The organism is Terriglobus roseus DSM 18391, assembly GCF_000265425.1.
Taxonomy (GTDB): domain Bacteria; phylum Acidobacteriota; class Terriglobia; order Terriglobales; family Acidobacteriaceae; genus Terriglobus; species Terriglobus roseus.
The window spans coordinates 975678-1206363 of the sequence record NC_018014.1; the positions used below are offsets into that span (position 1 = coordinate 975678).

General features: G+C 61.4%; 209 protein-coding genes, 5 tRNA genes and 1 other RNA gene (1 of these 215 running past the window's edge). 91 read left to right on the top strand and 124 right to left on the bottom strand.

All coding sequences use genetic code 11. The features are described from left to right. A protein-coding gene (locus TERRO_RS04195) for a TonB-dependent receptor (RefSeq protein ID WP_014784755.1) crosses the window boundary here: on the top strand, nt 1–2387 show its 3' portion. The gene continues 511 nt to the left of window position 1, outside the view; the window shows 2387 of its 2898 coding nt (coding positions 512–2898); its start codon lies beyond the left edge, outside the window; the stop codon is at nt 2385–2387. A gap of 69 nt (nt 2388–2456) precedes the next feature. Here the strand turns inward: TERRO_RS04195 and TERRO_RS04200 are convergent, their stop codons facing one another. The 8 genes from TERRO_RS04200 to allB are packed head-to-tail and all read right to left on the bottom strand — an operon-like array spanning nt 2457 to nt 10206. Beyond that, on the bottom strand, nt 2457–3809 hold the full coding sequence (locus TERRO_RS04200; RefSeq protein WP_014784756.1) for an aldehyde dehydrogenase family protein: 1353 nt from the start codon (nt 3807–3809) through the stop codon (nt 2457–2459). 33 nt (nt 3810–3842) lie between these two features. After that, nucleotides 3843–5099, bottom strand: coding sequence for a M20 family metallo-hydrolase (locus tag TERRO_RS04205; protein WP_014784757.1), 1257 nt, complete (start codon nt 5097–5099; stop codon nt 3843–3845). After that, nucleotides 5096–5845: a (S)-ureidoglycine aminohydrolase gene (gene allE, locus TERRO_RS04210; RefSeq protein WP_014784758.1), complete on the bottom strand. Its 750-nt coding sequence runs from the start codon at nt 5843–5845 to the stop codon at nt 5096–5098. Before allE ends, TERRO_RS04205 begins: the two co-directional genes overlap by 4 nt. After that, complete coding sequence (locus TERRO_RS04215) at nt 5842–7065, bottom strand: allantoate amidohydrolase (protein WP_014784759.1); 1224 nt, start codon at nt 7063–7065, stop codon at nt 5842–5844. The genes allE and TERRO_RS04215 overlap by 4 nt, the downstream gene beginning before the upstream one ends. Next, nucleotides 7062–7907, bottom strand: a complete 846-nt coding sequence (gene pucL, locus TERRO_RS04220; RefSeq protein ID WP_014784760.1) for a factor-independent urate hydroxylase — start codon at nt 7905–7907, stop codon at nt 7062–7064. Before pucL ends, TERRO_RS04215 begins: the two co-directional genes overlap by 4 nt. Nucleotides 7908–7930: 23 nt before the next feature. Next, entirely contained in the window at nt 7931–8269 is a 339-nt protein-coding gene (gene uraH / locus TERRO_RS04225) for a hydroxyisourate hydrolase (protein WP_014784761.1), read from the bottom strand. Further along, on the bottom strand, nt 8266–8796 hold the full coding sequence (gene uraD / locus TERRO_RS04230) for a 2-oxo-4-hydroxy-4-carboxy-5-ureidoimidazoline decarboxylase (protein ID WP_014784762.1): 531 nt from the start codon (nt 8794–8796) through the stop codon (nt 8266–8268). Before uraD ends, uraH begins: the two co-directional genes overlap by 4 nt. Nucleotides 8797–8850: 54 nt before the next feature. Next, on the bottom strand, nt 8851–10206 hold the full coding sequence (allB, locus tag TERRO_RS04235; protein WP_041592964.1) for an allantoinase AllB: 1356 nt from the start codon (nt 10204–10206) through the stop codon (nt 8851–8853). Nucleotides 10207–10244: 38 nt separating this feature from the next. Between allB and TERRO_RS04240 the strand changes: the two genes are divergently transcribed. From TERRO_RS04240 to TERRO_RS04250, 3 genes are all read left to right on the top strand, one after another. Then, the gene (locus TERRO_RS04240) at nt 10245–10730 is read left to right on the top strand and encodes a nucleoside deaminase (RefSeq protein ID WP_014784764.1); all 486 of its coding nucleotides are present in this window, start codon (nt 10245–10247) and stop codon (nt 10728–10730) included. A gap of 2 nt (nt 10731–10732) precedes the next feature. Further along, the gene (locus TERRO_RS04245; protein WP_014784765.1) at nt 10733–12034 is read left to right on the top strand and encodes a homoserine dehydrogenase; all 1302 of its coding nucleotides are present in this window, start codon (nt 10733–10735) and stop codon (nt 12032–12034) included. A 107-nt stretch (nt 12035–12141) separates the two neighbouring features. Then, nucleotides 12142–13440 (top strand): alkaline phosphatase family protein, encoded by a 1299-nt coding sequence (locus tag TERRO_RS04250; protein WP_014784766.1) that lies wholly within the window; start codon nt 12142–12144, stop codon nt 13438–13440. Nucleotides 13441–14466: 1026 nt separating this feature from the next. Here TERRO_RS04250 and TERRO_RS04255 read toward each other — a convergent pair. After that, nucleotides 14467–14928: a DsrE family protein gene (locus TERRO_RS04255; RefSeq protein WP_014784767.1), complete on the bottom strand. Its 462-nt coding sequence runs from the start codon at nt 14926–14928 to the stop codon at nt 14467–14469. Nucleotides 14929–15237: 309 nt separating this feature from the next. Here TERRO_RS04255 and TERRO_RS04260 point away from each other — a divergent pair, with 309 nt between their 5' ends. Continuing rightward, entirely contained in the window at nt 15238–17289 is a 2052-nt protein-coding gene (locus TERRO_RS04260) for a TolC family protein (protein WP_014784768.1), read from the top strand. A 7-nt stretch (nt 17290–17296) separates the two neighbouring features. On the opposite strand, the gene TERRO_RS04265 is transcribed toward TERRO_RS04260, so the two are convergent. The 4 genes from TERRO_RS04265 to TERRO_RS04280 all read right to left on the bottom strand — a co-directional run bounded on the left by TERRO_RS04265 (nt 17297) and on the right by TERRO_RS04280 (nt 21556). After that, on the bottom strand, nt 17297–18232 hold the full coding sequence (locus tag TERRO_RS04265; protein WP_014784769.1) for a hypothetical protein: 936 nt from the start codon (nt 18230–18232) through the stop codon (nt 17297–17299). A 201-nt stretch (nt 18233–18433) separates the two neighbouring features. Then, nucleotides 18434–19963 carry a molybdopterin-synthase adenylyltransferase MoeB gene (gene moeB / locus TERRO_RS04270; RefSeq protein ID WP_014784770.1) on the bottom strand — a complete coding sequence of 510 codons (1530 nt, stop codon included), beginning with the start codon at nt 19961–19963 and terminating at the stop codon, nt 18434–18436. Nucleotides 19964–20100: 137 nt separating this feature from the next. Then, the gene (locus TERRO_RS04275) at nt 20101–20529 is read right to left on the bottom strand and encodes a M67 family metallopeptidase (RefSeq protein WP_014784771.1); all 429 of its coding nucleotides are present in this window, start codon (nt 20527–20529) and stop codon (nt 20101–20103) included. 70 nt (nt 20530–20599) lie between these two features. Next, complete coding sequence (locus TERRO_RS04280; RefSeq protein ID WP_014784772.1) at nt 20600–21556, bottom strand: PLP-dependent cysteine synthase family protein; 957 nt, start codon at nt 21554–21556, stop codon at nt 20600–20602. Nucleotides 21557–21681: 125 nt separating this feature from the next. On the opposite strand from TERRO_RS04280, the gene TERRO_RS04285 reads away from it, so the two are divergent. Then, on the top strand, nt 21682–22128 hold the full coding sequence (locus TERRO_RS04285; protein WP_014784773.1) for a hypothetical protein: 447 nt from the start codon (nt 21682–21684) through the stop codon (nt 22126–22128). A gap of 186 nt (nt 22129–22314) precedes the next feature. Here the strand turns inward: TERRO_RS04285 and rsmI are convergent, their stop codons facing one another. After that, on the bottom strand, nt 22315–23190 hold the full coding sequence (gene rsmI / locus TERRO_RS04290; protein ID WP_014784774.1) for a 16S rRNA (cytidine(1402)-2'-O)-methyltransferase: 876 nt from the start codon (nt 23188–23190) through the stop codon (nt 22315–22317). Then, nucleotides 23183–24307, bottom strand: coding sequence for a CBS domain-containing protein (locus tag TERRO_RS04295; RefSeq protein WP_014784775.1), 1125 nt, complete (start codon nt 24305–24307; stop codon nt 23183–23185). The genes rsmI and TERRO_RS04295 overlap by 8 nt, the downstream gene beginning before the upstream one ends. A 55-nt stretch (nt 24308–24362) precedes the next feature. Here TERRO_RS04295 and rsmD point away from each other — a divergent pair, with 55 nt between their 5' ends. Beyond that, the gene (gene rsmD / locus TERRO_RS04300) at nt 24363–24950 is read left to right on the top strand and encodes a 16S rRNA (guanine(966)-N(2))-methyltransferase RsmD (RefSeq protein ID WP_014784776.1); all 588 of its coding nucleotides are present in this window, start codon (nt 24363–24365) and stop codon (nt 24948–24950) included. Between the two features lie 23 nt (nt 24951–24973). Here the strand turns inward: rsmD and TERRO_RS04305 are convergent, their stop codons facing one another. Continuing rightward, a complete protein-coding gene (locus TERRO_RS04305) occupies nt 24974–25561 on the bottom strand; it encodes a hypothetical protein (protein WP_014784777.1) in 588 nt (195 codons plus the stop codon). Next, the gene (gene thiL, locus TERRO_RS04310; RefSeq protein ID WP_014784778.1) at nt 25558–26535 is read right to left on the bottom strand and encodes a thiamine-phosphate kinase; all 978 of its coding nucleotides are present in this window, start codon (nt 26533–26535) and stop codon (nt 25558–25560) included. Before thiL ends, TERRO_RS04305 begins: the two co-directional genes overlap by 4 nt. A gap of 228 nt (nt 26536–26763) precedes the next feature. Between thiL and TERRO_RS04315 the strand changes: the two genes are divergently transcribed. Further along, nucleotides 26764–27777, top strand: a complete 1014-nt coding sequence (locus TERRO_RS04315) for a M23 family metallopeptidase (RefSeq protein WP_041592443.1) — start codon at nt 26764–26766, stop codon at nt 27775–27777. Nucleotides 27778–27840: 63 nt separating this feature from the next. On the opposite strand, the gene TERRO_RS04320 is transcribed toward TERRO_RS04315, so the two are convergent. Together TERRO_RS04320 and TERRO_RS04325 are read right to left on the bottom strand one after the other, a co-directional pair. Beyond that, a complete protein-coding gene (locus TERRO_RS04320; protein ID WP_245536212.1) occupies nt 27841–28374 on the bottom strand; it encodes a hypothetical protein in 534 nt (177 codons plus the stop codon). Between the two features lie 62 nt (nt 28375–28436). After that, nucleotides 28437–29357, bottom strand: coding sequence for a ferritin-like domain-containing protein (locus TERRO_RS04325; RefSeq protein WP_014784781.1), 921 nt, complete (start codon nt 29355–29357; stop codon nt 28437–28439). 304 nt (nt 29358–29661) lie between these two features. Between TERRO_RS04325 and TERRO_RS04330 the strand changes: the two genes are divergently transcribed. The 4 genes from TERRO_RS04330 (at nt 29662) to TERRO_RS21835 (ending at nt 34361) form a co-directional block, all read left to right on the top strand. Then, entirely contained in the window at nt 29662–30336 is a 675-nt protein-coding gene (locus TERRO_RS04330; protein WP_014784782.1) for a carbonic anhydrase, read from the top strand. After that, nucleotides 30333–31247: a bestrophin family protein gene (locus TERRO_RS04335; protein ID WP_014784783.1), complete on the top strand. Its 915-nt coding sequence runs from the start codon at nt 30333–30335 to the stop codon at nt 31245–31247. Before TERRO_RS04330 ends, TERRO_RS04335 begins: the two co-directional genes overlap by 4 nt. 175 nt (nt 31248–31422) lie before the next feature. Continuing rightward, entirely contained in the window at nt 31423–31848 is a 426-nt protein-coding gene (locus TERRO_RS04340; protein WP_014784784.1) for a BlaI/MecI/CopY family transcriptional regulator, read from the top strand. Beyond that, on the top strand, nt 31845–34361 hold the full coding sequence (locus TERRO_RS21835; RefSeq protein ID WP_014784785.1) for a TonB family protein: 2517 nt from the start codon (nt 31845–31847) through the stop codon (nt 34359–34361). Before TERRO_RS04340 ends, TERRO_RS21835 begins: the two co-directional genes overlap by 4 nt. 72 nt (nt 34362–34433) lie before the next feature. On the opposite strand, the gene TERRO_RS04350 is transcribed toward TERRO_RS21835, so the two are convergent. The 3 genes from TERRO_RS04350 to TERRO_RS23060 all read right to left on the bottom strand — a co-directional run bounded on the left by TERRO_RS04350 (nt 34434) and on the right by TERRO_RS23060 (nt 37084). Continuing rightward, nucleotides 34434–35807: an alpha/beta hydrolase family protein gene (locus TERRO_RS04350; RefSeq protein ID WP_014784786.1), complete on the bottom strand. Its 1374-nt coding sequence runs from the start codon at nt 35805–35807 to the stop codon at nt 34434–34436. Between the two features lie 181 nt (nt 35808–35988). Further along, nucleotides 35989–36720, bottom strand: coding sequence for an ABC transporter ATP-binding protein (locus TERRO_RS04355; RefSeq protein ID WP_014784787.1), 732 nt, complete (start codon nt 36718–36720; stop codon nt 35989–35991). A gap of 55 nt (nt 36721–36775) precedes the next feature. Then, nucleotides 36776–37084, bottom strand: coding sequence for a hypothetical protein (locus tag TERRO_RS23060; RefSeq protein ID WP_169315278.1), 309 nt, complete (start codon nt 37082–37084; stop codon nt 36776–36778). A 187-nt stretch (nt 37085–37271) separates the two neighbouring features. Here TERRO_RS23060 and acpS point away from each other — a divergent pair, with 187 nt between their 5' ends. The 3 genes from acpS (at nt 37272) to TERRO_RS04375 (ending at nt 39449) form a co-directional block, all read left to right on the top strand. Further along, on the top strand, nt 37272–37652 hold the full coding sequence (gene acpS / locus TERRO_RS04365) for a holo-ACP synthase (protein WP_014784789.1): 381 nt from the start codon (nt 37272–37274) through the stop codon (nt 37650–37652). Between the two features lie 131 nt (nt 37653–37783). Beyond that, complete coding sequence (locus TERRO_RS04370) at nt 37784–38869, top strand: MlaD family protein (protein ID WP_014784790.1); 1086 nt, start codon at nt 37784–37786, stop codon at nt 38867–38869. A 19-nt stretch (nt 38870–38888) separates the two neighbouring features. Next, the gene (locus TERRO_RS04375) at nt 38889–39449 is read left to right on the top strand and encodes a hypothetical protein (RefSeq protein WP_014784791.1); all 561 of its coding nucleotides are present in this window, start codon (nt 38889–38891) and stop codon (nt 39447–39449) included. Here TERRO_RS04375 and mctP read toward each other — a convergent pair. After that, complete coding sequence (mctP, locus tag TERRO_RS04380; RefSeq protein WP_014784792.1) at nt 39446–40954, bottom strand: monocarboxylate uptake permease MctP; 1509 nt, start codon at nt 40952–40954, stop codon at nt 39446–39448. The two genes, TERRO_RS04375 and mctP, sit on opposite strands and share 4 nt — an antisense overlap. A gap of 56 nt (nt 40955–41010) precedes the next feature. On the opposite strand from mctP, the gene TERRO_RS04385 reads away from it, so the two are divergent. From TERRO_RS04385 to TERRO_RS04395, 3 genes are all read left to right on the top strand, one after another. Then, a complete protein-coding gene (locus TERRO_RS04385; RefSeq protein WP_014784793.1) occupies nt 41011–41388 on the top strand; it encodes an RNA-binding S4 domain-containing protein in 378 nt (125 codons plus the stop codon). An 88-nt stretch (nt 41389–41476) separates the two neighbouring features. Then, nucleotides 41477–41668: a hypothetical protein gene (locus TERRO_RS04390; RefSeq protein ID WP_014784794.1), complete on the top strand. Its 192-nt coding sequence runs from the start codon at nt 41477–41479 to the stop codon at nt 41666–41668. A gap of 51 nt (nt 41669–41719) precedes the next feature. Next, entirely contained in the window at nt 41720–43048 is a 1329-nt protein-coding gene (locus TERRO_RS04395) for an amidohydrolase (protein WP_014784795.1), read from the top strand. 67 nt (nt 43049–43115) lie between these two features. Here the strand turns inward: TERRO_RS04395 and rplK are convergent, their stop codons facing one another. The 4 genes from rplK to TERRO_RS04415 form a co-directional block, all read right to left on the bottom strand. Beyond that, a complete protein-coding gene (gene rplK, locus TERRO_RS04400) occupies nt 43116–43550 on the bottom strand; it encodes a 50S ribosomal protein L11 (RefSeq protein WP_014784796.1) in 435 nt (144 codons plus the stop codon). A gap of 119 nt (nt 43551–43669) precedes the next feature. Continuing rightward, a complete protein-coding gene (gene nusG, locus TERRO_RS04405) occupies nt 43670–44323 on the bottom strand; it encodes a transcription termination/antitermination protein NusG (protein ID WP_014784797.1) in 654 nt (217 codons plus the stop codon). Nucleotides 44324–44386: 63 nt separating this feature from the next. Next, on the bottom strand, nt 44387–44641 hold the full coding sequence (gene secE, locus TERRO_RS04410) for a preprotein translocase subunit SecE (RefSeq protein WP_014784798.1): 255 nt from the start codon (nt 44639–44641) through the stop codon (nt 44387–44389). 108 nt (nt 44642–44749) lie between these two features. Continuing rightward, nucleotides 44750–44825, bottom strand: a tRNA-Trp gene (locus TERRO_RS04415). A 298-nt stretch (nt 44826–45123) separates the two neighbouring features. Here TERRO_RS04415 and TERRO_RS04420 point away from each other — a divergent pair. From TERRO_RS04420 to TERRO_RS04430, 3 genes are read left to right on the top strand one after another with little or no spacing between them, the layout of a single operon-like run. Next, a complete protein-coding gene (locus TERRO_RS04420) occupies nt 45124–45798 on the top strand; it encodes a hypothetical protein (RefSeq protein WP_014784799.1) in 675 nt (224 codons plus the stop codon). 52 nt (nt 45799–45850) lie between these two features. Then, entirely contained in the window at nt 45851–46201 is a 351-nt protein-coding gene (locus TERRO_RS04425; protein ID WP_014784800.1) for a DoxX family protein, read from the top strand. Then, on the top strand, nt 46198–46554 hold the full coding sequence (locus TERRO_RS04430) for a DoxX family protein (RefSeq protein ID WP_014784801.1): 357 nt from the start codon (nt 46198–46200) through the stop codon (nt 46552–46554). Before TERRO_RS04425 ends, TERRO_RS04430 begins: the two co-directional genes overlap by 4 nt. Here the strand turns inward: TERRO_RS04430 and TERRO_RS04435 are convergent. The 8 genes from TERRO_RS04435 to TERRO_RS04470 form a co-directional block, all read right to left on the bottom strand. After that, complete coding sequence (locus tag TERRO_RS04435; protein WP_014784802.1) at nt 46544–47605, bottom strand: glycoside hydrolase family 43 protein; 1062 nt, start codon at nt 47603–47605, stop codon at nt 46544–46546. The genes TERRO_RS04430 and TERRO_RS04435 overlap by 11 nt on opposite strands. A gap of 167 nt (nt 47606–47772) precedes the next feature. Further along, complete coding sequence (gene tuf / locus TERRO_RS04440; RefSeq protein ID WP_014784803.1) at nt 47773–48960, bottom strand: elongation factor Tu; 1188 nt, start codon at nt 48958–48960, stop codon at nt 47773–47775. 128 nt (nt 48961–49088) lie between these two features. Continuing rightward, the gene (locus tag TERRO_RS04445; protein ID WP_014784804.1) at nt 49089–49397 is read right to left on the bottom strand and encodes a hypothetical protein; all 309 of its coding nucleotides are present in this window, start codon (nt 49395–49397) and stop codon (nt 49089–49091) included. A gap of 33 nt (nt 49398–49430) precedes the next feature. Next, a tRNA-Gly gene (locus TERRO_RS04450) sits at nt 49431–49505 on the bottom strand. A gap of 51 nt (nt 49506–49556) precedes the next feature. Further along, nucleotides 49557–49631, bottom strand: a tRNA-Thr gene (locus TERRO_RS04455). Nucleotides 49632–49650: 19 nt separating this feature from the next. Next, on the bottom strand, nt 49651–49842 hold the full coding sequence (locus tag TERRO_RS04460; protein WP_014784805.1) for a hypothetical protein: 192 nt from the start codon (nt 49840–49842) through the stop codon (nt 49651–49653). 66 nt (nt 49843–49908) lie between these two features. Further along, nucleotides 49909–49995, bottom strand: a tRNA-Tyr gene (locus TERRO_RS04465). A 30-nt stretch (nt 49996–50025) separates the two neighbouring features. Then, nucleotides 50026–50101: transfer RNA gene (locus TERRO_RS04470), tRNA-Thr, on the bottom strand. A 296-nt stretch (nt 50102–50397) separates the two neighbouring features. Between TERRO_RS04470 and TERRO_RS21840 the strand changes: the two genes are divergently transcribed. Next, entirely contained in the window at nt 50398–51021 is a 624-nt protein-coding gene (locus TERRO_RS21840; RefSeq protein ID WP_014784806.1) for an SRPBCC family protein, read from the top strand. Nucleotides 51022–51133: 112 nt separating this feature from the next. On the opposite strand, the gene TERRO_RS04480 is transcribed toward TERRO_RS21840, so the two are convergent. Then, complete coding sequence (locus tag TERRO_RS04480; protein ID WP_014784807.1) at nt 51134–52489, bottom strand: D-arabinono-1,4-lactone oxidase; 1356 nt, start codon at nt 52487–52489, stop codon at nt 51134–51136. A 146-nt stretch (nt 52490–52635) separates the two neighbouring features. Here TERRO_RS04480 and TERRO_RS04485 point away from each other — a divergent pair, with 146 nt between their 5' ends. From TERRO_RS04485 to TERRO_RS04495, 3 genes are all read left to right on the top strand, one after another. Further along, nucleotides 52636–53523: a hypothetical protein gene (locus tag TERRO_RS04485; RefSeq protein ID WP_014784808.1), complete on the top strand. Its 888-nt coding sequence runs from the start codon at nt 52636–52638 to the stop codon at nt 53521–53523. Between the two features lie 16 nt (nt 53524–53539). Then, the gene (locus TERRO_RS04490) at nt 53540–53884 is read left to right on the top strand and encodes a DMT family transporter (protein WP_014784809.1); all 345 of its coding nucleotides are present in this window, start codon (nt 53540–53542) and stop codon (nt 53882–53884) included. Nucleotides 53885–53969: 85 nt separating this feature from the next. Beyond that, complete coding sequence (locus tag TERRO_RS04495) at nt 53970–54941, top strand: hypothetical protein (RefSeq protein ID WP_041592972.1); 972 nt, start codon at nt 53970–53972, stop codon at nt 54939–54941. Here TERRO_RS04495 and TERRO_RS04500 read toward each other — a convergent pair. Together TERRO_RS04500 and TERRO_RS04505 are read right to left on the bottom strand one after the other, a co-directional pair. Continuing rightward, on the bottom strand, nt 54928–56724 hold the full coding sequence (locus TERRO_RS04500) for a hypothetical protein (protein WP_014784811.1): 1797 nt from the start codon (nt 56722–56724) through the stop codon (nt 54928–54930). The two genes, TERRO_RS04495 and TERRO_RS04500, sit on opposite strands and share 14 nt — an antisense overlap. Continuing rightward, nucleotides 56721–59231, bottom strand: a complete 2511-nt coding sequence (locus TERRO_RS04505) for a penicillin acylase family protein (RefSeq protein WP_157178246.1) — start codon at nt 59229–59231, stop codon at nt 56721–56723. The genes TERRO_RS04500 and TERRO_RS04505 overlap by 4 nt, the downstream gene beginning before the upstream one ends. A 163-nt stretch (nt 59232–59394) precedes the next feature. Here TERRO_RS04505 and TERRO_RS04510 point away from each other — a divergent pair, with 163 nt between their 5' ends. Together TERRO_RS04510 and TERRO_RS04515 are read left to right on the top strand one after the other, a co-directional pair. Next, complete coding sequence (locus tag TERRO_RS04510) at nt 59395–61008, top strand: Na+/H+ antiporter (RefSeq protein WP_014784813.1); 1614 nt, start codon at nt 59395–59397, stop codon at nt 61006–61008. Nucleotides 61009–61040: 32 nt separating this feature from the next. After that, nucleotides 61041–62069 carry a hypothetical protein gene (locus tag TERRO_RS04515; RefSeq protein ID WP_041592447.1) on the top strand — a complete coding sequence of 343 codons (1029 nt, stop codon included), beginning with the start codon at nt 61041–61043 and terminating at the stop codon, nt 62067–62069. Between the two features lie 45 nt (nt 62070–62114). Here the strand turns inward: TERRO_RS04515 and TERRO_RS04520 are convergent, their stop codons facing one another. From TERRO_RS04520 to pncA, 9 genes are all read right to left on the bottom strand, one after another. Next, nucleotides 62115–63038: a ketopantoate reductase family protein gene (locus TERRO_RS04520; protein WP_014784815.1), complete on the bottom strand. Its 924-nt coding sequence runs from the start codon at nt 63036–63038 to the stop codon at nt 62115–62117. A gap of 55 nt (nt 63039–63093) precedes the next feature. Further along, entirely contained in the window at nt 63094–64542 is a 1449-nt protein-coding gene (rseP, locus tag TERRO_RS04525; protein ID WP_245536213.1) for an RIP metalloprotease RseP, read from the bottom strand. A 224-nt stretch (nt 64543–64766) separates the two neighbouring features. Beyond that, complete coding sequence (locus TERRO_RS04530; RefSeq protein WP_014784817.1) at nt 64767–65939, bottom strand: 1-deoxy-D-xylulose-5-phosphate reductoisomerase; 1173 nt, start codon at nt 65937–65939, stop codon at nt 64767–64769. A gap of 21 nt (nt 65940–65960) precedes the next feature. Beyond that, entirely contained in the window at nt 65961–66278 is a 318-nt protein-coding gene (locus TERRO_RS04535; protein ID WP_014784818.1) for a hypothetical protein, read from the bottom strand. Between the two features lie 14 nt (nt 66279–66292). Beyond that, the gene (locus TERRO_RS04540) at nt 66293–67147 is read right to left on the bottom strand and encodes a phosphatidate cytidylyltransferase (protein ID WP_014784819.1); all 855 of its coding nucleotides are present in this window, start codon (nt 67145–67147) and stop codon (nt 66293–66295) included. A gap of 40 nt (nt 67148–67187) precedes the next feature. Beyond that, on the bottom strand, nt 67188–67535 hold the full coding sequence (locus tag TERRO_RS04545) for a hypothetical protein (RefSeq protein WP_157178247.1): 348 nt from the start codon (nt 67533–67535) through the stop codon (nt 67188–67190). A 5-nt stretch (nt 67536–67540) separates the two neighbouring features. Then, on the bottom strand, nt 67541–68416 hold the full coding sequence (uppS, locus tag TERRO_RS04550) for a polyprenyl diphosphate synthase (protein ID WP_014784821.1): 876 nt from the start codon (nt 68414–68416) through the stop codon (nt 67541–67543). A gap of 132 nt (nt 68417–68548) precedes the next feature. Then, nucleotides 68549–69088 carry a helix-turn-helix domain-containing protein gene (locus tag TERRO_RS04555; protein WP_014784822.1) on the bottom strand — a complete coding sequence of 180 codons (540 nt, stop codon included), beginning with the start codon at nt 69086–69088 and terminating at the stop codon, nt 68549–68551. Nucleotides 69089–69255: 167 nt separating this feature from the next. Further along, nucleotides 69256–69882 carry a bifunctional nicotinamidase/pyrazinamidase gene (gene pncA / locus TERRO_RS04560; protein ID WP_014784823.1) on the bottom strand — a complete coding sequence of 209 codons (627 nt, stop codon included), beginning with the start codon at nt 69880–69882 and terminating at the stop codon, nt 69256–69258. Between the two features lie 65 nt (nt 69883–69947). Here pncA and TERRO_RS04565 point away from each other — a divergent pair, with 65 nt between their 5' ends. Next, nucleotides 69948–70283, top strand: coding sequence for a hypothetical protein (locus TERRO_RS04565; RefSeq protein ID WP_014784824.1), 336 nt, complete (start codon nt 69948–69950; stop codon nt 70281–70283). Nucleotides 70284–70319: 36 nt separating this feature from the next. Then, on the top strand, nt 70320–70766 hold the full coding sequence (locus tag TERRO_RS04570; protein ID WP_014784825.1) for an acyl-CoA thioesterase: 447 nt from the start codon (nt 70320–70322) through the stop codon (nt 70764–70766). 174 nt (nt 70767–70940) lie between these two features. Here the strand turns inward: TERRO_RS04570 and TERRO_RS04575 are convergent, their stop codons facing one another. Then, nucleotides 70941–71222, bottom strand: a complete 282-nt coding sequence (locus TERRO_RS04575; protein WP_014784826.1) for an HU family DNA-binding protein — start codon at nt 71220–71222, stop codon at nt 70941–70943. Nucleotides 71223–71457: 235 nt separating this feature from the next. Here TERRO_RS04575 and TERRO_RS04580 point away from each other — a divergent pair, with 235 nt between their 5' ends. From TERRO_RS04580 to TERRO_RS04590, 3 genes are all read left to right on the top strand, one after another. Continuing rightward, a complete protein-coding gene (locus tag TERRO_RS04580; RefSeq protein WP_014784827.1) occupies nt 71458–72294 on the top strand; it encodes a dolichyl-phosphate beta-glucosyltransferase in 837 nt (278 codons plus the stop codon). 129 nt (nt 72295–72423) lie between these two features. After that, nucleotides 72424–73338, top strand: coding sequence for a proline dehydrogenase family protein (locus TERRO_RS04585; protein ID WP_014784828.1), 915 nt, complete (start codon nt 72424–72426; stop codon nt 73336–73338). A gap of 72 nt (nt 73339–73410) precedes the next feature. Then, nucleotides 73411–74298 (top strand): hypothetical protein, encoded by an 888-nt coding sequence (locus TERRO_RS04590; protein ID WP_014784829.1) that lies wholly within the window; start codon nt 73411–73413, stop codon nt 74296–74298. On the opposite strand, the gene TERRO_RS04595 is transcribed toward TERRO_RS04590, so the two are convergent. Next, nucleotides 74295–75110: a glycosyltransferase family 2 protein gene (locus TERRO_RS04595; protein WP_041592448.1), complete on the bottom strand. Its 816-nt coding sequence runs from the start codon at nt 75108–75110 to the stop codon at nt 74295–74297. The two genes, TERRO_RS04590 and TERRO_RS04595, sit on opposite strands and share 4 nt — an antisense overlap. Nucleotides 75111–75259: 149 nt before the next feature. Between TERRO_RS04595 and TERRO_RS04600 the strand changes: the two genes are divergently transcribed. Together TERRO_RS04600 and TERRO_RS04605 are read left to right on the top strand one after the other, a co-directional pair. Next, complete coding sequence (locus tag TERRO_RS04600) at nt 75260–76009, top strand: cytochrome b/b6 domain-containing protein (RefSeq protein WP_245536214.1); 750 nt, start codon at nt 75260–75262, stop codon at nt 76007–76009. Beyond that, on the top strand, nt 76002–76970 hold the full coding sequence (locus tag TERRO_RS04605) for a molybdopterin-dependent oxidoreductase (RefSeq protein ID WP_014784832.1): 969 nt from the start codon (nt 76002–76004) through the stop codon (nt 76968–76970). The genes TERRO_RS04600 and TERRO_RS04605 overlap by 8 nt, the downstream gene beginning before the upstream one ends. On the opposite strand, the gene TERRO_RS04610 is transcribed toward TERRO_RS04605, so the two are convergent. The 16 genes from TERRO_RS04610 to TERRO_RS04685 all read right to left on the bottom strand — a co-directional run bounded on the left by TERRO_RS04610 (nt 76971) and on the right by TERRO_RS04685 (nt 93731). Further along, a complete protein-coding gene (locus TERRO_RS04610) occupies nt 76971–77315 on the bottom strand; it encodes a hypothetical protein (RefSeq protein WP_014784833.1) in 345 nt (114 codons plus the stop codon). Nucleotides 77316–77413: 98 nt separating this feature from the next. Further along, a complete protein-coding gene (locus tag TERRO_RS04615; RefSeq protein ID WP_041592449.1) occupies nt 77414–80425 on the bottom strand; it encodes a TonB-dependent receptor in 3012 nt (1003 codons plus the stop codon). Nucleotides 80426–80567: 142 nt separating this feature from the next. Continuing rightward, a complete protein-coding gene (locus TERRO_RS04620) occupies nt 80568–81347 on the bottom strand; it encodes an SDR family NAD(P)-dependent oxidoreductase (protein ID WP_014784835.1) in 780 nt (259 codons plus the stop codon). Nucleotides 81348–81470: 123 nt separating this feature from the next. Next, the gene (locus TERRO_RS04625; protein WP_014784836.1) at nt 81471–83063 is read right to left on the bottom strand and encodes an OmpA family protein; all 1593 of its coding nucleotides are present in this window, start codon (nt 83061–83063) and stop codon (nt 81471–81473) included. 226 nt (nt 83064–83289) lie between these two features. Further along, complete coding sequence (locus TERRO_RS04630; protein ID WP_014784837.1) at nt 83290–84291, bottom strand: NAD(P)H-dependent glycerol-3-phosphate dehydrogenase; 1002 nt, start codon at nt 84289–84291, stop codon at nt 83290–83292. After that, the gene (plsY, locus tag TERRO_RS04635; RefSeq protein WP_014784838.1) at nt 84288–84920 is read right to left on the bottom strand and encodes a glycerol-3-phosphate 1-O-acyltransferase PlsY; all 633 of its coding nucleotides are present in this window, start codon (nt 84918–84920) and stop codon (nt 84288–84290) included. Before plsY ends, TERRO_RS04630 begins: the two co-directional genes overlap by 4 nt. A gap of 28 nt (nt 84921–84948) precedes the next feature. Then, nucleotides 84949–86193: a competence/damage-inducible protein A gene (locus TERRO_RS04640; protein WP_041592978.1), complete on the bottom strand. Its 1245-nt coding sequence runs from the start codon at nt 86191–86193 to the stop codon at nt 84949–84951. Between the two features lie 27 nt (nt 86194–86220). Next, nucleotides 86221–87264: an SMP-30/gluconolactonase/LRE family protein gene (locus TERRO_RS04645; RefSeq protein WP_014784840.1), complete on the bottom strand. Its 1044-nt coding sequence runs from the start codon at nt 87262–87264 to the stop codon at nt 86221–86223. A 42-nt stretch (nt 87265–87306) separates the two neighbouring features. Further along, a complete protein-coding gene (locus tag TERRO_RS04650) occupies nt 87307–87858 on the bottom strand; it encodes a phosphatidylglycerophosphatase A family protein (protein WP_014784841.1) in 552 nt (183 codons plus the stop codon). A gap of 3 nt (nt 87859–87861) precedes the next feature. After that, on the bottom strand, nt 87862–88062 hold the full coding sequence (locus TERRO_RS04655; protein WP_014784842.1) for a DNA gyrase inhibitor YacG: 201 nt from the start codon (nt 88060–88062) through the stop codon (nt 87862–87864). 4 nt (nt 88063–88066) lie between these two features. Further along, nucleotides 88067–88537, bottom strand: coding sequence for a GyrI-like domain-containing protein (locus tag TERRO_RS04660; RefSeq protein ID WP_014784843.1), 471 nt, complete (start codon nt 88535–88537; stop codon nt 88067–88069). A 4-nt stretch (nt 88538–88541) separates the two neighbouring features. Beyond that, nucleotides 88542–88967: a DUF4760 domain-containing protein gene (locus tag TERRO_RS04665; RefSeq protein WP_014784844.1), complete on the bottom strand. Its 426-nt coding sequence runs from the start codon at nt 88965–88967 to the stop codon at nt 88542–88544. Nucleotides 88968–89084: 117 nt separating this feature from the next. Then, nucleotides 89085–89366: a hypothetical protein gene (locus TERRO_RS04670; RefSeq protein ID WP_014784845.1), complete on the bottom strand. Its 282-nt coding sequence runs from the start codon at nt 89364–89366 to the stop codon at nt 89085–89087. Between the two features lie 9 nt (nt 89367–89375). Next, nucleotides 89376–91031, bottom strand: a complete 1656-nt coding sequence (locus TERRO_RS04675) for a MiaB/RimO family radical SAM methylthiotransferase (RefSeq protein WP_014784846.1) — start codon at nt 91029–91031, stop codon at nt 89376–89378. Between the two features lie 410 nt (nt 91032–91441). After that, nucleotides 91442–92494, bottom strand: a complete 1053-nt coding sequence (locus TERRO_RS04680) for a pectinesterase family protein (protein WP_245536215.1) — start codon at nt 92492–92494, stop codon at nt 91442–91444. Between the two features lie 490 nt (nt 92495–92984). Next, on the bottom strand, nt 92985–93731 hold the full coding sequence (locus TERRO_RS04685; RefSeq protein ID WP_425358498.1) for a TIGR03435 family protein: 747 nt from the start codon (nt 93729–93731) through the stop codon (nt 92985–92987). A 70-nt stretch (nt 93732–93801) separates the two neighbouring features. On the opposite strand from TERRO_RS04685, the gene ffs reads away from it, so the two are divergent. Together ffs and TERRO_RS04690 are read left to right on the top strand one after the other, a co-directional pair. Next, nucleotides 93802–93899, top strand: an RNA gene (gene ffs, locus TERRO_RS22530) — signal recognition particle sRNA small type. A gap of 354 nt (nt 93900–94253) precedes the next feature. After that, nucleotides 94254–95321: a beta-ketoacyl-ACP synthase III gene (locus TERRO_RS04690; RefSeq protein WP_014784849.1), complete on the top strand. Its 1068-nt coding sequence runs from the start codon at nt 94254–94256 to the stop codon at nt 95319–95321. On the opposite strand, the gene TERRO_RS23790 is transcribed toward TERRO_RS04690, so the two are convergent. The 3 genes from TERRO_RS23790 to TERRO_RS04700 all read right to left on the bottom strand — a co-directional run bounded on the left by TERRO_RS23790 (nt 95318) and on the right by TERRO_RS04700 (nt 97208). After that, nucleotides 95318–95449: a hypothetical protein gene (locus tag TERRO_RS23790; RefSeq protein ID WP_281047887.1), complete on the bottom strand. Its 132-nt coding sequence runs from the start codon at nt 95447–95449 to the stop codon at nt 95318–95320. The two genes, TERRO_RS04690 and TERRO_RS23790, sit on opposite strands and share 4 nt — an antisense overlap. 101 nt (nt 95450–95550) lie before the next feature. Then, nucleotides 95551–96258, bottom strand: coding sequence for a YqaA family protein (locus TERRO_RS04695; protein ID WP_014784850.1), 708 nt, complete (start codon nt 96256–96258; stop codon nt 95551–95553). Nucleotides 96259–96368: 110 nt separating this feature from the next. Continuing rightward, nucleotides 96369–97208, bottom strand: coding sequence for a menaquinone biosynthetic enzyme MqnA/MqnD family protein (locus TERRO_RS04700; protein WP_014784851.1), 840 nt, complete (start codon nt 97206–97208; stop codon nt 96369–96371). A 185-nt stretch (nt 97209–97393) separates the two neighbouring features. Here TERRO_RS04700 and dprA point away from each other — a divergent pair, with 185 nt between their 5' ends. Next, on the top strand, nt 97394–98584 hold the full coding sequence (gene dprA / locus TERRO_RS04705) for a DNA-processing protein DprA (RefSeq protein WP_014784852.1): 1191 nt from the start codon (nt 97394–97396) through the stop codon (nt 98582–98584). A gap of 161 nt (nt 98585–98745) precedes the next feature. On the opposite strand, the gene TERRO_RS04710 is transcribed toward dprA, so the two are convergent. Next, nucleotides 98746–99777 (bottom strand): carboxypeptidase-like regulatory domain-containing protein, encoded by a 1032-nt coding sequence (locus TERRO_RS04710; protein ID WP_157178248.1) that lies wholly within the window; start codon nt 99775–99777, stop codon nt 98746–98748. 483 nt (nt 99778–100260) lie between these two features. Between TERRO_RS04710 and topA the strand changes: the two genes are divergently transcribed. Next, nucleotides 100261–103113, top strand: a complete 2853-nt coding sequence (gene topA, locus TERRO_RS04715; RefSeq protein ID WP_014784854.1) for a type I DNA topoisomerase — start codon at nt 100261–100263, stop codon at nt 103111–103113. A 293-nt stretch (nt 103114–103406) separates the two neighbouring features. Next, nucleotides 103407–103691 carry a DUF427 domain-containing protein gene (locus tag TERRO_RS04720; RefSeq protein ID WP_014784855.1) on the top strand — a complete coding sequence of 95 codons (285 nt, stop codon included), beginning with the start codon at nt 103407–103409 and terminating at the stop codon, nt 103689–103691. A gap of 66 nt (nt 103692–103757) precedes the next feature. On the opposite strand, the gene TERRO_RS04725 is transcribed toward TERRO_RS04720, so the two are convergent. The 5 genes from TERRO_RS04725 to TERRO_RS04745 all read right to left on the bottom strand — a co-directional run bounded on the left by TERRO_RS04725 (nt 103758) and on the right by TERRO_RS04745 (nt 108295). After that, entirely contained in the window at nt 103758–104714 is a 957-nt protein-coding gene (locus tag TERRO_RS04725; protein ID WP_157178249.1) for a LolA-like protein, read from the bottom strand. 120 nt (nt 104715–104834) lie between these two features. Further along, a complete protein-coding gene (locus TERRO_RS04730) occupies nt 104835–105803 on the bottom strand; it encodes a sugar phosphate isomerase/epimerase family protein (RefSeq protein ID WP_014784857.1) in 969 nt (322 codons plus the stop codon). Between the two features lie 76 nt (nt 105804–105879). Then, nucleotides 105880–106677, bottom strand: a complete 798-nt coding sequence (locus TERRO_RS04735) for a carboxypeptidase regulatory-like domain-containing protein (protein WP_014784858.1) — start codon at nt 106675–106677, stop codon at nt 105880–105882. Between the two features lie 36 nt (nt 106678–106713). Further along, nucleotides 106714–107769 (bottom strand): cytochrome-c peroxidase, encoded by a 1056-nt coding sequence (locus tag TERRO_RS04740; protein WP_014784859.1) that lies wholly within the window; start codon nt 107767–107769, stop codon nt 106714–106716. A gap of 115 nt (nt 107770–107884) precedes the next feature. Further along, entirely contained in the window at nt 107885–108295 is a 411-nt protein-coding gene (locus TERRO_RS04745; RefSeq protein WP_014784860.1) for a cupin domain-containing protein, read from the bottom strand. A 158-nt stretch (nt 108296–108453) separates the two neighbouring features. On the opposite strand from TERRO_RS04745, the gene TERRO_RS04750 reads away from it, so the two are divergent. Further along, complete coding sequence (locus tag TERRO_RS04750; protein WP_014784861.1) at nt 108454–110403, top strand: outer membrane protein assembly factor BamB family protein; 1950 nt, start codon at nt 108454–108456, stop codon at nt 110401–110403. Nucleotides 110404–110472: 69 nt separating this feature from the next. Here the strand turns inward: TERRO_RS04750 and TERRO_RS04755 are convergent, their stop codons facing one another. Beyond that, the gene (locus TERRO_RS04755; RefSeq protein ID WP_014784862.1) at nt 110473–111516 is read right to left on the bottom strand and encodes a ThuA domain-containing protein; all 1044 of its coding nucleotides are present in this window, start codon (nt 111514–111516) and stop codon (nt 110473–110475) included. A 274-nt stretch (nt 111517–111790) separates the two neighbouring features. Here TERRO_RS04755 and TERRO_RS04760 point away from each other — a divergent pair, with 274 nt between their 5' ends. Further along, nucleotides 111791–115252 carry a TonB-dependent receptor gene (locus TERRO_RS04760; RefSeq protein WP_014784863.1) on the top strand — a complete coding sequence of 1154 codons (3462 nt, stop codon included), beginning with the start codon at nt 111791–111793 and terminating at the stop codon, nt 115250–115252. A gap of 146 nt (nt 115253–115398) precedes the next feature. On the opposite strand, the gene TERRO_RS04765 is transcribed toward TERRO_RS04760, so the two are convergent. Both TERRO_RS04765 and TERRO_RS04770 read right to left on the bottom strand, forming a co-directional pair. Then, on the bottom strand, nt 115399–116808 hold the full coding sequence (locus TERRO_RS04765) for an aldehyde dehydrogenase family protein (RefSeq protein WP_014784864.1): 1410 nt from the start codon (nt 116806–116808) through the stop codon (nt 115399–115401). Between the two features lie 29 nt (nt 116809–116837). After that, entirely contained in the window at nt 116838–117608 is a 771-nt protein-coding gene (locus tag TERRO_RS04770; protein WP_014784865.1) for a citryl-CoA lyase, read from the bottom strand. A gap of 283 nt (nt 117609–117891) precedes the next feature. Here TERRO_RS04770 and TERRO_RS04775 point away from each other — a divergent pair, with 283 nt between their 5' ends. Further along, nucleotides 117892–119223: an MFS transporter gene (locus TERRO_RS04775; RefSeq protein ID WP_217164448.1), complete on the top strand. Its 1332-nt coding sequence runs from the start codon at nt 117892–117894 to the stop codon at nt 119221–119223. An 87-nt stretch (nt 119224–119310) separates the two neighbouring features. Here the strand turns inward: TERRO_RS04775 and TERRO_RS04780 are convergent, their stop codons facing one another. Next, a complete protein-coding gene (locus TERRO_RS04780) occupies nt 119311–121116 on the bottom strand; it encodes a thiamine pyrophosphate-binding protein (RefSeq protein ID WP_014784867.1) in 1806 nt (601 codons plus the stop codon). A gap of 144 nt (nt 121117–121260) precedes the next feature. On the opposite strand from TERRO_RS04780, the gene TERRO_RS04785 reads away from it, so the two are divergent. Next, on the top strand, nt 121261–122985 hold the full coding sequence (locus TERRO_RS04785; RefSeq protein WP_217164450.1) for a tetratricopeptide repeat protein: 1725 nt from the start codon (nt 121261–121263) through the stop codon (nt 122983–122985). Here the strand turns inward: TERRO_RS04785 and TERRO_RS04790 are convergent. The 4 genes from TERRO_RS04790 to TERRO_RS04805 form a co-directional block, all read right to left on the bottom strand. Beyond that, complete coding sequence (locus tag TERRO_RS04790; protein WP_014784869.1) at nt 122977–123939, bottom strand: ThuA domain-containing protein; 963 nt, start codon at nt 123937–123939, stop codon at nt 122977–122979. The two genes, TERRO_RS04785 and TERRO_RS04790, sit on opposite strands and share 9 nt — an antisense overlap. 125 nt (nt 123940–124064) lie before the next feature. Beyond that, nucleotides 124065–125852 carry a malto-oligosyltrehalose trehalohydrolase gene (gene treZ, locus TERRO_RS04795; RefSeq protein ID WP_014784870.1) on the bottom strand — a complete coding sequence of 596 codons (1788 nt, stop codon included), beginning with the start codon at nt 125850–125852 and terminating at the stop codon, nt 124065–124067. 214 nt (nt 125853–126066) lie between these two features. After that, nucleotides 126067–127854: a glycosyltransferase family 39 protein gene (locus TERRO_RS04800; protein ID WP_081490588.1), complete on the bottom strand. Its 1788-nt coding sequence runs from the start codon at nt 127852–127854 to the stop codon at nt 126067–126069. Next, nucleotides 127851–129515 carry an NAD(P)/FAD-dependent oxidoreductase gene (locus TERRO_RS04805; protein WP_014784872.1) on the bottom strand — a complete coding sequence of 555 codons (1665 nt, stop codon included), beginning with the start codon at nt 129513–129515 and terminating at the stop codon, nt 127851–127853. Before TERRO_RS04805 ends, TERRO_RS04800 begins: the two co-directional genes overlap by 4 nt. Nucleotides 129516–130140: 625 nt before the next feature. Between TERRO_RS04805 and TERRO_RS04810 the strand changes: the two genes are divergently transcribed. Beyond that, nucleotides 130141–131412, top strand: a complete 1272-nt coding sequence (locus TERRO_RS04810; protein WP_014784873.1) for an ABC transporter permease — start codon at nt 130141–130143, stop codon at nt 131410–131412. Nucleotides 131413–131529: 117 nt separating this feature from the next. Here TERRO_RS04810 and TERRO_RS04815 read toward each other — a convergent pair whose 3' ends face one another. Then, nucleotides 131530–131763 carry a hypothetical protein gene (locus tag TERRO_RS04815; protein WP_245536216.1) on the bottom strand — a complete coding sequence of 78 codons (234 nt, stop codon included), beginning with the start codon at nt 131761–131763 and terminating at the stop codon, nt 131530–131532. Between the two features lie 166 nt (nt 131764–131929). Here TERRO_RS04815 and TERRO_RS04820 point away from each other — a divergent pair, with 166 nt between their 5' ends. From TERRO_RS04820 to TERRO_RS04830, 3 genes are all read left to right on the top strand, one after another. Then, nucleotides 131930–132844, top strand: coding sequence for a bifunctional 5,10-methylenetetrahydrofolate dehydrogenase/5,10-methenyltetrahydrofolate cyclohydrolase (locus TERRO_RS04820; RefSeq protein ID WP_014784875.1), 915 nt, complete (start codon nt 131930–131932; stop codon nt 132842–132844). A 4-nt stretch (nt 132845–132848) separates the two neighbouring features. Continuing rightward, on the top strand, nt 132849–133532 hold the full coding sequence (gene coaE / locus TERRO_RS04825) for a dephospho-CoA kinase (protein WP_014784876.1): 684 nt from the start codon (nt 132849–132851) through the stop codon (nt 133530–133532). A 90-nt stretch (nt 133533–133622) separates the two neighbouring features. Next, entirely contained in the window at nt 133623–134825 is a 1203-nt protein-coding gene (locus TERRO_RS04830) for a S1C family serine protease (protein WP_014784877.1), read from the top strand. 140 nt (nt 134826–134965) lie between these two features. On the opposite strand, the gene TERRO_RS04835 is transcribed toward TERRO_RS04830, so the two are convergent. The 3 genes from TERRO_RS04835 to purM all read right to left on the bottom strand — a co-directional run bounded on the left by TERRO_RS04835 (nt 134966) and on the right by purM (nt 138191). Continuing rightward, complete coding sequence (locus TERRO_RS04835; RefSeq protein WP_014784878.1) at nt 134966–136450, bottom strand: PAS domain-containing protein; 1485 nt, start codon at nt 136448–136450, stop codon at nt 134966–134968. Between the two features lie 62 nt (nt 136451–136512). After that, entirely contained in the window at nt 136513–137130 is a 618-nt protein-coding gene (gene purN, locus TERRO_RS04840) for a phosphoribosylglycinamide formyltransferase (RefSeq protein WP_014784879.1), read from the bottom strand. Then, nucleotides 137127–138191, bottom strand: coding sequence for a phosphoribosylformylglycinamidine cyclo-ligase (gene purM, locus TERRO_RS04845; protein WP_014784880.1), 1065 nt, complete (start codon nt 138189–138191; stop codon nt 137127–137129). Before purM ends, purN begins: the two co-directional genes overlap by 4 nt. Nucleotides 138192–138406: 215 nt before the next feature. Here purM and hemL point away from each other — a divergent pair, with 215 nt between their 5' ends. Next, nucleotides 138407–139702, top strand: coding sequence for a glutamate-1-semialdehyde 2,1-aminomutase (hemL, locus tag TERRO_RS04850; protein WP_014784881.1), 1296 nt, complete (start codon nt 138407–138409; stop codon nt 139700–139702). Here the strand turns inward: hemL and TERRO_RS21845 are convergent. Beyond that, the gene (locus tag TERRO_RS21845; protein WP_014784882.1) at nt 139699–140391 is read right to left on the bottom strand and encodes a GNAT family N-acetyltransferase; all 693 of its coding nucleotides are present in this window, start codon (nt 140389–140391) and stop codon (nt 139699–139701) included. The two genes, hemL and TERRO_RS21845, sit on opposite strands and share 4 nt — an antisense overlap. Before the next feature lie 105 nt (nt 140392–140496). Continuing rightward, a complete protein-coding gene (locus TERRO_RS04860) occupies nt 140497–141111 on the bottom strand; it encodes a superoxide dismutase (RefSeq protein WP_014784883.1) in 615 nt (204 codons plus the stop codon). Nucleotides 141112–141339: 228 nt separating this feature from the next. On the opposite strand from TERRO_RS04860, the gene TERRO_RS04865 reads away from it, so the two are divergent. The 14 genes from TERRO_RS04865 to TERRO_RS04930 all read left to right on the top strand — a co-directional run bounded on the left by TERRO_RS04865 (nt 141340) and on the right by TERRO_RS04930 (nt 161079). After that, nucleotides 141340–143769 carry a glycoside hydrolase family 15 protein gene (locus tag TERRO_RS04865; RefSeq protein ID WP_014784884.1) on the top strand — a complete coding sequence of 810 codons (2430 nt, stop codon included), beginning with the start codon at nt 141340–141342 and terminating at the stop codon, nt 143767–143769. Between the two features lie 177 nt (nt 143770–143946). Continuing rightward, nucleotides 143947–145929: a transketolase gene (gene tkt, locus TERRO_RS04870; protein ID WP_014784885.1), complete on the top strand. Its 1983-nt coding sequence runs from the start codon at nt 143947–143949 to the stop codon at nt 145927–145929. 209 nt (nt 145930–146138) lie between these two features. After that, the gene (locus TERRO_RS04875; RefSeq protein ID WP_014784886.1) at nt 146139–146759 is read left to right on the top strand and encodes an HAD family hydrolase; all 621 of its coding nucleotides are present in this window, start codon (nt 146139–146141) and stop codon (nt 146757–146759) included. Between the two features lie 32 nt (nt 146760–146791). Next, nucleotides 146792–147697, top strand: a complete 906-nt coding sequence (gene gnd / locus TERRO_RS04880) for a phosphogluconate dehydrogenase (NAD(+)-dependent, decarboxylating) (RefSeq protein WP_014784887.1) — start codon at nt 146792–146794, stop codon at nt 147695–147697. Between the two features lie 93 nt (nt 147698–147790). After that, complete coding sequence (gene zwf / locus TERRO_RS04885; protein WP_014784888.1) at nt 147791–149317, top strand: glucose-6-phosphate dehydrogenase; 1527 nt, start codon at nt 147791–147793, stop codon at nt 149315–149317. Between the two features lie 118 nt (nt 149318–149435). After that, on the top strand, nt 149436–150236 hold the full coding sequence (gene pgl, locus TERRO_RS04890) for a 6-phosphogluconolactonase (RefSeq protein WP_014784889.1): 801 nt from the start codon (nt 149436–149438) through the stop codon (nt 150234–150236). After that, nucleotides 150233–151279: a glucokinase gene (gene glk, locus TERRO_RS04895; RefSeq protein ID WP_014784890.1), complete on the top strand. Its 1047-nt coding sequence runs from the start codon at nt 150233–150235 to the stop codon at nt 151277–151279. Before pgl ends, glk begins: the two co-directional genes overlap by 4 nt. A gap of 322 nt (nt 151280–151601) precedes the next feature. Beyond that, the gene (locus TERRO_RS04900) at nt 151602–152705 is read left to right on the top strand and encodes a GGDEF domain-containing protein (protein ID WP_157178250.1); all 1104 of its coding nucleotides are present in this window, start codon (nt 151602–151604) and stop codon (nt 152703–152705) included. Nucleotides 152706–152754: 49 nt separating this feature from the next. Then, a complete protein-coding gene (locus TERRO_RS04905; protein ID WP_014784892.1) occupies nt 152755–155343 on the top strand; it encodes a M1 family metallopeptidase in 2589 nt (862 codons plus the stop codon). A gap of 20 nt (nt 155344–155363) precedes the next feature. Beyond that, nucleotides 155364–156416, top strand: coding sequence for a hypothetical protein (locus TERRO_RS04910; RefSeq protein ID WP_014784893.1), 1053 nt, complete (start codon nt 155364–155366; stop codon nt 156414–156416). 9 nt (nt 156417–156425) lie between these two features. After that, entirely contained in the window at nt 156426–157460 is a 1035-nt protein-coding gene (locus tag TERRO_RS04915) for a DUF4129 domain-containing protein (RefSeq protein ID WP_014784894.1), read from the top strand. Further along, nucleotides 157457–158692 (top strand): DUF4350 domain-containing protein, encoded by a 1236-nt coding sequence (locus tag TERRO_RS04920; protein WP_014784895.1) that lies wholly within the window; start codon nt 157457–157459, stop codon nt 158690–158692. Before TERRO_RS04915 ends, TERRO_RS04920 begins: the two co-directional genes overlap by 4 nt. Next, nucleotides 158689–159648, top strand: a complete 960-nt coding sequence (locus TERRO_RS04925; RefSeq protein ID WP_014784896.1) for an AAA family ATPase — start codon at nt 158689–158691, stop codon at nt 159646–159648. Before TERRO_RS04920 ends, TERRO_RS04925 begins: the two co-directional genes overlap by 4 nt. A gap of 3 nt (nt 159649–159651) precedes the next feature. Next, nucleotides 159652–161079, top strand: a complete 1428-nt coding sequence (locus TERRO_RS04930) for a DUF58 domain-containing protein (RefSeq protein ID WP_014784897.1) — start codon at nt 159652–159654, stop codon at nt 161077–161079. Here TERRO_RS04930 and TERRO_RS04935 read toward each other — a convergent pair. After that, nucleotides 161076–162062 (bottom strand): stage II sporulation protein M, encoded by a 987-nt coding sequence (locus TERRO_RS04935; RefSeq protein WP_014784898.1) that lies wholly within the window; start codon nt 162060–162062, stop codon nt 161076–161078. The two genes, TERRO_RS04930 and TERRO_RS04935, sit on opposite strands and share 4 nt — an antisense overlap. 30 nt (nt 162063–162092) lie before the next feature. Between TERRO_RS04935 and TERRO_RS04940 the strand changes: the two genes are divergently transcribed. After that, nucleotides 162093–162959, top strand: coding sequence for an RDD family protein (locus tag TERRO_RS04940; protein ID WP_014784899.1), 867 nt, complete (start codon nt 162093–162095; stop codon nt 162957–162959). A gap of 13 nt (nt 162960–162972) precedes the next feature. Here the strand turns inward: TERRO_RS04940 and TERRO_RS04945 are convergent, their stop codons facing one another. From TERRO_RS04945 to nadC, 7 genes are read right to left on the bottom strand one after another with little or no spacing between them, the layout of a single operon-like run. Then, complete coding sequence (locus TERRO_RS04945) at nt 162973–163263, bottom strand: hypothetical protein (protein ID WP_014784900.1); 291 nt, start codon at nt 163261–163263, stop codon at nt 162973–162975. A gap of 29 nt (nt 163264–163292) precedes the next feature. Next, nucleotides 163293–166073 (bottom strand): ComEC/Rec2 family competence protein, encoded by a 2781-nt coding sequence (locus TERRO_RS04950; protein WP_014784901.1) that lies wholly within the window; start codon nt 166071–166073, stop codon nt 163293–163295. A gap of 28 nt (nt 166074–166101) precedes the next feature. After that, entirely contained in the window at nt 166102–167313 is a 1212-nt protein-coding gene (gene rlmD, locus TERRO_RS04955) for a 23S rRNA (uracil(1939)-C(5))-methyltransferase RlmD (RefSeq protein ID WP_014784902.1), read from the bottom strand. Then, a complete protein-coding gene (locus TERRO_RS04960) occupies nt 167310–168026 on the bottom strand; it encodes a hypothetical protein (RefSeq protein WP_014784903.1) in 717 nt (238 codons plus the stop codon). The genes rlmD and TERRO_RS04960 overlap by 4 nt, the downstream gene beginning before the upstream one ends. 21 nt (nt 168027–168047) lie before the next feature. Further along, nucleotides 168048–168887: a type III pantothenate kinase gene (locus TERRO_RS04965; protein ID WP_014784904.1), complete on the bottom strand. Its 840-nt coding sequence runs from the start codon at nt 168885–168887 to the stop codon at nt 168048–168050. A 35-nt stretch (nt 168888–168922) separates the two neighbouring features. Next, nucleotides 168923–169711: a biotin--[acetyl-CoA-carboxylase] ligase gene (locus TERRO_RS04970; RefSeq protein ID WP_014784905.1), complete on the bottom strand. Its 789-nt coding sequence runs from the start codon at nt 169709–169711 to the stop codon at nt 168923–168925. 8 nt (nt 169712–169719) lie between these two features. Continuing rightward, on the bottom strand, nt 169720–170616 hold the full coding sequence (nadC, locus tag TERRO_RS04975; RefSeq protein WP_014784906.1) for a carboxylating nicotinate-nucleotide diphosphorylase: 897 nt from the start codon (nt 170614–170616) through the stop codon (nt 169720–169722). A gap of 104 nt (nt 170617–170720) precedes the next feature. Here nadC and TERRO_RS04980 point away from each other — a divergent pair, with 104 nt between their 5' ends. The 4 genes from TERRO_RS04980 to zwf (TERRO_RS04990) all read left to right on the top strand — a co-directional run bounded on the left by TERRO_RS04980 (nt 170721) and on the right by zwf (TERRO_RS04990) (nt 173382). Then, nucleotides 170721–171131, top strand: a complete 411-nt coding sequence (locus tag TERRO_RS04980) for a hypothetical protein (RefSeq protein WP_014784907.1) — start codon at nt 170721–170723, stop codon at nt 171129–171131. A 208-nt stretch (nt 171132–171339) separates the two neighbouring features. Continuing rightward, complete coding sequence (locus tag TERRO_RS04985; RefSeq protein WP_014784908.1) at nt 171340–171540, top strand: cold-shock protein; 201 nt, start codon at nt 171340–171342, stop codon at nt 171538–171540. Nucleotides 171541–171654: 114 nt separating this feature from the next. After that, nucleotides 171655–171831, top strand: a complete 177-nt coding sequence (locus TERRO_RS23065) for a hypothetical protein (protein ID WP_014784909.1) — start codon at nt 171655–171657, stop codon at nt 171829–171831. A gap of 162 nt (nt 171832–171993) precedes the next feature. After that, entirely contained in the window at nt 171994–173382 is a 1389-nt protein-coding gene (gene zwf, locus TERRO_RS04990) for a glucose-6-phosphate dehydrogenase (RefSeq protein ID WP_014784910.1), read from the top strand. An 88-nt stretch (nt 173383–173470) separates the two neighbouring features. Here the strand turns inward: zwf (TERRO_RS04990) and TERRO_RS04995 are convergent, their stop codons facing one another. Both TERRO_RS04995 and TERRO_RS05000 read right to left on the bottom strand, forming a co-directional pair. Further along, nucleotides 173471–176224: a valine--tRNA ligase gene (locus tag TERRO_RS04995; protein ID WP_014784911.1), complete on the bottom strand. Its 2754-nt coding sequence runs from the start codon at nt 176222–176224 to the stop codon at nt 173471–173473. A gap of 215 nt (nt 176225–176439) precedes the next feature. After that, nucleotides 176440–177612, bottom strand: coding sequence for an alpha/beta hydrolase-fold protein (locus tag TERRO_RS05000; RefSeq protein WP_041592452.1), 1173 nt, complete (start codon nt 177610–177612; stop codon nt 176440–176442). Between the two features lie 148 nt (nt 177613–177760). On the opposite strand from TERRO_RS05000, the gene TERRO_RS05005 reads away from it, so the two are divergent. After that, nucleotides 177761–178804 carry a DUF535 family protein gene (locus TERRO_RS05005; RefSeq protein WP_169315279.1) on the top strand — a complete coding sequence of 348 codons (1044 nt, stop codon included), beginning with the start codon at nt 177761–177763 and terminating at the stop codon, nt 178802–178804. Between the two features lie 49 nt (nt 178805–178853). Here TERRO_RS05005 and era read toward each other — a convergent pair whose 3' ends face one another. Further along, complete coding sequence (gene era / locus TERRO_RS05010; RefSeq protein WP_041592999.1) at nt 178854–179933, bottom strand: GTPase Era; 1080 nt, start codon at nt 179931–179933, stop codon at nt 178854–178856. A gap of 50 nt (nt 179934–179983) precedes the next feature. Here era and TERRO_RS05015 point away from each other — a divergent pair, with 50 nt between their 5' ends. Then, a complete protein-coding gene (locus TERRO_RS05015; RefSeq protein ID WP_041593000.1) occupies nt 179984–180526 on the top strand; it encodes a cupin domain-containing protein in 543 nt (180 codons plus the stop codon). Here the strand turns inward: TERRO_RS05015 and TERRO_RS05020 are convergent. The 3 genes from TERRO_RS05020 to TERRO_RS05030 form a co-directional block, all read right to left on the bottom strand. After that, a complete protein-coding gene (locus TERRO_RS05020; RefSeq protein ID WP_014784916.1) occupies nt 180523–181824 on the bottom strand; it encodes a hemolysin family protein in 1302 nt (433 codons plus the stop codon). The two genes, TERRO_RS05015 and TERRO_RS05020, sit on opposite strands and share 4 nt — an antisense overlap. Beyond that, nucleotides 181821–182486, bottom strand: a complete 666-nt coding sequence (ybeY, locus tag TERRO_RS05025) for an rRNA maturation RNase YbeY (protein WP_014784917.1) — start codon at nt 182484–182486, stop codon at nt 181821–181823. The genes TERRO_RS05020 and ybeY overlap by 4 nt, the downstream gene beginning before the upstream one ends. A gap of 76 nt (nt 182487–182562) precedes the next feature. Beyond that, nucleotides 182563–183603 (bottom strand): PhoH family protein, encoded by a 1041-nt coding sequence (locus TERRO_RS05030; protein WP_014784918.1) that lies wholly within the window; start codon nt 183601–183603, stop codon nt 182563–182565. Between the two features lie 62 nt (nt 183604–183665). Between TERRO_RS05030 and TERRO_RS05035 the strand changes: the two genes are divergently transcribed. Continuing rightward, nucleotides 183666–183869 (top strand): hypothetical protein, encoded by a 204-nt coding sequence (locus tag TERRO_RS05035; protein WP_041592453.1) that lies wholly within the window; start codon nt 183666–183668, stop codon nt 183867–183869. Between the two features lie 2 nt (nt 183870–183871). Here the strand turns inward: TERRO_RS05035 and TERRO_RS05040 are convergent, their stop codons facing one another. Next, nucleotides 183872–187228 carry a TonB-dependent receptor gene (locus tag TERRO_RS05040; RefSeq protein ID WP_041592454.1) on the bottom strand — a complete coding sequence of 1119 codons (3357 nt, stop codon included), beginning with the start codon at nt 187226–187228 and terminating at the stop codon, nt 183872–183874. A 320-nt stretch (nt 187229–187548) separates the two neighbouring features. On the opposite strand from TERRO_RS05040, the gene TERRO_RS05045 reads away from it, so the two are divergent. The 10 genes from TERRO_RS05045 (at nt 187549) to rodA (ending at nt 198929) form a co-directional block, all read left to right on the top strand. Further along, nucleotides 187549–189459 carry a hypothetical protein gene (locus TERRO_RS05045; protein WP_014784920.1) on the top strand — a complete coding sequence of 637 codons (1911 nt, stop codon included), beginning with the start codon at nt 187549–187551 and terminating at the stop codon, nt 189457–189459. A 196-nt stretch (nt 189460–189655) separates the two neighbouring features. Further along, a complete protein-coding gene (gene pstS / locus TERRO_RS05050; RefSeq protein WP_014784921.1) occupies nt 189656–190663 on the top strand; it encodes a phosphate ABC transporter substrate-binding protein PstS in 1008 nt (335 codons plus the stop codon). A 239-nt stretch (nt 190664–190902) separates the two neighbouring features. Beyond that, a complete protein-coding gene (gene pstC, locus TERRO_RS05055) occupies nt 190903–191934 on the top strand; it encodes a phosphate ABC transporter permease subunit PstC (RefSeq protein WP_014784922.1) in 1032 nt (343 codons plus the stop codon). A gap of 2 nt (nt 191935–191936) precedes the next feature. Next, nucleotides 191937–192842, top strand: coding sequence for a phosphate ABC transporter permease PstA (gene pstA, locus TERRO_RS05060; protein ID WP_014784923.1), 906 nt, complete (start codon nt 191937–191939; stop codon nt 192840–192842). Then, on the top strand, nt 192842–193600 hold the full coding sequence (gene pstB / locus TERRO_RS05065) for a phosphate ABC transporter ATP-binding protein PstB (protein ID WP_014784924.1): 759 nt from the start codon (nt 192842–192844) through the stop codon (nt 193598–193600). The genes pstA and pstB overlap by 1 nt, the downstream gene beginning before the upstream one ends. Continuing rightward, nucleotides 193597–194292, top strand: coding sequence for a phosphate signaling complex protein PhoU (phoU, locus tag TERRO_RS05070; protein WP_014784925.1), 696 nt, complete (start codon nt 193597–193599; stop codon nt 194290–194292). The genes pstB and phoU overlap by 4 nt, the downstream gene beginning before the upstream one ends. A gap of 156 nt (nt 194293–194448) precedes the next feature. Then, nucleotides 194449–194724: a 30S ribosomal protein S20 gene (gene rpsT, locus TERRO_RS05075; protein ID WP_014784926.1), complete on the top strand. Its 276-nt coding sequence runs from the start codon at nt 194449–194451 to the stop codon at nt 194722–194724. 271 nt (nt 194725–194995) lie between these two features. Further along, nucleotides 194996–195676: an energy transducer TonB gene (locus TERRO_RS05080; RefSeq protein ID WP_157178253.1), complete on the top strand. Its 681-nt coding sequence runs from the start codon at nt 194996–194998 to the stop codon at nt 195674–195676. Between the two features lie 69 nt (nt 195677–195745). Then, nucleotides 195746–197779 (top strand): penicillin-binding protein 2, encoded by a 2034-nt coding sequence (gene mrdA, locus TERRO_RS05085; protein ID WP_014784928.1) that lies wholly within the window; start codon nt 195746–195748, stop codon nt 197777–197779. 46 nt (nt 197780–197825) lie between these two features. After that, nucleotides 197826–198929 carry a rod shape-determining protein RodA gene (rodA, locus tag TERRO_RS05090; protein ID WP_014784929.1) on the top strand — a complete coding sequence of 368 codons (1104 nt, stop codon included), beginning with the start codon at nt 197826–197828 and terminating at the stop codon, nt 198927–198929. Here the strand turns inward: rodA and TERRO_RS05095 are convergent. After that, complete coding sequence (locus TERRO_RS05095) at nt 198926–199948, bottom strand: LLM class flavin-dependent oxidoreductase (protein WP_014784930.1); 1023 nt, start codon at nt 199946–199948, stop codon at nt 198926–198928. The two genes, rodA and TERRO_RS05095, sit on opposite strands and share 4 nt — an antisense overlap. 607 nt (nt 199949–200555) lie before the next feature. Here TERRO_RS05095 and TERRO_RS05100 point away from each other — a divergent pair. The 3 genes from TERRO_RS05100 (at nt 200556) to ampH (ending at nt 207148) form a co-directional block, all read left to right on the top strand. Beyond that, entirely contained in the window at nt 200556–204296 is a 3741-nt protein-coding gene (locus TERRO_RS05100) for an Rne/Rng family ribonuclease (RefSeq protein WP_014784931.1), read from the top strand. Nucleotides 204297–204489: 193 nt separating this feature from the next. Next, the gene (locus tag TERRO_RS05105) at nt 204490–205467 is read left to right on the top strand and encodes an outer membrane beta-barrel protein (protein ID WP_014784932.1); all 978 of its coding nucleotides are present in this window, start codon (nt 204490–204492) and stop codon (nt 205465–205467) included. Between the two features lie 175 nt (nt 205468–205642). After that, entirely contained in the window at nt 205643–207148 is a 1506-nt protein-coding gene (gene ampH, locus TERRO_RS05110) for a D-alanyl-D-alanine-carboxypeptidase/endopeptidase AmpH (protein WP_014784933.1), read from the top strand. A gap of 78 nt (nt 207149–207226) precedes the next feature. On the opposite strand, the gene rfbC is transcribed toward ampH, so the two are convergent. The 6 genes from rfbC to mqnC all read right to left on the bottom strand — a co-directional run bounded on the left by rfbC (nt 207227) and on the right by mqnC (nt 213366). After that, nucleotides 207227–207781 carry a dTDP-4-dehydrorhamnose 3,5-epimerase gene (gene rfbC / locus TERRO_RS05115; RefSeq protein WP_014784934.1) on the bottom strand — a complete coding sequence of 185 codons (555 nt, stop codon included), beginning with the start codon at nt 207779–207781 and terminating at the stop codon, nt 207227–207229. A gap of 10 nt (nt 207782–207791) precedes the next feature. Further along, nucleotides 207792–208166 (bottom strand): hypothetical protein, encoded by a 375-nt coding sequence (locus tag TERRO_RS05120; RefSeq protein WP_014784935.1) that lies wholly within the window; start codon nt 208164–208166, stop codon nt 207792–207794. Between the two features lie 52 nt (nt 208167–208218). Beyond that, on the bottom strand, nt 208219–209850 hold the full coding sequence (locus TERRO_RS05125) for a cellulose synthase family protein (protein WP_041593005.1): 1632 nt from the start codon (nt 209848–209850) through the stop codon (nt 208219–208221). Nucleotides 209851–209936: 86 nt separating this feature from the next. Then, nucleotides 209937–210797, bottom strand: coding sequence for an energy transducer TonB (locus tag TERRO_RS05130; protein ID WP_014784937.1), 861 nt, complete (start codon nt 210795–210797; stop codon nt 209937–209939). 5 nt (nt 210798–210802) lie between these two features. Next, a complete protein-coding gene (locus TERRO_RS05135; RefSeq protein ID WP_014784938.1) occupies nt 210803–212188 on the bottom strand; it encodes an aminopeptidase P N-terminal domain-containing protein in 1386 nt (461 codons plus the stop codon). A 131-nt stretch (nt 212189–212319) separates the two neighbouring features. Continuing rightward, nucleotides 212320–213366, bottom strand: coding sequence for a cyclic dehypoxanthinyl futalosine synthase (gene mqnC / locus TERRO_RS05140; protein WP_014784939.1), 1047 nt, complete (start codon nt 213364–213366; stop codon nt 212320–212322). A gap of 167 nt (nt 213367–213533) precedes the next feature. On the opposite strand from mqnC, the gene TERRO_RS05145 reads away from it, so the two are divergent. After that, a complete protein-coding gene (locus tag TERRO_RS05145; RefSeq protein ID WP_014784940.1) occupies nt 213534–214388 on the top strand; it encodes a GAF domain-containing protein in 855 nt (284 codons plus the stop codon). Here the strand turns inward: TERRO_RS05145 and TERRO_RS22595 are convergent. The 4 genes from TERRO_RS22595 to aroE form a co-directional block, all read right to left on the bottom strand. After that, complete coding sequence (locus TERRO_RS22595; RefSeq protein WP_081490591.1) at nt 214343–214660, bottom strand: DUF3565 domain-containing protein; 318 nt, start codon at nt 214658–214660, stop codon at nt 214343–214345. The genes TERRO_RS05145 and TERRO_RS22595 overlap by 46 nt on opposite strands. Then, complete coding sequence (locus tag TERRO_RS05150) at nt 214551–214949, bottom strand: hypothetical protein (RefSeq protein ID WP_014784942.1); 399 nt, start codon at nt 214947–214949, stop codon at nt 214551–214553. The genes TERRO_RS22595 and TERRO_RS05150 overlap by 110 nt, the downstream gene beginning before the upstream one ends. A 26-nt stretch (nt 214950–214975) precedes the next feature. Then, nucleotides 214976–215455 carry a vitamin K epoxide reductase family protein gene (locus TERRO_RS05155; protein WP_157178254.1) on the bottom strand — a complete coding sequence of 160 codons (480 nt, stop codon included), beginning with the start codon at nt 215453–215455 and terminating at the stop codon, nt 214976–214978. Nucleotides 215456–215581: 126 nt separating this feature from the next. Continuing rightward, nucleotides 215582–217120, bottom strand: coding sequence for a shikimate dehydrogenase (aroE, locus tag TERRO_RS05160; protein WP_014784944.1), 1539 nt, complete (start codon nt 217118–217120; stop codon nt 215582–215584). 105 nt (nt 217121–217225) lie between these two features. Between aroE and TERRO_RS05165 the strand changes: the two genes are divergently transcribed. The 3 genes from TERRO_RS05165 to cyaY are packed head-to-tail and all read left to right on the top strand — an operon-like array spanning nt 217226 to nt 218438. Continuing rightward, nucleotides 217226–217717, top strand: coding sequence for a single-stranded DNA-binding protein (locus TERRO_RS05165; RefSeq protein ID WP_014784945.1), 492 nt, complete (start codon nt 217226–217228; stop codon nt 217715–217717). A 3-nt stretch (nt 217718–217720) separates the two neighbouring features. Continuing rightward, the gene (locus TERRO_RS05170) at nt 217721–218089 is read left to right on the top strand and encodes a sulfite exporter TauE/SafE family protein (RefSeq protein WP_014784946.1); all 369 of its coding nucleotides are present in this window, start codon (nt 217721–217723) and stop codon (nt 218087–218089) included. A 19-nt stretch (nt 218090–218108) separates the two neighbouring features. Continuing rightward, the gene (gene cyaY / locus TERRO_RS05175) at nt 218109–218438 is read left to right on the top strand and encodes an iron donor protein CyaY (protein WP_014784947.1); all 330 of its coding nucleotides are present in this window, start codon (nt 218109–218111) and stop codon (nt 218436–218438) included. A 63-nt stretch (nt 218439–218501) separates the two neighbouring features. On the opposite strand, the gene pgeF is transcribed toward cyaY, so the two are convergent. Genes pgeF through cyoE form a run of 4 tightly spaced genes read right to left on the bottom strand, consistent with a single transcriptional unit; the run spans nt 218502 to nt 221117 of the window. Continuing rightward, entirely contained in the window at nt 218502–219314 is an 813-nt protein-coding gene (gene pgeF, locus TERRO_RS05180; protein ID WP_245536217.1) for a peptidoglycan editing factor PgeF, read from the bottom strand. Between the two features lie 16 nt (nt 219315–219330). Further along, on the bottom strand, nt 219331–219558 hold the full coding sequence (locus tag TERRO_RS05185; RefSeq protein WP_041593007.1) for a hypothetical protein: 228 nt from the start codon (nt 219556–219558) through the stop codon (nt 219331–219333). 23 nt (nt 219559–219581) lie between these two features. After that, nucleotides 219582–220157: a DUF420 domain-containing protein gene (locus TERRO_RS05190; RefSeq protein WP_014784950.1), complete on the bottom strand. Its 576-nt coding sequence runs from the start codon at nt 220155–220157 to the stop codon at nt 219582–219584. 9 nt (nt 220158–220166) lie between these two features. Further along, on the bottom strand, nt 220167–221117 hold the full coding sequence (gene cyoE, locus TERRO_RS05195; protein ID WP_014784951.1) for a heme o synthase: 951 nt from the start codon (nt 221115–221117) through the stop codon (nt 220167–220169). A 125-nt stretch (nt 221118–221242) separates the two neighbouring features. Between cyoE and TERRO_RS05200 the strand changes: the two genes are divergently transcribed. Continuing rightward, nucleotides 221243–221884 carry a GntR family transcriptional regulator gene (locus tag TERRO_RS05200; protein ID WP_041593008.1) on the top strand — a complete coding sequence of 214 codons (642 nt, stop codon included), beginning with the start codon at nt 221243–221245 and terminating at the stop codon, nt 221882–221884. A 19-nt stretch (nt 221885–221903) separates the two neighbouring features. Continuing rightward, on the top strand, nt 221904–222869 hold the full coding sequence (locus TERRO_RS05205; RefSeq protein WP_041593009.1) for a sugar phosphate isomerase/epimerase family protein: 966 nt from the start codon (nt 221904–221906) through the stop codon (nt 222867–222869). Between the two features lie 66 nt (nt 222870–222935). Here the strand turns inward: TERRO_RS05205 and TERRO_RS05210 are convergent, their stop codons facing one another. From TERRO_RS05210 to TERRO_RS05230, 5 genes are all read right to left on the bottom strand, one after another. Continuing rightward, on the bottom strand, nt 222936–223739 hold the full coding sequence (locus TERRO_RS05210) for a TIGR03435 family protein (RefSeq protein ID WP_014784954.1): 804 nt from the start codon (nt 223737–223739) through the stop codon (nt 222936–222938). A gap of 279 nt (nt 223740–224018) precedes the next feature. Further along, nucleotides 224019–225182, bottom strand: coding sequence for a Gfo/Idh/MocA family protein (locus TERRO_RS05215; RefSeq protein ID WP_014784955.1), 1164 nt, complete (start codon nt 225180–225182; stop codon nt 224019–224021). Further along, nucleotides 225182–226450 (bottom strand): nucleoside permease, encoded by a 1269-nt coding sequence (locus TERRO_RS05220; RefSeq protein ID WP_014784956.1) that lies wholly within the window; start codon nt 226448–226450, stop codon nt 225182–225184. The genes TERRO_RS05215 and TERRO_RS05220 overlap by 1 nt, the downstream gene beginning before the upstream one ends. 185 nt (nt 226451–226635) lie before the next feature. Next, on the bottom strand, nt 226636–227223 hold the full coding sequence (locus tag TERRO_RS05225) for a DinB family protein (protein WP_014784957.1): 588 nt from the start codon (nt 227221–227223) through the stop codon (nt 226636–226638). Nucleotides 227224–227285: 62 nt separating this feature from the next. Next, nucleotides 227286–228428, bottom strand: a complete 1143-nt coding sequence (locus TERRO_RS05230) for a dipeptidase (RefSeq protein WP_014784958.1) — start codon at nt 228426–228428, stop codon at nt 227286–227288. Nucleotides 228429–228580: 152 nt separating this feature from the next. Between TERRO_RS05230 and TERRO_RS05235 the strand changes: the two genes are divergently transcribed. Continuing rightward, nucleotides 228581–228799: a hypothetical protein gene (locus tag TERRO_RS05235; protein WP_014784959.1), complete on the top strand. Its 219-nt coding sequence runs from the start codon at nt 228581–228583 to the stop codon at nt 228797–228799. A 139-nt stretch (nt 228800–228938) separates the two neighbouring features. Beyond that, nucleotides 228939–229490 (top strand): PPC domain-containing DNA-binding protein, encoded by a 552-nt coding sequence (locus TERRO_RS05240; protein ID WP_014784960.1) that lies wholly within the window; start codon nt 228939–228941, stop codon nt 229488–229490. Nucleotides 229491–229550: 60 nt separating this feature from the next. Here the strand turns inward: TERRO_RS05240 and TERRO_RS05245 are convergent, their stop codons facing one another. Next, the gene (locus TERRO_RS05245; protein ID WP_014784961.1) at nt 229551–230660 is read right to left on the bottom strand and encodes an NAD(P)-dependent alcohol dehydrogenase; all 1110 of its coding nucleotides are present in this window, start codon (nt 230658–230660) and stop codon (nt 229551–229553) included. Nucleotides 230661–230686 lie beyond the last annotated feature (26 nt).

A 230686-nucleotide genomic window follows, 5' to 3' on the forward strand; every position in this document is an offset into this window, starting at 1 on the left:
CTCTTGCAGGTCCGTCTGCCGGTCCCAGCGGCGGCCAGATCTATGTCGATGGATTTACGGGCGGGCAGCTCCCTCCGAAGTCCTCGATCCGCGAAATCCGTGTGAACCAGAATCCGTTCTCAGCACAGTTCGACAAGCAGGGTTTCGGTCGTGTTGAGGTCTTCACAAAGCCGGGCACGGACTCATATCACGGCAACGCCAGCATCCAGTTCAACGACAAGCTGTTCAACACGTCCAGCCCGTTTCTTGGAGCGACGAATCAACAGCCGGACTATCACCGGATCTTCTTCCTTGGATCGTTGACCGGGCCTCTCACCAAGACGAGTTCGTACTCGCTGGCCGGCAGTCATCGCACCATCCAGGACAACAGCATCTTTGCCGGCTCCATCATCAGCACTGGACCTGGCTCCAATGTTTTGTGCGCGCCCGGAAATGCTGCGTGCTCGCTGAATCCGTATCCGGATGGTGCGCGCGCGACCTTCCATCCGCAGACGCGCTATGACTTCACGCCGCGCATCGACCTGGCGCTGGGTGAGAAAAATACGCTGACGATCCGGTATCAGTTTGAGCATGGCAGCGCGCAGAATGCTGGGCTGGGTGCGACTCAGATCAACACGGTGGCGACCAACACCTCGACGCATGAACACCAACTGCAGATCAGCGACACACAGATCCTGAGTCAGAAGGTCATCAATGAGACCCGACTGGCCCTGGTGCGTGCGGTCAGCTCCTCGCTGCCGCAATCGGTTGCGCCGACCGTCTCTGTGCCTGGTTACTTCACGGGTGGCGGCGCCAGCGGTGGTACACAGAGCAGTACAGCTGACCGCTTGGAGATTCAGAACTACACCTCCGTCGCGTTGCAGAAGAACTTCATTCGAGCCGGTATGCGGCTGCGTGTCTATCGCCAGGCGCAGTTCTCCACCTCGAATGCGAATGGAACATTCAGTTACTCGAGCGCTGCAGACTACATTGCCAACCGGCCGTTTCAGTACCGGATCACGAGCATCGCGAACCCTAGGATCGAAGGTCACTTGACCGATGTGAGCTTCTACGCGGAAGACGACTATCGCGTGAAGCCCAATCTCACGTTGAGCTACGGCATGCGGTACGAGGCACAGGGAGCAATCAACAGCGCTGCCGATCTTGCGCCACGTGTCGCTGTTTCGTATGGCATTCCGCGTAAGAAGGGCAATCCGACTACGGTCGTCCGGGCGGGCTTCGGTATCTTCTATGACCGCTTTGATATCGGAGGCGTTATCAACTCGCGCCAGCAGAATGGTGTGAACCAGATTGCATTGATCTACAGCCTGCCGACGGGCGTTTGCACACCGGGAAATACCGCCGGTTGCGGTGGTGGCGCGACGACGTCGCAGACGATCTATCAGCTTGCGCCGAACCTGCGTAGCGCTTACAACATGCAGACGGCGTTTGGAGTTGACCAGCAGCTGGGCAAGCGATCCACTGTCTCGTTCAACTACCTGAACAACCTGGGCGTGCACCAGTTTCTGTCGCGGTCGTTACCGGCAAGCGGTACGAACAAGCTGTACTCGTACCAGTCGGGCGGTGTCTTTCGGCAGAACCAGTTCATCGTCAACTTCCGCACGCAGATCGGAACACGATTCTCGCTGGTTGGTTTCTACGCGCTGAACTTTGCGAAATCGAATGCGAATGGCGCAGGTGTCTTCCCAACCGACAGCCTGAACCCTGCTACCGACTACGGTCGTGCCCTGTTCGTGAACAAGCACCGCATCACCTTGTTCGGAAACTGGCAGGCGCCGTTCGGCATCAATGCCTCACCATTTTTGATCGTTAATTCCGGCAACTATTACAACGTGACGGCGGGTCGCGATCTCAACCTGGACACGGTCACCAACGACCGGGCAGGCTTTGCGAACGGCGTCTCCGGCAACTGCCGCAACGCCGCAGACTTCATCGGCGGTCCTGGCAGCACCACCGTGGTGACCGCAGCGAATCGCCTCCCTCCTGGCTACTGCACCGGACCATCGAACGTGCAGATGAATCTGCGTCTTGTGAAGGCCTTCGGCTTTGGTAAGCGTATCCGTCCTGGTGGAGCAGATGCTGCGGGCGGTGGCGCGGGTGCCGGTGGTCCTCGCGGCGGCGGTGGCGGCCCGCGCGGTGGTGGCGGCGGTGGTCCGCGCGGCGGTGGCGGAGGACGTGGAGGCGGCTCCATCAGCTCTGGCCACAAGTACAACTTCAACGCCGGTGTGCAGGTGCAGAACCTGTTCAACTACGTTCCGTACACGACGCCAAATGCCTCGCTGAGTTCGCCTCTGCTCTTCGGGCGTTCGCAGTCGTTGATCGGCGGCCAGGGCAACAGTGGGTCGGCAGTACGAACCGTGACGCTGCAGTTGAACTTCAACTTTTGACCGGGCACGGCGTGGAAATCAGCAGGGCGCACCGAGGTGGTGCGCCCTGCTGTTTTCTATAACGAAGGCTTACTGGCCGATGAGTACGGTCTTCGCGACCATAAATTCGCGGATGCCGGCCTCACCGAGTTCGCGGCCGTAACCGGATCGCTTGGTGCCTCCGATCGGCGCGCGGGCGTTGTCCGTGGGCAGCGCATTCAGTGCGACGGTCCCCACATGGATGCCGGCGATCAACTGCTGCTGCTCGCCCGGCTCCTTTGTCCAGACTGAAGCCGCACGGCCGAAGGGCGTATCGTTCGCGATCGCGATGGCTTCCGTAAGATCCTTTGCGCGAAAGACCAGAGCCACCGGGCCAGCCAGCGCGTCCCTGGCGACAACTGCTGTGCGGGGCAGATCGCTCAGGATCGTTGGTTCAAAAAAGTTTCCACGACCGACCAGCCGCGTTCCACCCGTCACGATACGGCCACCCGAAGTCACCGCGGCCGCTACCTGCTCTGCCAGCGTGTTCAATGCATCCGCTGTACCCAGGGGGCCTACCTCGGTGCCGTCCTTCAGCGGATCGCCGATCTGGAGTGCCTCAACAGCCGTTACGAGTCGGTGGAGGAAGTCGTTGTAGACACCGGAGTGAATGACGAGCCGTGTGGCCTGGCTGCCAGTCGCCAGTGCTCGCACAGCGGCTGCGACGGCGGCGTCGAGATCGGCAGAGGGCATGACCACCAGCGGATCACTGCCGGGCAAATGGAGTGCGGATTTCTTCAAGAGCCAGCCGGCCTGCGCGGCAACTGCACGTCCTGTCGACTCCGATCCGGTGACGGTGACGGCCGCAACGCGTTCGTCTCCCAGGACTGAGTTTACGGCGGTGCTATCGATCAGCAGGGCACTCAGAGTGCCGCGAGAGAAGCCGGCGCGTCGTACCAGAGCCTCGATCTGCAGCGCGCACTGCGGCACACTGGCCGCGTGCTTCAGCAGGATGGTGTTGCCGGCGGCGAGCGCAGGGATAGCGAAGCGCAGCACGTGCCAGAAGGGGGATTCCCACGGCATGACTGCCAGCACAACACCCATCGGCGACCACTGTACGTAGGACTGGCCGTTCTCGCTCTGCAGCAGCTCCGGCGCCAGCAGGCGCGATGCCTGCTCGGCATAGAAACGCGCGGCATCGACGCAACGGGCAATCTCCGCCTCGGCTGCGCGCAGGGGCTTGCCGGTCTCCTGCGAGATGGTGCGTGCATGCTCGGGTGATTCCTCATCCAGCAGCGAGCCCAGCTTTCGCAGGCAGAGCGCACGATGTTCGAGTGGCAGGGCGCGTTGCGTCGCTGCGGCCTCGGCGGCCTGCCCAATGCGGACGCGTAGAGCTTCGTCCGAGATGGGAGTGAAGGTCCGAAGGACTTCGCCGGTGGCCGGATTGATGGACTGTATTGGCATCTTCCTCAGGGCAGTTCTGCAGAGCGAATGTCGTTAGCCAGCCAGGTCGCGCAACGTCTCTGCCAGTACGCGCACACCGTCAGTCATCGCCTCTACCGTAGCAAACTCGTCCGGCCTATGGCTGACACCGCCGCGACATGGCACAAAGATCATAGCCACCGGCGCGATGCGCGCTACGAACAACGAGTCATGATAAGCCCGGCTAACCATGCGGCGATGTGAAAGCCCCAGGCTCTCACAGGCCTTTTCGATCGATGCGACGATCGCCCGGGATGAGGTTGCAGGTGCATCGGCGTTCACCTCTTCCTCACGCACGGTGACGCCGCGACGCTCCTGCACGTCGGCGATTGCCTTGCGTACCTGCGCCATCACCGTGTCTCGGCGGTCAGGGTCGGTGTCGCGTACATCGAGCTCCAGATCGACGCGGCTGGGAACGCTGTTTACGGCGCCGGGATGCACCTTGACCGTGCCCACCGTGGCAACGGTATCGATGGCTGCTGTCGCAAGTGCAGCATGCTCGACGGCAAGGATGATCTCTGCTGCGGCACACAGTGCATCCCGGCGATGGGGCATCAGCAGCGCGCCCGCGTGGCCGCCAAAGCCTTCGATGGTGAACCGGTAGCTGGCTGGCGCAGCGATGTGTGTCACCACGCCGATCTGAAGGCCATCGCACTCCAGCAGCGGACCCTGCTCAATGTGCAGTTCTGCCCATGCGCTGTAGTAGTCAGCAGGCAGCTTTACTTGCGTGAGATCGCCTGCGAAGCCCGCGGCTTCGCGCACCTGTCGGAGAGGGAGTTCGTCCTTGTCCAGCAGGGCATCAGCGCGCGCGGGATCGAGCGTGCCGGCAAGCAGACGGCTGCCGAGGCACCCGATACCGAAGCGCGTCGGTTCCTCTGATGTGAACATCACAAGCTCGATGGAGCGCCTGGGCTTCACACCTGCTCTCTGCATTGCGCGGATGGCTTCCAGGCCGCCGAGCACGCCCAGCGTGCCGTCGTACATGCCTGCGTGCGGAATCGCGTCGGTGTGCGAGCCGGTGCCTACGGCTGGGAGATCCGGTTCGGAACCGATCCAACGCGCAAAGGTGTTGCCAACGGCGTCTTCACGCACAGCGAGGCCAGCATCCTCGTACAACGATTTCAACCAGGCACGCGCACGCATGTCGTCATCCGTAAAGACGACGCGCGTCACCGCTCGCTCACCCTTGCGGCCGGTCTGTTCCACCTGCGTGAAGCCGGCGAGCGTGTCCATCTCGTTTTGCAGCTTTGCAGTATCGACTGGCAAGTTCATCGCGCACCCGCCATCGGGTGCCGGTTCCAATCTTTGTAGATGAGATACTTCGCGGGCTGCTTGCCGAGCGCACCAAACCACTGCGGGCAGTACGGACCCATCCAGATGAAGTCGCCCTTTGCGACCGGATACCAACTGTCGCCAAGCCGGTAGATGCCTTCGCCTTCGATCATCATCAGGCCGTGTTCCATCACATGCACTTCCACCATGCTGAGTGACGCGCCGGGGAGATACTCCATCGTGTTGACTGCGAAGTCGAACGCGACATCCGGCGGCAGCAGAGCGCGGACCTGCAACGCATCATCGCCGTTCAAAGGCGTTCCGGGAATGCTGCCTTCACTCGCGATCAGGAGCTTCGGTGTGGCAACGCCTTCGAGTGCGACGTAAGTCTTTTCGATTACCTGCGCGCGAGCGGCTACGTCTGCGGTGATGGTGTGCGCGAGGCCGGGCGGCACATAACAGTAGCCGCCGATCCCGAGCGTTGCGTTGTGTCCCTCTGAGGTGAATTGCAGCGACCCCTCGGTCACAAAGACGAAGCGCGATCCAACTGCCGAGCCGAGTTTGCCGCCCGCTTCGAAGCTTGCCGTGTACTGCATGAAGGCCGCGCCCAGAGCCGGCGCTGCATGGACGCATGCCGCGGCATTGACCATGCCGGGCAGTGGTGCCCAGACGAACGTATCGGGTGTCTGCAGCAGGTGATCGGGTGTACGGCGGCTTCGTGTCTCGCCCAGTCGGTGCATGCTCATCGAGCGTTCTCCCGTGCGGCCAGCAGCCGCACAAAGGCGGCACCGGCATCCAGACCCAACTGTACATCGGCGGGCAGTACGGCCTCATCCGGATGATGGCTTAAGCCGCGCGGTGTGCGCAGAAATAACATGGCCGCGGGCATGTACGGGGCAACGATCATCGCATCGTGCCCGGCACCGCTGACGATCCGGCGAATGACCGCGCCCGTGCTGTCGACGGCATCTTCCAGCATTGTCAGAAGACCGTAGTCCAGCGGCACCGCATCCTGCTTCATGCGCAGTGTTGACGTCACGGTAACACCACGCGCGGTACCGCAAGCGTTCGCGTGATGCAAGAGATGTGTGACCGCGCCGTCGCGTATTTCATCGTTCGCGGAGCGCACGTCGAGCGTTGCACGCACTTCGCCTGCGATCACATTGCCGGCACCCGGAACCGTCGCTACGGAGCCGACCGTGGCTACGAGCCCGCGCGTCGCCCTGGCGTGCGTTTCGACTTCTGTGATCCATTGCGCGGCAGCGCTCATCGCATCATGACGCAGCGGCATGGGCGTGGTGCCGGCGTGGTTTGCTTCGCCGGTGAAGACGAGTTCATAGCGGCTCTGTCCTGCGATGGTTTCGACGACGCCCAGCGGGAGGCCTTCGCTCTCGAGGGCGGGACCTTGCTCGATGTGGAACTCAAGATAGCCGAGTGCGTCAGGCACAACGGCGTCGGGCAGTTGCTCGATGTCGAGTCCGTAAGCGTGGATTGCCTCGCGCACGCTGGTGCCGGTCAGGTCCTTGCGGCCCAGCAGCAGTTCCTCCAGTGTGCCGACGATCGCGCGCGATCCGATAAAGGGCACGCCGAAACGGACGCCCTCTTCTTCTGAGAACGCGACGACTTCGATCTGGAAGGGAAGCGACGCTTGTCCGAGATTTTCGACGACCGCTAAGGCCATCATGACGCCCAATACTCCGTCGAAAGCACCGGCGTTTGGCACGGTATCCAGGTGCGAAGCGAGGATCAGCGTCTTCGCTTTCTCGCTGGTTGAAAGACGTACGCCACGTAGATTGCCTGCCGCATCCGTGCGGACATTGAGGCCGGCATCGCGCATCCACGTAGTGACAAGGTCGTTCGCGCGGCGCATGGCCGGCGACAGGAACGTGCGCGTGGTTTCACCTTCGACATCGGTGATCCGTGCGAGTTCGTGGCATCGCGCTAAGACCTTTGTCGCGTCACTCAATTTCGTGTCACCCGTGCGTGAATGTAACCGGAAGGATCGCTGATGGGCATGAAGATCTCGTTTGCGTTCTCCTGGGCGAAGGACTTCAGATCTACCAGAATGTTGTGGATGTTCGGCATGGTCAACGTCATCTCAAGTAACTCGGGAACGGCCGCCAGGGCGTCTTCTGCCATGGCAAAGAGTGTCTGCTGGACAGACTTGGAATCGTGGGTAGCGAAGGTCTTCAGCATCGATTCGCGAATGCTGGTGCGTGTCACGTTGTAGTTTGCGACATCACCCGCGTAGAGCCAGGATGCCGTTACCGATGTTTCGAACAATCGGTCCGCGGCTTCTTTCAACGTCGTCAGATCGTCCTTGATATAGCCCTCAAACGAGGACTTCGTCGTCTTGAGGACGATCATGTTGTGGAGACCGCTGACGAGCGATGTCTCGCCGCTCTTTGCGCGACGGACTGTCGTGGTCTGAAGCTCATCGCTGCCGCGCATGAAGCTGTGCGGATGCAGTTCGCCGTCGACGGTGAGCCGCTTCCACATCACCTGTTCGATGTGTACCTCGACGGCAGACACCTGCGCATTGCGACCGAGCAGGAAATCGATGAGCTCCGCGGCGAACTCTTCCATGGACGTCGCATTTGATTCCTTCGCACGCGAGTAGACGGTGTTTTTCATGGTGTCGGTCGGCAGGATCTTCGAGTTATCACCGACAGTATGCGCCGTTTGAAAGTCGCCTTCCAGCAGTACGCGAACGGTCCATTCGCGCACCGTGTGCACGTCGCCATTGCGTGTCACTTTAACAAGGCGGACACCGCTCTTGCCGTACTTGTTCTCCTGCAGAATTGCCATGGCTCTCCTAGTTATTCAGTACTTCAACTGCCTCGGTAGGTGGTGTAACTGTTGGGCGTCAGCAGGAGAGGTATGTGGTAGTGGTTCTGATCCGGCATGACCATGAAGGTGATTTCGACATATGGATACAGGCCCTTCACGTTCTCGCGCTCGTAGTAGATACCCGTTGCGAAACGTGCGCAGTAGATGCCGGGCAGCATGGCTTCGTCCTGAGGCAGCAGGTGCTTGACGCGTCCGTCGTCGTCGGTATGCGCGGCGTTCAGGGTGACCCATTCGCCCTCAAGCATGAAGTCGAGTTCGACCGGCACATGCACTGCCGGGCGGCCCGTGGATGTGTTCAGGATGTGCGTTGAGATACTCACGCGTGCTGTTCCTCTTCCTTTTGCGTCAGCCATTTTCTCAGGCGGATGTGAGTGATCTGGCGTTGCTGCTCAGCGGACTCGTGGAGTTCGTCCTCCGGGATGTTGTGCATACGGCGCTCGAGGATCGCGAGCATCTCCTGCGCGGTTTTGCCCGTGGCGCACACGATGAAGATCCGGCCGAACTTTGCTTCATACGCTTTATTGGCTGCGGCGAGCTTTGCCTTTGCAGCATCATCACTCAGCATGGCGGAGTTTTGTTCGCCTTCGCTCCATCGCAGCGATGTATCGGTTGCGGCGGCCTGCGCGTGTTGTTCGCCGATGCGCGGATGGCTGTTGAAGGCTTCCCTCCAATCGCTTTCGTTAAGAGACCACCATGCGGCGTCGCTTGCGGCCAGTAGTTCGGGTAGTGTGCTGAGCGGACGGCGCGCTGCAAGTCCATGCGCCCACGCATGCGAACCGCAGCAGGGCAGAGCGACCTGGGCTGCGGCATCCGCACTCATTGCATTCCACTCATCGAGATAACTCATGCGCAGTCTCCATGCTTCATCGCAGCAGCATACATCGCTGCTACCTCGCAGCCTTCATCGTTTGTATTCAAGGCCGCGGTTGTCGCCGGGGAAATTGCCATCGGCGTAGACGGTGTGTCCGCGCAGCACGGTTTCGCGCACGCGTCCGCGCAGTTGCTCGCCCATATAGGGTGAGACCTTGTGGCGATAGTGGAGGAGATCTTCTGTGACGATGGTTTCGGCATCGGGATCGAAGAGGATGAAGTTCGCATCGCGACCCGGCTCGATGCCGCCTACTCGATGCCGAAGACCTGCAAGCGCCGCGGGTGCGCCGCTCATCCATCGCGCGATATCGCGCAGCGTAAAGCCGCGTGCCTGTGCCTCGGTCCACATCACGGGCAGGGCAGTCGACAGGCTTGCGATGCCGCCCCATGCGGTGTTGAAGCGACCGTCCTCCTTGCGCTTCATTGCTGGCGGACAGGGGGAATGATCTGTTGCGACTAGGTCAATCACGCCAGCGGCGAGAGCCTTCCAGAGTGCTTCGCGATTTGCCTGCGAGCGGACGGGCGGAGCGCATTTGAACTCGGTGGCGCCGTCCGCGATGGCCTCGGCGTACAGGTGGAGATAGTGTGGGCAGGTCTCCACCGTGATTGGCAGGCCTTTTGCTTTGGCGGAGCGGAGCATCTCCACGGCCTGCGCGGTCGCAAGGTGCACGATGTGGAGGCGGAAGCGATAGCGGCGGCAGAGGTCGATGAGCATCGCGATGGCTGCAAGCTCGGCCTCGTCGGGCCTGGATGCGAGATAGGTGGCGTACTGCCGCCAGGCCGGATTCTCTGCATTGGGCAGTGCGAGACCGGCTGCGTCGATGGGCCCCTGCAGCTCCGCATGCACCAGTAGCGGCAGTCCGGTCTGCGCAAGGATGGGGAGTGCTGCTTCGAGGTTGGCCGCGTCGATGCTGGTGAATCCCTCACACCCGGGGTAGACCAGGAAGCATTTGTAGCCGGGCACCCCTGCGTTCGCGAGCGGTTGCAGATGGTCGGCGTTGCCGTCGACGGCGCCGCCCCAGCTCATCCAGTCGACGCGGCATTTGCCCTGCGCGGCTGCACGTTTTGCTTCGAGGGCTGCGACGGTTGTCGTCTCTGGCAGGCAGTTCAACGGCATGTCGATGAGCGTGGTATAGCCGCCGGCTGCTGCTGCTCGCGTTGCTGTTTCGAAGCCTTCCCAGTCGGTGCGGCCGGGTTCGTTGATGTGGACGTGTGAGTCGACGAGGCCGGGCATCAGCGGTAGTTCGCCTACGTCGCGGATGTGTGCGTCGCTGGGTACGGCGCTGATGCCGCATACGTCGAGGATGATGCCATCTTCGACCAGCACGGCGGCGGGATGCTCTGCCATGGGTGTGATGACGCGCTGTGAGATCCAGGCCTGCCGCATGCTCGCCATTATCGCGCAGCCCTGCGATACTTGCGGTGATGGCAAGCACAGTGCAGCCCGACCCGAAGTTTATGCGCATGGCGATCGCCCTTGCGACGGAGAATGTTCGCAGCGGTAGAGGTGGTCCATTTGGCGCTGTGGTGGTGCGGAATGGCGAGGTCCTTGCGGCCGAGGCGAACACCGTAACCAGCTCCAATGACCCCACGGCGCATGCGGAAGTGAACGCAATTCGTGCGGCTTGTCGCAAGATTGAATCGTTTCAGTTGGACGATTGCGAGGTGTACACCTCCTGCGAGCCCTGCCCCATGTGTTTTGCCGCACTTTACTGGTCGCGATGCCGCGCCGTCTTCTTCGGCAACACCAAAACGGACGCGGCGGCGGCCGGGTTCGACGACAGTTTTTTGTATGACGAAGTGAAGCGGCCGGTCGAAGAGCGTCGCATCCCGTTCGCCCGGGTTCTGGGTGATGAGGCGATTGAGTCCTTCGAGGTCTGGAAGCAGAGTATGGAAAGGGTCGACTACTAGGCATGGCAAAGACAGCGCAGAAGGCAGCAGCAGGCAAGATTACCCGGGTAGCGATTCTTGGCTTTGGCAACGTGGGTTCTTCCGTGGCGCAGTTGCTGCGTGCGCAGCGCTTTGCCGGCATTGAGCTGACCCATATCTATAACCGCGATGTCGAGCGCAAGCGCACTGGCGCGACGGCGAAGGGCTTGAACGCGGGCATCGTGTGGACGGAGAACATCAAGGATGTTCTGTCGGCCAAGGTCGACGTGATCATCGAGACGATCGGCGGTATCGATCCGATCGAGGGATGGCTGAAGGCTGCGCTGCGGAGCGGCAAGCATGTCGTCACGGCGAACAAGCAGTTAATCGCTTACAAGGGCGCGGGACTGGCGAAGCTGGCGCGCGATAACAACCGCGTGCTGGTCTACAACGCTGCTGTTGCCGGTGGTGTGCCGGTGATTCCGGCGACGCTTCATGGCTTGCAGGGCGACCGGATCACGCGGCTTAGCGGCATTCTGAATGGCACCTGCAATTTCATGCTGTCGCACATGGAGCAGGGCGCGGAGTATGCGGATGTGCTGAAGCAGGCGCAGGCTGCGGGTTATGCCGAGGCGGATCCTTCGGCAGATGTGGATGGCTTTGACGCTCGTGCGAAGCTTTGCATCCTGGTCCGTGCTGCGATGCAGTTCGGCATCAATCCGGACGAGGTTCCGGCGCAGACGATTCGCAATGTGGGCGCGATCGATTTCGCCTACGCGAAGGAGCTTGGCTGCACTGTTCGTCAGATTGCGCGTGCGGAGTATCGCGGTACGACGCTGCATGCCCGTGTTGCGCCCATGCTGGTGCCCAAGACTTCGCCGATTGCTTGGTCGCACGGTACGCAGAACATGGTGGTGACGACCGGCGATTTCGGCGGCGATGTGGTCTTCAGTGGACATGGCGCCGGTGGCAACCCGACTGCGGTGGCGATTGTGAGCGATCTGCTGGCCGTGGTGCATGGCAGCAATTCGGTCTCGTTGCCGGTGCGCCGGAAGGTCGTTACGGGCGAGTTCCTGGCGCCGCATTATCTGCGATTTATCGTCCGGGACAAGCCGGGTATTGTGTCCGCGATCAGCGGTGCGTTGACGAAGGTGGGCGCGAACATCGACAGCATCCTGCAGCGGCCGGGATATCCGAAGGACGCGCTGCCGTTCGTTGTGACGACGGAGCCCTGCCTGACGTCGACGGTGGAGAAGGCGGTTCGCCTGATCGCGAAGATGGACACCATGCTGGAGAAGCCGCTGTGCCTGCAGATGCTGACCGAGGACGACCGGGCGGAGGACTAAGGCTTCGCGCCTTTCCGCGCCGGTTTCATCGCAGGTTCAGCAGACGGCTGCATTCTGTATGTGCCGGCCCTTTCGAGCGGCGACTCTGGTGTTGAGGGTTTCCTCTTTTGAACTTCGTCTTGCGTGTTCGCGGCTTTCTGCTCTCTGCTGCTGTTCTGTTTTCGATTTGTCCAAGGATCGCCTTCGCGCAGCACACGGCGTACGGATCGGTTCGGCCCAGGCCGGACATGATCGTCGACACCGGTGGACCGCCGAACGATGCGCATGCGATGAAGCAGCACTATGTGGTGCTGGTGTCGCTGGACGGCTTCCGGTATTCGTATCCGAAGGATCATGGCGCGCCCTACCTGCAGGCGATGATGAAGCAGGGGGCGACGGCGCCGGACGGCATGATCCCGTCGTACCCGTCGCTGACCTTTCCGAATCATTGGACGTTGGTGACGGGGCTGTATCCGGAGCATCACGGGATCGTTCGCAACAGCTTCTATGACCCGGTCCGTAAGCAGAGTTACCGGTACACGGACACTGCCAGCAACTCGGATGGGAGCTGGTATGGCGGCGTGCCGCTGTGGTCGCTGGCGGAGCAGCAGGGCATGCGTGCGGCGACGTTCATGTGGCCGGGTTCCGAGGCCGAGGTCGCCGGGCATCGGCCGACGATGTATGCGAAGTTTCAGGATTATCTGGATGGTCATGTCGGACTGAACCAGATCTCGCAGTGGCTTGCGCTGCCCGCAGCGGAACGGCCGCACCTGATGACGCTATACCTGAGTGCTGCGGACCACGCGGGGCATTGGTATGGACCGGAGTCGGAGCAGGAGCACGAGGCTGTGCATGTGGTCGATGGCCTGATGAGTGAGTTGCGCGCGAGGCTGGATCGGTCGGGTCTGCCTGTCGATCTGGTCATCGTTTCTGACCACGGCATGGTGCTGAATGACAATCACTGGGTTGATCTGGATGAGCATGCGGACCTGTCGCACACCGTGACGTCGGAGTGGCTGATGTATCCCGACTCCGAGGCGGAAAAAGAGAAGGTCTACGAGAGCTTCAAGGCGCATCCGGACCCGCGCTTTGAGGTCTACCGGCAGAAGGATGTGCCCGAGCGGTTGCACTACTCTGGCAATCCGCGGATTGGCGATCCAGTTGTGGTGGCGAATGTGCCGATCATCGTGCATCCGTCGGCGACGAGTGTTGCGCGGGCCGACCTTTCGGATCATGGGTATGACGTGGCGAAGGTGCCGCAGATGAAGGCGTTCTTTCTGGCGGTGGGGCCGGATATTCGGAAGGGTGTGACGCTGCCTAGCTTTGAGAATGTGGATGTTTATAGTTTTGTCGCGAAGCTGCTGGATCTGAAGACGTCTAAGACGGATGGGGAACTTGGGCCTTTGAAGGCTGCTTTGAAGAGGTAGGGTGACAGGGTATGTGCCGGCGAGAAGAAATCCCTCAGCGGCTGAAGCCGATGTAGTTGGTTGGCATGGGTGAAGCCATGCCTCTCCGAAAGATTTTGTCGCGTGCCTTCAGCCCGCAAGTTCTCTGCTAGTCCTGAGACCCAGGGCTTTGCCCTGGGCTAGGAAGTCGCGGACCTTCAGTCCGCTGGAAGATGGCCGCGGACCTTCAGTCCGCTGGAAGATTGCCGCTGACCTTCAGTCCGCTGGAGGATCGTCGCTGATCTTCAGTCCGCGCCCCTCCGGAAGCGGCTCGTGCTTTGCACGAATCCCCAACTTAGATTCGCGAAGGTGGGGCACCCGAGTTGGTGGCGGTCCTTGGACGTTTGAGGTGGCTTTGGGGAGAGCGGTCGTGCTTCGCACGATAACCCACCCTTTGCTTCGCAAAGAATGGGGCACCCGGTGGTGGAGGTCCGTTGGTCTTGTGCTGGGGAGAAGAAAATCCCTCAGCGGCTGAAGCCGGTTTTGTTGAGTGGGTTTTATGGCATGGCTGAAGCGATGCCTCTCCGAAAGATTTTGTCGCGTGCTTTCAGCCCGCAAGTTCTCTGCTAATCCTGAGACCCAGGGCTTTGCCCTGGGCTAGGAAGTCGCGGACCTTCAGTCCGCCGGACCGTCGCTAACCTTCAGTCTGCTGGAAGATCGTCGCTGATCTTCAGTCCGCTGAAAGATCGTCGCTGATTTTCAGTCCGCTGGAAGATCGTCGCTGATCTTCAGTCCGCTGGCCCCTCCGGAGGCGGTTCGTGCTTTGCACGAATCCCCACCTTAGCTTCGCGAAGGTGGGGCACCCGGGTTGGTGGCGGTCCTTGGACGTGTGAGGTGGGATTTAGGGAGAGCGGTCGTGCTTCGCGTGATGACCCACCCTTTGCTTCGCAAAGAATGGGGCACCGGGTGGTGGTTATCCCTAGAGTTCGGTGGTGAAAGAGAAAGGCCCGGCTTTTGCCGGGCCTTCTTGTTGGCGACGAGCCTGATCTCTACGACCTGCTGGTCGACTTACTTTGCTGCCGGTGTCTTGTCTTCGAGCATGGTCCAGCCTTCGGCTTTGCGCTGTGCCATTTCCTTGCCGCCGGAGGGGACGGTGCCTACGCCGCTGTGGAGTTGTTCGATGCCCATGTTGTGCGTCTTCATGGAGGCGTGGCAGGCTACGAAGCTTACGTCTTTGTTGAGCGAGCCCATGACTTCGGCCTGCATGGGGTTGTCCTTGTCGACGAGCTTGAGACCGTCGCCGGTGGCGAGGATTTCGACGAGGGTGGTGCCGGGCTTGGCGCTGGACATGTAGTCGTTCGCCTTGGTCACTGCGCCCTGCCAGTCGGCGGGCTTGTCGGAGTAGACGTGGATGAGGATGCGGTTAGCCGGGATAGTCGGCGCAGCGGCCGGAGCAGCTGTTTGGGCCAGCAGGCCCGCGGGAATCAGGAGGGAGGTGCAGAGGCTGAGCATCCAGTTGCGGCGGGTCATGTGCGGTTCCTTATGAGGAGCGATGCGTAACAAGAAGAAGGATACGCCCGTGTGTGATTGCCGCACGAGCGCGTCGACGGCCATTCCTTCGAATGGCCTGGCTCTGCGGCTCGTGCCGACCGCATTTGCTAGGCGCCAGATCCGACGCTAAGTAGCGCGCTAAGTTTCTTGAAGGAGTGAAATTTCACCAGACATCCGGTTAGGCTTTGGATAACCCCGCACGATCGCCCTCACGTTGCACCGATCGGAAGTTTGTATCTCCCTCTGGCGGGGACGACAACGTTTAACGCAGTCCAAAGGAATCCCGCAATGCCTCAAGATAAAGTCCGTGTCGTGCTCTGCTCACTTAGCATTTCCTGCCTGCTTTCCAACCCACTGGTCGCACAGAAGGGCCAGCCCACACCGCAGACGTTGGGAGCTCCTGCGACGGATCTGCCGCAGGAGCCGGCTCCGTTGCTGACGCAGCCGTTGTTTCTGCGGTCGACGGGTGTCGATTATGGAAAGAGCCGAGAGTTACTGCCAAATCCTTTTGGCCCGTTCTCGCCGCGGCAGTATGCACGGGCGCGGAATGATGGCGGCCTGAACCTTACGAACCTGCAGCGGGACGGGAAGATCTATCTGAGTCTGTCCGACGCGATCACGCTGGCGCTCGAGAACAACTACGACATTGCGATCGCGCGGATCAACCTGGATATCGCGGATACCGACATACTGCGTTCGCGTACGGGCGCGTCGCTGCGTGGTGTGTCGACGGGGCTGGTGACGAACACGCTTGGCGGCACGACGACGACGATCACCGGGGGCGGCGGACCGGGTGGGACATCGAGCGCGTCGGGCGGTGGCGGAACCGGCGCCAACGGACTGGTGTTGAGTACGAGCGGCAGCGGTCCGACGCCGGAGCCGATGGACCCGATCCTGACGGGGACGGTGCAATATGAGGCGGCGCTGGCGCCACAGTCAAACCTGCTGTTCAGCGGTGGTGCATCGACGGTTGCCACGAATACCGGCACCTTCAACTTTGGGTATCAGCAGGGATTTTCTACGGGAACGCTGCTGACGGCGACGTATAACAACTCCCGCATTACGACGAACAATGCCTTCACGACATTCAGCCCGAATATCAATGCGACGATGCGCCTGACGGCGACGCAGCATTTGCTGCAGGGGTTTGGTCCCGGCATCAATCGCCGGCTGATTCGCCAGGCGGAGAACAACCGGCAGATTACGGATTCGTCGTTCCGTCAGCAGGTGCTGTACACGGTGAACCAGGTCGAGAATCTGTACTGGGCGCTGGTGAGTGCGTATGAGGATACGCAGGACAAGGCTGAGGCTCTTGCCCAGTCGGCGCAGGTGGCGGCGGAGACGCGGCGGCAGGTGGACATCGGCACGATGGCCGGGATCGAGATTGTGAATGCGGATTCTGCTGCGGCGAGCGACAAGCAGGCGCTGGTGGCGTCGCAGTCGAACCTGCAATATCAGCAACTGGTGATGAAGCAGGCTCTGGTGCGGAACCTACGCGACCGTACGCTGGCGAAGATTCCGATTGTGCCCACGGATCGCGTGCAACTGGACCCGGTACCGGAGGAGGATATGCCGACGGACGACCTGATCGCGCAGGTGATCAAGAACAATCCGCAGATCGAGCAGGCGGTGCTGAATATGAAGAACAACCAGATCACGATCAAGGCGCAGAAGAACGCGTTGCTGCCGGTGGTCGATCTGTTTGCGTTCTATGGTGCGTCCGCACTTGCGGGTGCGCAGAGTCCGACGGCGCAGAACTTCGGGACGGGCGCGCCGTATCCTCCGGGTACATTTCCGTCGGTGTCGTATGGGACGGCGTTCAGCAATCTTTTCAATAACAGCGCACCCGATAAGGGTGTGGGTGTGAATGTCACGATCAACCTGCGGAACCGTACGGCGCAGGCAGACCAGTCACGGTCGGAGATGGAGTATCAGCAGTCGGAGATGCGGCTGGATCAGCTATACACGCAGATGGAGACACAGGCCACGAATGCGCAGTACGCGCTGACGAATGATCGCGCGCAAGTGGCTGCGGCGCAGGCTGCGAAGGAGTATGCGCAGCAGAGCCTGCGGTCGGAGCAGCGGAAGTATGAACTGGGAACATCGACGCCGGCGAATGTGATGCAGCAGCGGCGAAACCTGGCGATTGCCGCAAACAGCCTGCTATCGGCTACGGCTGCGTATGCGAAAGATCGTGCGGCGTTGCTGCAGTTGTCGGGCAAGACGCTGGATCAGTACGGCTTTGATATCCAGGCTTCAGCATCGGGTGCCGTTTCGAAGCCGGTCGTAGTACCCGGTGTGAAGCCGGCGCCACCATCGGCACCGGCACCGCCACAGTGATGCGGAATTACTGAACTGCGGTCGCCGAGTGATGGCGGCGATCGCTGAGGCGCTTGAGGTCCGGAGAGAACTCGCGCAGGACTGCGAAGCCAGCCTGGCGAAGGCAGGAGTAGGCGAACTTGGTTGCAAGGACGCCGAAGTCCTGTGAGCCGGATGGGTAGTAGGTGGTTGAGACAGCCTGTGTGCCGACCTTGCCAGCGAGGCCCGCGATGTTGGGGATGGCACGGCCGGAGTAGCTGTGCGCGACGACGATGGAGGAGACGGCGTGCAGGGTGCGCAGCGCCTTGGGGCCTGAGCCCTTGGCGTAGTAGCGCACGTCTTCATGCAGAAGGGCTGGGAAGAAGAACTGGCCCTGGTATGCGCCGTCTGTCTTGTCGACGAATCCGCGCCACAGGTAGGCCCAGAAGGGGGCGTCGCCACCGTTGACGGTGCTGAGTGCGGGATGCGAGTCCTGCGCGTAGGCGAGGCCGGAGGTGAGAACGACGAAGCCAAGAGCGGTGTAGTCGTAGTTCGACTTGTTGGCGATGCGGAAGTCGGTACGCCAGCCAGCCTTGACGGGCCTGGAGCCAGCGGAGACGGATTGGAAGTTGGCGAAGACGCCGAAGATGCGCTGCTGTTGCTGCTGGCCGGTGATAGGTTGCGGCTCATTCCTGCCGTGGTCAGACTGGGCAGGGCTTGCCTGATCTTCGCTGGATGGCAGGGAGCTTGAGACGCCGGGAGCTTCTGCAAAGTACTCGTGGCTCAGGCTGGCGATGGTGTCGATGCGACCTGCGTCGAAGGCGGCAATGGGCGCCGCATCCGCCTTGGCGATGAGCGTGGCAGAGGGGGCGTCGGGCAGGTCACTCTGCGGGCGGTTTTGGCCGAAGGCAGGGAGTGATGCGACCAGACACAGAGCAGCGGTGAGGGGGAGGACGCGGGCTTGCGCCCGACTTGGAAGTTGCACTTGGATTTTTCTCCAAAGATTAAGGAAGGCTGAAGATTGGATGCGCGAGGGGATCGTTCGATTGATCGTTCGTGGTCGAAGTTGCGTGGATCCGCTGCTCTGCGTTGGGACTCACCGTCGGTATGGGCCAAGTGCTTTTGTGCGCTGCATGAGAGAGGCCCGGCTCTCGCCGGGCCTTCTTTGTGAGCGATGGATTGGTGGTTAGTACTTGGGCATGGACGGGTCGATCTTGTCGGCCCAGGCGAGGATGCCGCCGGTGACGTTTGAGACGTTCTGGAAGCCATGCGCCTTGAGGATGAGTGCAGCCTTCTGCGAGCGTGCGCCGCTGCGGCAGTGGACGAGGATCTCTTCGTTCTCGCGGCCCTTGAGTTCGCCGATGCGTGACTCGAGGTCGTTGACCGGGATCATGGGTGCGCCGAGCGTTGCGATCTGTGCTTCGTGCGGGTCGCGCACGTCGAGGATGAACGCCTTGCCTTCGTCGCGCTTGGCCTTGAGGGTTTCGACGCTGATCTGCGGGATGCCGTCCTTCTCCTGCAGATCGGCAGCGACCGCTGCGTGTGAAGAGACCTCAAGCGGGCCGACGGCTGCGGGCTTTTCGATACCGCAGAACTGGTCGTAGTCGATCAGCTCCTTAATCTCATGGGTGCCGCAGGCGGGGCAGGCCGGGTTCTTGCGCAGCTTGAGCGTGCGGAAGCTCATGGCGAGCGAGTCGACGAGGAGCAGGCGGCCGATGAGGGGCTCGCCGATGCCGAGGATCAGCTTGATGACTTCGGTGGCCTGGATGACGCCGACGAGGCCGGGCAGGATGCCGAGTACGCCACCCTCTGCGCAGGAGGGGACGAGGCCCGGCGGCGGCGGTTCGGGGTAAAGGCAGCGGTAGCAGGGACCTTCTTCTGTTGCGAAGACGGAGGCCTGGCCTTCGAAGCGGAAGATGGAGCCGTAGGCGTTGGGTTTGCCGGTGAGCACGCAGGCGTCGTTGACGAGGTAGCGTGTCTGGAAGTTGTCGGTGCCGTCCGCGATGACGTCGTATTCCTTGAAGATTTCGAGGGCGTTTGCGGAGGTCAGCATCGTGTTGTGTTTGACGATGTTGACGTTCTTGTTGAGTCCCTTGAGCATCTGCTCGGCGGAGTCGACCTTGAGCATGCCGACGGTCTGCTGGGAGTGGATGACCTGGCGCTGCAGGTTGCTCTCATCGACGACGTCGAAGTCGACAAGGCCGATGGTGCCGACGCCGGCGGCGGTGAGGTAGAGCGCGAGCGGCGCGCCGAGGCCGCCGGTGCCGACGCAGAGAACCTTTGCGGCCTTCAGCTTGCGCTGGCCGTCCATGCCGACTTCCGGCAGGATGAGGTGGCGCGAGTAGCGGGCGATCTCTTCGTTGGTGAGCTTGGGGAGTTCCGCGGTCTGGGGCTCGGCGAGTGCGGCTTCCGCGATGCCGGGGCGTGTCTCCGTAAGGGACGGGGTGCCGCCGGCGATGGACGGAATGATCGAGAGCTCGTCGGATGCCTTGAGTGCGGTCAGTTCCTTCTCGGGCAGGTCGCGGATGTCGTCGTCATTGACGTAGACGTTGACGAACGAGCGGAGCTTGCCTTCGGCGCCGAAGAGGTGCTGCTGCAGCGCGGGGTGCGCCTCGGTGAGCTTCGCGAGGGCTTCTTTGACATTGGCTGCGTCGACTTCAACGGTCGACTTCTGGCCGGTGAAGGCTCGCAGCGGGGTTGGGATGAGAATCGTCATGACGTCCTTTTGACTACGGCTACGTGCGTTTGGATGCGACTGTCCTACCGGACGAGCCCACTGCGCGTGGGGCGGGCGTTTCACGCCTTTTTACTGCTTCGCTTGGCCCTCCCGTTGGTCGGGAGGTAAGAGTGTTGCTAGCCGACTATGATCTCTTCGTTTTCGAAAGTTTTGTCGTCTTCGCTGGTGCCGCGCAGAAGGAATGCATTCGTCACCTCGGCCTTGCCCTGCGCGACGGCCGTGATGACGTAGCTACAACCAAACCAGTGGGCTTCGGCGAAGTCGGTGGTCGACCACTGCGCCGGATGGTCCGGGTGCGAGTGGTAGAAGCCTACGATGTCGAGGCCCTTCTTGCGGCCTTCGCGCTGGGCTTTGATCAGCTCCTGCGGCGCGATGTTGTAACGGTTGTGTGCGGAGTCGGTGCGGGTGTTGCCCGCGCGCATCAGCTCGACGACCTGGTTGGTTTCGCCGGCATGACCGAGCATGATGCCGCAACACTCGTGCGGGTAAGTTTCCTCACCGTGGGTGCGCAGGGCTTCGTAGTCGGATTGGGTGAGCTTCAGCATCGTCTATTTGATCGTAATGCAGGGTCGAGAGATTCAAACGCCGTCATCGCGATGACGGCCCTTCTGATTGTTAGTCTTCCGTCCAGAAGCGTTCGCTCATGTATTTTTCGGCTCCGTCGCATAGGACGGTGACGATGACGGCTTCGCGGCCTGCGTCGTACTCTTCCTGGGCGATGCGAATGGCGGTGTCGACGTTGGCGCCGGCGGAGACGCCGACGAGGATGCCGAGTTCGCGTGCGAGGCGCTTGCACATGGCGTAGGCGGGTTCCGTCTCGGCCCAGATGTTGCGATCGGCGAGATTGGGGTCGTAGATGGGCGGCACGATGGCCGTGGGCATGTGCTTGAGGCCTTCGAGGCCGGTGAAGGGCGAGTCCGGCTGCATGCTGATGCATTGGATGCCGGGGTTCAGCTCGCGCAGGCGGCGTGTGTTGCCCATGAAGGTGCCACTGGTGCCCATGGCCGCGATGAAGTGCGTGATGGTGCCCTCGGTCTGGGCCCAGATCTCATTGGCTGTTGTCCGGTAGTGGGCCTTCCAGTTGTTGTCGTTGCCGTACTGGTCGGCGTAGTAGTAGCGCTCGGGGTGCTCGCTGTAGAGTTCGCGGACCTTGCGGATGGCGCCGTCGGAGCCGTCGCCGGCGTCGGTGAAGATGACTTCGGCACCGTAGGCCTGCAGGATCTTCTTACGCTCGGGGCTGGCGGAGGCGGGTACGCAGAGGGTTACGGGGAACTGGAGTGCCGCGCCGAGCATGGCATAGGCGATGCCGGTGTTGCCGCTGGTGGCGTCGAGGAGCGAGCGTTCAGGCATGGCGTCGCCGAGTTCGCCGGCGGCCATGGCGGCCTGGACGATGGAGAGTGCCGGGCGGTCTTTCACGGAGCCGCCGGGGTTGGCGAACTCTGCCTTGCCGAGCAGGGTGATGCCGGGAAGGTGCGCCACGAGGCGATCCAGCCGGATCATCGGCGTGTTGCCGATGCGGTCCACTACCTCATTGCCGAGCTTTGTTTTTGCCGCCACCGCTGCCGTTGCCATGCCGCTCCTGTTGTTCCGCCGCTGCGGAGTAGCTCTCGCCTGCGAGAGTGTGCGAAAGTAAATCGTAACCCGGCCGGGCTTTCCCGCCCGGTTGCGCATCTTTACCCAGGGGCCAGGCCGAACCTATGTTTTTTAAGAAGAAGACCGAGAAGCGCAGCTTCAACGATGTTCTGACGGCCCTTGGCGCGCAGAAGTTTGATGTTGCATCCGGCACGGCGGGTTCAGGCACGTACCGCGTGTCCAAATATGGCTGTGCGGCTGAGATCAAGGCGAATCCTGCGCTGGGCGAGAAGATCTTCCCAGTGCCGGCACCAGCGGAGATTGTTGCGCGTGCTGGTTTTCTGCTGAACGGGCAGATCGCGAGCCTGGTGGATAAGGGATATCAGAAGTTTTTGAAGGCCGGAAAGCTGGAGATTGTGGCGACCGCCGATCATCTGCGGGCTATCCACAAGTTCCAGGAAGAGCTGGATGAGGCGGCTGGAGCGACGATGCTCTACAACGAGAGCCTGGGCACGACGAGCGATGAGTACCTGTACGACCGTGTCGCCGGTCGGGAAGTCCACGGCCACTAGACCGTAGCGTTTTTCGTTTGGGTGCCCCATTGTTTCGCAGTCCCATTGCGAGAGGGTGGGGCATTCGCGTTTGCGCCCAGTTGGGGGCTCAGGTCGCGCTTTGCGCGATAACCCACCCTTCGCTTCGCGAAGAATGGGGCACCCGGCCTTTCCCTCTGCGCGAAGAGCAAGTACCGGTGGGTTGGCCTAGCGCTTGTTTTTGCCGCGTTGCCATTCGCGGTAGGCGTCGCTTTTGCCGATGCTGCGCTCGCGGGCTACTTGTTTGAGGGCGTCTTTTTCTTCCAGGCCGGACTTGATCAGGAGGCGGACGGCTTCGGTCACGCTTACTTTCGCCAGGTCTTCTGCGGCTAGTACGCCGGAGAGGAGCAGGACCATCTCGCCGCGGACGTTTTCACGTGTGGCGAGGGTTGCGTGGACCTGGGAGACGGGGCCGCGCAGGAACTCCTCGTGGAGTTTGGTGAGTTCGCGTGCGACGGTGACGGCGTGGGCCGGGCCGAAGACGGCGGTGACGTCTGCGAGGGCTTCGACGATGCGGTGCGGCGTCTCGTAGAAGATCTGCGTGGCGGGTGCGGCGGTGGAGCGCATCTCTGCGAGCAGGGTTTCGAGCGCGGTGCGGCGTTCGCCGGGTTTGGAGGGCAGGAAACCGTGGAAGGCGAAGCGTTCGGACGGCATGCCGCTGGCGGTGAGGGCGGACAGGACAGCGTTGGCTCCGGGAACGGGAAAGACGGGGATGCCGGCGGCGGCGGCGACTCGGACGATCTCTTCGCCGGGGTCTGCGATACCGGGCATGCCGGCGTCACTGACGACGGCGATGCGAGCGCCGCCTTTGAGAGCCGAGACCAGTTCCTCCGCGCGTTCCCGCTCGTTGTGGATGTGGTAGCTGACGGTGGGCGTCTTGATGTCGAAGTGATTGAGCAGCTTGATGGTCTGGCGGGTGTCTTCGCAGGCGATCCGGTCGGCGCTGCGCAGGATGCGGAGTGCACGGAGACTGATGTCTTCGAGGTTGCCGATGGGGGTTGCGACGAGGTAGAGGCCGGGGGCGAGGGGCTGTTCGTCAGGCATTGCGGTCCGCCCGTGCAGTGCTGATGTTGCGTGCCCGGCGCGCGCGGCCGAGCAGCGCCATGGACTGCGACAGATTGCCGGGCGTCACGATGCCGATGACGTGGCCGTGGCGGAGCACTGGAAGGAGCTGTGTGCCGGGCGTGTGCTGGACGCGGCGCAGGGCGGGCAGCAGGAGTTCATCGGATTCCACAGTTTCGACCGTGCGGGTCATGGCGCTTTGCACATAGCCGTTGCCGCCCGTGCGCAGAGCCTGGCTGAGCGTCTCGCGGCTGATGACGCCGACGACGACCGGGCCACGCACGACGGGGAAGACATTCTGCAGAGACTGGACGCTGCGGTGGAGGGCTTCCTCAAGGGTTTCTGAAGCGGCGAGTGTGGTGAATTCGGTCAGCATGACCTCGGCTACGGTGACGGTCTCGGCTGCGGAGGTTGCCATGGTGGAGACGGTTTCGGAGCGGCTTGAGAGGAGCATGCAGACGCCCATGAGGATGGGCCATGCGTTCAGCGTGGCTGCGCCGAGCAGGACGAGAACTGTTGCGAGGCCCTGGCTGATGCCTGCGGCCGCTTTGGAGCCTACTTCCTGTCCGCGGAAGCGGCGGAGCTGGCCGCGCAGGACGATGCCGGCGTCAAGCGGGAAGGCGGGCAGCAGGTTGAGGCCGCCGAGCAGAACCTGTGACCAGATAGCCGAGCGCAGCATGTGCAGCGGGCCGAACCATGGGCGCTCGAAGAGATTGACGTGCGACGTCGCGGTGTACATAAGCAGCGCCATGGTGATGCCGACGGTGAAGTTTGCGAGCGGTCCGGCCATGGCCAGCAGGCGTTCGCGCGTGGGGGTGAGGGTGGTGGAGGGTGTCTCTTCGGTCGCGGGAACAGCGCCGGTCGGCAGCAGGACCAGGCGCGTGACGGGGATGCCCATGGCGGCGTTGGCGAGGCCGCGGCCGACTTCGCGCACCAGAACGGCCAGCAGGAGCAGGAGCCAGAGACCGATGCCGCGGAAGGGCGCGTCGCTGAAGACGGAGGAGAGCATGACCATGACCGGCAGCAGAAGAACGAAGAGGGAGTGAAGCCGCAGCTCTACGCCGAAGTATCTGCCAAGGGAAAGTGACCAGCCACGCATGGGTCTGATTGTAGTGGTTGCCAGCGAAGGCGCCGGCGCTCGATAGAATGCAGGGATGCGCGTAATTGCTGGTACCTATCGATCACGGCCGCTTGTGGCACCGCGCGGCATGGACACTCGGCCGACGAGTGACCGTTTGCGTGAGACTTTGTTCAACGTGCTGGGGCCCAGCGTGGTGGGTGCTCGCTTTGCGGACCTGTATGCGGGTTCGGGCGCAGTGGGCGTTGAGGCGATCTCACGCGGGGCGGCTGAAGTCTTCTTTGCGGAGAAGAGTCCGGCTGCGCTTGCGGCGATTCGTGCGAACCTGCGGACGCTGAAGGTTCCGGGTGGATACCAGGTGGAGGGTAGCGGGAGGTCCGGGTTGCTGAAGTGGTTGAGCGGCAAGCCGCTGGACATCGTCTACCTGGACCCGCCGTACGACGAGGCCGAGGAGTATCGCCGCACGCTGACGGCCCTGGGAACCCCGGCCAATGAGTTGCTGACCGCGGATGCTGTGGTGATTGCGGAGCATACACGGAAGCATCCGCTGCTGGATGAGTATGGGGTGTTGCGGCGGACGCGGACGTTGCTGCAGGGGGATGCTGCCTTGTCGTTTTATTCGGTGCCCGCGTTTGAGCCGGAGCCTTTGCCGGATATTGTCTAGAGCCGAGGTACTCCGCAGTTTTGCTATGGCTGGCAGCCGCCGCCGATTAGTTCCTGGGTTCGCAGGTTCAGAGTGAAGGGGAGTTCCTTGTCTGAGGGCATGTGCCAGCCGGTGCCGTGCAGCGTGTCGCCTTCGATGCCGGTGACGGCTACGCCCTCCCAGCTCAGTTTCGGGCTCTGCCAGGCTTCGCCTGCTGTCAGAATGTAGGCGCTGTGGAAGCCGATGAGGACGAGCGCGTCGACCTGCGGTGCGGGATGAACCGAGACTACGGGACGCATGGGCAGCAGTTCGGTCTGGTCGGGGTCGTTTGTGTCGACGAGGTAGCCGTAGCCGCCTGCGACGGCCAGAAGAAGCGATGGTCTGGGCGTGCTCCAGACGCCGGTGGTGACGCCTTTTCCGGCGAAGCCCAGGGCGCATTGGGCGAGGAAGACGCCGCCGGTTGCGGGCTTGATTTCCATCCACATGGCGCCACGGGCGAGTGCGTCTTCTTCGCCGGGAACGGCTAGCGGGAAGACGTACTGGCGGGCGGGTGCGATCAGGGGCGGCCCGTTGAGGATGCGTGCCTGCCAGTCTTCGGCGAAACCGTCGGTGTGTGTGACTTCAAGGCTCATATGCGGTGCTCCCAACCTGCTGCGCGCAGTGGTTCGTCTTCGCCGTTGCCGCTGAGGAAGATGCCGCGGCTGCGAGTGATCTGGCCGATGCGTGTGATGGGGATGCCGCCGATCTGCTTTGGGACGCGGGCGGTGGGCGAGGCGGTGAAGAGGAGTTCGTAATCCTCGCCGCCGTTCAGGGCGTGGTCGAGCGGGGATGCAGATGCTTGTGCGAGCGGGTGGATGGGCAGCGCGGCTGCATCCACGGCGGCGCCGACGGCAGACTCTTCGCAGAGATGGCGAAGGTCGGTGGAGAGGCCGTCGCTGAGGTCGATGGCGGCTGTTGCGAGGCGGCGAAGGCGCTGGCCGGCGGCGAGTCTTGGAATTGGGAAGAGGTGCGGGTGGGCGGCGTCTGCGATGGCCCGGCGGAAGCGTTGAGGGCGGGCGGCGAGGGCCTGGAACTCTGCGGAGGCGCCGCCGAGTGCGCCTGTGACGTAGAGCGAGTCGCCGGGCCGGGCGGTGCTGCGGCGTAGCTCGCTGCCGCGGGGAGCCGAGCCCAGGAGGACGATGTCGGCGAGGATGGCTTCGCCCGGGGCTGCGGCGGTGTCGCCACCAGCGAGCGGCGTGCCGGTGGCGTCGGCCAATGCCATGAGGCCGGCGAGGAAGCCCTGGATCCAGCGCCTGCCGGTCGCTGTTTTGGAGAGGCCTTCTGGGAGGGCGAGCGAGAGGAAGGCTGCCATGGGTTTCGCGCCCATGGCGGCGAGGTCACTGAGGCCGCGCGCGAGGCAACGATGGCCTACCGAGACGGCCGGGTGCCAGTCGCGACGGAAGTGGCGGCCTTCGAGGGAGAAGTCGGTGGTGACTAGAATGTCATGGCCGGTGGGAGGGCGCAGAACGGCGCAGTCGTCCCCGATGCCGAGACGGACGGTGCCGGAGCGATGAGCGGCGCGCTGCCGGATTTGCTGGATCAGGGCGAGTTCTCCTGTATTTGCCACGCTTTGAGCATACGGTGCACGAGAGGGGCTTGGTGATGCCGGTTGGAATGGTGGATTTCTCCGAGCACGTCCGAACAAAGTAGTACTGAGTCAGTTTGCGCAGGCGGGTTTACGGAGCAGGGCCAGACCGGTACACTGGGTTGGTCGCACGCTGGCAACTCGCATATCGGAATCGACATCGGCGAATCGCATTTGCGCCGTGTCGGACCGCTGGAAAGAAATACCAGTTTGAAGAAGAAAAGTTTTTATGTCGTACTGGTCTCGCGTGATGAGGATGGCTCTCTCCGCCGGGTCCCGGTGCCTCTCAAATTCGCGTGGGCCTTTGTGAGCGCCGCTGTGATCGGTCTGTTCACGGTGGCGGGTCTGGCTGGATCGTATTCGCGCATGTTGTTGAAGACAGAGCGTTTCAATCAGCTTCGGAGCGAGCATAACGCTCTGCTGGGCGACTACGCCAAGCTGGAGAAGCGCGAGAAGGAAAAGGAAGTGCAGGCGGCGTCGCTGGGTGCACTGGCGAGCGAGGTCTCTGCGCTGTATGGCATCACCGCAAAGGGGATCGTTAGCGGAACGCAGGGTGGCGTGGCGCTGCTGGGCAAGAGTCTGCACCGTTCGGCGGGCGCACAGCCTGTGACCGGCGTGATCACGGAGACGACTGCCGAGACGAATTTCACGAATGCGAGCTATTACAAGTCGTTGCAGAACTTCTATGCGCTGCGCAATACGGCGATGGACGGGACGGCGACGCGGATGCTGACGGGCAATGCATTTGGCGGGGCGTCGCTGGGTGGTCTGGCGTTGTCGGCTGGGCTGGGCCTGGGCGGAAATCTGCCGACGCTTTGGCCGGTGATGGGTTCCGTCTCGTCGCCGTTTGGCGGACGCGGCGATCCGCTGAGTGCGGGTGAGGGTGAGTTCCACAAGGGTGTCGATATCTCTGCGGCCTACGGGACGCCGATCCACGCGACGGCGGATGGTGTGGTCGAGATGGCTGGTATCGGCAACGGTTATGGCAAGGAAGTTGTGATCGACCACGGCGGCGGCGTAAAGACGGCTTACGCGCACATGTCCGGTTTCCATGTTTCGACGGGCGACCAGGTGGTGCGCGGACAGGTGATCGGCTATGTGGGCATGACGGGCCGGACGACGGGCACGCATGTGCACTACGAGGTGCGTCTGCGCAATGTTGCGGTGAATCCGCACAAGTATCTGCGGTCGACGGCAGATGAGGTTCAGATCGCAACCCGATAGGTGGTTTCAAGGCAATAAGAAAGGCCGCTCCTGAGGAGCGGCCTTTTGATTTCTGGTGGCTATTTAGCGGACGCCCACGGGCCGATCGCCGTTCCACTCGTCGGCTACGACGCCGATGTTGCCGAGGGTGTCGATGGCCTTCTCGATGTTGCGGCGAAGCTGGGCGCGGGCCTTGGGCGGTGCGTCGTGCGCTTCTTCGATGGCGACGACGCGGCCGTAGGGCCAGGCGTCCTTTGGGATGGCGTTGAGCGCCTCGGCGAGGTTGGCTGGATCGATGTTCAGGATCTGCTTGCGTGCTGCTTCCGGGCGCAGCATGGTGCCTTTGCCGAGGTCGGACGGGTTGGCGTCGCGCATGAGTACGTGGATCGAAATCATCTTCTCCTGCACGGTGAGTGACGGGTTCTGCCACTCATTCATGCTGGAGATGGACATGTAGAGATTCTTTGAAGGCGGCGGGATCTTGCTGAGATCCTGGCGAGCTGCGTTGATCTCCTCGTCCATGTGGCGCGCGTCGGCCGCTGCGTTTACGGGCTTTGAATTACAGCCGATTAGAGCAAGCGGGAGGGCGAGGAAAAGGGGGAGAACTGAGATACGCACAATCACAAGGATATCAATGCAGTCGCAGGGTTTCGAAGGAATAGATAGAAATATTCCTCCGATTACACCGTGGTGATATTGCCGTTGACTCCATTGGGGAAGAATGCACCCTTGGCGGTGCCGGCTGTGGCGTTGCCGTAGAGGATCGCCAGCACCTGGGAGGTGCTCCGCTGGAAGGCGAAGCCGGTGTAGGTGTTGGTCTGGCCTGGGGTTCCATTGGCAGCGGTGGCGAAGAATCCGCCGTTTGCAGTGGTAGGACCGGCGAGGGATAGGGCGACCGTGCCAGGGTCTGCCGGCTTCACGTCAAAGCCATCGGCGGGAACATAGCCAGCGAGGGTGCTGGGGTAGGTGGCGCCCTGCTGGATGGCGAGGAGACGCAGTGCGCCCGCGTGGAAGCCTTCGACGGCAAGGATCTGTGCGGCCGCAGTGAGGTTGTTGCCTGTGAGCTTTGCTGCGGAGCCTGCATAGGCTGTCACACCCACGTCTTCGAAGAGGCGGGCGATCTGCAGGTAATTTGCCGTGGTGATGGCGGCGAGGGCGCTGAGGTTGATCTGCGGCCGTGCGACGGCGATGGACTGACCCAGTGCGGTGCGCAGTGCAGAGACGTGCGAGGCCTCATCGAAGTAGATTTCGGCAAAGAGATCGTTGATCTGTGCGTTGGGAAAAGTGATCTGTGCCGGTGCGCCGGTAGGGGCGGGACCGCCGCCGGTCAGGTTGCTGGGCAGGTCTTTACCGGTCACGATGTAGCTGTAGAAGGTCGCCTCGAGGTATTCGAGGTTGAGCGCGAAGTTGAGGACGTCGATCTCGGGCTGTGTGGCCGCATCGACGTAGGGGGTGGTGCTGTCGCTGCAACCGACGACGGTGGCCGCTGCTGCCACGGCTCCTGCAACACCCGCTGCCGTCAGGAAGCGGCGGCGGTTGTAGCCACCGGCGGGAGTCGGAAGGGGCTTAGCGGTCGGTGTGGTCTGGTCGGGTGCGGCCATGGTTCAGATCTCCTCGGGTGTGCTGCGGGCAGGATACAGGCGCCGCGCGATGGCGGCGGCAGGGACTCGCCGGGCAGGACCGTTTGGGACTTAGAAGTCGAAACCTCACGGAATGTTGCAGCAGTTGGCAAAGGTTCCGGTGAATCGATGACAGACTCACGAAATGGTGAGGGGGATACTGTCCGGAAAACTTTTCGCTCGTCTTACGGAGTATTGCGGAAGTCTGGAAAACTTTTGCATTCCCAATGGCCTTCGTCTGCCGTATAGAGTCATTGGAGAGTTTCCCCAAGGAGTTGGTCCCCACATGCCCGAAAAACAAGATCCGACACTGAACACATTAAAAGAGGGAATCCTGAAGTTTCAGCGCGAGACGTATCCCGCGCGTCAGGCCGAATATGAGTACGCGGCGACGCATCCGCAGAAGCCGCACACGCTGCTGATTACCTGCGCAGACTCACGGATCGACCCAGAGGCGCTGACCGCCAGCGTCCCGGGTGAGATTTTTGTGGCGCGCAACGTAGGCAACATGGTGCCGGCGTACGGCGAGATGATGGGCGGCGTGAGTGCCGTGATCGAGTACGCAGTGGATGCGCTGAAGGTGCAGCACGCAGTTATTTGCGGGCACACCGATTGCGGTGCGATGAAGGGCATCCTGGCCGGTGAAGGTCAGTTGGATGCGATGCCGACGGTGAAGAGCTGGCTGCGCAATGCCGATGCGGCGAAGCGCGTCGCGTCCACCGTGGACGACGGAACGACGTCGTTGAAGACGATGACGGAACAGAACGTGCTGCTGCAGATGCAGCATCTGCGGACGCATCCTTCGGTTGCGGGCGCGATCGCACGTGGAGCGTTGAGCGTGTCGGGCTGGGTCTACGACATTGCGAGCGGTGATGTGCGGATTTTCGATGAGGCACAGAACAAGTTTGTCTCTGTACGCGAGACGGCTGCCGCAGACGAGTCGCAGGAGAAGCGCGCATGATCGTTCCACGCGGACCACAGATCCGCCATTTAATCGGTTATGTCGGGCTTCCACTGCTGACACTGTTCCTGTATGACCTTGCCATCGTTTTGCTCTACAAAGTGCTGCACTGGGACTGGGTTGCCCTGCCGCATATTCCGCTGGCGTTGTTTGGTTCGGCCATCGGTTTGATCGTTGCCTTCCGCAATAACAGCAGCTACGGCCGCTGGTGGGAGGCGCGAACGTTGTGGGGCGGGATCGTGAACAACTCCCGTGCGTGGACGCGCCAGGTGCTGACCGCCATTGCACCGCAGAAGGAGTCCGACCGGGAGACCGTTCGGGCGATGCAGTGCCGCATGGTGCATCTGCAGATTGCGTGGGTGAATGCGCTCAAGCAACAGCTGCGCGGCCTGCCTCCGCTGGATGAGCTGCACGGCATGCTGGAAGAAGACGACCTGGTTCTGTTGAAGGACCAGAAGAACATACCGTTGACGATCAGCATGTGGCAGAGTGATATGGTCCGCCAGGCGCTGGAGAAGGACTGGATCGACAGTCTGCAATGGTCTGCGCTCGATCGGTCGTTGGAAGACCTGGGCGACCTGCAGGGCGGATCGGAGCGCATCAAGAACACACCGATGCCCAAGCAGTATGACTACTATCCGCAACTGTTCGTGAAGATCTACTGCCTGTTGCTGCCGCTGAGCCTGGTGCAGAGCATGGGATGGTTTACGCCGCTGGGATCGACGCTGGTGGGCTTTATCTTCCTTGCCCTGGACAAGATCGGGCGCGACCTGGAAGATCCGTTTGAGAACTCCATCTATGACATCCCGCTGAGTTCGATGTGCCGGACCATCGAGATCAACCTGCGGCAGGCGCTGGGCGAGCGGTCTTTGCCCGAGCCTCTGCAGCCGGTGAAGGGCGTGCTCTGGTAGGTTTGTGGCGTATTCACGGAGGGGCGTGGCTTCGGCCGCGCCCCTTTTGTTTTGTTGCGACCCCGCGTTGGTTGCGTGCTGGAACCGACCTTGTGAATCCTCCTAAACTTTTAGTTGACAGCGGAGCGTCTCCGGGCGCAGAGTACTCCTAAAGTCTTAGGAGTTAGCGCCGTCCATGCCCGCACCCACTGCAAGTAAGTCCATCGACAAGCAAGCTCTGACGCCGCTGGAGCTCGAGATCATGCAGGTTCTGTGGTCTGCCGGGCCCAGCACTGCCTCTGAGGTGGTGCCGCAACTGGCCGGCAATCTGGCCTACAACACCGTGCAGACGATGCTGCAGGTGCTGCTGCGCAAGGGGCGCGTCAAGCGTGTGGCGGAGGGCCGGGCCTATCGCTATCGTGCGACGGTAACGCGGGAGCGCGCTGCGGGTTCGGCTATCAGCGACCTGGTGAAGCGCATGTTTGGCGGGTCGGCCGAGGCGATGTTGCTTGCCATGGTGGATGCGGGGCAGGTGGGCGCGGAAGATCTGCAACGCGCACGCAAGGCTTTGCAGGCGGCGGAGAAGAGTGCCGAGGCTGCTGCGAAAGAGGCGCGGGGATGAGCGGCCTGGTAGCAGGCGCGATGCACGCATTTGTGATGGGCACGGGCTTTGCCGTGGAGCAGGAGGTAGCGGCTTTCGCGCTGCATGCGATGTGGCAGGTGCCTTTATTGGCGTGCGCGGCGGCGCTGGCTGTGCGGATTGGACGGCCGCATGTTCGCATCGCGCATGTGTTGTGGGTTGCGACGCTGGCGATGTGTGTCGCGGTGCCGTTGGTTTCTACGGTGCTTGCGCATCGTGCTGCTGTTGCAGCGGCTCGTGCTGCTCTGATCGACGCGGAGAGTGGCGGTGTGACTGTTGCCTTCGGTGACTTCCAGCCAATGCGCGAGCCTGCGTGGAAGCTGGCGTTTGAGCGTCATGTGCTGTCGCCGACGCCGTTTGCGTTTCAACTTTCGCCGCGTGTGGCGCGGGGCATCACGCTGGTCTACGCGCTGATCGCGATGGGTCTTGCTTTCCGGTTGTTGGTGGGATGGCGGCGTACGCGCTCGCTGCTGCGCACTTCGAACACGTTGCCGATGCCGCCGGAGATTGTGCTGGCGTTGCGCCGGCAGTGCGATGCGATCGGTTGCGAGACGCCTTCTGCCGCTTTGACCGAGGGGCTTGCGGGACCGGCGTTGGCGGGTGTTCTGCGGCCTACGTTGCTGATGCCCGCTGCGTGCGTGGAGGAGATGTCCGCTGCCGAGATCGAGGCGATCCTGGCGCACGAACTGGCGCACCTGCGGCGGGGCGATCCTGCGTTGCATGCGGTGTGTTCGCTGCTGCTGTTGCCGGTCGGCTTTCACCCTGCGGCGTTGTGGACAGCGAGGCGTGTTCGGCAGACGCGGGAGATGGCCTGCGATGCAGAGGCGGCCGAGCGGTTGGGGTCGGCGAGTGGCTATGCGCATGCGCTGCTGCAGGTGGCGGAGCGTTCCGGTGGTCTGCGCGGAGCGGGCGTGGGGCTGGGTCTGTTTGGTCTTGGCTTCTTTGGATTGGGTTTGTTCGACAGCGACATTCGCCCTCATGGCGGATACCGGGCGGCCGTTCGCGGCGGTCGTCTGCAACACGGCAGGAGGTCTGCGACGGCGGGCCTCCCACTGTTCGGCGTGGCGGGAGCCATGGAGGAACGAATGCAGACGATGATGAGTACGAAGCCGCAGGAGACCGGAGCGAAGCGTGTGGCGCGCGGTGTGGCAGCGGCAGGACTAGCGGCCGTCGCGGTGATGGCTGCGGCGATGGTGCAGGTGCAGCCCGCGCTTGCACATCCGAAGGATGCGGGAGCGACACAGGCTTTGAATGCAACGGATGACGCTGCATCCCAGTTGATCGGTGGCGATCATGCGCAGCAGCAGTTGCAGAACGCCCACCATCAACTGGCGGAGGCGGCGATGTCCGCGACAACTGATGCGGAGCGCAGTCGGCTGGCGACGGCTCAGGTTGTGATTGAAACGGCGGAGCAGCAGTTAGCGGCGGTGAGTGGCCGCAATCGGCAGCGTGACACTAACTCATTCATGATCGATCCGAAGATGCAGGCGGAACTGGATAAGCGTAGGGATTTTCGTGTGGATCCGAAGGTGATTGCCGACGCGGCAAAGATGAAGGCCTACTACGAATCGCCGGAGTGGAAGGCGCAGATAAAGAAGCAGATTACGGAGGCCGAGCAGATGCGGGCGCGGATAAACTCGCCGGAGTTCCAGGCGCAGATTGCAGCAGCACGCAACTTCGATCACGCAAAGATGGATGCACAGGTGCGTGAGGCGCTGGAGACAGCACGGCAGCAGATCGAGCAGGGCAAGAAGCAGCGGGCAGAGGCGACGCAGCAGATGCGCGAAGCTCTTCGGCAGCAGGCGGAGGCGAAGCGTCTGATGGCGCGGATTGAGCCGCCGTCGATGCCGGCCGAACCTACGGCTCCCGCTCCTCCGCCTGTACCGGGTCAGGGTGCGAACAAGCCTGCGAAGATTGAGGGCGGCATCATGGCCGGGCAGGTCCTCACCAAGGTGCAGCCGAAGTATCCGCAGAGTGCGAAGGACGCGCATATTTCCGGTGCGGTGGTGCTTCGTGCTTTGATCGACGAGACTGGCAAGATCCAGCAGCTTCAGCTTGTCAGTTCGCCGGACAGGGCACTGACAGAGTCCGCGATGGACGCTGTTCGTCAGTGGGTCTACCGGCCCTACCTGCTGAACGGAAACCCCACGTCGGTTGAGACGAACATTACTGTGACCTTTTCGTTTGAAGGTGCCGAGCTTATTCGACCCGGCGGCGCGATGTCTGAACAGGATCGGCCTGTGCTGCTAACTCAGGTGGACCCGGAGTTTCCGGCCGAGGCGCGCAAGAACGGTACGAGCGGGGCGGTGACGCTGCGTCTTTCGATTGGAAAGACAGGGCGGGTGGATGCCGTTCAGGCGGTGACATCACCGGACCCTCTTCTCTCCAAAGCGGCGATGGATGCGGTGAAGCAGTGGACGTTTCGGCCTGCGGTGCGGAACGGAGTGCTGGTGGCAACCAACACTCTTGTGAGTGTGAACTTCCAGGTCTTCTAATCATCTGGTCGAGAACGCTGACATAAGAAAAGCCCGCCGAAATGGCGGGCTTTCTTGTGATCGAGAGGTGCGTCAGCGTTCCGGGTGCAGGTGCATCTTCAGGAAGTCGACGTAGACGTTCCAGTCGCTGGGAACCATGCCGTGGCCACCGTCGTGCATTTCGTAGGAGAGGTCGTGCAGGATGGCTTCCTTTGCCTGCGGCATGGTTGTGGTACCGAGGTCCTGCTTGCCGTAGAGCTTCCAGACGGGGCCTGCGGCTACGGCTGACAGGAACTCGCCTTTGGGGTCGGACCAGAAGTCGGTGTCGCCGGTTTGCAGGAGCAGCGGGCGTGGTGCGACGAGGGCGACGAGCAGGTTCGCGTCCATGGGCGCGGTGTCGGGGAAGCCGCTGTACCGGGCCCAGTTGGCGGCGAACTGGTATGGGTAACGGCTTGGCGCGGTCATGTGGGCGATGGTTTCGCCGTAGTTGCGGCGGCTGATGGCGGCGCCGCCTTCGCCGCTGCAGCTTGCGATGACGGCGGCGAAGCGCTGGTCGTGCGCGCCGGCCCAGAGAGCTGTCTTGCCCAGGCGCGAGATGCCGTGGATGGCGACTCGTTTGGCGTCGACGGCTTTGTCCGTTTCGAAGTAATCCTGCACGCGGCTCATACCCCAGGACCATGCGGCGATGGTGCCCCAGGCGTCTCCGGGGCGGTCTGTCTGCGACTTGAGGTTGGTTGCGCGAATGCCGTTGGAGAAGCCGCCGACGTAGTCCGGATCAACGTCCCCGTAGTAGAAGGTGGCGATGCCGATGCCGGCATCGAGCAGGGCGTCTGTGTTCAGCTTGCCGAAGTTGCGTCCCGCGGCCGCGTCGACGCGCGTGTTGGTCTTGGGATCCCAGACCTGCTCGGGCTTGATACCGGGGTCGTCGGCCGCGTTCTGGGCGACGCCGAAGTTGATGCTGAGCAGCATGGGCGCGGGCTTGTGTGCGGCGAACTTTGCGGCGGGGACGTATTCGAGCAGCTGGATGTGCGGGCCGGGCTTTTCCCCGTCTTTCGGTTTACCGTTGAACCAGATCATCACCTGTTTGCGGATGGCCTTGCCGTTCAGCGCGGGTGTTCCCGCGTCGAAGACGTCGAAGGTAAGTCCTGTTGGGCGGCCGGGTGCGATGCCGAACTGCTGCGTCTCGAAGAGGCGGACGATCTCGGGCCGGCGTTTGGTCTCCCACTGTTTTGTGGTGGTCACCGGGGTGCCGTCGGACAGGACGAGCGCGTCGGGCAGTGTGTAGGCACCGACCTTGGTCTCGTCGTAGTTGACGGGAATGCCGGCGACGTCGTCGGGGTGGTTGGGGGGTGTCTTCGAGATGGGCTGCGGTGTTGCCGGGGCGGTGGCCGTCTGCGGCACGGTCTGGGCAGCCAGGGTCAGAGTGGTGCAGAGGGCGAGGGTGGAGACGAGAAGCCTGTGTGACACGATGGACCCCGGTGCGCAGATTTGGCGGCGGCAGCACCCGCGGGTACTTGCCCGGAGCCACGTTAGTGGGCCGCGGGAGATGCGGTCAAGGCGTCGATTTTGTGACTGGGATTCGCGCTGCACGAATGCCCCACCCTTTCCTTTGGAAAGAATGGGGCACACGGAAGATTGTCGTATTGGACTAGCCGGCGAGGAGGCTACTGATGAGCGGCTTTTTGTCTTCGCGGGGCGGTGGCGGTGTCTCGTGCAGACGGCCGTCGCGCACATAGAGGATGCGGTCGGCGACGGCAGCGGCCTCAGGATTATGCGTGATCATCAGAACGGTCTGGCCCAGCTCTTTCGAGGCGTGGCGCAGCATCTCCAGGACGGTGTCGGAGTTCTCCGTGTCGAGGTTGCCGGTTGGCTCGTCGGCCAGGATGATGGCGGGGTGCGTGATGAGGGCGCGCGCGATGGCGACGCGCTGCTGCTCGCCGCCGGAGAGTTCGCTGGGACGGTTGTCGAGGCGGCCTTCGATGCGCAGCAGTTCTGCCAGGCGCTGCAGCAGGGCCTGATCCAGCGGCTTGCCAGTCTCTGCGATCTGGTGGGCCAGCTCGATGTTGCCGCGGGCTGAGAGCGTGGGCAGCAGGTTGAAGCGCTGGAAGACGAAGCCGATCTTTTCGCCGCGGCGGCGCGTGCGTTCCGCATCGGAGAGCGCGCTGAAGTCCACGCCATCAATGAGAACCGAACCGCCTGTGGCGCGCGTGAGGCCGCCGAGCAGGTAGAAAAGTGTCGATTTACCGGAGCCCGAGGGCCCTACGATGGCGATGAACTCGCCCGGATCTACGGAGAATGTCGCGTCGCGGAGAGCGTGCGTTTCGATCTTGCCGGAGCGGTAGGTCTTGCCGAGTTGGCGTGCAACGATGATGGGCGGCATGGGCCCTTCCAGTCTACCGCGTGGCGCCGGAAGAGGGGGAGCGCGGCGGCTAGCGTCAAGGACGGGTGGGATCGAGCGGTTGGATTGGCTCCGGGCGGAAGTGGACTTCGAGCCGGATCAGCAGGTAGGACGACGTGCCGCGACGCGGCCGCATGTGCAGGCTGCAGTTGCACCGCTCGGAGAGGGCGTGATGGCTGTCGCGCGTCAGTTGCAGGCCGCAGCCCAGCAAGGCACCGTAGATCTCGGGCAGTGCGGGGAACTGGAGCTCAATCGAAAGTTCGACGGCGGTTGCGGAGAGGACACGGCGCCTGAGAACCCATCCGCCGGCAACGTCGATGGCTCGTGTCAGTCGCGGGAGCAGCACGGCGTGCTGGCTGTGGGTGAAGCCCTGCAGCCGGATTTGAGGTTGAGCGGGCTCGTGTTGAAATTTATCAGCCACGTAACAGATATCGGCGCGGACGAATAGCCGATTACAGGACGATGCAAGTTTGTGTGTCGCAGAATGGTACGGTGATGCCGTAGGGCATTGTTGTTGGTACGAGGGATGACGCGTGATCGTAGGGACAGGGACAGACCTGACGGAGATCGACCGGATTGCCAACTCCATCGAACGGTTTGGCGAGCGTTTTCTTCAGCGCATCTACACTGCCGGAGAGATCCACTATTGCCTGAAGAAGAAGAACAGTGCAGAAAGCCTGGCTGCTCGCTTCGCCGCGAAAGAGGCCGGCGCGAAGGCGCTGGGGACGGGCATTGCAAAGGGTGTGAGCTGGCAGGAGATTGAGGTGACACACCTGCCGGGCGGACGTCCTGCGGTGCGTTTCCATGGCCGCGCGGCCGAGCGGGCTGCGGCCATGGGGGTCACGTCATCCCACCTGAGTCTGTCGCACAGCCGGGCGATGGCGATCGCGACGGTCATTTTGGAATCCCATTAAAGCGGGTCAACAAGGCTTTTGAAACGAATGGGCTGCGTTTTGCATCCATTTACCGTAAGGTTCAAGAAAACCAAGAGGTTTGCAGGAGCGGCTGGAAGGCCGTCTGCGTTCCGGGGAGTTATAGATAGCGCATGCCCAGCCAGAGTGAAGTGAAATGGTCGCAGTTGAAGGTGGGCATCATTGTGATCGTCTCCGCCGCGATGCTGGTAACGTTACTGTTCCTGATCACCAGCTCTTCGGGTCTAGGCCTGTTCTCGCACAAGCTGACGGTCACCAGTTACTTTGAGAATGCCGCAGGTATCAAGGACGGTGCTGCCGTCAACCTGCAGGGCGTCACCATCGGTACGGTGAAGGCCGTGAATGTGGTCGACGACCCGTCGCGTAAGCTGACGCCGATCCAGGTGGTTATGCGCATCGACGGTAAGTACCAGAAAGATCTGCGCAAGGACACGAAGTCTGCGCTGTCGACCGTGGGCGTTCTCGGTGATACGGTTGTCGATCTGAACAGCCAGGTCGCCACCGGACCGGAGCTTCAGGACGGCGATGAGATCAAGACGCTGGAAAGCCCCAATCTGCAGGACGTGGTGAAAGCGAGCCAAGGAACGATCGAGAGTCTGAACGTCATCCTGGCGAAGATGGACCGTATCGTCGATACCATTTCGCAGGGTAAGGGATCCGTTGGCGGCCTGATCTATGACGACACGTTGTACCGCCGCGCGAGCGATACCGTCGACGAACTGCATAAGCTTGAGGTAAACCTGAACAATGGCAAGGGTTCCGTGGGCAAGCTGCTGAAGGACGAGTCGATGTACAACCACCTGAACTCCACGACGGCAAAGCTGGACAAGATCGCCAGCGATCTGGACGCGGGTAAGGGTAGTGCAGGCAAGCTGCTGAAGGACGACTCGCTCTACAACAATCTGAATGCCACGCTCGTCCACGCCAACAACATCATGGCGCAGGCCGATCAGGGTAAGGGTGCGCTAGGTTTGCTGACCAAGGACCAGGTATTTGCTGACAAGCTCAACAGCACCGTGACGCGTCTGGACAGCATTATGTCCGGCATCGACAAGGGTGAGGGCACGGCTGGTCTGCTGGTCAAGGACCCTGCGCTGTATCACAACCTGGATAAGCTGGCCGTCGACTCGCAGTCGCTGGTGAATACGATCCGCAGCGACCCGAAGAAGTACCTGACAATCCACTTCAAGATTTTCTAGGCCCGGGGTAGGATCGCGTATGCGCGCCCTGCTGCTGTCTGCTGCTCTCGCGGTCCTACCATTTCAGTCTCCACCTATTTCATCGCCGCAGCCACTCCCTGAGTTGGCTGCGGCTTTGCATGGGAACTGGGTTGGCGTGTTGGAGTATCGCGACTACAGCGAGCCAGCCGGGTCGACTAAGCGCGTGGATCTGCCAACGTGGCTCACGATCTCCGGTGACGCGGCGCAGAACTGGCATTACATCTACGACGACGGTCCGACCAAGACTGTGCAGGAAGACGATAGCGTCGTCTTCGATCCGGCAAAGCAAGCCTTTAGCGAAGCTTCGAATGGCAAGGCAGCGCATGTATATCGCATGAGCGGATTCGACTCACTGAAGGCAGGCCGCGGAACGCTGCAGATGGTGGGCTCCGGGACGGACAGCGGCAAGCCATCCGAGATCCACATGGTGATGACGGTCCGGCGCAATCTGCTTGAGATCCTGGAAGAGGTTCGGCCCGCCGGTTCAACGGAAGCGTATGCCTTCCGGCATCTCTACCGCATGGTGCGTCCGCAGGCTCCGGCCGTGCCTACGCCTTAGGCTGTCGCGATGGAGTCCTTGTGTTCCGGGAAGGCTCGGATCGACTCGAAGACCGGCGACAGGCCGAAGCTGCACAGCAGATTCAGGAGCAGTGCCGGGATGGCGGCGTACATGGCCCATGTCTGACCGAAGACGCGGATCGGGTAGACGCCTGAGCCCTTGAACTCAAGCGCGATGGCCATGGCCGAACCGCAGAGCATGCCTACGGCCCATCCGGTGAAGACCGCCCACGGATGCAGCCTGCGCCGCAGGAACGCTCCGCAGACGACGGCAGGGAAGAGCTGCGTGATCCAGATGCCGCCCAGCAGTTGCATCTCGATAGCGTAGGAGCCCGGCGTCTCAAGCACGAAGGCGAGTGCGCCGAACTTGACAACGAGCGAGACGATCTTCGCCTGCTCGGCTTCCTTCGCGGGAGTGAGCGGTGTGCGAGCGAACTCGCCCCACAGGTTGCGTGTGAAGAGGTTGGCCGCAGCGATGCTCATGATGGCCGCTGGCACCAGAGCGCCGACTGCAACCGCTGCCAGACAGAAGCCCGCGAACCACTGCGGAAACATCTTGAGGAAGAGCAGCGGGATGACTTCGGACTTGTCCGCCGAGACGACGTTCGCGGCAATAGCGACGTAGCCCAGCAGCGCCAGCAGGCCCAGCATCAGCGTGTACGCAGGCAGCAGGGCGGCGTTGCGCCGCAACGTCTGCGGGCCAGAGGATGAGAGCGTCGCCGTGGCTGTGTGCGGGTAGAGGATGAGCGCGAGCGCAGAACCGATGGCGAGCGTCGCATACGGTAGCGATTGACCGGCCTTCAACAGTACCGAGCCTGCCGGATTGTGCGTCGGCAGCGCTGCCTTCGCGACAGCGAAGACGTGTGCGAAGCCGCCGAGCTTTGCGGGCAGGATGATGATGGCGGCAAAGACCATGATGTAGAGCATCAGGTCCTTAATGACGGCGATGATAGCGGGTGCGCGCAAGCCGGCGGAGTAGGTGTAGACCGCGAGGATGACGAAGGCGATGATCAGCGGCCACTCGCCCTGCAGGCCCATCGCGGCCAGCGCGACTTTCATGCCGACAAGCTGCAGCGCAATGTACGGCATCAGCGCGAGGATGCCGGTGAGCGCGATGGCGACGGTGAGCGGCCGGAAGCCGAAGCGACCGCGCGCCAGGTCGGCGAAGGTGACGTACCCGTGCTTGTGGCAGATCTTCCAGAGACGCGGCAGCACGACCATCATGTACGGGTAGATCAGGATGGTGTACGGCACGGCGAAGAAGCCCATGGCGCCCGCGCCGTAGAGCGCCGCAGGCACCGCGATGACGGTGTATGCCGTGTAGACGTCGCCACCCAGCAGGAACCACGTGATGACGGTGCCGAAGCTGCGGCCTCCCAAGCCCCATTCGTCCAGCGACTGCATGCCGCCGGAGGGGCGGCGCCAGCGTGCCGCGAGAAATCCAGCGACGGTGACGAGCGCGAAGGCAGCGCAGAAGACGGCAAAGGCTACGGGGTAAGTGCTCATGCAGGGATGAAGCGATGGTAGCAGGGGAGGAAAGCTGCGCAGTATGATCGAGCACGATGGATGCTGTGCGGATTGATAAATGGCTGTGGGCCTCGCGCTTCTTCAAGACACGCGCGCTGGCTGTGAAGGCGTGTGAGCTGGGGCGGGTGAAGCTGCGGGATCTGCCTGCGAAGCCCTCGCGCGATGTGAAGGTGGGCGATACGGTCACCCTCACGAACGACAGCGGTACGTATGTCGTCGACGTCCTGGCGCTGAGCGATGTCCGCGGTCCGGCGGCTGTTGCGCAGACGCTGTACCGAGAGACCGACGCCAGCATTGCCGCGCGTAAAAAGGAAGACGAACTGCGCAAGAGCAGCCCATGGGGGGACGTCGACACAGCGGGTCGGCCATCCAAGCGTGACCGACGCGATATCAACAAGCTACGTGGGCGGTAGCGCGTTTCGGCGGTGAATGCGGGGCGGTGCATCCAACCCACGCCTTCCACGCAGCGTCCACACTGGAGACGTACTGGAGGTTACACGGATGAAGATTCAGCGCTTTGTATTTATTGCCACGCTTGTTGCGGGCGTAACGGCGGCTTACCTGATGCAGAAGCGTGGTGAGTCGCTGATGACCATCGTGAAGAAGACGATCAACAACCCGCTGGGTACGCTAGCGGATGAACTCAAGCTGGCACTGATGCCGGCGCAGAAGGCCCTGCCTACCTCGGTCTAAGTCTTCGAGACGGGCTGCGAAGGTCGAGTCCTTGTCGCATATACTCGCGCCATGAGACTCCCTTCGCTTGTCCTGCTGGCTACGCTGGCGCTGCCCGCGATGGCACAGATTCCCCCTGATACCTTGCGCCGCGAAGTGGATGCGCAGATGCCTGCGCTCGAGAAGACGTATCTTGCGCTACATGCTGCTCCCGAGTTGTCGCGGCAGGAAGAGAAGACGTCGGCGTTTGTAGCGGGCGAGTTGAAGCGCCTGGGCTATGACGTTACTGATCATGTTGGCAAGTATGCGGACGGGGCCAGTGCCTTCGGCGTCGTGGGCCTGTTGAAGAATGGGGCGGGCCCGACCGTCCTAATTCGTACCGATATGGATGCGCTCCCGGTGACCGAAGAGACGGGGTTGGTCTATGCCAGTAAGGTTCGAGGCAAGACGCCGCAGGGTGATGATGTGGGCGTGATGCATGCCTGCGGGCACGACGTGCATATGTCCGCTTTTCTCGGAGTGGCCGCGGAACTAGCGCAGCATAAGAAGGACTGGCATGGCACGGTGATGATGGTGGGGCAGCCTGCGGAAGAAGTGATCCAGGGCGCGAAGGCGATGATGGACGACGGCCTGTACACACGCTTTCCACGGCCGAATTACGTCGTGGGCATGCACGATTTCGGTAACATTCCTGCGGGCTCGGTTGGCATTAGTTCAGGGCCGATGATGGCGAGCGCGGACTCCGTGACGATTGTCTTTCATGGAGCGGGTGCGCATGGTTCCCAGCCGCAGAACTCCAAGGACCCGATCTACATGGGCGCTGAGTTCATCAACCTTGTGCAGGGGGTTGTGAGCCGCCAGATCTCACCGCAGTCTCCCGGTGTGATCACGGTGGGCACGTTTCATGCGGGCACGAAGAACAACATCATTCCGCCGGAGGCCACGCTGGGCCTGACGATTCGCAGTTATGACGAGGCCACGCGGCAGAAGCTGCTGGATGGGATTCGGAATGCGGCGAATGGCGTGGCGGTGGCTTACGGTCTGCCCGCGGACAAGATGCCGACCATCACGCATCCGGAGGCGACTGAGCCGACGGTGAATGATGCGGCTTTAACGGAGCGCGTGCGGAAGGCCGCGGCGGCTGCGCTGGGTGCGGACAAGGTGCTAACCCAGGCTGCTGTCATGGGCAGCGAAGATGTGGGCTACCTGACGGATGGGTACAAGATTCCCATGACCTTCTTCCGCCTGGGTGCGGGCGAGCCGGTGTCGTTGGCCAGCGCGGCCAAGGCAGGGAAGACTCTGCCGGATATCCACTCGCCGCTGTTTGCGCCGGACTACAAGCCGGCCATTGAGACGGGTGTGGTGGCGATGACGGCAGTGGCAGTGTCCCTGCTGCAGTAACGTCCGACAGAAAGTAGAAGGGCGCGGAGAAGATCTCCGCGCCCTTCGTGTTTGGTTGAGCAGGTTCTTACGCGGTGACGTCGAGGCCCATGGAGCGGGCGGTGCCGCGAATGCTCTTCATAGCGGCTTCGACGGAAGCTGCGTTGAGGTCGGGCATCTTCTGCGTTGCGATCTCGCGGATCTGCGCTTCGGTCACGGAACCAACCTTGGTCTTGTTCGGTGTGCCCGAACCCTTGGCCACGCCGGCAGCCTTCAGCAGGAGCACGGGAGCGGGAGGCGTCTTGGTGACGAAGGTAAAGGTACGGTCTGCGAATACAGTGATCACAACCGGGATCGTCAGACCGGCCATTGCCGGATCCTTCGTGCGGTCGTTGAACTGCTTGCAGAATTCCATGATGTTGACCTGCGCCTGACCGAGCGCGGGGCCGATGGGCGGTGCGGGTGTTGCCTTGGCGGCCATCACCTGCAGCTTGACGTATCCAGTAATTTTCTTCGGTGCCATGTATCTATCCCTCGTAGTGTTTTGGTCGCGGCAAGGGTAGAAGCCACCTGTTCACGACGGTATTGCTTTGTATTGTTGAAGCCACGCTTTCTTTCGAAAGACCGGCCGGGTAGTTTCCGCTACTCGACGTGCTTCTCCACCTGTGAAAATTCGACTTCGGTCGGCGTCGGACGTCCGAAGATGCTGACCATTACCTTCAGGGTCTGCTTGTCTTCATTTACGTCGTCCACTGCACCGTTGAAGTTTGCGAACGGTCCCTCGGTGATGCGGACCTGCTCGCCCTTCTCAAACTTGACCTTGAGCTTCGGCTTGTCCTTCGTGACATCCGCACGGTTCAGCATGCTGTTCACTTCGGCTTCGCTCAGAGCGTTGGGGGTGTCACCCGTCTGCAAAAAGCCCGTGACGCGCGGCGTGTTCTTCACCAGGTGCCACAGGTCGTTGTCGAGGTCCATTTCGACGAAGACGTAGCCGGGCAGGAAGACACGGTCGATGGTGTACTTCTTGCCGTTACGGACTTCGGTCACCGGCTCAACCGGGATCTCGATGCGACCGATCTTGTGCTCGAGTCCGAAGGCGCGGATGCGGCTCTCGAGCGATTCCTTAACCTTGCGCTCAAAGCCGCTGTAGGCATGGATGATGTACCACTTCAGGTTGCTCTCGGGCGCGGGCTCGCCGGCAGCTTCTGCCACTTCGGCTTCGGCACCGTGCTCGGCTGCGATCTGCTCTTCTTCCACGGCCTTTGCGCCTTCCGGCAACATCACTTCTTCGGACATCTTTACCTTCTTTGCCTGACGAATTCGTCCTGCTATGCCGCGGTGCGGCTAAAAACTTTCGCGTTAGCGCTGGGTGAGCTTGGTGATCAGCGCGTTCAGCGTGTGGTTGATGCCGAAATCCACAGCCCAGAAGTAGGCCGCGAAGGCGAAGACCGTGATGATGACCACGGCGGTCGTCGTGCGCGTCTCTGCCGTGGACGGCGTGGACACCTTGCGCATTTCGCTGCGTACATCGCCCAGGAAGCCGGTCAGCTTTTCCCACTGGCCCCGCGCGCGCTCTACACCGGTGTTCTCTGCTACTGCGATTGCCTTCGCCATACCCTGCCTCGACTCTTCTTCGCTGCTGTGTGCTGCGGTAGTGCATTGTTACTGCCGAACACGCCGCGACATGCCTTCGGCATATCGCTTCGTTGTGTTACTTGGAACTGGCAGGGGCGCTCGGATTCGAACCGAGAAGTTCGGTTTTGGAGACCGACAGTTTAACCGTTGAGCTTACGCCCCTGTACTTCCGGGGCTCGCACCCAGGAAAAGCCTCATGCACCACGAAACCGCAGGCCGGGCGAACAACTTATGATAGCCGATTTCGACCATCGGGGGAAGCCACGACGCATCCACAAACGATTCGCACCGTTTGGGATCGGGAAAGTGCTGGCGCACGCGCGGTCTCACGGCTCCGATTGGGGGCCGTAGGGGAACGCCTCCTTTCACCACTGCAAGGCGTCTGGATTTATGTTGCGTGGAATGGATTGTGCGTGGCACAATCGCGGCGTCTGCTCCCCGGCAGTAACGAGGAGCTCCCTATGCGACTTTCTACGGCTTTGTGCGTTCTTGCCCTGGCTCTGCCGGGTGCGGCGCGGTGTGCTTTTGCGGAGTCGCCGCAGTATGTCTACTGCTTCAGCTACGAGCATGAGCGGAAGGCGGCCATCCTGGTCTCACAGATTGTTCGCTTCGGCGCGCCGGAGACGCGTACCGACTTTTTCGAGCGCCTCGTCCGGTCGCAGTCTGCACTGGAGGTAAGCGAGTCGGGGTGCTCTGTCAGTATGTCGCTGGAAGACGCCACGGCCGATCGCGCCTCCTTTATTGCGTCTGGTGGTAATGCTCACGCGGAGGCTCTGCGTCAGCTCCCGGTGCGAGAGGTGATCATTGACGCGGATGGCCTGGAGCTGCGTGACCGACTGCAACTGGCGGATACGGAAGCTGCAGTTAAGGGCGAGCCTATGTACATTGCCTGCTTTGTGAATGCCGGGCCAGGCAAGTTCCCAGTGCTCCTTGCGGCTCCTTTCCTCTCGAGGCAGGAAGGGAGTGCTGTGGTCAAGGACGCCATGCGGAGTGTCCCTGCGTGGGAGAGTTACATCACGCCGCAATGTGAGGCGCATGCTGACAAGGAACGGGCTGCGGCCTTCCTGAAACAGGGCGTTGCCCTGGCCGCAAGCTACCGCGTACCAACTGCCGAGTTGAAGATCAACGGCCAGTAAACTTTCACGATGTAACGGCTCTACGCACTTGTCTCAGAAAGAGCCACAGAAAATGAAGTATCTCCCCGAAGTAGCCCAGGTAGTGATCGCTGCCTCAGTCATTTACGTCTGGACTGTGAACTATCGGAATGTGGTCAAAGAGTTTGAGGAATACGAATTGCCGGAGAGGGTACGAACTTTCGTTGGTGCAACGAAGATCTCGCTTTCGACCTTGCTGGTAGCCGGGATCTGGTACCCGCGGCTGGCACTCATCCCTGCGGCGTTGATGGCCTTACTGATGGTCTGCGCGATCCTTGCTCACCTGCGCGTGCATCACGCCTGGCATCGGTCGATGCCGGCCTTTGTGCTGCTTCTGCTTTGCCTTTTCGTGGTGGCCCACTATGCGTGGGGAGTCGCACTGTGAGCGTGCAGGCGCTCCTGATTGGTCTTTCGAGCGCCATCTTCCTTGTCTATGGTTTTCTCTGCTTTCACTCAGACTTTATGGTGAGTGACTTTCGAAGATTCGGCGTGCCAGAACTGCGCATACTGACGGGTGTGCTTGAGCTGCTTGGAGGCGCGGGCCTGCTCGTGGGCTACAAGTGGCCGCGCGCCCTGCGGGTTTCTTCGGGAGGGCTGGCGCTGCTTATGCTCATTGCGTTCTGTGTCCGCGTTAAAGTGCGGGACAGCATTCTGGAGTCGCTGCCTTCTCTTGGATTGATGCTCTTGAACGGGTACATCCTGAGGAAGTCGATCGACCTATCTACCGTCAACGCGTGAACGGATCGACCACCTGGATGGATCCGTCTGCGTTGAAGTGCAGTTCCGTCATCTTCACGTTGCGCAGGTGATTCTTGTTGGAGAGTTGCGTGTCCGCGTAGAAGAGCCACCACTTGCCGTTCCACTCCGCGATGGAGTGATGCGTCGTCCAGCCCTGCACCGGCAGCAGGAAGTGTCCACGGTAGTGGAAGGGACCGACGGGCGATCTGGCCGTGGCATAGGCCAAGAAGTGCGTGTCGCCGGTGGAGTAGGTGAAGTAATACTGGCCGTCGCGCTTGAACATCCATGAGGCTTCGAAGAAGCGGCGATCGTGGTCGCCGCCCAGCAGCGGCTTGTTGTCGTCGCCCAGGATGACGACATCCTTCGCGGGTGCGGCGAAGTGTTTCATGTCCGGCGAGAGTCTGGCCCACTTCGCCATCAGTGCAGGCTTGTCGTCCTGCTTCAGGTCGGTCGTCGATCCGGCGACAAACTGTCCGGTCGGCCAGTTCTCAAGCTGTCCGCCCCAGATGCCGCCGAAGTAGATGTAGCTCTGGCCATCCGCGTCCGTGAAGACTGCGGGATCGATGCTGTAACTGCCTTTGATCGGTTCGGGATCGGCCTTGAATGGCCCCATGGGATTGGTCGAGGTTGCGACGCCGATGCGGAAGTGGCCTTCCTTGTCGCGGGCGGGGAAGTAGAGGAAGTAGGTGCCGTTGCGGTAGGCCACATCAGGAGCCCACATCTGCTTCGATGCCCAGGGGACATTCTTTACTTCGAGCGCTACGGGTCCGACGGTGACCGGGCCGCCGACACGATCCAACCGCAGGACGCGGTAGTCGTGCATGGCGTACTGATTGCCCAGGTCGTCGTCCGGGGTCTCGGTCGGGACGTCGTGCGAAGGGTAGATGTAGAGCTTGCCACCGAAGACGTGTGCCGATGGATCGGCCGTGTAGATCTCGGAGATCAGCGGCTGCGACAGATAGTGTCTGCCGTTCGGAGCGGTCGGACCGTCGGCCTGAACCGCAGAGAAGGGTAGCGCGCCCAACAGCAAGCTTGAAAGAATCCAACGCACGGAAGAACCTCCAGAATTGGCCCGGAGAGAATCCTAGCAAACGTTTTCCTAGGACGAGCAGCAGAAAGGGCCGCAGCTTTCGCTACGGCCCTTCTTGATGCTTCTTCGAGTTCATCGCCCTGTCCGGGCTGAAGCCTGGACCTGAGTAGTTCGAACTGACGTTCGAACTACTTGATGATCTCGGAGATGGTGCCAGCGCCGACGGTACGTCCGCCTTCGCGGATGGCGAAGCGGAGGCCCTTTTCCATGGCGACGGGCGTGTGCAGCGTGATCTCCAGAGCGATGTTGTCGCCCGGCATCACCATCTCCGTGCCAGCCGGCAGCTTCGCCGAACCGGTGACGTCGGTGGTGCGGAAGTAGAACTGCGGACGGTAGCCGTCGAAGAACGGCGTGTGACGGCCGCCCTCTTCCTTGCTCAGGACGTAGATCTCGCCCTTGAAGGTGGTGTGCGGCGTGATCGAACCCGGCTTGGCAAGAACCATGCCGCGCTCAACGTCGTCCTTGGCGGTACCGCGGAGCAACAGACCCGCGTTATCACCAGCAAGACCCTCGTCCAGCTGCTTCTTGAACATTTCAACGCCGGTGACGGTCGTGTTCTGCGTGTCGCGGAAGCCAACGATCTGAGCCGGCTCGCCGACCTTGATCTTGCCACGCTCGATACGGCCGGTGACGACGGTTCCACGACCCGAGATCGAGAAGATATCTTCGATCGGCATCAGGAACGGCAGGTCGACCAGGCGGTCAGGCTGCGGAACGTTCTTGTCGACAGCATCCATCAGCTCGTCGATCTTCGCTTCCCACTGTGCTTCGCCGTTCAGTGCGCCAAGCGCCGAACCACGGATGACGGGAACGTCATCGCCAGGGAAGTCGTACTTGCTGAGCAACTCGCGAACTTCCATCTCGACCAGGTCGATCAGTTCTTCGTCTTCCACCGCATCGCACTTGTTCAGGAACACAACGATGTACGGCACGCCAACCTGGCGAGCGAGCAGAACGTGCTCCTTCGTCTGGGGCATCGGGCCGTCGGTCGCTGCAACCACCAGGATCGCACCGTCCATCTGCGCTGCGCCCGTGATCATGTTCTTGATGTAATCGGCGTGGCCCGGGCAGTCAACGTGAGCATAGTGACGGTTCGCCGTCTCGTACTCAACGTGCGACGTCGCGATCGTGATACCGCGCTCGCGCTCTTCCGGTGCGTTATCGATCGTGTCGAACGAACGGAAGCTGTTCTTCGGGTTGTGCTTGGAAAGAACCTTCGTGATCGCAGCCGTAAGCGTCGTCTTGCCGTGATCGATGTGACCAATCGTGCCCACGTTAACGTGCGGCTTGGACCGGTCGAACTTTTCCTTACCCATGATGTTTCTCCTGGTGTTTTGAGCCCGCTGCCAATGCAAGCTCGCGTTTCAAGGTCATGTTCGGGCTGCCGCACGGCGCGGCTCCAAGCCCAGGAAAACTTTTGTATGCGGGGAGTCGGTCCGCGGCCTCAGTAGTAGGCGTAGACCTTCAGATACTTCTGTCGCAGTGCAGGATCAACCTTTTCCAGAGTGGACAGGTAGTGCTCGCGGATCATGCCCTGATCGCCATCGCCCAACGACTTGTACGCCTCAGAGATCTGCGGACCCAGCTTGCCAGCTGCGGCGACCTCCTCAAAGTTGCGGATGCGTAACTTGCTTCGCTCCAGCGACTTCAGGAATTCTGAGACTTTGCCATTGGAAAAGGAGTCGTCGATTGCCGACTTCACGGCACCGAAGCCGCTCTGGTTCTCTACCGCGATTGTGGCCTGCTCGTACATGCTTCGCTCTACGACCTCAAAACTACCAATCTTTGGAGCGGGAGACCGGGATCGAACCGGCGACGAACAGCTTGGAAGGCTGTCACTCTACCACTGAGTTACTCCCGCCCGCTTTGCGCTGGCTACAGCCACGCCCTCCGTCAACCGAAGGTTGAAAACTGGAGCTGATGGAGGGGCTTGAACCCTCGACCTCTCCCTTACCAAGGGAGTGCTCTGCCACTGAGCTACATCAGCTTCTCTGCCAAGGATACCCTCAGCCTTGCTCGCGTTCCACTCGTTGACGGTGCATACGCCCGATCCACACGCGAAACGCGAAAAAACCTAACACAACCCACGCCAGCGACCGGTAGTTACCGGGCTCAATCGTGAAGTACACACCGACGGCGGCGATTGCAATCACCAGCAGTGCGACGATCATGCGCTGCTGCGATCCCGGACCATCCATCGGCTTGCTACCTGCGCCTAACCTCAGGCGCCCCACTCAGAAGTTCCGAGTGCCCCACAAAACTTGTGGTGCACAGGGGAGGATTCGAACCTCCGTAACGCGTTGCGTGGCAGATTTACAGTCTGCTGCCATTAACCACTCGGCCACCTGTGCACTTGTTGCCGCCCGTTGGGGATATCAGGATGGAGCTGGCGAAGGGATTTGAACCCCCGACCCTCTGATTACAAATCAGATGCTCTACCGGCTGAGCTACGCCAGCCCGCCTTCTACCAGCCCAGACAGGCACCGGCCCAAAACAGACACCAGACAGCAAACAACGCTGCCAACGTTGCGCAGCGCTGTCTTTGACTTTAGCACAAAAGGGCCCGCGAAGCAGAGCCGGCCTGGATTGCCTGCAGGGCCGCGTCATTCCTCGGTCTACCGCTTTGACGGGGATAGTTTTCCACCTCGGCCAACGCCCGCTTGCCGGGCGACTTTGACGTGTTGCGCAGGGTAGTATGCCCGTACCGCATTTCAAGCAGTGCCCCAGGATCTCTACCATGATGAAAGCCACTCTTGCTCTCTGCGCCAGCGCGTGTCTGCTGGCCTCTTCAGCTCTCGCACAACAGGCACCAGCCGCCGCACCGCCGGCAGGAGCTCCACCCGCAGGACGCCCCGGCCCCGCGCCGACAGACTCCTACGCCGCACTACGTCTCCATCCCCATGACCATTGATGTGAATGCGCCGGTCGACAAGGTGTGGGCGCGTATCGGGAAGTACTGCGACATTGGCGAGTGGGGCATCCCGGGCTGCACCATCCTGTCGGGCGATGGCGACTACGGGACGGTACGTTCAATCGGCAACGAGATCCTCGTTGCCAAGACGAAGTACAGCTATACCTACACGCAGCCTGTACGCGTCGGTCCGGCGTACAACATGTACCACGGCACTCTGGAAGCGCGGCCGCTGACCGCGACGACCACGCAGATCCTGTACACGCTGCTGTTCGACAACAGCATGCTCGCCGACGATGCTGCGCGCGAAGCCGATATCAAGAATCGCCGCACGCGCTTTACGAAGATGCTGGAGAACATGAAGGTGCTATCGGAGGGCGGCACGCTGCCTCCGGGCGCCGTCAGCGCGCCTCGTCCCGCGGGCGCACCACCGACAGTTGGTGTGCCAATGGCTCCTCCGCGGTAAGTCGCTTCGTAGCGCGACTGCCCTCGAAATGGTTCACAGAAGCACGAAACCCCATTCTTTCGCTATGAAGCGGCGAAGGAATGGGGTTTTTCTGTTGGTGCTATTGGGGCCGTCAGGCCCCGAAGATATTTCGATCCAGATACGCGTTCCGAAACTTGCCGCCGGGATCAAGCGCCTGCGCCATGGCGCGGAAACGCGGCAATGCCGGGTACTGCTTGTGCAGATATGAGGGAGGAATCTCGAAGATCTTGCCCCAGTGCGGACGCACACCAAACGGTGCGAGTGCTGCTTCAATCTCCGGCAGTAACTTGCGAACGGTTGGCTCTTCCGGCTTCCAAGTAAAGTGGATCGCCATGGAGTCGCGCTGGTAGGCCATGCTCATGGGCAGGTCGTCGGCGGCGATGGTGCGGATCTCCGTGATGAAGAGGTGCGGTGTGATCTTGTCGCGCAGCTTTTCGACCGCGCGGATGGCCCTGTAGCCGTCCTTGCGAGCGACGAAGTACTCGGTCTGCAGCTCTTCGCCGCTGGAGGGTGTGAACTCCATCTTGAAGTGCGGCAGGCGCAAATACCACGGGCCCACGCTTCCCATCTGTTCGGTGCATGCGTCTGCGGGATGATCGTCGATCGGGTGCAGCTTTGCCGTCTGCAGCGTTGCACCGTAGAACATGGGTGGCAGCGGCTTCTGCGGGGCGTCAGCAGTGGCCTTGTCCTTGATCCACACCTGGTTAACGCGGTTTCTCTGCCAGTCGGTGAAGAGGCTCACGCTGTAGCCGGAGCTCAGGATCGTGTCCAGATTGTGCTCAAGCTGATCGAACGACAGGTTGCGGTAGACCACCTGCGACATATCGAAGCGCGGCACGATGTCCAGGGTGACTTTCGTCAGGACACCGAGCGCGCCCAGGTGCACGACGGCCATTCGGAAGCGTTCACCGTCGGTGTCGCGTGACAGGCGCAGGATGCTGCCATCCGCCTTTACGATCTCAATCGCGCGCGTCGCGGACGAGAGGTTTTTGTTGCCCACGCCGGATCCGTGGGTTGCCGTTGCGATGGTTCCGCCGACCGAGATGTGCGGCAGCGATGCGAGGTTTGCGAGCGCGAAGCCGGCCTTGTCCAGCACTGGGGCGAGTTCGCCGTAGGCGATGCCCGCGCCGACTGTGACGGTCTGCGCGGCCTCGTCGATCTGGATGCCCTTCACCTCGCGCATCGAGATCTGCGCATACTGGCTGTCCGCGATGTTGTTGAAGCAGTGGCGCGAACCGAGACCCTTCAGGTGGCCATTTTCGAGGACGATCGCGGGAACTTCCTCGGGCGTGGTCGGCGCGTAGACGCGGCTGGTGCTGTAGTGGAAGTTCTTCGACCAGTTGGTGCGCGGCACATTCGCGTGATCCTCTGGGACATTAGCTGCGCGGGCCAGCGGCGCGGCGGCCATCAGCAGGGCGGACGTTTTCAGTAACTCGCGACGGTCCATCTTCACCTCAATGCGGGCGTGCCGGATTACAGCACGCGCGAGACCTGTATACGCGCGACGGGCCCTGGAACACAAATGTGCACGAAGGTAGCCCGCAATACATTCCAATCGTCTATACCTGTGTAAAAATCTGCCGGAGCCATTTCATGCCACGACTTACTTTCCTGCTTGCTGTCGCCGTCACGCTTGTTGTGCCTGTCGCTATCCAGGCGCAGGGAGCCGTCGAAGGTCCGTTGCCGCAGCTCGCGGGCAGGGACTCGCAAATGAACCCATCCGCGCCGCCGCCCGCCCAAAACAAGCAGCTCGATAACGACGCCATCATCAAGATGACGAAGGCAGAGCTTGGCGACAACATCATCGTGACGGCCGTGCGCATGCAGCCCGGCAGCTATTTGACCGCACCGGACGACCTGATCGCGCTGAAGAGTGCAGGCGTTTCGCAGGCCGTGATCTCCGCCATGCTTGCGCGCAACAGCGGCATGCAGCAGCGCGGGTCGATGTTGCCGATGCTGCAGCAGCGGGTCGACGTCTCGCCGCTGTCGCCGAATGTCGACGATCCCGGCGTCTACTTCAAAAACACGCAGGGACAGTGGGAGATGATGGGCCCGGAGCTGGTGCACTACCGTGATGGTGGCGCGCTGAAGAGCCTGGTAACGAACAACATCGTCAAGAAGGACGAAAACGGTGTGGTGAACGGCCCGAAGTCGAAGCTGAGCCTGTCGCCCGGGACGGAAGTCTTGATCCTCTCACCCAACATGCAGATCGACGCGGTGGAGTACGTCATTCTTCGCTTCCGAACCAAAAGCGATCGCCGCGAGTTCCGCGTGAGGTCGGGGAATGTCTTCCACTCCGAGACCGGCACGGAGCGTGACGCACTCGAGGTTTCGGTGCACAAGGTGGGGAACCGGCTCTTTGGCTTCACGATTCCGAAGGACCTGGCCAAGGGCGAGTACGGCGTGCTGGCGCCGTGGTCCGCTGGGGGCACCGGCATCGGGCACGCAGGCAAGATCTACACCTTCGACATCACGGAGTAGCCGGTACACTGCGGGCATGACGCCTCGCTCTGCCAGCCTGCTTGCACTCACCACGGCCATCCTTGCAGAGACCAGCGCTACCACCGCGCTGAAGGCCTCTCATGGCTTCACGCGGCTGTGGCCCAGCGTGACGGTCGTGCTGGGATACGCGATCGCTTTTTACTGCATGACCATTGCGCTGCGCACACTGCCGATTGGTGTCGTCTACGCCGTGTGGTCCGGTGTCGGTATCGTTCTCATCTCGCTGCTGGGATGGCTCGTCTACCGCGAACGACTGGACGCCGCCGCCCTGGCCGGCATCGCGCTGATCTGTGCCGGTGTGCTGGTCAACCAGATCTTCTCGCATTCCGCCGCGCACTGAGGCGACCCCTCGCGGGGCGTCTACCGGACGCGCACGGCAGATGTCGGCAGCCGTGACGGAGGTGAATCCGCTATGCTTCTCGTCAGTGGAACCTCGAAACAAACGCAGGCTTTATTCCCTTGGCGTCCCGGCGCTTTTGCTGGTGGCGCTCATTGTGGCACTCGTGCTGCGCTTCCACGCACCGCCCGAGGTAGCCCGGCTGCTGCCGGAATCGGATGCGATCGTCTACTTCAATCTGAAGCCGGTGCGTGCCGCAAGCCACTTCGATGAGCAGCCGGTGAACGCCTCGCCGGAGTATGCGAGGTTCCTGGAAGCGACGGGCTTCCGATGGGATCGCGACCTGGACCGCATCGCCGTCTCGCTGCACCGCATGCCTGACCCAAACGGCCCGAACGGCGTGGTCGCCTACACGGGCGTGGGCGAGGGACGCTTCGATGCCGCGAAGCTCACGGCGTATCTGAAGGGCAACAGCTCGTCGATCGAAAAATACGCAGGCCACGACATCTACACGATTCCTGGCAGCGAGGGACGCACGCTGCGTGTCACGGCTTTGGGCTACGACATGGTTGCGGCCAGCAACATGCCCTTGACGGAGCAGATTCACTCCGTCATCGACCGGTATGCCGCGGGCGCTTCGCCCTTTGCAGGATCGTCGCTGCTAAGCCTGCGCTACCCGCAGGTGCCGTACTTCTCGCTGGCATGGGGTATCGGGCACGTCGGCCTGCCGTTCAGCGATCGTGGCAACATCCAGATCTTCGGTGTGACGCTGCCGCTCAGTGAGGACACGGACTTCATCGCGTCGGTCACTTTTCGCGGGAGCCTGCACCTGCGTCTGGAAGAACTCGCCACCAGTGAGAAGGAAGCCCAGAAGACTGCTTCGAACCTGACGACGATCGTGAACCTTGTACGTGGCTTCACACCGTCCACAGGAACACCGCAGGAGGTCGCGCTGCACCAGGCGTTTGAGTCGCTGACGGTGGAGCAGAAGAAGTCGCACGTGGTGCTGTCGGCCAATCTGTCGCCAACGTTGCTGGCGTCGGCGGCTAAGTCGAAATAAGTCGTCTGCTCGATCTCGATTCACGCTTCGCAAGTCCAATTACGACACCAAGGCCGACGAGCGAAAGCAGTGCGCCAAGCCACTGATCGGCCGTGCGGCGGTAGCGAAGCTCCACGCGATGCGGCCCCGCGCTGTTCAGGGGGACAGCTGTCAGGCCGTCCGAACGGTATGGCAGAGCCGTGAGTTCCGCGCCATCGCGCAGCACGTGCCATCCGCGGAAGCTGCGCATACGGATCACCAGGAACTGCGATGGTACCGGCGCATTGACGTTGAAGACGAGGTCATCCGGATGCGGTGTCTCTTCGCGCGGCACCAGCGTCTTTGCGGTGGGCTCCCCGTTCCTGCCGTCTGGCACGCCCGTCGCAGTTGTTGCGATCCATGCGGCCGGCAGGTGAATTGCTAGCGACTCGTTGTTTGCTCCGACGGGTGTGTACTCGTCGGTCTGTTCAAAGCCATCGCCGTGCGCGAAGGCCATGCGTTGCGGCGTCAGTCCCTCTTCGTCATCGCAGCCCTGCCGAAAGCCGGTGTTAGCGCCCAGGAATCCGGCGAGCCCAGCGATACACAGGCCAGCCCCGGCCAGCACCTGCCATGGCATCCGTGATGCGCCGCGCAGCTCCCCCAGCCGCTCGATGCAAAGCGCCAGCAACAGAATCGAGACTGCAGCCTGCACGGAAAGGAAGCGCCACGGAAACTGCAAAAATACCAGCTCTGGAGCGATGTGCCAGACGGGTGCGCTGAACCTTGTGAGCAGAAAGATGACGAGAACTGAGAAGATCGCCAGCACGGGTATCGCGATCGCGACAGCGTCTGAGCGGCCGCGTTCCATCAGCATCGTCGCGTCGCGGCGATGCATGGAGTGGAAGCTCTCCACACGCCGCTTTTGCAGCAGCGTCCAAGCGATCGCGCTCACAACGGCCAGCACGACCAGGCCAATGCCGATCAGTGACGAGTGCACCAGCACACCGTCATGGAACTCGTCGCCAGTGTGCGAGAAGAGATAGTTTGCGTCGGGCCGTGCGTTTGGCACGATCGCCAGATTCAACTGCACATACTTCCGCTCAACCGCCATCGGCAGCAGGTAGAAGGCATCGGCCAGCAGACCAAGCGCAAAGCCACCGGCCAACGCGCCTGCGTAGTTCTTTGCCGCTGCGCGATCTCTGCGCCACATCAGGATCAGCCGGCCCGCACCCACCAGCAGTAGCGTGTAGCAGCCAATGACGGCTGCCGGAGCGTTCGTCAACCACAGCAGCGCAATGGCAACAGCAACGCGCCACGTGCTGACGCGCGGGCGCAGCAGAGCGGCCAGCAGCAGCGGCATCCACGCCGCAGCCATCAACTCTGCATAGGCCGTGCGCTCGTACGCGCAGAAGAGCATGTACGGGTTTGCAAGGTAGGCGCAGGCTGCCAGCGTGGCTACGCCGCCCGTCGTCCATCGCCTTACCAGGCGATGCATCGTAAGGCCGCTGAGGAACAGCACCAGTCCCGTGAACGTCGTCGACACCCAGGTCCAAGGCAGCACGGAGGTCAGCAGGGCGCCCGTGATCCACGAGAGCGGCGGATAGAAGAGCAGTCTCGGTTCGCCGGCATTCCATGCCGCGTGAAAGGCCCACACCGGCTTCAGCACGCCGCCATGCCACTGCGCGCTCGCCTCCATCCAACTCCGTAGATGGAAGTCAAAGTCGTGGCCGCACGAATAACCGTAGAGGGCGAGCGGCAGTACAGCGACCAGCGCTGCAAGCGCGATCACGAGGTACTGGATGAGCCGTTGCGTTCGTGCCGTCATGGTGTCAGGACTATACGATGCGAAGCGCCGCTGCCAGCGGTATTGCCGAAGGGCAGACTCTCACGTTCGCCGCGATACCAGGTCGGCCAACCGTCCATGAACCATGGGCTGGCGGGGTTGCCGCTCTCACCCATGGGCAGGCTCATAGAGTCATCTGCGGGTGCCGCAAGGTCTGCGATGAAGCGCATGCTGGCGCTGTGTTTGCCGTTGGAAGCCCGAACGGTGAGGCCGCTGCCCGGCATCGGCTGCGGGCCGGTTCCGGCGACGCCCAGCAGTGCGCGCAGCCACGGAATCGCGCCGAAGACGGGATGCTCGAGATCCAGCTCGTGCCGCGATCCCCAGGTCCAGTCCCGAAGGTCTGCGGGTGCTTCGCCCTCTTTCATGCCGCGATCCAGTGCTGCGACCAGCAACTCATTCCAGTCGGCAAACTGCTCCGGCAACCAGCGCGACGGTCGCGTCTCGATCATCCGCTCCAACACGTAGCTGCTGTTGCCTGGGCCGTAGGAATCCCAATTGGAGCCAAGCTTGGGCTGCAGCACCATCGGCAGAAGCGCTCGCCGGGTTGCGCTGGTCAGGCTGGCAGCTACCGAGTCGGCGGTGATGTGGCCGTCCCACTTCCGCAGGATCTCGGCCGCCTCTCGGTCACGACGTGTCGGAGACTTCGCGTGATCGACCGCATACACAATGTGCTCGGCGTAAGTCTTGTCGAGGGCAGAGAACGTGTCGTTCTGCACCGCAAGCATGTCCGCAGCAGAGAGGCCGTTGCGGCCCTCCAGTAGCTTCCAGATGCGCTCATTGCGGTATGGCGCGGCCCAGTCGAGCGAGGTGCCATAGGGATAGCCCGTCGGCGTTGTGCGCGCGTTTGCCGTAGCCACTACGCCACCCTCCGGATCGGTGACCTGCGGCAGGGCATCGTACGGAATCCATCCCGCCCACTCGTACGTCCCGGTGTTTACGGGAACCGGTGTCAGGCCGCTCTGGCCACCCGCGCCACGCAGCGGGATGCGGCCCACCAGGTGATAGCCGACGTGTCCGTGGTCGTCGCCCCAGACCAGGTTCTGCGCGGGTGCGCCGTAGTTGCGAAACGCCTCAATCAGCGCGGCACCATCCTCCGCAGAGCACACGCGATACATCGGCAGGCTCGCCGTGCCTGCGTCGTAGACCGGCCAGCGCAGGGCGAGGTTGCGCGTCTCATGCGGGTAAAGCGGCGACAGGATCGGCGTCGGTGTTCCGCCATGGCTGGTCAGTGACACGTCGAAGCTGACGCTCTTGCCGCGCTTCACGTTGATGGTCTCATGCTCGTGCGCCAGCGGATGCATCGCGCCGTCCGCGCCACGGAACTGATCGCCGCTGATCTGTTCGACGTACAGGTCCTGCACGTCTGCCGTGCTGTTGGTGAAGCCCCAGGCCACATGCTGGTTATGACCAAGGACGATGAAGGGCAGACCAGGTATGGAGGCACCGCTGGCGTGGAAGCTTCCCGATTCAAGCTCCACGGTGTACCAGATGCCGGGCACGGTCAGCGCCAGATGAGGATCGTTGGCGACCAGAGGCTTGCCGCTCTGCGTGTGGGCTCCGCTGATAGCCCAGTTGTTCGATCCCGCCTGGCAGCCTTCGCATTGCAAAGCACCGACAAAGGGCGCGAGCGCTGCCTTCGCCTGTGCCAGGTCTGCCGCATGCGCGGGCGCTGCGAACTGCGTGACCAGGTCGTCCTCACCCAGGTCGTCCAGCGTTGGCTTCTTCGTGGCGGCTGGCTGGTCAGCGATAGGCGGATGGTCGCGCAACGTGGTGACGGGGTACAGATCGCCCAGCAGGTCTTCGCCGCGTGCTGTCTGTCCTGCGAGCAGGCTCTCCACGGCCTCACGGTCCAGCTTCGATGGATAGACGGTGCTCAGATCCTGCGTCATCGCGAACTCGACCAGCAGAGAATCCATCGCGGACCAGTGCTCCGGCTGGTAGCCCAGCACACGAAACTCCGCCGGTAGATGTCCGGCGGAGCGCAGCAGGTCTATCTGCGCATTGACACCGTCGGCATATCGATCCAGTTGATGCCGCTCGGTCGCATCCATCAGTGGCAGAGCACGCGCCGCAGCCTGCCGAAACTGCAGATAACGCTGCGTGCGGTCGTGTTGGATCATGTTGCTGCCCAGCACCTCGGCCAGCCGGCCGGTCACGTGGCGTCGCAGCATGTCCATCTGCCATAGTCGGTCGCCCGCGGTGACAAAGCCCTGTGCGAAGACGAGGTCATCCACATCCGTGGACTGGATGTGAGGCGTGCCATGGGCATCGCGCTCCACCGTCACGGGAGCGCCAAGGCCACGTAGTTGCAGCGTGCCGTCCGTCTGCGGCAGGGATGAGCGCATTGCCTGTTGAAGCCACAGGCGTGCGCCCGCGGCAACGACCACCAGCAGCAAAAGCAGGGAGGCCACGCAGAAGACAACGCGGCGCAGCGTGCGGCGCGACGACCATCCCTCGGCGGCAGAGACGTTGGATCTCATTGCAGGCATCGCTCTGAGTCTAGATGGGGTGGACGTACATCGTGTCAAAAAGGAAGCGAGGCATCTGTATCCGTTCAGCACAGCGATCTTTCCAGCATCGAACGGGCGGACTTCACTGGCAGGTGGCGGGGTTCGCTCGCCAAAGTCGTGTCGCATCGGAGACACTAGGCTTGTGACCCAAACAGCTTTTAATCTTCCCGCATTCCAGATCGAGATGCTCTATCTGTTGATCGCCATCGCGGTCATTGCAGGCATCGCGCGCCGGTTGAGCGTGTCGTATCCCATTGTGCTGGTCATTGCAGGACTCGCGTCTTCGTTCGTACCAGCCTTTCCGCGTGTGCCGCTACCGCCGGATCTGGTGTTCCTCGTCTTCCTGCCGCCCTTGTTATTTGCTGCGGCCTGGCAGACTTCCTGGACTGATTTCAAGTACAACCTCGTCTCCATCGGCTCTCTGGCTGTAGGGCTCGTCTTCTTCACGGCCGTTGGCGTCGCGATCACCGCGCATTACTTTCTGCCCAGCTTCGACTGGCGCATGGGATTCCTGTTGGGCGCCGTCGTTTCGCCCACGGACGCAGTCGCGGCCAGTTCCATCGCCAAGAAGATCGGGATGCCGAAACGGATCGTCGATCTGCTGGAAGGCGAAAGCCTGCTGAATGACGCGACCGGCCTGCTGGCGCTTGAGTTCGGTGTGGACATGATCGTGAATGGCACCACGCCCACCCTTGGGGCCGGCCTGTTGCGGTTGCTGTGGCTGTTCGTCGGCGGAGTCGCCGTGGGCCTGGTCTGCGGATTTATCGTGACGTGGTTTGAGAAGTGGATCGATGACGGCCCGGTTGAGATTGCCTTGTCCTTCATCGTCGCGTACGGATCGTACTTGGCCGGTGAATCGATCCACGCATCCGGCGTCATCTCGGTTGTGGTCTGCGGTCTGTATCTCAGTCGGAAGTCGTCGACGTTCTTCTCGCCGACGGTGCGTCTGCAGACGATGGCCGTCTGGGATGCAGCGGAGTTTGGTTTGAACGGGCTGGTCTTCCTGCTGCTTGGTCTGCAGTTGCCGTCGGTGCTGGCGGGCATCCGTGACTACAGCCACATGCGTGTGGCCGCCTATGGCCTTGGCTTTGCCACGATCCTGATCGCGCTGCGCATGATCTGGTGCTATCCCGCGGCCGTCGTCACCTACAAAATCCGCAGGCACATGCTCCATCAACCGGAGAATGTACCCACCAAGGGGTCGATCTTTGTCCTGGGCTGGACAGGTATGCGCGGTGTCGTAGCACTGGCCGCCGCCAGCTCATTGCCGTACACGCTGGGCAACGGCGAGCCGTTCACCCAGCGCAACATGATCGTCTTCCTCACCTTCTGCGTCATCCTGGTCACGCTGGTCCTGCAGGGGCTGACACTGCCTGCGCTGGTGCGGGCACTTGGACTGGGCGCGGAGAAGTCAAGTGGGTGCGATGAGGGCGAGGCTCGCCGCATCCTGATCCGCCGTGCCATGGAGCATCTGCAGAATTGCAAGCCGGGCGAGGACGAGGCGCTGCATCATGCGTACGATGACCTGCTGCATCAGTACGAGCACCGTCTTGAATTGATTCAAGATTGCGGTCCGGACTTCCCCGCAGTCGATCGTCACGCCCGCACCATGTCGACCGTGATGCTGGAGACCGTGCAGGCGGAACGCGAACAGCTGATCGAGCTACGCGAGACGGGAAGAGTTGATGAGAGCATTTACCGGACCCTGGAGCGTGAGCTGGATCTGAGTGAGAGCCGTCTGCAGTCGGTGGCTTGACGCACGCGCCTCCAGGGCGAATCCTTGGAGGTGTGAACCTACGCGTCCTGTTCCACAACAACTGCTTCGATGGTGCCTGCTCGGCGTCGCTGTTTACGCGCTTCCACCGCGACTGCATCGGCACGGCCAGCAGCTATGACTACAAAGGCCTGATGCATAAGGCCGGCCCGGCGTTCGACGAAGCTGATTTCTCGGGCGATGAGAATGCCATCGTCGACTTCAAGTATTCGAACTCGCCGAAGGTGACCTGGTGGTTCGATCATCACCAGAGCGCGTTCCTCTCGGAAGAGGATCGCCAGCACTTTGAGCTGGAACTGCAGAAGAGCGCGGTCGATCCGCCGAAGTATGTGCAGCCGAAGAAGTTCTTTGATCCGCTGTATGTCTCGTGCACCGGCTACATCGCGGACATGACGCGGGACTACTACGGCTATGACACCAGCGATCTGCGTGAGTTGATCCATTGGGCAAACATCATCGACGGTGCCAAATTCGAGAGCGCGCAGGCTGCCGTCGAGCTGGTCGCACCCGCGCTTCAGTTGATGAGTGTGATCGAGTCGGTCAACGACTCGACCTTCATACCGCGCCTGATTCCGCTGCTGACGTCGCAGCCGTTGCTGACCACCCTGCAGGAGAACTTCGTGCAGGCCGAGCTGCAGCCGCGTCTGGAGAAACATCAGCGCGACATTGCGCTGCTGCGCTCACGCGTAAGCGCCGATCGTGGTGTCATCACCTTCGACATCACGGACCAGCCGACCGAGGGCTACAGCAAGTTCATCCCGTACTACCTGCTGCCTGAGGACGTGTATGTCGTAGGCCTTTCGAAGTCGAGCTTCCGCACGAAGATCAGCGTCGGCACGAATCCGTGGACGACTGTACCTGCGGATCATCTGGCTAATATCGCCGCCATCTGCGAGCGGTATGGAGGTGGCGGCCACGCCCGTGTGGGCGCGATCAGCGTACCCGTGGATCAGCACGAGGAAGCGGTTCGTATTGCAGCAGAGGTGACGGCGGAGTTGAAGGCTCTGGGTCAGAAGAATGTGCTGCCAACCGATCCCGCCTGACAGAGGTGCTTTCAAAGAGTCTTTGTCGGGCGGAGTGTTGCCGGATTACTTCTGGCGGTTAGCTTCGTAGACTTTCAGGCGGACGTACGCACCCTTCAGCAACGGCACGGGCGCGCCCTTGGCCCGGGCGAGCATGTCGCCGAGGATGTGGTCGGCTTCTACGGGATAGCCCTTGGTCATGTCGCGATACATTGACGACGTAAGCGTGGATCCCGGTTCCGTCATGCGATGGATGTGTGGCGCAAGTGCTGCTTCGTCGACAGGGAATCCGTTTGCTGCGGCGATGCTGACGCTCTCGCGCAGGATGGCTTCCGCAGTCTCCGCGCCGTAGGGCTGCGCGACCGTCTCGCCCACGGTGCCGCCGCTGACGATACAGACGGCGCCCATCGTCGAGAGGATCCACCACTTGTGCCAGAGAGCTCCGATGACGTTGTCGGAGAGTGTAGTCGTGAAGCCGAATACGCTGAAGATTGGCAAAAGGGCTTCGGTGCGCGGGCTGCGGCCGCCGTCGAGTTCGCCGTAGGTGAAGGCGTCGAGCTTCGTCATCTGGATGATGCGACCTTCCGCGTCCATGTCGCTGACGATGCGGACGGTGCCCGGCACGATGCGGTCGCGGCCGTAGCGATCGACCAGCACGTCGATGTGGCGCATGCCGTTCAGAATCGGCAGCAGGATCGTTTCCGTGCCGATCGCGGGAGCGATGTCATCCAGCGCCGCTTCCAGCGAGTACGCCTTGGTGCTGATGATCACCACGTCGAATGGCACGGTCGACTTTAGCTCGTCCGCAGAGATTAGCTTCGGGTCAGCGAGTTTGGCGTTGCCGAGCGGGCTGACAATCTCAATGCCCTTTTGCCGTAACTGTTCCGCACGCTTGCCGCGGACCAGGAAGGTGACGTCGCGGCCGGCGATCGCCAGACGTCCACCGTAATACCCGCCGGTCGCGCCGGCGCCCACTGTCAGGATGCGCATGTGTCGTTCGTGCTCCGTTGCTGCCGTTGGCAGGTTGCTGCCGTGGGCAGATTTCCTAGCTCGGCTTGTGGGTGAAGAAGGACAGCTTGGTGATGTCGTTGAAGATCACGAAGACGGCGAAGATCAGGATGCAGACGAAGGCCGCCTGATAGATTCTTTCCTTCACCGCAGCGTTTACATCGCGCCGCATGATGCTTTCGATGATCAGGAAGAGGATCATGCCGCCGTCGAGCACAGGCATGGGCAGCAGGTTGAAGATGCCCAGGTTCAGGCTGATGCCTGCCATCAGTTCCAGTACCTTCCAGGTGCCCATGGACTGCGCAAGACCGACCTGCTGCGCGATTCCTACGGGACCGCTCAGGTTACGGACAGAAACCTGCCGTTTGAACATGCCTCCGAGCACGTCAAAGATCAGCATGCTGCTCTTCGTGAAGTCGCGCCATGCCGTGGCTACTGCTGCGCCGATGGGCTGACGTGTGGTTACGACCGGCGGCGGAACGGCTGCGAAGCCGAGGCGATATGCCGGGCTGCCGTTCTGCGTGGGGGAAATGCGTGGTGTAACGACGACCGTGCGATTGACGCCGTTGTGCGCGACGACCAGCGTGACGGGCTTGCCACCGCCGTCCTTCAGGTAAGCGCCGGTGGCCTCAGTGCCGTGGAAGCTGTGACCGTCGATCGAAACGATGGCGTCACCAGGCCGAAGACCGGCGACTGCAGCGGGCGCCGTCGCGTCCGGCAAATCGCTGACCAGGACCGGTCCGGCCTGCATGCGGGGGATCAGGCCCAGTTCGTCGGGCGAGAAGTCTTCCGGACCACCGGTGAAGTTGACCGGGATGGAGGAGTCGACGCGCTTGCCGTCGTGGACGTAGGAGAAGGGAACCACGAGGTTCTGCTTGAGCGATCCCCGGATCATGACGTCCTGCCAGGACGGATGCTCGACCGTGTCGAAGCGAACAATGGAGTCGCCGGCGGCAACGCCGGTCTTGCTGGCAAGGCTGTTGTGGCTGACGTAGTCGAGCTCTGAGCGGTCCTGGAGATACTCGACCGTCTCATGGTGAAAGTGCGCGATGACCGTGAAGATGCCGATGGCGAGTATGAAGTTTGCGATGGGCCCGGCAAGGGCGATCAGCATGCGCTGCCAGCGCGGCTTGGTGTTGAAGTTGCCCGGATCCAGGGTCTTGACGCCTGTGCGGTCGTCGTCCGAGTAGTCGGTTACGGAGGGAGCCTGCCTGATGTTGGTCTCGGTGGGCGAGGTCTGGATCATCTCCATCTCGGTCTCGCCAGACATTTTGACGTAGCCGCCCAGGGGCAGCATGCAGATCTTGTAGTCGGTACCGTTGTGCACCCATCCAAAGAGCCGCTTCCCCATGCCGATGGAGAACGCCTCGACGCGCACGCCGCACAGCTTGGCGACGGCGAAGTGGCCGAACTCATGCACCAGGACCATGATGCCCAGGATGACGAGGAAGTAGACGGTAACGATCAGGACGTGCGGAATGTGCAAGAAACCCTCGAACCAGCCGCAGAAGCGGAGGACATCTAAGTTTAGACGCAGGCGGTGGAAATCGCGGCTCAGGGTTAAGTTCACCGCCGTTCCGTCCCGACAAAAGCCGCGGGAGACCAGCGAAACCTGGCCGAAGCCGTTCGTTCCTAAAACAATTACGCAGTGCGCGACGGAGTGGCTATTGGCGGTGGCCCACGTCCCTGAAGCGGGACATGGGCACCCAGTTAGTGCTTGACGAGCATTTCGGCCGCGACGGCTGTCGCGGTTTGGCGAGCTGATGCGTCGGAGGCGAGAACTTCCGCGATGCTGCCTGGGTTCGCCGCCGGGGTCAGTTCCAGCACGCGTTCGATCGTTCGTGGAATGCCCAGGAATGGCAGGTCGCCCTTCAGGAAGGCCGCTACGGCGATCTCGTCGGCCGCGTTGAGGGCGATGCAGTGCGCGGGACCGGCCTTGGCCGCCTCGTACGACAGGCGCAGGCAGGGGAAGCGCTCAAAGTCCGGCTGCTGGAAGTCAAGGTGCGAAAGCATGGCGAGGTCGAAGGTCAGTTCACTGGGCACGCGTTCCGGGTAGGCCATGGCGTACAGAATCGGGAGGCGCATGTCCGTGACCGAGAGTTGTGCGAGGATGCTGCCGTCGACGTACTCGACCAGCGAATGGATGGTCGACTGCGGATGGACCGTGACGCGCACCTTTTCGGGCGGCAGGTCGAAGAGGCGGCAGGCCTCGATGATCTCCAGGCCCTTGTTCAACATTGTCGCGGAGTCGATGGTGATGCGTTGGCCCATGACCCATGTGGGGTGCTTGAGCGCTTGCGCGGGTGTGATGTGCTCGAAGTCTTCGAGTGGCGTGTTACGGAATGGGCCGCCGGATGCCGTAAGCCAGATCTGCTTGACCTCAGCGGGTGTGCCGCCGCGCATGCACTGGTGAATGGCGTTGTGTTCGCTATCGATGGGCAGCAGGGCGACGTTGTGCTTCTTGGCGGCGGTGGTTATCAATTCACCCGCGGCCACCATCGCTTCCTTGTTCGCCAGGCCGATGGACTTACCCGCGTTAACGGCGGCGTAGGTCGCTTCCAGGCCGGCGACGCCAACGATAGCGCTGACGACAAGGTCTACCTCTGGCAGTGTGGCAACGCGCACGGTACCCGCCGTGCCGTAGACGACTTCGATGCCATGGATCGCCTCGTTTTTGAGCATCTCGGAGAGCGTGTCCGCAAGATATTCATTCGCAATCGAGACAACCACTGGCCGGAACTGCACGCACTGCTGGAAGGCAAGCTGCACGTTCGTGCCGGCGGCGAGCGAGACCACGCGGTACCGGTCGGGATAGCGGTGGCAGATGTCGAGGGTGCTGGTCCCGATGGAGCCTGTGGAACCGAGGATCGCGATGTTTTTCATCGCCGTCTATTTTCGCAGATGCTATTGCTTTGGCAGGCGTGCTTCGAGTTGAGTGAGACGATCGCGGAACTCCATGGAGAAGTCCAGCTTCTCGGACAGACGGTCGATCGCCTTGGTCTGACGTTCGTCACGCAGGCGCATCTCCTGCATCAGCTGCTCATCGCGGAGTCGCATCTCCTGCACAAGCTGCTCATTGCGAAGGCGCATTTCCTGTGTAAGCGACTCGATCTGCACCTTGATCGCACGGAGTTCCGGCACAAGAAGATCCTGAACCGTTTCGCGGAAGGATGAGAATGCCTTCGCTCCCGCTTCGCCGATCTGCTTGACAGGGACAGCCATGGCGAAATCTTACCTTAGAACGCGCCTAGGCCGGCCGCTTCCTTGAGCAGCAGCAGGTACCAGAGCACCGGTGCCGCGACGAGCAGGGCGTCGATGCGGTCGAGAATGCCACCATGTCCCGGCAGCATGGCGCCGGAGTCCTTTACACCCACGCCGCGCTTCAGAGCGCTTTCGAGCAGATCACCGACCTGTGCGGCGATGTTGACCAGTGCGGCCAGAAGTAGCGTCTGCCAGAGCGGTTCGGTGATGTGGAGAACGGTGCTGCCGCGTTGCGCGAAGAGCTGGCAGACGCCGGCGAGCGCACCCGCGATGGCAACCGATCCCAAAATGGAGGCGAGTGCGCCCTCCTGCGTCTTGTTCGGGCTGAGGGCGGGTGCCAGCTTGCGGCGGCCGAAGGCCTTGCCGATGTACAGCGCGGCGATGTCGCCGGTCCATACGACGAGCATCAGGAAGATCAGAAGCGTTGCGCCATTCTCAAGCGCGATGATCTGCGGCAGAAGGGTGAGCGGGTAGGCGATGTAAATGAGGCCGAAGAAACCCGCGGCACTGATGGGAAGGACGCGTTCGAGGTGGCCGCTCTTCGCTTCACGGAAGGCGATGATCGTCAGCAGGCTGAGGCCGAGTGCGCTCAGGACGGGCAGCGGGGAATCGAGCGGCCGCCAGTAGGTCACCACGAAGAGCAGAGCGACGGCGGGCAGCAGCCACCAGGCGGGGACGACCTCGTCGCCGGCGCGGGTCAGCGCGACATACTCGTATGCAGCCAGCATTGCGGCCAGCGCGGATACGATGATCAGCGCAAGCTGGTTGCCCCAAAAGATGAGGGCGAAGACGAATGCGATGAGGACGATGGCAGTAAGGATTCTCTTCATGGGCCAGAGATGAGGATACGCCGGATCGTCCTGCGAGAGGCTACATTGGTCGGCTGCGATTGCGTGCGCGCATGCTGAGGCCCAGCAACGCGCAGGTGATGACGAACTGAATCAGGACTTTCGGTTCGAAGAAATGGCCGACCAGACCTGCGAAGCAGATCACCACGATGAGCCAGGTGAGGTTTCCGGCGACGCAAAGTCGGGCCAGCGAAAGATCATGGCGGCGCTCGGCGCGGATGAGGTTCATACCGGCGAGATAGAATTCGGCGAGGCCTGCGGCGAGGGACCACAGCAGCAGCTCGTGCTGCGAGTGATAGGCAGTCCAGGCGCCGTAACTGTGCAGCAGGGCAGCAGCAACCATCAGCCAGCCGAAGATGCGATCCACCATGCGCATCAGGGTCTTGGGAGGGGTGCTGTCGGTTCGGGCAGAGCTTCGTCGCTGAACTCGGTATCCAGACCGCCGAAGCGGCGGCTGCGCTGCTGGTAAGTGGCGATCGCTTCGAGCAGATGCACGCCTAGGAAGTCGGGCCAGAGACGTTCTGTGACGAACAGCTCCGCATAGGCAAGCTGCCACAGCATGTAGTTGCTCAGGCGCATCTCGCCGCTGGTGCGGATTAAGAGGTCCGGGTCCGGCATGTCGTGCGTGTAGAGACCCTGAGATATGGCGTTCTCATCGATGGATTCCACGCCACCGTTGACACTGATGAGATCTTCCAGCGAGCAGCCGCGGCGGCGGGCTTCCGTCATCAGGTTGCGGACGAGGGATCGGGTCGCGTCGACAATCTCCGCGCGAGAGCCGTAGTTAAGGGCCAGCGTCACCATGGTGCCGGTGTTGTTCGCCGTCTCTGCCTTGGCCTGGCGCATGGTGTCCTGCAGCTCTTCGGGCAGTTCGGTCAGGCGGCCGATGTAGTTCATGCGGACGTTGTTGTCCTGCATGCGCTTGATGTTTCCGGCCAGGTAGACCTTCACCAGTTTCATCAGGAAGCCGACTTCGGCTTGTGGGCGGCGCAGGTTGTTCTCGAGGCTGAAGGCGTACAGCGTCAGGTAAGGGACGTTGATGCGGCTGGCGGCTTCTACGACGGAGAGTACGGCTTCTGCGCCCTGCTGATGGCCTTGGAAGCGCTTCATGGTGCGGTTGCCGGCCCAGCGGCCGTTGCCGTCCATGATGATGGCGACGTGCTCGGGAATACGTTCGGGGTCCAGTGTGCGGTAGACCGCAAGCTCCTCGGGGGAAAGCTCTTGGATGCGCAGGGGCTGGGTCAACGGCAAGGGTAGATCTCCTCGGGAGCGGCAGCTTCCGGCTCGACCGTAGCACGTCCGCTCAAGCCGTTGCAATGGAAGCAACGGCCTGAGCGCGATCGCGCGGAGAGGAGAGAGGAGGTGCGTTTGTTGCGATTCTGCCTAAGCCATGCGGCGGCGGCCGCTGGCCAGCTCGCGCACGTGGTTCAGGAAGATCGACTTCTGCAGCGCATCCAGGCTCGCTGCGAATCCGGCAATCTCTGCCAGGAACGGGTCTGCGAGGAGGACGGCTGCTTCGTCCTTGTGGCGTGTCCGGGCATCGCGCAGCAGGGCGCTGATGTCGACCTGCAGAGCCTTTGCGAGGCGCTCCAGTGACGACAGCGTCGGCATTGCTTTGCCGTTTTCAATCTTGCTGATGTAGGTGCGGGGAACGCCCATACGGCCGGCGAGCTGGCGCTGGCTCAGGTTGCGGACGCGGCGCAGATCGCGCACGGCCTGGGCTACCTGGATGCCACTGCCTTCTGACTCCGCTGCCGGTGGAACGAGCGAGAGCGACGGAGCCGCAACCGGCTCAGGCTCTTCGACGTCCAGGGGCTTGCGGCATTTGCGGCACATGGAGCTTGCCGCGCGAAATTGCACCAAGCTGCAGTGGTCGCAGCGCAAGACCTCACGCTGCTCGACGGGCGCCATCATGGTTGCCATAGTTGTGTGTAGCGGACGGGTACCAGAGCAAGGCCCGTATCGCGCACGTCCGATAAAGAACGACCGCGATGTTCCTACTCTGATACCCCGTAGCGAGGTAGTCAAGGGGAATCCGGCTGATTATTAGCGAAAGGCGGAAAAAAAGGGGAAGAGAACCCAAAGAGTAACTACCCAAGCAGCTCGGCGCTCTGTATACGCTTCACGCCAACTGCGTCCAAGCGGGCTGACATGGCGTCCATCGTCGCCGGTGCGATGCCGCGCACAGCGTCTTCGATCACTGTGATGTCGAAGCCGAGCGCGACGCCATCCAGGGCGGAGTAGCCCACGCAATAGTCCCAGGCCACGCCGCAGAGGAAGACGGACGTCAGCCCGCGGTCGCGCAGGTAGCCGGCGAGACCGGTGGACGTCTTATGGTCGTTTTCGAGAAAGGCGGAGTAGGAGTCGACGTCTTTGCGGAAGCCCTTGCGGACGATCAGATTCGCATGTGGCAGGAAGAGGCTTGGATGGAGTTCGGCTCCCGCAGAGTTCTGCACGGTGTGGTCCGGCCACAGGGTCTGCGTGCCGTAGCTGGCCTCAATCGTGTCCTCAAAGGGCCGCAGGCCGTGCGTGCTGCTGAAGGAGATGTGCCCGGCAGGATGCCAGTCCTGAGTCAGGATGACATCGCGGAAACGCTCGCCAAGCCGGTTGATGATCGGCAGCACGGCATCGCCTTCCGGCACGGCGAGGCTCCCGCCTGGTAGAAAATCACGCTGGACGTCGATAACAAGAAGGACTTCGCTCGTCGTTTCGCTCATACACTCGTATAGCAACACACAACAGATTTCACCAGGGCCCAGCCGGCCTGCATCGGACCAGTCACATGCGTCAACCTTCCGCCCTTCTGTTCCTGCTCGCCTGCATCCTGGCAGCGCCGACGCTGGTTCACCGCAGTGCCGCCCAGGAGCACTGTGAGAGCGTGGGTGTTACTCCGGACGGCGGTGTCTTCGGCGGCGTGTTCGATGATTCTGCCTCTGCATGTGCGGCCATTACGCCGCCTCAGCCGGCTTGGATGAGCGGGATGGAGTTTCTGGCGGTGCTGAGCTTTGCCGGTGGTGCAATCACGGGCGGGCTTGCGTTGCGCGATCGCCGTCGCGAAGCGGCGTTGCTGCGCGGTGCCGGTATCTACGCCTACGAGGACGATCTGCCACGCAGATAGCCGTCGTGCCCGGCGCTGCAACGCTACACTGGATGGATGCCACCATCTCAAGCCTCCACACGCTTCCACGCAGAGGCCCGCATTCGCGTTCGGTATGCCGAGACAGATCAGATGGGCGTGGTCTATCACGCAAACTATCTGATCTGGTTCGAAGTCGGGCGCGTGGAACTCATGCGCTCGCAGGGACTTGCCTACGCTGATCTGGAGAAGGAATACGGCGTGATGATCGCAGTGGTCGGTGCGGAAGTCCGCTACCGCTTTCCAGCGCGTTACGACGACGAAGTCGCCATCCGCACCAGCGTTGCGTCCATGCGTGGACCGCTGCTGAAGATGGCGTACCGTGTGGTTCGCGTGGAAGACGAGAAGCTGCTGTGTGAGGGAACTACGACCCATGTGGTGGTCGACCGCAGCATGAGCCGTGCGTCGCTGCCTCCGGCGTACGCGGCTGCCTTCCGAGCGTTACTCGATTCTTCGACGGACTAAGGCGCTCTGCCTATCGGTAAAGTTGCGCCGTTATTCGCTTGGCGCGAATCGACACAACGCAGCTTATCGCTGAAAATGCTGGCGCTTCCCGCCTCTTATAGGGCTTGCACGATGAGACGACGATTCTCTTCCAGATCATCAGGGGGAAGGAGTCTGCACTCCACACGGACGAAACTATGCCGTTGTGTTGACGAGATCCCGCAGCTCTTTGGATGGTTTGAAGTAGGGGACGCGCTTTGCGGGTACATCAACCTTCTCACCCGTTTTGGGGTTGCGGCCGGTGCGGGAATTGCGCTGGCGTGTCCGGAATGAGCCAAATCCGCGGATTTCTACCTTGTCGTCGGCGCGCAGCGCTTCCATGACGCCTTCAAAGAAGGTCTCGACGATGACTTCGCCATCGCGTCGTGTCAGATCGCCTGACGCCGTTACCTGATCAACGAGTTCTGCCTTCGTCATCTTTGGATCGCTCTCCTGGGTATCTGCGTGAGTTTGTGCGTCACAGACCGCGCGGATGGTTGGAGTTTACACCGGGGCCGAAAGCGGAGAGATGGAAACTGTGAAACGAACTTAACCGTCTGTTCATTTGTCGTGTCTCTGACGTATTATTGTCCGCGTTCGCGCCCCTCGCCTGCATCTATGTGGATGCAGGCATGACGCCCAGCCACAGAGTTTCCGAGAGATAAGTTCAGCCATGCCGCACCACGTAAGCATCATCATTCCGGCGTACAACGAGAGGGAGCGAATCGGGCAGACACTCGAACGAATCCTGGAGTGCGTCGAGCGCAGAAAATGGAACGCCGAAGTCCTGGTCGTCGACGACGGCTCGACCGATGGCACCCTCGAGATCGTCGATGGTTTCATGGAGCGGGACAGCCGCGTCAATCTCCTAAGGAATCCAAGCAACCGCGGCAAGGGCTACTCCGTGCGCAACGGCTTGCTGCAGGCGCTGGGTGATGTGGTGATGTTCACCGACGCAGACCTCTCCGCACCGATTGAAGAAGCGGAACTGCTCTTCGACGCCATTCGCGATGGCGCCGATGTCGCGATTGGTTCGCGATGGCTCGATCGTCAGCGTCAGACCACACATCAGCCTCTCTATCGCCGGTTCTTCGGTCGGTGTTTCAACGCAGTCACTCGCGTCGTTATGGGACTTCCTTATGCCGACACCCAGTGCGGCTTTAAGGCGTTCCGCCGTCCGGCTGCCCAGATTATCTTCCGCCTGCAGCGGATTGAACGGTGGGGCTTCGACCCGGAGATCCTGTTCATTGCGCGCCGTCTCCACTTTCGCGTGAAGGAAGTGCCGGTGACGTGGGGGCACGATGAGCGGTCGAAGATCAGCTATTTGCGTGATGGCGCCAAAATGCTGGAAGATATGGCGCGCATTCGTAGCAACAGCGTGCGCGGACGCTACGAGGCAGCGATCGCTGCCATGAAGGACATCAGCCGGATCGTTACGGCACGTAGCTCCGGCGAGCGACCTGCAGTCTCGGCTCACGTCGTGGGCACGACAGGTGCAGTTAGCAACTAGCTCAGGGGCATGTCTACCGAAAGGAGCCGCGCGAAAGCGCGGCTTTTTCGTGGGGCCACCTTTGTCGCTTACTGCTGCTTAGGTCTAGGACATTTGACACATGTCACTCCGTGTCGAACACTCGAATTAATGCTTCGCTCCTTGCTGATCGCCCTCTCTCAGAACTCCTCCTTACGCAGTGTTATGGAAAGCTCATCGCCGGGCCGTAAGGTCTCCGGGCGATTCGTCGCGGGAACAACCGTTGCGGATGCACTTCGCGTGACACGTGAGCTGAATGCACAGGGTTTTGCGGTCACCGCGGATTCGCTGGGTGAGAGCGTGCGGTCGGAGGGAGAGGCTCGCGCTGCTGCCGACATCTATCACCAGCTGCTGGATGCGATCGCTGCCGAGGGAATGAATGCCAATGTTTCGGTGAAGCTGACGGGCGTTGGCATGGATGTGTCGCCGGAACTGGCGGAGTCTACCACCGGTGGGATCGTGGAACACGCTGCGCAGCTTGGCAATTTTGTGCGGATCGACATGGAAGGCACGCCGTACACGGAGGCGACCATCGCCCTGACGGAGCGGCTGCATGCGGCATATCCGGGCGCAGTTGGCGCGGTTCTGCAGGCTTACCTGTACCGGACAGCGGACGACACTGCGCGGTTGCTGCGGCAGGGTATTCGCATCCGTCTGTGCAAGGGCGCCTACAAGGAGCCGGGTAACCTGGCGTTTCCGCAGAAGTCAGACGTGGATGCGAACTACGTGAAGCTGATGAAGATGATGCTGCCGTCGGGCGTCTTCTGTGGCATTGCGACGCATGACACGGCAATGGTGGCGGCGACGGAGCAGTTCGCGAAGGAACAGGGCATCGACCACAGCGCCTTTGAATTCCAGATGCTCTACGGCGTTCAGCGCGAGCTGCAGCGTGACCTGGTGAAGCGGGGATTCGGCGTGCGAGTGTATCTGCCGTTCGGTACCGACTGGTATCCGTACTTCATGCGACGGCTGGCGGAACGGCCTGCGAACGTATTGTTTCTGGCGAAGAACTTCTTCAAGATCTAGGCTCGATGCCCGTCAGAGGCGGAGCTAAACTTTTTTACAGATGGCGCACTTTAGCCGAACCTTTGTGCGGGAATGCACGTCTTTGACAGTGTGAATCCCAAGCCTCTGTTGAAGCGTGTCGCCAGTCTGGCAGTCGCGGTGTCGTGCCTCGGCGTTTCGCTGGTGCATGCGCAGACGAATCGCGCTGCGATGCCTGGGAGCACCGCCGGTCACGTTCCGACGCTTTCGGCTTCGCTTGCCCGCGAGATCGCAGGAGCGGATATGCCATCGATCTCAAGCTCCAGAGCTGTGGATGATGGCCTTCCAGATGACCCTTCGGTGCCGGTGCAGGAGTCGGTTCATCCAGATGCGAAGCAGCCGGCGGATGATCGCGGTGTGCAGACCAAGCGCATTCTGGGCATCATGCCGAACTTTTCTTCGGTCTCTGCCGACGAGCGGCTGCCGAAACTCACTCCAAAAGACAAGTTCGTGATCGCGGGTAAGAACACATTCGATTACTCGTCCTTCTTCATCGCGGCTATCCAGGCGGGTGTTGCGATGAACGGTGCGTCCTACCCAGAGTTCCATCAGGGTGTCGCTGGGTATGGACGTTATTACTGGCATACGCTGGCTGATACTGCGGACGAGAACTTCATGGTGGGCGGATTGTTCCCGGTTGTCTTCCGGCAGGATCCGCGCTTCTACACGCTGGGGCACGGCAGCTTTGGACATCGTGCGCTGTATGCTGCTTCGCGGGTGATCATCTCGCGGTCGGACGCGGGCAATCCGATGCCGAACTTCTCAGAAATCGTTGGCGCGGGTGCTGCTGCCGGCGTGTCGTCGCTCTACTATCCGACGCACTACCGCACCTGGACGAAGGTCGGGCAGAAGTGGCTGACAAGCTCAGTAATTGACGGTGCGAACTTCACCTTCAAGGAGTTCTGGCCGACGATCAATCACAAGGTCTTCCACACGCACTAAGGGCGTGGCTGCGCGGCGGTTGTGGCCGCGTGCTTGCGCGCCTCCCACACCTTCACGTACTTCCAATGCGCGTAGACGGCGTGGTTGAGGTGAAAGATCAGGCCTTCTGCACCGTCGAGGAAGCCGCCGCGGAAGATGTAGTTCTTCAGCCAGCCGAAGAATGGATTTGCGATGGACTGGAAGAGCAGCGCGGCTGATGAGGTCTTGGACTTGCGCCGGCTGAGGGCTACGACGGTGCCGGTGCTGTACTCGTTCATGTGGTCGAGGTAGTTGGCGAAGTCGGGATAGCCGTAGTGCTCCAGGTGCGCGCGCAGATGGCCCTTGTCTGCGTTGTACTGAGGCGTGCCGTGCGGGCCGATGCTCTCGTCTACGGTGGCCATGCCGCGGCGGAAGAGGCGGAGCTTCTCGTCAGGGAAGAGGCCGCCGTGACGCATCCAGCGAGTTATGAAGATGTTGAGGCGCGGGATCCAGAAAGCGTTAAAAGCGGATGTGGCGACGGTGCTCTGAATCTCCGTTGCGAGTTCGGGTGTGACGACTTCATCGGCGTCGAGTAAGAGGATCCAGTCGCCGGTGCACTGCGCGATAGCAATGTTCTTCTGCTCGGCGTGGCCGCGGAAGTCGCGGTTGTAGCTATGCTTTGCGCCGTATTCCACCGCGATCTGCGGGGAGCGATCTTTCGATCCGGAGTCGACGATGATGATCTCATCAACCCAACCCTGTAACGCGGCAAGAGTGCGCGGGAGGTTCTTCTCTTCGTTGGTTGCGATCATGGCGACGGAGATAGTTGGCCGCAATGTTTCGCTCGTCGACACGGGTTGTTGTGTAAGTAAATCCACCGGCCTGAGTCTAAAGCAAAGTGGTACCTTAGCGGCGAGCGACTTACTGAGAGATCGAAGAAGGGACCTACGCGATGGCAACGATTCCGCACCTTCCCGATGAAGCTCTGCCTGCGGACCGCACGGTGCCGCTGCATGTGGTGCCGGGTGCGACGATCGATCTGCATCGGAAGCATTCGCTCGCGGTGCGGTGGATGCACTGGATCAACTTTCCTTTGTTGTTCACGATGATCTATAGCGGGCTGCTGATCTATTGGGCTGACTCAATTCCGGCGAGCGGACATTTGAGTGCGGTGTACCGCGTGGGCTTTGGGCACTGGACGCTTTTCCGTTTGTTCCCGCAGAGTTGGTATGCGGCTGTGGGGATGCAGTACAAGGTGCCCAATGGCTTGGGGTATCACTTCTTCTTCATGTGGCTGTTTGCTTTGAACGGCATTGCCTACGTAGCTTACTTAACTATTTCTGGTGAGTGGCGGACGCTGGTGCCGCCGCTGAATGATCTGGGAAAGGCTCTCCGCGATGCGTGGGGCGTGGTGTTGTTCGATTTGCATCTGCGCAAGGAAGAGCCGCGGCGCAAGAAGTACAACGCTGCGCAGAAGTTCGCTTATACCGGCACGATTGTTATGGGTGGGGTGATGCTGGTTACTGGGTTTGCTATTTATAAGCCGACTTCGGCGCACTGGTTGACGTCGCTTTGTGGCGGTTATGAGATGGCGCGGTGGCTGCATTTCTGGACGACGATGGCGTTTTTAGGCTTCTTTGTGATCCATGTGGTGCAGGTGGTGATGGCGGGCTGGAACAACTTTCGCAGCATGGTGACGGGTGTAGAAGTGCAGCCAGCGGGGCGTTCCGGGGTGGAGGAAGTCCATGATTGAATCGTCTCAGTCACGAACACCGGAAGAACTGGACGAAGAGGTCCGTCGGATCCTGCATGCGCGGACCCGGAGGTCGTTTTTGATTGGCGGAGCGGCGGCTCTGGCCGGTGTCGGACTTTACGAGGTGCTGTATCGTGCGAAGGCCGTCAACGAGTTGCAGTGGCCGTTGCGCGAGGCGCATGAGGCGAACCGTTCGCTGACGAATGCGCTGTTTGGGCAGCGCGTGCTGGCGCCGACGTACAAGGCTTCGGAGGTGACGGGGCTTCGCATCAATGGTGATTTCGGAATCGATACGGGACTGATTGAGAGTTCGTGGGGGCTGCAGCTTGTTGGGCTGGACCGGCCGCAGCAGTATCGGCAGTTCATGCCGGATGTGGATCTGTGGGAGTACCGCTCGAAGGATGATTACCAGGCACCGACGGAGTCGCAGGAGCCTGATGTGAAGGGTAAGGGGCCGGGTTCTTCGAAGGCGCCGGCCGCCATTCCGCATATGCAGGAGAGCACGGGAGTGACGGCGTCGGCCGATGCTGTGCCCGGTATTGTTTTGCGGCTGGAGGATCTGAAGAAGCTGCCTTATACGGAGCAGATCACGCAGTTCAAATGCGTGGAGGGCTGGAGCCAGATTGTGCGTTGGGGTGGGGTGCGTTTCAGCGATCTGTTGCGGGCTTATCCGCCGGCGAACATCGATGGCGGTCCGCCGAAGTTTGTGACGATGGAGACGTCAAATGGCGAGTACAACGCGTCGTTTGATATGCCGTCGCTGATGCATCCGCAGACGTTGCTCTGTTACTCGATGGATGGCGTGCCGCTGCAGATTGCGCATGGCGCGCCGGTTCGGCTGGCGATGCCATTGAAGTATGGGTACAAGCAGATCAAGTCGATTGCGAGCCTTACCTTCAGCAACGTGCGTACGCCGGATTACTGGGAGAAGCTGGGGTATGACTGGTATGCGGGGCTTTAGCTAGGCTGCGGCGTCGAGTTGTTCTTCGAGGGCTCGCAGTTCCCAGGCGTACTCCTCGGCGGGGAGTTCGGCGAGGATGGAGCGGAGTTCGCGTGCGAGTGTGGCGGTGGTGCGCTTGTTCTTGCGCGCGGCGTGGAGCAGGGTGCAGAGTTCGTCCTCGTGCTGGGCGATGCAGCGTACTGTGTGGAGCAGGGTGTCGAGGCGATCTGCCAGCCCTGCCGGCTGCGGTGACGCGGGCTTCTTTGCGGTGGCCTTCGTTGTCTTGCCTGCTGCCTTCTTTGCTGCCTTTGGTGCTGTTTTTGCTGCAGTCTTCACTGACCTCTTTGCCGCGTTCGTCTTCGCCATATCTTCTCTGATGCAGTAAGCGCGTGGAAATTTTCTCTGGTGCGCAAAGCGCAGAGGAATCTTTCCTGATGCGCCAGATGGTGGGAATGTTCCGTGGCTTAGAACTCGAGGCGTGCTCCGAGCTGGATCTGGCGCGAACTGGTGGTCGTGGTGGTGATGACGCCGGCGCTGCCGACGCGTGCGCCGCCGGTGGTGAAGACGTTGCGCTGGCTGGGGATGCCGAAGTTGGGGCGGTTGGGAATGTTGAAAACTTCACCGCGCAGTTGAATGCGGGCGCGATCGCCGAAGGCGAAGGTCTTGTTCACGGCGCCGTCGATCGAGACGAGGCCTGGGCCGATCATGGTGTTGCGTTCGAGGTTGCCGTAGAAGCCTGCGGTGGGCAGCGAGAAGGCTGTGGGGTCGAAGTACTGCACGGGGCCGCCTTTGATCGGGTTCGAGCTGCGGCCGGGGACGAGGTCGGGCCGCTCCTGCGAGGGGCCTGTGCCGATGCGTGCGCGCGCGTTGTCGAAGCTAATGAGTGCGGAGAAGGGCGCGCCCGAACTGAAGAGTGCGATGCCGTTCAGCGACCATCCCTTGCCGAGCCAGCGCGGTCCGCCGAGGTTCGGCAGGTTGGTGGTGATGGAGTTGCTGGAGTAGTTGCGCAGGTCGTAGTTGGAGAGACCCTTTTCGGCGCGCAGGCTGTCGGGATCCTGCGTGATGTCGTTCTCGCTGCCCTGTGCGGAGACGAGCGAGCTAGTATCGATGCTCTTGCCCCAGACGAAGGAGGAGCGCATCTGCAGGATGTCGTGGAACTGCCAGCTTAGCGTCGCCTGCAGTGCATTCACGCTGGAGAGGCCGTCGGTCTTCTTGTAGCGGATGGAGGTGAAGTTGGGATTGCGGACGGTGGAGTTGACCGGGAAGAACTTGCGGCCGTTGATGATCTGCGGAAGCGCCTGGTTCTGATCGACGATGCGTTGATCGTGCACGCCGCGGTTGGCGTCATAGGCGATGGTGAGCACGGCGCCCTTGGCAAGCTGCTGCTGGACGCTCACGTTCCATTGCATGACATACGGGCTGGCAGGGTTGTACTGTACGACGTCGATGCGGCCCAGGCTGAAGTTGCTGCTGTTGATCACCGTGTTGGGAAAGGTGATGGGTGTGCCGCTCTTGACGCCGCCGACGGTATAGAAGGGTGGCTGGCGGCTGCCGGCGTTCAGATAGAAGTCCGTCCACAGCGGATCGAAGTAGATGCCGAAGGCACCGCGGATGCTGGTATTGGAGCGCTTATCGGGTGAGTAGGCGAAGCCGAGGCGCGGTGCGAAGTTAAGGTTGCTGGGGTTGGTGTACATCGAGCCGACGGTGTCGGCTGTGTCCGTCAGGACGTTGCGTACGTTCGCCTGCAGGCCGTTGACTTCGTTTGGAACCGAGGTGCGCTCGTAACGCAGGCCGCCTGTGACAGTGAGCCTGTCGGTGGCGCGCCAGGTATCGGTGATGTAGGCGGCGTCCATGTGCTGGCGCCACTTGCGCTGCGGGTTCGAGCCGGGCAGGGCGACCTCAACGGAGGAGGCTGTGCCTGCGAGGAAGAGCGCAACGGAGTTGAACTGATAGAAGCCGTTCTGCGATTGTGCCGATTCCTGCGGGAAGAGGATCTGCTTCTCATCGAAGCCCAAGGCGATGGTGTGACGGCCGAGCGTGAGTGTCAGATCGTCATTGGCCTGAAAGAGGTTCAGAGCGTTCACGTTCGGTCCGAAACGCATGGGGCCGATCATGGGGCCTCCGGTGATGCTGATGGATCCGAAGGGACGGCCCGGCACGAACGAGAGCGATGGGTCGATGTTCTTGATGATGTCGTACTGCAGCGTGTAGTAGCTGCGGTTGTAGGCGAGTCGCGTCTGGTTGACCAGGCGTGGTGAGAAGCTGTGCGTCATCTGCGCGGTTGCGTACTGCGCGCGTGAGCGGTTGTGCGCGCGAGAGATCTGCAGATTGTCCGGTGTGAAGACGTTGGTGTTGTCGAACTGAAAGCGACCGAAGATGGAGGTGCGATCGGAGAGGGTGCGATCGACGCGTGCGATGAAGAAGTCTTCGTGCAGCGTGGCATTGCTGGTGGAGACGTAGGCTCCCGTGCCGTCGCCGTAATCGACGCCGTTGGCCGTGGGGAGGATCGCTACGTAGGGGCGCACTGCGGCGACGGCCCTGGCGCGGCTGGCCGCGTTGGGAACGATGGCGCTGGTGGTGGTGCCAAGTGCCTGACGGATGCCTTCGTAGTTGCCGAAGTAGACGGTCTTACCGCTGCCGATGGGACCGCCGAGCGCACCGCCGAACTGGTTGCGTGTGAAGTGCGGGATGGGCTGCGTTGCGCTGTCGAAGAAGTTCTTGGTGTCGAGAGCGGAGTTGCGCACGAACTCGAAGGCGCTGCCGTGCAGGCGGCCTGTGCCGCTGCGGGTGATCTGGTCGATGACGCCGCCGCCGGTGCGTCCGAACTCTGCGCCATAGCCGTTCACGAGTACACGGAACTGTGCGATGGAATCGACGCCGAGGATGACGCCGGAGGCACCGCCGGGTGTGTTGTTGTAGGCGTCGTTGACGTCGGTGCCGTCGAGGAGGAACTCGACCTGGTTGGTGCGGCGGCCAGAGATGGAGATCTGTCTGCCGAGACCCTGCGAGTCAGGGTTGAGGCGGCGCGATGGCACGACGCCGGGGCTCAGCAGTGCGAGCTGGGTGACGTCGCGGCCGTTGAGGGGCAGTTGCCGGATCGTACGCGGGCCCGTCACGGAAGACAGGGAGGGGTCTTCGCGTTCGATGACTGCCTCAGAGGTCTGGACGTTAATGTCTGCGCTGCTGGACTGAATGCTGAGTTGCACATCCATCTCAGCATGCTGGCCGACGGTCAGCATCACATTGCGTTCGGTGGTTGCGAAGCCGGGAGCTTCGACCTTGATCTGGTACTGGCCGGGGGCGAGCTGTGGCAGGGTGTAGAGGCCGGCGCCATCCGACTCGGTGACGCGGCGCGCGGGGCGGCCTTCTTCCCCAACCGTGATGTGGGCGTGAGGTACCTGCGCACCGCTGCTGTCCCGAACGATGCCGGAGAGTGATGCGTTCGCGCCCTGGCCGAAGGCCGACGCGGAGGTCAAAAGACAAGCAAGCGAGAGCGCCGAGAGGGGGCCAGAGGGCAAAGGGTGCTGGGGCGAAAGTCGCCGCTTGTGTTTCATATCCCTAAAGATAGATTGCAGAGCGGATTCCGGGCGAGTCTGCGCCCGGAATCCATACGCACATTTACGACGCGCGACGGTTGATGGTGACGGCGTTGGCCTGATCAATCGGCGTAAGTAGGACAGACGACACATTGACGTGAGCGGGGCGTGTGACGGCCCACAGAATGGTGTCGGCCACGTCTTCCGGGAGGAGTGGCGTGACGTTGGCGTAGACCTTGGCCGCGCGTTTCTTGTCACCGCCGAAGCGGACCTCGCTGAAGCGCGTTTCCACCATGCCGGGGTCGACGCTGGTGACGCGTACGGCGGTGCCCATCAGGTCGATGCGCATGCCTTCGCTCAGGATCTTCTCCGCGGCCTTGGTCGCACAGTAGACGGCGCCGCCGGCATAGGCCAGCCAGCCGGCGGTCGATCCCATGTTCACCACATGGCCCGCGTTGCGCTGCACCATGCCGGGCAGGACGGCGCGTGTGATGTAGAGCAGGCCCTTGGTGTTGGTGTCGATCATCTGCTCCCAGTGATCGATGTCGTCGAGGTAAAGCTTTTCAAGGCCGCGCGCGAGGCCGGCGTTGTTGACGAGGATCTCGATGGCCTGCCACTCGGCGGGCAGGGAAGCGAAGGCATTCGCTACATCGTCGCGCTTACTTACATCGAGCGCGAAGCTATGCACGCCTGCGGCGCCCGCGCTGAGGAGGTCTTGGCGCATGGCTTCGAGTGCGTCGGTGGTGCGTGCGCAGAGGAGCAGCTTTGCGCCGGCTGCGGCGAGTGCCAGGGCGGTAGCTTTGCCGATGCCTGCGCTGGCGCCGGTGATGAATGCGATCTTGCCCGCGATGCTGATGCCCATGTACTCCCTCGTGTCCTGTTATTTTTCAGATGGCTTTGTCCTCATCGTATCGAACTGCAGACGCAACAAGGGGCTGCCGAAGCAGCCCCTTGTCGATACGCGCACAATGTCGCGTGTCGTTGATTACTGCACGGGTGCCGGTTCTGCCTGGGTGACGACGCCGATGGAGGGACCAGAGACGACCATCTCCACGCGGCGATTCTGCGCCTTACCAGCGGCGCTGCCGTTGTCGGCGACGGGGTTCGACTTGCCGAAGCCCATTGCGGTGACGTTAGCCGGGCTTACACCGTTGTTGACAAGGAAGGCGCGTGTGGAGTCTGCACGGCTCTGGCTCAGCTTGAGGTTGAGTTCGTCGCTGCCCACAGAGTCTGTGTAGCCGTCGATCTGCAGCTTCAGGTCGGGGTACTGCATGAGAATGGCCGAAACCTTCGCAAGGGAGATCTGCGCGTTCTGCTTCAGAGCGCTCTTGCCGGTATCGAAGAGTACGTCGCCGAGGGTTACGACGAGACCGCGAGCAGTCTCCTGCGTGGCAAGGACGGCGTTCAACTGCGAACGCAGACGTTCGCGCATTGCCTTGACGGAGTTCTGTGCTGCTGCTGCCTTTGCTTCCGCAGATGCAGCGTTCGCATTTGCGTCGGCTGCGGCTGCTTCCGCGCGTGCGCGTTCTGCTGCTTCACGATCGGCTGCAGCGCGTGCGCGCTCTGCTGCGAGTGCTGCCTGCTGCGCCTGCATCTGCGAAGCCTGAGCCTGGAGCTGTGCGTCCTTGCGGGCGTTTACTTCTGCGAGCGAGCGCTCCTGCTCCTTCTTGCGAAGGGTGCTGATGCGAGCATCTTCCGAGCGCTGTACTGCCTCGCGCGCCATGGTGATTTCCATCTTCACGTCGCGATGCTTGTTCTGGTCCATGTCATCGGCGTTCTGCAGGCTGGTCTTCACCTGAGCCATGATGTCGGGAGCGTACTTGTCTGCACCGGCCATGAGGGCGATCTGGTAGGCGTTGTGCGCCTCATAGAGTTCGAGCGGGCTGTGCTCGTCGCGAGTCACGGGACGGAAGACCGTCTTCGCGCCTTCGGTCTGCGCGTAGAGGCCCTTGGGCAGCAGCGTGTACTTCGCATTCACCTTTTCCAGGACGCCATTGGTCTTGTCTTCGATGACGTGGTTCTCCATGACGACGACGTCGCTGGGAACCTTGACAGCGAAGTAAGGCTCTGCCGTGACGATCATGCCGAAGGACTGCAGGTTGCTGGTGACTTCCATCTCAACGGTGTGGTCGCCGCCGGTGGGAAGAACTTCGCCAAGGTTCTGGGGAGCGCCGTCGGGTGTGATGGCCCACAGCACGTAGGTCAGGTATTCCGGACCAAAGCCGTTGGCGGCGGTGAGGCCCTTGAGCTTGACTTCGATGTTGATGCGGCCCTTGCCGCTGTCAACCTTTGCTTCACCTTTTGCGTTGGGCAGGAGCGGCGTGCCGGTGAAGGCAATCTTGGTGGAGCCGCTGCGGTGCAGGTAGTTGACGGCATCCAGGTCGCGGCGGACCACGTTCACGCGATAAAGGGGCACACCGTTGAGTTCACCGACCGGGCGGCCGCCGTTCTGGACGCCAACGCGCGTTTGCGGATCTGCGGTGGGATTCAGTTCCTGTGCGAAAGCGCCACATGCGAGTGCACTGCTCAAGAGCGCTGCTGCGCCAAACTGAAATGCCTGGATGCCAATTCGTTTCATGATTCCCTCGTGATCTTTCGATCGTCGTAAGTGGCGGACCGCTCCGTCGCGCACACTTGCAGCGCAGGCGGTTCCGTCTCAGTACAAGGGATGCACTCGGGTGGGGAGCGGTAGTCTAACAGCGAAAAGGATTCGCGGGACGATTTTTCAGAACTTTCGGTTGCTTTTCTGCGGAAATACTTTCGGGGTATGGACATTGGGACCGTATCGCCGAAGCGAAAGCCGACTACCCAACAGATTCGTCGCGGCCCGGGCGGGTCATGAGTGCGCGGATGGCGTCGACGGGGGAGCGGCCTTCGTGGAGGATGGCGTACATCTCAGAGGTGATCGGCATCTCGATGCCGTGTTGGCGCGCCAGGCCGAGTGCGGCGCCGGTGCAGCGAACGCCTTCGGCGACCTTGCCGTTGAGGCTTGCGAGGATGTCTGGAAGAGTGCGGCCGCGGCCGAGCTCCACGCCTACGGTGCGGTTGCGCGAGAGCGATCCGGTGCAGGTGAGGACGAGGTCGCCGTAGCCGGCTAGACCGGCCATGGTTTCCGGGCGTGCGCCGCAGGCGACGGACAGTCGCGTGATCTCGGCCATGCCGCGTGTGATGAGCGCTGCGGATGCGTTGCTGCCGAGTTGCAGGCCGTCCACCACGCCGGCGGCGAGGGCGATGACGTTCTTGAGTGCGCCGCCGAGTTCAACGCCTACGACGTCGTCGTTGGTGTAGACGCGCAGCGACTCGGAGGAGAAGTCGCTTTGCAGAGCGCGTGCGACATCCTGATCGCGTGTTGCGAGAGTGACTGCCGTGGGCAGCCCGGCGGCTACTTCACGCGCGAAGGAGGGGCCGCCGAGTGTGGCGAAACGAATGGGAGAAGCCGCAGCGACAACCTCGCTCATGCGGCGGAAGGTCCTGTCCTGAATGCCCTTGGAGGCGGAGACGAAGAGGTGATTCTCGCGGAGCGCGGGTGCGATCGCGTGGATGGTCTGGTCCATGTAATCGGATGGGGTGACGGCGAGCAGGACATCGGCCTGGTCGACGGCGGCATCGAGTGACGATGATATGGCGAGATCGGATGGGAGCTGGAAGCCGGGGAGGAACTTCGCGTTCTCGCGGGTCTGTTCCATGGCTTCCGCGTGCGCGGGTGTGTGTGCCCACAACGTGACGGTGTGGCGCTGCTGGCGCGCAAGGGACAGCGCGAGCGCCGTTCCCCATGCACCTGCTCCGAGGACTGCGATGCGACTCATGCTGCGGGCTTCGTCCCAAACTTCGGTTCGGTGTGCGCGAGTAGGCGACTGATGTTGCCGTGGTGCTTGGCGATGACGAGGAGCGGCATGGCGACGTACACGAGATCGACGATGAGTTCGCGGCGTGTGTCGAAGACGATGCAGAGGATGGCAAGCGAGACGGCGCCGACGATGGAGGCGAGCGAGACGTAGCGCGTCAGCATGAAGACGACAGCGAAGATGCCGATGCAGACGAGGGTTGTCAGCGGCATCAACGCGGCGAAGACGCCGGCTGCGGTCGCGACACCCTTGCCACCACGGAAGCCGAGCCAGACGGGGAAGATGTGTCCGATGACTGCGAAGAGGCCGGCTACGGCTTCGAGGTCGTAGCCGTTGGGGAAGCCGGCCCACTGCGCCATGTGTTGTGCGATGACGACGGCGAGAACGCCCTTAAGGGCGTCGAGGATGAGCGTGGCGATGCCGAGGCCTTTTGCGCCGGAGCGTGCGACGTTGGTTGCGCCGATGTTGCCGGAACCGCTCTCGCGAATGTCCTCGTTGCGGAAGGTGCGCACGAGAAGATAGCCCGTTGGGATGGAGCCCACAAGGTATGCGATGGCGAGGGTGATGATCCAGAGAACGAGAGGAGTCATAGCGGACTTTGAGTCTATCAGCGTGGTCTTACAGGAGCTTGTGACGCAGCATGCTGAGGGCGTGTTGCGAGGTGAACCAGCGCACACGTTCGCGGTCGCCCGTCAGGTTCAGTTCTCGCGTTTCGGTGCCGTTGGCATCGGCGAGTGCAAGGTAGACGCGGCCGACGGGCTTGTTGAGCGTGGCTCCGCCTGGGCCTGCGATGCCGGTGACACCAATGCCGAGGTCTGCGCCTGTTCTTGTGCGAATGCCCTCGGCAAGCGCTCGTGCGACCTCTTCACTGACTGCGCCGTGCTGCTGGATGAGTGGCTTCGGTACGTCTACGAGCGCGGTCTTCAATTGATCGGCATAGACGACAACGCCGCCGAGGAACGATCGTGAGGATCCGGGGATGGCGGTGAGGCGTTGCGCGATGAGGCCACCGGTGCAGCTTTCGGCGGTGGCGAGTGTCAGGTGGCGCATGCCCATCATGAGGAGGACGACCTGCTCAAGCGATTCGCCGTCGGCCGAGAAGACGAAGTCCATCATCTCGTGCTCGCAGAGAGAGAGCACTTCGTCGACGCGCGCCTGCGCCTCTTCGATGGTGGGTTTGGCGCAGGCGAAGTGGAGCTGGATTTCGCCCTGTGTGCTGAGGATGGTCGTCTGCACGTCGGTGAACTGCATGTAGATGGGGGCGGTGCGTGCGTCGACTTCGCTCTCTGCCACGACGGCCATGCGCAACTGTCCGATGGCGATGTGCTGCTGCGGGACGACACGCTGCAAGCGCTGCTTCACCTGGTCGGCGTAGAGGGCGGTCAGTTCTTTTGGTGGTCCGGGCAGCAACACGACGTAGCGGGGCTTGCCTTCGTACTCGGTGGCGATCCATTGGCCTGGTGCGGTGCCGTTTGCGTTGGGCAGCAGCTCTGCGCCGTCGATGACATCGCCCTGCTTGAAGTTGATGGCCTGGATGGTGATGCCGCGCTTGGCGAAGCGTGCGCGGAGGGCTTCGACGACGGCTTCGTTGCGCGTGAGGCCTACGCCAAGCGCCGATGCAACGGCTTCGCGCGTGAGGTCGTCTTCCGTTGGACCGAGGCCGCCGGAGAAGATGATGATGTCCGCGCGGCGCAGTGCGATGCGTGCGCAGTCAGTCAGCTGCTCCATGGAGTCGCCGAGGATGGTCTTGAAGGCGACGGAGACGCCGAGCTTGTTGAGTTCGGCGGTGAGTGCGAGTGAGTTAGTGTCCTGCCGGAAGGGCGTCAGCATCTCGCTGCCGACGGCGATGATTTCAGCGATCATGATGCTCTTACGATGCAAGGCAGAGCCTTAGCGGCTCAGGCGGCCTTCGACATCCATCTCCACGGTATAAAGTCCGCTGGTAGTCGCAAGCACTGCGGCGTTGTCGTCGGTGAAGGCGAGGCCTACAAGACCGCTGCCGCTGATGGCGACGGAGGCTTGCTTGTCGGGCGTGATGCGGATGATGCCGCGTTCGCCCTGCAAGGATGAGGCGACGTAGACGTTGCCGTCCGTGTCGACCGCCATGCCCTGCGGGCGGCCCAGGCCGCGATACCAGGTGCTGACTTCGCCTTCCGGTGAGATCGCGTGAATGGCCTCGTTGCTGCTGGTTGTTGGGCCGGTGACGAGCAGCGTGCCTTCGTTGGTGAAGGCCAGGTGATAGGCGGAGACCGAGGGCTCGAGTGTTGCGAAGACGAAGACGCTGCCCTGCAGGTCGAGTTTGAAGATGGTTCCGCTGCGATCGCCTACATAGCAGTTGCCGTCGTCGTCGAAGGCGAGGCCGGTTGCGATGCCCATGCCCTCGGCCCACTGTGCCATGGCGCCGTCCGGGCTGATGCGGTAGACCGTGCCCTCGGCGCGGGAGGAGCAGTAGAGGTAGCCGTCGGGACCGAAGGCGAGGCCGCTGGCGTTGGGCAGGCCGCGTACGAAGGCGCGCATGCTGTACTCGCGATCGATACGGAAGATCGAGACAGGAACTTCCTGGCCGCGCGAGCCGGAGAAGGTTGCGTAGATGTTGCCTTCGCCGTCGATCGCCGGGTTCGCGATGGGGTGCAGATTGTCCGCGATGGGGAGAGCGACGCGCAGCGGCAGGGCGTTGGAGTGACTGTCACCGAGTTGCAGGATCACATCGCCGGAGATGGCACCGTCGGGCACGCGCAGTGTCACGCGCGTTGGCGACGTGAGCGTCGTTGGGGCCGGTGTCTCGCCGATGGTGATCAGCGGCAGGAGTGCGCCGCCGAGGTGCGTTCCGCGAAGGTCGACGACACCGTCCGGCATCGCCGCGATGGGGGAGACGGAGACGAGGTGCGGCGCGTTGGGGTCGGCGTGGCCGCGGAGGTGATCGAGAAGCGTCATCGTCTTTCAGGGTATGCCTGCGACATGCGCGGCGCAAACGGCCTAGTGCTTCGGCGCGTGCGCGGCGATCTGCCAGACGATCCATGCCTGCTGGATGACGGTCTGCAGGATGAGCGCGTAGACGCCTGCGCCGAGGTCGTCGACCATGATGCCGGTGCCTGCGGGCAGCTTCTCAAGCCGGCGGATGGGCGGCGGCTTGAGGATGTCGAAGATGCGGAAGCAGACGAGACCGAGGAGGGCGAAGGGCATTTGCGGAAGGCAGAAGACCAGCGTCAGCCACTGTCCTGCGACTTCGTCAATGACGACGATCTGCGGGTCTTTGCGGCCGCTCTCACGGGCGATGCGTGTTGCCGCGGGGATGCCGATGGCGGTCGCAAGGGCGGCCATGCCGAGCGTGATGAGCGGCAGCCAATGGATGGAAACATGGCGTGCGATGGCGAACCACACGAGTGTTGCGGCGACGGAACCGTAGGTCCCCGGGCCGGGCTTCATGAAGCCTGCACCGAAGAAGGTGCCAGCGATCCACGCCCAGCGCGTCCGTTTGACGCCTCCCAGACCGGCGGCGGGTCCGTCGTAGTTACCTTCTGCGCTCACGCGTTAGTTCTCACGCATGCGGTTCTGTTCGCGCTCGAGGTCTTCGAGCAGATCGGGATCGTGAATGGGCGAGGTGATCTTGTAGTCGCCGCTGGCCCACTTGCCGAGATCGAGGATGCGGCAGCGGTCGCTGCAGAACGGGAAGTCCGCATTGGCGGTGGTGACGATTTTCTTGCAGATCGGGCAGTGCAGTTCTTGCGACATAGTCCTAACTCACAGGTTGGACAGGAACCCACAGTTCGATGGGGCCGGTCTCGGTTTCAGGGTCGTAGCGATCATCGTACCGCTCGAAGGCGGGCGACGGTGCGAGCGTGTAACCGGATGCCGGCAGCCACGTTGCGTAGATCTGGGACCAGTGTTCGCCGATGTGCTCGAGGCCGTCGACGGTGAAGACGGCGTAGCGCGCTGCGGGAAGCGTTTCGCGATGCGGCGAGTTGACGCCGTCAAAGCTGGGTACCTCAATGGCGCACATGTACTCCATGCTGTCGGCGTCGGCGCGGACGATGACGCCGTAGGTGACGCTGGCCGTGTGGATCTCGGGCACGTCCAGCGCGAAGAAGTCGCCCCACTGAACGGGGATCGACTCCGCTGCATCGGCATTGTTGTGCGTCTGCAGCGTTCCGGCGAGGAAGCGCTGTGCGCCGTCGCGGAACTTCGGGCTGGGGAGTGTCGTTTCCATGGGGTTACTTAGCTGCCGTCATCTGTGCGCGGCGGGCGTCGAGGTTCTTGACCATACCTTCGAAGGCAGCGCTTGCTTTCTCGCTGGCGTCGACGAGCTTCTTGGTGTTGGGCATGAAGGTGTTGCCGGTGGCTTCTTCGGATATCTTCGCGAACTTTGCGCGGAGGAAGAGTGCCTCGCCCTGCGTTGCCAGGTAGAGTTCGGGGTCGACGGCGCCGTGCAGCGGGAGCTGTGCCATGCCCTCCCAGAAGCTGATGACCTGGCGCCAGTAGACGTTGTTGGGGTTCGTGGGATTGTGGATCGTCTTGAACTCTTCGACGGTGGTCGGCCAGAACTCCATGCCAACGTAGTTTCGCGCCTTGCGCATGACTTCTTCGCGGCGGAGGTCGTAGAGCTTCAGGATGATGTCTGCGTCTGCTGGTGTTGCCATGTGTCTTGTGTTCCTCGTGAGGATTTTAGCGCGGGCCTTCAGCCCGCAGTCGCGTCGTGGGATGGGAAACCCAGGGCTTTGCCCTGGGCTAGGATAGCTCGCGCCTTCAGCGCGATGTCAGTCTTCGCCACCGAGGCGCTTGCTGTTGAGCGCCCTGAGGATCAGTTCGTAGGGGATCACTGCAAGGCAGACAGCACCGGCCGCCGTGATCAATGAGCCGAATAGAGCCAACCCGACGCCATTGCCGTAAGTGTGTCGGTCGTAGAATTTCGCCTGGCGAGCAAGGTAAGCACTTCGCTCCCCCGTATAAGAGTGGTGCACAAAGGCATATTCGACCAAGGTCAACAGACACACAGAAACTGCCGCCGCAGCAGCGTGTTGCTTCCAGCTATGTCTCATGCAAGCAGCCTAATCGAGGATGCGTGCGACGACGTCGTAGTCGTGGGCTTCGGTGATCTCGGCGCGGTAGAAGGTGCCGGGGACCAAGGCTTCGCGGTCGCCGAAGTCGTTGATCAGGACGTGGCCGTCGATCTCAGGGGCTTGTTGCATGGTGCGTGCCTGCCAGAGGAGTTCGGTCTCTTCGCTGGGGCCTTCGATGAGGACTTCGACCTCGCGGCCAACCTGCGCTGCGCGTGCCTTGGCGCTGATCTTGAGCTGGGTGCGCATCAGGCGGCGGCGTCGGGCTTCGATGGTGCGCTTCGGTACTTTCTCGCCGAGGTCGAAGGCTGCTGCACCTTCTTCGTCGGAGTAGCTGAAGACGCCGAGCCAGTCGATCTTTGCGGCCTTGATGAAGCTCTCGAGTTCTTCGAACTCTGCATCGGTCTCGCCGGGGAAGCCGACGATGAATGCGGTGCGGATGGCGATGCCGGGAACGATGGTGCGGGCCTTGTCGATCATCTTGAGGAAGATGTCGCCGGAGCCGCCGCGCTTCATGCGCTTCAACGTCGCTGCGGAGGCGTGCTGGAGCGGGACGTCGAGGTACTTGGCGATGTTGTCATGGGCGGCGATGGTCTCGAGCAGCTTCGTCGTCACCTTGTTCGGGTAGGCGTAGAGGAAGCGGAGCCACTTGATGGTGCCGATGCCCTCGACGTGCATGGTTGCGAGTGCTTCCAGCAGGGTAGCGAGGCCGTCGCGCAGGCCGAGGTCTTCGCCGAAGCAGGTGGTGTCCTGGCCGATGAGGGTGAACTCGCGGACGCCCTGACGCATGAGGTTCTCGGCTTCGTTGAGGATCGACGAGATGCGGCGCGAGCGGAACTTGCCACGGAGCTGCGGGATGATGCAGAAGCCGCAGGGATGATCGCAACCTTCGGCGATCTTGATGTAAGCGGAGGCGCGCGGCGTGGTGAGGATGCGCGGTGTGTCGTCGCTGTAGAGATAGCTGGGCAGCTCGGCGGTGGCGCCGTCCCATGCGTCACGGTTGAAGCGGCCGTTGCGTTCGCGGAGGTCGCCTTCGGGGCGCGAGGTCTGCTGCGGGACTTCCATCTGCGAGTGCTTGCGCACGGCACTGGAGGCGCGGTCGATCAGGTTGCTGTCCGCGATGCTGGCGGAGGAGAGATTGCCCTGGGCGAGTTCTACTTCGAGGGCTGCTGCTCCGCCTAGTTCCAGGTGTGCGTGGTCGTGGGCTTCGCCGAGTTGCTGGTTTCTAGTTTCTGGTTTCTGGTTCTCGGTCAGGATGTTGAACGGGCCGCTCTGCGGTACCGGCTTTGGGGTGAGGCCTGCGGCGCGGAGGATGCCGTCGAGTTCGCCGGTGCCGAGGACTGCGTCGACTTCCGGGATGTTCTTGCGGATCTCGTCGCGGTAGCGCTCGACGAGGCAGCCGGTGACGATGAGTTTGCGTGCGCGGCCGCCGGTCTTGTGCGCGACCATCTCGAGGATGGTGTTCACGCTCTCCTGCTTGGCGGAGTCGATGAAGCTGCAGGTGTTGACGACGATGATGTCTGCGTCTTCCGCGGTGGGCGTGAGTTCCGCGCCGGCGTGGTGGACCATGCCCATCATGACTTCGCTGTCGACCAGGTTCTTGGGGCAGCCGAGCGAGACGAAGCCGATGCGTGGACGCTCTGGCATGGGAGTGCTTTTGTCGATTTGTTCTACGAGTTCTGTTGGCACGCGCGTGGCCTTATGGGAGGGGTACCCCTCCCCCCTGCTTTTCGCAAAAATTAGATTCTAAAGGACTTAGTGCGAGCGGTCCGGCTAAAAATTAGATTCCATTGGACTTACACGCAAAAATTAGATTCCATTGGACTTAGCTCGCTCGGTCCGGTCCGCCAACCGGGCTGGGATCGCTCGAATCCTTAACTTCTATTGTAGCTTTTTCCGGGGAAATTATTGGCGGGTGGAAGTTGTTGATGTTATGCGAGTTATGGGTTTTGGGGCTTGACACGTTTTTTGGGTGTGGCTCCCGCGGCCTCTGGACCCACTCATGACGATGATGCCGTCATGAATGGGGCACCCGGTTTCGTGGCTTTCCTGAGGAGTTAGGGGAGTTTGGCTGCTTCTGCTTCTGGGTTCCAGCGGTCGGGGCCGTTGAGGAAGGTGCGGGTTTCGAAGGTGCGGCGCTGGGCCGAGGTGAGGCGTTTGGCGAAGGGGGTGCGGTCGGCTGTGTCGGCGCCGGGGCCGCTGGAGCCGTCTTCTGCGTAGAAGGCCGTGGTGAGGACGTTGCCGTTGTTCCAGTCGGACCAGCCGGCGGGTTCGAGGCCTTTGTCGATCCGGGTGTTCAGGAAGACGACGCGGGAGTAGGGGCGCCAGGGGCGGCCGAGGAAGACTCCGTGGGCGGTCTTCTTTGCGGCGTTGTCGGTCATGGCGGTGCCTTCGGCGCCGGGGGCGAAGGTGAGGTGGCTGTTGCGGATGACGTAGCCGGTGGGGTCGTCGGGTCGCAGGCGGCTTTGCGCGGTGATGTAGCCGGGTGCGACGGTGTGGAACTGGACCCGGTCGAAGACGGCGGTGGCGTTGCCGAAGACGTAGTCGACTGCGCCCTCGATGTAGCTGTCGACGTAGTACTGGCGACCGTAGTTGGCGAAGAGGGTGTCCTGGTAGCCGAGGAAGCGGCAGCGCTTGAAGATGGCGCGATCTGCGAGGACGGAGACTGCGACGGCCTGGCCTACGTTGCCGGCGGTGTTGGCGAAGGTGAGGTTGTCGGCTGCGAAGCCGTTGCCGTTGACCTCGACGGTTTCGGTGAAGAAGGTGCCGCCGCTCGTTTTTGCGAAGTGGTCGGAGGTGATGACGGTGTCTTCGGGCTTTGTGCCGAGGCCGACGAGTGTCAGGTTGGGGCGGTTCTGCGGAATCCAGAGGCGTTCTTTGTAGGTGCCGGGCGTGATGCGGATGGTGACGCGGCCGCCTGCTGTGGGTTCGGGCGCGTGGTCGATGGCGTTCTGGATCGTCGGGAACTCGGTCGGGCCGTTGGGCGTGGCGCCGGGACGGACGAGGACGGTGACGTCCGACGCTTGGGCGGTGAGGGTGATGAGGAGTGGCAGCAGGGCGAGGGCTCGCATGGTGTCCACGGTAGTGGGTTGCGGTGGTTGCGGCAACATCCTTTCGTGTTGGTAAGGAATGGTTTGCGGATTCCCGGGTCGCGCTTTGCGCGAGATCCCACTCATGCGCAGAGAGCGCGCATGAATGGGGCACCCGGCCGATTAGTTTTGGCTTCTACCTCTGCGGCGCAAGAACAAAAAGCGGACCTCGGGGGCTGAAGCCCGGTTTCAATAGGGTATGTTTTCGGCACAGCTGAAGCTGTGCCCTTCCAAATGCCGGAGATTCGTGCACGGCCGGTCGGCACACGGCGGGTTCGTGCGCGGCTGGTTCGTGCTCGGCTGGTTCGTGCGCGGCTGGTTCGTGCGCGGCTGGTTCGTGCTTTGCACGAATCCCCACCTTGGCTTCGCAAAGGTGGGGCACCCGGATTGGTGGCTTCCTCGTTCGGTGGTGGTGATTCGAAAACCCACATCTCAGAAGCGAGATGTGGGGCACCCGGCGTTTGTTGTAGGGACGATCGGTCAGAGCCTGGTCCGTCTTATGTGTTTCCGGTCAGTCGTTGCTGGGCTGTTGCAGGTTGTCGACGCTGACATCTTCGATGTTGCCCCTGGCGGATTGCAGCTTGAGGCCGAGGGACTGGTTGAGGGCTGCGGGCAGTGTGAGGTCGTCGGTGACGGCGGTATCGTCGGAGGTCCATCGGAGTTGCAAGTCGTAGGCGCCGGTGAGGCCGGTGTGGTCCTCGACCCGGCGGCCTGCACGGCGGCGGAGCGATGCTGCGAGGTCGGGCATGGTGATGGCGGTGCCGCGCATGATGATGATGCGGTCGCCGTTCATGCTCAGGTTTTGCCGGGTTCCTTCTGCGGACGCTTTGAGGGCTGGGCCGAGTTTGCCCGGTTTGCTGAGCACGAGCCAGTAGACCTGCCCCTGGCGTTGCTGGCGGTGGTAGCGGAAGCCGAAGGAGTTTTGAAGCAGCGACAGCATGACCTGCTGGAATTGCTCCGGTGTTTTGACCTCGGCGCGATCGACGGTGGTGGCGTTGATGTCGAAGAGTTCGTTCCGCGCCCATTCGGGTTCATTCAGGATGGTGTCGTCGTCGAGACCGAAGGCGATGCGGATGAGGGCGTGCACCGAGGTGGCGCTGATGGCGAGGCGTCCGCCGGGCAGCATCTGTCGATTGGACGGATCGTCGCCGGTGCTCTTGTGCGGGTGGATGGCGATGACATCGAGCTTGATGGGCGTCTGTGCGGCGATGGGTAACGCCGTGATGAGAGCGGCTAGAAGGGCAGCGAATCGCAACACATTTGTACCTCTGGGCGTGGGTACGTGGGGGATGGGCCGCTGGTTCCGTTTGTTTGCTAAAATCAACGAGTGCCGGGTCCTACGCGACTCACTCCTGCAAACCCCGCCAGGTCCGGAAGGAAGCAACGGTAGCAGGCTCTTGAGTGCGCAGTGGGTCACCCGGCGCTTTTTCTTTTTTCGAACAATATTGGAAGACGCGCAGCGCAGTGGGTCACCCGGCGCTTTTTCTTTTTCCCGCAGAATTTGGAAGATGCGTAACGTGGCTTTGGCCGGCGCCTTCTTTTCCCCTCACAATTTGTTTTGCAGAGCGATACTTTCCTTGGCGGCTTCGCGTTCTTGGAGCCGAAGCTTTGGAGTTTTTGTGCCGGTCAGCGCCTGCGGGATCCTTCGCTTTGCTCAGGACGATGGCTGGTGCGGGTGGGTGGCCGCTGCTTCGTCAGATGACGCTGTTGCGCAGTGGGCGGTGGCGGGTAACGGCATGCGTCAGGATCGGTGGTTGCACCGTCGCAGGGGCGAAGCGGTATGCTCAACAAGGATATTCATGCGCTGTATATCGGCGCGGAGGAAAGCCAGTTGAATCTGCAGTTGAAGCCGCGCGTGAGTTCTCGCGCAAAAATTTCGTCGGTTGGGACTTACGTTCCGCCGCGTGTGCTGACCAACGCTGACATGGAGCGGATGGTCGAGACGAACGACCAATGGATCATGGAGCGCACCGGCATTCGCGAGCGCCACGTGGTGGACGCGGGTGTTGCGACGAGCGACATGGCGGTTGAGGCGGCGAAGGTCTGCCTGGCCAAACGTGGCATTGATGCCAGCGAGATCGATTGCATCATCGTGGGAACGGTGACGCCGGACATGCTGTTTCCGGCGACGGCGTGCCTGGTCCAGAACAAGCTTGGAGCCACCAAGGCGTGGGGATTCGACCTGTCGGCTGCCTGCTCTGCGTTTACCTATGCGTTGCAGGTGGGTTCGCAGTTCATCCAAACGGGCACGCACAAGAAAGTGCTGGTGATTGGCGCGGACACGATGAGTTCGATCGTGGATTACACCGATCGCACGACGTGCATCTTGTTCGGCGATGGCGCCGGATGCGTTCTGCTGGAGCCGTGCGAAGAGGGCGAGGTCGGCCTGATCGACTTCTACCATGAGGTCGATGGCTCGGGTGGTTCCGCACTGTGCATGCCTGCAGGTGGCAGTCTGCATCCGCCATCGGCAGAGACGGTTGCGAATCGTCAGCATTTCATCAAGCAGGAGGGGCAGACCGTCTACAAGTTTGCCGTGCGCAAGATGATGGAAGCCAGCGAGCGTGTGTTGCAGGCGAATGGTGTACTGGGTTCGGACCTGGCGGCGTTCATACCGCACCAGGCGAACAAGCGCATCATCCTGGCGACGGCGGAGCGTCTTGGTCTGTCGGAGGATCGCGTGGTGATCAACATTGACCGCTACGGCAATACGACGGGCGGAACGATTCCCCTGGCGATGGGAACGGCGCTGGAAGAGAAGCGTTTGAAGAAGGGCGACCTGGTTCTGCTGGCGAGTGTTGGGGCAGGGTTTACCGTTGGGGCTACTCTGCTGCGGTGGGAGTTCTAGGTCTCAACAGGAAACAGGCAATAGGGAATGGGCTCGGCTTTGGCCGGGCCTGTTTTATTGCTCGCGAGAAATCCTGTTTCAATCCCGCGATCAAAGCGGGTGCCCCATTCATGACGGCTCATCGTCATGAGTGGGTTCGAAGGACGTTACCGGGAAAGGTCCCACTCATGCGCAAGAAAACGCGCATGAATGGGGCACCCGGCACCTGGGCTGGAATGCGTGAGCGTACTTACGCCGCGGCTGCGGTGGTGGCGGTTTCGTGCTGCTCGTGGCGGCGCTGGCGTAGCTTCACGATGGCGTAGATGATGCCGAAGCCGATGGATCCCCAGACGATGACGAGGAGGATCCAGCCGTAGTGGTCGGCGAAGCGCTGGTAGAGCGGCATGATCTTGCGGCCGTAGTGCAGGCCGAGCCAGGCGTAGAAGGCGTGGCGGAGGAAGCGCGAGAGGGTGAAGCTCCAGAAGAAGCGGCTGCGGGGCATGCGCAGGGCGCCAGCGGCGATCAGGAAGGGCATGAGCGGTGCGGGCGGTGGTAGCAGCGCCGGGAGCGCTACGGAGAGCAGGGCGTGCTCGGTCGTCCAGCGGCGTAGCCGGTCTCGGAAGCGGGCCGGGACGTACTTGTCCATGAGGGGCAGGCCGCCCATGGCGCCGGTCTGGTAGCTGATGGCTCCTCCGACGATGGAGCCGATGGTGGCGACGACGGTGACAAGGAGCCAGGCCTGTCGCTGGGCTGCCAGCAGGACGACGAGGATGTCGGACGAGCCCGGGATGGGGAGCGGGACGGGCGAGGAATCGACGACACAGATGAAGAAGAGGCCGAGCAGGCCGAGACGGAAGAAGTAGCGGGTGATTTTGCCGCCCGTGGTCGTGGGGCGTCGCACGTGCGCGGTTGCGCTCGTGGTTGTCTGGGCAGCCTTTTGGAGGAGCGCAAGGATCATCGGTCGGTGATTGGACGCTCGCAGGGGAGCGCACGGCTACAGCAGTGTGCGGTTGTGTTGCGCCAGAGCAAGGATATGTTCTGAAGGCGACCAGAGGCCCGCTTCCGCGGCTACAACAGCCTTAGCTTATACGCGGGCAGGACTTCGGCCTGGGCGGCGAGCGTGTAGAAGCGGTCGATGGCCTGCAGGCACTGGTCGTCGAGCGTGTAGTGGATGTTGCGGGTGAGGTAGTTGCGGATCGTCTCGGCGGAGAGTGGCAGGCGTGGTGTCCATTCGAGGACGAGGTCTTCGATGTGCGTGAGGCCCCGGTCGCGTGAGGCGGTCAGGTCTGCGATGAGGTCTTCGCGCGTGATGTGGCAGCGCGTGAGCGCCTCTGGCCGGACGGCCCAGACGGCTGCGACCCAGGGCAGGCCGGTGTGGTGCTGCCAGAGGGACGCGACGTCGATCCAGGTGTGGTCGGCGAAGTCGTTGCGGTGTTCGAGCGCGAGCAGGGCTGGATCGCCGATGAGCAGGGCGGCGTCGCTGGTGCGCAGCATGGCGGGCAGATCCGCCTCTTCTTCGTGGACGTGCGGCGTGTCGCCGTAGAACTCACGCATCATGGTGCGGACATAGGCCGCGGAGGAGCGGGATGCGGCGTCAGTTGCGAGTGTTTTGACGGTTGCCATCGTGAGGCCGGGCTTCAGCACGAGTTGGATGGAGCGGACCGCGTGCAGCGAGGCGATGGTGCAGCCGGGGACGGCCACCACTTCGGGCATGGTGGCGAGTGCGGCGATGGGGATGAGGCCGAGGTCTGCCTCGCCTGAGGCGAGTTGCGCGGCGCACTGCGAGGGCAGCGTGTAGCGCACGTCGTAGCGCTGGACGAGCTGCTGGCTGGCGGGTGGGTGTTCGAAGTCCCACAGGAGCGGCGCGGGATTGAGGAAGCTGATGGCGGCGATGCGAAGACGGGACACTTGTCTTTAGAGTATCGGGGGCGGTGGTTGGGTTCGTGGTGGCGCATGACGATGCGGTCATCTGGGCCGGGTAGAAGATCGCGATGTCTTCCATTTCGGGACGTCGCGAGTCGCGATTGTCTGCAACGCGGCATTGTCTTAGCGGGGTGGCGATGTATAACCGTTCGCACCGGGAGACATTTTGCATGGCGACTGCCATTGATAACGCGTTGCCGCGGGTCTTCGGTGCTGCCGAGGCTGAGAACCGGCTGGCCTATATGGCTTTGATTCTGACGCCGGGGATGGGCGCGACGCGGACGCTGCGGGCGGTTTCGCGAACTGCTGCGGCCGGGGAAATCTTCAGCATGTCGTTAACGCAACTCGAGGGTCTGGGTATGCCGGCGGCCTCGGCCCGGCATGTCTTTGAGGGCAAGTCGCGTGCGCTGGCGGTGGACGAGGTTGCGCGGATCGAGGAGCAGGGTGCGGGGTTTCTGACGCACGATTGCGCGGAGTATCCGGACCGGCTGCGTGAGATCTATGACCCGCCGGCGGTGCTGTGGTTTCGTGGCGACACTTCGTTGCTGGCGCTGCCTGGGATTGCGGTGGTGGGCACGCGGCATCCGTCTCCATATGGCAGCGGCATGGCGCAGATGCTGAGTCGAGAGCTGGCGGCGCGGGGAGTTGTGATCCTGAGTGGGATGGCTCGGGGTGTCGATACCGAGGCGCACAAGGGTGCGCTGGATGCTCGCGGAAAGACCGTTGCAGTGTGGGGCACGGGCGTCGATGTGATCTACCCGAAGGAGAACAAGCGGCTGGCGGAGCAGATCCTGATGGCGGGCGGCTGCATCCTGAGCGAGTTCCCGCTGGGGACGTTTCCGGCGCCACAGAATTTTCCTGTTCGCAACCGGGTGCTGAGCGGGATGAGTGTGGGCGTGCTGGTCGTCGAGGCGGCGGAGCACAGCGGCACGCGCATCACCGCTCGGTGCGCGATGGAGCAGAATCGCGATGTGTATGCGGTGCCGGGCAATGTGACGAACAAGGGATCGTGGACGCCGAACACGTTGATCAAGCAGGGTGCGAAGCTGACGGCTACCTGGGAGGACGTGTGGGAGGATCTGCCGAGCCAGATCCGTTTGGAGCTGGAGGAGCGGACGGGGCAGGGCAGTGAATCGGGAACGGCGACGGCCGCATCTTTATTCGACGACGGCAATCTTCCGCCGACGGAGCGGCTGGTTTTTTCAATCCTGCGGGCCGACGAGTCGGTGCAATTGGACGACCTGATCGAGCGGCTGGACGGCCAGTTGCAGTCGCCAGAGATCTTTACCGCGCTGTTTGAGCTGGAGCTCGCAGGGCGGGTGCGGCAGATGCCCGGCAAGAACTATGTGCGGACGTTTTAACGACAGGCAAGCCTCGTTGAGCGATGGTTCGGAGGCCGGTCCCAGGGTGGAGCGGTTGACCTTCAAAAGAAGACCCCACCCTTTGCTTCGCAAAGAATGGGGCACCCGGCATGGTTCCGCTTTGCAAGAGGTCTTCCGAGAAAGAGGCGTCTGGTATCGGACTATTTTTTGGCTGGTGGGGCGACGGTGATTTCCGCGACGGGTTTGCCTTGTTCGTAGTCGGGGATGCCGGAGGTCACCTTGCGGAGGACGAATTCGCGGACGAGGGAGACGACGGCGTGACCGCCGATGCCGATGCCCACGTTGCGGAAGATGAGGCCGGCTCCGCGGTTGTTGTCGGGGCGATAGAGGTTGGAGACTGCGCCCGCTACGACCGATCCCAGGATGCGGGAGTAGGCAGGCTGGAAGTGGCCGCTGTTGCCCTTCTGGATGAACGCGGTCGACATGGCGTACAGGGCGCGATGGCGCACGCTGCCGGAGCCCATGTAGAAGTAGCGGGGGTCCTGGCGGAAGATGCTTGGGAAGACCGCCGAGCCGAAGAAGCGGGAGACGACGACATCGGCGTAGGCAGCGCCGAAGCGCTTGCCGTAGCCCTCGGCACCGTCGCCGTAGTCTTTGAAGGTTCCCCGCTTCTGCTCGACACCGGCGATGATCGCGATCACGGCGAACTCTGCCGGGTCGGTGGTGGAACGGAAGGCAAGCCAGGACTTCTGCCGGAAATTGAGGGGCGCTGCGTCCCAGATGTAGCTGGAGTAGAAGTTGGGCAGGACGCCAAGTGCGCGCTGGTGCAGGGCGGCATTGAGCTGGGCCTGGGCGACCTGCTCCTGCGTTGCGACCACGGAGATTTCCGTATTGGCGGGCGCGATGGGCAGGATGATCTCTGGAATGTGTCCGGTTTCGCCTGCATCCAGGCGGATCTCTGGCGAGATGAAGGTCTCCATGCCGGCCGCGGTGACCGTCAGCCGGACGGTTGCGGGGTCGAGATTATTGAAGAGGAAGGTGCCGTCGGCGGCGGAGTGGATGACCTGATCGTTGGCGCCCTTGGCATTCACAAGCGTGACGTAGGCATCGGCGACCGGCGCACCGTTGGTGTCGATGATGTGACCCTGCAGGGCAGAGTGGGTCTTTTGCTGGCTGGGGGCATCCGGCAGCGCCTGGGCGTAGAGGGACCCACTGACTAGGGACGAAAACAAGAGGGCAGAGAGAAGAGCGCGAACGCGCGAAGCATGCATGAAGAGTGTCTTTCGTACCGATGCTACGACATCTGACGCCAGTTGCGCAGGAAAGGGTCGTACGACTTATTGATGTCACCGCTAACACGTTGCGGTGAGTTGAAGCAAAGGTTTGTTTGGGGCGGGGGCTGGGCTTTGAGTCGGACCGGGCGGTGATCGCATCTGCTGTGGAAGTCGGTGTTTGGCGGCCGATTGGGCGCCGGCCGCAGACCTTTTTGGAGCGGATGGGTCCAACCTGCGGAAAACGCTAACGTGACGCGCCGGGAGAACTCGTGTTAGGTTCCATACCGAGACAGAGAGAAAAGGGCGCAGACCCTAGGCCAGCGTGATCGCCGAGCGGTTGCCGGTGTCAGCAGGTTGATCGGCCGGTTGTGACCGGCAGCGGCGCGGAAGGTTTTGAGCGCTGCGACCGGATGAGAAATCCGGAGAAACCAGGAAGCAGTTATGGGTAAGAATCTCGTGATCGTAGAGTCGCCGGCGAAGGCGAAGACGATCAATAAATATCTCGGCAGCGACTACACGGTGGAGGCTTCGATTGGCCACATCATGGACCTGCCCAAGAACGACATCGGCGTTGAGCTGAAGAACCGCACGTTCCTGCCGAAGCTGATTGTTTCGCCCGGCAAGGAAAAGCTGGTGGACCGGCTGAAGAAGCTGGCCGCGAAGGCGGACGCTGTGTACCTGGCGCCCGATCCTGACCGCGAAGGCGAGGCGATTGCCGCGCATCTGCAGATGCAGTTGCAGCCGGGCATGAAGAGCAAGGCTCCGATCTTCCGCGTGACCTTTAATGAGATCACGAAGAAGGCCGTCAACGACGCCTTCAAGACGCCGCGGCAGGTGGACAACAACCTGATGCTGGCGCAGCAGACGCGCCGCGTGCTGGACCGGCTGGTGGGCTATGAGATCTCGCCGCTGCTATGGGATAAGGTGCGCCGCGGACTGAGTGCCGGACGCGTGCAGACGGTTGCGCTGCGGCTGATCGTGGACCGCGAGAACGAGATCAAGGCATTCAACCCGGTGGAGTACTGGCCGGTGGATGCGAAGCTGAAGCCCGCTTCGTCGAAGCAGGAGTTTATTGCACGTCTGTACGCTATCGATGGCACGGGTCTTCGCGTTGAGACGGTTGGTCCGCCGGCGCTGCCGGAGGGCGTGAGTGCCGAGGCTGCGAAGGCCGGTATGGAGAAGGCGAAGTGGACCGTTGCTTCTGTGGAAGCGAAGGAGCGCCGCCGGAATCCGCCTGCGCCGTTCTCGACTTCACGGCTGCAGCAGGATGCTTCGAACCGCCTCGGTTTCAACGTGAAGCGGACGATGGGCGTTGCGCAGCGTTTGTATGAGGGCGTCGAGGTCGGTAAGGAAGGCACCGTCGGCCTGATCACGTATATGCGTACCGATTCCACACGTGTGGCTCCGGTCGCCATCGACATGGCGCGCGACTATATCAAGACGCTTGGGCCACAGTATCTGCCGGCGAAGCCGAATGACTTCAAGGGCAAGAAGGACGCGCAAGATGCGCACGAAGCCATCCGTCCGACCAACGTTGCATACACGCCGGAGAGCATCCGGAAGTACCTGAGCGACGAGCAGTTCAAGCTGTACGACCTGATCTGGCGCCGCTTTGTCGGCAGCCAGATGACGCCGGCCGTCTATGACCAGACGAACGTCGATATCACTGGCGTGAGCGACAAGAAATACAGTGTTCGCGTTTCGGGATCGGTGCTGAAGTTTGACGGTTTCCTTAAGGTTGCCGATCCTCGCGCTGCCAATGCGACGGCTGCTGCGAAGCCGCAGAATGAGTCGTCTGACGGCGAGAACGAGGGCGCGGATACAGCGCTGCCCGCGCTGAAGCAGGGACAGGCCCTGGACCTGGTGGAAGTGCTGACGGAGCAGAAGTTCACGGAGCCGCCGCCACGCTTCAACGAAGCTTCTCTGGTGAAGGAATTGGAAGAGCGCGGCATCGGCCGGCCTTCGACTTACGCGAGCATCATCAACACGATTCAGGATCGCGACTACGTCAAGAAGCTGGCGCGGAAGTTTGTGCCGACGGAGATCGGCATGGTCGTGACGACGCTGCTGGTGAAGAACTTTCCGTACATCTTCGATATGGACTACACCCGCAAGCTCGAGGATGAGCTGGACGAGGTGGAGAGCGGCAAGGAGAAGTGGACGAACCTGCTGGACGGTTTCTACGGTCACCTGCTGAAGGAGATCAAGGTCGCCGAAGGTTCGATGGAAGAGATCAAGCGGTGGGAGAAGCCGACGGAGGAGCTGTGCGAGAAGTGCGGCTCGCCACTGATTTTGAAGTGGGGCAAGTTCGGCTCGTTCTATAGCTGCAGCGCCTTCACCAAGACCAAGCCGAAGACCATTGCGGTAAGCGCCTTCAAGAAGGACGCGAAGGCCGCGATGAAGCGCGTGACGGACTCGTTTGAGTACCCGGTGACGGTCAAGGGCATGGTCGACGATGCCGAGGCCTCCAGCGAGGAGGTCAAAGACGACAAGCAGTTGCTGGCGGCCATGAAGCTGGCTTCCACGCGTGGCAAGAGCATCCTGATCGACCCGGTGAGTTGCGACTTTACGAAGGAAAACTTCGCAGATAAGCCGGATCTTGCGGCAATGGAGGCGGGCGACACCGAGGAAGAGGAGTTCTGCGAGAACTGCGGCAAGCTGATGGTTCTGAAGAACGGACCGTGGGGCCCGTTCATGAGCTGCCCGGATTACTCGGCTGACCCGCCGTGCAAGACTGTGCGCCGGCTGAACCAGAAGGTGCAGCAGAAACCGCCAGAACCCACCGGCGAGCCCTGCCCGGAGTGCGGCATGGAGCTGGTGAAGCGGACCGGATCGTATGGCGAGTTCACGTCGTGCTCGGGATATCCGAAGTGCAAGTACGTCAAGCAGACGCTGCTGGACGTGGCTTGCCCGAAGGACGGCGGAAAGATCGCGGAACGTAAGTCGAAGATGGGAAATGTCTTCTACGGCTGCACGAACTATCCAAAGTGCGATTTCACCAGCAATCTGAAGCTGATCAACAAGCCATGCCCGAAGGGGAACAGCACCTACCTGCTGGAGGTGCCGAACAAGGCGGATGGTCTGATTCACGAGGTGTGTCCGCATAACCACGAAGCGCTGCCGAAGCGTCGGCCGAAGAAGGGCGCCAAGGTGGAAGAGGTGGTCCATCCGATCGAGTGCGGTTACGAGGAGATTACGGACCGGCCAATTCCGGTGGTGGCGCCGATCGAGGTTCCGGTGCTGAAGCGGCCCGATCCTGAGACTACCCGGCCGCTCGTAGAGAGTGTTGCGTAAGCGCTCTTAGATTCTTTGTTTCGTTCTACATACAAGGGCAGCACTGCCGATCCGGGGTGCTGCCCTTTCACCATGCCGCCGGGTACGTTCTCGCCGGCAGCGAACCTGGGAGGGTTCCTGGACAGGGATTTGATTTCGTAAAAAGGCCATGCACCGTGGTAACCACATTTTCCATCTAATGGTCAGGACTGTTACAAAGGTAGGACGCCAAATTTGGGTCGGTTTGCGACCCACGACGGTATTCCGCTGAGTTCCAGTCCGTCGAACCTTCTTTGAAAGTGTGTGATTCAGCAATGGCAAAGGCAATGTGGAACGGCCAGACGGTGGCCGAGAGCGAGAGCTTCGAGACCGTCGAAGGCAACATTTACTTCCCCGAGGAGTCGGTGAAGCGCGAGTTTCTCCGCCCCAGTTCCACCTCGTCGTCATGCCCATGGAAGGGGCAGGCGCGTTACTTTACGCTGCTGGTTGACGGCCAGGAAAACCCCGACGCAGCCTGGTACTACCCGGATCCAAAGCCGGCCGCCCGCTCAGTAAAGCATCACATCGCCTTCTGGCGCGGCGTGGAAGTCAGCAAGTAAATCGCTTCCAACCGGATCGGAGACAGCAGCCCTTGAGGCTGCTGTTTTTCTTTTCGGTCCTGCGTCTTATGGCTGCGGTATGGATTCCGCAGTCGGCTCCTGCGCGACTTCACTCGCGGGAAGGATGCGGGAGTCCACGTGGGTTTTTTCGAAGTCACCGTTTTCGACCGAGAGTGCGATGGTTCGGTGGAATAGGAAGAGGACGTTGATCTTGAACTCGGTGCCAAAGCTGGTAGGGAACCAGACGCCGTCGGGCTGTGGTGCGTAGGTCACCGCGAAACCTAGGCCGGGTAGGCTGGTGCCCAGCAGGATGCGGACGGCGATCGGGATATTTCTTGCCATGGCCGTCTGGACGACTACGGGTTGGAAGGCTTCGGTGTCGATCCATGCATCGCCGCGCCAGCCGTAGTCGTCTTTATCGCGCGGGATGAAGGTGATATGGAAGGTGTCGCGGCCGTTGCGGCGTTCGCGTCCTTTCAGGTTGAAGAGGTACTTCTCCTGCGCTTTGCCGGTGAGCGGGAACAGACCGGCGTGCAGGCCGTCTTTCGATTTCTCATTGGTCAGGTTCTTGCGCATGTTTTCGACCAGTTGCTGGTCGAGACTCTCATCATCGTCATTGAGCAGGCCTTCTTTGCGGCGCTGTTTGCGTTCTGCTTTCGTTAGTTTTTTGTCTTCCTGCGAGTCGGTGCCCGCCTTTGGATGTGGCTTGTCTTTGAGCAATTCCGTGTAGGCGATGTACTGGTTGCCTTCGCGGCGGCGGCCGTCGACTTTCATCATCAGCTGCTCGGAGCCGTGCAGGCCCGGTGTGACACGAGCGTCGGTCGTTTCCTCGCACATAACGGTCTTGCCGCGGCGTGAGGTCATGCGTGCGTGCTGCAGGTAGACGTAATGGGCGCGCACATCCTCGTCACGGTCTGTATTCGTGGCGACGCGCGCCATGATCTCGTTTGCGGTCAGCGGCTTGTCCTGCGCGAGGCAGTTCCCCGCGGATAGCAGTGCCAGACAAAGGAATAAGGTACGCATGATCGGCATACGTGTGGGTACGCTCTTTGGAACGCACAAGTTCAGAGCTTGTTCTGGCCGGCACAAAAAAAGAGCCTGCCCGGGTGGGGCAGGCTCCGGTTGTTATGTTCCAGCAGCTCCTTACGAGAGCGAGTGCAGGTACTTGTAGTCGAATGCGGCGGCTTCCATTGCAGGCATGCGGCTGTATGGGCCTTCCTGCTCGACGAAGATGTGCTGGATGCCTTTGCCCTTTACGCCGGCGAAGATCGCCTTGTAATCGACCACGCCCTTGCCGATCTCCGAGCCTTCCGGACGGATGGGGCCGCCGGTGCTGGCGCCCTTCAGGTAGGGGAGGAAGTCTTTGATGTGCAGCATCTTGATGCGGCCGGGGTAGCGTGCGATGAAGTCGGCTGGCTTGTAGCCGGCAACGGTCATCCAGCCGCAGTCGATCTCGAAGGTTACGAGGTCCTTATCGGTGTGGGTGATCAGGTAGTCGTAGCCGGGCTTGCCGTCCATCATGGCGAATTCCATGGTGTGGTTGTGCGCGCAGAACTTGAGACCGGCGGCCTTTGCGGCGGCGCCTACCTTGTTCATGTCTTCGGCGAGCGCCTTGAACTTGTCGTCCGTCAGGGGAGCGAGCATGCCTCCACGAGCCTTGTTGATGGCTTCGCGGCGCTGATCTGCGGTCATGTTCGGGTCCATGGCGGGCATGGGCGGCGCGAGCCACATCTGCGGTACGGAGGAGGTCGCGTAGGTGCAGCCGAGGGCGTGCGCGTCATCGAAGCTGGCGTTGAGGTCGTCCAGCTTGAGCGGCAGGTGCGCGCTGGGACACTTCAGGCCGTTGTCGTCGAAGGCCTTGCGCAGTTCCTTTGCGTTCTTGAGCGAGCCGAAGCCGGCTGTCTCGACTTCCTTGTAGCCGATGGCCGCGATCTGCTTCACGGCTGCGGCAGCGTCCTTCTGCATGTCTGCGCCGACGACGTAGAGCTGGATGCCGATGGGCAGGCCCAGGGGATCCGCGAAGGCCCAGCGCGGCAGAACCGCGGCAGAGGCCGCGAGTGCGGCGACGGTGCCCGTGCGTGAGAGAAACTGCCTGCGCGTGATGCTGTTCATGGTCATTGGCTCCGGTTATTGATAATTCGTCAGCGGAGAAACTGTAGCCCCTCGCCGCATAAGAGTGCAAGCCTGGTTATTTCGCCGCGAAGGTCAGGTTGGCCTCGGCTTTGCCGCTTGCCGGAACGGTGATGGTCGTGGATTGCCGACCCAGCGTTTCGTGCCACGCGGTGACCGTGTAGGTGCCGGGCGGCAGGTTGGGCAGCGTGAAGGTGCCGTCATCCCTGGTGGTCGCGAAGTACGGGTGATCGACCACGCCGATGAAAGCGTGCATCCAGTCGTGGATATTGCACTTCACGGGGATCATGATTTCGGGCTTGTTAAAGATGCGGTGCATCGCCGGATCGCCTGGGCCCTGCGAGTGATTCCACTCGTGATTGACCGTGGCCATGGGATGAATGTTGTGGGTGACAGGGTCGGAGTTCACGATATCGAGTGTCTGGCCGGTCTGCAGGCCAAGGACGCGCGGACGGAACCAGCAGCCTGCCTGGTCGATGGTGACGGCGGCGGTGGGTGTGGCGAAGTGCTTGCCCTCAAGGCCCTTTTCGATGAAGACGAAGGCGTTGCCGAGGCCGCTCTTTGCGCCGACGACGAGCGACTCGTCATAGGCTTTGCCCTTGTGCGCGGCGACGCAGGTGGGATCGCTGCTCATGTCGATGAGCTTTGGCTTCGGCTTTGCGCCGGTGTACTTGACGATGCCGGTCACTGTTGCGGCGGTGGCGGAGTCGACGGTGAAGACGGGCGTAATTGCCGGAGTCGGCGTCGTCGCGGTGTCGGGTCTGGTGGTCTCTGTCGGAGTCGATTTACAACCGGTGAGCAAGGATGCCGCGAAAAGGAGGGCTGCGGCGGGGCGGAACAAGGAAGTCGGTTTCACGAGGGTTCGTTCTCCTGAAGTGTGTGACGCGCAGGGTTACTTGTCCGGTGGCCCAAGATTCGGCGCAACGTCGCCCGTCAATGATTGCAGAAACTCTACAAGGTCGGTGCGGTCCTGCCCGGTGAGATGGATCTTCTTCATCTCGGGGTCGAGATAGGGGCTGCTGTTGCCTTGGCCCGCGTAGAAGTCGACGACTGCCTTGAGCGTCTTGAGACCGCCATCGTGCATATACGGTGCGGTGCCTGCGATGTTGCGCAACGTGGGTGTTTTGAAGGCGCCGGTGTCGGTCGCGATCTTTGTTTCGTGGAAGCGGCCCACGTCGCTGAAGCTGCCACTGTCGTTCACGCCCTGGCCGGTGTTGTGGAACTCACCGTCGGTGAAGAGGGCATCATGAGCGCCCACCGAGTGACACGATGCGCAGTTGCCGCGCGTGGGATCGAGATAGACCATGAAGCCGCGAAGCTGCGCGGGTGTGAGCGCGGTCTTGTCGCCGCCGTACTGGTAGCGATCGAAGGCAGAGTTGCCGGTGAGGGCGGTGCGTTCGAAGCTGGCGAGAGCTTCCTCGACGCGCTCGATGTTGACGTCGTCCGTGCCGAAGGCGCTCTTGAACATGGAGCGATACTGAGGGTCGTCGCCCAGTTTGCTGACATCGGCTGCATGAGGCTGGCTCATCTCGACCGGGTTGGCGATGGGGAAGGCGGCCTGCTGTTCCAGCGTGATGGCGCGGCCGTCCCAGAACTGGAAGGGCAGGTATGCCGCGTTCAGGATCGTTGGCGCATTGCGGGTGCCAAGTGAGCCGCGCACGCCGGTGGAGACGTTTTTGCCATCGGTGAAGTAGGCCTTGGGATCGTGGCAGGAGGCGCAGGAGAGCGTGTTGTCGACGGAGACGTGGGTGTCGTAGAAGAGCCTGCGGCCGAGCGCGATAGTCTCTGCCGTGGGCGGATTGTCAGCGGGGATGGGCAGCGCGGGAAGGCCCAGAGGGACGTGGATCTGCACGGTCTTGCCGATGGGCTTGTTGCTGACCTTGCGCTTGCAGCCCGTCAGCGCGATGGGCAGCAGCAGCGTGGCGGCGATGAGGATGGCGCGGCGCATAGTCCTGTATCCATTATCGCGCTGCGCAACGCCGGCGACAGGCGCAGTTTGATGCCGCCCTACGGCTAACGCGGTTCTGGATGCCGGGCGAAGTCGATCCGATGGACGACGGCGGTCAGGCGGTTGGGGCCTCAGATCCCCTTGCGAGCCACTTTGAGAAGTAGAAGGTCATGGGTGTCTTGCCTGTGTTGACGATGCCGTGCCAGGTGTTGGCGGCGGTGTACATGATGGCGCCCGGGCCGACGGATGTGGTCTTGCCGTCGACGGTGATCTCGCCCGTGCCTTCGGCGACGATCATGGTTTCTTCTTCCGGATGCTGATGCGGCGGATGCGGCGAGGCGCCAGGTTCGAGCACGCACATGCCAGAGCACAGGGTGGTGAGCTGGTTCGTGGGGCCGTTGTAGTGAACGTAGGCGGTTGCGCCGGGGGCAGCGCCCTCAGCCTGCAGGGCTTCGACGGTGACTACGCCGTCCTGCAGCGCAGGGCCTGAGGTGGTTGGGACGATGTGTGTGACGCCTTCTGCCATGGTGTCTTCTCCGGGCGGCCAGTATAACGTTGCGCGCGGGGAGCGTGCTCCGGTTCGCTACGGTTACATCGTCGCTCTTTGCTCTGGTGCCGTTTATCCTGAGCCGCTCCATTGAATAGACATCTGGCGACTCTGTACCGCTGGATTTAGAGAGAGACATGGCCAGCCGACATCCCGTAAGTATCGCGACCGCAGCAGTATTCCTCACCGTAGCAACCGCAGGAGCACAGGCGAACTGGGCCTCTTACGGACAGGATCAGGGTTCCTCCAGATTCTCGAATCTGACGCAGATTAATGCCGCTAACGTGTCGAAGCTGGAGCGGGCGTGGACGTTTCACACGGGCGGCGACTCGCAGAATGAGGTGACTCCGGTTGTTGTGGAGTCGGTGGTCTACCTGTCATCGCCGAATGGCTACTTCGCCGTGGATGCTGTCACGGGCGAGCAGATCTGGAAGTTTGCTGCGACGGACACGACGACGCGCGGTGTGACCTACTGGCCGGGCGATAAGGAGGCGGCACCGCGCATCATTGGAGCGGTGAGTGGTGGTCGCATCGTTGCGCTCGACACGAAGACTGGCAAGCCGGTGCCGGAGTTTGGCGATGGCGGATATGTCGATATCAAGACAAAGATGACCTCGCCTCCGGCGATCTATAAGGGCATGCTGATCCTGCCAACGATGGATAAGTATGTGCGTGCCTGGGATGCGAAGACCGGGAAGATGGTGTGGAGCTTTAACCTGGTGCCGCAGCCGGGCGAGCCAGGCCACGAGACGTGGGAGAACGATGCGTGGAAGACGACGGGCGGCGTCAATGTGTGGGGTTACATCACGGTCGATGAGAAGCTGGGCATCGCGTTCGTGCCGACCGCGCCACCGTCGCCGGACTACGTCGGTATCAATCGCCCGGGCGACACGCTGTATGGCACGTCGCTGGTGGCGCTGGATGCGAACACGGGCAAGCTGAAGTGGTTCCGCCAGTTGGTGCACCATGACCTTTGGGATTTTGACTCTTCTGCTGCGCCGGCGCTGGTTGAGGTGAAGCAGAAGGGAAAGACGGTTCCCGCCGTGGTGCATATGGGCAAGACGGGGCTGATGTATATCTTCGACCGGCGGGATGGAACACCGATCTTTGGCATGGAAGAGCGGCCGGTGCCGCAGAGCAATGTGCCGGGTGAGAAGTCGTCGCCGACGCAGCCGTTTCCGATCAAGCCGGAACCGATTGCGCGCATCAGTATGACGCATGAGGAGCTGCCGAAGAATATTACCGATAGCTTGACCACTTACTGCGAAGGTCTGTGGCAGAAGTACAAGTTACAGGACGCGAAGCCGTTCAATGCATGGCTGCTGAACCAGGATGTCGTTGAGTTTCCGGGCGCGGTGGGTGGTGGCAACTGGAATGGTGTGTCGTATAACCCGAAGCTTGGTCTGGTTTACACGAACGTGATGAATGCGGGACAGTGGGGACACATTGCTTTGGGCGCTGCGCGCTTTGGGCGGCCGCCGGGTGCTGGAGGACCGCCACGCGGAGCCGGTGGGCCACCACGTGAAGGCGGGCCGCCAGCTGCAGGAGCGCCTGCGAATGATCAGGAGTTTGCCGACCGCGCTGCTGCACCGAAGCCGGGTGCCATGCAGTACAGCAAGACGACGCCGGAGGGGCAGCGGTTCTGGCAGGCCGATACGCGCTACTCCTGCGCGCCTCCGCCGTGGGGCGAGTTGGTTGCTGTAAACGTGAACACCGGGGACATCGCATGGCGCTCTACGCTGGGTGCCTTCGATGAGTTAGAGGCGAAGGGGCTGAAGACCGGGACACCGAATCTTGGTGGCGGCATGAATACGGCGGGCGGACTTATCTTTATCGGCGCGACGGTTGATGGTAAGTTCCGTGCTTTCGATTCGAAGACGGGGAAGGAGCTTTGGTCGGTAAAGGTGGACGCACCGGCGCACTCGGTCCCTGCGACATATCTGGGTAAGAATGGACGGCAGTATGTGGTCGTCTCCGCCGCCGGTGGAGGGTTCCTGAGAGATCCGGTTGCGGACGCTGTTGTTGCATTTGCTTTGCCGAAGGGCGCAGCAAGTAAGTCGGCGGTCAAGGCCGGTAAGTCGAAGTAAGTCGATTGCAAGCAACAAGCAGGGCCACTCTCGGGTGGCCCTTCTCTATTACGACATGACGAGATGTGTCTACTGCGGAGTTCCAATGGCCGCGGGTGTTGGAAGAGCATCGGGTGTGGGCGGTGGCATCTTCAGGGGTGTTACATCCGCTTCGATCTCGCCCAGCGACCACTTGATGGCCTGCAGATACATCTCCTGAATCTTTGGGTTATCCCATGTCGACGGCGCGTGTGCGAAGGTCGCGTAGAAGACGCGGCCCTTGCCGTACATCTTCGCCCATGCGAGGGCGTATGGGTAGTCCGCAGCCTGCATGCCGCGTGCCTTGGTCTTGTCGATCTTCGTGGTGTCGAGGCGCATCAGCACGCGGCTCTTGTCCGGTGAGAAGCCGCTGCTTTGATAGAACTCGTCGCGGATGGTGAAGCTGGGACCGAATTGGCTCAGGCCTGGGAACTTTGGATCGGTGACGATGACGCTGCCTTCGATGGTGCCCCAGGGATGTTGGTCGAAGCGGCCGCCGAGCATCTCGCCAAACTCAGGCCATGAGAGGAACGCAGTGTCACCCACGTGCGCCGCGACAAAGCCCTTGCCTGCGTCGTGGACGAACCATAGAAGGTCCGTCTTCTGTTCGGTGGACAGTTCGATCTCGCGATGCCCCATGAAGAAGATGGCATCGACGTTACAAAGGCTGGGACCACCACTTGCGGGTTCACCGGTGGTCATCTTTGGATGGCGCGAGATGATGTTGGAGTCGGTGCGGATCCATGTGTCATACGCGCCGGACTTATAGCCAAGTTCTTCAATGATGGCGATGGCGTGACCGATATCGTGCTGAGCGATACCGTTGCGTGTGTCGGCCCAGATGAGGAGATGCTTCTTCGGCGAGCCTGCCGGTGCTTCTGTAAATTCAGGCGGTGGCCCTTGCGGTCTTGCTGCTCCAGCACCAGGACCGCCAGCACCTCCGGGACCGCCAAGGCCTCCGGGACGCGGTCCGCGCGCGCCGGGTGCGGGGCAACCTGTATCGGTTGTTGCCGGTGCCTGTGCCGACCCCAGGATCGGCATGGCGAGCGCCACTGTCATCGCCATCGTGAGCGTTAGAACTCTGCCAGAAAACATTGCTTCTCCTTGCATCCGTCGTCGGCTTTCGCGACGCGCTTGCGGGCGTGTCTCCGCCGGTCGTGATGCTAGCAGGCGGCTAAGTTGTAACGCTGCGACGAACGGTGTCAACACGGTAAGTTCATTGACTTCATTTTTTCGTGAAGCCTAGCATCCCGTCCGATCAAGCAACGGGCTTTCCTGTGTCCCCAACACATGGCCCCGCGTGATCGCGAAACGGATAGAGCAAGGCCGCTTCCGTGTAACTCGGCATTACCCTTTGGAGGCAAGATCCATGAGATTCACCCGCACGCTCCTAACCTGTGCAGCCGTTATTGCAAGCTGCGCGCCGGTTATGGCGCAATCACTCAATACTTCCCAGATCGTCGGTACAGTGCAGGACCCGACGGGCGCCTCTGTGCCCGATGCGGTCGTTACGCTAACGCAGACCGACACCGGACTGGTGCGCACGGTGAAGACAAGCGGGTCGGGTACTTATACCGCAACCGATCTGCCTCTTGGGCCGTACAAACTGCAGGTGTCCGCGCCTAACTTTCAGGGCTACACGGTAACCGGTATTGAGCTGCAGGTCGGCAGTAACCCGACGTATGACGTCAAGCTTTCCATTGGTTCCCAAACCGAAGAGGTGACGGTACAGACCTCTGGTGGAGTACAGGTCGAGACGGTGAGCAATGGTATTGGTCAGGTCATCGACAAGACCCAGGTGGTGGAGCTGCCGCTGAACGGCCGTGATCCAACACAACTCATCGCACTGTCTGGCGCAACCACCACGGCGCCCGCGGGCGACTTGAATACCAACAAGAATTTTCCGACCATTACTATCTCAGTCGCGGGAGGCCTGGCGAATGGTGTGGCATACGTTCTGGATGGAGCGAATCATAATGACGTCTTCAACAATCTGAATCTGCCGCTGCCTTTTCCGGATGCGCTGCAGGAGTTCAAGTCCGAGACGAGTTCTTTGCCGGCGCAGTATGGAAACCACGCGTCCGCCGCGATTAACGCGATTACGCGCAGTGGCACGAATAACTTTCATGGTGCGGCGTTCTGGTTTGTTCGTAACTACATGTTTAATGCGGCGAACTACTTTGGTTATCAAACGCCAATCGGTACCACGAATCGCATCAAGACGCGGGACAGTCTCAAGCGGAACCAATTTGGCGGCACGATTGGCGGCCCGGTCATGAAGAACAAGATGTTCTTCTTTGGTGGGTACCAGAGCACCATCAACCGTTCGAATCCGCCGACGAATACGGTGCGTGTGCCGACGCAGGCGATGCTGAACGGCGACTTCGCGGCTTCGATCAACTACACCGATCCTCAGACCAGCACGGCCGCCTCACCGAAAAATTGTTATGGCCAGACTCCAGGCAGCACGGTACTTCGGAGCGTTGCTGCAGGTGGTGCGACGCCGGCGGTCACGGTGGTTGGCAACAGGATCAATCCGGCGCAGTTCAGCGCGCAGGCGCTTGCTGCAATCAAAGCTGGTATCCCCATCTCACCCGACACGGATCCTTGCGGACGCATCAACGTCCCGTTGCAGGGCAACTCGTCAAATCAGCAAGCGGTTGGCCGGGTGGATTACACGATCAACGATAAGCAGTCGATCTTTGCCCGCTACATCAACGCGCGTTACAGCGCACCGATCGTTGTAAGTCCTGGCAACGTACTTACCGCGAATGCCGTGGGGCAGTACAACGAGGTGCAGGCTCTGACGCTGGGCCACACGACCATTGTCACAAGCAACATGGTCAATTCGCTGCGCCTGACGGCTGACCGGACCATTGGACTGCGCTCGCTGGCGCCGTTCTTCGATGCGCAGTCGATTGGCTCCAATGTTTACACCACACCCTCACTGCGGGGCTTCATGGGGGTCAGTGTAACCAATGGCTTCGCGCTGGGGCAGGGTGGCAATAATCCCGGGTATTTCAACACCGTGAAGTACCAGGTTACGGATGACATCAGTTACGTCCATGGTCGGCACTCGTTCGCCTTTGGTGGCCAATACCTGTTTGCCTACATGAACACGGTGAACAACCGTCCCACGAACAGCGCATTCACCTTTAACGGAACGATTCTGGGAGCCACCGGGTCGCAGGTCGTGGGGTATGCGGATTTTCTGACCGGTAGCGTGGGCGCGTTCAGCCAAGGCGCTGCAGATTATGAGAACGACCGGTGGCACTACGTGGCGTTCTACGCGCAGGACTCCTGGAAGGTTAAGCCCAGCTTTACGGTGAACTATGGTCTGCGTTGGGAGCCGTATATCCCGTTCTACAACGTGAATTCGCATGCGCAGAATTTCGATATTGCCCGATTCAACGCAGGGCAGAAGAGTTCTGTTTACACAAATGCTCCAGCGGGTTTGATTTTTCCCGGGGATGCAGGGTATCCCGGACGCTCTTACAACAAAGGTAAGATCTTCAGCGGTTTCCAGCCTCGCGTTGGATTTGTCTGGGATCCTTCGGAAGATGGAACCATGAGCATTCGTGGCGGCTACGGTATCTTCTTCGATTCTCCGCAGATGTTCTTCGACACGCGGTATTCTAACTCGCCGCCGTGGGGCCAGACGATCACGCTGGGAAGCACCAACTTTGCGAATCCGTATGCGGAATACAACAGCACGAACCACACCGGAACCAATCCGTTCCCAGGGTTGCTGAATCTGAATTCCGGAACAACGTTTGTGCAGAACGGTGTGTACGTCAACACGCCGCTAAACCTGAAACAGATGTATCTGCAGCAGTACAACCTGAGTGTTCAGAAGCAGTACAAGACGTTCCTGTTCGCGGCCACTTACATCGGCAATCAGACACGTCACCTGACCACGTCATACGAGGCGAATCCGGGCGTTTATATCCCGGGCAATGGAAATGCGTCGAGGACGGGTTGTGGCCCCATCCCCACGGCATCGCAGCCGACCAGCGGTGCCTGCTCGACGACGGGAAACACCAACATCCGTCGCCAGTTGTTCCTGGCTAATCCGACGCAGGGCGCGTTCTATGGAACGATCGGCCAGTTGGATGATGGCGGCATTGCGAACTACAACGGCATGCTGCTGTCTGTGAATCGCCGCGCGAAGATGATGAATGTGGTGGCAAATTACACCTATTCGCATTGCCTGAGCGATGCGTACACCACGGAGTTGACGGGGCCTTCGTATGTGATTCCTGGCAACCGTCAGGCCAGCTATTCGAACTGCGATCAGGAGCGCCGGAACGTGGCGAATCTGTCGTTGATTTTGAATCCGCAGCATTACAAGGAGCGCTACACCAATGCGTTCCTAGGCGGCTGGGGATTGTCTACCATCTTCACCGCGCGGAGCGGCGGCTATTTCAGCGTTACGACAGGCGTGGATAACGCACTGACCGGCATTGGCAATCAGATCGCCATCCAGACTGGCAGTCCTTACGGTGCGGTGACCAAGCTGCAGTCAACGACGGCGGTTAACTACCTGGACCTGTCGACGGCGAATTTCAGTGCGCCGGCTTCGGGTGTCTATGCGCTCAACCGCCCCAACACGATTCACGGTCTGCCCAGCTATCAATTGGACATGGCACTCACTCGTGAGTTCCGGGTTTACGAGTCGACCAAGATGCAGTTTCGCTGGGAGGTATTTAACGTCCCGAATGAGACGGTCTTCGGCAATCCCAGTTCTGCGTTGAACAGCAGTACGCGTGGTCAGATCACGACGGCAGGGGATCCGCGCATCATGCAGTTCGCTTTGAAGTATCTCTACTAACTCATTCTCGACTTTTGCCTAAAGGGACCTGCGCGGTAACGCACAGGTCCTTCCTTTTGGGTTCGATCGGTTGGTCGTCGCTTTCGTTCATGGCAAAGGGGCCTGTGTGCTGCTTGCGCACAGACCCCTTTGCTTGTTTGCTGAGATCAGTAGGTCTTTGAGTTGTAGAACTCGCCGAAGATTTCCTCGTCTGGTGGGCGGTCCTCGGCGATGGGCCGGCTGACCCAGGTGGTCTGCATGTAATGCTTCAGCACGACGTTCTCATTGGTGATGTTGCCGCCCCAGATGCCGCATCCCATGCTGGACGTCATGGCCAGTCCGTTGTTGAACGATCCGGAGTTGGCTCGGGATTGTGGCTGCCGCACGGTGATGCGGCTGACGGGCGCCATGCGTGCCAGTTCATCGATGTGCTCATCGTTGAAGGAATAGATGCCGACAGAGTGGCCTCGGCCGCCGACCTTGTAGATATCGGTCACCATCCTCAGCGCGTTGTCCCATCCGTCGTACTTGAAGATTGCGAGGACGGGCGAGAGCTTCTCGCTGCAGAAGGGATAGTCTTTGCCGATGCCGGTCTCCGGCACGATGAGGAAGCGCTTGCCCTCGGGGATGGAGAAGCCGGCAAGTTCTGCAATCACGCTTGCTGCGCGGGCAATGGTGGGCGCGGTGCGATGGCGTTCGTCATCCCACATGATTGCCTGCAGCTTGATCTTCTCCTCCGGTGAGACGAGATAGCCGCCCTCATCCTGCAGACACTGCAGCACGCGGTCATAGACCGTGGCTTCGACGACAAGGTTGCCGTCAGAGGAGCAGCCGGAGCCGTTGTCATGCGCCTTGCTGATGCGCGTGTTCCTCGCGGCCTCTTCGGCGATGGTGGTTTCGTCGAAGACCATGGTGGCGTTGCCGGCGCCGACGCCGTAGGCAGGCTTGCCGGAGCTGTAGGCCGCCTTCACCATCGCTGGGCCGCCGGTTGCTACGGTGAGGTCGCACGATGCCATCAGTTCGTTGGCGACGGGGATGCTGGGCTTCTCGATGACCTGGAAGACATCCTCTGGTACGCCTTCGCGCTTCAGTACTTCGCGCATGATGTTGACGGTTTCGATGGTGGTGTTCTTCGCTGCCGGGTGTGGCGCGAAGATGGCTACGTTCTTCGCCTTGATGGTGAAGATGCCGGTGACGATCTCCGTCAACGCGGCGTTGGTCACGGGGACGAGTGCCGCGATGACGCCGACTGGCTTGGCGTATTTGACGATGCCTTTTTCAGGAATCTCTTCGATGATGCCCATGCTCTTCTGCCGCAGCACGTCACGCAGAACACCGACGACCTTGGTGCGCTTGCCGGGTCGCGTCTCGCGATCGCCGAGGCCGCTCTCATCGATGCTCTTATTGGAGAGGCGCGTGAAGGTCGTCTCATTCGCGACGGCCCATCCAAGGGCCTGGCACAGGCGGTCGACTTTTGGCTGGTCGTAGTCCTTGATGGCATCCAGTGCGACTTTGGCGCGAGCCACCATCTCTGCGATCTGTTCCTTCTGCTCTTCCGTGATGACTTTCGGTGCCATTCCTATGCTCCTGACTACGGTGGATCTGTTTAAGGCAGTTTGCGTGGTGCCGGGCCGTCGTACGTTACGGGTACCTTGATGCGCATGGCCTTCTCACGCGCGAGTTCTTCGGCTACCTCTGCGCTGAGGCCTGCCGTACGGCCGATGATGAAGATGAGCCTGCCCATGAGCGGCGGGAAGCCGAGATCGAAGAGGATGGCAGCGAGCACGCCGTCAATGTTGATCGGTAGCGGCTTGACCTTGGCGGCGACAGCGTCTTCAAGTGCGAGCATGAATTTCACGCCGTCGCCTGCGAGGCCATAGCTCTCCGCCATGCCGAAGAGGACTTCCTTACGCGGGTCGCTGGTGTGCTGGCGATGCCCCATGCCTGCGACGCGTGCACCACGCGCACGGTAGTTGTCGACGAGCTTCTCCGCTGCCTCTTGCAGCGTAAGGTCTTCGCTCTTCGCAATTGCTACACCTTCTGCGATAACTTCCATGCACTCCATGCCGGCGCCGCCGTGCTGATCACCGATGGCGAGAATGCCTGCGGCGATTGCAGAGGAGACGGACCCGCGATTGCCAGAGCAGGCGAGTCGTGCGGTTGCTGCTGAAGGTGAGCCGGGACCGTGGTCTGCGGACGAAATAAGGATGGCATCCAGAAGTTTGCCCTCCTCCTTGCTGGGCAAGCGGCCCGCGTGCAGAAGGAAGATCGTCTCGGCGAAGGTGGCCCTTTGCATCAGGTCGCCTATTGCATAGCCGCCGACCCAGATGTTCTTTTCGTCGTATGTGGTAATGCCTGTTCGCCAGGGCTCTGTCATGCGGTCTCCATCCTGTTTTGCACGTTCCGCGTTTGCCGCATCGGAGTCAGCCCGGACGAGCGGCTGCGACGCAGTTGACCAAGCGTAATGCGAATCGACCAGGCACAAAAATCTTGATGCCAAGGTTAGCAGCGCCATGCGGTCGCGGGACGGTTTCTACCGTGGCGATACCGTTCCTTTCTTGCTGCCGATTTCAGGGCAGTGATACGGTTGGTGGCACTCTGGGAGCCCTTTGTTTACGGTGGTTCTCGATCAACTAGCGACCAACAGAAACGACGGGATTTTGATCGTACAGAAGACGACACACGCTTCCCCTGCGGCTCCGGACAGTGCCGGTCGCAGCTATCCGCCCGCCTGGCTCTCCTGGTCTATCTGGGCATTGGCCGCTACGTTCTATCTCTCGGGTTTCTATCAGCGGGTGTCGCCGGCGGTCATGACCGACGAACTGATGCGTACCTTCTCGATCGGTGCGGCAAGCCTGGGGAATCTGTCGGCGTTCTACTACTACTCGTACCTTGCGATGCAGATCCCGACGGGCATCCTGATCGACTCGTGGGGTGCACGCAAGCTGTTGATCAGTGGCTCGATCGCGGCGGCGGTGGGCACGCTGCTCTTCGCATCGACGGATAACTTTGCGCTGGCCTGCCTTGGCCGGCTGATCATTGGCGCCGCTTCGGCAGTCGGTTGGGTCACGCTGCTGACGCTGGCGACTCACTGGTTTCCGGCGAAGCGCTTCGCGATGCTGTCGGGCCTGGGACTGCTCTTCGGGAATCTTGGCGCGTTGTTTGCGCAGGTGCCGCTGCGTCTGGCCATTCAGAGCTTTGGCTGGCGACCCGTTGTTTTTGGCTCGGCCGTGGTTGTTCTCAGCATTGGTCTGCTGGCCTTCTTCTTCGTGAAGAATGATCCGGTGAACGCGGGCTTCGCTACCTATGCACCCACGGACGTTCACCAGGGGGACGCGTCGTTCGTGGAACGGCTGCGTGGCTTCGGGCGTATCTTCGGCTTTCGGAATACGTGGCTGATCTTCCTCGCGCAGGGCGGCATTGTTGGGTCGATTTTGTCGTTCACGGGGCTTTGGGGATCACCTTACCTGCGCTCGCGCTTCGGGCTGCAACAGACGACCGCGGCGGAGGTCTGCTCGGTGATGATTGTGTGCTGGGCTGTGGCGAGCCCCCTGTGCGGTGCGTTGTCGGATCGGATTGGCCGCCGTAAGCCGATCTATGTTGCCGGGGTGTTCCTCGCGCTGCTGGGGTGGGTTGCGATGTTCTACACGCCGAAGCTGCCGCTCGCTGGTTTCATTGCGATTGCGGCGATTACCAGTATGGCCAGCGGGTCTGTGGTGATCGGGTTCGCTTATGCCAAGGAGTCGGTACCGCCGCAGTATCTTGGGTCAATCTCCGGCACGGTCAATATCGGCAACATGATTGGTCCCACGTTGTTAACGCCTGCCATTGGCGCGGTGCTGGACCGTCACTGGACGGGGCAACTCATCAAGGGCGCGCATGTGTATGGGGTGCATGCCTATGAGGTTGCTTTTCTGCTGATGGTGGGGTGGCTTACGATGTCGACGATTCTGCTGAGCCTTACGCGTGAGACGGGTTGCAAGCAGTGCTAGGGCGTTGAATCGCTTAAATCTTTAGGGTAGGTAAACCAAGAGGCGAAGGGATAATCCTTCGCCTCCTGGTTTGAAAATAGATCGGACTTACTCTCCGTTACGGTAGATGTCGTTGATGTTCCAGTGGCCCGGTGTCGGTGTGGGCGCGTTCTCCATCGGCACCTGAATGACAGTGGGCATGCCAGAGGCGATCGCTTCTTCCAGTGCTGGTCCCAGCTCTGCGGCGGATTTGATGGCGACGCCGCGTGCGCCGTAGGCCCGTGCGATAGCGGCGTAGTCCACGTTATACGTTTTGCCGTTGCACTCGAAGAGGCAGCCGAAGCTCCAGCCGTAGTGCATCTTCTCGAGGCCTGCGATCGTGCCGAATGCTGAGTTATCCATCACTAACCAGATGCAGGCAAGGCCTGCTTCCATGGCCGTTGCGACGATACCGGGATTACTGCTGAACGCGCCGTCGCCGATGAGTGCGAGTGCCACGCGGTGCGGTTGCGCGTATTTCACGCCGAGGACGGCTGCGGGTCCGAAGCCCATGGTGGCAAGTCCGCTGGGTGTGATGAAGGTGCCCGGGACAGGGAAGTCGAATTGCTGTGCGACGCCATTTTTATTCCAGCCCACGTCGGTGACGATGAAGCCGTCGTCCGGCACCGCCTTGCGCAGTTCGGCAAGGATGCGCTCAGGTCGTAGCGGGAACTGCTCAGAAGTCCATTCATCGGCCCACAGGTCGCTGAATTCCTTACGTGCTTTGGCGATCTTCTCGCGCATGCCGGGCCGTTCGACGTGCTTGCGGCCCTGTGCGGCGCGAGCGAGTTCGGCGAGTGCGACCTTTGCGTCGGCGATGACACCCAGCTCTGTCTGGTAGTTCCGTCCAATCTCCGGGATATCGATGTCGATGTGGATGAGGCGTGGGTTGTCGAAGGTGAAATCCGGCTCCCAAGAGCTTGAGTTGGCCTCGGCCAGGCGTGTGCCGACGGCGAGGATCAGGTCGGCTTCGCGACACATTTCATTGGAGACGGGGATGCCCCAGAAGCCGGTCTGTCCCATCAGCAGCGGATGCTTTTCCGGCATGCAGGCCTTGCCCATGAGCGTGTGCGCCACGGGTAGTTCGAGCGATTCGGCGAGGGCTTGCAGTTCCTTCGTTGCCTTGGCCGAGATCACACCGCCACCGGCGTAGAGTACGGGCCGCTCGGCAGTCGCGAGCGCGTTGATGATGTATTCGACGGAGTCGGGATCGATCGCCTGCTTGCTGAGTTTTGGCGGCGTCTTCGAGAACGAACCTTCCTTCAAATCGGCGGAGAAGATATCCATCGGTACATCGACCAGCACAGGACCTGGACGGCCCGATTGCGCGAGATAGAAGGCGCGTTCGATCGCACGTGGCAGATCTTCCACTCGGTCTACGCGGTACACACGCTTGCAGAAGGGCCGGTAGATCTGGCTCTGATCCGCGTCGGCGTGCAGGTTGATCTCCTGGTGCGGATGCTTGCCGTAGTAGTACGACGGCACATCGCCCGCGATGACAACCATCGGCACGGAATCGAGTGCCGCGTTCGCAACACCGGTGGCCGCGTTCGTAAGTCCCGGGCCTAAGTGACTTAGGACGACACCTACTTTGCCCGAGGCGCGCGCATACCCATCGGCAGCGTGTGCCGCCGTCTGCTCGTGACGCGTGGTGATGAATTTCACCTTGGGATTTTTGCCCAGCGCATCCAGTACCGCGATGACCGTGTGTCCGCAGAGACCAAAGACGACCTCGACGCCAAGCAGCTCGAGATAATCGACAAGCTGATAGGCAGCGATGCGATACCCCTCTTTGGGAGCGACCGGAACCTTCGTCAACACGTGGCCGTAAGGCTTTGCGGGAACAATCGGGGCGTCAGTAATTGTGGGGACCATAGCGTGATGATTCTAAGGTCGGGCCTATGCCGGTACAACGGTGTAACGGTGTTCGCACGTTCCGCGGGCATGTTTTGCTGCGACCCAGAGCGTTTTCTTTGTAAGTTCCATTAGTATTGTGCGGTGCCGGCGAAGACCCAAATCGTGAAAGAAAAATCTACCTTTGATGAGGCGGTTCGCAGCCAGCTTCATAAGATCATCAGCAGTAAGTCGTTCCGCCAGGGCGACCGATTGCAGCGCTTCCTTGGCTTCATCGTCGACGAGTCGCTGGCCGGGCGCGGCGATCAGTTGAAGGAATACCCCATCGGGGTCGATGTCTTCGGGAAGAGCGACAGCTTTGATCCGCGCATGGATCCAATCGTGCGCGTGCAGGCGCGGCGCCTGCGCATACGGTTGCAGACGTACTATCGCGAAGAGGGCCAGGCAGACGATCTCGTCATCGAGATGCCAAAAGGGGGCTACGCACCCACGTTTCGCCAGGTGGATCCGTCGCCGGTCAAGCGGCCGCACGTGCCCGCGCTGGTCAGCCGCAACACCGTCGCTGTTCGCGCCTTTGAAGACTGCAGCCCGAACGGGGCAGAAAGCTCATTCTGCCGCGGCCTCGCCAGTGAGATCGTGCACGCGCTGTCGAAGGTCGACTCCATCGTCGTGATGGACGAATCGTCCACGCGGCAGGAGAGCCTGGAAGAGGCGGCCGTCTTCATCGGCGGCACGGTACGAACGGCCCAGGGCACGATGCGCATCACCATGCAGATGACCGACACTATGCGCGGCAGCATTCTGTGGTCAGAGTCCATCGACCGTCGCTATGACGATGTCTTCGCCTTGCAGGAAGAGATTGCCGCCACCGTCATTGGCGCTGTTATGCCGCAATTGGTGGGTGACTCAGGCGGGCCGCGGACGAAGGTCGGCAACCTGGCCGCCAACAACATGTATCTGCAGGGCGTCTACCAGTTCAACCAGCGCACGGAGAGTGGTCTGCGCAAGGCTATGGAGTACTTCGGCAAGGCAGCAGAAGAAGATCCAGGCTTTGCCAAGGCCTACGCCGGCATGTCGGATGCGCAGTTGCTGATGGCCAACTACGGCGTGGCTGCGCCGACAGAAGTGTGGACCAAGACGGCTGCGAACGCTTCGCACGCTGTGCTGCTCGACGACGAGTCGAGCGAGGCGCATACGTCTCTGGCACACGTAAAGGCGATCCAGGATTGGGATTGGTCCGGATCGGAGAAGGAGTTCCGCAAAGCGATCCGCCTCGATCCGCGAAATTCGGTTGCGCATCACTGGTTTGCGATGTCGTGCCTGGTCACGCTGGGCCGGCTGGACGAGGCGCTGCAGGAGATCATGATCGCGCAGAGCCTCGATCCGGTGTCATCCATCATCGCGCGCGACATGGCGCAGATTTATCATTTTCGTCGCGAGTACGACAGGGCACTCGAACAGTGCGATCACACCATCGAGCAGAATCCGCACTTCTCCGCGGCCTATTGGACACTCGGCCTGGTGCAGGAACAACGTGGCGAACTCGAGGAGGCCATCGCTGCTTTCCAGCGAGCGATTGAACTGTCGCCGCCGAGTCCACGCATCGTCGGTGCATTGGCAAGAACTTACGCGATCGTGGGCCGTAAGCAGGATGCATCGCGCCTGTTGAAGGACCTGAACGAACTATCGAAGAAGCGCTACATCTCACCCTTTGAACTTGCGCTCATCTACTTCTCACTGGGCCGCATGGATGAGGGGTTTGAGCGGTTGGAACTGGCCTTCCAGCATCGCTGCTTTGAACTGATTACGCTGCGTATCGATCCGCGTTTCGATAACGTTCGCGACGATCCGCGTTTCCAATCGCTCTTCTCGCAACTCGGCTTATCGTAGAGGCTTCGCTTCGGCCGGCAACGGTCGCGGCGTGATCTCTGCATCCGTCAGGTGCAGTGCCCAGCGCAGCGCCTCAAAGTACATCTGCTGCACCGCGCGATCGTCCCAGGTACTGGGATCGTGGCCGAGCGCGGAATAATAGACGCGACCCTTGCCGTAACTCTTCGCCCACGCCAGCGGAAAGTCCGCCTCCTTGTGGTGCACCAGCGGCACTGTCATGTCCAGCTTCGACACGTCCAATCGCAGAAGGACGTGGGCCCTGGCTCGCGAGAAATCTTTGATCTGGTAGTACTCGTCGATGTGTTGGAAGGTAGGCGGCAGATTCGTCATGCCGGGGAAGTTGTTGTCTTCCACGAGCACCGGCGCATCCGTAATGCCCCATGGATGTTCGTCGAAGCGGCCACCTAACATTTCGCCAAAGTCGGGCCATGAGAAGAAGGCCGTGGCGCCTGCGTGTGCTGCAACAAAGCCTTTGCCGTCATCATGGACAAACGCGAGAAGATCCTTCTTCTGTGACGCTGCCAGATCGATCTCACGCACGCCAAAGAAGAAGATCGCGTCGAAGTCATTCAAGTTTTTTGCGTACAGGAGGGGTTGGCCATCACTGCCTGTGACTGTGCCTTTGGTGATCGCGTGCGAGTCGGTGCGGATGAAGGTGTCGTAGGCACCAGTCTCGTAGCCAAGCCGTTCGATCGTCGCAACCGCATGCGAGACCGAGTCATGCTGATAACCGTTGCTGATGTCGATCCATGCCAGTACACGCTTGCGATGCGGCTCGGCGTTGTTGTGATAGCTCTCATCGCCCACGCTGGCGGAGTTCATGCCGGGACCGATTCGGATGCCGTATGACATGCCCAGATCGGCGGTGCCCTGGCGGTTTGTGGTCGGCGTCGTCTGTGCTTCGAGCAACGAGGTCAGCAACAGGAGAAAGAGTAGTGCTGCGCGAGTTCTCATGGGATGCCTTCACCCGCCCGTGAAAGCGGCAGGAGAAGGTTAGAGCCAGGTGTGTTCTGAAGTCCATTGCGGCCCGCCGCAGAACAGTAGCGATACTGTTCCACAACGGACCGCAGGGGTGGCAACTATGACCTGGAGCGAGCTTCAACCTTCCGGTCTTCTGCCTGTTCCGACGTCGACAGGAAGACAGCAAGCGTCATCGGAGGAACGTTCAGGTAGCCGTCACGCACATCCACGCCGCTTCGCGATACCAGCTCCAGCGTTTCGCCTTCCAGTAGGGCAAAGCTGAATGGTTGATCCCCGAAGTTCACGACGACACGCGCCTCATCGCGCTCCATAACAAGCGTTCTTGCCTCTTCATCGGAAGACACGTGGAGATGGTGCATATCGCCATCGTTAAAGCAAACACGGCTGCGCCGCAGCTTGATGAGTGCCTTGGTCCACGCCAGGAAGTCAGCATGCTTTTCATCCTTTTGCTCGTCCCACTTCAGCTTTGAGTCGGTGTAAGTTTTCTCCTGTTCCGGATCCGGCACGTCACCGTCAAAGCCGAAGGCAGCAAACTCGCTCTTACGGCCTGCGGCTACCAGTCGACGCATCTCCTCATCTTCGTGATCTGCGAAGTACAGGAACGGTGTGGAGCACGCCCACTCTTCCCCCATGAAGAGCATTGGGGTGTAGGGCGCTAACAGTACCAGGCCAATGGACAGTTTTGCAGTGTCCGTTTCGATCAGGTGCTCCAGCCGTTCACCCCATCCGCGATTGCCAACCTGGTCGTGATTCTGATCGAAGTGGATGAAGTGATGCGCTGACAGACCGTCAGCAGGGCGACCGTGCCGGCGCTTTCGATAGCCGGAATACTGACCGTCGTAGACATAGGCATGCTGCAGGGACTTATGCAGATCGGCGAGCGTTCCAAAGTCGCCGTAGTAGCCCGTCTCGCCCTCTTTCGGCGAGTAGAGAACAGCGAACAGGGAGTGATGGAAATCGTCGCTCCATTGCGCATCCATGCCGTACCCATTCGCCTCACGCGGACGGATGACACGGGGGTCGTTCAGGTCGCTCTCGGCGATCAGGTAGAACTCTTTCCCGACCGTGGCGCCCAGGCGCTCCACTTCCGTTGAGAGTTGCTCCATGAAGTGCACGGCGGACAAGTCGATGAAGGCATGTACTGCGTCGAAGCGCAGACCATCGCAGTGATAGTCCTTAAGCCACATGATGGCGTTGTCGACGAAGAAACGGCGGACCTCGTCGCTGCCTTCCTGGTCCAGGTTTACGGCGTCGCCCCAGGGTGTCTTGCGGTTGTGGTTCAGATACGGTCCGAACTTGCCGGTGTAGTTGCCGACCGGTCCGAAGTGGTTGTAGACCACGTCAAGGATCACGCTTAGACCTGTGGCATGGCATGCATCGACGAAGCGCTTGAAACCATCCGGGCCGCCGTAGTGCTCATGCGTCGCGAAGAGTGAGACGCTGTCATATCCCCAGCCCTGCTTGCCGGCCCATGCGGCCACCGGCATCACTTCGACGTGCGTCACGCCAAGCTCGGCGAGATATTGCAGTTTGGGGATCGCACCATCGAACGTACCTTCAGCGCTGAACGTGCCGATATGCAGTTCATAGATGATGGCGCCGGTCTTTGGCGATCCGCGCCAGAGCTGATCGTGCCATGTGAAGTTGTCGTGACGATATAGTTCGGAGGCTCCGTGCACGCCGTCCGGCTGCCGAACGCTGCGCGGATCCGGGTAAGGCGTCGGGTCGTCATCGAGCAGGAAGGCGTACCGGTCGCCACATCCTGCCTCCTCCACTTCAAGCGTCCACCAGCCACGATGGCTTGGGCCATTCATCGGTAACACCTGGCCCCGCCAGGACAGGGACATCTTCTGCGCCTTGGGCGCCCAGATACCAAACTTATGCATTGCGAAACTCCTCACGGATTCAATCCGACACTCGGTTTACCGGGTTTGGGTTACAAACCAGTCAGTAAATGGCTATGAACTATCTGTCTCTTCAAGGCCTTGGATGCCTGAGGAAGCCCTCGGTTGCGTATCAAGAGGGGAGATCGGTAGGCGTGCTCCCGCTGGCAGACCTTGGCGTTCTATGCGTCGTCGAACAGATGCGAGACTTCGCATGTTACTGGAGGTCAGGGGACTCCGGTAAGTTGTCCTGCAAACGGAATGGAATGGGCAGCAACTCTGGCGAAAGCGGGCCTGTCTGCACCGCGACCCCATCGGCCACGTAAAAAACAGGCAGACCGTGGCTCAGCGGAGTGAAACCACCGATAGCTCCTGCGCGTGTGTTGATGGGCAAGCGATGCTCGGCGTAGTGGTGGCGATCAAGATCCTTCAGCAGCCAGTTTCCGTCGCTCGCAAGAACAACATACTTTCCAACTGTTTTCTGAAACGTCGCCATAGGTACGATGCGCAGCGTGTATAGGGAACGAGCGGCCCAGAGGTTCTGCTCGGGCGAGTCATCCCTGCGGAACTTGCGAATGGCCTGAAAATCAACTGGAAAGACAGCGCGCGAAGCATATACAGGCGGCGCGTAATGCTGAAAAGTGAGTGCCATCAGCGGATCGGGAATTGCGAGCGGTGCATCTGCCGGCAGGCCCGCAAAGGCAAGCGGCAGGCGATCCACCACTTTGTGGAAGCATTGCTTCTGCTCGGAGTAGTCGTAGCCTACAACCGACTCTCGGCTGACAAACCAGGCCAGAACAAAACAGAGAAAGACCGGACCCGCGATGCGGCTGCGGCCGGATAGTCGATAGGCGGTAAGTGCTCCGCTGACTGCAAAGCCAAAGCAGACGGGAATGACAAAGCGAGGAGACAGCATGCCGCCTCGTACGGAGGCCACTAAGTAGCCAAGAAACGGATAAAGCATCAAGAAGACAATACCGACCAACTCATGCACCGGTAGAACGCGCGGCGCGTCGTCGTTAGCGGCAGTTTCTGCATAGCCATTCATTTTCGGTGAGAAGAGAAGCAGCTTGATTGCAGCAACTGCGAACAACGCAAGCAGCGGATACAGGATGGTCTCGACCATCTCGGTGTAGGAATCAAAGACCTGGTCGATCGATACCTTGTTCCACGCGTGGGGTGCGAACTGCGCAATATCCCGATTGATCAACGGAAGAAACACAAGCAGCGGACTGATCGCAAGCGCAAGCCCAAGCCAGATACGCCAATCAATCAGGCGGAGAAAGTTCGGTTCAGTGTTCCTATAGGTGTCGTGGCGCGACTTCAAGATAAGTCGCACAGTACGGGCGACTTCACCGGCTGTGATGGGCAGAAATGCCAGCACCGCGAAATAATTCGTGGAAATACCCAGGCCAAGTGCTGCGATCATGACCAACAGCCAGACATAACGAGATCTGCGCGAATGCCTTGTTTCCGTCGTTTCAGACCAGCTCAGAAACGCCAGCATCGCAAGGCCGTAAAAGATGCCATAGGAACGGCTTTCGAAGCTGTAATCGAAGGCGGCCATCGTCATGGAAAGCACGGTGCCGCCCAACGCCCACTCCGCAGGAACGCGACGACGCAGGTAAGTGAAGAGCGAGACTAACCCGATCCAATAGCCAACCATCGCCGGAAGCCTCAGTGCGAACTCACGCTCGCCGAAGAGCAGCCGGCAGAAGTGGACAAGAACATGGATGACCGGCGGATTGGGGTCGGCTCCCATCGCGAGTGCATGCCAGATCGCCGCGACGCTACCAAGGCGAGCCACGTGCAGAGTGAAGAGCTCATCCAGCCACAACAGCTTCAGGGATGAGAGGCAGGTGACCGCGACAACGTAGAGCACCGTAAGCGCCAGGAATGCACGCCACGGGTGCGACCGGATGGCGCGTGTCAGGCTAATCTCGCCCGGAAGAGTGGACGCGGACGCATCCACTCCCGGTCTCTCCTCAGCGGCAGAGGAGGTCATGCCGCAACGCCTTCGTCAGGCGCAGGCTCGTTCACGCCACCCGGCTCAGCTTCGCCATCCTTGTGTTCGTGGTAATCCTGCTCGGTATTGATGGACCACAGATTGTCTTTGGTGGTCTTCCCCGCCAGGATGTTATCGACTGCGGTCATCGCCGTCAGCATCGAGTGATCCTGGTTGTTGTACTTATGCATGCCGTTCCGGCCCAGCAGATACAGATTTTCAAACTGGTCGACGTAACGCACAATCTCATCGAAGCGGTCGTAAGTGCCAAAGTAGGCGGGGTAAGTCTTCGGCACACGGAAGACACACGAGTCGCGTACTTCATCGCCACGCAGGATACCGATCTTCCCGACCTCTGCGATCGCGAACGCTGCAAGTTCCGCATCCGGCATCTTCCATAGAGGATCCGTCTCATAGCAGAAATACTCGAGCCCAATCCATATCTTGGAAGGGTCCGCCACCAGGTGAGGACTCCAGTTATTGAAGATCTGCAGCCTGCCCACTAGTACATCTGGCTCCTGGATATAAATCCAGGTGTCCTTGAGCGGCGATCCATCCTTCTCTTTTAGTAACAGTCGATCGACCAGCAAGCCGACCGTGATGAAGTCGCGATAGACCAGCCCATTCGCGATCGCCGATATCTCCGCAGGAATCTGGGTATGCAGATTCTTGAGCAAGTCACGAACCGGCATGGTCGAGAAGCAGAAGTCCCCGTCCACTGTCACCGTTTCGCCACCGGGATTCGTCGCCTCTACAGAAGTGATGCGGTCAATCCCATCCGCTCCGCGCGCAACATTCAGCCCGACGATGCGCCATCCCATGCGGACCTCGCCACCCTCGCGGCAGACCATCTTCGCCACACGCTCCCAGAGCTGGCCCGGACCATACTTCGGATACAGAAACTGCTCAATCAGCGACGTCTCCGAATCCTTCTGCTTGATGTCGGTCGGGTCTGTTTTCCTCACACGAAAGACCTTGGCAAAGAAGTGAGAAACGACCTTGCGCAGAGACAGTCCCTTGATGCGCTGTGCACCCCACGACGCATCAATCTGCTCGCATGGGACACCCCAGACCTTCTCCGTATAGCTCTTGAAAAAAGTCAGGTAGAGCGTCCGGCCAAAGCGGTTCGTTAGGAAGTCTTCCAGCGTCTTCTCTGGGCGCCGCGGGAATAGTCGAGCCTTGAGATAGCTGAATCCAATCTGGATAGTTCGCAGTAGACCCAGACGGCGCAGCGTTCCGACTGAAAGTGTCAGCGGGTAGTCGAAGAACGACCGCAGAAAATAGATCCGGCTCTTACGCGGCCGGATGAGCATCACCGCGTCTGGATCATCGTCCACGTCGGGTGCCAGGTGGGGATCCGTGTGAACCACGCGCTGTTGATTGTGATACGAGATTGCAGCAACGTGGGAGTCGCCCTGCTGCTGGATCGGCATGATCGACGTCCACCAGTCCATCACGCGATCGGACTTGGAGAAGAAGCGGTGGCCGCCAATGTCGATGCGATTGCCGTTGTAGCGAATTGTGCAGGAGATGCCGCCTACGCGCTCACTCGCCTCAAAGACAATGGGGCGAATCGACGAGCGCCTGCAGAACTCCAGCGCTGCCGTCAATCCGGCGGGGCCGGCCCCAATAATCAAAGCGGTCTTCTTCACTGCCGTCATGCATCTCCCTGGTGTCTGCGTCGGCGACTGTTACATGTGCTCCCTTCACCAGGGGTGCACTGCGGCTTCCATCGCCGCCTGCCTTCAGTAAACCTATAACGGGCTCCTCTTTCATGTTAGAGGAGTAACCTACAGCGGCGCTCTGCGGTTCGATCTTCGAAGCTCGGATGCTTCTCAATCGTTACACGCCGGCATGACGGGCATTTTGACGGGATCACTGACTCTGCTTCGGCATTGAGACGCTCTCAAGCGATTGCCCCGCGGCCTCAAAGGGAAAGGTCTCCCAGACCTTGAGGTACGCGGCGCTTGCTGCAGGAAACCACAAAAAAGATCACAGCGGACAGGATGCCAAGTCCGCGCGGCTCCTACACAGCCATCAGCAGCAGTGTGGGGTCGCACCGTCTCTCAGCCACCCAACCACGAAGACTTCGTGTGGAGCCAGGGGAAGATCCAAACGAATGGAAGAGGATCGGACAATCGACCCAACTTTCGCTCCCGTTGAAGGCCGAGACCGTCTTCGATAGCGAAAAATCTACGGGCCACCGGCATCGGGGCGAAATCACACATAAGACATCTGCATCGGCAACCATTCCGCCGCGTCTTATCTCTCGGGTAGCATGAAGAGATGGCCGTAACCGACAACCGCCAGAGCACGTTCGAAGGCACACTGCGATCCGCCAAGACCTCGCTGATGTTCAGCGAGACGCTTCGGCTGGCGCTCGACAGCTTTCGCGCCAGCAAGATTCGCTTCCTGCTGACAATGCTCGGCATGATTATCGGCTCTGCTTCCATCGTTCTCGTGGTGACGGTCGGCCTTACCGGCCGCCAATACGCCTTGGATACGCTTTCGAGCATCGGCCCCAACATGGTGGAGATGCAGTACAACGGCGGCGCCACCATCGGCCCGGACGGTGCCTCGACCCCCGACTACATGACTCGCGAGGACGAAGCGGCAGTGCTGGCCCAGATCCCGGGCATTGCGCAGAGCTCTCCCATGCTGGAGATCCATACGCCGGTCAGCGTCGGCGACGGCAAGGTGAAGGACGTCATGCTGCTGGGCGTCTCGCCTCGCTACAAAGATGTTCGCAACCTTGGCGTTCTCGCAGGCAGATTCTTCGACGATCAGGATTCCGTGATGCATGACAAAGTCGGCGTTATGGTCGAGCCGCTTGCCAAGGAGATTTACGGGTCGAGCCAGGCCGCGGTGGGCAAGGTCCTGAGCATGAGCGGCGTTCCGGTCACTATCATCGGTGTCTTCAAGCAGCGGGTCGATACCTTCGGACAGTCCGAGATCAGCGAAACGACGATGCTGCTGCCCTATACCGTTGCGCGCTACTTTACCGGTACAGACACGGTGAAAGAGATCTTCTTCACCATGAAAGATCCGGCGGACGTTCCGCGCGGCGGTGCTCGCATCCTTGAGCTGATCCGCTCGCGCCATCGTAAAACTAGCAACTACACCGCCTTTACGATGGTCGCCATCCTGGACACGATGGCAAAGGTCGCCGACTCCCTGACGTACGTGCTCACCGCGGCGGCATTCATCACGCTGGTGGTTTCGGGTGTAGGCATTATGAACAGCATGCTCGCCAATGTATCGGCGCGCATCCGTGAAATCGGTATCCGCAAGGCGCTTGGCGCGACCAAACGTGAAATCCGCCTGCAATTCCTGACAGAGGCTGTGTTCCTGTCGTTGTGCGGCGGTGTCGTCGGCACGCTGCTGGGACTCGCAGTGCCGATCAGCGTTAATCTGCTGACGCCGGTACACATCCCCATGTCGTGGCTTTCGGCGGTGGTTGCGCTTTTCACGAGTGTGCTGGTCGGCGTCATCTTTGGCACGCTGCCGGCAAATCGAGCAGCCTCGCTGGATCCTGTCGAGACGCTTAAGTACGAGTAGAACCTCTCGATTGCGAAGGTGTTTCGGGCGTAAAGCGAAGGGCCGCTACATGCGTAGCGGCCCTTCGTTAATAACGGAATGGATCGATGCCTCTTTCGGCGGAGCAGGGATGCTGCTCTACATGACGAGTGCGAGCGTTTCCAGCTCCTGCTGCATACATTCCAAGGTGCAGTGTGTGGCGTCGATGCGCGTGATCACACTGCGCGCTCCGTCGCTTGATATGCCGTAGCCCCTTGCGGCCAAGAAGCTGCTGACCAGCTCTGCCGCCTGCCAGCTATCCAGTCCAGAACTCGCCAACTCACCCCGCAGGCTCGCGACGTCCTCTGCGGTAAACTTTCCGTCGATCGGCATTGATTCCATTCGCTTCGCACCCCGCTAAGTTGTTGGTTTAGACGTGACCCTGCGAGATGGGTTGCTGGTGTCTGCGCGATAACCGCGCCAATACACGTTTACAGCAACAATTGTTCGTGCGATGGACGAACTGTAGCGAATGGGCGCCTTGTATCCTCAAAGAGATATGACAGAACCACGCGTACTCGACGGTGCCGCAACCGCGGCAGAGATCAGGGCAGAGTTGAAGCAGCAGGTAGCGGCACTCGGATTCACGCCGGGGCTTGCGGTCGTGCTCATTGGGGAAGACCCTGCATCGGCCATCTACGTTCGCAGCAAGGTCAAGGCGTGCGAGGAGCTGGGGATTCGCAGCATCGAATTGCGCCCGGATGCTTCACTCACCACGGAAGACCTGCTGACAATCGTCGCCGACCTGAACAGCCGCGACGACGTCGACGGCATTCTGGTGCAGCTTCCTTTGCCGAAGCAGGTTGATACGAAGCGGGTGTTGGAAGCCGTGGACCCCGACAAGGATGTGGACGGATTCCACCCTGTCAACGTGGGTAAATTGCAGATCGGCCAGGACACCCTGACGCCATGCACTCCGACCGGCGTTCTTGAGATTCTGAAGCGCAGCGGCATTCCTACGGCAGGCGCCGAGGCGGTTGTCGTGGGCCGCAGCGACATCGTGGGTAAGCCTGTTGCTGCCATGCTGTTGCAGGCGAATGCGACGCTGACCGTTTGCCATGGTCGTACGCGCAATCTGGCGGAACACACGCGCCGTGCGGACATTCTGGTTGTTGCCATCGGCAAGGCGGGTTTCATTACTGCGGATATGGTCAAGCCGGGTGCGGTCCTGGTTGATGTGGGTATCAATCGCCTGACGGATGCCGCTGATGTGGAACGTTTCTTCCCGAATGATGCCAAGCGGCATGAGACGTTTGCGAAGCGTGGTTCGGTGGTTATCGGTGATATTGATCCGGCGGCTTTTGCGGTCAGCAGTGCGTATACCCCTGTCCCTGGCGGTGTTGGCGCGCTGACGATTGCCATGCTGATGCACAACACTGTGAAGGCTGCGAAGCTGCGCCGCGGGCTGAAATAGCTTTATGCTGCGCGTTGGTTTGACGGGAGGGGTGGGCAGCGGGAAGTCGGCCGCTGCTGCCATTTTCCGCGATCTGGGCGCGCAGATTTCGCAGTCGGATGAGGTCGGAAGGGCGCTTATGGAGCCCGGTGAGGCCGCTTTTGAATCGATTCAGAGGCATTTCGGGCCGTCGGTCGTTTCAGGCGACGGTTCGCTCAACCGTGCCGCCCTGGCACGCATCGCTTTTGACGAGGGACGCGTCGATGAGATTAATGCGATGGTCCATCCCTTGGTAATCGCCGCGCAGGATGCCTGGGCGGATCGGGTTGGAGAAAACGACTCGGCGGCGGTTGCGATTGTGGAGTCCGCGCTGATCTTCGAGACGCGGTTTAACGGCCGTGGCCCGGTTGCGGAGGGTGATGGCGCTCCGTGGCGCACTCGTTTTGATCGCATCGTCGTCGTTACGGCTCCGCTGGAGGTTCGCCGACAGCGCTACATTGCGCGCCTGGCCGGGTCTGTGCCGCATGAGGTGGCGTCGGCAGATTTCGACCGGCGTGCGGCTGCGCAGTGGCCGGACGAGCGGAAGGCGGCGCTGGCGGATTTCGTCCTGGTCAACGATGGTTCACTGCAGCATCTACAGGATGAAGCGACGAGGCTCTATGCTTTGCTTCGGCAGGAAGCAGCCGACCGTAACGCAGAGGCGATGTAGAGCGGCAGCGGCTAAACTGATCTTGCTGCGTTCACAGGACTGTTCCTGCTGAAGTCGCAGGATTTGAGGGCGCGCCTGGAGGCGCCGCGGATGAAGTTGCGTAGGGTTCTGCTTGTTGTACTTCTGGTTGCCGGTTTTTACTTCCTGACACAGCATCTGTGGACAGCGGGTTCAGTTGCTGCGCTGGTCGAGCGCTACGCTCCGTCTGTGTCGAGCGGGACGACGCTGGTCAGCAGTAAAGGGCCGCTGGGCACATTCGACCTGAACGTGGCAAATGCGCAGCCCGCCTATGACGCGGAAGAGCAGAACAACATCGCCGTCTACAAGCGAGTCACACCGAGCGTGGTCAACATCACGTCGACCGCGGTTGCCTTCGACTTCTTTTACGGTGCGGTTCCGCAGCAGGGCCAGGGATCAGGCTTCATCATCGATAAGCAGGGTCACATCCTGACGAACAATCACGTTATCGACAACGCCCAGCGCGTTGAGGTGCAGTTGTTCGACAAGCACAAGTACAAGGCGCAGGTGATCGGCGTCGACAAGATGCATGACCTGGCGCTGCTACAAATCAACGCGCCCAACCTGCAGCCGGTGGAACTGGCCGAGGCGCATGGCGCGCTGCAGGTGGGCCAGAAGGTCTTCGCTATCGGCAATCCCTTCGGACTGTCGGGCACGATGACGCGCGGCATCATTTCCGCTATCCGTAGCGTGCGCGGGCCGACCGGTTCGGCTATCGACAACGCCATCCAGACGGATGCGGCGATCAATCCCGGTAATTCGGGCGGACCGTTGATGAACTCGCGCGGGCAGGTGATCGGCATCAACACGATGATCGCTTCGAACAATGGCGCGGACCAGAGCGCAGGCATCGGCTTCGCGATCCCGATCGCGACGGCGCGAGCCGTGCTGGATGACTTCTCAAAGTATGGCCATGTGCGTCGGCCCACGCTTGCAATCATGACGCTTGAGATCGGGCCTGACCTGGCAGACCAGATTGGTTTGCCGTCGGATTACGGCGTACTGATTCAGCGGGTGCTACCCGGTGGCGCGGCGGAGAAGGCTGGTCTGAAGGGTGGAACGCAGCGCGCGGCGCTGGGGAACACACCCGTGATGCTTGGTGGAGACTTTATCGTGGCCGTCGACGGCCAGGAGATCACCAGCGAGCAGGACATCAACAATGTGATGAACGCGCACAAGACGGGCGACCAAGTGAAGGTTACGGTCTTCCGTGGACGGCGTCGCCAGGACGTGATGGTCACGTTGGGTGAAGCTGGTAGTGAACAGCAGATCTAAGCCTTGGTTCTGGTATCGCTGCGGTTCTTCGCGAGGTGCGAACCGCCTCTGCGCCTGAGTAGGTGAAGGGCTGTCGCACTTCGTGCGAAAACCCACCCTTTCGCGATGGAGCTGCGAAAGAGTGGGGCACCCGATTTCGTCTAGCGCGTGACTGCTTCGTAGGGCAGGAAGATGCTGAAGACGGTGCCCAGCCCCTCGCGGCTTCTTACTTTCAGCGTTCCGCGGTGGCGGTCGATAATCTCTTTACTGATCCACAGGCCGAGGCCGGTTCCGGTGATGCCCTTGGTCGTGTAGAAGGCGCGGAAGACCTTCGCCAGCACCTCTGGCGACATGCCGCTGCCGGTGTCCGCGACGGTGATTACCGCGCCGCGTTCGCCTGTAGTCCAGTTCACGCCTTCGCGGCTTCGTAGCAACATGCGGCCGCCGCCGGTTGCCATCGCATCGAGGCTATTGCCGACAAGATTGCTGATCACCTGTCGCACCTCGCCTTCGAAGCAGCGCACGGCGCGCGCGTCGCGGTGGCGAAGGTTAATCTCCACACCCGAGTTGACGATGCGGCCCTGGTAGATCGAGAGAACGCTTGCGATCAACTGTTCCGCTGTGATGGCCTGCGGGCTGGTGGATTGTTTGTGGAAGCGCAGTGTCTGACTTGTGATGGCGGCTACGCGCATCAGTTCGCGCTCGGCCGTGTCCAGGAAGCCCTGAGCATCGTCGAGCGCCTGGCTTGTCTTTGCGAGGTAGAGCAGGTTGGTGACCGACTCGAGCGGATTATTGATCTCGTGTGCGATAGATGCGGCCAGACGTCCGACCACTGCCAGCTTGTCACTTTCGATGAGAGCGAGTTCGGCCTTCTTCTGGTTTGTGATCTCGAGGGAGGCAGCGGTGATGCCGGTGACGGTACCGTCGGCGCCATAGACAGGGAAGTAGGAGACGGTCCAGTAGCGGTGCTCGTCGGGATCGTTGACGAGCGCGCCCTCCAGCGGAAAGTTCACAATCGGCTCGCCTGCGGCGACCTTATCGAAGAGTTCGCGCAAGCCCGGGATGGGCGCCATCTCGGTGAGCGTGCGACCGACGACCTCTTCTGGCTTCAGGCCGAAAAATGCGGCCTGGCGGTTGTTCAGCCGCAGATAGTGATAGTCGTCCAAGTCGAAGAGTGCAAGGCCGATGGGGGCTGTCCGGTAGACGGCCTCGATTTCGGCGCGCTGACGTTCGGCTTCTTCGCTCTTCTTTCGAAACTCCTCGTGCTTTCGCTTGTCTTCCGTGATGTCACGAAAGAAGACGATGATGCCGTCGTCGGAGGGGTAGGCCTCGATGTGGAACCAGATATTGAGCGGTTCCGGGTAGAACGCTTCAAACTCAGTCGCGACACGCTCGTTCATGGTGCGCGTGTAACTCTCGTAGTAGGGCAGATCGGACCGTGTGGCCTCCGGAAAGCTCTCCCAGATATTTTTGCCAACGACCTCGCCGCTGGGCGACAGGATTGCGAGTGCCCGGGCGTTCATGAAAGTGATGACAAAGTCGCGGTTCAGGAACTGGATGCCGTCGGAAGTCAGTTCAAAGAACTGCGCCATCTGCTGACGGACGGTATCGTCTTCGCTTCCGACAGGGGGGCCGAGAGGATGCAACCGAGATCTCCAGAGGATATTCAACCACGGCCATTCAAGAACGGCCAACCCCAGGGGTTCATTCAGCGTGCGATGTAGCGGCGGCCCTCGACCGTATACCGTCCACTCAATACGCGCTGGATTGCCTCAGGGTAAGCGATGTGTTCTTCCGCCAGGATGCGTTTTGCCAGCGTTTCGGCTGTGTCGGCGTCCAGCACTGGGATCGCGCGTTGCAGCACGATGACGCCGTGATCCACTGCCTCGTCGACAAAGTGCACGGTGCAGCCGGCGATGGTGGCGCCGTATTCCAATGCCTGCTGTTGCGCGTGCAGCCCGGGGAATGAAGGCAACAGGGATGGGTGGATGTTCAGGATGCGATCGGGGAAGGCGCGGATGAACTCCGGTGAGAGCACCCGCATGTAGCCGGCGAGGATGACGAGATCCACGCCATGCTGATGCAGCGCTGCGACCATCTTTGCGTCGTGCTCGGCGCGCGGAACGCCCTTACTGACGATAGCCTCGGTTTTCAGACCGAGGTCACGGGCAGCGTGCAGGCCCGGGGCATCTGCGATGTTGGAGATGACGCAGGCGATCTCGCACCCTGTCAGGCGGTTCGCTGCGATGGCGTCCGCAATATTCAGGAAGTTCGATCCGCGACCGCTGAGCAACACTCCCAGGCGCTGCGTGCGTGCGTCCGTCATACGTAGTTGACGCGCCGCTCGCCGCGGGCGATGCGACCTATGACGCAGTGGCGCTCGTTTGCGCGGTTCAGGATGGCCTTGGCTTTCTTCGCCATCTCGGCCGGCACCACGACGATCATGCCGATACCCATGTTGAAGGTTCGCATCATCTCATCCTGCTCGACCTGTCCCAATGCCTGCAGATGCTGGAAGAGCGGTGGTGGCTCCCATGCGTTGAGTTCCACCTGCGCGCAGAGGCCCTTGGGCAGAATGCGTGGCAGATTTTCCGTAATGCCGCCGCCTGTGATGTGCGCCATGCCGCTGACCAGGTTGGCTGCCGTGAGCTTCTTGACGATGCTGAGGTAGCTGCGGTGCTGCCGCATGAGGGCTGCGCCGGTCTTGTCTTTGAGTTCGTTAACGTACTGGTCCGGGCCGTACTTTGCTACTTCGAAGAGCAGCTTGCGCGCGAGTGAATAGCCGTTGGTGTGCAGGCCGTTCGACGGCAGGCCGAAGAGCACATCGCCCGCCTGAATTTTCTCGCCGGTGATGATCTTGTCGCGATTGACGACGCCGACGATGGTGCCGGCCAGATCGTACTCGCCGTCCTTGTAGAAGCCCGGCATCTGCGCCGTCTCGCCGCCGATGAGAGCGCAGCCGGCGCTTTTGCAGGCCTCGCTGAGACCTTCGACGACCTTCTCCATGACGCCGCCTTCGAGCTTGCCCGTGGCGAGGTAGTCGAGAAAGAAGAGTGGCGTCGCGCCCTGCACCGCGATGTCATTCACGCAGTGGTTTACGAGGTCGCATCCCACGGTGTGGTGGATGCCGAGCTCGAAGGCGACCTTCAGCTTGGTGCCCACACCGTCGGCGCTCGAGACGAGCACCGGGTCTGGATACTTGGCAACGTCGAGAGCGAAGAGGCCGCCGAAGCCGCCGATTTCGCTGAGGACCTGCTTGTTGAAGGTCTTCCGCGCCAGCATCTTGATGCGCTGTTTTGTGCGGTCGCCTTCGGTGATGTCGACGCCAGCATCGGCGTAGGTGGCGGGCTTCGTCTTCGGTGCAGACTCAGTGGAGCGTGCGTTCACGATTGATTCCTTAGCAGTGGGCGCGAGCCAGAGATCGATATGGATTACGTCGGATGAGGCACAGATGCTACGTGTTGCGAATGGACGCGACTAGTTCTTGAGAGCCCGCGCACGCTGATATCCGCTTGGCCTTGAGGATAACAGGGGGCATTCTCACAGGGAGACCGCGACGGCACACAAGCGGGAGAATTCTGTGAAACCTATACTGATTCGGTATGCCTTTTTCGCTAGATCGCTCCCGTTTGCTGCAGCAGCGCGCCGAGTCACTCATCCCCGGCGGCGTTGATTCCCCGGTTCGCGCCTTCCGCTCGGTTGGCGGCGATCCGCCGTTCGTGGAGCGTGCCGAGGGTGCCTACCTGTTCGACGCGGACGGTAATCGGTATATCGATTATTTCGGCTCGTGGGGGCCGATGATCCTGGGCCATGCCGCGCCTTCTGTTGTGTCGGCTGTGCAGGCTGCAGCGGCAAAGGGCACAAGCTTTGGCGCGTCGACGGCCGCTGAGGCCGACCTGGCGGCGCTGGTGATGCAGGCGGTGCCCTCGATCGAGAGACTGCGTTTCGTCTCAAGCGGCACTGAGGCTGTGATGAGCGCCATTCGTGTTGCGCGGGCGTTCACGGGCCGGAATCGCATTCTGAAGTTTGAGGGCTGTTATCACGGCCACTCAGACGCGTTGCTGGTGAAGGCCGGCAGCGGCGTTGCCACGCTCGGCATTCCCGGTTCTGCGGGCATTCCGATGGAGACGACGCAGTTCACGACGGCGATTCGCTACAACGACATTGGGGAAGTGAAGAAGGTCTTCGCGAAGCATCACGGCGAGATCGCCTGCATCATCCTGGAGCCGGTGGTGGGGAACGCGGGCACGATTCTGCCGCAGCCGGGTTTCCTGGAAGCCCTGCGCGAGATCTGCACGCAGGAAGGCACGCTGCTGATCTTCGACGAGGTGATGACGGGTTTCCGCGTGTCGCTTGGCGGAGCGCAGGCACTCTACGGCATCAAGCCTGATTTGACGACGCTGGGCAAGATCATCGGCGGCGGTCTGCCGGTGGGCGCCTTCGGTGGCCGCGCCGAGATTATGAACCTGCTGGCGCCGCTTGGCCCTGTCTATCAGGCGGGAACGCTCAGCGGTAACCCGCTGGCCATGGCTGCCGGTATCACCACGTTGCAAGCGCTGCTCGATGGTGGCGATGACTTCTATGACGCGCTTGCGGAGGTTACGAGCCGGATTGCACATGGTGTGATGGACGAGGCCAAGAAGGCGGGCATTCCGCTTTGTATGGCCGGTGTGGGGTCGATGTTTACGTGGTTCTTCCAGAGTGGGCCGGTACACAACTTCGAGGATGCTGCGAAGAGCGACACGCAGCGATTTGGGCAGTTCCACCGCGGCATGCTGGAGCGCGGTGTGTGGCTGCCACCGTCGCAGTATGAGGCGGCGTTCGTTTCGGCGGTGCATGGTGATGCGGAGATTGAGGCGACGGTCGCGGCTGCTCGCGAGGTCTTTGCGACGCTTTAGGGTCGCTGCGAAATCTTCAGGAAGGGCACCTCGGCGGTCGTTACGAAGCCGAGTCTTTCGTAGATCTGAACGGCGCGAGTGTTTGTGCTGATGACGTGCAGGTAGGGGAGTTCATCCGGCTGATCCATCAGCAAACGTTGGATCAGGTGCTGTGCGTAGCCGCGTCCTGTGTAGCCGGGGCGAGTGCAGACACCGCTGATCTCGCGCAGGCCCGGCATGCGTGTGCGATGACCTGCCATTGCCACGAGCAGGCCGTCGACACGGATGCCGATGTAGCGGCCGAGCTGGCAGGTCTCCGCACGAAAGTAGCCGGGGAAGGCGACTTGCGTCAGTTCCACCATGGCGGATGCATCTGCCGATCCCAGCTCGCATTCGCCCTCTGTCGCGGTTGGGATGGCGAAGTGGGAGCGTGGCCGCCAGGCCATCTGAAGGCAACTGGCATAGAGAACATCGGGTGTGTCTGGTGCGATGGAGGGCAGGACGCCGCAGAAATCTGCATCGGTGTCTCGGCGAAGTGTCTCGGCGTCCACATACTCGCCTTGGTGCTCGACTGAGGCGAAGGGCAGGACCTGCGGCCGATAGCGAAGGACGTTCTTGATGCGTTCGCCGAAGTGGCTCTGTCGCGTGGTGAGCGCGCTGTAGAACGGGTTTCGCAGATAGGACTGCTGTTCTTCGCTGAGGAAAGACATGTCCCATTTTGCATCGGCCTGGAGTGAAGTCTCTACGTGATGGCGAACGAATGCAGAAAGGCCGCGATTGCTCGCGGCCTTTTGCAATGTTGAGGAGTGGAGAGCTTAGTAGCTCTTTGCCTTCTCGAAGCGCTTGTTCACTTCTTCCCAGTTGACCGTGTTCCACCAGTTGGCGAGGTACTCGGGACGCTTGTTCTGGTACTTCAGGTAGTAGGCATGCTCCCATACGTCGTTGCCGAGGATGGGGTAGCTGCCGGTGGAGAGCGGGTTGTCCTGGTTGGGTGTGGTGACGATGGTCAGCTTGCCGCCCTTGAGGATGAGCCAGCCCCAGCCAGAGCCGAACTGCTTGGCTGTGGTCTCGTTGAAGGTCTTCTTGAAGGTTTCGAAATCACCGAAGTCGGCCTTGATCTGCTCGCCGAGGGAGCCCGTGGGCTCGCCGCCGCCGCCCGGCTTCATGATCTCCCAGAACATGGTGTGGTTGACGTGACCGCCGCCGTTGTTGCGAACGACGGTACGAACGTCCTCAGGCACGGCGTCCAGGTTCTTGATGAGCTCTTCTGCGGTCTTTGCGCCAAGCTCCGTGTGCTTTTCGACAGCGCCGTTCAGGTTCGTGACGTAAGTCGCGTGGTGCTTGTCGTGGTGAAGCTTCATCGTTGCTTCGTCGATGTGCGGCTCGAGGCCGTCATATGCGTAGGGCAGTGCGGGAAGTTCAAAAGGCACGGTCTTGTCTCCTCTGCAGGGTTCAAAAATCGTTGATAACGTTTCGCGGATTCACAGCACCGCATCGCCGTGGTTGGATGCGCGCGGGATGGCATCGGATGCGCCACCGCGACGCAGGCGCATGCCAACCCATTCTGCGCCTTTCTGGTGGGTGTCGCACCTCGACTGCGTGAAAATCTGCGATGCACGCCGTTCGTTGCGCATCCTACGGTGTGTAATGGAGCGAGCATGAATGCATTGACCGCCGCCTACCGGTGGCTGAACGATCAGGGCCCAGCATTCGGCGCTCCCGGGCTTGAGGCCCGTTGGACGTCGAGCAAAAAAGACGCAGTCTGTACCGCATACGCCGCTTCCAGTCGCGTCTGGTACACCATCTCGCACGGCACGCTCAACGAGATTTATTACCCCACCATCGACCGTCCGCAGACGCGCGACATGGAACTGATCTTCACGGATGGCGAGACGTTCGTCCATGAGGAGAAACGTGACTTCGAGTTCGATTTCCACTACATCGACGCCGACGCGCTGGCAGTGCGGGTGGTTGCGAGCGATCTGGGTGGCCGGTATACGGTGACCAAGGAGTTCGTCTGCGATCCGCATCATCCTGTCGTGCTGATGCACGTCAAGATCGAGGGGGAAGAGTCGGTTCTGTCGCGTCTGAAGTGCTATGCGCTGCTGGCGCCGCACCTGAATGGCGGTGGCGCGGGTAATTCTGCGCGTTCGATCGAAGTGGCCGGAAGCCGCTGCATCCTGGCGTGGAAAGAGAATACGTCGCTTGCCATGGGCGTGGATTGTGGTTTCACGCGGAGTTCCTGCGGTTATGTGGGGTCGTCGGACGGCTTTCAGGATCTTGCGAGCAACATGCGCATGGACTGGGAGTTTGGCCAGGCTCTGGATGGCAATATCGCCGTAATGGGCGAGATCGATGTTGCGCGCAATCGCGAGTTCACGCTGGCGATCGCCTTTGGCGACGGCTATCACGCGGCGCTCGCGGGCATGATGCAGTCGTTGTCGGTGCCGTTTGAACTGCACATGAAGCGGTTTGTGGAGCAGTGGCATCGCGCGGCATCGCCGGAGCGTCTGGCTGCGGCATCGCATGATGGCGGCCGGCTGATGCGCATCAGCCACAACACGATTCTTGCGCACGAGGACAAGACGTATTCCGGCGCCTTTATCGCGTCTGCGTCGATCCCGTGGGGTAACGCGAAGGGCGATGACGACCTGGGCGGCTACCACCTGGTTTGGACGCGCGACATGATCCAGTCTGCGACGGCATTGCTGGCCTGCGGACGTGTCGACACGGCTCGGCGCGCGCTGGTCTACCTGGCTTGTACGCAGCGGCCGGATGGGTCGTTTGCTCAGAATTTCTGGATTGACGGAACACCCTACTGGACGGGCATTCAGCTCGACGAAGTGGCTTTTCCGATCATGCTGGCGTGGCGGCTTTGGAAGCAGGACGGTCTCGGCAATTTCGATGTGTTCCCGTTTATCGAACACGCCGCGGCGTTCCTGGTTCACTACGCACCCATTACGCAGCAGGAGCGTTGGGAAGAAGCCTCGGGCTATTCGCCTTCGACGCTCGCGACCGTGATCAGCGCGCTGGTTTGCGCTGCGGACGTGGCGCGCGCGCACCACTCGCCGGAGCTTGCGAACTTCCTGGAGAGCTACGCCGACTGGATCGAAGATCACCTGGACGAGTGGACCACCACGAACAACGGCGTCCTGCATCCGGAGATCAAGCGGCACTACGTTCGCATTCAGCCGCCGGTTGCGGGTGAGTCGTTCTACAACCCGGATCTTGGCGACGGACGCTACAACATTGCGAACCGCCAGCCGGGAGAACGGTACAACTTCGCCGCGAACGAGATCATCGATGGCGGCTTCCTGGAACTTGTCCGCTATGGCGTGCGCCGTGCGGACGACCCGCTGATCATCGATTCGCTGAAGGTCGTCGACCACATTCTGAAGATCGATACGCCCTATGGCGCCTGCTGGCGGCGGTACAACCACGACGGCTACGGTCAGCAGAAGGACGGCGAGCCGTTTGTCCACTACGGACAAGGGCGCGCATGGCCCATCCTGACGGGCGAGCGCGCGCATTATGAGCTGGCTGCGGGCGGCGACTATGCACAGTATGTGAAGGCGATCGAGCGCTTCAGTTCCTTCGGCGGCATGCTGCCGGAGCAGGTGTGGGATTACGCCGATATGCCAGAGCAGGGCCTGTACTTTGGCCGCAGCGCAGGTTCGGCACAGCCCCTGGTGTGGGCGCATGCCGAATACATCAAGCTGCTGCGCTCGGCTGTCGATGGGCGTGTCTTCGACCGCATCAGTGTTGTCGAAGAGCGTTATGGCGTTCGTCGCGAGGATCGCACCTTTAAGAGCGAGGTCGAGTTCTTCCAGGTCAACCGTCCGCTGACCGTGCTGCCAGCCGGCAAGCGGATGCAGATTCTGGATCAGGCTCGCTTCCGCGTGGTGTGGACGGTCGACAACTGGGTGACGACGCACCACACGGATGCCCGGCTGATCGGATACCCGGGATTTGCAGTGGAATTGCCGATCCCGGCGGGAGCTACCGGCACACTGGAACTGACACTCCAGTGGCCCACGGAAGATCGCTGGCTTGGGAAAAACTTCCAGGTTCGGCTTGCAGAGGTCTGACCACCGGCCCAAAACCTTGGTCGTTTCGTAGGCGATTGACAGTTCGGGCTAGTACACTAGCGGCACACAGGACGGGTCATAGAACCGTAACCGTAGTGTGGCAACTTTTGATGTGTGAGGGCGCACGCCCCGCAGCGTGCATACGGCGCCAAGCGCCTATCTACCGTAGAGGAATGAATGACCGATCTCGACAAGCTGTCCATAGACACCCTCCGTCTCCTCGCCGTCGACGCCATTGAGAAGGCCGCAAACGGCCATCCGGGCGCGCCCATTGCGCTGTCGCCGCTCGCCTATCTGCTGTTCGTAAAGAACATGAAGCACGATCCGAGCGACCCGACCTGGACCGATCGTGACCGTTTCGTGCTGTCGAACGGGCACGCTTCCATGCTGCAGTATGGTGCTCTGCACCTGTCGGGATACGACCTGTCGCTTGAGGATCTGAAGAACTTCCGCCAGTGGCACTCCAAGGCGCCGGGACATCCGGAATACGGCTTTACGGCCGGCGTTGAAGTGACGACCGGACCGCTGGGCCAGGGCCTGGCGATGTCTGTTGGTATGGCGATCGCGGAGAAGCACCTGGCAGCGATCTACAACCAGCCGGATATGGAGATCGTCAACCACCACACGTACTGCATTGTGGGTGATGGCTGTCTGATGGAAGGCATCTCGCACGAGTCCTGCTCGCTGGCCGGAACGCTTGGCCTGGGCAAGCTGATCGTGTTCTACGACGACAACCTGATCTCGCTGGACGGCCCCACGGAGCTGAGCTACACGGAGAACGTCGACGAGCGCTTCAATGCCTACAACTGGCACGTGCAGTATGTCGACGACGGCAACGACCTGAACAAGCTGCAGCAGGCGATCAACATTGCGAAGCTGGAGACGGGCAAGCCGTCGCTGATCCGCGTGCGCACGATCATCGGCTACGGTTCGCCGAAGGCCGGCACGAAGCACGTGCATGGCGAGGCGCTGGGCAAGGAAGCGACCCGCAAGACGAAGGAATTTTACGGCTTCGATCCGGATGTCGACTTTGCAGAGCCGCAGGCCGCGTTGGACAACTGGGCGCAGGCGAAGACGACCGGCAAGCAGACGCATGATGCCTGGACCGAGCTGTTCAAGAAGTACGAAGCAGCTCATCCCGAGCTGGCGAAGACCTTCGACCGCATCATCAAGCAGGAGCTGCCGGCTGACTACGCGAAGGAGATCAAGCCCTTCTCGACAGAGAAGGCGATCGCCACGCGTACTGCAGGCGAGGTTGTTCTGCAGGCACTGGGCAAGACACTGCCGGAGATGATGGGCGGCGCAGCCGATCTGACCTCTTCGACGAAGACGATCTTCAAGGATTCGCAGTCGTTCCACGTCGACCCGAAGGGTAAGAACATCTTCTTCGGCGTACGTGAGTTCGGCATGTGCGCTGCGGTTAACGGCATGGCTGCGCACGGCGGCTTTATCCCGTTCGGCTCGACGTTCTTCGTGTTCAGCGACTACGCGCGTAACGCGATGCGTATGGCTGCGCTGATGAGCACGCACTCGCTGTTCGTCTTCACGCATGATTCGATCGGCCTGGGCGCAGACGGTCCGACGCACCAGCCGGTCGAGCACCTGATGAGCCTGCGCGCGATTCCGCAGCTTACCGACTTCCGCCCTGCGGATGCGAACGAGACTGCGGTCTGCTACCAGTTGATGGTGGAGCGCAAGAGCGCTTCGTTCATGGCGCTTTCGCGCCAGGATCTGCCTGTTCTGGATGCGGAGAAGTATCCCGTGATGAGCGGACCTCGGAAGGGCGCTTATGTCCTGATCGAACAGGAGAATGCGGACGTGATCATCGTCGCTACCGGTTCTGAGGTTTCGCTGGTCTTGAAGACTCTGCCGGAGCTCGAGAAGGCCGGTATCAAGGCGCGCGTTATTTCCATGCCCAGCTTTGCTGTCTTCGAAGAGCAGGATGAGGCGTACAAGAACAGCATCTTCCCGCATGGTGTGGCGAAGGTTGCTGTGGAAGCCGGCGCGACCATGGGCTGGTGGAAGTACGTTGGGCGTGACGGTTCGGTAGTTGGCCTGGACCACTTCGGTGGTTCGGCACCGGGACCGGAAGTGCTTGCGCACTTCGGTTTCACTCCGGAGAACATCGTCAAGGCTGCACAGACTGCGATTGGCAAGTAAGTGAACTAACCCAGCGAAAGGGCCGGCAACACCGGCCCTTTCGCGTTGGGAAAGCTTCAGAAATCAGAGAATGCCGCGTCAATATAGCGGCTGTACTGAGTCCCCCACGTCCCGATTGCATCCGACATATTGATGATCAAGTCTGCAGTTCCAGGTGAATCCGTAGGTATCGACACAGCTTTCGCGATTGCGATTGGGGTGTTGTCGCTTTGAAGATTCGCACGGTGTTCTGGGATATCGGCGGCGTGCTGCTGACGAACGGCTTTGGCCGTACGCAGCGTGCAGGGTTTTATGAGGCGCTGGGTTTCTCAGAGGACGATAAAGCTGATTTTGAGCGGCTGCGCGTGGATGCGAACTGGCACTGGGAGCGCGGTCTGATTGATGCGGATGAGTTCTTCCGGCGGACTGTTTTTTTCAAGCCGCGGGCGTTTTCCCAGGCGGATGTCTGGGGTGCGGTGGAGCAGCAGCAGAGGTTGCTGGAAGCGGGTGCGCTGGGCATCCTGCAGGCTCTTCATGCCCGTGGAAATGTGCGCCAGGCGGCCTTAAATAACGAGTCCCGCGAACTGAATGAGTACAGATTGAATCGATTCAGTCTGAGAAAGTATTTTCAGTTCTGTATTTGCTCCGGATACGTGCATGAGATGAAGCCAGCACCGGGGATCTACCGGTCTGCTTTCGAGATCGGCGGCGACGTTCCGGGTGAAGCATTGTTCATCGATGACAAGGCGGAGAACATCGAGGCGGCGAATGCTGCCGGTCTGATTGGACTGCACTTCGTCTCCCCCGCAGAGCTTCGCGAAGAGTTGCAGTCGCACGGCGTCGAGTTATAGATAATCCATAATGAAGAAGTGAGGAATACAGCATGCAAATTGGTCTGATTGGTCTTGGGAAGATGGGCGGCAACATGGCGGAGCGTCTTCGCCTTGGCGGCCACAAGGTAGTGGGCTTCGACTTCAACAAAGAGACCACGGCGAAGCTGACGGCTGCTGGCTCAGTGGGCGTGGATTCGCTCGAGGACCTGGTGAAGAACCTGGAAGCACCGCGCGCGATCTGGATCATGGTGCCGGAAGGCAAGCCTGTGGATGACACCATCGCGAAGCTGAAGCCCCTGATGCAGAAGGGCGACATCTTTATCGATGGTGGTAACTCGAACTACAAGGATTCGATCAAGCGTCACGATGCTCTGAAGGCTGAAGGCTTTGAGTTTGTCGACGTGGGTACGTCGGGCGGCGTGTGGGGCCTGAAAGAGGGCTACAGCATGATGATTGGCGGCGATGAAGATGTCGTCAGCAAGCTGACGCCGATCTTTGAGACGCTTGCACCCTCCGCTACCACCGGTTGGGGCCGCACGGGCCCGTCGGGCGCCGGCCACTTCGTGAAGATGGTTCACAACGGCATCGAGTACGGCATGATGCAGGCGTTCGCTGAAGGCTTCGCGATCATGGATGCGAAGAAGGAACTGAACCTGGACAACGCGCATATCGCGAAGATCTGGCAGGTTGGTTCGGTGGTGCGTTCGTGGCTGCTGGACCTGACGGCGGAAGCGCTGGCACACAATCCGGAGCTGACGGGCATTGCGCCTTTCGTGCCGGATTCGGGCGAGGGACGTTGGACCGTGTTCGAAGCGATCGATCTGAACGTGTCGGCACCGGTGATCACGGAGTCGCTGATCCGCCGCCTGCGTTCGCGCGAAGAGAACAATATGACGGATCGCATGCTGTCGGTGATGCGTAACGCCTTCGGCGGACACGCTATCAAGAAGGACTAACGCGAAGAATGGGAATCCGGGCGGCTCTGTTTACGTCTATTGAGAGACGGGCAGAGTCGCAACCTTTCCGCAGAAGAGAAGAGGGTTAAGAGTATGGCAACAACCGGCATCAACGTTTCTCAGGAGCAGGTCGAGGCAAATAAGTGCAAGGAGAACATTCCTGAGCCATGCATCGTTGTGATCTTCGGTGCGTCCGGCGACCTGACCAAGCGCAAGCTGCTGCCTGCGCTTTATCACCTGGAACAGTCGAACCTGCTTCCGACGGATTTCGCTGTGGTGGGTGTTGCTCGCCGCGATCTTTCCGCGACCTTCGCACACGATATGCACGATGGCATTCTGGCCGGCGGCGGTGTCGACAAGGACGAAGCGAAGCTCGACAAGTTCATGGAGCGCGTTCAGTACTTCGCGACGGAATTTGATAACGACGAGGGCTTTGAAAAGCTGAAGGCGTTCCTTGCGGATCTGGACAAGAAGTTCGGCACCAAGGGAAACCGCCTGTTCTATCTTGCAGTCGCACCGGAGTTCTTTGCGGACATCACGCAGCGTCTCGGCAAGCACGGCATGACCGGTGAAGAGGGTGGCGGCTGGGTTCGCGTCATCATCGAAAAGCCGTTCGGAACGGACCTGGAGAGCGCGAAGAAGCTGAACTCGGAAGTGAACAGCGTTCTGCACGAAGACCAGATCTTCCGCATCGACCATTACCTGGGCAAGGAGACGGTGCAGAACATCCTCGTCTTCCGCTTTGGCAATGGAATCTTTGAGCCGATCTGGAACCGCAACTACATCGACAGTGTTCAGATCACGGCTGCGGAGAGCATCGGGATCGAAGGCCGCGGACCGTTCTATGAGGCTGCCGGCGCGCTGCGCGATGTGTTGCAGAACCACGTGATGGAAGTGCTTTCGTTCGTTGCGATGGAGCCACCAGACAGCTTTGAGGCAGATGCGGTTCGCTTCGAGAAGCTGAAGGTCTGGAAGGCGATCGAGCCAATTCGCGTGGAAGACACGGCGCGTGGCCAGTATGGACCGGGTCGCGTTGGAGACCGGCCTGTGGTGGGCTATCGCGAAGAAGAGCGCGTGAGCAAGGAGTCGCAGACCGAGACTTATGCTGCGATGAAGCTCGAGATCGAGAACTGGCGCTGGGCGGGCGTGCCGTTTTACATCCGCGCTGCGAAGCGGTTGGAGAAGCGCGTGACCGAGGTGGTCATTACGTTCCGCCAGCCACCGTTGCACCTGTTCAAGGGTTCGTCGAACAAGGGCATGGAGTCGAATGTCCTGACGCTGCGCATCCAGCCGGATGACGGTATCTCGCTGAAGTTTGGTGCGAAGCTGCCGGGACCGACGACGAATGTGGCGCAGGTGGAGATGAACTTCTCGTACGCGGATGCGTTCGGTAAGTCGTCTGCGAATGGCTACGAGCGTCTATTGCTGGACGCTATGCTGGGCGACGGAACGTTGTTCGCCGAGCGTGAGGGCGTGGAGACGACCTGGGCGCTGATGACTCCGATCCTGGAGGCATGGAAGGCGCAGAAGGTTGACTTCCCGAACTACGAGGCTGGTTCGTGGGGTCCGAAGGAAGCAGACGAACTCCTTGCGCGCGATGGCCGCGCCTGGAAGGTCTAAGAAACTCCTGACACGAGGGAGCGTCGGCTCTGCCGGCGCTCCCTTATTGTTTGTGGTCACAGGTATCATGCAATCTCTCCATGTGGGAGTGCATCGGACTCTGAAGAGGACACACGTTATGGCTCGATCGACGATTGCCGACTATCTTGTGTACGACACGCCGGAGCGGCTGGCCCAGGCCGCTGCTGAAGTTTTTGCGAAGTATGCCGTGGATGCTGTTGCGGCACGTGGTGTGGCGCGGATTGCTATCTCAGGCGGCACTACGCCGAAGAGCATGTTCGCTCTGCTGGCGACCGAGCCCTTCCTGGGGCAGGTGCCGTGGGACAAGCTGCATCTTTATTGGGTGGATGAGCGGTGTGTTTCGCCGGAGGATGCGGATTCCAACTTCCGCATGACGTTTGAGCAGTTGCTATGCAAGGTGCCGCTGCCGGCGGAGAACGTCTACCGCATGGAAGGCGAGATGGATCCGGAGGAGGCTGCGAATCGTTACGAGGCGATTCTGCGGAATACCTTCCGGCTCGAGGGCGCGCAGGCGCCTGCGTTTGATCTGATCTTGTTGGGTATGGGCGATGACGGCCATACGGCTTCGCTGTTCCCGCACACGGATGCGATTGATGCGATGGGCCGGCTGGTGGTGGCGAACTTTGTGCCGCAGAAGGACACGTGGCGCATCACGCTGACGTGGACGGTGATCAACCAGGGCAAGCGTGTTGTGTTCCTGATTGAGGGCGGCACGAAGGCTGACCGGCTGCACGAGGTGCTGCTGGGCGACTATGACCCGGAGCGTCTGCCGGCGCAGTTGATTCGGCCGGAGAACGGTCATATTGGATTGTTGCTGGACGCTGAGGCTGCGCGCCGACTGCCGAAGGTTGGCATGGTGGACGATGCAGAGACGGGAACACTGGAGTTGACTCGATGATTCTTGCAGGTGATGTAGGCGGCACCAAGGTCGACCTGGCGCTGTATAGCTTTGACGGTGGCAAGTTGACCGTCGTCCGCACGAAGAAGTTCCCCGCCAGCGGTTATGCCAGCCTGCAGGATGTGGTCCTGGAGTTCCTGAAGGATCCGGATGTGGAGCGCAAGGTCGAGGAGCAGGTGGTCGCTGCCTGCTTTGGCTGCCCGGGACCTGTGAAGGATGGGCATCTGAAGCTGACGAATCTGCCCTGGGAGCTGGATTCGCGCGACCTGTCGAAGATCCTGGATATCGAGCACATCTTCCTGATCAACGATCTGGAAGCGAACGGGTACGGCATCGCAGAGCTTGGGCCGGAGCAGGTGTTCGAGCTGGAACCGGGTGACAAGTCGGCGATTGGCCACCGTGCGCTGGTGTCTGCGGGCACCGGCCTGGGCGAGGCGTTGCTGGTTTGGAATGCCGCTGCGCGACGGCACGTGCCATTGGCGAGTGAGGGCGGCCACGTCGACTGGGCTCCGCGGAATCCGCTGGAGATCGAGATGCTGATCTGGCTGCAGGCGAAGCTGAAGGGCCGTGTGTCCTCGGAGCGCGTGGTGAGCGGCCTTGGCCTGAAGAACATCTACGAGTTTCTGCGCGACGGCAAGAAGATGGAAGAGCCCGCGTGGCTGCGGGAGCGCCTGGAGACGGAAGATCCGAACTTCGTAATTGGGACGACGGGCGAAGACGGATCGTGCGAATTGACGGCGAAAGTGCTGGAGATGTTCACGGCTGCGTATGGCGCCGAGTGCGGCAACATGGGCTTGAAGCTGCTGGCAGCGGGCGGTGTGTATCTTGGCGGTGGTATTCCACCGAAGATTCTGAAGACGCTGAAGTCAGGGCCATTCCGCCAGGCATTCCTGGATAAGGGCCGGTTGTCGCCGCTGCTGCACACGATTCCTGTTCGGGTGATCCTGGAAGAGAAGTGTGCGCTGATTGGTGCGGCCGCGTACGCAGAGGCGCGGGCTGCAGAGCTGAGCGGCCACAGTGAGCGGGCTGCTTCGACGCCGTAGCAGAGTGTTTACAGAGTAGTCACGGTGGCCGCTTCCTTTTGGGAAGCGGCCATTTCGTTTTGCAATTAGGTGCGCGTGTCTTTCCGAAATTGGTTCGTCGATGAAATATCTTCGAAACGATATTGCACGAATTTATGCGTTCGGACAGAATTCCCAGTAAAGTCTAGACACAATACTTAAGCACCCCTGAAGCGCAACGAAAGTTTTGCCTCCCGATGGCCTTCTCCCGGTACTTACGGGCATGGGCTGTTGCGGATGGCGGAAGGTTGGACGGTAGATGCACCTCCTACATATTCAGCACGTCGTGTTCTTAGCGTTATGCATGATGCTGATATTGACCAATGCCGGGATGTACCGGGGCATTGGGGGTGTCCGTAACTTCCTGATCTACAACGCATTTCTGTTGGTTGCAGCGACTGCGGTGATGCTGCGCGGATCGATTCCGGAACCGCTGTCGATCGTCGGAGCTACGACGACGTTCTTCATTGCGTATTTCTATCTCTTGCGCGGGCTCGAGGATCTGTTCGGGATCAGCCCCTGGCAGCGGATGTTGCAGGGCGTACTGGTGCTGGCGGGATTTGCGATCGTGCTGCAGTATGGCCTGATCCATCCAAATACGAGTCAGCGGCTGGCGTGGTTCAGCCTGGTGCTGGGACTGCAGCAGTGGAATACGGCGCTGGTGATCCTGGCGCGGTCGGGCACAAAGTGGAAGATTGGCCTGCCCATGTCGGTGATGCTGCTGATGCTGGGGTTGGCGAACCTGATCCGGCTGGTGGGCGTTGGCTTTCATGGAGCGCCGTCGAACTACCTGGACAGTGGCTTTTTCCTGCAGGCGATTGTGATCACGACGACGTGCCTGCAGTGCGGGGTTATTGTTGCGTACGTGTGGATCACGATGGCGCTGCTGCGGCAGGACCTGGAGGTGCAGGCGTCGACCGATGCGCTGACCGGGACGCTGAACCGGCGGGCCGTGGAGATGGTGGCGGACCGGGAGTTGCTGCTGTCTCGCAGGAAGGGGAGCCGCCTGTCCGCGCTGGCGCTGGATCTGGACAACTTCAAGCAGATCAACGACCGGCATGGGCACCACTGCGGCGATGCTGTGCTGGTTGCCGTGGCGCAGTGTCTGCGTGGCGCTTTGCGTGAGGGCGATCAGCTGGCGCGTGTGGGTGGCGACGAGTTCCTGGCGGTGCTGCCGAAGACGAGCCTGGAGACAGCCGGGGAGATTGCGGAGCGCGTTCGGGTTGCCGTGGCCGAGCTGCAGGTGCGGTGCGGCGATGAGATGGAGAGCGTAACGGCGAGCGTGGGATTCGCGGAGTTGACGGATGACTCGGAGATTGGCTGGGACCACATGATGACGCGTTGCGACCAGGCAATGTACAGCGTGAAGCGTGCTGGTGGAAACCAGACGTTGACGAGCCCGGTCTAACCTCTGCCATTCGGCGCCTAGTCCTGGTTGACGGGCTTAGACTGTTGCCATGCGGAACCGTTTTCTTGCCCTGACTTCCCCTCTTGTTGTTGCCCTGAGTGTGTCGCCGATGCTGGCGCAGCGCCTGCCTTCGGATGTTCATCCCGAGCACTATGCGTTGCACATTACGCCGGACCTGAAGGCCGCATCCTTTACCGGGGACGAGACGATCGATGTGACGCTGGACCATCCGGCGAATGCCATCACGCTGAATGCGATCGAGCTGAAGATCACCAGTGTGAAGGCCATTGCGCAGCGTACCGGTGAAGCGCAAGCGCCGACGATGGGGCAGACCGGAACTGTTGCGTATGACGAAGGGAAGCAGCAGGCTACGTTTACCTTTGCCAATCCGCTGCCTGCGGGCAAGGTGACGCTGTCGATTGCGTATACGGGCATTCTGAATGACAAGCTGCGCGGGTTCTACCTGTCGAAGACGGCCAAGCGCAATTATGCCGTGACGCAGTTTGAATCGACGGATGCGCGACGGGCATTCCCGAGCTTTGACGAGCCGGCGATGAAGGCGACGTTCGACCTGTCGCTGACGATCGACAGGGGCGATATCGTCATTGCGAATACGAACATGCTGAGCGACAAGCCTGCGGCGAACGGGATGCACACGCAGACGTTTGCGACGACGCCGAAGATGTCGACGTACCTGCTGGCGTTCCAGGTGGGCGACTGGGTTTGTACTTCGGGTAAGGCGGATGGGACGCCGATCCGGAGCTGTTCGACGCCGGACAAGATCGCACTGACGCCGTTTGCGCTGCATGCCGCCGAGCACTTTCTGCACTACTACAACCGTTACTTTGGCGTGAAGTATGCGATGCCGAAGCTGGACATGATCGGCATCCCGGATTTTGAAGCGGGCGCCATGGAGAACTGGGGCTGCATCACCTATCGCGAGACGGCGCTGCTGGTGGATGACAAGGCACCGCTGGCTGCGAAGAAGCTGGTTGCGGTGGACGTTGCGCACGAGATGGCGCACCAGTGGTTTGGCGACCTGGTGACGATGCAGTGGTGGGACAATCTTTGGCTGAACGAGGGCTTTGCGACGTGGATGGAGTACAAGGCCGTCGATGAGTGGCAGCCGACGTGGGGTTTGCGGGAGGATGCTGCGCAGGATGTGAACCGGACGCTGAACCTGGATGCAGCGCCGCAGACGCGGGCGATCCGCAGCAAGGCCGATACTCCGGAAGAGATCGAGGAGCAGTTTGACGGCATTGCGTATGGGAAGGCCGGCGCGGTCATCGGCATGGTGGAGCACTACGTGGGGGATGCGGCGTTCCAGCGCGGGCTGCATGACTACATGCAGACGCATAAGTTTGGGAATGCGACCGCGGAGGATTTCTGGTCGTCGCAGACTGCGGCGAGCGGGAAGCCAGTGGACAAGATCATGGCGAGCTTTGTGGAGCAGCCGGGCGAGCCGCTGCTGCGCTTCACAGCGAATGGTGCGGGGAAGTATGACGTGGCACAGAGCCGCTTCTATTTGTCGCCGCCGTCGAATGTCGATCCGCAGGAGTGGACGGTGCCTGTGTGCGTGAAGGGTGCGGCGTGCCAGGTGGTGAGCGGAGCCGGGAGTGTGACGGTGCCGGCGAAGAGTTCACTGGCGAATGCGGATGAGAAGGGGTTCTATCGCAGCGATTACGATGCTGCGACATTGAAGAAGGTGATGGCTTCGGCGACGACGTTTACTGCTCCGGAGCGTATTGGGCTGGTGGGCGATCGTTATGCGCTGATGCGGTCGGGGCAGGGGACGGTGGGGTCGTACCTGGACCTGGTGGCGACGCTGCGTGCGGATGAGAATCCGATGGTGCTGGAGCAGAGCCTGGAGGGATTGGGGTCGATCCGGGATCGTCTGGCTTCGGATGCGCAGCGGGCGCAGTTGTTGAAGTGGACACGCGCGCAGTTTGGGCCGGTTTACACGGGTTTGCCGTCGGCGAAGAAGGGGGAGACACCGCTGGCTGGGGAGCGGCGTGCGGACCTGTTCCAGGTGCTGGGTGCGGCGGGCGATCCGGCGGTGGTTGCCGAGGCGAACGCGATGATGAAGCGGTACTTTGCGGGCGATCATGCGGCGGATCCGGCACTGACGGCGGCTGCGCTGAGGATTGCAGCGTCGCACGGGGATGCTGCGTTCTATGACACGGTGCAGCGTGCCGCGGAGGCGTCAAACGATCCTGTGGAGAAGAACCGGCTGCTGGTGTCGCTGGCGCAGTTCACGGATCCGGCGCTGGTGCAGCGGACGATCGATTATGCGACGAGTGGTAAGGTGCGTAACCAGGACAGCTGGATCCTGCTGTCGGTGTTGCTGGGCCGGCCGGACACGCGTGCGGTTGCGTGGGAGTACATGAAGGAGCACTGGGACAAGGTGCAGGCACAGTTGACGGTGGCGAGCGGCCAGAGGGTGGTGGCGGCGACGGGAAACTTCTGCTCGACGGAGGATCGCGCGGATGTGCAGGCGTTCTTTGCGGCGCACCCGGTTCCGGCTACCGAGCGTTCGTTGCGGGATGCGTTGGGCAACATCGATAGCTGCGTAAAGTTTCGTGCACAACAGCAGTCGGGCCTGCAACAATGGCTCACCAGCACAACGATCTCTCAGTAAGTCTGCGAGGGCACCAAGCGGTGGAACCACAGGACGCGTACCAGGGTTTTTCACCATCGGCTTACGGCGCGCCTGCGGCGTATGTGCCGCCGGCGCCGGTCGTACCGGATGCTCAGGGGCCTGCGCCACTGCTGCGGCCGCTGTCGACGGGCGAGATACTTGACCGGACGCTGGCGCTCTATCGGCGGCGGTTCTGGCTGTTTGCAGGGATTGGCGCTGTGCCGGCGGTGGTGCTGACGCTGTCGAATATCGTGCGGATGATCGTGGCCGCTTATAAGCATCTGCCGACGACGTTCTCGCCTGGCACCGCGCCAAATGCGGTGGCGAACGCGATGGGCACGATGATGCTGCTGCAGGTTTACTTTCTGCCGGCGACGTTGTTGTTCCTGGTGGCGTATGCGATCTCGCATGCGGCTACTGCGGATGCCGTGGGTTTGATGACGCGCGGATTGACGCCTTCCATTGCGGAGTCGTACCGGCATGTGCAGGGCCGATGGCTGCGGTGGAGTGGCATTGCGCTTCGGCAGATCTGGAGTGCCGTGTGGCCGGTCACGATTGGTGCTGTGATTCTGCTGGTGAGCATCGGTGTTCTGGCACGCCGCGGAAACACACTGCTGACGGGAATCGCGGGGCTGGTTGGATCGTTACTGATGATTGCCGGTAGTGTCTTCGGCATCCTGAATTTTCTGCGCAATGCGCTGGCTACGCCTGCGGGTGTGAGCGAAGACATGGGCGTGAACGCTGCGATGCGGCGATCAAAGCAACTGGCTGCGGGACGCAAGGGCCGCATCTTTTTGGCGCTGCTGCTGGTGTATGTGTTGCAGATGGTCGCGGGCGGCATCCAGATCCCGTTTGTGTTGATGGCTTCCACGACGCGCGGCGCGCAGCATGTGTTGCTGCTGGCGATTGAGCTTGTCGTTGGGTTCGTCGCTACGATGCTGGTGACGCCAGTGGCTTCGATTGCGCTGTACCTGATCTATGTGGATGAGCGCGTGCGTCGCGAGGGGTATGACATTGAGGTGCTGATGGAGCGCAGCCTCGTTCCCGTGGCGAGCGACGTTCTTGAGGTCTGAGCTGACTGCATGCGGATTCTGACGGCGGCGGGCCGTACCACTGCAGTTGTGCTGATGCTGGTCGCTGCTTTGGGAGTGGCGCGGGCGCAGCCGCAAATGCCGGCGATGGTGCCGCGCGCCGGACTGCCGCCGCTGCGGGATGTTTCCGCGACACAATATCGAGAGCACCTGGATCGTCTGCGGCGATTGGTCGCGGATTGCGGACGTCTTATCACGGCATGCGATGCGGCTGCGGTTGGCGATGACGATCGCGTTGCCACGCCTGATGGCACCAAGGTGGTGGAGCGGTTTGGCTGGTTGCGGAGTTTGCTGGATGACAGCAACGATCCGACGCACCAGTTGCGGGCAGAGCTGTTGCCGCGTGCGGGCGAGCGGCTGGTAGAGCAGCAGGCAGAGATGGATGCGTTGCCGAAGGCTGCTGCGCTGGCGGCGGAGCAGCGACGCGCACGCGATGGAGTGCTGGCACGTAAGGAGTTCCGAACGGCCGAGGCGGAGTACTCGCTGACGGAGCGGATTGGTGCGTGGATCTCGCGACAGATCTCAAAGTTGTTTGGTGGTGTGTCGAAGCTGGGCCGCATGGCTCCGTGGCTGGGTACGGCGTTGCAGTGGGGCACGCTGATGCTTGCGTTGTCGCTGCTGGTGTTGTGGGTGCTTCGCGCGCTGGACCGGCAACGGATTGCGCTGGGCAGGCTGGGTGGTGATGCTGCTCGCGCGCAGGCCGATGCGGAGTCGCGGGCATGGGCGAATCTTGCGCGGACGCATGCTTCAAAGGCGGAGTGGCGCGATGCGGTGCACTGTCTTTACTGGGCTTCGATTGTTGCGCTGGAGGATCGGCGGACGCTGCGTCGCAGTGGCACGCGGACACCGCGCGAGGCACTGCAGTTGATCGATCCTGCATCGCACCTGCGTGAGCCGCTGCGTGCGCAGACCGGTGCGTTTGAGCGGATCTGGTATGGGCAGCAGGCTGCGGCTGAGTCGGACTACAACGAGGCTTTGGAGCACTATAGCGTGCTGCATCCTGCAGGCAGGGAGGCGCGGGCTTGAGCGGCAATGCGGATCGCCGGATTGTGCTGTGGCTGCTGGCGGCGGTGGTCGTTGTCGTGGGGTTGACGGCGTTCGTTGCTCCGGTGACGCATGACGACGATCCCAAGCCGACGACGTATAACTCGGGCACGCATGGAGCGAAGGGCGCGTATCTGCTGCTGGGTGATCTTGGCTATGAGGTTTCGCGATCGGATGTTGCGGCTGCGGCGGCTCTCGATGAAGCGGATGCTCCGCACACCACGTACATTCTGGCTGAGCCGCGTGGGCCATCGGAGAGTGAACAGAAGCTGCAGTATGGCGCGGTCGAGCGCTTTCTGCAGCGCGGTGGACGTGTGCTGGCGACGGGATTTCGCGGTGCTTACTTTCTGCCGGGCGGACGCACGGGAGCGGCGACACAGTTCCTAGGTGAGCTTTGTACGACGGTGCCCGAGGGCGCCGGTGTGCTGGCGCAGGTGGGTTCTGTTTCCACGTATGACGCGACGCCGTGGAACGCGCCGGAGCCAGCGGTGCGCGTGGATCAGCGGTGTGGCAGCGATGCGGTGGTGGTGCATCGGCCGTATGCGAATGGCGGCGAGATGGTGTGGTGGAGTTCGGCCGAGGCGCTGACGAATCGCGGCATTGCGCAGGACAACAGTCTGCGGCTGCTGTTGCTTTCGGTAGGTCCTGCGAAGGGTGCGGGCGCGCGGCGTGTAATCTTCGACGAGTTCTATCACGGGGAGCAGGCTTCGGCGGTGGACTACCTGAAGGGCCTGCCGCTGCGTTCGCTGGCGGTGCAGGTTGGCCTGGTGGTGGTGTTGCTGCTGTTCAGCTATAGCCGCCGCAGCGGGCCCATTCGCGAGCCGTTAGTTGTGCCTCGGACTTCGCCGATTGAGTTTGCGCGAAATATGGGCGCTCTGTACGAGCGGGCTGGTGTGACGGAACCCGCGACGGAGGCTGCGCGCAGGCGGCTGGTGCAGTTTTTAGTGAGCGGCTGCGGACTGACACAGGCTGCCGCGACTGCGGATGCGCATGCCGTTGCGACGAGCGTGGGCGATCGGTTTGGGATTGATCCGCAGCCTTTGCAGAAGGTGCTGGAGCGGGCGGATGCAGCGCGGTATGACAAGCTGCGTCCGCGGGATGCGCTGGTACTGGTGCAGGCGGTGGATCGCGAGATTGTGCGTCTTCGTGCGGCATTGCCCGCGAGCGCAAATCATTCATTCGGTAAGTTAACCAATCAAGTGGAGACGACGTGACAAACGAGACGAGCCCATCACTGGAACTATTCCGCAGCGGACGCGCCGAGCTGGGGAAGGTTCTGGCTGGACAGCAGGAGTTGGTGGAACAGGCGTTGTTGACACTGCTGTGCGGTGGCCATGCGCTGATTGAAGGTGTGCCGGGTGTGGCGAAGACACTGGCGGTTAAGACGCTGGCGCGTTTCCTTGCGCTGGACTTCCGTCGTGTGCAGGGAACGCCGGATACGATGCCTGCGGACATTCTGGGAACGAATGTCTTCTCGCCGAAGACAGGTGAGTTTTCGTTGCATCGCGGGCCTGTGTTCACGCAGTTCCTGCTGGCTGACGAGGTGAACCGTATGCCGCCGCGTACGCAGGCCGCGCTGCTGGAGAGTATGGAAGAGCGGCAGGTGACGCTGGATGGCGACACGCATGTGCTGGACGCCTATTTCACGGTCTTTGCGACGCAGAACCCGCTGGAGTTTGAGGGTACGTATCCGCTGCCGGAGGCTCAGCTCGATCGCTTTTTGATGAAGATTCGCGTGGACTATCCTGCGGCTGCGGATGAGCGCACGGTGCTGGAGCGGCATCATCGCATCACGGCAGGTCATCGTCTTGAGGACATGGAGATTGCCGCGGTGGATGCGGGGCTGCTGCAGGCTGCGCGGGCGGAGGTTCGTGCAGTGCAGGTAGAGCCTGCATTGTTCGACTATCTGCTGGCGGTGGTGCGGCGTACGCGTGAGTGGCCGGCGCTGTCGCTGGGTGCGTCGCCCCGTGCGGCGGCGATGCTGCTGCTGGTGGCGAAGGCATATGCCGCTCGCGATGGACGGACGTTCCTGCTGCCGGATGATGTGAAGGCTGCGGCGCCGCCGACATTGCGGCATCGTCTGTTGTTGAAGCCCGAGGCGGAGCTTGAGGGCTTCAGCACAGACCGCGTTGTGGCGGACATCCTGGCAGCGGTGCCGTTGCCGAAGTAGGCCATGCAGACGCTGATTCCATCACCGGTAACGCACGAGGCGCGGCCCAAGGGCAGACGCCTGGGACGTGCGTTGGGGTTTGGCCTGACGCCACGCGCGCTGCTATTGCTGGCGGCGGCGTTGCTGCTGGCGGCGCCGTCGTTCGTGCATGGGAAGACGCCGTGGCTGATGTTCGGTGTGGATGCGGTGTTGCTGTTGGCGATGCTGGCGGATGCGATGATGCTGCCAGCGCCGGACCGGTTCGTGTTTACGCGAACGTTTGTGCATGCGCCCGAGCTTGGGCTGCCTGCGGAGATCGAGATCCGAGCAGTGAAGTCTGCGGCGGGGTTGCATACGCTGCTGCTGACGGATGAGCTGCATGCATCGATGCTTGCTCCGAAGTGGCCCGTGCGAGGGTTGGCTTATCCGATTGAGCCTACGGTTGTTCACTATGTTGCGACGCCGTCGACGCGTGGGGATGTTGCGCTGGGCAAGCTGTACGTTCGCTATCGCAGCGTGCTTGGGCTGGCTGAGCGATGGGCTGTTGCGGACCTGCGGCAGACGGTGCGCGTGTACGCGGCGGGTGAGGGCGCGAGCGAGCAGGCGGACCTGTTTCTAATGCGTGCGCGGCAGATCGAGCTGGAGAAGCGGCGGCTGCGGCGCATTGGGTTGGGGCGCGAGTTTGAGACGATGCGTGATTACCAGACGGGCGACGAGATGCGGAACATCTCGTGGACGGCGACGGCGCGGCACAACCGGCTGATCACGCAGCAGTTCACGACGGAGCGGTCGCAGCAGGTTTGGATTGTGATCGATGCGGGGCGGCTGTCGCGCACGGCGTTTGAGTTGCGACATGCATCGGTTGAGGGAGATGCGCCGGAGCGGGTGGTGACGCAGTTGGATCAGGCGGCTTCCGCTGCGGGGCAGCTGGCGCGCGTGGTGGCGCAGTCGGGCGATCGGTATGCGTTGCTGGCATATGGGCGAGGAATTCAGCAGCAGTTGTTACCGGGCTCGGGTGCGCTGCATCTGCGGCGGATGATCGATGCGTTGTCGCAGGTGCGGAGCGAGCGTGCTGAGGCGGACCACATGCTGGCTTCGGCTCGGCTGCGGCAGCTGCAGCGTCGGCGCGGGCTGGTGCTGTGGGTGACGGAGATGACGGAGTCCGCAGGGCGGCCGGAGATTGTGGCGGCCGTTGTCGGACTGGTGAAGCGGCACCTGGTGGTGCTGGTGTTGCTGCAGCATCCGGAGCTGGAGGCGCTGGCGGGCGATGCGCCTGCGGACGCTCGTGGGATGTATGCTGCGGCGGCTGCCCAGGAGATGCTGGAGCGGCGTCGCATCACGATTGCGCAGTTGCGTGCGGGTGGCGTGCTGGTGGTGGAGACGAGTGCGGCGGGTGTGGCGGCGGACACGATCTCAAAGTACCTGGAGATCAAGGCGCAGGGACGGCTCTAGGCGGGTTCTGCGATGGCCTCTTGTGCTCCATCGTTCGTCGAACGGCCACCTTCGCTGAGCCAGTAGCCGAGGCATGTGAGCAGGAGCGCGCAGACGGAGAACTTCACCGCTCGCGGTGCGGAGGTTGGCGACAGAAAGGCTTCGAGGATGCCTGCGACGAAGAGCATGGGGATGGTTCCGGCGAGCAGGCGGACGGCTTCACTGCCGGCCTGAGCGAGGGCGTTGCGACGCGAGAGTGAGCCGGGAAAGAGCAGGCCGCTGGCGATGCGAAGGCCTGCGCCGCCGGCGATGAAGATGCTTGGCAGCTCGAGTGCGCCGTGTGCGGCGACGAAGCTCCACAGGTCAAGCGCCATGCCGTGCTGTTTGCACGCGGTGGCGATGATGCCGACGCTCATGCCGTTCCAGAAGAGCATGAAGATGGTGGGGATGCCTGCGACGACCCCACCGGCGAAGACCATGAAGGTGACGGTGATGTTGTTCGTCATGATGGCGCTGGATTCCTGCGGCTTGGCGCTGACGACGCTCTTGGTCCACATCTCATGGCGCTCGATGGTGGCGACCATCTCCGGACCGAGCGTGGCGCGCATGAACTGCGGGCGTGCGATGGATTCCAGCGTGCCGAGCAGGGCGCCGAGCAGACAGAGGGCAAGCGAGGCGGCAACGTAGGGCCAGAGGCGGCGGAAGAGCCGCGGGTAGTCGACGGAGAGGAAGCGCCAGACGCTGAGCATGCTGGTGCGCTGGCCGCTGTAGACGTGATTGTGGGCGCGGGCTACGAGACGGTTGAGGTGGTCGGCGAGCGGCTGGGCGGTGCGGTCGGCGCGGACGGCGGTGAGGTCGGCGGCGGCGCGGCGATAGAGCAGGCCGAAGTCACGGAGTTCGTGCGCGGGCAGGGTTTTCAGGCCGCGGGTTTCCACGTCGCGGGTGAGCGTGTCGAGCCGCTCCCAGTCCGAACGTCGCGCTGCGATCCAGCCGTTGGAGACCATACACTGGATGCTACCGGAGACTTTCGTCACGTGAACAGCCAGCAGTGGGGAAGCGAGTTTTCTGTGCCTTCTGAGAGTGTGGAAGAGCACGGTATTGAGACGCCCGAACAGGTAGAGCTGCGGTTTCCGCTGGCCGGGCTGGGCAGCCGGTTCCTAGCGAATGCGCTGGACCTGGTGATCCTGCTGATGGTGAACTTTGTGTTCGTCATCGTTGTCCTTGTGGTGCTTGGCGCGGTGTCGAAGACCGGTGCGCTGAACCACATGTCTTCGACGGCGACGAAATGGTTCGTGGCTTTTGTGATCCTGTTTTATTTCGTTCAGTACTGGGGATACTTTGCGCTGTTCGAGGCCTTCCGCAATGGGCAGACGCCGGGCAAGAGTGCGTTAAAGATTCGCGTGATCAAGGACAGTGGGCGACAGATTACGTTCTTTGAGGCGCTGGCGCGCAATCTGCTTCGCGTGGTGGATTATTTCCCAGGCATGTATCTTGTGGGCGTCATCTCGATCCTTGCGACAAAGCAGAACAAGCGGCTGGGCGACCTGGTGGCGGACACGATTGTGGTGCATGAGCGTGCGGAAGAGTTCACCGGGTATCTTGCGCTGCCGGTCAGTCGTACCTTTACGTCGAGTTTGTATGCAGCGCCTGTCGTGCCCGCTCCGGTAGCGAGTGGCATTGCTGCGGATCGGATGGCGCGGTTGTCGGCCGATGATCTGCATGTGATCGACAGTTTTCTGGCGCGGGCGCTGGCGTTGCCGACGGAGCGTCGCGCGATGCTTGGTTCGCGACTGCTGGATGGTCTTTGCGCGAAGATGGGTGTGCCGGTGCCGATAGAGGTTCCGCCGGAGCGGACGCTTGAGGCGATCTCGTATGCGCTGCGGGGCCAGGATATTCGTTAGTTAATATACCTATCTATTGGAGTCGAAAGCGCTCGAGCATCAGGCGTTGGAAGCGCGGCTTCCAGATGAGATCGTAGGCGAGCTCTTTGCCGGGGAACATGCTGAGAGCGGCTTCGCGGCTGTCGGCGATCATCTGCGAGGCTTCTTCGATGGTCATTGAGGCGTCCTGCGCGATGACCTGCATGGTCATGTTCATCATCATCTGAAGACGACGTAAGAGTTTGCGCTCTTCTGCAATGCGTGCGGTCTCGGCCGGCTCGGGCTGCGGGTTTTGGGCTGCTTCCGAGCGTTGGGGTTCGGTCATGGGGGACCCTCCTTTGCTGAGGCAAGGTGCTAGGGATTAGACGCTAGAACGTGAGTTGCGATGCTGCCGTCAGCGCTGAGGAGGTATTGCACAGCGCCCATGTCGTCGGTGCGGGCGGTGTGGACGCCGGCGGCTTGCAGACGTTGCAGGACGGGCATGCGGGGGTGGCCGAAGCGGTTGCCGAGACCACAGGAGATGATGGCTGCGGTTGGATGCAGCGCGGCGATGATCTCTGCGGAGGTGGAGGTGTTGCTGCCGTGGTGGCCGATCTTCAGCAGCGTTACGGGGGAGAGGCGGGCGGCGACCATGGCGGTTTCGGAGGGGTGTTCGGCGTCGCCCTCGGAGAGGATGGAGGCCTTGCCGTAGTCGATGCGCAGGACGAGGGAGTCGTCGTTCGTCGGTGTCTTTTTCGGGGCGTAGGTGGCGGATGGACTGAGTATTTGGAGGCGTGTGCCGCCCCAGTTGTCTGTGTCGCCCGCGTGAAGGTGGCGCACGGTGATCTTTCGTCGTGCCGCTTCCCGCAGCAGGGCCTGCAGTGCGGGTGAATCGGCGTCGACGCTTAGCCATAGTTCGTGCGGTTGGAAGTTGCGCAGGACGGCGAGCATGCCGCCGATGTGGTCGCTGTGTGCGTGGGTGAGGACGAGGGTGTCGAGGTGGCGGAGGCCGCGCGACCAGAGGTAGGGCGAGACGACTTCTTCGCCGATGTTGAACGCGTTTTCGTCGGTCGGCGCGGCCGATCCGTTTGGGCCGCCTGCATCGATGAGCATGGTGCCTGCTGTGGGCGAGACGACGAGGAGTGAGTCGCCCTGGCCAACGTCGATTGCAGTGAATTCCAGGCGGTCGCGATGCAGGCTGGCGGCGCGTGGGTAAAGGACGAGCAGGAGGCCGAATGGGAGCAGAGCGAGGGCGGCTCGGCCGGCGATGGGTGCGGCCCGGTGCAGGAGATAGACTGCGCCGCACCAGAGGAAGAAGGCGAGCAGCGAGAGGCTGATGGTGGGCGCGGGTGTGCGGATGTCGGCACCGTGCAGGCTGCTGAGTGTGCCGATAATGAAGGCAACCGTGTGAAGTAACAGGGCCGTGACCGCTGCGGGCATCACCGCCACGATTGGATGCAGCAGTGATGCGAGGAAGGTAGCGATGGCACAGAACATCAGGACGCCGACCATGGGGAGCGCGAACAGGTTGGCGGGTGCAGCGAAGGGTGTGACGCGGTGGAAGTAGAGGGCCATGGGGAGGGCCATGACGATCTCTGCGATGAGGGTGATGAGCAGAAGCTCGCAGAGCGTTAGTATGCCGCGCACCAGTGTTGAGGGCATGCGTTGGAGCCATGTGGTGCGCGTGCGCGGCAGGCCGCGTGGTGCGATGGAGCGACCGATCCAACGGAAGGTTACGCGCATCTGTGCGAGGCGCGGTTGGATGTGAGGATCGTCGCGCACGAGGGCGATGTTGCGGAGTGCTCGTGCGAGGGGCACGATGGTGCGTTCGCCGATGGGAATGGCGATGCCTGCGATGGCGATGATGGCAAGCACTGTCATCTGAAAGCCAGCTTCCGCGAGTGCGTCAGGACGTAACGCGAGCATGGCGAAGATGGCCGCGCCGAGCGCATTGAGAGCGTTGCGTTGACGGCCCATGAGTCGAACGAGAAGGTAGACGGATGACATCAGCAGCGCACGCTGTACGGGCTGGCCGAAGCCTGTGAGGCAGGCGTAAAGGGTAGCCGTGGTGATGGCGATGAATGCAGCGAGCCATCGTGGCACACGCATGCGCTGGAGCAATGCGAAGAGGCCAGCCAAGAGCAGTGTGACGTGCATGCCTGCGACGACGAAGAGGTGGAAGGATCCGGTGCGTTCGAAGGCGGTGCGGACGCTGCGTTGCAGGAAGGTGCGGTCACCGAAGAGCATGGCCGCGAGCATTCCCGTGTCCGTTGCTGTGAGGCGCATGGCTCGTGGCAGATGGGCTAACGCAGGGCTTTGCGCCAGTTGGGAGAGGCGCGTGGAGGACCATCGCTGGGCGGCTGCGAAGTAGCAGCTTGCGGGTACCTTTGTTCGGTTGAGGATGTGGAGCGTGGAGGGATCGATGGAGCTTTCGGTGGTGATGCCGCGTGCCGTCAGTGCGTCCGCGTAAGACCACACGCCGGGGTCGACGTAGCGGTGGGGAGCGTGCAGGCGGACGGTTGTGCGGATGGTGGCACCGCAGGGAATGTCGATGGTGGCATGACCTTCGCGTGGCAGCAGTGTGAGGATGGCGCCGCCGTGGATGGGTGTCATGCGGGAGAGATCGGGCGAGACGTCCTCGATGGCGAGCGCCTGGACTTCGAGCACTTCGGTCGCCTGTTGCGTGGCGTCGCGTTGGCTCTCTTCTTCGGTGTGTGCGTCCGTCGTTGGCAGATCGGATCGGAGAGGGCGTGGTGGCAGGTGGCGAACGGCGACGACGCGGGCTTCCATGGTGCGTTGCAGTTCGTCGGCGTAGCGCAGCAGCGATGTGTCCTGCACGTTTGGTTGCAGCACTGCGGCGGTCCATCCAAGCGCGATCCAGAGGGTGCCGGTGGTGAACCATGCGAGGCGCGGAGCGCGTGTGCGTGCGATGCACGCGAGGCACAACAGGGCGCAGCAGACGAGGATCATCTGTGCGGGAGGCTGCCACCAATGCCGGCATAGGATGCCTGTGGCGAAGCAGGCCGCGAGCAGCAGCATGGGGGTGTTGCGGATGCGAAGCGGAGTGACGTGTGAGAAGCGCGAGGGGTGCGCGAGGACCTCAGGCAGCAGGATGCTGTGTGCGCCGCGGTCTGCTGCAGTTGCGCGCGATCTCATCCGTCAAAGCCTCCGCAGCGCGGAGCCGTCAGCGACGGAAGACCGCGATGGTCTCAGTGTGGAAGGTCTGGGGAAAAAGGTCCAGCAGATGCAGTGTTGTCAGTGTGTAGCCGGATTCTATCAGCGACCTTGCGTCGCGCGCGAAGGTTCCTGCGTCGCAGGAGACGTAGACGATTTCGCGTGCGCCGGTGCGTGAGAGAGCGTTGACGGTGGGCGCGCCGAGGCCGGCGCGTGGCGGGTCGAGTACGACCAGGTCAGGCGTTTGCGCGAGGCGTGAGGCTTGCTTCTGCAGGAAGTCGAGTGTGGTGCTGCGGCGGGCGCTGTGTTGCGGGCCGCATGCGCTCAGATGTGCTGCAAGATCGGTCGCTGCAGGTTCGCCGATTTCGACTGCGATGACCTGATCAAATCGTTCGGTCAGCGGCACTGAGAAGAGGCCTGCGCCTGCGAAGAGATCGAGGGCGAGCGTGCCGCCGCGATCGCCGAGCACGAGCTCGACCATGGCGGATGTCAGGAAGCGGTTGACCTGAAAGAAGGCGTTGCGCGTGATGTTATAGTCGCGACCGTCTACGGGATAGGTAAGTTGCTGTGAGCCCCAGCGGGCGATCTCGACGCGGACGCTCTCCTGCACGCGACGTGTCTGCGAGGCCTGCGGTGCGCCGGCCACGGAGAGACCGGCACCGACGAGTTGCGGATGCTCTGCCTGCAGAGTTTCGCAGAGGGAACGAAGGTCACGCGGTGCGTCGCGATCGACGGTGTTCACCGTTGCATCGAGCTGGAGTGAGAGCTGCACGCTTGTTTGATTGGCGTCGCAGAAGAGTTCGATGGTGCTGGTCTCTGCAGGCCAGCGTGTTGCGCCACTACGCACGAGATCGCGAGCGGTCATGGCCATCTGCAAAAGCAATGGCGATGCGATGGGGCACTCTGCGATGGGCAGGAAGTCGTTGCTGGCGCGGCGGCTGTAGCCGATGTCTGGACCCTGCACGCGCATGCGAATGCGGTTGCGATAGTGCCATGGTTCCGCAGCGTGGGCCTGGATTTCAGGAAGAGTGGTGATGCCTGCTCGCCGAAGAACGTCGATGAGCGTTGCCCTCTTGGCGGCGAGTTGCGATGGCTGCGGCAGATGTTGCAACTGGCAGCCGCCGCACTCGCCGAAGTGACGGCAGAGCGGCTCTACGCGCTCGGTGATGGCATCGGTGATGGTGGCGAGGATGCTCTCGGGCGAGCTGTGTGTGGGCTTCATCCCAGGCTCATGTAGAAAAGGCTCAGGCGTGGCAGGCCGCGCGCTTCCATCAGACGTTTGTGGAGGAACTGCTCTGTGACCTGCTTTAGTTGCACTGCGCCCATTTTGCCGCGATAGGGCGCGAGTTCGCGTGTGGCCTGTGCTCGCAGGACGGCTGTTTCTTCTTCGGTTGCTCCCAGGGTCAGCGCGGCGAACATGCGTTCTTCGAGCGCGGTGAGTGTGCCTTCGAGAGCTTCGTTGTCGAGCGGTTGTTGAAGCTTCGCTTCGGTCGCGAGGCCGCGCAGGCGCTGGGCGATGGTGCGAATGGCTTCGCCCGAGGCATCCGGAAGCTGAGCGGCTTCGAGCGCGTCTGCATTTGCGTTGAGATAGGCGGCGATGCGGGCGGCTTCGAAGCCGCTGTCCTGCGGTTCCTTTGCGGATGGTTTGGCACCGCCGATGGCTGCTTCCAGCATGGCTTCGGTGGCTTCCATGACGGACTGCGCGACCCATGCGAGGCCGTTGACCCGGCGCAGGCGACCACCTGCTTTTTGTGCGCGCGCGTCGTATTTGTCGAAGGCATCGTCAATGCCGCGGAGTACGGCTTCGAGCGGTATGCCGGCCTCTCGCCATGTTTCGATGAGGGCCCAGTCGAGGGTACTGAGCAGGAGGATGCTGCCGCGGCGCGCCTGGAAGCGCGTCTCGATTTCCGTGAAGTAATTGAAGTAGTTCTGCACTGCTGGCGCCTTCTTGCTGGGTTACTCGGCGCGTTGCGCGTTGTTTTGGACTGCGGATTGTGCGCGTCGGCGCACTCGATCGAGGTTGCGCTCGTAGATGAGGCGGACGCCGTCGAGTGTCAGGTTTTCGTCCACATGCTTGATGGTGCGTGAGCTTTCGGCCAGCAGCTTTGCGAAGCCGCCGGTGGCGATGACCTTTGTCTCAGGGCCAAGCTCCGCGATCATGCGTTCACAGATACCGTCGATGAGGCCGACGTAGCCGTAGAAGAGGCCGATCTGGATGTTGTCGACGGTGCCGGTGCCGATGACCTTGAGCGGCTTGCGGATGTTGACGCGGCTGAGGCGTGCGGCGGAGTTGAAGAGCGCATCGGCACTGATGCCGATGCCGGGTGCAATGGCTCCGCCAAGGAATTCGCCGCGAGCCGAGATGACGTCGAAGGTAGTGGCTGTGCCGAGGTCCACGACGATGGTGGGGCCGCCGTAACGCTCGAAGGCTGCGACGCAGTTGACGATGCGGTCCGCGCCAACTTCTGCGGGATTGTCCGTGAGGACGGGCAGGCCGGTCTTGACGCCGGGCTCGACGAAGAGCGGCTTGATGCCGAAGAGTTTTTCGATGGCGTCTCGAAAGAGCGAATCGATGGGTGGCACCACGGAGGAGATGGCGACGCCGGTGACGGTGTTGATGTCGACGCCATCCATGGTGAACATGCCGCGAATGATCATGCGGAGCTCATCCAGCGTGCGTTGGACGGGGGTTGCCATGCGCCAGCGGTGGATCTGAACGGCGGGTGCATCGGGGGTGGCGGAGCGGTAGAACCCCATGACGGTATTGGTGTTGCCTACATCGATCGCCAGCAGCAATGGGCGCTCCTCTGCTTGTCGTCGGTTGTTTTGATCTACAACTCGCGAACGCCGCCGTGCCGTACTGCGCGTGTCTGTTGGTCGTCGCACTGGACGAGCAAAAGACCGTCAGCGGTGAGCCCAGCGGTTGTGCCAGTATAGCCTTCGGCTTCGGCGACGTGGACCCGTTTGCCGCGCACCCAGGTGCTGCGCTGCTCGAAGCGATCGTAGAGTGTGGCGTCGCGTTGCTGCAGTTCTGCGTGGAGCGCGCGAAGCAGTTCGATGGCGAGATCTTCCCGCGAAATGATATGGCCCCAGGCGCGTCGCAAGGAGGTTGCGGTCGATGCGAGATCGGCGGGGAAGTCGGACTGGTTGAGGTTGATACCGATGCCGATGGCGGCGTGGCGCAGGGAGCCGTCGGGAGCGAGCGAGGACTCGGTGAGGATGCCGCCGCACTTTTTGCTGGGTCCGCCGTCACCGGGGATGACGAGGTCGTTGGGCCACCGGAGATCGATGCTGTTGCCGGTGACACGGTGGATGGCGTCGGAGGCGGCGATGCCGGTTGCGAGCGAGAGTTTGAGGGCCTCATTGCCTTTGATCTCGGGGCGGACGAGGACAGTGAGGTAGAGGCCGCGATCGGGTTCGGAATGCCAGGTGTGGCCGCCTCGGCCGCGGCCTGCTGTCTGCTCGTCGGCGATATAGACCTGGCCGGATTCGGCGCCGGCCTGTGCGTCGGTGAGGGCCCGGGTGTTGGTGCTATCGATCACGGGGAAGTGGTGCAGCTTGCCGTGAAAGATGGTGCTGCGCAGAGCGGCATCCACGCGAGCGGTGTCGAAGGTGTTCATCGGTTGGATCAGTAGACGTCTGCCGTGATGCGCATGCTGAGGTCGACGGCGACGGAGGAGCGGGTGAGCGCGCCTACGGAGAGGAAGTCGACACCGGTCTCGGCGTATTCGCGTGCGGTTTCGAGGGAGAGATGCTCGGCGACTTCCAGAAGGACCTTGGGAGCTTCTGCGCGCACGGTCTCGACGACGTCTGCGACTTCCTTCGGTGACATGCCGACGAGGAGGAGCACGTCTGCGCCGGCCTTGATGGCAGCACCGATGTCGTCCGGGTTGGTGACTTCCACTTCGATCTTCTGGCCGGGCTTGCGGCCCTTGGCTGCGAGTGCGACGGCTGCGGCGACGCCGCCGGCAAGGGCGAGGTGGCTCTGCTTCAGCATGATGCCGTCCTGAAGATCAAGGCGGTGGTTTTGGCCGCCGCCGCAGGAGACGGCGTATTTGTCGAGCAGGCGCAGGCCGGGAACGGTTTTGCGCGTGTCGAGGACCTTGGCGCGTGTGCCCCTGGTCTGCTTGACGAAGTCGTTGGTCAGGGTAGCGATGCCGCTCATACGCTGCATCAGGTTCAGGATCACGCGTTCGCAGGAGAGGATGGCTGCGGCGGAGTGGCGGATGACGGCGACGGTCTGGCCCTTGCGGACGCGGACGCCGTCGAAGATCTCCGGGTGGCTGATGACCTCGTAGCGGCCCGGGCCCTTGTGGCCGGAGCGCGTCTGCATGGCGCTGAAGGCGTCGAATACGGCGCAGATCACGCCGAGTCCGCAGATGACGCAGTCTTCGCGCACCAGAATGGTTGCGGAGGCGCGTAGTGCGGGGTCAATCGTGAGCGCCGTTGTGACGTCGCTGGTCGCCTTGTCTTCTGCGAGTGCGGCTTCCATCACCGCGGCGATTTTTCTGCTCTTCCAATCCATCGTTTGCCAGTCCCGTTCACAATCCTATGCGCGCAAGGCGCATCCTACGAGAAACGTGCACGGCGAGCAAAAGCGCCGCATGTTGTTTCCACAGCGAGCCCAAGATGACTCCGTTTCCCCTTGATGTCCCATTGATGCACCAGGCTGCGGTATTGCTGCTTCTTGCGATTCCGATTGCCTGCATGAGCTGGACGGTAACGCACGAAGAGGTATTTCGCGAGCCGCGGGAATTCTGCAAGGATCAGAGCCAGAAGCCTGGCTTTCTGGCGCGCCGTAAGTTCTTTTACCTGTTCACTTGCGAGTACTGCTTCAGTCATTATGTGACGGCGCTGGTGTTGTTCTTTGCGCGCTACCAGTTGTTGTACGCCGGCTGGCGCGGGTATGTTCTGGCGGAGTTTGCGCTGGTGTACACGGCGAATATGTACATGAGCCTGTACAACCGGCTGAAACTCGATATCAAGCATGAGAATGTGGCGATTGCCGTGGAACAGCAGCAGGTGGGTGGGTCGAAGTAGCGGGTGGTGGCAGGGCCGGACGGGGTGGTCGAAAGAAAGTAAGCAATCTGCAAATAAAGTTCTTTGCTATTTGTCGATACCTGGAGTAGGGTAGTACTTGATCGTAGAACTCCGATCTGGTTTGTATTGCTTGGTCCGCCTGTACTCGCAAGACTCTACCAACGTGTTCGGCGGTACAACAAGCTCTTCTGAGCACAAGGAATACAAAATGGAACAGGGTACAGTGAAGTGGTTCAACGATGCTAAGGGTTTTGGTTTTCTGAGCCGCGCCAATGGTGAGGACGTATTCGTCCACCACACCGCGATCCAGAGCAATGGTTTCCGTTCGCTTCAGGAAGGTCAGAACGTGACCTTCAATGTCGTCAAGGGACCCAAGGGCTGGCAGGCTGAGAACGTCACCGCTGCGTAAGTGACGCTCTCTTCGTGAGAGTTTTGAGAAGAGGCGGCCTTCGGGCCGCCTCTTCTCGTTTGCGCTTGCCGATTTCTCGTTGCGATCCCACTGAACTCTTGAGAGTATGGCTCCATGACGAGCCCACTGCACTCCCGTTTCCGGATGATTGTTGCCATGCTTTGTGGCATCGGCTGCCTGATGGCAGCTGCGTTTCGTCTGCAGACTCCGTTGGCGCAGACAGCGGTTGTGCTCTTCGGGGTGTGCTGGTTTCTGCAGGCCTACTGGATTGGCGTGAAGGTCCGGGGATAAGAGGCCCACTCTGCCTGTCATCACGATTTAGCGGCGAAAGCCCCGCTGCGCTTTGCGCGAATACCGCTAGCTAGTCACCCTATGCCGAGAGTCCACGCGTCTGTGTTCGGAACCGTGCATCCTATAGCTTCACGCGTTCTTCGAGACACCACTGGAGGTGGCATGGCTTTACCGCATTCGGATGCACTGGTTTTTTACGGCGCGACGGGAGACCTGGCATACAAGAAGATCTTTCCGGCGCTGCAGGCAATGGTGCGGCGCGGCTCGCTGAATGTACCGGTAATTGGTGTGGCGAAGGCTGGTTGGGGTTTGGACCAACTGAAAGAACGCGCCCGGAAGAGCCTGGAAGAGCATGGTGGCGTCGACGATGCGGCCTGGGAGAAGCTGAGCGGCCTTCTGCGGTACGTCGACGGCGACTACGCGGACGATGCGACCTTCACCGCGGTGCGGGAGCAGCTTGGCGGAGCTAAGGCGCCCGCGCATTACCTGGCGATTCCGCCTTCCATGTTCGAGACGGTGGTGACGAAGCTGGCGGGCAGTGGCTGTTCGGACGGCGCTCGTCTGATCGTGGAGAAGCCGTTTGGACACGACCTGGCTTCGGCGCGGAAGCTGAATGCGATTCTGCTGCATGAGTTCGATGAGCAATGTATCTTTCGCATCGATCACTACCTGGCGAAGGGGCCCGTGTACAACATGGTGTCGTTCCGGTTTGCGAACAGCTTCCTGGAGCCGATCTGGAACAAGTACTTCGTTGAGAGCGTGCAGGTCACGATGGCGGAGAGCTTTGGTATTCAGGGCCGCGGTGCTTTCTATGACCAGACGGGCACGATACGGGATGTGATCCAGAACCATATCTTCCAGGTGATCTGCAATCTTGCGATGGAAGAACCTGCAAATCGCGACAGCGAATCGATACGGAACGAGAAGATCAAGGTGCTTCGGTCGATTCCGGAGATCAAGGCGGACGATGTTGTGCGCGGCCAGTTCACCGGGTATCACGAGGAAAAGGGCGTTGCGCCGGACTCGAAGGTGGAGACCTTTGCTGCGGTGCGGCTCTTCGTGGACAACTGGCGTTGGAGCGGCGTGCCGTTCTATATCCGCTCTGGGAAGAACCTGCCGGTCACATGCACGGAGGTGATCGTGCGTCTGCGCCGTCCGCCGGTAACTGCGTTTAACGTCGGCACGGGCCCGCAGAATTACATTCGTATGCGGATCAGTCCGGAGATGACGATTGCACTGGCGGTGAGCATCGCCGGGTCCACGAACCATGATCCGCGCAAGGAAGTGGAGATGGTGGCGACGCGGCACCCGGAGGCGCAGGAGATGGAAGCGTACGAGCGTGTGCTGACGGATGCGATGTCCGGCGACTCGACGCTGTTTGCGCGCCAGGATTATGTTGAGGAGGCGTGGAGGATCGTGGATCCGCTGCTTCGCAGCCTGCCTCCGGTGCGTCCGTATGAGCCTCACACGTGGGGTCCTGAGAACACCAAGATTGTGCCGCCGGGTGGCTGGGAAGAGCCGAAGCCGGAGACTGCCGACGATTTCGAGTAATCGGCGTCCGGAATGTTCTGACACATTAGGGCAAGAGAAAAGGGCAGGCAGCGGAGATCCGCTGCCTGCCCTTTTCTCTTCGTCCCGATTATTCGGGCGGCAGTGCTTCGAGCGCTGCCTTGGCCTTGTCGTAGAGGGACTGCGTTTCGGCCTGCTGCTTCTTGAGGCCTTCGACGACGGCTGCCGGGGCCTTGGCGACGAAGCTCTCATTGCCGAGCTGGCGGTTGGCGGCTTCGAGTCCCTTGGTGAACTTGACGATCTCCTTGGTCAGGCGCTCGCGTTCTGCCGGGACGTCGATCTGGCGCTCGTAGGCGACGGTGACGTCGAAGCCGGTGCCGGAACGGACGTTGGCGCCGGTGAGTGGTTCGGGGGCGAACTCGACTTCGCTGACGCGGGCCATGCGGGCGAGCATGTCACGGTTGGCGTCGGCGAGTGCGAGGATGCGGTTGTCGCCGTGCAGCGTGATGGGCGCGGCTTCCTTTTCGGGGACGCCGAGCTCCTTGCGCAGGCCGCGGACGGTGACAATGAGGGACTGCAGTGTGTCGATCGCACTGACGGCCGTGTCGTCCGCCGGGTAATCCGACGCCTGCGGGAAGTGTGTCAGCGCGATCGACTTCGCCGGTGGCTTGCCCTCGTAGAGGCTGTTCCAGATCTCCTCGGTGAGGAAGGGCATGAAGGGCGAGAGCAGTCGCAGCGATGCTTCGAAGACACCGACCAGCCCTGCGAGCGAGATAGCCGTCTCCGGGTACTGGATGGGTTCCACGCCTTCTACAGGCTCAGGGAATTCGAGGCGTAGCTTGACGAGTTCGAGGTACCAGTCGCAGAACTCGCCCCAGAAGAACTGGTAGACGGCGTTTGCGGCTTCGTCGAAGCGGTAGTCGGAGAGAGCGCGGTCGACCTCGGCGCAGACGGCGCGCAGACGCGCGAAGATCCAGCGCGTCTCGATCGGCGTGATCTCGGGCAGCGCGGAGACGGTCATGGCCGCGCCCATCGTCATCTTGTAGCCGGAGAGCTTGGCGCGCTCGACCTGCATGAAGAGGAAGCGTGCGGCGTTCCAGATCTTGTTGGCGAAGGCGCGATAGCCCTCGGTACGCGCTTCGCTGAAGGCGATGTCGGTGCCGGGCGAGGCCTGCGATGCCAGCGTGAAGCGGACCGCGTCTGTGCCGAAGCGCTCGATGACCTCAATGGGGTCGACGACATTGCCCTTGGTCTTCGACATCTTCTGGCGGTCGGCATCGCGGACGAGCGCGTGGATGTAGACCTCGCGGAAGGGAACAGCGTCCTTCAGCTCACGCTTGCTGCCGTCGGGCATGGGCACGTCCAGCATGAAGTGTGTGCCGAACATGATCATGCGGGCGACCCAGAAGAAGAGGATGTCAAAGCCGGTGACGAGCAGGTCTGTCGGATAGAACTTGGCGCTGTCCTGCGAGGGCTCCGGCCAACCGAAGACGGTGAACGGCAGCAGCCCGGCGGAGAACCAGGTGTCGAGGACGTCGGTCTCCTGCTGTAGCTCTGCGTGGTCGCAGGAGCCGCAGCGATCGGGACGCGTGCGCGAGACACACGTGGTCTTGCACTCCGGGCAGTGATAAGCCGGGATGCGGTGGCCCCACCAGAGCTGGCGGCTGATGCACCAGTCATGGATGTTCTCCATCCAGTTCATGTACGTCTTTTCGTACATGGGCGGCGTGAAGCGGACGTGGCCTTCCTTGACAGCGCCGATGGCCTTGTCGGCGAGCGGCTGGATCTTGAGGAACCACTGCATGGATAGGCGCGGCTCAATGACGGCGCCACTGCGCTGCGAGGTGGCGATGGCGAGTGTGTGGTCCTTCACCTCGACGAGCAGGCCGAGTGCGTCCAGGTCGGCGAGGATCTTCTCGCGTGCTTCGTAGCGATCCATGCCGTGGTACGGCGAGCCCTGCAGGTCAATGTGCGCGGTCTCATCCATGATGGTAAGGTTCGCGAGGTTGTGACGCTTGCCGATCTCGTAGTCGTTGGGATCGTGCGCGGGCGTGACTTTGACGGCGCCGGTACCGAACTCGGGCTTGGCCCAGTCGTCGGCGAGGATGGGGATTTCGCGATCGGTGAGTGGCAGCTTGATGGTCTTGCCGAGGAAGCCGGTGTAGCGCTCGTCGGTTGGATTTACAACGACGGCGACGTCACCCAGCATCGTTTCGGGGCGCGTCGTTGCGATCACGATGGAGCCCGAGCCGTCCGCGAAGGGATAGCGCAGGTGATAGATCTTGCCGACGATCTCCTTGTGCTCGACTTCGAGGTCGGAGACGGCGGTCTGCTGGACGGGATCCCAGTTGACGATGTAGCTGCCACGGTAGATCAGGCCCTGTTCGTGCAGGCGCACGAAGGCTTCGGTAACGGCGGACGACAGGTTGTCGTCCATGGTGAAGTATTCGCGGCCCCAGTCGACGCTGGCGCCCAGGCGGCGCATCTGCCCCGTGATGGCGCCGCCGTACTGCGCCTTCCAATCCCATACGCGGTTCAAGAACGCGTCGCGGCCGAGCTCCTTGCGGTTGGTGCCTTCGGCCTTGAGCTGCTTCTCCACCATCATCTGGGTGGCGATGCCGGCGTGGTCCGTGCCGGGGACCCAGACACTCTCCTCGCCGCGCATGCGATGCCAGCGGGCAAGGATGTCCATCTCCGTCTGGTTGAGCATGTGGCCCATGTGCAGGCGGCCCGTGACGTTGGGCGGCGGCAGCAACATGACGAACGGCTTGCTGGTGGCTTCGGCGTTCGCAGGGGTGTCGAAGAGCTTTTCGGTGACCCAGAAATCGGCCCATTTCTGTTCAATGGCGGCGGGGTCGTAGGCTTTTGGGAGTTCGTTTGGCATAGTCCTCTTCAGGATAAGCCGGATGTGGATTTATGCGGTCATTCTCGATGAGTCGAGAGGAGCCGAACCTCAGGGGCTGAAGCCCAAAATCCTCGTGAAAGGAAAAAGGCACAGCTGAAGCTGTGCCCTTTCGAGAGAACTCACGTCTAGCGCGAGACCCCACCCTTTTGCTTTGCAAAAGAATGGGGCACCCGGTTATGTCGATTGGGCTTGCTCTACCGGAACAGTAACGGTGTGAAGTCGATGAGGTCGTCGCGCCAGACCATCCAGGTGTGCATGCCGGGTGTTTCGCGGGTTTGCACGTTGCCTTTGATGTTGGTCTTGGCCCAGGTGGCAAAGGCACGGTTGACGGTGATCAAGCCATCCTCGGTCCCGCAGCTCTCCCAAAACAGCTTGAGCGGCTGTTGGGTCTTGGCTTTGGGGACGATCGTCTGGAAGCCCTTGTCGTAGTCGGCGGGTGTCAGTGGCGCGGAGCCGGGGATACGGGTGTCGCGCAGGTCCGGTGAGGTGACCGCCGAGGAGAAGGCGCCGACGTAGGCGAAGGTCTCCGGGTGGTTGAGGCCGGTGTAAATGCTGTGGCCGCCGCCCATGCTGAGGCCGGCGATGGCGCGATGGTCGCGGTCGCGTGCGATGTTGAGGCGCGCTTCGGCCATGGGGATGATCTCGTGCAGAAGCTGGTCGCTGTAGGCGACCTGGTTCTCCCAGATGAGGGAGCCCACACGGTTCCAGCCAGCCGTGACGATGTGCATGGTGCCGTAGCCCAGCGGCATGACGACGACCATGGGAACGATCTTGCCGTCGTGCAGCAGCGAGTCGAAGATCAGGTTTGCCTGTCCAGCCTCAACCCAGCCGTTGGCCGCGTCGCTGTAGCCGTGGTTCAGGTAGAGGACGGGGTACTTCTCCTTGCGCCTGGCGTCGTAGCCCGGGGGTGTGTAGATCCACATGTCGCGGTCGCCATTGTCGCCGTCATCGACCTTGACGAGCTTGGAGCGGTAGAGAACGTGGCTGACTTCGCCATGCGGGATGTCCGTGCGGTCCCATGGCTTGGGCGCCTGCGCGGGCACGTGCGCGACGGTGGTGGGGCTGAGCAGGTTGGGGCGGACCGTGGCGTTGTGTGGATCGAGCGCGCGCTTACCATCGACGGCAAAGGTGTAGCCGTAGAACTCCGGCTGCATGGCTGGCGTGGACACTTCCCAGACGCCGCCTGCGTTCTGCGAGAGGGGCGTTGGCTTCGCATTGCCTTCCACGGTTACGGTGACGGCCTTGGCTCCGGCGGCTTCATAGCGGAAGGTGATGGTGCCGTCGGGATGCACTTCCGGAGAGACGACGGGCGTTGCGGCGACCTGTCCCTGTGCTGCGGACGCACTTGCTGTGGCCTGAGCATGCATTCGGTTTTGAGAAGGAAAAATCGCTGTGGACAGGACGAAAGTTGCGCAAAACAGGCGGGACGTCGAACTCATGATGACCTCAAGGTTGGCTAAAGCACGCGGGACTATACTAACGCCGCAAGCGGGTATGTGATTGGTGAACGGTCGCGTGGAACGAGAAGATGAACTGCCCGGGCCGCAGGTAAATAAGAGGCACGTAACGGATAGCCGTTCATTCCTGGAATGGATTGCGGGTCTTGCCAAGCGGGAGGGTACGTTCGGTCGCTCGTCCGTCGTTGCCCTGAACGCGCTGAAAAACATCCGGACCTTTCCTGCGATTTACAGGCTCGCGCGGATGGAACCTTTCGCTGCGGCTTTGCGCACCAACCCGCGGCTCATACTGCGTTGCCTTACGCAGGATTACCTGGTGCGTGGCTTCAGCGTGGGAGTGAGCGCACGTTGCTTTCTCTACCATCACCGGCGGCTACAGTTGGCGCTCTCGAGTAGTTTCTTACGGCGACTGACGATGGATCAGGTCACGCTATTCGAGGTCCGCGATGAGGAGACACACGTGAGTGTGACCGTCGGCCAGACCAGGCCTCTCCATGACAAAGAAGGCGAACTGGACATGTACCTGCGGGTGGAAGGAAAGCCCGTGTTCGTGCTGTCGTTCACGGTTGTTCCTGGCTGGGCTGCAGGATCAGCAGCACGCGAGGTGGTCCTGATCTCGCGCATGCAGGGCCTTGCGGGATGCTATCCGGAGATCAAGCTGGCGAGGAAGGTGCTGAAGGATGTCGCGCCGAATGCGCTATTGCTCGCTTGCGTGCAGGGCATCGCGTTAGCGCTTGGCATCGAGGAGTTAGCCAGCGTCAATTCGTTTCAGCAGACTGCCTACCGTGACGAATATTCCGAGCGGCTACAACGGAATTATGAAGAGTTCTTCGGGGAGCTTGGAATTGAAAAGAACAATGCGGGATTTCTTGTGAGCGCGATCCCAATTCCCGAGAAGCCGATGGCCTGCATCAAGACGGGACATAAGCTCAGGACCAAGGAGAAGCGTGCGATCAAACTTGCCGTGAGAACCGCTTGTTTCGAACTTGTTCGAGCGAAGGTGGTCGGTGAGCAGACGTCCTATGTTCGGCTGATCCAGCAGCGGTCCGAGGCTCGTCAAGCACCGCAAACTGATGGCTTGATGAGTAGCTTGCTGCAGTAGGCGCATCTTTCCAGGCGAACTGTTTGAAGAGGAAAGAAGCGCCTGCCAGTTACTCCTGGACAGGCTTCTTGTTCTGCTGTTCGCTGAGGGATTCGAGCTGGCGGCGCCAGTCGAGTTCGTCGACGAAGCCGCGTTTGGAGCGCCAGTCTTCCTTGACCTTGACGAAGAGTTCGAGGAAGACGCGGGTGTCGAGCAGGCTCTCGATCTCTTTGCGTGCGGCCGTGCCAATCTGCTTGAGCATGGTGCCCTGCTTGCCGATCAGGATGGCCTTCTGGCCTTCGCGTTCGACGAAGATGGCTGCGGCGATCTTCGTCACGGGCAGTTTTGGCGGCAGTGTGTCGGTCTTGCGCGGCTTGCGTTGCGGGCCGGGTTCTTCCCATGTTTCGATGACGACCGCCGAAGCGTACGGAACCTCTTCACCGGTGTAGAGCAGGATCTTTTCACGGATGAGCTCGGCTGCGAGAAAGCGCATGGGCTGGTCGGTGAGCTGGTCTTCCGGGAAGTAACGCTCGCCCGCGGGCAGGCGTTCGACGACCTTGTCGAGCAGCGTGTCGAGGCCGTCTTTCTTGGCGGCAGAGATGAGGATCGTCTCGGCGAAGTCGTGCTTCGTGGACCAGTGTGTGATCAGCGGGAGCAGGTCTTCGCGCTTGACCAGATCGATCTTGTTGAAGACGAGCATGACCGGGCAGGTGACGTTGCGCAGCAGGCTGAGGGCGAAGGCGTCTTCTGCAGCGGAGAGTGCGCGCTTGTCTTCGCCTGGCGTGGGTGATTTGCCCTCGATGCGCGGCTTCGGCTCGTGAATGCGGTGGGTTGCATCAACCAGGAAGAGGATGACGTCGCGGCCTTCGAGGGCGTCGTGGACCTCCTGCATCATGCGCTTGTCGAGCTGCGAGGACGGCTTATGAACGCCGGGCGTGTCGACGAGGACGACCTGTGCGGGTGGCAGTGCGGGCTGCGTTTTGCTCTTCGGCTTTGCCGGTTGTTCCAGAACGCCGAGGATGCGTGTGCGGGTGGTCTGCGCCTTGTGCGTCACGATCGCCAGCTTCTCGCCCAGCAGGGCGTTCAACAGCGTGGACTTGCCGGCGTTGGGCCGGCCGATGATCGAAACGAACCCTGATCGAAATGCCATCTGTCTAGTGTATGCTGCGCGGCAGTGCGCGCCCATGGGCCGCAGGAGGCATGACCGTGGAGTCGAACCGAATTACCGAAGCTGTTTTGCCGCCAGACGATCTTGCGCGGACGCTCGCGCTCACCATGGCGGACGCGCCCGGGTTGCAGCACATCGGGCTTGTAGGCGACACCTACACGGTGCTGCTCTCAGGCAAGGACACTGCCGGGAAGTTCTGCCTGATCGACATGCATATCCCGCCGGGCGGCGGTCCCGGACCGCATCGGCATGATTTCGAGGAGACGTTCATCCTTCTCGAAGGCGAGATGGCCGCAACCTTCCGCGGTGAGAAGACAACCGTCAAGGCAGGGCAGACGCTGCATATTCCGGCCAATGCGCCACACATGTTTCACAATGCTTCCGATGCGAATGTGCGGCTGCTCTGCATCTGCGCGCCTGCCGGGCAGGAGGAGTTCTTCGCGGCGGTGGGTGTGCCGGTGGCGACGCGGACCACAGCTCCGCCAAAGCCATCGCCTGAAGCGATGGAAGAGTTCAAGAAGAAGGCTGGCGAACTCGCACCGAAGTACCGGACAGAGTTGTTGAAGGAAGCCTAGTCTTCGCTGGGGTCGGGCGGCGGCAGCGTGCGGACGCGAACGCGTGTGACGAGCCGCGAGGTGGCTGCGAGGACGTCGATGTGCAGGCCGTCCGCCTCGATGACTTCACCCGGTAGCGGGATGTGGCCTGCGAGTTCAGAGACCAGGCCGCCGACGGTGCTGGCTTCGAGGTCCGTGCGCAGGCGCAGCGGTTCGCGCTCGTCTTCGTCGTTGGATTTGGAGAGCAGATCACGCAGGTGGTTCACGTCCATGCTGCCGGGGACGATGTAGGCTCCGTCGTCTTCGCGGATGGCCTCAGTGTCTTCGTCGTGCTCGTCTTCGATATTACCGACGATGGCTTCGATGAGGTCTTCGATGGTGACCAGTCCTGCGACCGTACCGTACTCATCGATGACGATGCGCATGTGCTGCTTCTCGCTCTGCATCTCGCGCAGTAGCTCGTTGACTTTCTTCGGCTCCGGCACGAAGGCGGCGGGGCGCTGCATCTCTCGCACGGTCAGATTGCCGGCGTCCGTATCGGCGACCTGCAGCAGGTCGTGCGCGAAGGCGATGCCGGTGATCTCATCGACGGTGCCGTGATACACAGGCACGCGTGAGAAGGGATTGCCCTGCAGGACTGTCGTGAACTCTGCGAGCGTCATCTGTTCGGGCACGGCGAACATCTCCGGCCGCGGCGTCATCACCTCACGCACCACCATGTCGCCAAACTCCACGACACTGCGTACGAGGGCGCGGTCACTCTCTTCGAGGATGCCCTCTTCTTCACCGGCCTCCAGCAGGGCATCGACGCCTTCGTCGGGATGGTCCTGGGTGGCTTCACTGTCGTGCTCGGCGAGCGATGCGATGGAGAGCAGAAGGCCGAGGAAGAGCGTGATGGGCAGCACGATGTAGAAGAGCGCCTGCAGGATGTAGCGGATGCGTGCCGTCCACTCACCGCGCGTGCGTGCGAAGAGCACCTGCGGCAGCATGCGGTCAAAGAGGATGATGATCAGTGCGAGTTCGGCGAGTGTCTGCGCGTAGAGCACCCACGTGCTGGTGCTGGCGGAGGTGAAGCGGCGCACGCCGAGGATGAGTGCGATCGATGCGAGCGACGTCTGCCGGAGGATGGACGCGGAGAGTGCCACGGAGTCGCGCGACAGGCCGAAGTGCGGCTCCATGCCGTCGACCCATGCGTCGAGATTGTCCTGATACTCGCGGGCGAGGAACTTGCCCATCTCGGAGTAGACGCGGTCGGCGTAGGCGGCCACCGTCAGGACGAAGAGGAGTCCTGCGATCAAGAGCACAGAGAGGAGGTTCATCGTGCGGACCTTTTCTTGGCGGCTGCTTTCTTTGGGGTGGCTTTCTTTGCCGGCGCTTTCGTTGTTGCGGTCTTCTTCGCCATGGTCTTTTTCGTTGTGCCGGTTGCTTTGGCAGCGGTCTTAGTCCCAGGTTTCAAAGTCGGAACCCGGGGCACCCGCTTCTTCGGCTTGCCTGGCGCTTTGGTTTTTGCCGCTGCTTTTTTCGGGGCGTCGAGTGTTCGTTCGATGAGGCCCGCAGGTAGCTTCAACGCGGCGCGCAGTTCACTTTCGAGTGAGCGCATCTCGCCCTTGTCGGCTTCGTGGTCTTGGCCGGAGAGGTGCAGCACACCGTGCAGGATGAGGATGCGAAGTTCCTCGTCCAGGGTGTGGCCGTGTTCCGTGGCCTGGCGCGCTGCGGTCTCAACGGAGACGGCGAGGTCACCAGCGATGCCTTCGGCGTTGTCGCCGGCAGGGAAGCTGAGCACGTCCGTGGGTTTGTTCTTGCGGCGGAAGGTGCGGTTCAGCTCCTTCAGGCGTGCGTCGTCCGCAAGCAGTACGGTCACTTCGCCGCTCAGGCCTGCGGCCTTCTGGGCTTTCTTCAGAAAGCGTGCAAGGTCCGGCTTGCGCAGTGCAGCAAAGTCTGCGGCGCCGGTGCCGCTACTGGGAGGTTCGATGACGATCAATCAGCCTCGCTAGAAAAACAAAACAGGAGAGAACGTTGAAGTCCTCTCCTGTGATGCTACCTTGTGCCGCTGCGAATTACTGAGTTTTACGCGCGGGTGGCTGTGGCGGGTTGGCCGGAACTGCGCCGTCGATGGCAGGTTCCACCAGGCCCAGCGACAGTTGCTGTTCCTTCTGGTGCGAGTCATAGGCACGCACGATGCGCTGCACCAGGTTGTGGCGGACCACGTCCTTGTCCTCGAAGTGGCAGAAGGTCACGCCTTCTACACCGTTGAGAACGTTCAGTGCTTCCAGCAGGCCGCTGCGCTTTGGGTTGGGCAGATCGATCTGTGTGAGATCGCCCGTGATCACGGCCTTGGAGTTCATGCCGAGACGCGTGACGAACATTTTCATCTGTTCCTGGGTTGTGTTTTGCGCCTCGTCCATGATGATGAAGGCATTCGAGAGGGTGCGACCGCGCATGAATGCGAGCGGCGCCACCTCGATGATGCCCTTCTCAAGGAAGTTGTCGACGCGCGCCTTATCGAGCAGGTCGTACAGCGCGTCGTAGAGCGGCCGCAGGTACGGATCGACCTTCTCCTGTAGCGACCCGGGTAGGAAGCCCAGGCGCTCGCCGGCTTCAACGGCCGGGCGAACCAGGATGATGCGTTCCACCTTCTTCGCCATCAGCGCAGAGGCTGCCATGGCGACGGCCAGGTAGGTCTTGCCGGTGCCGGCCGGACCGATGCCGAAGGTCATGTCGTTCTGTTCGATGCCTTCAACGTACTTCTTCTGGTTGGGCGAGCGCGGATTCACCATGCGCTTGACGCCGGTCGCCGTGCGCTGGCGGCCGCTGTCGACGAGAGATTTCAGGCTGGATGCAGGATCGGCGATCGCCAGCTTGAGCAGTGCATGCAGCTCTGGTCCGGCCAGTTGCACACCGCCGCGGCGCAGTCCCTCGAAGTCCGCAAAGATGCGCTCAACGAGTGCTACCGCCTCCTGTTCCCCTTGGACCACCATGCCGTGCGATCGAAGATCGATCGTGACGCCAAGTTCTCTCTCCATCAACCTCAGGTTTTCATCGCGAAGACCGAACAACGCTTCTGTATTGGGCGTGATTTCGAGCGAGCTTTTAACCAACTGGGGCATGCCTCCATGGGGCGGGGGTGCGTTGACTGCCGTTGAGTCTTAGACGGTTCGGAGTGGCCGAGCGATTCCTGCGGCGCGCTATTGCGCGGATGTCCGCGAAAGCGGACGGAACCAGCGGCGGGATGGCGAAGGTCACCAAATCAGCTCGACTTGCGCAGAGAATAGCGCCCGCAATCGCCATCGTCAAGGAAACAACACATAAAAAAATGGACCGAAACCCGAAGGTCTCGGCCCATGAGGGCAATGTTGCCAGTTGAAGTTAGAAGGTGAGGCGACCGGAGAGCTGGATCTGGCGGTTTGCGCCCAGACCAACCTGGTTGCCGACGGTTGCAGAAGATGCTCCAAAGTTCGTACCCGCACCTGTTGCTGAGGTTCCGACAGTGAACGGCGTTCCGGGCTGCGAACCGGAGCCGGTAACCGTCGTGACGCCGCCGGTGGTGCTGGTGCCCGCCGGAATATTCTGTGCCAGTCGAACGTTGCCGGGATTGGCGAAGTTCGCGTGGTTCAGAACGTTGAAGGCGTCTGCAGTGAACTTGAAGTGAATCCGCTCCGTGAAGGTGAACTCCTTGGAGAGCGTCATATCGATCTGAGCGAGGTTAGGACCGCTCAGGTCGTTGCGACGCTGATTGCCGTAGGTACCGGGGGCAGGTGTGCTGAAGGCGGCGGGGTTCAGGTACTGGATACCGTTCTTCAGGTAAGGATTGACGCCTTCAACGCGGTTGGGACGGCGAATGTTACGCGAGTTGCCGCCACCGGGGGTGTTGACGACAGCAGTGGTCTGGACAGCTCCACCGGCGATGACCGGGCTGCTGAAGACCTGGTTGGCATATGCAGTGCCGGGGCGACCGACGTAGACGACATCAGCACGCGTGATCAGTACATCGATCGGCACACCGCTGCGGAAGTTCACGATGCTGCCGACCTGCCAGCCACCGGCAAGGGTGTTGCCAAGGCGGCCCATGTCGTACATCTTGCCCTTGCCGAAGGGCAGGTCCACGAGCGCCGTCATGTTGAAGCTGTGACGGACGTCGTTGGTGCCGCGGCCATACTCTGGAGCCTGCCCGTAGAGCAGCAGTGGGGACTGCGAGGTTGAGGCTTCGTTGGAGCCCGAAGACGTACCAAGCTCCTTCGCCCAGGTGTACTGCGCACCAAGCGAGATGCCCTTAGCAAAGCGACGCTGCAGCGATGTCTGGAGTGCGTGGTACTGGTCCACACCGCCGCTGGTCTTGTAGTCGATCTCAGCGAAGCGGCCGCCGTACTGACGGACTGCCGTGCCTGCGCCGGTCGCTGCGTTCGTGGTGACGTTGGTGATCAGGTTGGTGATAGAGCGCAGGAAAAGGTTACGGCCGGTGGAACCCACGTAGCCGATCATCATCTGCATGCCGCCGGGCAGCTGCTGCTGAACGCTGGCGGTGTAGCTGGTGATCTTCTCTGGCACCTTGTAGTTGGGAGCATAAGCACGCGGCTGATAACCCAGCGTCGGGCTGTTGATGTCGTAGTTTGCGTAGACATCGCTGACGGGGTTGATCGGATAGACCTTACCCGAAGTCGCCACGCCACCCGTGTTGGTGAACGTACGCGTCACGCGGTCGTTGGCTTCCGGCTGGATCTGATCTTCCGTCTGGCCCGGTCCAAAGTACAAACCGCCGCCCAGGCGAACCACGGTGTTGTTATGAAGCGCCGCCGGAGCGTAGGTGATACCGAGGCGGGGTCCGAAGTTCTGCGTGCTCTTGAACCAGTCGCCGGTGTACTTGGTAATGATGTTGCCGGCATTCATGTCGAAGAAGACGTTCTTGTTACGAGCCTCACGCAGCGGCGCGTAGAACTCGTACCTCACGCCGTAGCTGATGGTGAGGTTCGGTGTCGCCTTCCACTCATCCTGCGCGTAGCCGATGTAGTACGACTGCTTGACCTTCGCATTGCCGCTGAGTCCCGTGAACGGGCTCAGATCGCTCAGGTTGCCGTAGAACTGGATCTGATCCGGAACGTTGTTCTGGAAGTTGGCAAAGCTGTTGTAAGTGTAGGTCGTGCCGCCGATCTGGTCGTTGTACAGCGACAACGGCCGGATCTCAACGCCGAACTTCAAGTTGTGATTGCCTGCAACGTAGCTCAGGTTATCGATGTACGAGAAGCTCTGGCCCGTGTACGGAGCGCCAACGCCGTTGAAGGAGCTGGAGAGCGAGATGAGCGAGCCCACGTTGGTCAGGCCGGCGATGGAGATACGTGCCGCGCTCAGGTTCGCGTTGGGGCTGGCGCCAGCGATGCCCTGTACGCGCATCTTGATGCCGTTGTAGCCGAACTTGCTTTCGTTGAACAGGCGCGGCGTCCAGATCTGGTTGACTGCGATCACACCGTTTTGCGGGACCATGACCTGACCGAATGCGCTAAGCGATGCGTCCTGGATCTGGCGGGACGTACCCTGATCGCGGTTGTAGCGGGCATACATGCTGAAGCGATCGTTCAGGTGATAGTCAAAGCGGATGTGACCGAAGTCTTCCTGCAGGCGGTTCTGTCCAACGCTGATGACGCCAGCCGCACCGTTGTTTGCGATGGGGAAGGCAGCCAGCAGCGGCGTGAGCTGCGGATTGGTGATGGAGGCACGCTGTGCCGCGCTGAGCGTGGTGGAGCTGTACGGCACTGCCCAGGTCTGACGCAGACCCTCATACACCGCAGCAACGAAGAGCTTGTCCTTGATGATGGGACCACCGACGGATCCACCGAATTGGTTCAGGCGGAACTTGGGTGAGTTGGTGACGAGAGCGGTCGGCGTGGTCGTGCGGCGATTGAAGTAGTTACGCGCGTCGAAGAAGTCGTTGCGGACGTACTCAAACGCCGAACCATGCAGCGCATTGCCGCCGGACTTGGTGACGAAGCTGATCTGGCCGCCGGTGCCGGTACCAAGCTCTGCCGGGTAGTTCGAAGAGTCCACGCGGAACTCCTGCACGGCTTCCAGCGACTGCTGCAACCGGAAGAGCGAGGAGAGTTCGCCGTTCAGGTTGCCGGGCGTCGTGTCGATGATGCTGGTGGCTTCAATGCCGTCGAGGCGAATGATGTTCTGCTCGACCGCGCGGCCGGAGAAGCGGATGTCGCCGAACTGGCCGCTGCCGGTGTTGGTTGCGCCAGGCGTCAGCAGGTAAAGCTGCGAGATCTGGCGGCCGTTGATGGGAAGTTCCTGGATCTCACGCGAGGGGACGTTTCCGCCAATGCGTGCAGAAGAGGTATCCAGATCGACGACGGATCCGGCTTTCACCTGGACGCTCATCTCCGCACCGGCCAGCGGCAGCGTGAGATCGCGTGTCAGTTCCTGACCGACGGCCAGTGTCAGGTTCTTTTGCTCAACAGAGGAGAAGCCGTCGGCTGTAACGCGGACGTCGTAGGGCGCGGGCTGCAGGGAGACAGCGATGAACAAACCGCTGGAATTCGTGGTGACCGTGCGGACCTGACCTGTCGTCTCGTTGGTGATCACGACCGTGGCATTTGCAACTGCGGCGCCGCTGGGGTCGGTGACTGTGCCTGTCAAGCGAGCCGTTGAGGTCTGGGCGGAGAGCGCTCCCGCGGACATGCAGGCAATGGCTGCAAGTCGCAGGGCAGGAGGTGTGAATCGGCGTGAGGTCATGCTCCCAAGCATCCGGCGGTTATGTTGGGCTGCGCTTACAGCAGTGTGAATCTCCTGTAACGATGTGGCGTTTTACGGCGTTTCTTGCAAAGACATGGCGCTTGACGTCCTCACCCAAGATCCGTAAAAGGGGCGGCTTACGTTTAACTCTCAGGCGCCAGATGGCGCTCACAGATACACTCCATTCACGATCTCTTCTCCGTCTTTTCATATGGCCGGACGAGCATCGATTTCAACGGACATAACTGGCAAGGTGTGCCTCGGGCAGGTCGCCGAGATTTGCGTGGCGCTGCTCCCTTAGCCGTTCCGTATGAGGAACGATGAAACGACTGACCACACTGGGCGCGATGATGCTTGCGTCGACGCTGGTTCCCGCTCCCTCCCGCGCGCAGACAGGCACCCCTGCCGGGAAGACGACGACAAAGCGGCCGGCGCGGAAGTCGCCGAGCAAGAAGAAGGAAAGTGCTGAGTCAGTCCTGCTGCACGAACTGCTCGAGAAGGTAAACGCTCAACAGGCGCAGATCGATGCGATGAAGGCACAGCTCGCCGCCCGCGACCAGCAGGTACAGACAGCCCAGCAGAGCGTGAACGATGCGCAGACGCAGGCAGCGACCGCTTCCTCCGCAGCGCAACAGGCGCTTACCGCTGCCCAGGCCGCGACCGTCAAGGCTGATACGTTGGCGACATCCGTCGACCAGGTAAAGGCCGCGGATCAAGGTCTGCAGGAGACGATGGTTGCGAATCAGGCTCGGATTGAGGACGAGATCCAGTCGCCAACGACGCTCCACTACAAGGGTGTAACCATCACGCCCGTTGCGTTCTTTGCACTGGAAGGTGTGTGGCGCCAGCGCGCGCTGAATTCCGATATCAACACACCGTTCAACAACATCCCGTTCCCCAGTGCGAATGAAGGTCATATCAGCGAGCTGAACTTCTCCGGCCGCCAGAGCCGTATCGGCGGTCTGTTTGAGGGCAACGCCGGAAGGTACAAGCTGTCTGGTTACTTTGAAACGGACTTCCTCGGCGTGGGTACGTCGTCGAACAACAACCAGTCCGATAGCTACGTTCTGCGTCAGCGTCAGTTCTGGGGCAAGGGTGAGATCGGCGGCTTTGCCGTGACCGGCGGTCAGATGTGGTCGCTGGTTACCGAAACCGGACTGAGCACGAACACTCGCACGGAAAAGCTCCCGAACACGATCGATCCCCAATACATGGTGGGCTACTCGTGGACGCGCCAGCCTGCACTTCGTCTGCAGCAGCGCTTCGGCGATGTGAAGACCGGCATGTTTACCGCTGCAATGTCCCTTGAGCAGGCACAGATCACCAACTTCACAGCAGCCGGCACCATTCCCACGGCCTTCCTGTTTGCCGGTATCGGTCAGAACGGCGGCCTTTACAACGCGGCTGGAAACATCGGTTCGGGGAATACGGCTGGTACGGGCGCGATCACCACCTACGCGAATAATGTTGCTCCGGACGTCATTGTGAAGGGGACGCTCGACTACACGCACGCTCACTTTGAGCTGGGCGGCATTGCGCGGTTCATGCGCGACTATTACTTCCCGGTCACTGCATACACGGGCACGGCTGCAGCCCCGACTTATACCTACTCGGCGACGCAGATCAGCCATACGGCACCCGCCGGCGGTGCCTTCGCCAGCGCCCGTGTCACGGTGAACAAGTATGTGGATGTTGCCGTGCAGGCCATGGGCGGACAGGGTGTCGGCCGTTACGGTTCGTCCCAGCTCGCCGACGCGACGTTGCGCCCGGACATGACGTTGGAGCCGATCCGCAACTATCACGGCCTCTTCAGCCTGGAGACGCATCCGACGAAGAAGCTGGATGTCTACGCCTACTACGGCGGTGAGTACGCGCAGCGGACGGTCTACACCACGCCGCAGGGCGCTCTGATCGGCTACGGTCCTCGTAATCTGAACAACTCAGGCTGCTACGCACTGCCGACCAACAGCGGCAATGGCAGCGGAACGGCGGGCTCCATTGCGGCTACTGCCTGCGCGTCGCCCACTCGTTACATCCAGGAGGGCATGCTTGGCTTCACGTATCGCCTTGCGAGCAGCCCCAAATACGGGCGTCTGCAGTATCAGGCGACCTACCAGTACTTGCAGCGTAACCTGTGGTCTGGAACGGCGACCACTCCCGGCCTGACGACGACAGGACCCCGTGCACTGGACAACATGTTCCACATGGGTATGCGTTACTACATCCCATAGACCGCGACGGCGTGGCAGAGCATTCGGGGGAGCGGTGCCGCTCCTCCTTCTTTTGTAGAATCGACTGCGTTGTTTCATCGCGCCGTCACATGCCGGCCTGACAATGACGATGGCATAGTCAGGACCACCCAAGGACTTTGTGAGTTGCTGAAATGGCAGCGAGCTACTTCCCCGAAACACCAGGAGAACGACCCGAATGAAGATCAAGGTTCTTTCCGCAATCATGGGCGCGGCCCTGCTGACCGGCATGGCCGGAGCCCAGCAGCTGAACGGCGCGGGCGCGACCTTTCCCAACCCCATCTACTCCAAGTGGTTCAGTGAGTACTCTGCCAGCCACCCCGGCGTGACGATCAACTATCAGTCCGTCGGTTCGGGCGCGGGGATCCGCCAGGCTTCGGACGGCATTGTGGACTTTGGCGCGTCGGATGGCCCGATGACCGACGAGCAGATGAATTCGGCCAAGGTGAAGCTCTTCCACATCCCGACAGTTATGGGCGCAGTGGTCCCGACCTATAACCTGCCTGGCGTTGGCGAACTGAAGTTCTCCGGTGACATCATTGCGGACATCTACCTGGGCAAGATCACCAACTGGAAAGATGGCCGCATCGCCGCCATCAATCCCGGTGTGAATCTGCCGGATCACCAGATCCTGCCGGTCTACCGTTCCGACGGTTCGGGCACCACCTACATCTGGACCGACTTCCTTTCCAAGAACTCTTCCGACTTCCAGAGCCGTATCGGTAAAGCGACCTCGGTTCGCTGGACGGTGGGCATTGGACAGAAGGGCAATGAAGGCATCGCCGGCATGGTCCGCAACAGCCCCTACTCCTTCGGCTACGTTGAACTGATCTACGCTCTGCAGAACAAGATGAGCTTTGGTACGGTCAAGAACCCGGCCGGCAAGTTCATCAAGGCTTCGCCAGAGACGGTTTCGGCCGCTGCTGCGGGTGCTGCAAAGAGCATGCCAAACGACTTCCGTGTTTCGATCACGAACGCTCCCGGTGCGGATTCTTACCCGGTGTCGTCGTTCACCTGGCTGCTGATTCCGACCAAGTCGCCGGACGCCAAGAAGGGCGAAATCCTGCGTGACTTCCTGAAGTGGATGATCGCGCACGGCGAGTCTGAGGCGGTTGGTCTTTCGTATGCTCCGCTGCCTCCGGCTGTTGCCATGAAGGTTTCGGGCGCCATCAACTACCTGAAATAAATAGCTTTGCTGCTCTCCGCGGCCTGCGCACCTCTCTGGTGCGCAGGCCAATCTTTTGTGGAGCAGATCAAATAAATTCGTTGCTCATCGAATTCACAGATCATTCACATTTGGTCTGCGACGTGTTCACGGGCGCGGAAGTAATCTTGATTCAGTTCCGTCAGAGAACCAGGCAAGCGTGTTTCGAACTTTCTCTACTCCTAATGGCTGACCAGAATACATCTCATCTCGCGCCTCCTATGGCCGCATCCATGGTGACCGTCCCCGTTCCCAAGATGGAAAGCAGCGCTGCGCCTGCTGTTCTTACTCCGGTGCCCTCAGGTATCCGTACCTTCCTCGCGAGCCGCGGCAGCAACAAGGGCGCTGATGGCTTCTTCGGCGGCCTGATGCTGACCTGCGCGCTCAGCATCATCGCGATTGTGCTGCTGATCGTCTGGGTGCTGGTGATGAACTCGCGGCTGTCGCTGCACACCTTCGGCTTCGGATTCTTCGTACACTCTGATTGGAATCCGGTTTCGGGCGAGTTCGGCGCGCTGCCGTTCATCTTCGGCACGCTGGTGACGTCGTTCCTGGCGCTCTGCATCGCCGTCCCGCTGGCCATGTGTGTCGCGATCTTCATTATGGAGATCTGCCCCAAGCCGCTGCGTGGAACCGTTGCATTCCTGACAGAGCTTCTTGCTGCGATTCCTTCCGTCGTATACGGCCTGTGGGCAATCTTCGTACTGGTGCCGATCGTGCGCGACCAGCTTGGACCATTCCTGACGAAGTACTTCGGCTGGACCGGTCTGTTCTCAGGGTCGAACTTTGGTGAGGGCATCCTGACCGGCAGCATCATCCTTTCGATCATGATCCTGCCCGTCATCTCTTCCATCACGCGTGAGGTCATGAGTGCCGTGCCAATCAGCCAGAAGGAAGGCGTTCTGGCACTTGGCGCGACGCGTTGGGAGATGGTGCGCATCGCTGTGCTGCGGAATGCACGCATCGGCATCGTCGGCGGCATCATCCTTGGCCTGGGCCGTGCGTTGGGCGAGACGATGGCCGTTACCATGGTCATCGGCAACAACCCGCAGATCTCGAAGAGCCTGTTTTCTCCCGGCTACACGCTCGCAAGTGTCATCGCGAACGAGTTCACCGAGGCTACCGGCGACCTGTATTTGTCGGCACTGATTGAGATCGGCCTGGCACTCTTCCTGGTGACCATCGTCGTCAACACGATTGCGCGCACGCTGGTGTGGGCTGTGACCCGTAACAACGCGGCGAAGGCGCACTAACCATGGCAGAACTTCAGATGTCCCCGGAGATCAGTGCTGAGATTCGCCGTGCCAGCCGCGCCAACCAGGCGACCCGTACCGGCACAGACCATGTGATGACGGCGCTCGCCGTGGGCGGCACGATCATCGTGCTAGTCCCGCTCGTCGCCATCCTGGTGTACCTGGTCTACAAGGGCGCCAGTTCGCTGAACTGGGCCTTCTTCACCCAGACGCCGAAGCCCGTGGGTGAGCAGGGCGGCGGTATGGCGAACTCGATTCTTGGTTCGGCCATCGTGCTTTCCCTGGCAAGCCTGATCGGTATTCCGGTTGGTATCGCTGGTGGCGTGTACCTCGCGGAGTACGGCGCTGGAACGTGGCTTGGCAACGTGATTCGTTTCGTTGCCGATGTGCTCAATGGTGTGCCGTCTATTGTTATGGGCATCGCCGGCTATGCGCTGGTGGTTGTGCACCAGCGTCACTTCTCCGCATTTGCGGGCGGCATCACGTTAGCCATCATGATGGTGCCCACCGTCACGCGCACCACGGAAGAGATGCTGTTGACCGTGCCGAACTCGATCCGCGAAGCGGCCTATGGGCTGGGTGTGCCGCGCTGGCGCACCGTGATGTCCATCAGTCTGCGGACGGCTGCGCCCGGTATTATCACCGGCTGCATGCTGGCCTTCGCACGCGTTGCGGGTGAGACCGCGCCGCTGTTGTTCACAGCCTTCGGCAGCCAGTTCTATTCGAAGAGTCTGAATCAGCCCATCGCCGCATTGCCGCTGCAGATCTTCTCTTATGCGCTTTCGCCGTATGACGAATGGCACCGCCTGGCATGGGCGGGAGCGCTTGTTCTGATCACCATGATCATGGTTTCTGTCGGCCTGGTTCGCTACGTGACATCGCGTGGCCAGCTCAAGGGAGGAAGTTAGTGGGACTCGCAATTGGCGTTGAAAACCTCAACGCGTGGTACGGACCGACACACACGCTGAAAGATGTAAATCTGCAGATTCCCGCGAATCACGCGACCGCGTTGATCGGTCCGTCAGGCTGCGGCAAGTCGACCTTCGTCCGCTGCCTGAACCGCATGCATGAGACCAACCCCACCGCTCGCGTTGAGGGGACGGTCATGATGGGCGACACCGACATTTACAAGGACGCATCGCCCGTTGAGATTCGCCGCCGCGTCGGCATGGTCTTCCAGCGCCCCAATCCGTTCCCGACCATGTCGATCTACGATAACGTCGTCAGCGGTCTGAAGCTGAACGGCTTCCGCAAGAAGGCCGTCATGGACGAGGTCGTTGAGCGCAGCCTGAAGCAGGCCGCCCTGTGGGACGAGGTCAAGGACGACCTGCGCAAGAAGTCCGGCGCCAGCCTCTCCGGTGGTCAGCAGCAGCGTCTCTGCATTGCGCGTGCGCTCGCCGTCGATCCGGAAGTGCTGCTGATGGATGAGCCCGCCAGCGCGCTCGATCCCGTCTCGACCTCGAAGATTGAGGACCTGATCTTCCAGTTGAAGAATCAGTACACGATCGTCATCGTGACGCACAACATGCAGCAGGCCGCGCGCGTCGCCGAGAACACTGGCTTCTTCTTGATGGGCAAGCTCGTCGAGTTCGACAAGACCCACAAGATCTTCACCAATCCTTCTGACAAACGTACCGAGGACTACATCACGGGAAGGTTCGGATGATACGGATTCACTTTCAACACAAGCTGGACGAGTTGCGCGAGCGGCTGCTGGTGATGGCCGGACTGGTGGAGCAGGCGATCGATCGCGCGATTGAAGCGTATGACAATCGCGATGCGAGCCTCTGCGACCTGGTTCTGATGGCAGAACCCGCCATCGATCGCACCGAGCGCGAAATCGATCAGCTTGCGTTGGACATCCTGGCGATGGAGCAGCCGACGGCAGTCGACCTGCGCTTCATCCTCGCCGTCATCCGTATCAATGCCGATCTTGAGCGCGTCGGCGACCAGGCAGTCAACATCGCCGCCCGTGTCAAAGAGCTGCAGGCGATCCCCGAAGCGGACCTGCCGATCGATATCCCGAAGATCGCGGAGATCGCGTCCACCATGGTCCGCATGGCGATCAAGGCATTCATCGACCGTGACGAGAAGGCTTCGAACGACGTCCTGCTGATGGATGACGAAGTGGACAAGCTCAATCACGACGCCTTCCACACGCTGGGCGAACTGATCAAGTCGAAGCCGGACGTGACGCAGCAGGCGTTGAACGCCCTGGTCATCTCGCGCAACCTGGAGCGCGTGGGCGACCACGCCACCAACATCGCCGAGGATGTGATCTTCTGGGTCAGCGGAGCGGATGTGCGCCATCACGCGAGTGCGATGACGTCGCTGCCCGATCAGATCGCCGAGGCCTAGAACGCGTTTTAGGTTGCGCTCCTTTGTAAAATCACCTATGCTTAGAGGGTTGAAGTGATCCCGGCGAAGTTCCGCCCGGGCCCTCCGCATCGCGCTGCCTGTTTGAGCGCGCACCCAAGATTCGGCCCCAGGGCCAACTGAAGAGAAGAGAATTCGATGGCAAATCATGTTTCGTCGCTGAAGCGTTCCAAGCAGACCATTGCGAAGACGGCCGTAAATCGCTCCAACAAGAGCAAGCTGCGTGGCACCCTGCGCATGATGCGCGAAGCCCTGCTCAAGGGTGACGTCAAGGCCGCTGCGGAGCAGTACCGCACCACCGCGTCCGTGCTGGACAAGAGCGTCCAGAAGGGCGTGCTGCATGACAACACTGCATCGCGTTATAAGAGCCGCCTGAATGCCCGCGTCAAGGCGCTGGCAACCAAGGCCGCCTAAGCCCCTCTACTTTCCCGGTTCTGTGAAAGGCGCGGACTCTGTCCGCGCCTTTTCATCTTCTGTGAGGACGATTCGAGGCCTGATGACCTATCCGACCGTGGTGCTTCTTCTGACGTCCCTCGCTTTAACCGGCTCCCATCGGAGCGCAGTCGCTCAGAGTCTTTCTGAAACGGATCTAAAGACAATTCAGTCTTCGCTTGCGGATAAGACGCTTGTGCTGAAGAGCTACGCCGTCGATTCAGTTGTGGCTTACGAATCGGTGGAAGGGCACATGAAGCCTGCCCTGGTTCACAAAAAAGGTCTTGGGGTCTTCACACTCCGGGATGTTCGACAGAAGAACGGCTATCTGGAGATCGACGGATCCCAGAAGCTCTATGTGCGAACCGAGGGAACGCAGACCCTATCCCCGACACACGGAGATTCTCCAGTCGCCTTAGCAATCTATATGGCGAGCGTGCCGGACATGGCGAAGTTGGTAAGCACTCTGAAAGAAGAGCTGTTCTACGACAGCCTGCAGGAGGCCTTCGCGGCTGTGCCGGTCGATCAGCAACCGTGTATTCCGCTCGTCTATTCGCCCGCGAAGAGGGCGATACTGCCCGCGCCGCAGTGCCGTACGCCAACCGCAGCATCTGCGCCCGCCCCGCCTCACCTTACTAAAAACGGCGGCGACACGGAGATTCCACCGCGTGTCAGAGACGAGGCCGGACAAGGCCAGTGGATGGTAACGGTCGCTTTTACCGTCAATGAGCGCGGCGTTCCCGAGGCAGTGCATGTGGCGAAGCCTGCATTCTTGATCCCCAACTTCAAGCTGAGCGAATTAGCAGCGAAGGACCTGGACGAAAGCGCCGTCACCGCAGTGAAGAAGTATCGATTTCGACCGGCCATGCAGGATGGCAAACCAGTTTCCTTCCCGCTCTACGTAGAAGTTGACTTTCAGATCATCGACCGCTGACAGCGCTCACCAGACGCCTGACACCTCATGTACTTTAGCTAGAAGAGCAGCACTCCAAGGTACTCACCCATGCTTCCCACCGAACCTGACAAACTGATCCGCCGCGGCGAGAAGATCTCGCCGGTAAAGCTGGCTGCCGCGCAGTACATCATCACTGCGGTGCTGGTGGTGCTGGTCGTTGGTCTGTGGCGGCTGCAGGTTCTGGGTGCGGCGAACTATCGTCTGCTGGCTGAGGCGAACCGTGTGCGTAAGGTGCCAATTCTGGCGCCGCGTGGCCGGCTGTTTGACCGGGAAGGCCGGCTGCTGGTCGACAATTACTCGTCCGTGACCTGTTTCCTGCTGCGCGAGCAACTGCGCGATGCCGACCTGCCGATGATTGCGGATGGTCTGCACATCCCCATGGAGACGCTGCAGTACACACTGCACCACTTCCAGTACGCGCCTAAATATCAGCCCATCCCGCTAAAGCAGGACATCACGCCCGATGAGCAGGCCTTCATCGAGGCGCACAAGAATGAGCTTCCCGAGCTGGAGACGCTCGAAGAGCAGCGCCGACTGTATCCGCGCGACGGCTTCGCGGCGCACCTGATCGGCTATGTAGGCGAGATCAGCGAGAACGACCTCAAGAATCCCAAGTATGACTTCTACGAACCGGGCGACGTCGTCGGTAAGTCCGGCGTGGAAGAGACCTACGACGCTCTGCTGCGGGGCAAGGACGGCTCGCGCGATGTGATCGTCAACAGCCACGGCCGGGAGCTCGGCCGGCTGGGCGAAGAGCTTGCCGTTCCGGGTAAAGACCTGAAGCTGACCATCGATCTCGACATCCAGATGGCTGCGGAGAGAGTCCTCGGCGACAAGAATGGCGCCATCGTCGCGATGGATCCGCACACCGGAGAAATCCTCGCCATGGTCTCCCGGCCCACGTTCGACCCGAATGAGTTTGCGGTCCGCCTGACACGGTCGTACTGGAACCAGATCGTTACGGACAAGAACCATCCCCTGATGAACAAGGCGATCCAGGCGCAGCTCGCACCCGGGTCCACCTTCAAGGTCATCATGACGTACGCGGGCCTGCAGGAGAATGCCGCGCAGGATTTGCGCGTGGTTTGCAACGGCGGAGCGACCTTCTACGGCCACTTCTTCGGATGTGACCGCCACCACGGCATGGTCGACATCCACAATGCTCTGCCGTTCTCCTGCGACACCTTCTACTACACGCTGGCGAACCGGCTCGGCATCGATGCCATCGCGAAGTACGGCCACGAGGTCGGCATCGGCCAGAAGACGGGCGTCGATCTGCCGAGCGAGGCATCCGGCATCATGCCGTCACCCCAGTGGAAGCTGAAGGCGCAGCGCGACAAATGGTATGCGGGCGAGACCATCTCGGTCGGCATCGGTCAGGGCGCCGTACAGGCCAGCCCCATGCAACTGGCGCGAGCACTCGGCGGTATCGCCTCGGGCGGCGCGTTCGTGCGGCCGCATACGCTGTTTCCCGACGAGATTCCTGCGGATATGCGGCAGCAATATGAGGAGATGTATCCCGGCAGCGGCAAGAAGTCGGTCAACATCTCGCCGGAGAACTGGCAGATCATCACGGACAACATGGCGAACGTGACGCAGGGCATCGGCACGGCTGCCGAAGCGCACCTGGAGGGCATCGACTTCGCCGGCAAGACCGGCACGGCAGACGTCGTCAGCGGACGTAAGAAGGGCACCGCCGACAAGGCCACGCTGCCGAACGCATGGTTCGTAGGCATGACGCCGCGGCGCAATCCGGACATCGTTGTGGCTGTTCTGTGGGAGCACGGTTACTGGGGCAACAACTCGGCAAAGCTTGCCGCACAGGTGATTACCGCCTACGTCGACAAGCAGCGCAAGCGCGCCGGCAATCTGCGGCTGGAGCAGGCAGTGGTTCCAAAGCCCGCCGAGACGCCCGCTGACAAGGATGCCAAGCCAGCTCCAACAGCGACGGCGCCCGCTGCGAAACCGGACGGCTTAAAGCCTGCAACGGCTGTGTCGCCAAAGCCCAAACAGCCTGACGCGCCCAGGCCCGTGGCGCGGCTGGCACCTGCCGTCGCGCAGGAACCGATTCGCACGCCGTAGAAGCGGGCTGGCGACATCGGGCCAACTATACTGACCAAAGCCGCACATGACCCGATTCTCCTCGTATCGCGACTTTGACTGGACGCTGCTGACGTTCGTTCTGCTGATGTCGACCATCAGCGTGCTGGAGATCTATTCGGCCACGCTGCACACCAAGTTTCACGGCTTCCACACTAAGCAGATTGAATTCCTGTGCATCGGCATCGTGCTGATGTTCCTGATGTCGATGGTGGATTACCACTGGTTCATCGAGGTGGCGCATTGGGCGTATGGCGTCAGCATTGTGTCGCTGCTGGCCGTCTTGTTAGTGGGCAAAAAAGTGCTGGGAGCGCGCCGCTGGATTGGCCTGCCCGGCGGCACCCACTTTCAGCCTTCTGAGTGGATCAAGCTGGTCCTGATCGTAACGTCCGCGCGCTACTTCTGGGGGCTGGCCAATAAGGATGAGCTGGACTGGAAGGACATTGGCAAGGCCTTCCTGCTGATCGGCTTCCCCATGTTGATGGTGCTGAAGCAGCCCGATCTGGGCACTGCGCTGACGTACTCGCCGGTGCTGTTGGTGGGCTTGTTCCTGGGCGGCATCTCCTGGAAAAAGGGGCTGATCCTTGCCGTCACGGGCATAGTTCTGGTTACGGGCATCTGGAAGAGCGGAAAGGTCTTGAAGCCGTACCAGAAGGCTCGTCTGACCAGCTTCCAGCACCCTGAGGACGATCCCAAAGGTTCCGGCTACCAGGTGCGGCAGTCGCTCATTGCCGTTGGCTCCGGCGGCATCTGGGGCAAAGGCGCGACCAAAGGCACGCAGACCCAGGGTGACTTTCTGCCCATCCCGTACACAGACTTCATCTTTGCCGCGCTCTGTGAGGAGCATGGCTTCGTCGGCGCAGCCTTGGTGCTGATGCTCTACTTCCTGATTCTGATCCGGCTCGTGCAGAACGCGCAGACAGCCAGTGACCCGCCCGGCACGCTCTTGGTGATGGGCGTGGCGGGCGTCATGCTCTTTCAGATCGCGGTCAACATCGGCATGGTCGTCGGCATGATGCCGGTTACCGGTATCCCACTGCCGCTGCTCAGCTACGGCGGATCGTCCGTGCTCTTCACCTTCCTGGCGCTTGGCATCGTCATGAACGTGCGGATGCGGCGGTTTGTGAACTAGCGCCAGCCGAGGGCCGGCGCCACCGTCGTCAGGATCGCTTCCAGGACGTGCGCGTTGTACGCAACCCCAAGCTGGTTGGGCACGGTCAGCAGCAATGTGTCAGCCTCGGCGATCGCCTCATCCTTACTGAGCTGCTTTACGAGCAGATCCGGCTCCGCCGCATAGCCTCGGCCAAACACCGCTCGAAGACCCGGCCCCAGGAATCCGATCTTGTCTTCCTCGTTGCTGCCGCGACCAAAGTAGGCGCGGTCCAGGTCGTTCACCAGGGCGAAGATACTTCGGCTGACCGAGACGCGTGGAACTCGCGTATGCCCCGCTTCCTTCCATGCAGCACGGAAGGCTCGGATCTGGGCAGCCTGCTGGATGTGGAACGGCTCGCCCGTCTCATCGTTCTTCAGTGTGGAACTCTGCAGGTTCATGCCCCGTTGCGCTGCCCACACTGCCGTCGCATTCGAACCGGCTCCCCACCAGATACGGTCTCGCAAGCCCTCTGAGATGGGTTCCAGCCGCAGCAGTCCTGGCGGGTTGGGGAACATCGGCCGCGGGTTGGGCTGGGCGAAGCCTTTGCCGCCCAGAAGTTCCAGATACGTCTCGGCGTGACGGCGGCCCATCGCCGCATCGTCTTCGCCCGCGGCTGGCGTGTAGCCAAAGTGGCGCCAGCCGTCGATGACCTGCTCCGGCGACCCCCGGCTGATGCCCAGCTGCAGGCGCCCACCCGAGATCAGGTCCGCGGCGGACGACTCTTCCGCCATGTAGTGGGGGTTCTCGTACCGCATGTCGATCACGCCGGTCCCGATCTCGATCGTCTTGGTGCGGGCCCCGACCGCCGCGAGCAGCGGAAACGGGGAAGCCAACTGGCGCGCAAAGTGGTGGACGCGGAAATAGGCACCGTCCAGCCCCAGGCGCTCCGCCTCGACGGCCAGGTCGATCGATTGCAAAAGCACGTCAGTGGCGGAGCGTGTCTGCGATTGTTGCGACGGCGTCCAGTGGCCGAAAGAGAGGAAGCCGATCTTCTTCATAACGGTTAGATTCCCGACACTGGCAGAAGGCGCGGCCGGTGCGGCACGGGGATTGTGGTCGCTCTTTTATGCGCTGTGTGGAACCGGCGACGCGCACACAGCTAGCCAATCGCCCTGTGCATGATGCACAATAACGTCAGTTTCACAGAACCCATGCAGGCGCGTTCGCCGCACCGGGCTTTGGCAAGCAGCCGCTCAAGACGTGCGCACAGGTCGCCGGAGCGGTACACAAAAGGTTTAGCAACAACGAGTTACAGTCGCCGGCAAGGGGCCCAAGGGTCAGCCGCGGCTGGGTAAAGATCTGAGAAAGCAAGTCCTTAGCCGGACGGCAAACGGCCCCGTCTCCCACCCAAGGGAGGCAAGTGAGGTCACAAAGCCGGCAGGGAGTTGGTGAGAGGCAGCAATGCAGTACCAGACGCATCCAGGCACACAGCCACCCGGCGGGCGCATAGCGCTGGCTGGGTCGCGGTCGCTTGACGCGCGTTCCGGTACACTCTCCGCTTCAGACCCCACCCATCCGCGGAGAGCGGTTTCGCGCTAACCCAATAGCGCGGCACCGGTTCTGATTCGAAAGTCCCCTCATCCAGTGACGGAAGAGGCAGGACACATGTCGAAAGAAATCTATATCTCAACAACGCCGCACGAGACGCGGCTGGCCATCGTCGAAGACGAACAACTGGCGGAGATCTACTACGAACGCGAGAATGAGTACACGCTCGCCGGATCCATCTACAACGGCAAAGTAACGCGCGTCCTTCCGGGCATGCAGTCCAGCTTTGTGGACATCGGCCTCGAGCGCGACGCCTTCCTGTACGTCACGGACTTCATGGAAGAGGCGGGTGATTCCGCCGACTTCGAATCCGCCGACGGCGGTAGCCGCAAGCAGCAGGCCGCACCGCGCGAGCAGGGCGAAGCCGCTCCGCAGCGCGAGGGTGGCGGTCAGCGTGAAGGCGGCCGCGAACGCGGTGGCCGTGGCCGTCGCGACCGCAATGACCGGGATCGCGGCGGAGACCGTGGCGACCGTGGTGAGCGCCGCCCCGCAGCCGCCGAAGCAGCGCCGCCCGAGACCGAGAGCACCGTCTCCTTTGACGAACCGATTGCACCCGCGCCGACTGAGGCGGTGGGTGGCGTGGACGCGAACACCGAGGGCGGCAGCCGCCGCTGGCGTGGTCGTCGTGGCCGCCGCCGTGGCCGTGGCAGCCGTGAGGATCGTCCGCAGACCGCAGCTTCTGAGACCGGCGTCGCGCCAGACGTAACGCTCGAGGGCGGTTACGACGAGGACGAGACCGTCATCTCCGACATCGATGCGGAGACCAGCATCGAGATCGATAGGACCGCAACCCCTGCGACGCCCGCTGGACGGGAAGATCGCGGCGGCAAACGTGGCCGTAACCGCCGTGGCGGTCGGGACCGCGGCGAACGCACCGACCGTGGCGAACGCGGCGGAGATCGTGGCGATCGTCCCAGCGTGCGGGAGACTGCGCGCCCTGAGGACGCACCTCTTTATGACAACAGCTACGCCGGGTACGACGCGCCGGAAGACCTCGGCCCAGAGCCGACGGGCGAGCCCATCGTCCTGCCAGGCGAATCGCTGCGCAAGTATCGCGACCCCGCAGAGGTAGCCGCCGAAGAAGAAGAGGCACGCCGCAACGCTCCTCCCGCACGCGAGGTCCTGACCGTATCTGTTCCATCCATTGAGATTGTGGGCTGGGATGGCGGCGCCGTGCTGCCCGGTGAGACCATCCGGCCCCGCGGCAACTCCGGTGGCAGCAATGCCGGCAGTGACCGCCCCGCACGAGAAGATCGTGGCCGTGGTGGCCGCGAGGATCGTGGTGGACGCAGCGACCGTGGTGGCCGTGGCGATCGCAACGACCGCGGCCCGCGCGAAGATCGTGGCCGCTCGGAATCGCAGCAGAACTTCGCTGCCGCTCCGGCCATCGTGCCGACCCCGTCTGCACCGCAGATGACGGAAGAGCAGGCTGATGCGGCATCCACCGCCGACCTGGGTGCTCTGCCCGGTGAGACCATCGCCGCAGAAGCTCCCGTAGCAGAGTTCGCCGAGGCACAGGCGGAGTCGACCCAGACTGCGTCCGAGACCATCACCGAGGATGCAGCCGCTCCCGAAGGCGAACAGCACCCTGCCGAAGAGCACGCTGCGCCAACCGAGTTCGAGCCCACGGAAGGTGCAAGCGCCAGCATCAGCGATGCAGCCGCACGCCGCGACCTGCGTTTCTTCGGCCGCGAAATCCTCGGTTCGAAGCAGGCGGAGCCCGAAGCCGAGCCGGAACCGGTTGTTGAGCCTGAGATCTCTGCCGAAGCGGAAGCCGCCATCGAGGCAGCCCTGCCCGACCAGGCCGTCGAAGCCGCTCCCGCAACCGAGACGGAATCTGAGCCGGACGTCGCAACACCGGACGCCACCTTCTATGACCTGAACGCAGCCGCGGAGCCGACCGGCGAGTCCGACTTCACCACGCTTCAAGCCTCGGGCGAGATGATTTCCATCGACACGGTTAACACGGTCGAGGAGCAGGGCTTCCCCCCGATCCCAGCGCAGGATCAGTCCGAACCCGCAAACCCCGTCTCAAATGAGGCTGCGGTCCAGTCCGTAACGCTCGCCGAGGCGGAGACCACGCCCCAGCCCGTCTTCGCGACGGAAGAGCAGACTGACAACGAGGGCGCTGAGCCCGGGATCCACGCCTACGGCGATGGTGACTTTGAAGAAGAAGAGATCGACGGCGAAGAGTACGAGTACGACGCCGCTGCTACCGGCGCCGACGATGCCGAGAGCGAAGAGTACGAAGAGGAGACGCTGGAAGGCACAGCGGACCTCGGATCCATGCTCCACGAGATGACACTCGACAGTCAGACCGGCTCCGAAGACGAAGACGAAGACGAGGACGACACGGAGGAGACCGACGCCAGCGGTGGCTTCACCGAAGCCGACTTCGGCGGCGCGGAAGAGGACGAAGACGCCCCTGCCGGCGAAGCGACCAGCACCAATGCAGACGGCCGCCCCGGTCGCGCCGAGCGCAACCGTCGCGGTGGAAACAACAACGCAGGCGGCGGACGCGACCGTCGCGGAGGCCGCAATAGCGGCGGCGACCGTGGCCGTGGCCGCGGACGCCAGTCCATGCAGACGACCGACCTGCCGGCCATCAACGAACTGTTGAAGCCCGGCCAGGAGATCCTGGTGCAGATTGCCAAGGAGCCCATCGCAAAGAAGGGCGCCCGCATTACCTCGCACATTGCGCTGCCGGGCCGCTTCCTTGTCTTCATGCCGACGGTGAACCACACCGGCGTCTCGCGCAAGATCTCGTCGGATGAAGAGCGTCGCCGCCTGAAGTCGATTCTTCTCTCTGAGAAGGGTGACGCGCAGGGCGGATTCATCGTTCGCACGGCTGCCGACGGTGCCAGCGAAGAGGAGCTCCGCAATGATCTCCGCTTCCTGATCCACCTTTGGAACGACATCAAGATGCGTTCTGAGTCGTCGAAGTCGCCGGCCCTGATCTATCACGATCTCTCACTCATCGAGCGCATCCTGCGTGACCAGGTAACGGACAACTTCTCCGCCATCTGGGTCGATACCGAAGCCGAGTACGAGCGCGTTCTTCGCTTCCTGCAGCGCTTCCAGCCCTCGCTGGTGCGCCGCGTGAAGCTCTACACGAAGGAGACGCCGCTGTTCGAGCACTTTGGCGTCACCGCCGAGATCGACAAGGCGCTCAAGGCCAAGGTGTGGCTCAAGTCCGGTGGATCCATCGTGATCAACCAGACGGAAGCGCTGGTTGCCATCGACATCAACACTGGCAAGTATGTCGGCAAGACGGCACGGCTCGAGGACACCATCCTCAAGACGAACCTGGACTCGATCCCCGAGATCGTTCGCCAGATCCGTCTCCGCGACCTTGGCGGCATCATCGTCATCGACTTCATCGACATGGACGAGCGCAAGAACCGCGCGAAGGTCATGCAGGCGCTGGAAGATGCCATGCGCACCGACCGTGCACCGTCGAAGATCCTGCCGTTCAACGACTTTGGTCTCGTCATCATGACGCGCAAGCGTGTGAAGCAGTCGCTTGAGCGCACGCTCTGCATGCCCGATCCCGTAACCGAGGGCACCGGCATGATCAAGTCGCCCATCACCATCGCCAACGAGATCTACGTGGAGATGAAGAAGATGCATCGCCACTTTGAGAAGGGCGATGTCATGCTCCGCGTGCATCCAGAGGTCGTAAAGACCCTGAAGGCGAACGGCGGCAAGCGTCTACAGGAACTGGAAGAGATGACACGCAAGACCATCCTGGTCAAGAGTGATCCCTCCCTCAGCCCCGAGGCCTTCGACATCCACTAGAAAGCATCGAACTCAACAAAGCGGACACTCGAAGAGGGTGTCCGCTTTTGCTTTACTCAGTGAAAGCTTTGTTGCAATGGCGCGCAATGCCCGTGATCCAAAATGCTCCAGATGGCGTCCCACAACTAAAGCTTTTTGTACGTGTTCTTTCTTTGTAAGCACGAACCTTGTTCGCACAGGAGCGTCCAGCACTATGACTTCCAGCATCCGCCTCACAGGCCTGCGCACTGGCCTTGCGCTCGCAGCGTTGTCCGTCACTCCGGTCATGTTCGCCGCAGCGCCAGCAGCCACGCCGGACGCGGCAACACCCGCGGCAGCATCCATCTTCAACATTCCCAACCCGACCGCGGACTACCGCTACCAGCCTGCAGGCGTCAGCAGCAGTGACGATGTCATCGCTGCGAATGATCCGTCCTCGTCGCTGGATGCAGAGCGTGACAGCCTGAGCTACGACGGTGCACAGCCGCCGCCGGGCCGCCGCCGCTCCTACGGACGTTCGCGCTATCAGGACCGGATGCACAACGCGGACGGCTCGTCCAAAATTGCTTTCGTGGCAGGCGCAGGCATGAACGTGCCCAACGGCAGCACGGCGAAGTACTACACGCCGCACTTCGCGCTCGATGTGGGAGCCGGATTGAACTTCAACAAGACCTTCGGCATTCTTGCCGAGTTCTCGTACCAGCGCATGGGCCTCACCGCCGGCGCCATCAACCAGGACTACACCAACACCTACAACTACTTCATCAGCCAGGGCAATAACCCCTCTGACGTCTCGGACTATCTGTCGGGCTTCGACGCGAACGCGCATATCTGGGGCATCAGCGTAAACCCGATCGTCAACCTCGTCGGCCAGGGGAAGGTCGGCGCCTATGTCACGGGCGGCGTTGGTTACTACCGCAAAACCACCAACTTCACCCTGCCGCAGCTTACGCAGAACATCTACGGCGGCATCGGTTACGTAAACTCGACCTTCGATAGCTACGGCGCAGGCGGCCTCGGCTACAACGGCGGCGTCGGTCTTACCTACAAGCTCTCAGAGTTCAGCAGCGAACGCCTGTTCGTTGAGGCACGCTACCAGTGGGTGGATCTCGGCAAGACGAACAATGACTTCTTCGCCTACAACAAGCGCAACACGGGAACCATTCCAATCACGGTCGGCGTTCGCTTCTAAGCATCACTCAGACTCAACAAAAGGCCGGGCCAATCGCCCGGCCTTTTGCTGCTCGCAGGCAGAGCATCTGCGACGGTTCCCATGGCACAGCATTACGCGTCCCGCAGAGCATCACAGTGACCTAAGGTAAAAGTGAGTCTCCATCCAGGCCTGCCCGCTCACCCATAGGAGTTCTGTGCACTTTCGCCGTACCGCTGCCGCCTGCCTTGCACTGACCGCCGCAACTACCGGCTGCCACAGCCGCGCCAAGCCCGACGCTGCCAAGTCCTCGTTGAAGCCAGTCTCACTTGCGCGCCTCAGCAAAGTGGAAGCCCCCGCACCGCCTCTTGGCCCGCCGATGGACTCCGCCGGCGTCATGGCAGAGAACATCTTCCGCCGTACCGCATCCACCGGCATGGTCGCGATCGTGGTGCGCGGTGACGAGGTCTGGATGTCCGGCTACGGCCGCGTGACGCCCGGATCGAATGAGAAGCCGCAGCCCGACTCGCTCTTCCGTCTGTGCTCCATTTCAAAGATCCTCGCGACCGATCTCCTTGCAAAGCTCGTCGCTACCAAGAAGGTCTCGTTCGACGACCCGCTGCAGAAGTTCGCACCGCAAGGCGTGACAGTACCGACCATGACCGTGCGCGGACCAGTCGCGCGCCCTCTGAACCTGGGCGACCTCGCGACCCACACGGGCGGCCTGCCACGCGAGATCGCGTACCCGCCTGAGGGCTTTGCGCACTTCACCTTCCCCGACTACCAATATCGCTGGCAATGGCTGCCGCAGTTCCGTCTCCGCACGTCACCCGGCGATGCGGCGCACTACTCCAACATCAGCTTTGATCTGTTGTCCGACGCCATCACCGCAGCCTCTGGTGAGAGCTATCTGAAGTTCTTTCAGGATCAGACGGCGAAGCCGCTGGGTCTAACCGACACCACGCTCTCTCCCAACGAAAGCCAGTGTCTGCGTCTGATGGGCGGCGCGCGTGAGCCGAGTGAATGCACCGACACGCAGGCTGCTGCAGGGTCCGGCGGCATGTATTCCACAGCGAACGATATGGTTAAGGTTCTTAAGTATTTTCTGAACCTGCCCGGCGTTCCCGTCCATGCCAACGGCCTCTCGACGGGTATGTATCTCGATCCCACAAAGCTGCACAGCATCCAGGGTCTGGGGCATGCGGGCGTGCCGGATGGCATTGGCCTGGGATGGATTGAGATCAACAAGGCCAACGGCCCATCGCGTATCGTCGAGAAGACTGGCGGCGGGGCAGGCTTTCAGACCTACATCGCCCTAAACCCGGCGCGGCATGCAGGCGTCTTCCTGGCCAGAACGCAGTCGCGCAGCGGCGGCGGTGCCAACATGTTCCGCGAGGCGAACGACATGCTGCTGGCCATGGTCGGCCTGCCGCCGGTACCGGTCGATCAGGATGACCCGGAGCGCGAACGCACCGCGGAAGACCTGATGGAAGCCCGATCCATACGTCCAGTTGGCCGGGCCGCAGTAGGTCGTCTAGTACGAGCGAAGGTGCCGGTGCGCTCGATCCACTCCAGAACCACGCCGGCAGCACGCGCTAAAGCCACGCCAGCCCGGACAAAAGCTACAGCTTCGCGCTCGAAGCCTGCACCATCGCGGTCGAAAGCCGCGCCGGCACACGCAAGGCGAGCGGTGTCTGCACCCGTCCATCGCAAACGTCGTTAAGCGGGCTTACATTTCGATTTTAGGAAGTGGCTCAAACAGGACGACTCCCACGTCTCAGCATCGAGACGTGGGTCAAGATCACGCGTAGACTTCCGCGTCCTTCAGCAACAACCCAACGGCATCCTTGGCGCTGAGCACTGGGCCGCCCGCCCCAATGAGGTGCAACGGCCACTCGATCCCGATAGCCGGATCATTCCACAGCAGCGATCGCTCGTTCGCAGGCGCGTAGAACTCGCTCGCCTTGTACGCAACCTCGGCCGTGTCGCTCAGTACCAGGAAGCCATGCCCGAAGCCCGGCGGAATCCAGAGCATACGGCGCTGCTTGTCATCCAGGATCTCGCCTACCCACTTACCAAAGGTTGGCGACGACTTGCGAAGGTCGACGGCGATGTCGAAGATCTCGCCCTGCAGCACGCGCACCAGCTTGCCCTGCGGCGTGCCGAGCTGATAGTGAATGCCGCGCAGAACATTTCGAACGGACTTTGAGTGGTTGTCCTGCACAAACCGCGTCGGTAGCCCGAGCTCCTGAAACGCACGGTCCGAGTACGACTCCAGGAAGAATCCTCGCTCATCGCCAAAGATCTTCGGTTCCAGCAAAACAACATCAGAAATTGCGGTGGGAATTACTTTCATGGATCCTTCTTTAAACCTTGGGGAACAACAGGCACGACGTTGTGCAACCGATGGCGAGGCACAACAGTAATAGGACGCTGGCGACCGGTGTCTGCTGGTGGGGCGCCTTCCGATGCGCACGCACAAGCGACGCTGCCAGCAGGAAGCCGGTGCAGGTCACCATCACCATGCCCAGCGTAGTTGCAGGAAAGATCAGCAGTGACACCGCAGCGCCCGCGGCACCCGCCAGCATCCACGATAGGCCCAGTTGCGTGAAGTACAGCGGGCTCATACAGTCGCCCTGCAGCAGCACCGCTCGGCTCTCACGCGTGATCAGAAAGCCGAGTCCAAAGTGTGTCGCAATCGCCGCAAGGTACCCGCCGATTACCGCGAGAAAAGGAATCATCGTGCTGCCCACCGTCCTGAGTGCTGCTGGTCGTGAGTGTACTGCGCCGCTGTTAAATGCCGACAGGGTAGGGCTTCTCGTGGATCTCGGCGTCGTTGCCGCCGCCGCCACGTTCAAACCGTCCCTGCAGCAGACTGAGCAGACCGGTGTACCAGTAGCCCAGCACAAACAGCAGTAGGAAGGGCACCGTGAAGTAGTTCTCGCTGCTGATCGCGTACCAAACCGTGAAGGCAAAGTAGCAACCGATGGCGAGCTCGATCCAGGGGATAATCCCCAGCCGCTTGCGGTACTTCTTCGCGGCGACATTGCTCTCGCCCTTCTTGCTCACGCGATACTTCGGCGTGCGTGCAAAGGCGCTCTTCACACCGAAGAGAGCTTCCATCACAGCCTTCGTATTCGTGATAGTCAGACCAACGCCCAGTGCCATCAGAAAGGGCAGATACAGGATCGTCTTGTACCACTTCTTCGGAAACAGCTCGCGCTGACTCGTCAGGTAAAAGCTGCTGATAGACATGGTGCTCGCCATAAACAGCGGGAAATCGATCAGCAACATCTGGACCCAGCCCTGCCAGCTACGGATGATCATCGCGGGCATCAGCAGGACGCTCAGGACAATCATCAGCGGATAGCTCAGGTTCGCCGTCAGGTGATACCAAGCCTCCAGCTTCGTATGGAAGGGAGCGTCGCTCTTCAGCACGCGCGGCAGGATCTTCTTGCCAGTCTGGATCAGGCCCTTCGCCCAGCGCGCCTGCTGCGTCTTGAACGCAGTCATCTCAATGGGCAGTTCCGCCGGGCACTCGACATCCTGCAGATACTTGAATTTCCAGCCCTTCAACTGCGCACGGTAGCTCAGATCGGTGTCTTCGGTCAGCGTGTCGTGCTGCCATCCACCGGCTTCATCGATCGCGTTGCGGCGCCACATGCCTGCCGTGCCATTGAAGTTAAAGAAGACGCCCGCGCGCGACCGGCCGCCATGCTCCAGCACGAAGTGGCCGTCCAGCAGGATCGCCTCGACCTGGGTCAGAAAACTGTAATCGCGGTTCAGGTGCGTCCACCGCGTCTGCACCATGCCCACACCAGGCTCCGCGAAGTGGTTGATCACCTTGGCGAGCCAGTCCGGTGGCGGCACAAAGTCCGCATCGAAAATCGCGATCAGTTCGCCCTTCGCCGTTTTTAACCCGGCATCCAGCGCGCCTGCCTTGTAGCCGTAGCGGTCTTCGCGATGCAGGTAATAGATAGGCTGCGGCGCCAGGCCTGCGGTTCCCGCGGCATAGCGTGCGACGATCTCGCCGGCCACCTGGTGCGTCTCGTCGGTCGAGTCGTCCAGCACCTGGATCTCAAAGCGGTCGCGCGGATACTCAATGCGGCAGCAGGCATCCACCAGGCGGTCGATCACATACTGCTCATTGAAGATCGGCAACTGGATGGTGACAAACGGTAGGTCAGCATCCGCAAACAACATCGGCGGATTCAGACTCGTCGCTGCCTTCTTCTTATTGCGGAAGTACAGCCAGACCAGCTGATACCGGTGAATACCGTAAAACGCCAGGATCACCATGACGATGAAGTAAGGCACCAGCAGCCACACATCGAAACTGTTCCAGTGGTACATCCCCTTGAAGGTGTTCTGGAGATAGTGCGTCTTGAAGTAGTGCTGCAAACCACGCTGCTGCAGCAACAGCATTACGGCAGGCGTGTGATTTGTCGTGAACAGATGGCTCTCCAGCAGCGGGAATCGAATCAGTCCGATTCTACCGGAGAGGCTGGAACTCAATGCGTTTCAAACTTCATGTCGACGTCCAGGCGGACAGCGACAGGTACCCCATCCTGCTTCGCTGGCTTGAAGCGGTAGGCGGCGACCGCTTCAATTGCGGAGCGATCCCATGGGTCGCCGCCGGAGCGTGCGATCCAAAGGGAGGTCGGCTTGCCTGATGTGTCGATGATCAGAGTCACCATCACACCAGCCTTGAGGGGAGTCGCGCTGAGCGGTAATGCAGGTTCCACGGAATGCGTCAGTACTGGCATCTGGGTACCCTTGCGCTCGGTTGCCGCCGCAATCTGTGGCGTCTTCCCGGGAGCTAATCGCCTCAGGCACTCCTCGCAACGGATGTACTTCTTCACATCCGGGTCGTAAACGGCGATGACGGACGTCCCGAAATCATCCGGCAAGGAAAAGATAGCGCTGCTTAAGGGCACGAACAGAACGTCGGTAAGACCTTCGAGCGAAGTATCCGAAGAAGGGACATCGATCTGGATGGTGACCGGAATCTCCTCGTTCGTCAGGCTCAGTGCTCCAGCTTTCGAATTCAGCACCGCGGCGATACGCTTTCCGCGCAAGATGATTTGCTTGTTCTCCTGATCGACGCTCGCGATCTTTACGGCAGCGAAGATACGATAACGCGGTTCGTCAACGGATACAGCGTGTCCGTCCCACGAGGCGTGGATCTCAGTCGCCGCAGAGAAACTTCGCAGAGCGAGCAGCTTGCCGGCCAGTTCCTGCTGGAGTGCCGACGCCGGGTTCGGCTTTTGCGGGCGAGCTATCGCAGGCAGAAGAAGCGCGAAAATTAGCGCAAGCAGGTTGAGCATCCTTTTAACGTAGCGAGCCAGTCCGATAGCGATTCGAAACGACATAAAGTCTACTTGCCGCGCATGCCGGCTTCCACTTCTTCCGGCGTATGAGCCAGGTCGGCGCTCATATTCACCAGCTTCCCGCTGGCGTCCACGTAAAACGTGTCTTCGATACGCACGCCCAGGTTCTCTTCCGGAAGGTAGATGCCCGGTTCAATGGTGAACACAGACCCCGGCTGCATCACGTACGATCCCTGTGCGCCATCGTGAACGTCAATGCCCACGCTGTGTCCCAGGCCATGGAGGAAGTACTTGCCCAGCGGCTCTCCGTGCAGATCCTTGCCGTGCGTGTTGATGTACTCGAACGCAACGCGATCCAGCGAAGGATTATCCGGGCCGGTGCGCTGCGCCATGCTGCCCAGCGTTGACTTCCCACTCACAAACGCCGCCGCTGCCGCCCGCTGCGCACCCAGCACAATGTTGTAGATCTCGCGCTGCCGCGCCGTGAAGTGCCCATCCACCGGCATCGTCCGCGTGATGTCCGCGGCGTACATGCTGTACTCGCACCCCGCATCAATCACCACCAGATCGCCCTTCCGCATCACGCGGCTGTCGTCCGAGTAGTGCAACTGCGTCGAGAACGGCCCGGACCCGACGATCGACGCATACGAGGTCCGCTCACATCCCTGCGCGCGAACCTTCGCGTAGAACTGGCCCTCGATCACGTTCTCGCCCAGGTTCGGCTTGATGTTCTTCATCGCATCGCGATGTGCCGCAACCGAAGCATCCGCAGCCTTCTGCAACAGCGCAAGCTCCGCAGGGGACTTCGTCTGCCGTTCCAGCATTAGCGCCGGCATCACGTCATGCAGAGGCAGCGACGTTCCCATGCCCAGGCTCTGCGACAGCAGCGTCATCGTCGCCGACATCTGCGGCACCGTGTGATCGCCATAGATCAGGCCCGCCCGGCGGCCGTAGTTATGGCGCACATCCCCATGCGTCAACCGATCCAGCTCGGCGACCAGTTGCGACATGGGCCTTACCTCGTCCACGCCGGCAGTCTTCGCGGCATTCGGATCGGCCGTATCCAGCTTGCGTCCGGTGTAGCCCTCCATGCGCAGATTCCGCGTCGGCAGGAACAGGACCTCGCGATAGCTCTCGGCCGGTTGCACGCCCGTCACGGCATCGCCACCTTCAGGCAGCGCCGCCTCAATCACCAGGGCCGCGCCCGGTTCCGTCCATCCCGTCAGGTAATAGAAGCTCGAATCCTGCCGGAACGGCGTGAAGTCCAGCAACGGCTCTTCCGCTGCGAACAGAACCGCAACACCGCCGTTCAACTTCGACGCCAGCGCGACACGGCGCGCATGCAACTCATCGGCGGAGGGCTTCTCCAACGCAGACGCGGTCAGAGACAACAGCCCGAGCAGGGCAGGGAGCAGGAGAGAGGAACGGTGCATGGCGAGAATTGTAGCCGCTCACCCGCTGCCCGCACTGCGCCACTTCAGCCGGGCCGCACTCTGAGAAGCGCGCAAAGCAAAACGGCCGCCGGGAACCCGGCGGCCGCCAAGAAAAATCACCGATCAATCGTCTAGTTCAGGAACATCGTCCGATACAGCGTGTCGCGCTGCGCCGGCTTGAAGCCTGCGTCACGGATGATGCGTCGCAGCTCTTCTTCGGTAGTGCAGTTGGCGGTGCCCGCGGCCTTCACCACGTTCTCTTCCAGCATGACCGACCCCACATCGTTGCCGCCAAAGCGAAGGCCCATCTGCAGCACCTTCAGGCCCTGCGTCACCCACGAACTCTGCACGTTCTCAATGTTGTCCAGGTACATGCGGCTGATCGCCAGCGTCTTCAGGTACTCGACTGACGTCGCCTCATCCCATCCGCGACCGCCCAGCGCCGTGTTGTTCGGCTGGAAGCTCCATGGGATAAACGCGGTAAATCCGCCCGTCTCCTCCTGCAACTGCTTCACCACTTCAAAGTGGTTCACACGCTGCTCCATCGTCTCGCCCACGCCAAACATCATGGTCGCGGTCGTACGCATACCCAACTCGTGCGCTGTCCGATGCACATCGACCCAGTCCTGTGTACGGCACTTCAGGCGCGCAATGCGCTTGCGAACGTCGTCATCCAGAATCTCCGCGCCGCCACCCGGAATCGACTGCAGGCCCGCATCGCGCAGACGCATAATCGTGTCACGCAGGCTGATCTCGGAATACTCCGCAATCGCCAGGATCTCGCTCGCCGACAGGCAGTGAAGCCAGATGTTCGGGAAGCGTTCCTTGATGCCGCGGAAGAGCGATTCAAACCAGTCGATCTTCAGATCAGGATGAATGCCGCCCTGCATCAGCACACCGGTGCCGCCCATCTCCTCGGTCTCGCGGATCTTGTCATAGATCGTCTCGAAGTCCAGGATGTATCCTTCCGCGGCCATCTTGCCCTTCAACGGCCGGTAGAAGGCGCAGAAGGTGCAATACTCCGTGCAGAAGTTGGTGTAGTTGATGTTGCGATCAATGATGTAGCTGACCACGCCCTCGGGATGCAGCCGCCGGCGCACCGCGTCGGCCTCCATGCCAATGCCGATCAGATCGTCGGAGGCGAAGCAGTCCAGCGCTTGTTGCCGCGTAATACCCATAGACTGATTTTACGCCTGTTCAAAACTCGAATTTGGTAATGCGACACTGTGACCGGTATTGACTTGAACTGGGGAAACGCTGGTGAGAAACTAGCGGCAACTGCTCCCACCGGCGTCCTGCACGTGCGCCCTCACGAACCTTCCGAAAAGACACAATGGAGACCGCAGTGGTCCAGAGCGCTTCCTTTACCGAGGAGACCGGGCTAGAGGTCAACGACCTGAAAGGCAACGCCGAATTCCTGGCGCGGCCCGTCCAGGGTCGTGACGACGCGCGCCAGATCGCCGGTCTGCAGCGCCTCTGCCGCGCCTTCGTAGAGACGCCTGAGACTCTCCTGCAGGAATTGGTGCGGTCCGCCGTGGAACTCTGCGGGGCCGACAGCGCCGGCATCAGTATCGAGCGGAAGGATGGCACGCCGGATCGTTTCTACCACTGGGTCGCCACGGAAGGCGTCTACGCCGGGTTCCAGGATGCCATGCTGCCGCAATATCCCAGCGCCTGCGGCGTCTGCCTTGAACGGGGACGTCCCCAGCTCTTCCGGGTGGGCAAGCGCTTCTTTGACATCCTTGGCGTCGACGCACCGCTCGTGACCGACGGCCTCCTGCTGCCGTGGCAGGCGGGAGAGACGCGCGGCACCATCTACGTCATGGCCCACACACGCGACCAGGCCTTCGACCGCGAAGATCTTCGACTCATGACCATGCTCGCTGACTTCGCCGCCATGGCGGTCCGGCACCAGGGACAGCAGGCGGCCCTTCTTGAGCAGGCCAGCCGCAGTGCGGCAGCATCCATGGCAGACGGCCTCGCGCACAAGATCAACAATCCGCTCCAGAGCCTGACGAATCTCGTCTTCCTGGCGCAGCAGGACAGTACCGGGGCCGAAGCTCGGGAATTTGCCGAACGCCTGATGCCCGATCTGCAGCGCCTGACCATGCTCGTAAGCCAGTTGCTCGCCGTGCCCTCCGCAGCGAATGCCCGCTACAGACTCGAATCGGCGGAACAGAGCTTGCACGCCAGTCTATGACCCAGCATCGCTGAGCGCCCGGCCTCCGTCGTCACCCACGGCCGCAACTGCCACGGTGGATCGTGTCGCACATGCTGCGTATGCCCGCACGCCAGCACTGCGACCCAGTGCCCGGCATCATCCTGAAAGAAGTTCTGGATCGGCTGAAGAACGGCGCTCACGCTAGCGCCGCAGAAGCACTGCTGCGACCACGATGGCGACGAACACCAGCGCCATCCCAATCGCCAGCAGCCGCAACATCGACTGCATCGCGGCCAGCCGCTGTTGCACATCCGCCAGCTTCGCCGCGCTCTCGCCTTCGGCCGCGCGCAGGCGCCGTACCTCTTCGGTCAGCTCCCGCAGATGCGCCGTTTGCTCCGCCAGCGCGGCCTCGGTCTCGGTACGATGAGCCGCAGTCGTGCTGATCAGGTCATGCTTCAGATCGACCGCGATCCGTTCCAGCGCAGCAGAGTCGTCGCGCCCGGCCAGCCTGCCGCCCACGTACGTCTCCAGCAACGGCGCAACACGGGTCAACAACGGCAGCAGCCGCTTCAACATCGCAAGAACTTCAAGCCAGCCCATGTGCCGATTCTATGCGTACCGGCCGATCAGATCGCCCGCAGGTGCAGACCTTCGCGAGCCGTACGGCGTCGCCCCATCCACAGGTTCAGCGCCGAAAGGCCAAGCAGAACCGCCAGGATGCACTGCGACCACACGCAGTAGATGCACCACTTCTCCAGCACATACTTCTCCAGGAAGGTCAGGATCAGCGCCAGGAAGAAGCCGATCTGGCTCACCTCAAACGCCAGAAAATCCATCTTGAAGAGCGCCAGCAGCACAATCGCCGCATAGCCCGCGATACCCGCAACGGCGACCGGCAGATGCCCCTTGCTGTTCAGGTCTTCGTCAAAGCCGCGCGGCGGAAAGACCGCAAAGCGCGAGTGATTCACCGCACCGCAATCCCAGTGTTCGCTGACCGCGCACGGCGGCGCCGCGCCCGGATCCTGCAGGTGAACGCGCAGCGCAAGTACAGAGACAACCAGCCCGCCAAGCGACAGCAGGGCAATCAGAAGACGAAGAACTCGCATACCCATTGGACGATACCGGCCCGCATTCGGTCGCGGCAAGCCGCCTTTCGTCTGGCGAACATAAGCGGGCGAAACATAACCAACCAGCCCAGAGTCCCGCGCAGTCCTGCGAGGTCGATCCGCTCCTCAGGCGTTCAAAGCCTCGCGCACAACCCGCAACATCTCACCCTCAGGCGCAGCGCGTTCCGTCCACAGCGAGAACTGACGCGCGCCCTGCTCCACAAACATCGCAACACCCGGAATAATCTCCGCACCACGCGCCCGCGCAGCGACGATCAGGGGCGTCTCCAGGGGGTTGTAGACCAGGTCGAAAAACACCCTGCAGTTCATCTCCGCCTGCGTGATCGGCGCATCCATCGTCTGCCCGCGCATCCCGTAGGGAGTGCTGTTCAGAATCGCGTCGAAGTACGTCTCGGCCAGCGTCTCGCGCGCCTGCACCCGCGCACCAGACTCCGCAGCAAGCATCTCCGCCCGCTCCGTCGTCCGGTTCAGCAGAAACACCGTGGCGCCGCGCTCCACCAGTCCATACACAGCCGCCCGCGCCGCGCCGCCCGCACCCAGCACCAGCACTCGCGCGCCTTTCAGCGTAATGCGCCGCGCCAAGGGCTCCACGATGCCCGCGATGTCCGTGTTGAACCCGGCAAGCTTGCCATCGCGATGCCGCAGCAGCGTGTTGCATGCGCCCGCCTGTTCCACTGACCGGTCCCGGAAGGCCAGCAACGGCATGACCAGTTCCTTCAGCGGCATCGTGATACTCAGGCCACGAATATTCAGCCGTTCCGCGACCTCAAGCAGCTCCTTGGGGTCGCTCGTCTCCAGCGGCAGATAGACCGCGTCCATGCCCGCATCGGCAAACGCAGTGTTCTGCATCCGCGGCGACATCGACCCGGTGATCGGCTCACCCGCAACCGCGTAAATGGCCGTCTGTGAAGAGATCTCATCCACCCGATAGAGCTCGCGCAACACGCTGACGCTCACCTGTCCGGGAGCAGTCCCGCCATGCCCGTCCGCCGAAGCAAACGTGAACAGGGAACCGAATCGCGGCCCAAGCACCCGCGTCAGCGTCCCCTTGAACCCCATACTCATCGCGACCAGGTTGCCCTCACCACCATGCTTCTCCAGCACGTCGATCAACCGCAGAGCATCGCGCAACGTCTTCGCCGTCGGCACAATCTTGTACACATCCGGTGCAAAGGGCCGCATGCGCTCCAGCACCGGCTCCAGCTCGGGCGTCGCCTGGAAGTCATGCCAGCTCAGGATCACCGCCGCACCCGCGCCGCGCAATTCTTCGAGCGCCGCCTGGCCCAGCTCCTCTGCCGTCTCCACCTCGATATCTACGAGTCTGCAACCGGCCAGCGCAGCCTCCCGCAGAATGGCAATCTGCGCCCGCGCATCGCCCCCAAAGTCGCCACCGAAGGCCTTCCGCCGGCATGTTGCCACGGCTGTCACATCACGATTCCCAAAGAGGAACTGCCGCAACGCAGGCAGCATCGCCGCCGGATCCGCCAGGGAGTCCAGCCGAAACTCTACAAACGGGTTCGTCCGCACGGTCTCCGCTGCCAGTGCGATCATTCCGTCGCCCGAAACCGCCACACAAACGCGCCCGGCACTCGCCGGCAACACATTCGCCGGGGCCTTTTCTTCTCTGTTGATCGGTGCCGTCATCAGGCCGATGCTAAAGGCAGCGCTCAACCGGTGCAACCAAACAGGGCACAGTCACCCCCCGATTCTGCTACCCTTTGGTTCACGCATTCGAACGGGAGTAAAGCAATGGCTAAGGGCGTCAATAAGGTAATTCTGCTGGGGAACGTGGGCAAAGACCCCGAGATGCGGGCCACGCAAGGCGGCATGGTGATCGCACAGTTCACGCTGGCCACCGCGGACCGCAAGAAGGAAGGCGACAAGTGGGTCGACACGACCGAGTGGCATAACCTCGTCTGCTTCGGCCGCACCGCAGAGATCGTCCGCGACTATGTGAAGAAGGGCAAGCAGCTCTACATCGAGGGCAAGATCCAGACGCGCTCGTGGGATGACAAGGAAAGCGGCCAGAAGAAGTACCGCACGGAAGTCCTCGTGAATGAGCTTGCGCTGCTCGGCGGCGGCGAACGCGAGGGCGGCGGCGGTGGTTACTCCGGCGGCGCATCGCGCAGCAGCGGCAGCAGCTACGGCGGCGGCAACACCGCCAGCTTCGACCAGCGTGCACCCGCAGGCGCCAACGACTACGCAGGCGAAGGCATCACCGACGACGACATCCCCTTCTAGCCCATGAGCCTCCTCTGGGTTCTGGGTGGTCTCGCCCTTGGAATCGCCGTCGGCAGCGTCTCCGGCCTCATCGGCCTGGGCGGCGGCGTCTTCCTGATTCCGGCACTGACCTACTTCTACGGCATGTCCCAGAAGCGCGCGCAGGGCACCTCCATCGCAACGCTACTGTTGCCGGTGGGTGCCCTCGCCTTCTGGAGCTACTACAAGCAGGGCCACGCCGACCTCAAGCTGGCACTCTTCATCGCTGTCGGCTTCACCATCGGTGGCTGGTTCGGCGGCCAGTACGCGCAGCACCTCTCAGACACCGCTCTACGCCGTGGTTTTGCCGTCCTGCTCGTGGCCCTGGCCATCAAGCTCTTCATGCAACGCTGACGAACGGTAGACTAAGCGCATGATCGACGAACAGACATTCCGCCGCGATGCCGATCGCGCCCTCGAAGCACTCAAGCAGAGCCTCATCACCGCAGAAGAAGACGGTGGCTTTGAAGTAGAAGAGAACAGCGGCGTCCTCAACGTCGTCTTCGACGACCCCAAGGGCAAGTTCGTCTTCACACCCAACACGCCAGTCCGCCAGATCTGGATCTCCGCGCTCTCCACCAGCTTCAAGCTCGACTGGGTAGACGGCGGCTTCATCCTGCCCAAGACCGGCGAAGATCTCCGCAATCTCTCGCAGCGCCTGCTGCAGGAACACACCGGCGACACCGACATCACCTTGGCATAGCCATCAAACGGGCGCCCCACTCATGCGCGCTCTCTGCGCATGAGTGGGAGGATGCTCGCTTCGCTACCTCAGCCCAATCGAAGCCATCATCCGGCCCGTAAAACCCTTCTCCGCACGATGCGAGAAGAAGCGATCCGTAGCCGTCGCCGTATCCAGTCCCAGCACATGGATCTTCGCATCCAGTAGACCCGCATCCAGCAACTGCCGCTGATTCGCCTTCCAAAGGTCCAGGTGCAGCTTCGTCCCGCCTTCCAGGAACAGCTCCGCCGCATACGCAAACTTCTCAGCAAACGCCGTGCGAAGCTCCTCGCTCACCACGTAACTCTCCGGCCCGATACCCGGCCCAATGGCCGCGATCATGTCACCCGGATCGCTTCCATACCGCTCCTGCATCGCCACAGCGGTCGACCCTGCAATACCAGCCGTAGTCCCGCGCCAACCAGCATGGATCGCCGCCACCGCGCGCCTCTTCGGATCGAAGAGCAGCACCGGAATGCAGTCCGCCACCTGCACCGTCAGCAACGTGCCCGGCAGATCCGTCATCAGTGCGTCACCGCAGACCGTACCTGGCTGCGTAAAGTCGTCCGCACCTTCGTCCGCTTCGCCCAGCACCAGCAGGTCAGGCGAATGAACCTGCCGCAGCATCCCAAAGCGCCGGAAACCCTCAGCACCCAAAGACCGCAGATGACGCCTGCGATTCTCCACAACGCTCGCGGCATCATCATCCTTGGTAAACCCAAGATTCAGATCACCAGGCCGATAGCAGAGCGACACCCCACCAACGCGCGTGGAGAAGCCATGCACCAGTCCCTCCCGCGCAGAAAATGCAGGAACCAGTACCGGCTGCGGATCATCCATGTGGGGTTCGTCACTCACGTCGCAAATCCATGCGTCAGTCCGTACGGTTGCGGTCGCCCATCCACTTGGCCACGCCCAGGATCAGGAAGAACGTACCCGCAGGCAGGCAGCACAGCGCCACCAGCAGTGCGAACCAGCCAATAGTGCCATGCGGTCCATGAGTAGTCATGCCACCGCTCGCCCATACGGCGATGGCGCAAACAATGCCAACTGCCACGACCGTGGTCGAGAAGCGAAGAATCGAGCGAGTATCAGAACGCATGCGGCCTTGCACCTGGGTCACGCTCATCCGTGCACAACGGCCTGAATCACGGCCACCAGCACGCCCGTCACCGACACATACAGCCAGATCGGGAAGGTCCAACGTGCGATCTTGCGGTGCTGCTCAAAGCGCTCCGAAAGTGAGAAGAAGAACGTGATCAGGATCAGCGGAAGCGCAAACACCGACAGCAGAATGTGCGACAGCAGCATCCAGAAGTACGTGTTCCACAGCAGCCCCACATGCGCAATCGGCAGGCGATACTCGCCATGCAGCGCGTGGTTCAGGATGTACGACACCAGGAACAGCGTCGAGAACAGGAACGCCGTAAACATCGCCGCGCGATGCTGCTTGATCTTCCGGCCCTTCACAAACACCAGCCCAACGACCAGCGCAACAGCGGAAAGCCCGTTGAACAGTGCATTCAGCGACGGCAGGAACAGCAGCTTCGTATGCTGCGTGTCCGCAGGCGCGTGGTAGTACACCAGCCAGAACAGGAACAGGCTGGCCACCACAGACACACCAAGAATCGCCGCAATGATCGACGGCGGCGTCTTGATACGTTCGGGCGTGGGGATCGGTCGAGTGTCAGTTGCAGTCATCGGGAATCCCTAGAAAAAGATGCGGCCATGCGCGTTCAACATCATGGCAGCCAGCAGCAGCGGCAGATAAATCACGCTCACCTTCAACAGGTCGCGTGCAATCTTGCGCGACTCGGCCGGCGGCAGGTCGCGTGTAATGCGTGTGAAACGCAGCGTCGTGTACAGGTAGACCAGTCCAAGGATGATTGCAGCCGCGCCATAAGCCCAGCCACTGGTACCCAGCCACACCGGCCACAGGCTCGCCGGAATCATCAGCACGGCATAGAACAGCGCCTGCGCGGCAGTCGCACGGCCATCCGGCTTGGCCACCGCAGTCACCAGGATGCCGGCCCGGGCATAATCCGCACGGTACAGCCAGCCAATCGCCTCAAAGTGAGGGAACTGCCAGACAAACAAGATCGCGAACAGCGCAACCGCCGGCCACTCAATGAAGCCGCGTGCGGCCGTCCAGCCAATGAGCGGCGGCAGCGCGCCAGGAAACGCACCCACAAACGTCGCGGCCATGCTCATGCGCTTCAGCGGCGTGTAGATCGCAACATACCCAATCGCCGTCAGCAGCGTCAGCATGCTCGTGATCAGGTTCGTCGTCACCGCCAGCAGTACCGACCCCAGCGCAATACAAAGCAGCCCGATCACCAGTCCATGCGCCAGCGAAAGACGCTTAGCCGCCATGGGGCGCGACTGCGTCCGCGGCATCAGCGCATCGGTGCGGCGTTCCAGCACCTGGTTCAATGTGCTCGATCCAGCCGTAACAATCGCCATGCCAACCATGGCCCATACAAACTGCAGGTTCAGTGGGCTGATGCCGGACCGCAGTGACCCCAGGTAAAACCCTGCCGCAGCCGTAATGATCACCATCAGCGTCACGCGTGGCTTGAACAGCTCCAGGTAATCCGTCACGATCGTCGATCGCCGTGTGACAGAGGCGCGTGCGTCCGGAATGGGGGCTGCAGTAACCATGTTGAGACCTGCCTTCAAGGATAGCGCAGTGCAGCCGCATGGACCCACTCTCCCGCCTGGCAAATGCGTGCACTTTGACGTGCATCGCCGCGCCTTTTCTCTCCCTCTTCCCGGATAATGCTGAAATGGCTTTGAGCAAGAACGGCATCCAGCGCCAGTCCATGGCCGACCGTGTAAAGCAGGAACTGCTCAGCCGCATCATGGACGGTCGCATGGCTCCCGGCGCCCGCATCGTTGAGCTGCAGATCGCAGAAGAGATGCAGACCAGCCAGGGCCCGGTCCGCGAAGCGCTACGCGAACTGGAAGCCATGGACCTCATCATCACCGAGCCCTATAAAGGCACCCGAGTCCGCGAACTCACACCCAAAGAAATTGAAGACGCATACGACGTCCGCGCCGCGCTCGAACAGCTCGCCGCGCAGCTCGCCGCTCCCACCTTCAAGGGCAACGTCGACGATCTGCGCAAGGCTGCGAATGCCGTGCAGACCGCCGCCAAACGCAAGGACCAGCGCGCCTACGGCACCCACGATGTGAAGTTCCACCGCATGATCGTCGAGGCCGCCAACAACCGCGCACTCCTCCGCGCGTGGGAGGCCCTAGCCTACGAGGTTCGCATCGCAACCCGCCTGGGCAAGACCCACATCGACCTGCTCGCCGCGCAGGAGGTGCACTGGCACCTCATCGACGCCCTCGAACAGGGCAACGGCAAAGCAGCCGGACGCATGCTCGCAGAGAATGTGGTCGCTGCCTTCCACCAGCACAAATAACCCACAAGGGGATGTCATCTTGAAGCTTGGTCTATTTACCGCACTGTTCGGATCGCTCACCTTTGACGAGCTCCTCCAGGAACTGAAGCGCTACCCCGCCATCACCGCCGTCGAACTCGGCACCGGCAACCATCCCGGCGCCAGCCACGTGGACGTGGACGCTCTGCTCAGCGGCTCCTCCGCCGCCACCACCTTCGGCCGCCGCATCGCAGACGCTGGTCTCACCATCAGCGCACTCTCCTGCCACGGCAACCCGATCCACCCCACCGCAGAGATCGCATCGCACGACGACGAAGTCATCCGCCGCACCATTCTGCTGGCTGAGAAGCTCGGCGTTCCCGTCATCAACACCTTCTCCGGCTGCCCGGGCGGCTCGCCCGCAGACACAACACCCAACTGGATCACCGCAGCCTGGCCGCCGGAGTTCGCCCAGGCACTCGACTGGCAGTGGAACGAACGCGTCATCCCCTACTGGCAGAAGACCGCCGCCTTCGCCGCAGACCATGGCGTCAAGATCGCCCTCGAGGCGCACCCCGGCTTCGTCGTCTACAACCCGGAGACGCTGCTGCGCCTGCGCGCCGCTACCGGCACCTCCCTCGGCATCAACTTCGACCCAAGCCACATGTGGTGGCAGGGCATCGACATCCCAACCGCCATCGCCGAACTCGGCGACGCCATCTTCCACTTCCACGCCAAAGACGTCTACGTAAACCCCGCCAACAAGGCCCGCAACGGCGTCATCGATACCAAGAGCTACCTCCAGATGGCACAGCGCTCCTGGCTCTTCCGCTCCGTAGGCTGGGGACACAGCGAGATCGACTGGAAGGGCATCGTCTCCGCACTGCGACTCTCGGGCTACGACTACGTCATCAGCATCGAGCACGAAGACGCGCTCACCTCCATACACGAGGGCCTCACCTCAGCCGTCGGCATGCTCTCACGCATGCTCCTCACCGAGCCCGCAGTAGAACCCTGGTGGGCCTGACGTCTGTACAGAGGACACGACAAAAGAGCGAGCCATCTGGCTCGCTCTTTTCTTTGCAAGGGGACATCAATTGGCCGCCGGGTGTTCCAGGCGTTGCACCGTCAATACTTCCACCGGTCCCGTACCAGCCTCCAGCGTCAGGCCCAGTTGCTCCCGCAGCGCCGTCTGAATGGACGGTCTGTCGCCGTCGCCGACAGTCCCACCCAGGTCGCCCGGATTCCAATCCAGCGCGAAGTCATACCTGCCCGCAAGTTCCGTCCTGTCGATCACGGTCCTGCCAAACTTTTGCGTCAGTAGCGATACCAGCGGTTTCAGCCGCGCGTTATGGCCCGCAATATGGCCCTGCGCAGCGATCATGGGAGGCCCAACATAGTCACCGGCACCCTTTGATTCCTCGATCTTCACGCCGCCCGGCGCAGGCAGCAGCAGGTACACCCGTCCCTGGCGCACGCCCCGGCTCGCCAACAGTTGGAACCGCTCAGCCAGCATCGATTGCAGCACCACATTGCGTTCCAGGCGCGTCAGCTTCGCATACCGTTCGGCATCCTCTTCGCCAACCTTGGCGTCAATGTCGAACCGGTCGGTGTAAGCCCACTTCGGAGCACCAAGAAAAAGATCGTCGTTGGAGTTCTCAAGATCGAAGGCAAGACGCAAGATCATCACGGGAGTGATATTCCGCGCGGTGAATCCATCGCGTGTAAACCGGGCCATAAACTCCCCGGTAAACGCCTGGCTAGGCTTCACCGAAACCACCTCGTAGCGCGGCTCACTGGACATCACCTCGGGCCGCGCCGTTGGAACCCTGGTCTTCGGGATCGTCTGTGCATCCAGACCCGCCCAGTGGCTCGTGCCCCAAAAACCAACAAGCATTACAAGAGGTAAATATCTCCCGCCGTGTCGAGCGCCCATTCGATCACCTATCAAAGCAATTCCTGTGAACCTTCGCACATGCCTGCGGCCTGTCCCTTTCAGGACTGCAAGCCAGGCCAGACTTCAGCTCGTCCAGCAGGCAGGCAACAGCAGTAGCAGATAGTAACGCCCTCAAAGTCCTTTGCCTACCGCTATCGCTCTAAACCCAAAACCAACATCCTGCACGACAAACAAGGGCGGCCCATTGGGCCGCCCTTCCGGATCGCAAACAGCAAAACACTACTCAACCGAAACCCAAACATTCCCACCGTCATGGCTGCGCAACATCGCATCCACAATCTCCGTCACATGCGTCGCATCCGCAAACGAAGACACAACCTCAGGCTTCGGCGTCGCCGCACCCGCACGAACCCATCCGTAGATCGCCGACACCACGTTGAAGAACGCGTCTGGCCATCCCTCCTGGTGTCCACCGGGCAGGTGCGCATACGGCTTCGCACTCGCAGCCATCAGTGAAGGATCCTTCGCCATCACCGAGTTCGAAGCATCATAGCGGCCAATCCAAAGCTCGTTCTGCGACTCCTGCTTCCAGCCCAGCGAAGCCTTGCGGCCGTTGATCTCCAGCTGCAGATCGTTCTTGTGTCCAGGCAGTACCTGTCCCACGGTCACAATGCCCTTGGCGCCATTCGCAAAGCGAATCATCACGCTCGCAACGTCTTCACCGGCAATCTGCACCTCGCGAAGATCGCCACCCTTCTCGCCGGAGAAAGCAATCGCAGAGCCGCTCGTATAACGCGTCTTCACAATCGTCCCAAGGTCCGCAAGCACCGACACAATCTTGGATCCCGTCACATGCTCGGCCAGGTCGCACGTGTGCGAACCAATGTCGGCCAGGGCCGAACTCTTGCCGCCCAGCGCCGGATCCAGCCGCCACGAAAACACGTGATCGTCCGTCAGCCAGTCCTGCAGGTACTGGCCCTTCACAAACACCGTCGTGCCGATCTCGTCCGCAGCAATCATCGCGCGCATCTGCTGCACCAGCGGGTTGCCGCGATAGTTGAACATCACCGCATTCACCACGCCCGCGGCCTTAGCCGCATCGCGCAGGCGGCGGCACTGATCGCTGTCCATCGCCAGCGGCTTCTCGCTGACAATGTGCTTGCCCGCCTCGATCGCCGCCATCGACACCTCAAAGTGCAGATGGTTCGGTGTCGTGTTGTGAATCACGTCCACATCCGGATCAGCGATCAACTCCTTCGCCGATCCATACGCGTTACGGATGCCCAGTGCATCGGCCTTCGAACGTGCATGCTCGACGCTCACGTCCGCCAGTGCGACCACTTCGGCATAGCCCAGGCGGCGAACCGCGTCGATGTGGTGCGATGCAATGAAACCAGGGCCAACCAGGCCCATACCAATCTTCTTCGTAGCAGCAGACTGCATTAGATGGATACCTCAGGGATAGCTGTTGCGGGCTCCGCATTGACCAGTAGCGGTGTCGTCGCAGTGGTGTTGGAATCGTCGTCTTCGTCGTCCTTGAAGACTGCGAGAAAGAGCAGAAGAACCGTGACCGAAAGGGCAGAAGCAACCAGCCAGATCGCACGCCAGTTATGCGCGGCAGATCCGTCCGCAAGTGTCGACGCATACTTGTCGACGATCAGGCCGCTCAACCACGATCCCACCAGCATACCCACGCCATACGTGATCAGCGTGATCAAACCCTGCGCCGCACTGCGATAGGCCGCCGGTGCCTTGCGATCCGTGTAGATCTGGCCCGTCACAAAGAAGAAGTCATAGCAGATGCCATGCAGCAGGATACCCAGCCACAACATCCACACGCCCGGTCCCGGATCGCCGTAGGCAAAGCAGACATACCGCACCACCCACGCCGCCATGCCCGCCACCATCATCCACTTCACGCCAAGCCGGCGGAAGAACATGGGGATCAGCAACATGCAGCCCAGCTCGGACATCTGCCCGCCGGTCATCTTGCCCGCGGCATCCGCCACGCCAATCTGGTTCAGGAAGGGATTCGTAAACGCGTAGTAGAACTGCAGCGGAATGCAGATCAGGAACGATGCAATCGCAAAGATCAGGAAGCTTCTGTCGCGGAACATACGGCGCACTTCCACCGGAAACAGGTTGCTCACAGAGAAACTCTCTGTTGCCTGCGGCGGTGTGCTCGGCAGTATCAGCGAGTAAGCCGCCATCACCAGCGAAGCAATCGCCGAAAGCTTCAACGGGAACGAGGTCGCATCGGCGTGGAAGACAAAGCTGATAAGCAGACCCGCGCAGATCCAGCCAATCGTACCCAGCACGCGGATTGGTGCGAACTCTGTCTTGGAGTCCTTCATCTGGCGGAACGCAATCACATTCGCCAGTCCCAGCGTTGGCATGTACACCACGGCATACGCCAGGATGAGGAAGTACAACGGTCCGAACTCATGCTGCGTCGATGCGTAGAACAGCAGACCCGCACCCACCAGGTGCAGCAACGCCAGCATGTACTGCGCCGACATCAGGTTGTCCGCAACCCATCCTGCAAAGAAAGGCGACAGCACCGCACCAAACGCGGTCGCACCACTGATCAGTCCTGTCTGCACACCATTGAAGTGCAGCGTCTGGCTGACCCAAGTGGTAATGGTGACGTACCAGCCTCCCCAGATAAAGAACTGCAGGAACATCATCAGTGAAAGCTTTACCTTCGTCATTACGGCAGGTTCCTCATGCAAGAGCTGGATTTCGTAGATCGCGCGGCGAAGCCGTGCAATGTTGGTGAGTAAATTGAGCTCGGGCCACCAGATTACAGATAATCAATGATCCGGCGCCAGCAGGCGCAGCAGCCATCCACTCGCCTGACGAGTGTATCGGTTCGCATCAACACACGGCAACGCAGCTACTTCACACCGTTCGCAGGATTCCACGAGCCCTGCAGTTTCCTCACGTAGAGGATCTGTCCCGTGTGATACGCATTGTGCGTTCCCACATGCGCCAGTCGCGTAGCCGCCGCCTGCAACTGCGCATCCGTTGCCTTCTCCGTCCACTGCTCAAAGCCCGTCATCACGCGGTCCAGTCGAGCCACAATGTCGGTCCACCGCTTCGCGTCAAAGTTGTTGAAGGTCTCGTCGTTGTTGCCACCGAAGGCCGCGGGCTTCTCGCCTTTTACCTCCAGCAACGAACGCTCATTCCAAAACACCAGGTGCGCCGCCAGCATCCCGACGGAATGATTGTTCTCCGGATCAACCTTGCCCGCGGCGTTCTGCGGAATCCACCGCGCCTGCTCCGGCGTCATGCCGGCAACAGCCGCATTCATCGGCGTGAACCACTCTGCCTTGTTGTGGGTAGACCGCAACTGCTCCAGCAAAATGGAGCGCAGTGTTGCAGGCGGCGCGTTCTTGGCAGGAGCCTGCGCAACGGCAGGAACGCAAGCAAGCGTAACGGTCGAGGCGGCAACAGCAGCGGTGAGCACAAGGGCACGCAACATGCGCGAAAGTATACCGGGCAAGCGCCTGCGGTGTGACCTTTTTTCTAACCGCGACGAACGACCTAAGCCGCGCCGGCGCCATCCTGCACAACCGTCATCACACGCAGCAGATTCTCTCCCAGCATCCCGCGCAACTCCTCTGCCTTCCAGCCACGCTCCAGCAGCCCAGCTGTGATCTTCGGCAGATCCGCCGCAGTCTCCATGCCCTCCACCGAAAGTGCGATGCCATCAAAGTCCGATCCAATCCCCACATGCTCCGGCCCAACCAGCCGCAATAGATGATCGAAGTGATCCACCAGCACTGAGAACGGAACCGGCGCGATGCGCTGTGCAAACTCACGATCCACCGCAATCTCCGCAGAGAAGGGAACAGGCCGCCCCTCCGCCTTGAACCACGCACGAACCTCATCCAGCGCCGCCAGCAACTCAGGTTTCTGCGCATTCCACGCAGCACGCCACGGATCGCTCAGGAACGCCGCAAAGAAGTTCACCATCACCACGCCGCCCTTCGCCGCCAGCGCAAGTGCCATCTCATCCGTCAGATTGCGCGGCGCTTCACACAGCCGTCGCACCGAAGAGTGCGAAGCAATCACCGGCACACGGCTCGCCTCCAGCACATCCCAGAACGACGCATCGCTCACATGCGACACATCCACCATCATGCCCAGCCAATTCATCTCCGCGATCACCTCGCGGCCAAACGCCGTCAACCCCATCGGGTTCGCACCGCCACCGCTCGACCCGCACCAGTCATTCGCGTTGGCCCACGTCAGCGTCATGTAACGCGCACCAGCCGTATAGAACTCACGCAGAATCTCAAGACTGTTCTCGATCGCGTGTCCGCCCTCCACGCCGATCATCGCGGCAAAGCAAGCATCCGCCTTAGCACTCCGGATCTCATCCGGCGTCCGGCACACACAAATCGCCGCGGGATGCCGCGCAGCCTGCATGTGCACTCCCGCAATCAACTTCCGCGTACGATCCGCAAACTGACCCGCCCAGGCTTCAGGCTCCGGCCACGCAATCAGGAAACCACCATCCAGCCCGCCCGCACGAGCCGTCTCTGCCGACAGTTGCCCTAGTCCCAGCGCATCTCCGGTCCAGTTCCACTCGTCATCCACAAAGCGTTGCGGCGTGTCCGCATGACCATCCAGAACGATGCACTCCGCATGCAGCGCCCGCGCCTGCGTCAGAAAGTCTTCCATTCGACAATGTTAGCCGCGCTCGCAGCCACGCACCCCGCCTTCCTGCGTACCGGAACCCGCATGGCAACCATCCGCCACACCGCATAGAAGATCCAGCCACGGCAAACCCGCGAAGCACACCCGGCGTCTACTCAAGTCGAGGTGATAAGGCTATGAGCAGCAGCTTGACCGGCAACGGTAACGCAGGCGAAGGCGAAGGCATCGCTAAAGACAAGGTCAACACAGCAGACACACCGGCACGCCCGGGCATTAACTCGCTGGAGACCCCGGAGTCGGGCCACCAGTCGCATATCGATCGCGTCGCGGAAGACTCCGCCAAGCGCGCCTCCAACCGTCAGGCACACAACGACGGCGACATCTTCACCAAGTAACCCCAAAGCATCTGCACTCCAAAGAGCCTCGGCCAAGCCGGGGCTCTTTCGCGTCAGCGACACCATGGGTGCCCCATTCATGACAGCTCCATCGTCATGAGTGGGTCTAGCAACGACCACATAAGAGACAATCATCCCCATGATCCGCCAGGCCCTCACGCTCGCCTTTGCCCTAGCCACCGCAACGCTCGCCCCGGCGCAGCAGACCATTCAGCCCACGCGCCCGGTTCCCGTAGGCAAAGCACCACACATGACCTTCCAACTGGTGAAGAACACGCCGGAAGAGAAGGTCTACGCCATCGTCTTCCTCAAGGGCGACGAGATCCTCAGTGGCCTCACCGACTTCGCCATCGCAAACCACATCGGCGACGCTCACTTCACCGGCATCGGCGCCGTCAGCGGCGCAACCCTCGCCTGGCTCGACCTGCCGCGCAAGATCTACCACGCCATCCCCGTCACCGAGCAGGTTGAAGTCCTGGCCCTCACCGGCGACATCGCCACCTTCAACAATAAACCCGTCATCCACATGCACGCAGTCCTCGGCAAACATGACGGCACCACCGTAGGCGGCCACGTCTTCGAGCTCAACGTAAACCCCACCGTTGAAGTCTTCCTCACCGCCAACACCGCACCACTCACCAAGCGTCCCGACGACGAAAGCGGCATGAAACTCATCGATCCAAAACCTTAGTCCCGGCAAACAAAAACGCCTCCTGCAAAGCAGGAGGCGTTCGATGTTTATCCGCAAAGACTAGTCGGCGTCCTCGGCCTTCAACGTAGCCATATCGATCACATACCGATAGCGTACTTCGCCCTTCTCCACGGCCTTGTACGCATCATTAATGTCCTTGATATCCAGCATCTCGATCTCATGCGCAATGCCATGCTCCGCGCAGAAATTCAGCACCTCCTGCGTATCCGCAAGGTTGCCGATCAGCGAACCCGCAACACCATTGCGATGCGATGCCAGTTGCATGTTATTCACCGGCATCAACGGTCCCAGGTCGCCGCAGATCACCATCGTCGCGTTCCGCTTCAGCAGCGGCAAAAACGGGTTCAGGTCGTGCTTCTCCGGTACCGTGCTCAGAATGAAGTCGAAGCTCAACGTCAGCGGATTAGTCGGGTCCACTTCTTTCTTCAGGTTCTCTTCCGGCACGCCCGTCGCACCAATCCGACGAGCCTCATCCAGCTTCTCCTCGCTCGTCGTAAAGATCGTCACCGTCGCGCCCATGGCAATTGCCATCTTCGCCGCAATGTCACCCAGGCCGCCGAAGCCCACAATACCAACCTGGCTGCCCGCCTTCACGCCCCAGTGCTTCATCGGCGAGTAAGTCGTCACGCCCGCGCACAGCAGCGGCGCCGCAGCCTCCGGCTTCAGTCCCGCGGGGATCTTCAGCGCAAAGTCTTCCGCCACCACCAGCACATTGCTGTATCCGCCATACGTGTTGTCGCGACCGTAGTGGTTCTTTTCATCGGCAGCCTTCTTCGCCGGAACCATCGGTCCGTTGTACGTCGCCAGCCAGCTATTCGGACCCTCGCAATAGTTCTCGTCGCCCTCCTTACAAGGCGCACACTGCCGGCAGCTATCGATCATGCAGCCCACGCCCACCATGTCGCCCACCTTATGCCGTGTCACAGCCGAACCCACTGCGCTCACGCGCCCAACCACCTCATGGCCCGGCATGCACGGATACACCGTGTTACCCCACTCGTTCTTCGCCTGGTGAATGTCCGAGTGGCAGACGCCGCAATACATCACGTCAATCGTCACCTCGTTCGGCTTCGCTTCGTCACGCTCAAACTTCAGCGGTTTCAGATCGGTGAAGGAATGGTTTGTCGCGTATCCAACGGCTTGAATCATCTCGAGAATCCCTGCTTTCAAGAGAT

Coding starts and splice junctions, on each gene's coding strand:
- TERRO_RS04200 (WP_014784756.1), bottom strand. CDS start 3,809: ATGCCAATACAGTCCATCAATCCGGCCACCGGCGAAGTCCTTCGGACC.
- TERRO_RS04205 (WP_014784757.1), bottom strand. CDS start 5,099: ATGAACTTGCCAGTCGATACTGCAAAGCTGCAAAACGAGATGGACACG.
- allE (WP_014784758.1), bottom strand. CDS start 5,845: ATGAGCATGCACCGACTGGGCGAGACACGAAGCCGCCGTACACCCGAT.
- pucL (WP_014784760.1), bottom strand. CDS start 7,907: ATGGCAATTCTGCAGGAGAACAAGTACGGCAAGAGCGGTGTCCGCCTT.
- uraD (WP_014784762.1), bottom strand. CDS start 8,796: ATGAGTTATCTCGATGAGTGGAATGCAATGAGTGCGGATGCCGCAGCC.
- allB (WP_041592964.1), bottom strand. CDS start 10,206: ATGCGGCAGGCCTGGATCTCACAGCGCGTCATCACACCCATGGCAGAG.
- TERRO_RS04240 (WP_014784764.1), top strand. CDS start 10,245: ATGGCAAGCACAGTGCAGCCCGACCCGAAGTTTATGCGCATGGCGATC.
- TERRO_RS04245 (WP_014784765.1), top strand. CDS start 10,733: ATGGCAAAGACAGCGCAGAAGGCAGCAGCAGGCAAGATTACCCGGGTA.
- TERRO_RS04255 (WP_014784767.1), bottom strand. CDS start 14,928: ATGACCCGCCGCAACTGGATGCTCAGCCTCTGCACCTCCCTCCTGATT.
- TERRO_RS04260 (WP_014784768.1), top strand. CDS start 15,238: ATGCCTCAAGATAAAGTCCGTGTCGTGCTCTGCTCACTTAGCATTTCC.
- moeB (WP_014784770.1), bottom strand. CDS start 19,963: ATGACGATTCTCATCCCAACCCCGCTGCGAGCCTTCACCGGCCAGAAG.
- TERRO_RS04275 (WP_014784771.1), bottom strand. CDS start 20,529: ATGCTGAAGCTCACCCAATCCGACTACGAAGCCCTGCGCACCCACGGT.
- TERRO_RS04280 (WP_014784772.1), bottom strand. CDS start 21,556: ATGGCAACGGCAGCGGTGGCGGCAAAAACAAAGCTCGGCAATGAGGTA.
- TERRO_RS04285 (WP_014784773.1), top strand. CDS start 21,682: ATGTTTTTTAAGAAGAAGACCGAGAAGCGCAGCTTCAACGATGTTCTG.
- rsmI (WP_014784774.1), bottom strand. CDS start 23,190: ATGCCTGACGAACAGCCCCTCGCCCCCGGCCTCTACCTCGTCGCAACC.
- TERRO_RS04295 (WP_014784775.1), bottom strand. CDS start 24,307: ATGCGTGGCTGGTCACTTTCCCTTGGCAGATACTTCGGCGTAGAGCTG.
- rsmD (WP_014784776.1), top strand. CDS start 24,363: ATGCGCGTAATTGCTGGTACCTATCGATCACGGCCGCTTGTGGCACCG.
- TERRO_RS04305 (WP_014784777.1), bottom strand. CDS start 25,561: ATGAGCCTTGAAGTCACACACACCGACGGTTTCGCCGAAGACTGGCAG.
- TERRO_RS04325 (WP_014784781.1), bottom strand. CDS start 29,357: ATGGCCGCACCCGACCAGACCACACCGACCGCTAAGCCCCTTCCGACT.
- TERRO_RS04330 (WP_014784782.1), top strand. CDS start 29,662: ATGCCCGAAAAACAAGATCCGACACTGAACACATTAAAAGAGGGAATC.
- TERRO_RS04335 (WP_014784783.1), top strand. CDS start 30,333: ATGATCGTTCCACGCGGACCACAGATCCGCCATTTAATCGGTTATGTC.
- TERRO_RS04340 (WP_014784784.1), top strand. CDS start 31,423: ATGCCCGCACCCACTGCAAGTAAGTCCATCGACAAGCAAGCTCTGACG.
- TERRO_RS21835 (WP_014784785.1), top strand. CDS start 31,845: ATGAGCGGCCTGGTAGCAGGCGCGATGCACGCATTTGTGATGGGCACG.
- TERRO_RS04355 (WP_014784787.1), bottom strand. CDS start 36,720: ATGCCGCCCATCATCGTTGCACGCCAACTCGGCAAGACCTACCGCTCC.
- TERRO_RS04370 (WP_014784790.1), top strand. CDS start 37,784: ATGCCCAGCCAGAGTGAAGTGAAATGGTCGCAGTTGAAGGTGGGCATC.
- TERRO_RS04375 (WP_014784791.1), top strand. CDS start 38,889: ATGCGCGCCCTGCTGCTGTCTGCTGCTCTCGCGGTCCTACCATTTCAG.
- mctP (WP_014784792.1), bottom strand. CDS start 40,954: ATGAGCACTTACCCCGTAGCCTTTGCCGTCTTCTGCGCTGCCTTCGCG.
- TERRO_RS04385 (WP_014784793.1), top strand. CDS start 41,011: ATGGATGCTGTGCGGATTGATAAATGGCTGTGGGCCTCGCGCTTCTTC.
- TERRO_RS04390 (WP_014784794.1), top strand. CDS start 41,477: ATGAAGATTCAGCGCTTTGTATTTATTGCCACGCTTGTTGCGGGCGTA.
- TERRO_RS04395 (WP_014784795.1), top strand. CDS start 41,720: ATGAGACTCCCTTCGCTTGTCCTGCTGGCTACGCTGGCGCTGCCCGCG.
- rplK (WP_014784796.1), bottom strand. CDS start 43,550: ATGGCACCGAAGAAAATTACTGGATACGTCAAGCTGCAGGTGATGGCC.
- nusG (WP_014784797.1), bottom strand. CDS start 44,323: ATGTCCGAAGAAGTGATGTTGCCGGAAGGCGCAAAGGCCGTGGAAGAA.
- secE (WP_014784798.1), bottom strand. CDS start 44,641: ATGGCGAAGGCAATCGCAGTAGCAGAGAACACCGGTGTAGAGCGCGCG.
- TERRO_RS04420 (WP_014784799.1), top strand. CDS start 45,124: ATGCGACTTTCTACGGCTTTGTGCGTTCTTGCCCTGGCTCTGCCGGGT.
- TERRO_RS04425 (WP_014784800.1), top strand. CDS start 45,851: ATGAAGTATCTCCCCGAAGTAGCCCAGGTAGTGATCGCTGCCTCAGTC.
- tuf (WP_014784803.1), bottom strand. CDS start 48,960: ATGGGTAAGGAAAAGTTCGACCGGTCCAAGCCGCACGTTAACGTGGGC.
- TERRO_RS04445 (WP_014784804.1), bottom strand. CDS start 49,397: ATGTACGAGCAGGCCACAATCGCGGTAGAGAACCAGAGCGGCTTCGGT.
- TERRO_RS04460 (WP_014784805.1), bottom strand. CDS start 49,842: ATGGATGGTCCGGGATCGCAGCAGCGCATGATCGTCGCACTGCTGGTG.
- TERRO_RS04480 (WP_014784807.1), bottom strand. CDS start 52,489: ATGGACCGTCGCGAGTTACTGAAAACGTCCGCCCTGCTGATGGCCGCC.
- TERRO_RS04485 (WP_014784808.1), top strand. CDS start 52,636: ATGCCACGACTTACTTTCCTGCTTGCTGTCGCCGTCACGCTTGTTGTG.
- TERRO_RS04490 (WP_014784809.1), top strand. CDS start 53,540: ATGACGCCTCGCTCTGCCAGCCTGCTTGCACTCACCACGGCCATCCTT.
- TERRO_RS04500 (WP_014784811.1), bottom strand. CDS start 56,724: ATGACGGCACGAACGCAACGGCTCATCCAGTACCTCGTGATCGCGCTT.
- TERRO_RS04505 (WP_157178246.1), bottom strand. CDS start 59,231: ATGCCTGCAATGAGATCCAACGTCTCTGCCGCCGAGGGATGGTCGTCG.
- TERRO_RS04520 (WP_014784815.1), bottom strand. CDS start 63,038: ATGCGCATCCTGACAGTGGGCGCCGGCGCGACCGGCGGGTATTACGGT.
- TERRO_RS04530 (WP_014784817.1), bottom strand. CDS start 65,939: ATGAAAAACATCGCGATCCTCGGTTCCACAGGCTCCATCGGGACCAGC.
- TERRO_RS04535 (WP_014784818.1), bottom strand. CDS start 66,278: ATGGCTGTCCCTGTCAAGCAGATCGGCGAAGCGGGAGCGAAGGCATTC.
- TERRO_RS04540 (WP_014784819.1), bottom strand. CDS start 67,147: ATGAAGAGAATCCTTACTGCCATCGTCCTCATCGCATTCGTCTTCGCC.
- TERRO_RS04545 (WP_157178247.1), bottom strand. CDS start 67,535: ATGGTGGATCGCATCTTCGGCTGGCTGATGGTTGCTGCTGCCCTGCTG.
- TERRO_RS04555 (WP_014784822.1), bottom strand. CDS start 69,088: ATGGCAACCATGATGGCGCCCGTCGAGCAGCGTGAGGTCTTGCGCTGC.
- pncA (WP_014784823.1), bottom strand. CDS start 69,882: ATGAGCGAAACGACGAGCGAAGTCCTTCTTGTTATCGACGTCCAGCGT.
- TERRO_RS04565 (WP_014784824.1), top strand. CDS start 69,948: ATGCGTCAACCTTCCGCCCTTCTGTTCCTGCTCGCCTGCATCCTGGCA.
- TERRO_RS04570 (WP_014784825.1), top strand. CDS start 70,320: ATGCCACCATCTCAAGCCTCCACACGCTTCCACGCAGAGGCCCGCATT.
- TERRO_RS04575 (WP_014784826.1), bottom strand. CDS start 71,222: ATGACGAAGGCAGAACTCGTTGATCAGGTAACGGCGTCAGGCGATCTG.
- TERRO_RS04580 (WP_014784827.1), top strand. CDS start 71,458: ATGCCGCACCACGTAAGCATCATCATTCCGGCGTACAACGAGAGGGAG.
- TERRO_RS04585 (WP_014784828.1), top strand. CDS start 72,424: ATGCTTCGCTCCTTGCTGATCGCCCTCTCTCAGAACTCCTCCTTACGC.
- TERRO_RS04590 (WP_014784829.1), top strand. CDS start 73,411: ATGCACGTCTTTGACAGTGTGAATCCCAAGCCTCTGTTGAAGCGTGTC.
- TERRO_RS04605 (WP_014784832.1), top strand. CDS start 76,002: ATGATTGAATCGTCTCAGTCACGAACACCGGAAGAACTGGACGAAGAG.
- TERRO_RS04610 (WP_014784833.1), bottom strand. CDS start 77,315: ATGGCGAAGACGAACGCGGCAAAGAGGTCAGTGAAGACTGCAGCAAAA.
- TERRO_RS04620 (WP_014784835.1), bottom strand. CDS start 81,347: ATGGGCATCAGCATCGCGGGCAAGATCGCATTCATCACCGGCGCCAGC.
- TERRO_RS04625 (WP_014784836.1), bottom strand. CDS start 83,063: ATGAAACGAATTGGCATCCAGGCATTTCAGTTTGGCGCAGCAGCGCTC.
- TERRO_RS04630 (WP_014784837.1), bottom strand. CDS start 84,291: ATGAGTCGCATCGCAGTCCTCGGAGCAGGTGCATGGGGAACGGCGCTC.
- plsY (WP_014784838.1), bottom strand. CDS start 84,920: ATGACTCCTCTCGTTCTCTGGATCATCACCCTCGCCATCGCATACCTT.
- TERRO_RS04640 (WP_041592978.1), bottom strand. CDS start 86,193: ATGATCGCTGAAATCATCGCCGTCGGCAGCGAGATGCTGACGCCCTTC.
- TERRO_RS04645 (WP_014784840.1), bottom strand. CDS start 87,264: ATGACGCTTCTCGATCACCTCCGCGGCCACGCCGACCCCAACGCGCCG.
- TERRO_RS04655 (WP_014784842.1), bottom strand. CDS start 88,062: ATGTCGCAAGAACTGCACTGCCCGATCTGCAAGAAAATCGTCACCACC.
- TERRO_RS04660 (WP_014784843.1), bottom strand. CDS start 88,537: ATGGAAACGACACTCCCCAGCCCGAAGTTCCGCGACGGCGCACAGCGC.
- TERRO_RS04665 (WP_014784844.1), bottom strand. CDS start 88,967: ATGGCAACACCAGCAGACGCAGACATCATCCTGAAGCTCTACGACCTC.
- TERRO_RS04670 (WP_014784845.1), bottom strand. CDS start 89,366: ATGAGACATAGCTGGAAGCAACACGCTGCTGCGGCGGCAGTTTCTGTG.
- TERRO_RS04675 (WP_014784846.1), bottom strand. CDS start 91,031: ATGCCAGAGCGTCCACGCATCGGCTTCGTCTCGCTCGGCTGCCCCAAG.
- TERRO_RS04680 (WP_245536215.1), bottom strand. CDS start 92,494: ATGTTGCCGCAACCACCGCAACCCACTACCGTGGACACCATGCGAGCC.
- TERRO_RS04690 (WP_014784849.1), top strand. CDS start 94,254: ATGCTCAACAAGGATATTCATGCGCTGTATATCGGCGCGGAGGAAAGC.
- TERRO_RS23790 (WP_281047887.1), bottom strand. CDS start 95,449: ATGACGATGAGCCGTCATGAATGGGGCACCCGCTTTGATCGCGGGATT.
- TERRO_RS04695 (WP_014784850.1), bottom strand. CDS start 96,258: ATGATCCTTGCGCTCCTCCAAAAGGCTGCCCAGACAACCACGAGCGCA.
- dprA (WP_014784852.1), top strand. CDS start 97,394: ATGGCGACTGCCATTGATAACGCGTTGCCGCGGGTCTTCGGTGCTGCC.
- topA (WP_014784854.1), top strand. CDS start 100,261: ATGGGTAAGAATCTCGTGATCGTAGAGTCGCCGGCGAAGGCGAAGACG.
- TERRO_RS04720 (WP_014784855.1), top strand. CDS start 103,407: ATGGCAAAGGCAATGTGGAACGGCCAGACGGTGGCCGAGAGCGAGAGC.
- TERRO_RS04725 (WP_157178249.1), bottom strand. CDS start 104,714: ATGCGTACCTTATTCCTTTGTCTGGCACTGCTATCCGCGGGGAACTGC.
- TERRO_RS04730 (WP_014784857.1), bottom strand. CDS start 105,803: ATGAACAGCATCACGCGCAGGCAGTTTCTCTCACGCACGGGCACCGTC.
- TERRO_RS04740 (WP_014784859.1), bottom strand. CDS start 107,769: ATGCGCCGCGCCATCCTCATCGCCGCCACGCTGCTGCTGCCCATCGCG.
- TERRO_RS04745 (WP_014784860.1), bottom strand. CDS start 108,295: ATGGCAGAAGGCGTCACACACATCGTCCCAACCACCTCAGGCCCTGCG.
- TERRO_RS04750 (WP_014784861.1), top strand. CDS start 108,454: ATGGCCAGCCGACATCCCGTAAGTATCGCGACCGCAGCAGTATTCCTC.
- TERRO_RS04755 (WP_014784862.1), bottom strand. CDS start 111,516: ATGTTTTCTGGCAGAGTTCTAACGCTCACGATGGCGATGACAGTGGCG.
- TERRO_RS04760 (WP_014784863.1), top strand. CDS start 111,791: ATGAGATTCACCCGCACGCTCCTAACCTGTGCAGCCGTTATTGCAAGC.
- TERRO_RS04765 (WP_014784864.1), bottom strand. CDS start 116,808: ATGGCACCGAAAGTCATCACGGAAGAGCAGAAGGAACAGATCGCAGAG.
- TERRO_RS04770 (WP_014784865.1), bottom strand. CDS start 117,608: ATGACAGAGCCCTGGCGAACAGGCATTACCACATACGACGAAAAGAAC.
- TERRO_RS04780 (WP_014784867.1), bottom strand. CDS start 121,116: ATGGTCCCCACAATTACTGACGCCCCGATTGTTCCCGCAAAGCCTTAC.
- TERRO_RS04790 (WP_014784869.1), bottom strand. CDS start 123,939: ATGAGAACTCGCGCAGCACTACTCTTTCTCCTGTTGCTGACCTCGTTG.
- treZ (WP_014784870.1), bottom strand. CDS start 125,852: ATGCATAAGTTTGGTATCTGGGCGCCCAAGGCGCAGAAGATGTCCCTG.
- TERRO_RS04800 (WP_081490588.1), bottom strand. CDS start 127,854: ATGACCTCCTCTGCCGCTGAGGAGAGACCGGGAGTGGATGCGTCCGCG.
- TERRO_RS04805 (WP_014784872.1), bottom strand. CDS start 129,515: ATGACGGCAGTGAAGAAGACCGCTTTGATTATTGGGGCCGGCCCCGCC.
- TERRO_RS04810 (WP_014784873.1), top strand. CDS start 130,141: ATGGCCGTAACCGACAACCGCCAGAGCACGTTCGAAGGCACACTGCGA.
- TERRO_RS04815 (WP_245536216.1), bottom strand. CDS start 131,763: ATGCCGATCGACGGAAAGTTTACCGCAGAGGACGTCGCGAGCCTGCGG.
- TERRO_RS04820 (WP_014784875.1), top strand. CDS start 131,930: ATGACAGAACCACGCGTACTCGACGGTGCCGCAACCGCGGCAGAGATC.
- coaE (WP_014784876.1), top strand. CDS start 132,849: ATGCTGCGCGTTGGTTTGACGGGAGGGGTGGGCAGCGGGAAGTCGGCC.
- TERRO_RS04830 (WP_014784877.1), top strand. CDS start 133,623: ATGAAGTTGCGTAGGGTTCTGCTTGTTGTACTTCTGGTTGCCGGTTTT.
- purN (WP_014784879.1), bottom strand. CDS start 137,130: ATGACGGACGCACGCACGCAGCGCCTGGGAGTGTTGCTCAGCGGTCGC.
- hemL (WP_014784881.1), top strand. CDS start 138,407: ATGCCTTTTTCGCTAGATCGCTCCCGTTTGCTGCAGCAGCGCGCCGAG.
- TERRO_RS21845 (WP_014784882.1), bottom strand. CDS start 140,391: ATGTCTTTCCTCAGCGAAGAACAGCAGTCCTATCTGCGAAACCCGTTC.
- TERRO_RS04865 (WP_014784884.1), top strand. CDS start 141,340: ATGAATGCATTGACCGCCGCCTACCGGTGGCTGAACGATCAGGGCCCA.
- tkt (WP_014784885.1), top strand. CDS start 143,947: ATGACCGATCTCGACAAGCTGTCCATAGACACCCTCCGTCTCCTCGCC.
- gnd (WP_014784887.1), top strand. CDS start 146,792: ATGCAAATTGGTCTGATTGGTCTTGGGAAGATGGGCGGCAACATGGCG.
- zwf (WP_014784888.1), top strand. CDS start 147,791: ATGGCAACAACCGGCATCAACGTTTCTCAGGAGCAGGTCGAGGCAAAT.
- pgl (WP_014784889.1), top strand. CDS start 149,436: ATGGCTCGATCGACGATTGCCGACTATCTTGTGTACGACACGCCGGAG.
- glk (WP_014784890.1), top strand. CDS start 150,233: ATGATTCTTGCAGGTGATGTAGGCGGCACCAAGGTCGACCTGGCGCTG.
- TERRO_RS04900 (WP_157178250.1), top strand. CDS start 151,602: ATGATGCTGATATTGACCAATGCCGGGATGTACCGGGGCATTGGGGGT.
- TERRO_RS04905 (WP_014784892.1), top strand. CDS start 152,755: ATGCGGAACCGTTTTCTTGCCCTGACTTCCCCTCTTGTTGTTGCCCTG.
- TERRO_RS04915 (WP_014784894.1), top strand. CDS start 156,426: ATGCGGATTCTGACGGCGGCGGGCCGTACCACTGCAGTTGTGCTGATG.
- TERRO_RS04930 (WP_014784897.1), top strand. CDS start 159,652: ATGCAGACGCTGATTCCATCACCGGTAACGCACGAGGCGCGGCCCAAG.
- TERRO_RS04935 (WP_014784898.1), bottom strand. CDS start 162,062: ATGGTCTCCAACGGCTGGATCGCAGCGCGACGTTCGGACTGGGAGCGG.
- TERRO_RS04945 (WP_014784900.1), bottom strand. CDS start 163,263: ATGACCGAACCCCAACGCTCGGAAGCAGCCCAAAACCCGCAGCCCGAG.
- TERRO_RS04950 (WP_014784901.1), bottom strand. CDS start 166,073: ATGAGATCGCGCGCAACTGCAGCAGACCGCGGCGCACACAGCATCCTG.
- rlmD (WP_014784902.1), bottom strand. CDS start 167,313: ATGAAGCCCACACACAGCTCGCCCGAGAGCATCCTCGCCACCATCACC.
- TERRO_RS04970 (WP_014784905.1), bottom strand. CDS start 169,711: ATGAACACCTTCGACACCGCTCGCGTGGATGCCGCTCTGCGCAGCACC.
- nadC (WP_014784906.1), bottom strand. CDS start 170,616: ATGGATTGGAAGAGCAGAAAAATCGCCGCGGTGATGGAAGCCGCACTC.
- TERRO_RS04980 (WP_014784907.1), top strand. CDS start 170,721: ATGACTCCGTTTCCCCTTGATGTCCCATTGATGCACCAGGCTGCGGTA.
- TERRO_RS04985 (WP_014784908.1), top strand. CDS start 171,340: ATGGAACAGGGTACAGTGAAGTGGTTCAACGATGCTAAGGGTTTTGGT.
- TERRO_RS23065 (WP_014784909.1), top strand. CDS start 171,655: ATGACGAGCCCACTGCACTCCCGTTTCCGGATGATTGTTGCCATGCTT.
- zwf (WP_014784910.1), top strand. CDS start 171,994: ATGGCTTTACCGCATTCGGATGCACTGGTTTTTTACGGCGCGACGGGA.
- TERRO_RS04995 (WP_014784911.1), bottom strand. CDS start 176,224: ATGCCAAACGAACTCCCAAAAGCCTACGACCCCGCCGCCATTGAACAG.
- TERRO_RS05000 (WP_041592452.1), bottom strand. CDS start 177,612: ATGCATGCTCAGGCCACAGCAAGTGCGTCCGCAGCACAGGGACAGGTC.
- era (WP_041592999.1), bottom strand. CDS start 179,933: ATGGCATTTCGATCAGGGTTCGTTTCGATCATCGGCCGGCCCAACGCC.
- TERRO_RS05015 (WP_041593000.1), top strand. CDS start 179,984: ATGACCGTGGAGTCGAACCGAATTACCGAAGCTGTTTTGCCGCCAGAC.
- TERRO_RS05020 (WP_014784916.1), bottom strand. CDS start 181,824: ATGAACCTCCTCTCTGTGCTCTTGATCGCAGGACTCCTCTTCGTCCTG.
- TERRO_RS05040 (WP_041592454.1), bottom strand. CDS start 187,228: ATGACCTCACGCCGATTCACACCTCCTGCCCTGCGACTTGCAGCCATT.
- TERRO_RS05045 (WP_014784920.1), top strand. CDS start 187,549: ATGAAACGACTGACCACACTGGGCGCGATGATGCTTGCGTCGACGCTG.
- pstS (WP_014784921.1), top strand. CDS start 189,656: ATGAAGATCAAGGTTCTTTCCGCAATCATGGGCGCGGCCCTGCTGACC.
- pstC (WP_014784922.1), top strand. CDS start 190,903: ATGGCCGCATCCATGGTGACCGTCCCCGTTCCCAAGATGGAAAGCAGC.
- pstA (WP_014784923.1), top strand. CDS start 191,937: ATGGCAGAACTTCAGATGTCCCCGGAGATCAGTGCTGAGATTCGCCGT.
- phoU (WP_014784925.1), top strand. CDS start 193,597: ATGATACGGATTCACTTTCAACACAAGCTGGACGAGTTGCGCGAGCGG.
- rpsT (WP_014784926.1), top strand. CDS start 194,449: ATGGCAAATCATGTTTCGTCGCTGAAGCGTTCCAAGCAGACCATTGCG.
- TERRO_RS05080 (WP_157178253.1), top strand. CDS start 194,996: ATGAAGCCTGCCCTGGTTCACAAAAAAGGTCTTGGGGTCTTCACACTC.
- mrdA (WP_014784928.1), top strand. CDS start 195,746: ATGCTTCCCACCGAACCTGACAAACTGATCCGCCGCGGCGAGAAGATC.
- rodA (WP_014784929.1), top strand. CDS start 197,826: ATGACCCGATTCTCCTCGTATCGCGACTTTGACTGGACGCTGCTGACG.
- TERRO_RS05095 (WP_014784930.1), bottom strand. CDS start 199,948: ATGAAGAAGATCGGCTTCCTCTCTTTCGGCCACTGGACGCCGTCGCAA.
- TERRO_RS05100 (WP_014784931.1), top strand. CDS start 200,556: ATGTCGAAAGAAATCTATATCTCAACAACGCCGCACGAGACGCGGCTG.
- TERRO_RS05105 (WP_014784932.1), top strand. CDS start 204,490: ATGACTTCCAGCATCCGCCTCACAGGCCTGCGCACTGGCCTTGCGCTC.
- rfbC (WP_014784934.1), bottom strand. CDS start 207,781: ATGAAAGTAATTCCCACCGCAATTTCTGATGTTGTTTTGCTGGAACCG.
- TERRO_RS05120 (WP_014784935.1), bottom strand. CDS start 208,166: ATGATTCCTTTTCTCGCGGTAATCGGCGGGTACCTTGCGGCGATTGCG.
- TERRO_RS05125 (WP_041593005.1), bottom strand. CDS start 209,850: ATGCTGTTGCTGCAGCAGCGTGGTTTGCAGCACTACTTCAAGACGCAC.
- TERRO_RS05130 (WP_014784937.1), bottom strand. CDS start 210,797: ATGTCGTTTCGAATCGCTATCGGACTGGCTCGCTACGTTAAAAGGATG.
- TERRO_RS05135 (WP_014784938.1), bottom strand. CDS start 212,188: ATGCACCGTTCCTCTCTCCTGCTCCCTGCCCTGCTCGGGCTGTTGTCT.
- mqnC (WP_014784939.1), bottom strand. CDS start 213,366: ATGGGTATTACGCGGCAACAAGCGCTGGACTGCTTCGCCTCCGACGAT.
- TERRO_RS22595 (WP_081490591.1), bottom strand. CDS start 214,660: ATGTGCAACAGCGGCTGGCCGCGATGCAGTCGATGTTGCGGCTGCTGG.
- TERRO_RS05150 (WP_014784942.1), bottom strand. CDS start 214,949: ATGGGCTGGCTTGAAGTTCTTGCGATGTTGAAGCGGCTGCTGCCGTTG.
- TERRO_RS05155 (WP_157178254.1), bottom strand. CDS start 215,455: ATGCGAGTTCTTCGTCTTCTGATTGCCCTGCTGTCGCTTGGCGGGCTG.
- aroE (WP_014784944.1), bottom strand. CDS start 217,120: ATGACGGCACCGATCAACAGAGAAGAAAAGGCCCCGGCGAATGTGTTG.
- TERRO_RS05165 (WP_014784945.1), top strand. CDS start 217,226: ATGGCTAAGGGCGTCAATAAGGTAATTCTGCTGGGGAACGTGGGCAAA.
- TERRO_RS05170 (WP_014784946.1), top strand. CDS start 217,721: ATGAGCCTCCTCTGGGTTCTGGGTGGTCTCGCCCTTGGAATCGCCGTC.
- cyaY (WP_014784947.1), top strand. CDS start 218,109: ATGATCGACGAACAGACATTCCGCCGCGATGCCGATCGCGCCCTCGAA.
- TERRO_RS05185 (WP_041593007.1), bottom strand. CDS start 219,558: ATGCGTTCTGATACTCGCTCGATTCTTCGCTTCTCGACCACGGTCGTG.
- TERRO_RS05190 (WP_014784950.1), bottom strand. CDS start 220,157: ATGACTGCAACTGACACTCGACCGATCCCCACGCCCGAACGTATCAAG.
- cyoE (WP_014784951.1), bottom strand. CDS start 221,117: ATGGTTACTGCAGCCCCCATTCCGGACGCACGCGCCTCTGTCACACGG.
- TERRO_RS05200 (WP_041593008.1), top strand. CDS start 221,243: ATGGCTTTGAGCAAGAACGGCATCCAGCGCCAGTCCATGGCCGACCGT.
- TERRO_RS05210 (WP_014784954.1), bottom strand. CDS start 223,739: ATGCTTGTTGGTTTTTGGGGCACGAGCCACTGGGCGGGTCTGGATGCA.
- TERRO_RS05215 (WP_014784955.1), bottom strand. CDS start 225,182: ATGCAGTCTGCTGCTACGAAGAAGATTGGTATGGGCCTGGTTGGCCCT.
- TERRO_RS05220 (WP_014784956.1), bottom strand. CDS start 226,450: ATGACGAAGGTAAAGCTTTCACTGATGATGTTCCTGCAGTTCTTTATC.
- TERRO_RS05225 (WP_014784957.1), bottom strand. CDS start 227,223: ATGTTGCGTGCCCTTGTGCTCACCGCTGCTGTTGCCGCCTCGACCGTT.
- TERRO_RS05230 (WP_014784958.1), bottom strand. CDS start 228,428: ATGGAAGACTTTCTGACGCAGGCGCGGGCGCTGCATGCGGAGTGCATC.
- TERRO_RS05235 (WP_014784959.1), top strand. CDS start 228,581: ATGAGCAGCAGCTTGACCGGCAACGGTAACGCAGGCGAAGGCGAAGGC.
- TERRO_RS05240 (WP_014784960.1), top strand. CDS start 228,939: ATGATCCGCCAGGCCCTCACGCTCGCCTTTGCCCTAGCCACCGCAACG.
- TERRO_RS05245 (WP_014784961.1), bottom strand. CDS start 230,660: ATGATTCAAGCCGTTGGATACGCGACAAACCATTCCTTCACCGATCTG.